Consider the following 230,686-nt stretch of genomic DNA (forward strand, 5'->3'; position numbering starts at 1 on the left):
GTCTACAACCGCGGCGAGGAGGACGGTCAGCTGTGGATCGCGATGCAGTACGTCCAGGGCACCGACGCCTCGGCCGAACTGGCCCGCGACCGGCACGCCATGACCCCGCTGCGCGCGCTGCGCATCGTCACCGAGGTGGGCCGGGGGCTGGACTACGCGCATCGGCGCGGCCTGCTGCACCGCGACGTCAAACCCGCCAACTTCCTGCTGTCGACAACCGACGGCGAGGAGGACGAGCGGGTGCTGCTGACCGATTTCGGCGTCGCGAAATCCACCGAGGATCCCGGTGAACTGACCCAGACCGGCAGCTTCGTCGCCACCATCGCCTACGCCCCGCCGGAGCAGTTGCAGGGCATGGCGGTGGATCACCACGCCGACATCTACAGCCTGGGTTGCGCCTTCTACAAGCTGCTGACCGGCCAGAACCCTTATCCGGCAACGCAACCGGCGATGGTCATGATGGGCCACCTGTACGACCCGCCGCCGCAGGCCACCAAGTTCTCCCCCGGGCTGCCGCCGGCCATCGATCAGGTCTTCGCCAAGGTGCTGGCCAAGAACCCGGCCGAAAGGTACAACACCTGCCGCGAATTCACCGACGCCGCGGCCAATGCCCTGACCCCCGGCCATAATCCGGCCCCGACAAGCACCTCCCCGACCTATCCGATCCAGGTCCACGACCCGCGGCCGGGCACAGATCCGCGGGCGAGGCTCTCGGGTTCGTACATGACCGACCCCGGGGTATCCACCTCGGGCCCCGCCGACCTGTCCGAGCTGCTGAGCTCGCCGAAGCCGCAGCGCCGCTGGCTGATCCCGGCCGCCGTCGGTGTCGTTGTGGTGGCCGTCGCGGCGGGCATCGGCATCTGGGTCTCCCAGAGCGGCGGCTCGCAGCCCACCGCGGCGACCACCAGCGCCACGAGCGCCGCCGCCCCGACCACGCTGGCCCAGGCCAAGGCGCAGAATCCGGCCTTCGCGGGCAAGACCATCACCATGGTCGACGTCCTGGACGGTGGCAAGGTCGCGATCTACCTGGGCGGCACCCCTCAGACCGACTTCCTGCAGGGCCTCGGCTTCGTCTACAACCTCAGCTACGTCAAGCAGGGCGGCGAGACCTCCCCCCGCCCGATGACCGACTACGACAGCATCAACGCCGCCGACGACAGCTACATCCTCGCCGTGCGCAGCGACAAGAGCGCGGGCGGCGGCGGCCTGCTCGGACTGCCCTACGAGATCACCAACTCCCGCGCCACGGTGATCCCCCTCGACGACCCGACCGCCGTCGCGGCCATGCGGAGCTGGGACACGAACTCCCAGGCGACCGAACTAGCCAAGCTGGTTCCGGTGCTGCACAACAGGATTCAGTAGCTCTCACAGCGCGCAAAAGCCGTCACCCCACAGGGTTTCGAGGCGGCGGAAGTACGCATCGTACTGCCCGGCAATCACGTCGGTGGAGAAGCGGGACATCGCGTAGTCACGGATTGCCTGGTAGTCGAGCTTGTCCACGGCGTCGGCGGCATCGCAGAACTCGCGCAGCGTGCGACAGCGGAATCCCTGCACACCCTGTTGCACGGTTTCGCTGAAAGCCCCCCAGTCCGTGGTGATGACCGGTGTGCCGCACAGCATCGCCTCGACGTGAACGCCGCCGAACGGCTCCAGGTACAGCGAGGGCACGAACACCGCGCGGGCCCGGCTCATCGGCTCGCCCCGGCGCTGCGGATCCACGATCCCGACGTACTCACTGAAATCCGGCGGCGTACCCGCACCCGCGATCACCAGCCTGCGATCCAGCGTCCGGCACGTATCGACGGGTGATCTGATACCCCGTGGACTCGATCAGGCGGCCGATGAACAGGTAGTAATCGTCCTTCTCCGCCGAGAACGGAAAGTCCTCCACCTTGAAGTAATTCGGTATGACCGCGTCGAAGAACCGTCCGCGATCGCTCATGACGCCCGCCAGTGTGGTGTGCGCCCCGTGCACCGCATGCATCCACGCATAACTTTCGAAGACACGGTGTTTGGCGAAGACTCCGCTGTAACCGACACCGAATTCCACCGTGATCATGTCGGGGAAGGCCGCACCGACGGCCTCCTGGCAGGTGCCCCGATGATGCAGACGAAGTCGCGCGGCTGCGCGCGCCGCGAGATCTCCTCGATCGCACGGCGATTGGTTACCTGCCAGTGCCTGTCGTTCTTACCCCAGGTGATGTTGATCGGCCCGGCGAAGAAGTCGTTGCTGCCGAACCATTCTCGCTGCTCCTGCTTGTCGACGATGGTGATCAGCTCGGCGCAGGCGGCCTCGTTCTCCTGCGAGGCACACAGGAACACCTCGTGCCCCAGCCCGGACATCATGTCGCAGAACCGGCGCACCTTCTGGGTAGCATGTTCGTCGCGGCCATCACCGGAATTCCGTAGCGCACACCGGTATCGGCGATATAGGCCACTGCCACTCACCACCGCGTGGACCCCTCCGCACTGGCGCTCCCGGATTGGGATATTCCCGCCCGATGCTAGGGTACCGAGGACGCGGGGGTCTCAACCTTGCCATCCGGACCGTCCCGCCTCCGGGGGACGCCACCCACTCACCCCCAGTCGGCTATGACAAGGGGGAGATATGCGAAGAGCAAAGGTCCTGCTGGCGATCGGCCTCGCGGCGGCGATTGCCGCGGGGTGCGGGTCGGGGTCGTCGCACGCCCCGTCCGCGAGACCGGTCGACGTAAGCAAGCTGGATGTGGCGGGGTACAACACCGACTTGGTGACCATCGGCAAGCAGGACCTCGAGCGCGCGAAGGTCTCGGAGGCGCAGCGGCTGGCGAGCGTCCTGCCGTTGGCGATGGATATCGATCCGCGATTTAAATATCAGGACGGCACGAACCCCGCATCCGTCTATGGATTCAGCGAAGATGCTGCTGGAAGCGGTCTGGCCACACAGAACATCAATACCGATGCCCCAGGGTTTGTAGCGGGATTCAGCGTCAACGGCGAGACCGATCAGAACATCTCACTCGCCACCTATTTCGACTACTCTGTATTAATTTTCACAGACAGCACGGAAGCGGGCGCAGGAGCCAGATCACTAGCAGCCAAAAAATTCAGCAAATCGATGCCCAACCAACCTGCCAACATTGACGGACACCCCGATGCCCAAACAATCTGGCGCTCCGAGGACGACACTATCGACTCATTCATCGCCAGTGATCGATATGTAATATATGTCAGCGCTGCAGATAATCCCATGTTGTCTATCGGTTCTCCGAACCTTCCCGAGCTCACAACGCTGACGAAAAAGACGATCGAAGCCGTGTCGATCGCACTGAAGAGCTTCGAGCCGACGCCGGTCGATCAGTTGACTGATATACAACCAGACTATGACGGACTGATCGGCCGAGCGATACCGAAGACGCTGGACGACCTGGGGCGAAGTCCGGCCGGAATTTACGATCAACACGGAGCGCTCATTCTGTCCGACAATGCGGCGGCCGATAAAGAACTGTATGCAAGAACAGGTATGGACCGGATGGCCACCAATGCCGGGCGTCTGTATCGCACGCGCGATTCCGCTACCGCAGAGACACTATTCGAGGCACGCAGTACATTAAAGAGCAAATTGTACAAGAACGCAGATTCTCCGAAGAACCTGCCGGAAGCTCGTTGCGACGAGTACCGCGGCGACAACGAGTACACTCCCCGATTCCACTGCGCTGTCGCGTATGGATGCTACGCGGCAGAGATATGGTCGAATCAATTACTCGATACACAGCAACGCATATCCGCACAGTATGTACTGATGACTCGATAGCATCGCCGACCCTGCAGGAACCATGAGACACAGAACTATTACGCTGGCGGCAATCCTCACCTCCACCGTGATCACATTGGCGGCATGCGGCTCACAGGTCCCTGGGCTGCCGCGTGCAGCCGAGATCGACGTCAGGCATCTCGACGTCGGTAGTTACCCCGTCGAGCCGTTCGATGCACATAAGACGTACAGATACGGGTACGACAGCGGGAAAGACTTGGCGGCAATCCGATTGACCGACCACGTCATCCTGGGGCTCGATATCGATCCAAAACTCAGGTACGGCACCGGAGTGAACGCGTTGACCGCCGGGGCCGACTTTCCACAGACACTATCGGCAGCAGCCGGCGCCGCAGCACTTCGCAATAATTTCATGTTCGGACTCTCTTATGGCGCCTCGGATATCCAAATGGGTAGCCAGAACATTCCCGACCCCAACGCAACTCTACTCACACTGCAGGTCATGCAGTTCGGCAGCGCCACCGCCGCCGGCAACGCGGCCACTCAGATGGAACAAGTCGATTTCGGCTCAGCTCCGGAAATAAATCGAGACGCCACGATCCATAAATACGGTGATGCGCATTCTTACTGGCAATCGGAAGCATCCACGATAGCATCAACGATTGCACACGGCAGCTACGTTGTGGGCGTCACCATAAGAAAGCCCGGAGGAAATCTCAGCACACTGGCCGAACTGGTCGAAAAAGTATTCACCGAACAGTTTCCACTGCTGGATTCTCTTCCGCCACTCACCCCACTACAGGTGCTCGAGCTGAATCCGGACCCGGACGGCATCACTAGACGACTTCTGAACAGCGATCAGATCTGGCTGCCGGACATAAGCCGTCTCGCCTCGTACGACCTTCGAGGCTTTCTTCACTTTCAGCAGAACGAGGAGGTGGCCGAAAAATTGTACAAACCACTTCACATCGATCGGTTCGGAACGTCCGGCTCATACCCGACGGGGCTAGCATTTTATAATCCGCACGGCTTTGGTAATCTATACACTACAGCCACCGGCCAGGCTCAGACAGGGGATAATCTTTACCGCAGCTCGAATGAAGAATCCGCTCACGACATCTGGATTAAAATTCTGAACGCACCTGATGCCTCGATGACACCCCGCGGCATTCCGAACACGAAGTGTGCCGAACTTCCCACCATCTATGATGTGCGAGACTTCACCTGCGCGATACAGTACCGTCAATACGTAGGAATTGTCTGGGGCACACAACTCGGCGACGCTCAGCAACGCGCCGCCGCGCAGTACGCGCTTCTAGCCAACAGTCAGTGGATGTGACCGTTCCATCGAACTGCACGAGCGGAACTTCTCGGCAGGTACCTCGACCTTCGCGACCAGTAAGCTCGCCGCCACGGAGCGGCCGTACACACCTGCGCCGATACGTGTAGCCCACATGCCAACTGGTTGATAGGGTTAGACCGCCGACATACCCGCGAGTGGGTACAGCGCACCTTGGGGGAAGGAGGACCTACGCTGTCGACCACTCGGACACGCGCCGTACGACGCACCTCGCAACCAGCGCCGCCAATGTGGCGAGTGATACGGAAATCGATGGAACCGAACGGGCATCGGCGTCGTCCAAGGATATATAGCCAATCGACTCCCTCACTACGGAGTTCATGATTCTCGAGGAAGGAGGGTCCAGATCCGAGGTCGTGCTCGACCTCGACTGCCCCTGGTATCAGAGCCGGCTGCTTCGAAGGCACCGGGTGGGACAGAACCACACTGCGACCCGCCTGACTCGAGCGCGCCAGATCGGCTCCATCGCCTGGGGGGTGTCCGACATACGGGCAGTAAGTAGATGGAACCGGACGAACGTTGCACTCGTCCATCAGACATACCGATCGATGGCCGGACTACCGGTCGATCACTCACAGAACCGATAGGAGCACACAATGGCCGGTCAGCTTCTCGCCGATCATGCAGCGATGGATGCGTTCAAGCAGAAGATGGAGGACGCCCATCAGAAGCTGATCGCTCATATCCAAGCCACCAAGGCCGACCAGGAGCGCACGACGCAGACCTGGAGCGGCGCGGCCCGCGGCGCGTTCGACACATTCATGGAGCGGTACTACGAGCAGGCCCAGGCGATGAACAACAAGCTTGCCAACACGGCCGAAAGCCTGATGAAGGCCGGCAAGGACTACGCCGCGCAGGACGAACAGTTCCAGCAGGACATCGCGAAGCAGAACTCCAGCCTGGATCTTCCCGCCATCTAATTCAGGTCTACTGACAACTACGTTCGAAGGAGCGCCTAATGGCCGCCAACGATACAAGCAGGATCTCCGCTAATTTCGGCGACGTTGCCGCCGGTGCAGATGACTTCATCAGCCGGGCCAAGAGCCTGATGAGCGACCTGGAAGACCTGCACAAGCAGGTGCAGGATTTCGTCACCAACAACTGGAAGGGCGATGCGAACGACGCGTTCGCCCAGCTGCAAGCCCAGTGGAACACCAACATCATGCAGCTGAACCAGACCCTTCAGGGTGCCGCTCAGCTCGTGCACAGCGGTAACTCCGATCTGCAGTCGCGGGACTCGTCCCTCGCGAACATGTTCTGATCCGAGCTCAAACAGGCTGTGGCCCTGGCGATCTCGCCGGGGCCACAGCTGTGTTTCCGGCCCGGTTCCCCCGAGCTTGGTCGAGTACCGGACTCAGGCAGAAGTCGCGGCCTTCCACAAGTACCCGTCCGGATCGGCGAAATACCCGAAGTACCCACCCCATTGCGCACCGGCCGCCTCCTTGACCACCGAACCACCCCCGGCGACCGCGGCGGCGATCACCTCGTCTACCTCGTCGGTCGACTCCACGATGTAGTGGAACGACACGCCCTTGAAACCGCTGCCCTCGGTGCCGACGCCCGCGTCGGCGCCCGCGACCTCGACCGGATACAGGCCCAGCGATGAGCCCTCACCGAGGTCGAACTTGGCGAACTGCGGGTAGTCCTGGGCGATCTTCGCGCCGATACCCTCGTAGAACTTCTTCGCGCGGTCCATGTCCGCAACCGCCAGCATGATGGTGGTGACCTGCAGAGCCATCGTTATCTCCTTCGTAGTTCGTTCGTTGTGCTCTGTCTCCATGACCGGCCGCGCAGGGGGAATGTGACAGGCCTGAAGGTGGCGGCCATCACAGTGGCCGCGCCCGGCGGAAGGCGTCGGCCTCCAACGTCCGGACGCTGGTGACTATCTTCTTGGCCTGATCGGGCATCAGCTCACCCGGGCGCCGAGGTCGGCGAGGACGGTCAGCGCGAGCGCCGAACCGGTCGATCCGCGAAACGCAAAGGTGCCGACCGGAACCGCAACACGCTACCTACTTGGGAAAGAAGCCGGGATCCGGTTCGCAAATGATGTCGGACGAGGGCAGGATCCCCTGCGCGAGATAGGTATTGACGGCATCGTTCACGCAGGGGCTGAGTCCGGGGCGGAAGGCGACATGAATTCTCGTGTCTGCCAGGGTAATCAGGCGGGAGGACGTCATATCCCGGTGCAGTGCAAGGGCTTCCGGATATGCAACTCGCGTGTCGTGGATCGACGCGAGAATCAGTGCGGGCGTGTCGTTCTGGATCACGGTGGGCGGCTCGACCGGATCGGGCCAGTACGCGCAGACGGTGATGTTGTTGGCGAAGGCGCCGAACACCGGCTGCGTCGTCCGGGCCGCCCGGATATTGCGGTAGTACCACGCCGGGTCGCGGGGTGCCGCCTTGTCCCCGCACAGCACCGCGGCCATCGCGGCCGGTTCGAGCGGCGCGGCGGCCGCGATCTTCGACTTCAGCTCGTCCACATCGAGCCCACGGCCGGACACACCGTCGTACACCATCCGCACGACATCGGCGAGGACGGCATTCAGCCGTGGAATCGCCAGCAGCGCAACCAGCATCAGCGGCACCGTGTGCTCGTCGACCAGATACTGGGAGCCGAGGCTCACGATCGGGTGCGCGGCGGCGCGGCGGATCATGTCCTCCACGAATCCGCGCACCTCCCGCGGGGTGCCGCCGAAGTGGTAGTCGGCGTCGTGCCGGGCCGCCCACACCGTCCAGTCGTCCAGTGCCGCCTCGTTGATCGGGCCCATGTCCTGGTACATCCCGACCCAGTAGCGGTCCGGGTCGATCGCGCTGTCCAGCACCATCCGGTCGCTGCGCCCCGGAAACATCTGGGAGTACACCGATCCCAGATACGTCCCGTAGGAGGCGCCGTAGTAGTTCAGCAGTGGCTCACCCAGCGCGCCTCGGATAACGTCCATATCGCGCGCGGTGTTGCGAGTGGTGATCCGGCGGATCTTCTCGCGGTCGCCCGCCAGGCAGGAGGCGGCCAGCCCACCGGCCAGGGCGGCGTCGCGCGCATAGCCGAACAGGTCGAAACCCGCGGAGAACAGCATGGTGGGCAGCGGCACAACACAATTCACCCGGCCGGAACGGCCGATCCCGCGCGGATCCATCCCGATCAGGTCGTACTGCGCCCGCACGTCGGGCGACAGACTCTTCGCCACGCTCACCATGGTGCGCAGCCCGGACCCACCCGGCCCGCCCGGGTTGCCCAGCAGAATCCCGCGCCGCCGCGCCGGATCGCTCGCGCGAATACGGGAGATCGCGACCGTCAGGGTGCGTCCGTCGGGCCGACCGTAATCGAGCGGAACCAGCACCCCCGCACACTGCGCCCCCGCCGCATCGAGCACCGCATCCCCGCAGGGCTCCCATACGAGATCCTGCTGAGAGAACCGCCCGAGCGGATCCCGCGCGGCGGCTGGCCCCGCGGCAAGCCCGGCGACCAGCACCAATCCCACTACTGGGACGAGCCGGCGAAACCATCGTGACGGCATCGACACTCCTCGCGGGTACGAACGCGACCAGGTTCCGGTTACCACCCCCGCAACAGATTCTCGCACCCATCGCACCCCATACCGAGCGTGCGACACAGCACGGAAGCCACCGAAATACCAGCAGCACGCAATATTCGCGAGTTCCGTCGGGCGGCCCGCGCACACCCTTGCACGCCATAAGCCGGTTCAGCACGCGGTTGGCACACCAACACCGGACGCGCAGCGCACCATCCGGCCTTCGTCGCGATTCGCCTGGCCACCTGCTTCAACCCCGCTCCGGAGCCGGTGAGTTCGGGAAGAGCCGGAGATCCCTAAACCTTACGGCCCGTGAACGCCGCGAGCCGTTCGATCGCCGGCGCGTCATCGGCGACGGACTGTGGATCGTCGAAGCGGCCCGCACGTGACTGACCGACCATTTGTTCCTGGACGATGGCCAGCGACTGCTCGACCAGGTCATCGGGCAGGCCGACACGAATTCCGGTGGCGCGCTGCAGATCCCAGCCGTGGGTGAGCAGGTCTGCGATTCGGATGCGCAGACGGATCTCGCCCGTGGTCGAGCCGAGGGTGCTGGTGAAGGTCTTCTCCAGCACCCCGGGCTCGGCGAAGACGGCGGTGAGGGCGACCGCGGAGTCCCGGTAGGCCGCGACGGGATCCTCGCCCAGGTGGTCCTGGCCCTGGTCGGGCATGGGCCCGGCCCCCATCATCGCGATAAATACCCGGTTCAGCCCGACCAGATGGGCGACCACGTCGCGCACGGTCCACTCGGAACACGGCGTCGGAGACACCCACTGTTCGGGGCCTATCGCGGCGATCAGCTCGCCGACCGCCGCGAAGGCGCGTTGGAGGTCGGCGGCAGGTTCTGTTGTCATTCCACGAGCCTAGGTTTCGACCCGCCGGTAGGGCTTGGAAATTCCGACCACGGAAAACCGCGTAACGGATCGACGTCCGGCGCATTCGGCGTACGTCCGGGTCGCCGACGTGCGGATTCGGACCGGACAACGGGGCGGCCGGTATCGTCGGTACGGCCGGGTGCTGTGCCCCGCGCTCGCTCGACGAGGATGGCTTGAAGGTGAAATACGTCCCCCGCCTGGTTATGTTCCTGGCAATTCCCGCGCTGTTGCTGCTGCTTCCCTGGTGGACGCTGGTCGGCGCTACCTCCTCCGGCGCGGCGTTCTGGCTCGGTACCGCGATCTTCCTGGTCGGCTACGTGTGCCTGCCCGCGGGCATGCTGCTCGGGCACGGGCCCGTTCAGTCCGATGCGGCCTCGATCGTGGGCGACACGCTGCTCGGCACGATGTGGATGGTGTTCACCTGCTCGGTGCTGGGAAATATCGCCGGGCTGGTGCTGGCCCTGGCCGGCGTGCCCGATCCGGCGCGTTCGCGGATCGTTGCGATCGGCGTGCTGGCCGTGGCGGCGGTGGCCGTGGCATGGGCAATCACCGAGGCCCGGCGGGTACCGCGGGTGCGGCGGGTCGAGGTGCCGATCCGGGGGCTGGGCGCCGGGCTCGACGGGCTGCGGCTGGTGGTCATCACCGATACCCACTACGCCGCGCTGAACCGGCTGCGCTGGTCCGAGCGGGTTGTCGAGGTCGTCAATGGGCTGCAGCCCGATATCGCCTGTCACGCCGGCGATCTCGCGGACGGCTCGGTCGCGAAACGGCGGGCGCAGGTCGATCCGCTCGGCAAGGTGTCCGCGGCCCTGGGCCGGTTCTACATCACCGGCAACCACGAGTACTTCGGGGACGCACCGGGTTGGATCGAGCACATGGCCTCGATCGGCTGGCAGCCGCTGCGCAATCAGCACGAGATCGTCACCCGCGACGGCGACGGCCTGGTCATCGCGGGCATCGACGACCCCACGGGCACCGGCCTGCCCGGGCACGGACCGGACCTGCCCGCCGCGCTCGCCGGCGCCGACCCGGAGCTGCCGGTGGTGCTGCTGGCCCATCAACCCAAACAGGTCGCCGACGCGGTCGAGGCCGGGGTCGCCCTGCAGATCTCCGGGCACACCCACGGCGGCCAGATCTGGCCGTTCCACTACCTGGTCCGCCTCGAGCAGCCGGTGGTCGCCGGCCTGAGCCTGCACGGCGAGCGCACCCGGCTCTACACCAGCCGCGGCACCGGCTTCTGGGGCCCGCAGCTGCGTCTTTTCGCGCCGAGCGAGATCACCGTCCTGACGCTCCGCCCGGAAGCCGCCCAATAAAGCGAATCATCAGCGCTTCACACAACAGATCGGACATAACGCGCGTCGGGTGCCCGCGATCCGCCGGGCGCTCGGCACAATCTCACAGATGAGCACGTATGGGACGGCGGTTATTGCTGATACGGCCAGGTGCGATGAGGCCGAGGCGATCACTACCAATCTGCGGAAATTGGCGGCCATGACGGTGGACCGCTGCACCCTCAATCCCGTGGCGCCGGTCGGTGAGCTGTGGCGGGCGTCGGGCTACATCATGATGTCGACCTCGGAGATGATCGGCATCGATCTGTTCGCCGGTGTGGATACCGCCCGGGTCGTCATCGCCGACGACATCGACGAGTACGGCGCCCTCTGGACGGCGTGGCGGATTCACAACGCCGAACCCGTTGTGGTGTACCGGAAATACCTGGCGGCCAACGAGAACGCGGTGGATACCGAACTCGCCGCGAAGGACCGGGCCGACATCGACGCGGCCGCGGACATGGCCGAACTGTGGGGCGTCAACCCCACAGTCGTGGCCGCGGTCGAGGATTACTTCGGGGCGATGTCACGGTCCCTCGGAATCGTGGGAACGCCCTTCCTGCCCTGGCTGGACGCCCTGGACCTGCGGTGGCCGATCCCGTGATCGGCCCCGCCGCAGTCAGTTCCAGCGCGACTGCGCCCGGCGCTTGACGGCCGGAGCCGCCTGGCCGTTCGCCATGACCTCGAGATCCTCCAGGAACTTGTCCACACTGTCGGCCTTGGACTGGAGGGTGGCGAGCTGCTGACGCACCCGCTCCTCGGTGCGGTCGAGCATGTTGGTGACCAGTTCGGCCTGCAGGTCGCGCACCATCTGCCGATGGAGCTGGGCGATCTGATCGCGCCCCTGCTTGCGCACCCGCTCGACCTCTGCGGTGGCCGCCTCACGCATCTGCTCGATGATGTGGTCCGCATCGGCCCGGGCATCCGAACGCAGCCGCTCGAGTTCGACCTGCGCCTCGACGAGGGCGTTGTCATAGGACTTCTTGGCCTCGTCGAGCCGCTCCGCGGCCTTCGTGCTCTCCGCGAGCTGATGTGCGATCTTGTCCTGGCTCTTGGCCATGACCCGCTTGAGCGGCGGCCAGATCCATCTCACGAAGATGAAGATAATGACCGCGAAGCCGAACAGCTGGCTGAAGAACACGGGCCAGTCGAACGTGATGTGGTACGGGCCCGAAGCCAGCACACCGCTGGTGTTGCTCATGAGGTAGCCCTGCCCCTTCGCTGCCCGGCGCTGGTTCCGGCATGCCCGTCGTCGACGCCGACCACGCGGTCGGCGAGGGTCTGCGACAGTGGCTCTACCGCCTCGCGCAGCTCCGCCGCGACCTGGTCGGCCTCGGCCCGCAGCTGCGACGCCGACTCCGCGACGATGGTGTCGGCCTCGCGCTGTGCCTCGCCGCGCATTTCCTCGAGGATGGCCCGCCCTTGCGCGCGGGCCTCGTTGCGGACATCGGCGGCCTCGGCGCGGGCCGCCGCCACCGCGGCCTGGTATTTGGCCTGTGCCTCGGCGAACGTCTCTTTCGCCTCTTTGTTGTTCGCCGAGGTCTCATCGACCCGCTCTTCGCGTTCCGCCAAAACCTTGCGGATCGGCGGAACGACGAAGAACCAGATGACTCCGAGCACGATCAGGAAGATCAGCAGCTCGGCGAAGAAAGTACCGTTGGGAATCAGGAAATTCCCATCGGCCTCCACATCGGTTCGCGGAGACATCGTGGACTACTTACCGGGAGTCGCGAATACGAACAGCGCCATGAAGGCCAGGTTGATGAAGTACGCGGCCTCGACCAGACCGACGGTCAGGAAGAAGTTACCGCGCAACCGACCCTCGGCCTCCGGCTGCCGGGTGACACCGTTGATCAGCGCGGAACCGGCCAGACCGTCGCCGATACCTGCACCGATCGCGCCGCCGGCCATGATGATGCCGCCGCCGATGAGGGCGCCCTGGATGATCTGCGCGGTTGCTGGATCTGCCATTTTCACTTCCTGTTCTCGAACAAGGTATTTTCCGACCGACGGCGCCGATCAGTGGGATTCGTGCTCCAGCGACATCGACTGGCTGAAGTACAGAACGGTCAGGAGCGAGAAGATGAACGCCTGAATCGCACCGACGAACAGGTCGAACATCTTCCAGATGGCGTTCGGGCCCCAGCTGATCCAGAACGGGAACAGCGTGATCACCGCGATCATGACACCACCGGCGAACATATTGCCGAACAATCGAAGCGAGAGCGACAACGGCTTGGCGATTTCCTCGATGATGTTGATGATCACCATCGGGCCCCAGCCGGTGTGCCCCTTCAGCAGCTGTTTGAAGTGGCCGAACAGACCCCGCCGCTTGATGCCCGCGCCCTGGTAGAGGACGAAGACGAACAGGGCCAGCGCATAGACGAAGTTGACGTCGGAGGCCGGCGGCGAGACGAATTCGCCCTCGCCGTACTGCACCGGAAGTACCGACAGCCAGTTCGACAGCAGAATAAAGGTGAACAGCGTGACCGCCAGCGGCAGCACGAACGGCGCGATCCTGAGACCGATGGCCGACTCCACCTGCTCGCGCATCATGACGGTGACGGTCTCGAAGAACAGCTGCACCCCATTGGGCACGCCGGAGGTGATCTTCACGCGCAGGAAGATGGCCAGCGCGATCACAATAAGGGCGGCGAGCGAGGTCGAGACGATGGTGTCGACATTGAAGGTCATTCCGAGGAAATGACCCGTCGCGTGGTCGCCGACCTTGATCTTGGCGCCGGAATCGGCGAGCGGGATACCGGACCGCGCGATCGAGCTGGTGAGACCGGTCAGGGAAGCATGGATCGTCATGACGGCTGGCGCATCGCTTTCCACTCGGGCAGAACAGTGTGCAGGACCAGAATGACCTGGAAACATGCCAGGCCGAAGAAGATCCCGATGCCGTTCGGCCGGGCCAGGTAGGCGACCAGGATCGACAACGCCGTGAGGCCGAACAGGCGGACCGCGGAGGACAGCAGCAGCCCCTGCTTACTGGGCGCCTCCGACCGGATCGTGCGGGTGATGAACATCCACGTGAGCTGCGCGTTCAGCCAGCCCAGCCCCAGTCCGATGCAGATGAAGGTGCCCAGCAGCAAACGCTCGAGCGGCCCGCAAATCACCAGGGCCAGCACACCGAGCGCCAGCGCGACATAAGCCGCGCGGCGTATCCGGAGTCTGTCGACGTTCACTGCGACACCGCCTCGCCGGTCGTCCCACCTCGTAGTGGGGGTCGTGATTGATCGTCAGCATACACATACCAACGACGTTGCGTAGCACAGTCTTTGATCTTCCTATGGCCGATCTTTACGTGCCGCGAATCCGTCGCTTTCTAGCCCTTCAGCGATCTTTTGGCTACCGGGACAATAGACCCATATCCGGCAGATCGGTGGTGACATAAAGGTATCGAGCGTCGATCCGGCAAAGATCGACACCAGGTCATTATGCGGCAGGGGATTACAGCTTAATTGTCGCAACACAGACTCGTACCCGGCCAAGAAGGTACCTCATCGACCCTCCGCAACGCCCGCGCGACACCCCCTGTATTTCCCGCCGTCCCGCCGAATCCGGCTGCGGCACACCCCCTGGCGCCCGACACGACGGTGCACCGCTGGCATCGGCGCCGCGCATCGGCAAGGGTGAGCAAGGACCCTCGCAACGCTGACGAGAGGCGGCCGATGCCCGACTCGACGACCACACCGGCGCCCCCACCCGGCCCGCAACCGATCCCGCTGCGGCGCCGCGGCCGCATCCTCTGGCTGCTCGCACTGCCCGGCGTGCTGTACTGCCTCGCGCCGTTCGTGGCCAACCGGATCGAACCGCGCGTGGCGGGGATCCCCTTTCTCGTCTGCTACCTGCTGGTCGTCACCGCCCTGACCGGACCGCTGATCGGGCTGGTCGCCCGGTTCGATCCGGCATACCGGTCGGGCGCACCGGAATACATGCCCGCCGACGACGCCCGGGACCCCGCATGAGCGAAGCGAATCGATGACACAGCGCGCATCGCGCATGGCGGAGCCGAGCGCCAGCGAGGTGGAGGCATGAGCGAAGCGAATCAGCTAACACAGCACGCACCGGGCATGCCGGAGCCGAGCGCCAGCGAGGTGCAGGCATGAACGGCCGGGCATCGGTGGCGGTCACGCTGTTCGCCGTCGCCATGGTCGCGGCGGTCGTCATCGGCGTGCTGTCCGGACGCGGCGGGGAGCGCTCGCTGTCGGAGTGGTCGGTCTCCGGACGCGGACTGGGCACGCTGTTCGTGCTGCTGCTGATGGCGGGCGAGTCGTACACCAGCTTCTCGTTCCTCGGCGCCGCCGGCTGGTCCTATCGGTACGGGGTGCCGATCTTCTATCTGATCGCCTACCTCAGCACCGGACTGGTCGCCGCCTACTTCATCGCCCCGCTGCTGTGGACCTACTGCGCCCGGCACGGGCTGATGTCGATCGCCGACATCGCCGAGCACCGGTTCCGGTCGCGGTGGCTCGGCATCGCGGTCGCGGTGATCTGCACCGTGTTCCTCATCCCCTATGTGCAGCTGCAGATTCAGGGCATGGGCGTGGTGGTGCACGCCATGTCCTACGGCGCGATCGATCTGAAGGTCGCCGCGGTGGTGTCGTTCGTCGTGGCCGAGATCTTCATCCTGGCGTCGGGGCTGCGCGGTTCGGCGTGGGTGAGCGTGTTCAAGGACGGACTGGCCGTGTTGTCGGTGCTGTTCCTGGTGATCTACGTGCCGTGGCACTATTTCCACGGCCCGGGCCGGCTGCTGGACCGGCTGGTCACGGAGCGGCCGGGCTGGCTCACGTTTCCCGGCGCCGGCGGCGGCACCTTCGGCGCGGCGTGGTTCGTCTCGACGATCGTGCTGAACGTCGCGACGATCTGCATCTTCCCGACCACCGTCGCGGGCTACCTGTCGGCGGCGAATCCCACTGCGCTGCGACGCAATTCGATCCTGCTGCCCTGGTATCAACTGCTGCTGGTGATACCGATGTTCATCGGCGCGGCCGCGCTGTTCGTGGTGCCGAAGCTGTCCGATCCGGATCTGGCGCTGTACGACCTGGTGACGAGATCGCTGCCGCCCGCGGTGGTGGCGGTGATCGGCATCGCGGGGGCGCTCTCGGCCATCGTGCCGATGAGCGTATTCCTGGTCTCGATCGGAACACTCTGGGGCAGAACGATACTCGGCGGCGGGCTGGCCGGTTCGGCGCGGGCGGGAGATCCGGGGGATCGGCAGCGCGGGTGGTCGCGGCTGATCTGCCTGATCGCGGGCACCATCGCGCTGGCCGGCGCGCTGCGCTACCCGAAGCTGCTGGTCAATTTGTCGGTATTGTCCTATGAGGGAATCGCCCAGCCGCTTCCGGCGGTGCTGTTCGGCCTGTACTGGCGGCGATTGACCGCGGCCGGAGCGGCGGCGGGGCTGGTCACGGGCACCGCGATCGTGCTGGGCCTGCACGCCGCGGGCCAGGATCCGCTGTGGGGAGTCAACGGCGGGCTGTTCGCGCTGGCGGCAAACATCGTTGTCGCCGTGGTTGTTTCGTTGACCGTGCGGGCAAATGATCGGCTGACCAGCTCGGTGTAAACGGGACGATTCGGGAGTCTCCTGTTTTCCGGGCGTTACCCGCATCGCTTCGTAAAGTTTCCTTTGACCGTGGTTAACCAGAAGGATGCTGGGTATATTCCCGTGTGGGTCCGTGCCCCCGTGAACGAGTAGGCAGGCGCACGACCCGAATGGAGCCGCAGGCTCCCGAGAGGCGTTCTTTTACTCGCCTCTCGCCCATTGGTCGCAGCTTCACACGTTGAGGAGGCAGTACCATGAGCACCATCCCGTCCAATTCCGAGTCGCGGATTCTGGGATTTCGCAAGTCCGGCACCCCACTGAATATCGTCATGGTGGCACCGCCGTATTTTGAAGTCCCTCCGTCGGGATATGGCGGCGTCGAAGCGGTGGTCGCACAGTTGACCGACGCATTGACAGCACGCGGACACCGTGTCACCTTGCTCGGGGCGGGGCGGCCCGGCACCACCGGGCGTTTCATCAAGGTCTGGGATGACATCCTCGCCGAGCGCCTCGGCGAACCGTTTCCCGAGGTCCTGCACGCGCTGAAGGTCCGGCGCATCATCACCGAGCTGGCGCGGACCGAGCACATCGACATCGTGCACGACCACACCTTCGCAGGCCCCCTGAATGCGCCGATGTTTTCGGCGCTGGGAATCCCGACGGTCGTCACGGTGCACGGCCCGGTGGACGGGGAGGCGCAGGAATACTATCGGGAGCTGGACGATTCCGCGCAGCTGGTCGCCATCAGCGACCGGCAGCGCGCGCTCGCACCCGGCCTGAATTGGATTGGGCGAGTACACAATGCGGTGCGTCCGATCGAATTCCCTTTACAGACAAAAAAGCAGGACTTCGCGTTGTTCCTGGGTCGCTATGCCCCGTACAAGGGCCCGGATCTGGCCTTGCACGCGGCCCATGCGGCGGATATTCCCCTGGTGCTTGCTGCGAAAATGAATGAGCAGCCAGAAAAGGACTATTTCAACTCCGCGGTGCGGCCCCTGCTGACCCAGCGCGACTGCGTGTTCGGCGAGGCCGACGCGGTGGCCAAGCGCCTGTTGCTCTCCTCCGCGCGCTGCCTGCTGTTCCCGATCCGCTGGGAGGAGCCGTTCGGCATCGTCATGATCGAGGCGATGGCCTGCGGCACCCCTGTCGTCGCGCTGCGCGGCGGCGCGGTCGAGGAGGTGCTGGAGGACGGCGTGACCGGCATCATCTGCGACGACCCAGCCGAACTACCGGCGGCCATCGCCGAGGTGGGCAAGATCGACCCGCTGGCCTGCCGCCGCCGGGTCATGGAGCGTTTCTCGGTCGACCACCTCGGCGCCGGGTACGAGAAGGCCTACTACACCGCCCTCGAATCCCGCCCGGTCGAGATCTACGACCCCGCGGCCCGCGCCCTGTCCTTCGCCATCAACCACTGATCCGTACCGAGGATCCACACCCGCTGCCGCTCGCTGCAACGGGTGCGGATCCGCGCCGTGCCGCATCGAATCGTCAGCGGCCCAGCAGATCTCGTCGCCACCGGGCCGGCGGCGTGTGGTAGCGATTCCGGAATGCGCGGCTGAATGCCGCCTCCGAGGTGTAGCCGACCCGTTCCGCGATGAGCGAGACCGGCAGCGAGGTGTCGCGGAGCAGGACGGTGGCCGCGTCCAGCCGGACATAGGCCAGGTAGGCGGCCGGCGGCATCCCTACCCGGGCGGCGAACCGCGCCGCGAACGCCGACCGGGACAGGTTGCACCCGCGGGCCAGTTCCTCGACCGTCCAATCGTGCGCGGGGTTCCGGTGGATGGCACTGAGCGACAGACCGATCTGCGGGTCGAACGCACCGGCCAGCCAGTTCGGCTCGGCGTCCTTGCCCGCGGCCCAGGCACGCAGCACCTGGATGAAGATCAGATCCAGGATGCGCGAGATCATCACCGCCGACCCCTGTGAGGGCGTTTGCATCTCGATGACGAGCATGCGGCGGGCGACCTCGAGCCCCTCCGGCGCCGGCGCGCGGCCGCCGCCCAGGATGATCACCGGCGGCAGGCTCGCGAGCAGATGGCTTGCGCGCGGCTCGCCGATCGTGAAGGTGCCGCAGAGCCACCGCACCGGCTCGGGTGCGTCGGTTCCGGCCGCAGCGGCGCCCGCGTCGCGGACGCGGTGCGAGTCGCCGCGCGGGAACAGGACGACGTCGCCGCGGCCCACGCGCTCGACGCGCCCGTCTCCCTCGATCCGGAGTTCGAGCTCGCCCTCCTCGATCATGTGCAGGCTGCCGGTATCGGCGAAGCCGATCGAGAAGGACTGCGGCGGACGATATACGGCTACCCGTTCTCCGGTCAGGCGGACGGTGTGGAGCAGCTCGGAGAGCAGGTCGTCGGGATGGCTTTCCGCTTCGGAGGGCACTGGACGATCGGCAAGTTTTCCCGGCGGAACGGTCATGGTCGCTACCCACTTCTCTGAATTAACGTCGACAACCGTCAGCGGTCGCTGATATCCCCCGCAGATCAATCGAGAGAGGTGTGCCGTGACGGCATCAGGTAACCCCACCAAGATCAGCTTTGTCTACTCCAACCCCACCGACCCCGACGCCTTCGAGGCGGCCTACCCCGAGCAGCTCACGCTCGCACGCAAACTGCCCGGCCTGACCCGGCTGCAGGAATCGAAGGTCTGGCCCAAGGAGGACGGCGGCCCGACCCCGGCCTACCGCCTGCTGGACCTGTACTTCGCCGACTACGCCTCGGCCAGTAGCGCCGCGGCCGAGGCGGGTCCGCTGGTCATGGCCACCAAGGAGCACGCCACCGGGGGCGTGGTGATCGCCTTCGCCGAGATCCTCGAGGACGCCTAGTAATCGAAGCTGCCGAGCTGGCCCTCGAGCAGGAGCAACAGGTCCCCGAGAATACGGGCCAGGTCGGCCTGTTCCGGGCCGGGAAGGCGGGACAGCAGCGCGCGCTCGTACGAGAGTTGTTGCGGCATAATCCGATCGATGAGGTCGCGACCGGCATCGGTGAGCGTGAGATGCGCGATCCGACGGTCGCGATTGTCGGCGCGGCGCTCGACGAGGCCGCGCTGCTCGAGCCCGCGCACGCGCTTGGTGACCGCGGCCGGAGAGGCGAAGGTTTCGCGGGCGAGGCGGCTGGGCGTCAGCTCGCCGCCGACCCGCCGCAGCGCACTGAGCAGATCGAATTCCGGGCGGCTCAGCTCGGCCCGCCCCAGCGGCCCGTCGGTCACCCGCTGCAGCAGTGCCGCACAGCGATTGATGCGGCCCAGCACCGCAATCGGCGCCGAATCCAGGTCGGGCCGCACGGCCGCCCATTGCCGCAGCACACCCGCGACGGCGTCCTCGGGGACCGAGGCATCCTGCTGTGCAACAACGTCTTTCGGCGACTTCATCGGGACACCGCCGCGAGCCGGACCGGAAGTTGGGCCAGCACTTGATGACCCGCGCGCTCGGAGGCGACCACTCGATCCTGGGCCACCTCCGTGCTCCACCACTCCCCCGCGGCGACGTCGGCGGACTCGCGCAGCTCCACGAGTGCGGCCGCAAGCCGTTCGCGCACACCACGATCCGCGATCCCCAAGACAAGCGCCGCCCGGGCCCGCGCACCGACCGCATCGAGTTCGCTCAGCGCCACCGCCACCCGGTCCGCCGCGCGCCGGTTCGGTACCGCGAAGCAGATCGCCACGGCCACCAGCGCGCCCACACAGGTGTCGAGCCAGCGATCCACTGCCAGCCGCCCGGTGGACAGCGGTCCGGCGAACTCGACCATCGCCAGCGCCATGGGCGTCACGAATATCTGTGCCACCCAATAGTTCCGCGAAATCGTCGCCTCGACCACGAGCTGACAGCATAGAGCCATAGCCACCAGGCCCACCGGGCTGTGGGTCACCGGCACCAGCACCGTGAACAGCCCCAGGCCGACGAGATTGCCGACCACCCGCTGCACGGTGCGATGCCACGACTGCGCGGTATTGGCCACCACCAGCACGCCCGCGGTCATCACCGCCCAGTACGGCCGGTCCACCCCCAGCGACACCGACACCAGCCCCGCCACCGCGGCCCCGACCGCGACGCGAACGGCGATCTGAAACCCCGGCGACCCCGGCCGAAAGGCCCCGGCCACCCGCAACAGCCCGCTCCGGCCCCCCACCGCATGCTGCATGGCAATCCCCCGCAGCTCATCCTCCTCGGCAACATCGCAGTCCACCACCGGCACCGGCCGCCCCGACCGCAGTCCCCGCGCCCATTCGTGGAGCAGACCAGCCTGATCGGAGTGTGCTGCACCGGAATCCGAGTCAGCCGACGCCGAAGACAGTGAGCCGGAAGAGCGCGCAGGCCCGAGCGGCGCCGAGCGCACCTGCTGCGCACGCTCATCGGGCAAACCGGCCCAACCGGATTCCACCGCACCGGGATCGGAGTCGGTCACCCGCAGTCGATCACCGATACGCACCGCCCGCGCGCACTCGTGGACGACGTCGGCCCCGGTGGAGTGTGATGCGGCGGACTCGGGTTTGTGGGCTGAAGGCTGGGCCGGCGCATCGGTCCACTCGACAACTGCGGTCCCGTGCTGGAGCCGCCCACCGGCGAACCGGACGGCCCGTACCCCGGGTTGCAACCCCCGAGGCCCGTGTGTGTGCGTGCCGACCACCGGTATCGCACGTTCCCATCCCGGCGGCACGTAGACCCGGCTGGACCCGCCGCGCGACCGGAACTCCTGCGGTGCAGCGGATCCCGCACCATCCACGCTGGAATACGTGGCGGCGGCCAGGGATTCGGCACGCACGAGCAGGCGGATCAGGGCGGTGAGCTCGGCCGCGCGGGCCGCACCGTGGGTAGGAACCAGGCGCACGGTATGCCAGGCGGCGTGGGTCGCGGCCGCGGCGTCGTACCGGGCGCGGGCGATATCCTTGGCGCACACGATCTTCCCGGCCGGCGCGGCGTCGCTCGTCCGCACGGCATTACCGGCCTGCGCGGCACTTCCAGCTTCCTCGGCCAGGCGAATCAGGCGCGCGGTCGCCGCGAGCGCCCGCGCAACGGCGAAGCGTTCCGGGTCGTGCGGGCGGATCAGGGCCGGGGCCAGGCAGACCAGCCAGGCCAGCACGCCGCCGCACAGCACGAGAAGCAGGCGGGAGGGCACCTCGGCCAGGCGGATCGGCAGGAATCCGGCCGCCGAGACAATGAAGGTGAAGATGATATTGCCGGGCGGGCCGACCCGGGACGCGTCGCAGACCAGCTTGTATACGCCCGCGAGCAGCGCGAGAACCAGCACCTTCGCGACGGCGGAGGTGGTCGACGCCGCGGTGAGCAGAGCCGCGCCCGTGCCGGCGACCATTCCGAACACCACCCACGCCAGCGCCCGGGCCCGCGCGGCGTACGGCAGCCCGTGCCCGTACAGGGCGCAGAGCCCGCCCGCGCACGTGCAGAAGGCCAGCTGCAGATGCCCGGTGACCAGCAGCACCACCTCCGGCACTCCCAGCGCGATCAACCCGCTGGCCGCCGAGCGGCGCCAGGTGTCGACGACCGGCCGCAGCCGGAACACCCCCCGCAGTGACAACATCCGCCCGGCGCGCCGCACCCACCCGGTCGAACGATCGACCAGGTGCGGCGTCGGAGAGGAAGTCGGAGGCACTCGAAAAGGTTAGCAGATATTTTACTAGGAAAATATCTTGCTGCCGGCCACCCAACACCGCACGGCGCGCCTACGCTCGACGCGTGCACCTGGAACTGATCGCGATCGTGGTCGAGGACTACGACCCCGCCATCGAATTCTTCGTCCGGACCCTGGGGTTCGATCTGATCGAGGACACGCCGTCCCGCACCAACGACGGCCGCCCCAAGCGGTGGGTCGTGGTCCGCCCCCCGGGCGCATCCACCGGCATCCTGCTCGCCCGCGCGGACGGCGATCGGCAGCGCGCGGCGATCGGCAACCAGGCGGCCGGTCGCGTCGGATTCTTTCTCCGGGTCGACGACTTCGCGGCCGCACATCGCCGGATGACCGCCGCGGGTGTGGAATTCGTGACCGAACCCCGCACCGAGCCCTACGGCCGGGTCGCCGTCTTTCTGGACATTTCCGGCAACCGCTGGGATCTACTCGGAGATGCCGGCACATAAAGGACGGCCGGGATCACAATATGTGCCGTCGCTAACCAATTAGCGTACTGGACGTCCTTTTTAAATCCTGCCGGATGGAAGGGTGGAGAAATGTGCCTCGGGCGCATCGGCCGAAATCCGCCCACCCGATCCGAAATACTGCCGGAGCGAAGGGTTCGGTGCTACTCGGGCGCCGACGGCGTCCGGGTCCGCGGCGCGGGCAAATCCCGCCGCAGTATCGACTGCCGGAACGCCCGCGGCGACATGCCGCGCCAGCGGGTGAAGGCGTGGGTGAAGTTCGCGGTCTCGGCGTAGCCCAGCAGCCGCGCGACCTCCTCGATCGTCGATCCATCCCGCAACAGCTCCGCGGCCCTGGTCTCCCGGGCGCCGTTGAGCAGGCCGCGGAAGCTCACCCCCTCGTCGGTGAGCTGGCGGCGCAGGGTGCGCACCGTGATGTGCAGCTCGGAGGCGACCTCGGCCATCGTGGGCACCACGCCCGAATCGCGCAGCAGGCGGTCGCGGACCGCCGTGGCCAGCCCGCGACCGGCGCCTGCCAGCTGCCGCAGGGTCTCCGCGAGCTGACGCTCCGCCATTGCCGCGGTCTGCGGATCGGCGTGCGGCATGGGCAGTTTCAGCACGGACCGGGACACGATGACCCGATTGCGCGGCCGTTCGGCCAGCACCGGGCACCGGTCGAACGGCGGGTGCGTGGCCAGTTCCCGCGCACGCGCGGCGGGTATCTCCAGCTCGATCTCGGTGACCGGGAAATTGATCCCCAGGTTGTCGCCGGCCATGAAGACCACCGCGACGTCCCGCTCGACGAAGAAGGCTCGCACATCCTCGGGAATCGCGGAACCGTCGACGACGATCGCGATCTCGGGCCCGCCCTCGTCCTCGAGCGAATACCGCGCGGCCACCGGGACCAGCGCCTGATAGCGGATGGCGGTGGCAATCACCGCACCCGCGGTGGCACTGGCCAGTGCCGCGAGACCCGCCAGTCCGGCATTGCCGAGGGTGGCGCCGCGCGCGGTCTCCGCACCCAGTCCGGGCCGATCCCCCAGGCGCCGAAGCAGGTTGCGTGCTAGAACGTATTCCTGATCCGGCCAGAATTGCGCGAACTCGTCGGCCAGCTTCTCCGCCGTAATTCCTGTGTCCGCTAATAACGTTGAATCGTCCAGACCGTGCGCCCGCCCGACACCGATCATCATCCGGACAGTGGCGCCGCTGCGAGGGAGCGCGCCGAACGGACTACCGAAGGCAACCACCGTCCGAAATTACCAATATTCGGTCCGTTCGTCACATTCTGGCTTCCCGTAAACGGTCCCTACTCTTGATTTGTGCGTGTTGGTGTCGCCGGGGGACACAGGAAGGCCGTAGCCGTGGACAGGTTCAGTACGTGCTGGGTGGAACCCATCGGGCTCACCCCCGAACGAGCGCACTCCATCATGCAGATGCATCTCGACTGCCATACCGACGAGTGCCCGCGCCGCCGGGCCGCGGTGCGCACGCTCATCCAGTCCGGGCACCTGGTGCCCGACTCCTCGCGCGTCCACTGAATCCGGCTCAGGCCAGACCCCGCCAGCTCCAAGACATCTCGGCCGCGAGCGGTGCGCCGGGAGCGACGACCGCGGGATCGGTGTTGAGCCCGTTGGGCGGTCCGGACTGCGGTTCCACACATACCGTGTCGGGCGGCAGGTCGTAGACGACCACCCACCGCAACGGGCTGGCGATCGTCAGCTCGAGCGCACCGGGCCAAGTGAGGGTGACGTCCACCCCGTCCGGCATGCCGAAGCAGTCGTCCCACGGACCGGGCAGCGGCGCGATGCGGTGACCCGTCGGCAGGTAGTCCTCGCCCCGCTGCTCCTGCCAGGCCGGCGCGAAGGCGATCTCGACGTCCTTGCCGCCGGCGTGCAGCCGCCGGTTGAACCAGGGATGCCAGCCCGCCTGCGCGGGAAAGGAATCCGACGCGGCCTCGACCGTCATCGCGAACGCGGCGGAATCGGCGTCGAGCGCGAACGACTGCGTGACCCGTCCGGCGAACGGCCACGGGGCACGCAGGTCCTGCGCCAGTACCAGCTCGGTGTCGTTGTGCCGCACGACCTCCCAGGGATGGTCCCGCACCGTGCCGTGGATCGCGTGCGGTTCGGCGTTGCGCGGCAGCTGATATGTGTGGCCGCCGAACTCCAGTACGCCCTCGCGCATCCGCCCGCACCACGGCGCCATCGGGAAGCACCCGAAATGCGCGCCCGTGTGCAGCACGTCGGCCTCCCCCACCCGGAACCGGGCGATCCTGCCCGTGGCGGCGTTCACCGTCAGCCGCGCGGCGCCCGCGCTCAGATCCAGTTCGTGGTCGGTCACCGAGTCCTCCTGCGCCACAGTTCACCTCCATGTCTGCCGAACGCTGTCAGCGGAGTACCGGAACGTCGTCCGGCGTGCCGGGGCCGGGATTCGCCGCAGCGAAACACGCCGCGAACCGGCCCTCATCAGCCCGTCCGCAGCCTACCCCCGCACCGCAGACAACCCCGGTTACGGCAGCTCCACCAGCTCCACCCAGTTCGGATTGCGGCCCACGGCCTGCTCACCCCGCGGGGTCAGCGCCCCGGTGTCCGGATCTATCGCGTACACCGTGAGCGCATCCGACTCCTGGCCCGCGGCAAGCAGATACCGCCCGCTCGGGTCGATTCCCATGCCGCGCGGGCATGCCTGGGTCGCGGTATGCCCGAGCGGCGACAGTGCACCGGTGCCGTCCACCCGGAATCCCGCGATCGTGCTGGACCGCCGCTCGGACACGTAGAGGTACCGGCCGTCCGGGGTGAGGCGCAGCTCGGCCACCCACGGTTCCGAACACCCCTCGGGTACCGCGGAATACGTGTCCACCGGAAGCAGATTCCCTGTCCCGGAGTCGAATTCGTAGCTGCCGACCGTTCCGTCGAGCTCGTTGGCGGCGAAGACGAACCGCCCGTCCGGATGGAACACCAGATGCCGCGGCCCCGCACCGGGTTTGGTGGAGACGAACGCCGGGACGTTGGGCGTCGGCAGCCCGGTGGCCGGATCGAACAGGTACTGCAGGATCGCATCCCCGCCCAGCACCGCCGCGAACAGATACCTGTTCGACGGATCGGTCACGATGGAATGCGCATGCGGCGGCGTGGCGAGCACCTCGATCGGCTCGGGAGCGACGATCCCGCTCCCGGCGATGGCGTTCATCGAGATGACACTGCCGGTGTAGGAGGCCGCGAGCAGGTAGCGACCGGTGCGGTCGGTGGACAGGTAGGCCATGTTGTCCGGCAGTGGGACCGTGGCGAGCTCGGTCAGATCCCCGGTGCCGGAGTCGATTCCGAAGCAGGCCACCGCATACGGCCGCGACCGCAGCGAGGCGTAGAGGAAGCGGCGATCGGGGCTGACCGCCAGCGGCATCACCGCACCGCCGACGCGCACCCGCCGCACCGGCCGCAGCGTGCCGTCCGCGCCGAGCCGCAGCACCGCGATCTCCGCGCTGTCGGCGTTGGATACGTAGACGACCGTCGTCATGTCTCATCCTCTCCGCGCGCCCGCGGCGCGCGTCGTCTCACGCCGACTCCGCCGCGGCGGTCCCCGTCGACGCGCCCGTTTCCGGCGCCGCCTCGTCTACCGGAGCGACCGCACCGCCGACCCGGCCTCGCAGATCCAGCTCGATCTGTTCCAGGCTGCGTCCCTTGGTCTCCGGCACATACCGCTTCACGAGCACGAACAGTACGACGCTGACCGCGGCGAAGATGTACGCCGACCACCCCAGGCCCAGGTGGTCGCTCATCACCGGGAACAGGAAGGTGATGGCGAAGGTAGCCGCCCACAGCACCGTGCTGCCGGTGGCCATGCCGACGCCGCGGATCTTCAGCGGGAAGATCTCGGCCATCATCACCCAGACCACCGCGCCCCAGCCGAGCTCGTACCCGACCCAATACAGGCACAGCAGAAGCAGCGCAACGATTCCGGTGCCGGTGCCCTTGTGCAGTTCCATCACGACGATGCCCAGCAGAATCAGCGACAGTGCCATCAGCACGTTGCCGATCAGCAGCAGCGGCTTGCGGCCCCACCGGTCCACCACCAGGAACACCCACGCGGTGAACACCAGCTTGACCGCGCCCATGATGATCGAGGCCAGCAGCGAGCCCGAGGTGGCAAGGCCCAGCTGCTTGAACATGGTCGGCGCGTACAGGTTCACCGCGTTGGTGCCCGCGAACTGCTGACCGATGGCCAGGATCAGCGCGACGACCAGGGCCGGGCGCGCCCACGGCGCGATGAGCTCGCGCAGCGATCCACGCTGTTGGGTGTCGATTCGGATGACCTCGCGGATGCTGCCGAGCTCGGCATCGATGTCGTCGTCGCGATGGGTCTGCTGCAGCACCGCGCGCGCCTCGTCCTCGCGCCCGGCCTTCACCAGCCAGCGCGGGGTCTCCGGCATGGCCATCAGGCCGAAGAACAGGATCACGGCCGGAATCGCGGCGATGGCGAACATGATTCGCCAGTTGGCCGAGCCCGCACCCGACAGCGCCCAGTCGATGACGTAGGCGATCAGGATGCCCGAGACGATCATCAGCTGGTTCAGCGTCGAGAGCCGTCCGCGGGCCCGGGTGGGCGCGAGCTCCGACAGGTAGGTCGGCACGGTCGCCGAGGAGCATCCGACAGCGACGCCGGTGATGAACCGCGCCACCACCAGGACCCCGAAGCTGGGTGAGAACGTGCAGCCCAGCACACCGAGGACGAAGACGACCGACGCTACCATGATGGACGGCCGCCGTCCCCAGCGCTCGGTGATCCGCCCGGCGAAGATCGCGCCGAAGACCGCGCCCGCGGCGAGGCTGCCGCCGACGACGCCCTGGGCGAACGAGCCGAGCTTCCAGAGGGGGTTGATGAACAACAGCACCCCCGAGATCACCCCGAGGTCGTAACCGAAGAGGATCCCCCCGAGCGCCCCGAAGAAGTAGAGGTAGGAGACGCTGATCCGCCGCCCCCGCGCGGGCGCCGCTGCCGACTGCTGCATGTGAAGCTTCCTTACTACCAAGCGAGTGTGCTCAGGGTCACATGCTCAATAGGCGAACGCAATACACATGACGATGCTCATTCGGCATTGCGTCATGCATTCATGAATGTGAACCCAGACTCCGCCTCGGGCTCGGACTGATAGACTTAGTCCGAAGACTTAGTCCACTTGGAGGCGGTTTCGATGCCGATAGTCAACGTCCATGAGGCCAAGACACAGTTCTCCCAGCTACTCGAACGGGCACATGCCGGGCAGGAGATCATCCTCGCCAAAGGCGGTGTTCCGTACGCGCGCATGGTGCCACTGTCCCCGGAGCACGGCCAGCGTCGCCCCGGGCGACTCAGTGGTCGAGTCGGCGACGAGTTCTTCGACGATCTTCCAGAAGAGGAATTGGAGGCATGGGGACTGTGAGGGCACTGCTGGACACCCATGCCCTGCTGTGGTGGGACACCGACGACGAGCGACTTTCGCAGCGCGCACGAGAAGTCATCGCCGATGAATCCAACGACGTGTTCGTCAGCGCTGCGTCAGCATGGGAGATCGCTACCAAGCAGCGGATTGGGAAACTCGACTCGGTTCCGCAGGCGGCAGAACGATTCGGAGAGTTGGCGGCCGAGAACGGTTTCACCCACCTGCCGGTCACCTATCTGCACAGCCTGCGAGCCGGCGGTTACCCGGCCGACCACCGTGATCCTTTCGACCGAATGCTCGCCGCACAGGCCGAACTGGAAGAGCTGGTCCTCGTGACGCGAGATCCCGCCTTCAAGCAATTTGCCGCGCAAGTCCTCTGGTGACCCACCGCGACGATCGGCCACGGCAGCCCGGTTACAGCGGGTTGTGGTGTCCCAGTTCGATTTCACAGAAGGCCCCGCCCACGAGTTTCGGAAGTTCCCCCGCGGGAACCTGATCGGCGTACCGCTCGGCGTCGTCCAGGCTCCGGTACCCGATCTCCCGCGCCTCGCGCAGCGACACCACCGCGCGGGTATTGGCCGAAACGCCCCACAGCACACGGTATCCGGGTTCATCGGTGGCCAGGCACGCCTCGAGCAGCCGGGCGCAGTCGTCCGGGGACATCCACAGCGAGAGCTGGCGCACGTCGGCGGGCTCTTCGAAACAGCTGCCGATGCGCAGGCAGCTCACATCCATCCCGAATCGCGAATGGTACAGGCTCCCAAGGGATTCGATCACCGCCTTGCTCACCCCGTAATAGGTGTCCGGGCGGGGGCTGCTGTCGCCGGGCAGGCCCTCCGGGCCCGCCTCGCCGATGGTGCGGAATCCGACGGCGTGGTTGCTCGAGGCCAGCACCACCCGCGGCACGCCCGCCGCGAGCGCGGCCTCGAGCACGGTGCGGGTGCCGTCGATATTGACCTCGAGGATCCGGTCCCAGGCGTCCTCCCGGCTGATTCCGCCGAGATGGATGATCGCGTCGACGTCGGCGCAGGCGCCCGCCATCACCGCGGCGTCGGTGATCGAGCCGGTCAGAATCTCGACCGCCTCACCAGGCGCGGCGGGGTCGGGCGGCGCGATGTCCAGCAGCCGCAGCACCCGGCCGGGGCGGGCGAGGCGGGTGCGCATCAGCCTGCCGAGGATGCCGGCGGCGCCGGTGACGAGAACGCGCTGATCAGGCATGGTGAAACTCCTTGGTCTATCCGGTGATGAGAAGCCGCGCGGGTCAACGGATTCCGGCGCGGCGCAGCCGCATGGCCAGCAGGGTCGCCGCCTCGTGCAGCACCGCGCCGATGCGGTGCTGCTCGGCCTCGGTCACCCGCTCCAGCGGCATCGAGCAGCTCAGCGCGTCGGTGGCCGGGATCCGATAGGGCACCGCGGCCGCGGCGCAGGCCAGCCCGACGGTGCCCTCCGCCCGCTCGGTCGCGTATCCGCGGTCGCGCACCACGCCCAGTTCGTCGTGCAGGGTGTCGCGATCGGTCAGGGTGTGCTCGGTGAGCGGCGCCAGCCGGGCCGGGAGCAGCGCGGCCAGTTCCGCATCGGACAGCTCGGCCAGCAGCGCCTTGCCCAGCGCGGTGGCGTGCGCGGGCAGCGTCCGGCCCACCCGCGAGATCAGATGTCCGGAGGTGCGCGATTCCCGGGTCTCGAGGTAGACCACCTCCGCACCGGCCAGCCGCGCGTAGTGGACGGTGAAGCCGGTCTCCTCGCGCAGGCGTTCCAGGATTTCGGTGACGAAGGGCATCACCGGATCGCGGTCGAGGTAGGCGGTGCCGCAGATCAGCGCCCGCACGCCCAGCCGGAACCGCGCGCCGGACTCGTCCGCCTCGATCCAGCCGGCATCGCGCAGGGTGCGCAGCAGGCCGTGCAGGCTCGAACGCGGAAAACCCGTGGCGTCGTGCATATCCGACAGCGACAACCAGGACCGGTCCGCCGCGAACACCTCGAGCAGCGCGATCGCGCGCCGCGCGGATTTCACCCCGCTCGCGGCCTCGGCCCGGGCATCCCCGGTCACCCGCTCGACATCGGTACGGCGATCGACCTGACCGCGGCTCTGCATGACACTCCTCACATGCTGGGGCGGCTACCGCCGACCATCGTTGGTTCGGAGGCTAACCAGGCATCCGGGCATTCTCAATCCCGAATGTCTCCGGTTTACCGAACCAATTCATATATATGAAAACTATACTGATACCTCTTCAGCATGTGGTGATGCTCAACTGATGTTGGACTGGTATCAGTTACGGGCCCTAGCCTGCAAAGGAAGCCGATGGACGAGCAACCCCTGCATACCGACCCGCGCACCCCAGGAGCACACATGAACGACGGCAAGCTGTCGGCCATGCTGTCCCTGGAGCAGGTGCGCGGCTTCGTGGTCGTGGCCGAGGAGGGCAACTTCCGGCGTGCCGCCGAGCGACTGCAGATGACCCAGCCGCCGCTGAGCCGGCAGGTGCAGAAGCTCGAGCGCGATATCGGGGTGCTGCTGCTGGATCGCACCCAGCGGCAGGTCGAATTGACCCCCGCCGGTGCGGTTTTCCTGGCCGAGGCGCGACGCCTGCTGGCCCTGGCCGAGGCGGCGCCGAGCACCGCGCGACTGGTCGCCGCGGGGCACACCGGCACCGTCCGGATCGGCTTCACGGCCACCGCGGGTTTCGGTTTCCTGGGCCGGTTCCTCAACCAGATCTCCCGGGCGCTGCCCGAGATCGAGCTGGCCCTGGCCGAGCAGGTCAGCGCGGCACAGTTCGACGAATTGTCCAGCGGCAAGCTGGATCTGGCCTTTGCCCGGCCGCCGTTCGACCGCGCGGAATTCGACGGCCGGCTGGTGCACCGCGAACCGCTGGTGCTCGCGGTGCCCGACGGACACCGGCTCGCGACCGACCGGCCGATGAAGATCGACGAGCTGGAGGGCGAGCGGCTGCTGGTCTACGCGCCGGGCCCGGCCCGGTATTTCGCCGAACTCATGACCAGGACGCTGGCCGGGGTCTCCTACGACACCGCCGACCGGCTTACCCAGGTGCACACCATGCTCGCGCTGGTCGCCGCCGGACGCGGCCTAGCGCTGGTTCCCGAGACCGCCAGCCACCTGCACCCCGAGGGGGTGTGCTACCGCCCGCTGATGGAGGTGCGCGAACCCGTCGAGCTGTACGCGGTCTGGCGGCGGCACCCGGCCAATCCGGCGCTGCGCCGCGTCATCGATCTGCTGGAGACGTGGCCGGCCGCCAACCCTGTCCACCCCGCAAGCTCCGCCGGCTCACCGTCCCCGTAGAGCCCGGCACCGATAGGTCGTTCCCGAGGAGGAAACCCCGTGTCAGAGATATCCGCCGAAGATCTCGGCCCCGCCCTGGGGCGCGGGCTGCTGTCGTTCCCGATCACGCATTTCGATGCGGAGCTGGCCTTCGACGAGGCCGCGTACCGGGACCACATCGGCTGGCTGGCGCAGCACGACGTGGCCGGGCTGTTCGCCGCGGGCGGCACGGGTGAGGGATTCTCGCTGACCACCGCCGAGATCGACCGGGTCGTGCGCGCCGCGGTCGCCGAGACCGGCGGGCGGGTGCCCGTCATCGCGCCCGCCACCGCGGGGACCGCGGTCGCGGCGGAGCAGGCGCGCAATGCCGAAGCCGCTGGGGCACAGGGCATTCTATTGTTGCCGCCGTACCTGACCGAGGCCGGTCCCGACGGGCTCGTCGAGCACGTGGCCGCGGTGTGCGCGGCGACCTCGCTCGGGGTGATCTTCTACAGCCGCGCCAACGCACAGATCGACGACGTGACCGTGGCCCGGATGGCCGAGAGGTGCCCGAATTTCATCGGATTCAAGGACGGCGTCGGCAATATCGAGACGATGACCCGCATCTACGCGCGCATGGGCGAGCGCCTGACCTACATCGGCGGGCTGCCCACGGCGGAGACCTTCGCGCTGCCGTACACCGAAATGGGCGTCACCACATACTCTTCGGCAATCTTCAACTTCGCCCCCGAGTTCGCGCTGAAGTTCTACCGGGCCGTGCGCGCGCACGATCGCGAGGCGGTCTACGAGCATCTGCGCGCGTTCGTGCTGCCCTATCTGGACATCCGCGACCGGCGCAAGGGCTACGCGGTGTCCATCATCAAGGCGGGCCTGACCGCCGTCGGCCGCCCGTCGAGCCGGGTCCGCCCACCGCTGACCGATTTGACGCCGGACGAGCTCGCCGAGCTGACCGAGCTTGTGAAAACGATTGCCTGACAGGGATATCGACGCATGACACAGAATCTCAGCCCCGCGGTGCTCGACCGGATCACCGGCGTCAGGCTCTCCTCGGTGACCCTGCCGCTGCCCACCGGCATCAGCGACGCCAAGGTCCTGACCGGGCGGCAGCGGCCGATGACCGAGGTGGCGGTGCTGTTCGCCGAGATCACCACCGAGGCCGGGCTCGAGGGCATCGGCATCGGCTACTCCAAACGCGCGGGCGGCCCCGGCCAGTTCGCGCACGCCAGGGAGATCGCCCCGGTCCTGATCGGCGAGGATCCCAGCGATATCGCCAAGATCTGGGACAAGCTGATGTGGGCGGGCGCCTCGGTGGGCCGCAGCGGGCTGTCCGTGCAGGCGATCGCCGCGTTCGACGTCGCACTGTGGGATATCAAGGCCAAGCGCGCGGGGCTGCCGCTGGCCAAACTGCTGGGCACACACCGCGATTCGGTGCGTTGCTACAACACCTCCGGCGGTTTCCTGCACGCGCCGATCGAGGAGGTGCTCGAGCGTGCGAGCGAATCGCTCGCCTCGGGCATCGGCGGCATCAAGATCAAGGTGGGGCATCCGGACAACGCTGTGGACATCGCCCGGGTCACCGCCGTGCGCGAGAAGATCGGCGACACCGTACCGCTGATGGTCGACGCCAACCAGCAGTGGGACCGCCCGACCGCGCGCCGAATGTGCCGGGCGTTCGATCCGCTACAGCTGGTGTGGATCGAAGAACCCCTGGATGCCTACGATTTCGCCGGGCACGCGCAGCTGGCGCGGACCTTCGACACCTCGATCGCGACCGGCGAGATGCTGACCAGCGTCGCCGAGCACGCCGAATTGATCCGGGCCGGAATCGATATCGTGCAGCCCGATGCGCCGCGCGTCGGCGGCATCACCCGCTTCCTGGACGTGATGGCCCTGGCCGGGCGCGAACATCTGCAGCTGGCACCGCATTTCGTGATGGAGGTGCACGTTCATCTGGCCGCGGCGTATCCGATCGAGCCCTGGGTGGAACATTTCGAATGGTTCGACCCGCTGTTCAACGAGCGCCTCGAGATCCGGGACGGCAGGATGCACCTGTCCGCCCGCCCTGGACTGGGCGTGACGCTCAGCGAGCAGGCCCGCGCCTGGTCCGTGGACGAATACGAGCTGAAGGCCTGAGAGGGCCCACACCTACCGACGACACCTGGTGGAGGACACAGTGACTGCCGAGACATCCCCGGCCGACATCGATCGCATCGTCTCCGCGGCGGTGCATGCCGCGGACCGGCTCGCGGCGACGACCCCCGTCGAGCGGGCCCGCCTGCTCGAGACGGCGGCCGACGCGTTGGAGAAGGCCTCCGACGAGCTGGTCACGCTGGCGGCCAAGGAGACTCATCTGCCCGAGCAGCCGCGTCTGCGGGGTGAGATGGTGCGCACCGTCTTTCAGCTGCGACTGTTCGCCCAGGTGCTCACCGACGGCGAATTCCTGAGGGCCGCAGTAGATCACGCCGACGCGAAGTGGCCGATGGGCCCGCGCCCGGACATTCGGCGGATGACCGTGCCCATCGGGCCGGTGCTGGTCTTCACCGCGAGCAACTTCCCGCTCACCCTCAGCGTGGCCGGACACGACACCGCCGCCGCCCTCGCCGCGGGCTGCCCGGTCGTCATCAAGGCGCACCCGGGACATCCCGAGCTGTCGGAGCGCACCTTCGAGATCCTGGCGCGGGCGCTGACCGAGGCGGGCGCGCCCGAGGGCACCGTCGGGATCGTCTACGGCCTGGAATCGGGTGTGACGGCGCTGCGGCATCCGGGCATCGCCGCGGCCGCGTTCACCGGGTCCGAGGCCGGTGGGCGGGCGCTGTTCGACATCGCCAACGCCCGGCCGCGGCCGATCCCGTTCTACGGCGAACTCGGCAGCGTGAATCCGGTGGTCGTCACAGCGGCCGCGGTGGCGGCGCGCGGCATGGAAATCGCCACGGGGTACGCGGGTTCGTTCACCCTGGGCGCGGGGCAGTTCTGCACCAAGCCCGGTCTGCTGCTGCTGCCCGCGGGCCACGGCCTCGAGGACGAACTGCGGGCGGCGGTCGCGGCGATCCCGGCGCAGCACATGCTCAACGACCGCATCGCGCACGGGTACCGCGCCGGGCTCGAGCGGCTGACCGAACATCCCGCCGTCGCAGTGCTTTCCGCGCCCGACCCGGACGCGGCGGAGTTCGGCCCGACGCTGTTGCGGGTGAGCGGCGCCGATTTCCTGCACCATTCGGAATCGCTGGATGCCGAATGCTTCGGCCCGGTCTCGCTGATCGTGGAATACGAAGGCCCAGAACAGCTTCGGGCGATCCTGCGCGAGCTGGAGCCGGGCCTGACCGTCACACTGCAGGCCCAGGAGTCCGATGCCGAGCTGGTCGAGAGCCTGCTACCCGCGCTGACCGCGCTGGCCGGACGCCTGATCTGGAACGGCTGGCCCACCGGGATCACCCTGTCCTGGGCCCAGCAGCACGGCGGTCCCTACCCGGCCACCACCACACCGCAGTTCACCTCCATGGGCACCGCGGCCATCGACCGCTTCCTGCGTCCGGTCGCCTGGCAGGGCTTCCCGGAGGCGCTGCTGCCCGCCCCGCTGCGGGACGCCAACCCGTGGGGAATACCCCAGCGAGTGGACGGAAAGCGTTAGCTATCAACGAAATACCGCGGCCCTTGATGCGACGTCCTGCGCACATCAAGGGCCGCAGGCATTTTCACCTGTCATCCGAGCGAACCTGGGCGAACCGTCGTGCAGCCGATGCTGTTCGCGCACCGGCCGGGCGTGCACGGCATGCCGTCGACCGCTGGCTCAGCCCTTCACATTCGCGCACAGGATCGGCGCGAAGAGCAGGGTCGGCTTATCTCCGGACAGGATCTGGGACATCGGTCCCCTATGCACGTTGACGTACCAGCCGGTGGCCGGCGGGGCCGTGGTCACATTCTGGACCGTCGTGCTGACCGTGCCCTTGCCGGAGGCATCGGCCTGCAGATCGGGCAGCGGATACACCACATCGCCCTGTGCGGCGCAGGTGCCCTTGTGAATATGCACCGCATGGGCGGAGTTGGCGGGCAGGCCGGTCGCGGTGAGATCCACGTGCAGGCTGTGCTTCGCGGCGTCGTAGGCCAGCGCGACCGTTCCGGCGGGGGTCATGCCCTTGACCGGCGGCGCACTCATTTTCACGGTCACCGGACCGGCCGCGGCCGTCCCGGCGGCGATGTCCCCGCACTCGACGGAGGTGAAGCCGACACCACCCGGATTACCCAGGGTCGCCATCGGCGCCAGGTGGACGTTGAGGTAGGCACTGGTGGGGATGCCGGCGGGGACCGGCGTGCTGACCACCGTCTGCTTCGCCACGCCCATGGCATCGGCGGTGATGTCGGGGAACGGAATCGAAGGCGGCTGGGTCTGGTCGGCGCACACCCCGGGATGGATATGCATCGCATGGGAGCTGCCCGGAGTCAGGCCCCACAGCTCAACCGCCGCGGTGACCTCCTTGGTCCCGGGATTCCAGGTCAGCGAGACGGTGCCGGTGGGCATGGTGGCGAGGTGGAGCGGGGCCGCCGTCGCGGACGGCGAGGCCGACGAAGCCGGTGCGGCCGAGGTGGAGGAATTGGACGTCGTCGACGAGGAACAGGCGGTGGCCACGGCAAGCAATCCGGCCGCGGCACAACACCACAGGGTTCGTGTGAGCATCTGCATTCACCTACCTGAGAGGTCTGCCGGCGGGTCCGTTGTGAACCCGGCTACGGGCGTACAAGGGACCAGAATGCGCACCTGCTCCGCAGCGTGCCCGCGGGCACCTGGTCCGTATGGGTCGTACTACGACAACAACGACCGATCGGTTCACCGGCTCGGCACGTCACCGCATGCCCGGACGGCCGATCGGCTACGCGTCATTCTGCTCCCGCGCGGCGAATTCCGGGCCAGTTCGCGTCCCTATTCGCCCGCGGCGCGACGGATCTCCCCGCCACCGGCGCGGGTGGCGCGGGCCGCGGTCGCGTCGAAGGTCTCGAGGAAATCGAAGGACGGGTCCTCGTCGTCGACATCCAGCACGACGGCCCGGCGACGCAGGTCCCTGGCCGTCTCGCGGTCCATCGACGGAGCCTCGGGGGCGCGCGCTTCACTCGGCTCGGCCTTCGCGGCCGAGGGACGGGCGCCGCGCGAGAGCCGCGCGGTGCGGCGGCGGCGGATGTCCTCCTCGATGCGCACCTGCCGCCGCAGATAGATCAGGTAGGCGACCAGCACCAGCACCGAGGCGCCGCAGCCCCACCACAGCATCCGCGTCACCGCGACCGCGAAGGCACCGAACAGCAAGGCGCTCAACGCCAATCCGAGCGTGGTGCGCTGCCGGAAGCGATAGCGGGCGGCGCGGGCCACCGCATCGGCCTCGGGGTCGTACCCGCCGCGACCGCGCCGGATGGGCACGATGCGGCCCACGGTGAACTCGGAATCCCCGGTCTCCGGGTCGGCGTACTCGGCCTCCGGCTCGGCGAGGTCGTCCGGCTCCCGCGGCGGGGCCGCGCGGCGCGGCTCGGCGCGGCTCGGGGACTTCTCGGATTCGTCGTAGTCGCCGGGCGCGGCGCTCCCCCGCGCCTCGCCGTCCCCCATGTCGTCGTGGTCGGCGGCCGGATCGGCCGCCTCCAGGTCACCAGTTTCGATCTCGGCGTCCTCGATGCCCGCCTCGTCGATCACACTCTCCCCGGCGCATTCGGCGTCGTCGAACTCGTCCACCTCGGCCTCGATGACCTCGCCCTCGCCGGTCACGCCGCGGGTACCGCTTTCGTCGTCGTGCTCGGTGACGGGCTCATCGGCCGAAGTCGTCATCCGATCCTCCGCATCATCGCCGTGAAATAGCTTTCTCTGCACGCGCCTGGGTACCCAGTCCGGATCGGAATCGTGCCCCGAGGCGGGCCTCGACTGGCTGCTGGTGCCGCCGCGATGCAACACCCGAGTGGCCAGGGCGGTGTCGGTCGTGCGCCGGATGCGGGGATACCGCGCGGCGAGCAACGGAAACAGCACGAAGACCCAGAGCACCACCAGACCGATCCACAAGATCGAATTCGGCACCGCGCTCACGCCTCCGTCCCCGCCGGCCTTCCGTGCCACCGATGCCATATCCCGGCGTCGCGGCGAGAATCATGCCGCCTCGTCGGGCCACTGCACCGGCTCCCTTCCGGCGATGCGGGACGCACCACCGACGTGCGTAGGCTAGTAGGACCCCGAGTGAATATCCGCAAGGCGCGCCGTCCACATCCGTCACACTAGTAACAAGTGTCAGGGATTGATTACCCGTCCGGAGCGGATCAAACGTTCGACCACGGTCCCCGAAACCTCCTCCACGGTCATGGCGACCAGCAGATGGTCCCGCCAGGCGCCGTCGACGTCGAGATATCGGCGCAGCATGCCCTCTTCGCGGAAGCCCACGTTGCGCAGCACGGCCTGGCTGCGCTCGTTCTCGGGGCGCACGGTCGCCTCCACCCGATGCAGCCCGACGGGCCCGAAGCAGTGATCCAGCCCCAGCGCCAGCGCGGCGGTGGCCACGCCCTTCCCGCCGGCATCCTTGGCGACCCAGTAGCCGATCCACGCCGACCGCAGCGCCCCGCGCACGATATTGCCGATGGTGAGCTGCCCGCTGAACGCCCCGTCCACCTCGATCACCAGGGGGATCATCGCCCCGCGACGGGCCTCGGCCTTCAGGCTCGACCACAGCGAGGGCCAGTTCGAGGGATGGTTGCGCGCCTCCCACGCCCCGCGCCCGGTCGGCTCCCACGGCTCGAGGTGTTCGCGATCGCGCACCCGGATGCGGGCCCACGCCGACGCGTCGCGCAGCCGGATCGGCCGCAGCGAGACCTGCCCGCCGGCCACCCGCACCGGACCCAGATGCGCGGGCCAGCCCGGATGCTGCGCGGACCGGAAGACGTTCATATCCATGGTGTTCAGCCGCGTTGCGCGAGGAAAGCGACCTGAACCTCGTCACCGGTGCGGACCTCGGTGACATCGGGCTCCAGGACTATCAGGCCGTTCGCCTCGGCCAGGGTGGACAGCAGATGCGACGAGCCGTTCACTCCGAGCGGTTGCACCAGATAGTCGCCGGTCTGCTCGTCGCGCATCAACTGGGCCCGCAGATAGCCGCGCCGGCTCGCCATGGAGCTGATCGGCATGATGGTGCGCGCCCGCACGATTCGCCGCATCGGATGGCGCCGGCCCAGGGCGATGCGGATCAGCGGCCGCACCATCACCTCGAAAACCACCAGCGCGCCAACGGGATTCGATGGCAGCAGGAAGGTCGGCACCTCGTCGCGGCCCAGCCGGCCGAAACCCTGCACCGACCCGGGATGCATTGCCACACGGTCGATCTCGAGCTCGCCCAGACCCTCGAGCGCCTCGCGGATCTGCGCCGAGGCCCACCCGCCGACCGCACCCGCGATCACCACGACCTCCGAACGAACCAGCTGCCCCTCCACCACATCGCGCAGCCGTCCCGGATCGGCGCTGACGATCCCCACCCGGTTCACATCCGCGCCGGCGTCGCGCGCCGCGGCCGCGAGCGCGTAGGAATTCACGTCGTACACCTGGCCCGGACCGGGTGTGCGATCGATGTCGACGAGCTCCCCGCCGATCGAGATCACCGACAGCCGCGGGCGCGGATGCACCAGCACCTTGTCCCGGCCCACCGCGGCAAGCAGGCCCACCTGCGCCGCGCCGATGATGGTGCCCGCGCGCACCGCGACATCACCCGGCTGCACGTCGTCGCCGATGCGCCGCACGTAATCGCCCGTGCGGACCGGCTCGTAAACCTTGATGCGGGCGCGCCCGCCGTCGGTGAAGTCCAGCGGCAATACGGCATCGGCCAGGGTGGGCAGCGGCGCGCCGGTGTCGACCCGCACGGTCTGACGGGGCTGCAGCCGGATCGGCTGCCGCGACCCCGCCTCGACCTCGCCCACCACAGGCAGCGTCAGATCGACGGGATCGCCTGCCTCGTCCCGGATGTCGGCCCCCGCGCCCTGCACATCCACGCTGCGCACCGCGTAGCCGTCGATCGCCGCCTGGTCGAAACCGGGCAGCGGGCGCTCGGTGACCACATCCTCGGCACACAGCAGGCCCTGGGCCTCGGAGATCGCGACCCGGACCGGCCGCGGCGCAACGGCCGCCGCGGTCACCTTGATCTGCTGATCCTCCACCGAGCGCATGCAGCCCTTCCTACTCTCTCCGTCTCCAATACGGCGATCCCGCCGGTCCCGGCCGGTTTCGCCGCAGGCTGCCGCAGCGCTCGCCGGATCTACTCCGACGAGGTCCGCTGTGGATCCCAGTCGGGACCCAGGCGCCGTTGCAGCCACTCGCGCAGAGCGGGACCGTATTCTTCCCGCTCCAAAGCGAAATCGACCGCAGCTCGAAGATAACCGCCCGGGTTGCCCAGGTCGTGGCGCGACCCACGGTGCACCACAACATGAACCGGATGCCCCTCGGAGATCAACAGCGAAATCGCATCGGTGAGCTGCAATTCGCCGCCGGCGCCGGGCTCGATGCGGCGCAGCGCGTCGAAGACCGCGCGATCGAGCAGATAGCGTCCGGCCGCGGCGTAGGTCGAGGGCGCGTCGGCCAGATCGGGCTTCTCCACCATGCCGTTGACGCGCAGCACATTCGGATTGGCGGCGTCGGGCACCGTCGCGACATCGAAGACGCCGTACGCGCTGACCTCGTCCTTGGGCACGTCGATCGCGCAGAGCACCGATCCCCCGCGCTTGCGCCGCACCCGGCTCATCACGTCCAGCACGCCCGAGGGCAGCACCAGATCGTCGGGCAGCAGCACCGCGATCGCATCCTCGTCGGGATCCAGGGCCTGCTCGGCCTGCGCCACCGCGTGCCCGAGGCCCAGCGGCTCCTCCTGGATGACCGAGGTGACATCGAGCAGCCCGGGCGCCTTGCGCACCTTCTCCAGCAGCTGGAACTTCCCGCGCTCGGCGAGGGTGCCCTCGAGCACCAGATCCTCGACGAAGTGCGCGACGACGCCGTCCTTACCGGGCGAGGTCACGATCACCAGGCGGGCGGCCCCCGATTCGGCGGCCTCGGCGGCGACCAGCTCGATACCGGGCGTGTCCACAACCGGCAGCAGTTCCTTCGGGACGGTCTTGGTCGCCGGCAGAAACCGCGTCCCGAGTCCGGCCGCGGGCACCACCGCGGTACGGAAGCAGGACACCGGACCACCCGTCCGACCGTCGCTCACGGAATCGCTGCGCGATGCTGTCATAAAGCACACCCTATCCATCAGTCCTGTCGGCCGGACCGGCTTCGCTCGGCCCCGGCACACGGGGAAGCCTAGGCGGCGACCCGCACGGCCGCGCGGTGAGACGCACCCCGGGCGGTCCAGCCGATTTCGCCGCCACCCAGCATGCTTGCAGCAATTCCCCGTCACACCGAATCGGAAACCACGGCTACGCTCGTGCAGAGCGAACGTAACCGGAGGCGACACGAGCGGAGCGGAGGCCGGGATCACCGTGGACAGCGCAGTTCATCCGAACAAACAGGACTGGCGCGCCGAGTTGCTGGCCCGCCGCGCCACCCTGGACCCGGCCGTGCGGGAGGCCGAGGCGACGGCCCTGGCCGCGACGCTGGCCCGGCTCCCCCTGGCCGCGGCGGGCGACATCTGGGTGGCCGCGTACGTGCCGGTGCGCGGCGAGCCCGGCTCGACGGCGATGCTCGACGAGCTGCGCGCCGCCGGGGCCCGGATACTGCTGCCACTGACCGGCCCGCCCGGGCCGCTGGACTGGGCCGAATACACCGGCAAGCAGGGCCTGCAGCGCGCCCGCTACGGGCTGCGGGAACCGTCGGGGGCCAGACTGTCGCCGGCCGCGGTCGGCTGGGCGCACACGATTCTGGTGCCCGCACTGGCCGTGGACCGCCGCGGCGTCCGGATGGGCCGCGGCGCCGGATACTACGACCGGACGCTGCCCGCGGCCCGGCCCGGGGCCCGGCTGATCGCGGTGGTCCGCGACGAGGAAGTACTGGACCTGCTGCCCGAGGAACCGCACGACGTCCGCATGGGCTGGGCGCTGACGCCCGGGGCGGGCCTCACCCAGCTGGGCTGACTGTGACCCGTAAGCTCCGCCACCATCCCCCGCTGACCGGGAATTATCCGCCGATTGGCATCGTTGGCACTGTCGGCTGTAGAGTGCTAACGACGGAGACTGTGGAGGTTCCTGTGCCTACTTACTCGTACCAGTGCACGCAGTGCGGCGATAAGTTCGACATCATCCAGTCGTTTTCCGACGACACCCTGACCGTGTGCGAGAAGTGCGACGGCAAGCTGCGCAAGCTCTTCAACTCGGTCGGCATCGTCTTCAAGGGCAGCGGCTTCTACCGCACCGACAGCCGGGGCGGCTCGAGCACGGCCAGCGAGCCCGCCAAGGCCGAATCGTCGTCGAGCAGCTCCTCCTCCAACGGCTCCTCGAGCAGCTCCTCCTCGAGTTCGGCGTCGAGCAGCACGTCGTCGAGCAGCAGCAACACCGCAAGCAACTCGGCCGCCTGAGCGGCCCGGCGAGGTGTCATAGCCCTCGACCGACCGGTGCTGGGCGCTCCGAGCGCGCACATCCCCATCGAACACGGACAGTACTCGCGCGGACTCCGGTGGATTGCGCCTGCGCGCGAGTTGTCCACAGCTCTCACGTTATCCACAGTCCGATGTCGACCAGCGTTTTCCTGAGCCGCGGCGAGCGCGCCCGGCCGTAGCGTGCCGGGCATGACCAAGCGCATGCCGAGCATCCATCGCCTGGGCGCGGACCGCGGCGGGGACCGCGACCTGGGTCGCGCGCCGCGCTGGGAAGCGCTGCTCGACCGGCGCCCGGCCTGGGCCGATGCGGTGCTGGCCCGCCGGATCCTCGCCGCCGCCCTCACCGCGCTGGCCGGATACCTGCTTCTCCGCGGCGATCCGGCGTCCCATCGCATCCCGGCCGTCGTGGCCGCGCACGATCTCGCGCCCGGTCAGACGATCGTCGCGGCCGACCTGCGCCGCGCCGAATTCGCCGCGGGCACACTGCCGGCCGGGGCCCTGCACGAACTCGCCCCGCTCGAGGGCGCCACCCTCACCACCGCCATGCGCGCCGGGGAGATCTTCACCGACGTGCGGATCGTCGGCCCGCGCCTCGCGGCCGCCGCGACAGGGGTGGCCGGTGCCCGGATCGTGCCGATTCGCCTGGCCGACAACGCCGTAGCCGACATCCTGCGGTCGGGAGACCGGGTCGACGTGGTCGCCGCCGACCCCGAGTCCGCGGTGTCCGCGCCGCAACCCCTGGCCGTCGGCGCGGTCGTCGTGTCGGTCCCGGGCGGCGAGAAGTCCGGGCGGGAGCGCGCGAGTCCGGACAGATCCGGGGCCGCGAGCGAGCGCATCGTGCTGATCGCCCTGGATTCCGCACACGCCACAACGGTCGCCGCCGCATCCCTGCGTACCGCGCTCACCGTGGTTTTTCAGTAGAGTTCATCCCGATTGCCAAGTATTTGCCGCATGATCATCTAGCATCCTCGACACCCGGCCCAACGCGGGCGCCCCACGCCATGACGAGAGGTTTCGGCGCGAAGCGGGTGAACCAGATGAGACAGGAGCAGCAATGCTGAAGGGTTTCAAGGACTTTCTACTCCGGGGGAATGTGCTCGATCTGGCGGTCGCGGTCGTGATGGGTGCGGCATTCACCGCGATCGTCAAGGCATTCTCCGACGGCATTATCACGCCGTTGATCAATATCTTCGGCGGCACGGGCGATCTGGGCCTGGGATTCCGGCTCGTCTCCGACAAACCCGCGACCTATGTGGCGATGGGACCGATCATCACCGCCGCGATCAACTTCGTCCTCATCGCACTCGTGGTGTATTTCGTCCTGGTACTTCCGGCCTCCCACGCCAGGAAGCGCTGGGGTAAGGCGGAAGATCCGGAGGCCACCGAAATCGCGCGGCTGACCGAGATTCGCGATCTGCTCGCCGAGGGCAATCAGGGCTCGGGCGGACGTCACGAGTTCTGAGCCACGCGGCAGCCGGTAAGCGGTGGGCCCGGCGCACACGGCACCGGGCCCACCCTCCTACCGAGTTCCCGTGATTCCAGCGAAGGGGATGCCGGAATCAATTCCCTTGGCCCCGGCCGCAATTGGCCGGAGCGGGATCAGCTGGTCCGATCAGCCGAGGCTGAACGGGGCGCCCCAGAGGGTCACCCAGCCCTGGATGGTGGAGGAGTTGATTTCGTAGCTGACGAACGAACGCGCCTGGGCGTACCCGCCGCAGCCGGTCAGGCCGATCGTCTCGTCCTTCCACGACACCGAGGCGTCGTTACCGGTGAAGGACGTGTGGGTCGAGTGGTGGTCCTGACCGAAGTCGTCCTTCTTCTCGATGTCGAGAATGTAGAACGCCTGCGCCTGGCCGGGGCCGAGGCTCAGGTTGCCGCCGGTACTAACACCCGCGGACGGGGTGACCTTGCCCGAGCTGTCCCAGCTGCCACCGACGCTCGGAGAGGCGTTGACGCCACCGCCGGCGATGTTGACCTGGCAGCCCACCACGTAGCCCGGATAGATGGCGCCGCCGTTGACCGAGGAGTCACCGGTCAGGTGGACGTGCGCCGAACCGGACACCCATGCGTTGCGGTGCACGGGGGTCGAGCCCATCGACGGGTTGATGTTGGCCGACTCGTGGTCCAGCCAGCCGTGCACCTGGGTGCCGTCGGAGAAGGTCTGCACGACGTTGCCGCCCGGCAGCGGCACGAAGGTGTCGGCGTTGGCCGCACCGGTGGAGAACAGGCCGAGAGCGGCGGTGGCGACAGCACCGACGCCGGCCGCGCGGGCCAAGGTCTTACGGATGTCCATGTTTGTTTCCCTCGAGGGTGAATCGCTATGCGCGAGAATGGGTTCGCTGAACGGCCACGTCAGCCGATGCTGAACGGCTGCCCGTAGAGCGTGGTCTTCGAGTAGTTGTTGCCGACAACTTCGACAACCGTGTACGCACGCGCCTGGGCATAGCCCGCGCAACCCTGGATGTTCATCTCCGCGTCCTGGTAGTCGACGCCCCAGTGGCCCGGGTGGGTGATGTCCATGTCATCGATCTGGACGAACTTCACCTGGCCGGGGCCCAGGTTCAGGCCGATCGAGCCACCGACGTTGGCGCTGGTCAGGCTGACGCTTCCCGAGATGCCCGCCGAGATCGCGTCGGTGCCGATGTTGACCTGGCAGCCGACGATGTATCCGGTGTTGATCTGGGAGCTGCCGTGGGTGGACGAATTGTTCGACCCCGGCGTATTCAGCTGGCCGTTGTTCGGGCCGACAGTGGTTTTGGGTGCGTTCGGCACATCGGCCTCGGCGCGACCAGAGACCCAGACAGTACGGCCGGCACCGTTGGCTGCCAGGGATGGCGAAATGGTCGCGTGCTCGCCGAAGCGGTGGATGACAACTCCATCGGCTCCCTGCGTCGTACCGTCCGGCAACGGTACGAAGGTGTCTGCGTTGGCAGCACCGGTCGAAAGCAGTCCGATCGCAACGGCCGCCGCCGCGCCAATGCCCGCGACCCGGGCACCGCGACGCACACCGCTGGTGCGGTTCTCGCTCATACTTCCCCTCATCAGGTTAATGCAGGCAGCCTCGACCACCGAAGCTGCAGTTCAGCCTCGACTATCAACGCTGGGCGTTTCGGCATCGACCACCGATGACGGCGTCCCCAGCCTCGACGTCCGAGGCTGTTCTCAACCCCGACCACCGGGGTTGAAATCACGGTTCGGGTAAGACCCCAACTCGGCCTTGCAACGGAGTGTTGCCGTCGTGTAACCGACAGCAAATCCCGCCGCATTCGGCAGACCGATTTGACGGAACCGGGCCACGTTCCGCCGGATCCGACGCCGAAGCGTCATCTCCGGGCCTTGGAGAACCGCTGGTGGTACAGCCCAAAGGCGAACATTAAACGCAGTAGCAACCGGCTGACAACGTAAGCAGACGTAAACACGATGTGATCTAAATCACATCAAGAATCCGGCGAATTCACGACAACGCCAAAAACACTGTGAGCGTTCGGAAAAGAGAAAGGTCGCGAGTTACGGCTCGAGTACGTCATCGCGACGCATATGTGATGGGGAGTGACTCACCCGTGATGCGGGGGCACCTGCGCCCGCAACCAATCGTCCGAGGAGTTCTGCGACGAGGCGGATTCTCCCTCGGGGCCGCGTTCGTCAGTGGTGGTTTGCGGAAGGGTATCGCCGAATATGCGCGCCAGGCGCGCGGCTTCGGCCGCCGCGGCACGCGCGGCACCCCCCGCCCGGGCCTCGGTGGCCCGGCGGGGGGGCTTCTCGTCGTCGTGCGGGGGCGTACTCACTCGTCCAATCCGGACAGCTCGTCGATGACGCGGCTGGCGAGCGGGCCGAGGGTGGCCATGCCATCGCGCACCGCGGCGCGGCTGCCCGGCAGGTTGACCACCAGCGTGCTACCCGAGATGCCCGCCAGCCCGCGGGACAGGCCCGCATCGAGCGAACCGGCCGACAGGCCCGACGCGCGCAGCGCCTCGCTGATGCCGGGCAGCTCGCGGTCCAGCACCTCGGAGGTGGCCTCGGGGGTGACATCGCGCGGGGACATGCCGGTGCCGCCGACCGAGATCACCAGATCGACGCCGCCGATGACGGCGGTGTTCAGGGCATTGCGGATCTCGACCTCGTCGGCGGCGACCAGCACGGTGGCATCGACCAGGAATCCGGCCTCCGACAGCAGCTCGACCACCAGCGGACCGATCGAATCGGTCCCCCCGTGGGCGGAACGGTCGTCCACAACCACCACAAGCGCACGGCCCGCCACAGGGGCATCCATTTCCATGCCGCTAACCGTAGCGTCCAGCGGTGACAAGGACCCAGTTCCCCCGGAGTCCCGGCGGCGGTCCCCCAGCAGGGTCAGGGGGCGGGTGCGGCGCTCGGTCATCGCCCACCGTCCGCGGGCGCGCCGGCGAGGGTCACCTGGACGGTCTTGGGGTTCTGACCGTTGGTGTCGGTATAGGTCACCGAGACCTTTTCGCCCGGCTGATGCGAGCGCACCGCGGCGACGAGCGCGTCACCGCTGTCGATGACCTGATCGTCGAGCTTGGTGACGACCACTCCCGCCGGAATACCGGCCTTGGCCGCGGGGCCGTCGGCGGTCACGTCCTTGACGACCGCACCGCTGGTCCCGACGTTGCCCGGCGCCTGGTTCAGCACGGACATGCCGATCTGGGCGTAGGTCGCGTGCCCGGTCTTGGTCAGCTGGTCGGCCACGCGGCGGGCCTGATCGACCGGAATCGCGAAGCCGAGCCCGATCGATCCGCTCTGCTGGCTGCCGTCGGCCGAGCCGCCCAGCGTCGCGATCGCGGTGTTGATGCCGATCAGCTTGCCGTTCATGTCCACCAGCGCACCGCCGGAGTTACCCGGATTGATCGGCGCGTCGGTTTGCACGGCGGAGATCACCGTGCCGGTGCCGCCGGACTCGCCGCTGGTGGACACCGGCCGGTTCAGCGCCGAGACGATGCCGGTGGTCACGGTGCCGGCCAGCCCGAGCGGGGAGCCGACCGCGACGACCGGCTGGCCGACCTGCAGATCCCTGGAGGTACCCAGGTCGATCGGCGTCAGGCCGGACTTGTTGGCGGCCTTGATGACCGCGATGTCGGAGACCGGATCCACGCCGACGACCGAGGCCGTGGCGGTGCTGCCGTCCTTGAACTGCACCTGCATCTTGGCGTTGGCGCCCGCGCCGCTGGCGACGTGGTTGTTGGTCAGGATCAGGCCGTCGGAGGACAGGATGACCCCCGAGCCCTCGCCCTCGGTCCGGTCGCCGACCACCTTGATCATGACCACGCTGGGCAGCACCTTCTGCGCCACCGCCTGCACCGAACCGGCGGGCGCGGTCACCGAGGCGTTCCTCGCGTTGGAAGACGGGCCGTCCAGGGCGTTGGTGGCGGAGGATCCGCTGCCCGAGTTGGCGACCAGCGCGCCGACCGCGCCGCCCACTCCGCCCGCCACCAGGGCCAGCGCCAGGGCGGCGGCGATCAGGCCGCCCCGGCCACGCGGCGGCTTGGTGGCGGTCGTCGTCGCATAGGGCGCGGCGGCGAAGGCGCCGGTGTTGTTCGGATCGGACGCGTAGGGGGCGCCGGGCACGGCCTGGAAGGACCCGCTGGGCGGCTGCTGGCCGCCGCCGTACGCGTGCGGGTACGGCGGCATCGGGGTGGTGTGCTGGGTGGGCGTCTCGCGCGGCGCCCAGGCCATGTACTCCGGGGGCACCGCGCCCTGCCCGGTGAACTGCTCGGTCGGGTACTGCGGACGCGGGTAGGACCCCCCTGGCGCCCCCGGGACCGGCGGCTGCGGGGCGAACGGCCCAGCCCCGGCACCCGGCGCCGCGGAATACGGTTCGGAAGGAGCCGCGGGAGGCACAGGCACGGCACCGGAAGGCTGGGGCACGGCCGCGGGAGGCTGAGGCAGGCCCGCGGGAGGCTGCTGCGGATCCGGGCTGTCCTTCGGGTCCTGGGTCATTTCTCTCTTTCTCCTCACGTCTGCCGACCAGCGTGGTTACCTCTACTGAGAGCGGACTGAGACGTGCCTATCAGTTCACCATCAGTTCACCGGGATTCGCGGATGGTCCGCTCTCCCCCGGCAGGACGATACGGATGAGCGCACCGCCGCGATCGGATGTGTCGATTGTGATGGTTCCGCCGTGTTTGGTCACGACCTGTTTGACGATGGCCAGGCCCAGGCCCGAACCGGGCATCGACCGCGAGGCCGTGGTCCGGTAGAAACGCTCGAAAACCAGCTCCCTCTCGGCGGGCGCAATACCCGGCCCCGCATCGTCTACGGCGAATTCCAGGAGCCCGGGCCCGGTTTCGCGCATGCTCACCCGGACCTGTTCCCCCTCCGGACTCCATTTCGCGGCATTGTCGAGCACATTCAGGATCGCACGCTCGAGCCCGGCCTCGTGACCATAGACGAACCACGGGCGCAGGTCCCCCACGAATTCCACCGTGGTGCGCCGCCGCCGCGCCCGTTCGAGCGCCCGCGCGGCCACGTCGCCGATATCGATCTGGTCGTAGACCGCCTCGGGGGCATCCTCCCGCGCGAGGTCCACCAGATCGCCCACCAGCGTGGACAATTCCTCGATCTGGGCCATGACGTCGGCCTGCAGTTCGGCCATGTCCTGCTCGGGTATGTGCGGCGCGCCGGGGCGGGACGAGGCGATCAGCAGCTCCATATTGGTGCGCAGCGAGGTCAGCGGGGTGCGCAGCTCGTGCCCCGCGTCGGCCACCAGACGGCCCTGCCGATCCCGGGATTCGGTCAGCGCGCGCAGCATGGAATTGAAACTCTCGGTGAGCCTGGCCAATTCGTCGTCGCCGGTGACCGGGATCGGCGCGAGGTCGTCCGTGCGGGCGATCCGCTCGGTGGCCGCGGTCAACCGCGCGATCGGCCGTAATCCGGTGCGGCCCACCGCGGCCCCGGCGGCCGCGGCCGCCACGACACCGCAGATGCCGACCACGAACAGCAGCCAGGCCAGGCGGTTCAGCACCTCCTGCGTCGGCTGCAGTCGCTGCGAGATCACCAGGGTCGCACCGCTCTTCATGCGCTCGGCCAGCACCCGCTGGTTGGCGGCGGTGCGCAGCGAGAACGAGGACTGGCCCTTGGCCACCGCCATCTCCGGCGCCCCGACCGGCGGATCGGTCGGCTGCGGCGGCACGTACGGCGGGTACATGTCCGGGAAGATCAGCGCGATCCCGATGTCGTTGGAGTACAGGCTGCCGATCGCCAGGGTCGGCAGAATCCCGAGGCTGTCGAGGTTCTGGCTGATCATCACCTCCGCGCGCGCCTTCAGCTGCTGATCGACGTCGGAGTACAGCGACCGGGCCACCATCGCGTAGGCGGCGATGGAGGTCAGGGCCACCGCGATCGCCACCACCGAGGCGGCCAGCAGCGTGACCCTCCAGCGCAGCGAGACCGATCTGGTCAGCGGCATCGGGGGGCGCAAATCGTGCGGGTCGGCGCGCTGGGCGACCCCGGCGACGCCGTGCCCCGCCGCGCCGTCGCGCCCGCGCCCGGTCGTCTCCCGCGACCGCCTTTCCGAGCGGCCGTTCCCGCCGCGCCCGGTCGTACCCCGCCCGGCCGGACCGTGCCCCTTGGCGCCGAGTCCGGTCGGGTGCGGAACATTCCTTCCCACGATGTCGAACACTCCTACGGCGGCGTCTCGCGCAGCACGTATCCGACGCCACGCACGGTATGGATCAGGCGGGGCTCCCCCTCGGCCTCGGTTTTACGCCGCAGATATCCGATATACACCTCGAGCGCATTGCCGGAGGTGGGGAAGTCGTATCCCCAGACCTCCTCGAGAATTCGGCTGCGGGTAAGCACCCGGCGCGGATTGGCCATCAGCATCTCCAGGAGTGAGAACTCCGTGCGCGTCAGGCTGATGGCGCGCTCGCCCCGCGAAACCTCCCGGGTGATCGGGTCCAGCGACAGATCGGCGAACGTCATCGTCTCCGAAGCCTCGGCGGCCGGGTCGGCGATGGTGCGGCGCAGCAGGGCGCGCAGGCGGGCGAGCAACTCCTCGAGCGCGAACGGCTTGGGCAGGTAGTCGTCGGCGCCCGCGTCCAGCCCGGCGACCCGCTCCGAGACCGAATCGCGTGCGGTCAGAACGAGTATCGGCAGGTCGTCGCCGGTGCTGCGGAGCCGGCGGCACACCTCGAGGCCGTCCAGGCGGGGCATCATCACATCGAGCACGAGCGCGTCGGGACGCTGCAGCGTCACCTTGTCCAGGGCGTCGACGCCGTCGACGGCGAGCTCGACCGTGTAGCCGTTGAAGGTCAGCGACCGCCGCAGTGATTCCCGCACCGCGCGGTCGTCGTCGACTACCAGAATGCGCATGAGATCCAGTTTGACCGCACCGACTGAGAGTCCACTGAGAAGACCCACTCCGACACGCCGGAGCACCGCGAGCCTATGACCAGTCGCTTTGCCCGGTTACGTGCGCCGTGCACGAAACATGTTGCGCGCGGCGGAATTAAACAATGGGAATACGCGGCCCGGGTCCGAATTGCCGTCACCAACTTCACACGGTATGTTGCCTGCCGTAAAAGAAGACCTGCAGTCGGTTCTCCGCCGGTTGGACCCGTAAGACGTCAGTTCACTTTCCGCAAATTCGAGCGCTCGGATTTGCCCGGCAGTGAGCGAACGTGCATGCGAGCCATGGGTGCTCCGCCCGTCCGGGCACGGGCCCGCGATGAGGGCCGCGGGGGCGTATGCGCGAGCGGAGGCGACGGAAGCAGGATGGGCACTGCACCGCGACCATGGCAGCGAACGCTGTCCAACCTCTCGGTAACGAGCAAGGTCGGCATCGTACTGCTGCTACCGGTCATCCTGGCCTCGGTCTTCGCGGTGCTGCGCATCAAGGACGAGCTGGGCACCATCGCACAGCTCAACGCGGCCGCCCAGCAAGCACAGATCATCCGGCCGGTGCTGGACTACGGTTCGGCCGCCGACGATCTCGCCGTCGCGGCCGGCACGGGGGGCACCGGCGATCGGGCCCTGGACCAGGTCTCCGCGCGCTTCGACCAGGCCGCGGCGAATCTGCAATCGGCGCTGGAGCTCTCGCAGGTCGACCAGCAGGTGAGCACGGAGGTCACCGACGCGCTGTCGGCGGGCCGCAGCCTGCGCAACAGCCTGCACGGCAGCTCGCCGCTGGTGATCGGCAACCAGTCCGACGAGGTCGCCACGCACATCAGCAACGCACTCTCGACGCTCACCACGCCCCAGGAGACGGTCCTGGAGCGGTACTACACACAGCTGGGCGATCTCACCATCGCGCGCCGGATGTTCCTGCAGCAGCAGCTGCTCATCGGCAGCGGCGAGATCAGCAACAATCCGGCCATGCTGGCGCAGGCCCTCACGGCCACCGGCGCCGAGCTCACCATGATCAATCAGTACGCGGTGGTGCAGCCCATCTCGGCGTACAAGCCCGACGTGCTGCTGGGGGCGCAGCAGGCCCGCCTGCACGCGTTGAGCCAGAACAACGCCGAGCCGATGTCGCTGCCGGGAGTCGGTGATTCGCTGAAGCTGAGCACCGCGACCTACACCGACGCCACCGGTCATCTGGTCCAGCTGATCAATTCGGGCCTGTCCCAGACCTCGATCGCCGCCCGCAGCACCGTGCTGCGCGACGTGGCGTCCGTGGTCGTGACGCTGCTCGCGGGCCTGGCGCTGGCGCTGGCGGTGGCGCGCTCGCTGGTCGTCCCGGTGCGCCGGCTCCGGCGCGGCGCGCTGCAGGTGGCCCACATCGACCTGCCCGCCGAGCTCGCGGTGGTGCGCGAGGGCGGCGCGACACCCGAGATTCTCCCGGTCGACGTGCAGACCACCGAGGAGATCGGCCAGCTGGCCCGCGCGGTCGACGACATGCACCGCCAGGCGCTGCACCTGGCCGCCGACCAGGCGCGGCTGCGACTGCTGATCAGCAGCATGTTCGAGACCCTGTCCCGGCGCAGCCAGTCCCTGGTCGAGCAGCAGCTGACGCTGATCGAGGACCTCGAGCGGGACGAGGACAATCCGGGACGGCTGCAGAGCCTGTTCCGCCTGGACCACCTGGCCACCCGCATGCGCCGCAACGGCGACAACCTGCTGGTGCTCGCGGGCACCGCGCTGCGCCGCGGCCACCTGCCCCCGGTGCCGCTGTCGGACATGCTGTGGAGTGCGGTGTCCCAGGTGGAGGACTATCAGCGGGTCGAGATCGGCGCGGTGCCCGACGGCATCGTGGCCGGCGAGCCCGCGGTCGATGTCGAACATCTGCTGGCCGAGCTGATCGACAACTCGCTGCGCTATTCCCCGCCCAGCACGCCGGTGGCGGTCTCTGTGAACCCGGCCTCGGAGGGCGGCTATCTGATCGAGATCACCGATCGCGGCCTGGGCATGTCCGGCGAGGATCTGCGCTCGATCAACGACCGGCTGGCCTCCGGCGGCGAGGTGACCGTCGAAACCGCCCGCCGCATGGGCCTTTTCGTGGTCGGACGGCTGGCCAAGCGGCACACCGTCACGGTGAGCCTGCGGCGCACGTCCACGATGGCGCAGCAGCCGGGCATCACCGCCGCGGTGCACCTGCCCGCCTCCCTGGTCACCTCGGGACCGCAGTCCGAGAGCGCGGGACCGCAGGGCGCCCCGTTCCCGGCCGCGGCGCCGGGCCGGTCCCTGTCGGTGGCTGCCGACCCGGACGCACCGGAGCCCGGCTCGCTGTTCGCCACGCCCGGAGCCGGACTGCCGCTGCGCCGGCCGGGACGATCCTCGGTATCCGCGGCGCCGCCGATCCCCGAGCCCGCCCTCGGCGCCCCGGAACCGGTGCGGGACGGCGTGATCGGCTTCCGCCCGTTCGACGAGGCGCGCGAGGACGACGACGAGTCCGCCGAAACATCCTGGGGCGACACCGAATCCGAGACCGAGCACTGGGCACAGGTGGACGAGCCCACGGCGCGGAGCCTGGCCCGCCCGGCCACCACCTCGTGGCGCATTCCCGAATCCGATCCGTCCATCGACTCCTGGCCGACATCGCAACTGTCCCAGCCGATTCGGCGCCGCGACCCGGCGGAACCGGAAGCTCCGCAGGAGAGCCGGCCCGCGGAATCGGTTCCGGTGCAGGCGGATATACCGGAACACACGATGTCCTGGTCGACGGACGCGGCCGATCTGTGGGCCCAGACCGCCACGCTGCCCGTGCAGCAGCCCGCCCCGCGCGAGACCGTCACCGAATCGCCGATCTATCAGCGGATGGTCTCGGAATGGTTGGTCGAGCCGTCGGCGAGCGAGCCGGTCGAGGCCTGGTCCTCCCCCGCCGACGACGGCTGGGCGGCGGCCGCGGAGGCCAGCCGCCCGACCACGGTCCACCGCACCACGGGCGGCCTGCCGATCCGTGCCCCGGGCGCGCAGCTGGTTCCCGGCAGCTTGCCCCCGGCCGCCGAATCCGCTGCCCCGGATCCGGAGGAGATCCGCAACAACCTGTCCAGGCATCTGAGCGGGGTGCGCAGCGGACGAGCCAATACGTCGTACACGGATGAAAACGGGTACAACGGAACTCGGTCCGGCGGCGCGGCCCAGTATCAAGACGCGCAGTACACAGACGGAGGACATGTATGACCGATACCGAGCAGCCCCCCACCGACGAAAACCTGAACTGGCTGGTCACTCGCTTCACCCGCGAGGTACCGGGCGTTTCGCATGCGGTGCTGGTATCGGCCGACGGCCTGCTGCAGGCCACGAGCCCGCATCTGCCCTCGGATCGCGCCGAACAGCTGTCCGCGGTGACCGCAGGACTGGCGAGCCTGTCCTCGGGTGCGGCTCAGCTGTTCGAGGGCGGCAAAGTGATGCAGTCGGTCGTCGATATGCAGCGGGGCTATCTACTGGTCATGAGTGTGGGCAACGGGTCGCACCTGGCGGTGCTGGCCAACAAGCAGCACGACATCGGCCGGATCGGTTACGAGATGGCACTTCTGGTCGACCGGGTCGGTGCGGTCGTGCAGGCCACCGCCCGGTCGGCGGCGGTCTGACCAGGACCGGTCCGAGCCGATGCCCAGTTCCTCCGGAGCCGACCCCCGGCCAACCACCCGAGTACGCCCCTACGCGCTGACCGCGGGGCGCACCGAACCCGCGGTCGACCTCCCGCTGGAGGCGGTCGTGGAGACCCTCCCCTACGCGAGCCGATTCGATTGGCCCGCAGGCGATGTCCGCACCGATATCCTCCGCCTGGGTGGCGGGCGGCTGTCGGTGGCGGAGATCGCCGCCCACCTCCAGCGCCCGCTGGGAATGGTCCGTGTCGTCATCGGCGATCTGGTTGTGGCCGGTACGCTGCGGGTGCACACCACACTCAGCGACAACGCCACCTTCGACGAACGCCGCTCGCTCATGGAGAGGACCCTGCGTGGACTCCGCGCTCTCTGACGCCACGCTCACCGCGCCCGAAAGCCGAACCGCCTCGACAAAGATCGTGGTGGCCGGTGGATTCGGCGCTGGCAAGACGACCTTTGTCGGCGCGGTCTCGGAGATCGTGCCGCTACGCACCGAGGCGATGGTCACCGGATATTCCGACGGCGTAGACGATCTGACGGGCGTTCCGAACAAGGAAACCACCACGGTCGCCATGGATTTCGGGCGCATCATCCTGCCCGGCAATCTGACGCTGTACCTGTTCGGCACGCCCGGCCAGCGCCGGTTCTGGTTCATGTGGGACGACCTGGTCCGCGGCGCGATCGGCGCGGTGGTGCTGCTGGACACCCGCCGGATCGAGGACAGCTTCGCGGTCGTCGACTTCTTCGAGGCGCGCGAGCTGCCGTTCCTGGTGGCGGTCAATCGTTTTCCCGACTCGCCGCAATTTCCGGCCGCGGAGTTGCGCGAGGCGCTGTCGATCCGCGAGGGTGTGCCGATCGTCGATATCGACGCCCGCGACCCGGCACAGGTGCGCCAGTCGCTGGCGGCGGTCACCGAGTACGCGATCGCGCGCCTGACCGGAGGCCCGCAGCCCGCGACGGCCGCCCAGCGCTGAGTTCGGCGCCGCGACAACGCGGCAACAAGGTACCAACCAGATTCATTCAGCCAGGCGGGCAGGCATATTACCGGAGCCTGCGGTGAAATCCGGCTACCAACAGGGAAATCGGCGGTACCGGTCGCGATCTCGTCTGCCCAGCAACGATATAGGGCTGCCGGAGCGATCCCGAGATCGTTCCGTCCCGGCCGCAGAGTTGCCGACCCGTAATGAAATTCACGGCCCCGCGGCGAATCATCCTGTCCGACCGTGACATAGAAATACCGGCGGGTGGGAACACAGAACCCGAACAAATACGATCCCAGGGGGAACCCGTGCAGTACTTCACCATGGGCACCTGGGTGCTCGGCCTGTCGCTCGGTGTGGCGGTGGCCGGCGCCCTGGTGGGCCTGATCTGCATCCGGCAGTCCACGCTGTCGGTGACCGCGAAATTCCGCCTGGTGTGGCTGACCGCCGCCGCGGTCTGCATCGGCGCGATCGGCACGCATCTGGGCACGTCCGTCACGCTGCTGGGCGTCGGAGTGGGCGGCGGCACAGTCCATTACGACCTGCTGCGCCGGGCGGTGGCCCTGATCCTGGTGCCCGTAGCGGTGCTGGCCGCGCTGCTCATCGTCGGACGGAACCCACAGCTGCCGCGGCTGGCGGTCGGCGCGCTGGTCATGGGCCTGAGCCTGGGTGCGGGGAACTACTTCGTACTGAGTGCGCTGGAGGTCCAGGGCACCGTCTCGATCAGCCCGGCAATCATCGCCGGGGTCACCGTGCTGTCGGTGGTGGTCGCGTTCGGCCTGCTCTACGCGATGCGGTTGCGAGCGACGGTCGCGCTGCTCGGGGTGGCGATGCTGTACGCGGCCGCGATCGTGGGCATGCACTATCTGGCCCTGTCCGGGCTGCAGGTACATCTCGACCCGGCCATGCCGTCGCCCGGTGGACAGGACCTGTTCACGGTCTTCATCCCGGTCTTCGCGATCGGTGTGATGTCGCTGGCGATCCCGATCACCGCGGTCCTGGTCGCCCCCGACCGCGCCGGGCGTCTGCAGCCCGAGCCCAGAAAGCCCCGGCAGCGCCGCCCGCGCCCGACGCGCCCGACCCGCCCCGCGGGCACGCGCCGCCGGGAACCGGTCGGATAGTTCCCGCGCAACGGTGCGCCACATGCTTCGGGCCGGATCACCACACGGGTGATCCGGCCCGAATTCTATTGTGTCCCAGGTAATTCACCGGGGACGCTGCCGTCCGGCAGGGCTCAGTCTAGACGTCGCCCTGGGCGTGCAGGGTGTTGTACATCTGCACACCGCTCGCAATGCCGACCACGGTGCCCAGGGTCGCGCCACCGACGATGGCGCCGACGCCGCCGATGGTGGAGGCGCCCAGCAGGCAGCCGCCGACGATGCCGAGCGGGGTGCCGATCACGGTGACCGCGGTCAGGGCGCCGCCGGTGAGGGCGCCGACCGGGCAGCCGATGAGGGCGCCGCCCACGCCGCCGACCATGCCGCCGACACCGGTGGCCAGGCCGAACTGGGTGGCCGCGACACCGAGAGCCGAGTTGAAGTCGGCCGTCGGGTCGTGCGGGGCGGGGGCGTCGACCGGCTTGATCGCCGCGTCCGCCGGGTGGGTGGTGATCGGGTCGACGGGGGCGGACGCCGCCTCGGCCGCGGGCAGGGCGGCCTTCGGCGTGGCGGCGAAGGACTGCTGGCCGTACACCGTCTTACCGGCGGCGTCGGCGACCTGGATCTGGCCACCCTGGGTGGTCAGCTTGCCGAACGGGGTGTTCAGCGCGGTGGAGGCGTCGGCGGTATTGCTGTTGTACTGGACACCCGGCGCGATCGCCAGGCTCAGGGCGTGCGGATCCACGACGGGAGCCGCAGCGCCGGGGGTGGCGGCCGAGGCGGTGCCGGTGGCGAGCGCAACGGCGGCGGTCGTCGCGAGCGTCGCGAGCGACACAGCGTACGTCATCTTCTTCATACGAACCCCATCAGATTCTCAGTTGATGCGCTCACTCCAGGAAGCGCAGAGCCATAAATTTCGAGCCCTTACAGAGACTCGCCCGTGCAGATTACGGATCGGTAACAAACCCCGTCAATAACCCGACAAAAATATTCCCTTCATGTTAAAAGCGTGCAAATTTGGACAAAGACGCGGTGGGGCGAACGTTTCGGCGAACTCTCAGCGCGCGCATATGTGACGGCGGTTACTCCGGAAATCCGTCACCGGCAGCACAACTGCGTGCCGAGCTCTCTCGCGCCGTCCACGCCGCCGGCGGTCACGCGGTTCTCCCGGGTGGGCCACGGTGGGCGGGTTCGCGATTAGGGTTGGGTCCATGCAATTCGCCCCGGACGATGCCGGCCACGGGGAGGCGGCGCCCGCATCCACCGACCTCGAGGCCATCCTGCGCGATATCCAGATCCAGTTGCGGGGGCCGGAGCTGTCCGGCTGGCCGCAACTGGGCTCCGACACCGGAGAGCGGCACCGGACAGTAGTGGAGGCCTTGGCGGCAGCACTGACGCAGATCGCCGAATTGCGTACGGAAATAGGCGATCTGGAGGCAACTGTCGCCGACCTGGAGCACCAGGTGCGGGACCTGTCGCCGCACCGCCTGCCGTGGCCGCTCTCGTTGGCCGAAGGGGCGCTGCTACTGCTGGGCGAGCAGGTGGCGCGGCTGGAATCGCTGCTGCCGGACCTGCAGGGCCGCGAGCCCGACCGCCCCTGAAGTGGCGATGAGCGGGTTCCCGGACTTGCAGTGGGAACCCGCCCTCCCGGATGAGATTACCGGCACGAGGGCACGAATACATCACTTCGCGCGGACTTTTTCGCACTCAATAACCAACTCCCAGTGCGCAGTTCATCTTTCAGCTACCTTCTCGCGATCCGATCCGGCCACACTTCCCCAGCTCGGACGCCGCGCGGCATTTGCCAACTCGTCGCCGAATCCAGACAAATGTCTCGCGAGTGGATGACCAAATCCCCTACCGAACGAGGCGCATCGCACGGCTCACAGCCGGGCCGGATCGATCACTCCCCGCCGCACCGCGGCCACGAGGCGCCGCGGCACCCGGTAGACCACGCCGCCGACGGTGACCGGAACCAGCTCGGGCGGCGTCGCCTTCCAATTCGCCCGCCGGCTACGGGTATTCGATCGGGACATGCGCCGCTTGGGAACGGCCATCAGCGTGCCTCGCCTTCGGACTCGGCGGCCTGCGCGGCGCCGGGACGCGCGCGCCTGCCGTATTTGCGTTCGAACTTCTCCACCCGCCCGGCGGTATCCAGCACGCGGTGCGCGCCGGTCCAGAACGGATGGGAATCGCTCGTGACATCGACGGTGATCAGTGGATAGCTGTTGCCATCGGTCCACTCGGCCGTGCGTGTGCAGGTCGCGGTGGATCGAGTGAGGAAGCGCTTGCCGGTGCTGACGTCCTCGAAGATCACCGGATGGTAATCGGGGTGGATACCCGCCTTCATGGATCTGCCTTTCTACTCGTGCGTGTCGTGCGGCAGCGCGGCCTCGGTCGCGCCCTCGGATTCGGTTGTGTCGCAGGGATCCCGGTGCCATTCGCCGAAGGGGTCCTCCCACTGCGCGACGAGTCCGGGCGCGGTGCGCAGCTGGCGCAGCTCGTCCTCGTCGACCAGCGCCCAGTGCAGGGCGTGCCGGATCTCGTCCGGATCGGCCGCGCAGATCAGAATCGTCAGCGAGACGTCGCGATCGCCGAAGTGCTCGTCCCAGCGCAGCGCGGCCAGCGCGCGGCGATCCGGATCCGCGGCCGCGAACTCCGCCGGGCTCATGGCGGCCAGCCAGGGGCCCGCGCCGCCTACCCGCAGGCCACCGCCCGCGGACTCCAGCCACACCACTTCCTCGGGCTGGGTGGCCAGCCATACCCGGCCCCGGGCGGTGACCACGCCGTCGAACAGCACATCCAGCGCCTCGTGCAGGCGCACCGGATGGAAGGGGCGGGAGGCGGCGAATTCGACCAGCTGCACACCGTATTCGGCCTGCAGCGGCGGACGCCCGCGCAGCAGCGGTGCGTGCGCATCGAAGATCCGGCCGCGCCGGGCGTCGGCGGGCAGGCGGGCGAGCAGGCCCTCGACGCGTGCGCGGTCCAGACCGGCGGGGCCGTCCAGCCACTCGGCCGGGGCCAGCGGGACCAGGCGGTCCAGGATCGCCGCCAGGCGCGCCCGGTCGCCACCGCCGAGCGCATCGGGCGCGAAAACCAGGACGGCGTCGGCGAATTCGACCTGCCCCACGGCCACCTGCGCGACCGTGCGCTCGTCGTCGGCGGCCGCGAGACCCCGGTCCGCGAGGGTGTCCTCGCCGAGGATGTCGACCGGCCACGCCTGCGCGTCCAGCCCGGTGATCACCGCCCCGATGCGCACGTTGCGCCCCGCCGGCCCGTCCACACGACCGGCGACGCCGACCACCGGGACGTGCTCGATCGCGTGGCACACCGCCTCCGCCTCGAACCTGGGATCCAGAGCGATCACGATGCGCCGCACCGAATCTCGCGTCGCAAGCAGGCACAGCAGCGGCAGCAGGTCGGCACGCAGCGTGCAGGAGACGCAGCCGTGCGCCAGTTCGTGCACGGTCGTCACGGCGCGGTGCGCGAAGAGATCGTTCCCGCGCGCCCCGGGGCCCGGCTCCGTGAACCCGGCACCGTTGTCCGTGAACCCGGCACTGCCGTCCGTCGGGCCGGCGCGCTGCGGGCCGAGATCAACGGGTGTGCCGTACCAGACGGTCCGGCGCACGATGCCCTCGTTCAGGGCCGTCAGGTCGTGCCGGACGACGACGGTGCCGGGCGTGTCCAGCATCGTGCGCGCGACCCGATCCATGCCGTCGTGCACCGAGCCGCCCAGCCCGGCCTGGACGGACGCACCGGCCAGCAACACCACGGGCGTGCGGCGGTCGGGAGCTGACACCACCGGAACCCCTTTCGACAATCATTTTCATTTACCGGGGGCTCACGCTACAGTGTTCGACGGCCGTTGTCGAAAACGGTTTTCATCTTCAACTCAGGAGGATTCGGTGTCGGCACACTGTCAGGTCACCGGGCGCCGTCCCGGATTCGGCAAGTCCGTCTCGCATTCACACCAGCGCACGAACCGGCGCTGGGACCCCAACATCCAGCGCAAGACCTACTACCTGCCCAGCGAGGACCGCCGCATCCGGCTCACCGTGTCGGCCAAGGGCATCAAGGTCATCGACCGCGACGGCATCGAGGCGGTCGTCGCCCGGCTGCGCGCCCGCGGCGAAAAGATCTGAGGGAGCTGACCGATGGCATCGAAGTCGACCGACATCCGCCCGATCATCAAGCTGCGGTCCACCGCGGGTACCGGGTACACCTATGTCACCCGCAAGAACCGCCGCAACGATCCGGACCGCATGGTGCTACGCAAGTACGACCCCGTCGTGCGCCGCCACGTGGATTTCCGGGAGGAGCGCTGATGACCGCGCGGCCGGGACCGAAACCGGGCCAGCGACGCAAAAGGCCGGCGGCACAAGAGAACACGCGGGAGCACTGATGGCCAAGAAATCCAAGATCGCACGCAACGAGCGGCGCCGGATCATCGCCGCGCGGCATGCCGAACGGCGTGCCGAACTGAAGGAGGCCGCGCGCCGAGCCGCGGCCGCCGGCGCGCCGGACGCGGCCGAACTGTATGCCGCCCTACAGCGCCTGCCCCGCGATGCCAGTCCGGTACGATTGCGCAATCGGGATGCTACGGATGGCCGACCCCGTGGATATCTGCGGAAATTCGGACTTTCCCGAGTACGCGTGCGCGAAATGGCCCACCGCGGAGAGCTGCCCGGTGTGCACAAATCGAGTTGGTAGACACCCGGATCTCGTGAGCGAGTAAGGAACCCCGGCATGAGCGGTCAGGGCTCGGAGGCGGCAACTTGCGTACCCACGTAGAGATCAGAGCTCATGCCGAGAAAGGATGCTGATATGGCAGTCAAGCGAGCACCGTCCAAGAAGATCAGGGCCGAGCAGGCGCGGCGGCCGAAGAAGAACCCCCTGATTTCCGCCGGCGTCGAGGTGGTCGACTACAAGGATGTGAACCTGTTGCGCACGTTCATCTCCGACCGCGGCAAGATCCGCAGCCGCCGCGTCACCGGGCTCACCCCGCAGCAGCAGCGTCAGGTCGCCATCGCGGTGAAGAACGCGCGCGAGATGGCGCTGCTCCCCTTCACCAGCCGGTAGCGGCCGCACGCGAAGAGCCCCGGCGCCGATCAGCGGCGCCAGGGCTCTTGCGTTGTATACCAGAGGTTTTCGCGAATTACGGGATGGTCAGCACCTGACCCACGTTGACCGCGTCGGGGTTGTCGATGCCACTGGCCATGGCGATATCCATGTACCGGTTGCCGTCGCCGTAGAAGCGTTCGGCGATCGCCCACAGCGTGTCGCCCGCCGCGACCGTGTAGGTCTGCGCAGCCGGCGCCCCCACGTTCATCCGCTCGGCGGCCGCGATCGGGGTGTCGGTAAAGGTGTCCGACGCCCACAGCGGGCTACCGTCCCTGCCGAACAACACCACGTTGCGGTCCGCCTGCACAACCAGGCGATGCGCGTCCATGCCGTTGGTACCCGTGGCCCATGCCGCGCCATCATCCTTGTACACCACGAAATTGCCGTCGTCCTGCAAGACGGCACGAACAACACCCTGGTCGTGCGTATTGGTCGCCCACACCACGCCACCAGGTTCGGACAGCACCAGATTGCCGTCGTTCTGCAGGGTCAGCGTGTATGCACCACCCCGCAGGGACTGGCCCAGACCGAGTTCATCGCCTACGTGCAACGTATCGCCCACGGGAACTTCCTTTCGGGATTCGAGGAAGTGCTTCGTCGGTTGATCAATGGCGCAGATTGGATTTGCTCATCGTTTGCCGACGATACTGCGTGGTAGTCCGCACCGGACGAATTAGGGCGCATTCGTTATACCCCCCGCCACCCCGCCGACTCCGCAAGCTCCGTCGGCTCACCATCCCGCTGCATTTACCCACCCCGCCGACTCCGCAAGCTCCGTCGGCTCACCATCCCCGTAGGGTGTGGCGTCATGAACGGGATTTCGGGACCCCGCCGGGCCGGTGTGGCCGCCGCGGCGCTGCTGGCCCTGCTGGCCGCGGGCTGTGGACAGGCGAACCACGGTGACACGCAGGCGAATACGACCACTGGTGCCGCGGACGCGACGTCGTCGGGCCCGAGTGCGCCCACCGAGCAGAACCCGCCGAATCCCGGGCGCACCTTCACCGCGAGTCCGGCGATCGTCGGCGCGTCGCCGATCCCCTTCGACAGCTGGAGCCGGATCGCCCCCGATCGGATCGCGGTGAATTTCCAGATCGGCTCGCCGGACTGCTACGGCGTCGACGCCACCACCACCGAGACCGGCAGCACGGTCACGGTCGCCCTGCGGTCGGGCAAGCTGCCGGCGGCGATGGGACGGATGTGCACAATGATCGCGGTATTCGGCACGCTCGATATTCCACTGCAGCAACCCTTGGGCAATCGAAAGGTGCTCAGTGCCACGTAGATTCGCCGCATCATGTGACCTCGATCACAATAGCCCTGGAGCTGGCCTTATAGCGTCACGATCTGAAGCGGGCGCAATTCGGAAGTGATAGGTTCCCTGCATTAGAGGGGGAACACAGGCCGATTCCCGGCGCTCGCCGGGATGACGAAACCCGGTATTCGGGATGTCCAATGCCCGAGGACCGGACGATAGAGGCTCTGCGCGGGAACCGCAGCTCCGCGCAGAGCCTCTACTACATTCTCCGGTTGTTCTCGCTCAGTGCGCGAAATGCCGTGCGCCGGTGAGGTACATCGTCACCCCGGCCTCCCGGCAGGCGTCGATCGTCAGCTGATCGCGCACCGAACCGCCCGGCTGCACAATGGCCTTCACCCCGGCCGCGATCAACTGCTGCGGCCCGTCCGGGAACGGGAAGTAGGCGTCCGAGGCCGCGACCGAGCCCTTGGCCCGATCCTGCGCACGCAGCACCGCCAGGTGCACCGCGTCGACCCGGTTGACCTGCCCCATGCCGACGCCGACCGAGGCGCCGTCGTGGGCGAGCAGAATCGCGTTCGACTTCACCGCACGGCAAGAGCGCCAGGCGAATTCGAGATCGGCCAGCGTCGCGGCATCGGCCGCCTCGCCGGAGACCAGGGTCCAGTTGGCCGGATCGTCGCCCTCGGCATCGATGATGTCGCGCTGCTGCAGCAGGGCGCCGCCGCTGATAGGGCGCAGCTCGGCGCCGCCGCGGGTGGGCCGGTCGGCAACCAGGATGCGCACATTCTTCTTGCGCTGCAACACATCCACCGCGCCGTCGGCGTAGCCGGGGGCGACGATCACCTCGGTGAAGATCTCCGCGACCTGCTCGGCCATCTCGACGGTGATCTCCCGGTTGGCCGCGATCACGCCGCCGAACGCACTGACCGGATCACAGGCGTGCGCCTTGCGGTGCGCCTCGGCGATGTCGGCGCCGACTGCGATGCCACAGGGATTGGCGTGCTTGACCACGGCCACCGCGGGGGCGGTGTGATCCCACGCCGCGCGCCAGGCCGCATCGGCGTCGGTGTAGTTGTTGTACGACATCTCCTTGCCGTGCAACTGCTTTGCCTGTGCCAGCCCCGGCTGGCCGCCGTTGCTCGCGTACAGCGCGGCGGCCTGGTGCGGGTTCTCGCCGTAGCGCAGCACGGCCTGCCGGGCCCAGGTGCCGCCCAGCCACTCCGGAAAGTTCAGCGCCGCTTCGCCTTCCGGCGCACCGGAATCAACCAGGACGTTGGTCATCCAGCTCGCCACCGCCACGTCGTAGCTTGCGGTGTGCTGGAAGGCCTTGGCCGCCAGCGCCGTTCGCTCGGCGAGGGTGAACCCGCCGGACTTCGCCGCGGCCAGCACGCTGTCGTAGTCGCCCGTATCGACCACCACGGCCACCGAGGGATGGTTCTTGGCCGCGGCGCGCACCATCGAGGGGCCGCCGATATCGATCTGCTCCACGCATTCGTCGGGGCTCGCGCCGCTCGCGACGGTCTCGGTGAACGGGTACAGGTTCACCACCACCAGCTGAAAGGCATCCACGCCCAGCTCGACCAGCTGATCCGCGTGCTCCTGCTTGCGCAGGTCGGCCAGGATGCCGGCGTGCACGCGCGGGTGCAGCGTCTTCACCCGGCCGTCGAGGGTCTCCGGGAATCCCGTCAGATCCTCGACCTTCGTGACCGGGATGCCCGCATCAGCGATGCGCGCCGCGGTCGACCCGGTCGACACCAGCTCCACGCCCGCGGCGTGCAGCCCCGTGGCCAGCTCGACGAGCCCGGACTTGTCGTACACGCTCACCAGCGCCCGGCTGATCGGCTTGCGCTCAGTCACCGTACAACTCGCTCATTCTGGGATAACTGCCTTTCGTCCATCGGAGACAATGCCTCGCGCCGCGACGGCCGCGACGACCTGCGCCAGCAACCGCCGTTCGACAACCTTGATCCGCTCGTGCAGGGTGTCCTCATCATCGCCGGGCAGCACCGCGACCGCCTCCTGCGCCAGGATCGGCCCGGTGTCCACGCCCGCGTCCACCAGATGCACGGTCGAGCCCGTCACCCGCACCCCGTAGTCGAGCGCGTCACGCACCCCGTGCGCACCCGGGAACGAGGGCAGCAGGGCGGGGTGGGTGTTGATGATCCGGCCGCCGAACCGCGCCAGAAAGACCGGGCCGAGAATCTTCATGAACCCCGCCGACACCACCAGATCCGGCTCGTACGCCGCGACCGCGGCCGTCAGCGCGGCATCCCAGGCGGCGCGATCGGGGTGGTCGCCCAGCGCGACCCGGAAGTGCTCGATACCGGCGGCATCCGCGTGATCGGTTGCCGCACAGACCCGGTCGACACCGACGGCGGCCACCCGTGCCGGATACCCCGGCTCGGCGGTCGCCGCGATCAGCGAACGCAGCAGCGACCCGGTGCCCGAGGCGAGCACGACAATAGTTGATCGCGGCGCTTCCGAGGGCGCCGAGCTCACCCACCCCGCCGGCTCCGCAAGCTCCGTCGGCCCAGCGTCCCCTACGTGGTTACGCAAGCCGCCTCCTTCGGGCCCGCCGGTGCGGGCCGCGGGTTCGCGGGCACGGCCGCGGGCACCAACTGGGCGGGCGGGGTCGTCAGCGCTCTACTCCCTGTGCGTCGGGACTGCAGGATTGCGGCGGATGCGAGGACCGCCGCCCTAGAGCCTAACGACCTCCCACCTCACCACCTTCCGGCAGGTCCGCCTCCACCACTTCGGCGTCGGAAATCGCTTCGGTCCAGCAGCGCCCGTGCCGCTCGCGAGCGTGGCCGACCCCGCAACTCACGGTTCGCCGCAATACCGCAACCCGACGATCGGCCAGCCTCACCACAGTCCGCCAGATCCGCCGCAACCCAACGACGGTCCGCCTCACCGCTGCCCGGCGGGTCGGGTTGATCGACTGTCCCGACCCACCCCGGTGGCGAGAATGTCGACACCTAACGACCCTCCGCCTCACCACGGCCCTGAGGGTCGGTCTCGACCACTTCGGCGTCGAGAATGTCGTCGGTCTCGTTGGCTCTGCCGCCGACCCTATGACGAGTGCCGAGGGCGGGCTGTTCCTCGACGAGTTCGCCATCGATCGTGGCGGGGTCGGAGGCGTTGTGTGGGTCGTAATCGTCGTAGCCGTAATCGTCGTCAGCGTAAGGACGGTCGGGGTCGGCGTAATCGTCGTCGTAGCCCTCGTCGGTGTCCGCATACTCGTCGTCGGCGTAGTCGTACTCGTCGTCGTATTCGTCTTCCGCGTACTCGTCTTCCGCGTAGTCGCGGTCGTAATCGTCGTCGTATTCGTCGACGTTGTCCGAGTATTCGCCGACCCGCCGACCGCCCACCGGTGCGGGCAGGAACCACCGCGTGCACAGCAGGCCGACATATCCGGGGATCGCCAGCCACAGCAGGGTCAGCCCGGCGAAGGTGAACATGCCGGGCCCGATGTCGCCGAAGGAGCCGACCGTGCCGCCGGCGATCCCCCCGGCCACCAGCATCGCCAGCGCGGTCAGGCCCGCGGCGCTCAGCGTTGCCCACGGGCGGCGGGCCTGGTCGCCGGACTCGCGGGCGCACTCCATGCCGGCGAGCACACCGACGGCGGCGGGTGCCAGCAGCAGCACCGGCCACCACACAGCGGCCGGACCGGCGGGCACCGCGGCCAGCACCGGCAGTGCCGGCACCGGCGCGCTGGCGATGGAGAACACGCTCAGCCCGCCCGCGCCGATGTGCACGTCGGCGCCGACCAGCACGGCCGCCGCGCCGATCACCGTGTTCGGCAGATAGGCCAGCGACAGCAGCGTCAGGCCGAACACGCCGCCGATATTGCCCGCCGCGCGGTAGGTGTCGCCGATTCGGGACCAGTGCACCAGGAACGAGACCACGGTGACCAGCAGTCCGCCCAGCAGCAGGCGCCGCACCGTGCGCCGGGCCGCCCGGGCCGCGGGCGCGGCCCACGGCGGGAGTTCCGCCAGCAACCGGTCCCGCAGTGGATTCGGGCGGCTCGCGATACCGGCGACGGCGGCCAGCAGATGCAGCCCGACCACCCACGCGAAGGCGGCCAAGGCCTGCGGCGGCTGCAGCGCGACGACCGACGACGCATCGTCGGCCACGGCCAGGCACACCGCGGTGACCAGCAGCGGACCCGACAGTGCGGCGCCCAGAATCCAGCCCAGATCCGTACCCGAGGAGTCGGATTCGACCGCGCGGGCGCAGTCGCGGGCGGTCAGCCACAGCACCAGCCCCGTGGGCGCCAGCGGCAGCAGGCTCAGTGTGGTCTTGCCGACAACGAGCGGAACCTGGTGCACCGCAAGCCAACCCGCGGCAATCGCGCCCGAGGCCCCGGTCATGGTGCTGTTGGCGGCGAGCAGCGTGAGAATCACCAGCGCCACGATGATCACGACAGTGAAACTGGTCGCCCGGGCCGCGACGATGAGCAGCACCCGGGCGCGCTCGGGGCTCGGCGAGAGGAAGAGGTTGTCCTCGGGCCCGGGATCGTGGTCCGGATCGACCTGCGGCGACCGCGCGTTGCGGGGATCCCAGCGGATCGGAGATGCCTTCACGATCTCGCTCCCCCGTCGTTCGGATGGCCCGGCCGGAGGTGACGCTCGACCGGCCCGCCGGGCTTTGCCGGGATACGGCCTGATACACGCTGGTGACGCTCGCCCACGACACCCCAGCGTGGCACCTTCCGCCGCGGCGGGGAGTCAGGCGCGCCGTATGGGGAACGCCCGACTCACCGACGGATTTCGGCGACCTGGGATTACTTGTCGTCCTCGCCCGGACGGAATGCCCGAGTGGCATCCGCGGCCGGGTTGGAGGTCTGCTCCTCGCCGAACGGATTGGCGGGCTTGGGCGTTGCCGCCGGGGCGGACGGATTCGCGGAGCTCGCGCCCTGCTGGCCGTAGCTGGGCGAACCGTATTGCTGCTGCGCGCCGCCGCCGATGTGCTGCGTGGCACCCGCGTCGCCGGGCGCATCCGAGGTACCCGGGCGCTGCTGCGCGCCGTACCCTGGCTGCGCACCGTACTGCTGCCCGTAGCCGGACTGGCCGTACGGCGACTGCGCCTGCTGCCCGTACTGCGGATACTGCTGGCCGGACTGGCCGTAAGGCGACGGGGCCTGCGGGTTCTGACCGTAGGAGGGCTGCTGGCCGTACTGCCCGTACGCGGCGGGCTGACTCGGCTGGCTCTGGGAGTAGGGCTGCTGGCCGTAGCCACCCTGAGTGCCGTAGCCGCCCTGCGGGGGCGCCTGCGGCGCGGCCGGTTTCGGCTCGGGCACCGCCACGAACCCGCTCTCGAACAGCACCGACGCCACCGCCGCCGCGGCCTGCACCAGCCCCAGGAAGACGACCACCCAGGTACCCCATGCGGCGCTGTATCCGTCGGGCATGGTGAACGAGACGAATAACAGTCCCAGGAAACCGGCCGCCGACGCGGCCGCCGAGGCACCGAGCCAATTCTGTTTCGGCAGTAGCGAAATGGCCGCCAGCAGACCACCGGCCAGCAGCACGATCAGCGGCGCCGCGCCACCCGGGAAGGCGAAGAAGGTCCGGGTGACCTCCTGGGTGTGCACACCCATGCCGACGTCCTGGCTGTTCTCGGTGATGTGGGGCGTGAAGCCCAGAAAGAAGTTGATGACGCCCAGTACCGCGACACCGACCGTGAGATAGAGCGGCAGGCCCGCGCCGTTCGAGGACCCGGCGAGGGCGGACGGCCCCGAGGCACTCGATCCCGGGGTGCCTGCCGCGGCACCGGTGGAGCTACCCGGTTGCGGGGGGAAGCTTGGTGCGGAGGAGGGCGTCGCGGGCTGGTTGTACCCGGAGCCCCCGGACGGGTAGGACATGTTGTCGTCTCCTTGTCGGATCCTTCGTCTTCACAACTGGATGCCCTCCTGACGCTACTGCACCAGAGCGCCCGGGTCACTGCCAACGCATACCGCTCGGTGTGCGCGATACACCAGGTGAACGGCCCGGATCCTGCGGCACACACCGGAAAGGCCGAAGGCCGCCTTCCCAATTCGGAAGGCGGCCTTCAGCAGAGATATCCCGATCCTGCACTCGCCGAAGCTGTGCCCACGCAACAACTGATCTCGTAAGCACACGGGTAACTCACCGGGGACGGGCCCACCAGGAGTGGGCCGTCAACCGCCGGCCCGACAAGCAAATCTCGCGGCACGCAGCGGCACGCTGAAATCTCGGAGAGGCGGGACAGCCGAGCTCAGGCGGTGATGCTGGCCTTCTCCAGGATCTCGCGGGCCAGCGCGGCGGTCTCGGACGGCGTCTTGCCGACCTTCACGCCCGCGGCCTCCAGCGCTTCCTTCTTCGCCGCGGCGGTACCGGCCGAACCGGACACGATCGCGCCCGCGTGGCCCATGGTCTTGCCCTCGGGCGCGGTGAAGCCCGCGACGTAGCCGACGACCGGCTTGGTCACGTTGGCCTTGATGTAGGCCGCGGCGCGCTCCTCGGCGTCGCCGCCGATCTCGCCGATCATCACGATGACCTTGGTCTCCGGGTCCTTCTCGAACGCCTCGATGGCGTCGATGTGGGTGGTGCCGATGACCGGGTCGCCGCCGATGCCGATGGCGGTGGAGAAGCCGAAATCGCGCAGCTCGTACATCATCTGGTAGGTCAGCGTGCCGGACTTGGAGACCAGTCCGATCGGGCCCTTGCCGGTGATGTTGTTCGGTGTGATGCCGACCAGCGACTCGCCCGGGGTGATGATGCCGGGGCAGTTCGGGCCGATGATGCGGGTCTTGGCGCCCTTGTCCACGTTGTAGGCCCACGCGTAGGCGCTGTCCTGCACCGGGATGCCCTCGGTGATGACGACCAGCAGCGGGATCTCGGCGTCGATGGCCTCGATGATGGCGTCCTTGGAGAACGCCGGGGGCACGAACGCGATCGAGACGTCCGCGCCGGTCTTCTCCATCGCCTCGGCGACGGTCGCGAACACCGGCAGCTCGACGGGGTTGCCGTCCTTGTCGGTGTGCTTGACGGTGGTCCCGGCCTTGCGCGCGTTGACGCCGCCGAGGACCTTGGTGCCGGCCTTGAGCATCAGCGCGGTGTGCTTGGTGCCCTCGCCGCCGGTGATGCCCTGGACGATGACCTTGGAATCCTTGTTGAGGAAGATAGACATTGCCCTGCTTTTCCTTACTTGGCCGCGGCCAGTTCGGCGGCCTTGTCGGCGCCCTCGTCCATTGTCTGCGCCAGCGTCACCAGCGGGTGGTTCGCCTCGACGAGGATCTGGCGGCCCTCGTCGACCTTGTTGCCGTCCAGGCGCACGACCAGCGGCTTGTTGGCCTCGCTGCCCAGGATCTCCAGTGCCTTGACGATGCCGTTGGCCACCGCGTCACAGGCGGTGATGCCACCGAAGACGTTCACGAACACGCTCTTGACCTGTGCGTCGTTCAGGATGACGTCCAGGCCGTTGGCCATCACCTCGGCCGAGGCGCCGCCGCCGATGTCCAGGAAGTTCGCGGGCTTGACACCGTCGTGGTTCTCACCGGCGTAGGCGACCACGTCCAGGGTCGACATGACCAGGCCCGCGCCGTTGCCGATGATGCCGACCTGGCCGTCGAGCTTGACGTAGTTGAGGTCGTGCTGCTTGGCCTTGAGCTCGAGCGGGTCGGTCGCGTCCTTGTCGGCGAACTCCGCGTGCTCCTGGTGGCGGAACTCGGCGTTCTCGTCGAGGGTGACCTTGCCGTCGAGGGCCAGGATCTCGTTCTCGGGGGTGCGGACCAGCGGGTTCACCTCGACCAGGGTGGCGTCCTCACCGATGAACACCTCCCACAGCTTCTGGATGGTGACCGCGGCGGTGTCCAGGATGTCGGCGGGCAGGTGGCCCTGCTCGGCGATCGAGCGGGCGAAGGCCAGGTCGACGCCCTTGACCGCGTCGACGGGCACCTTGGCCAGGCGGTCGGGCTTGGTGGCGGCGACCTCTTCGATCTCCATGCCGCCCTCGACCGAGCACATCGCCAGGTAGGTGCGGTTGGACCGGTCCAGCAGGAAGGAGATGTAGTACTCCTCCGCGATGTCCTTGGCCTCGGCCACCAGGATCTTCTTGGTGATGTGCCCCTTGATGTCCAGACCCAGGATGTTCTGGGCGTGGGTGAAGGCGTCCTCGGGGGTCGCGGCGTACTTCACGCCACCGGCCTTGCCGCGGCCGCCGACCTTGACCTGGGACTTGATCATGACCGGCTTACCGATTTCGGTCGCGATCGCACGCGCATCCTCGGCCGAGTCCGTGACCCGGCCTTCCGACGAGGGCACTCCGTGCTTCACGAAGAGCTCCTTCGCCTGATATTCGAAGAGATCCATGTACTCACCGTCTCGTCTGCGTTGTGGTGACAACGACTTGGTTGGTGGCCCGTCGTACCTGGGCGGGTCGGATCGGACTCTAATCACTGACAGCGACGGGAAATCAGCCGCATACAGCCTAAGTGGCGCAGGTCACGGGCTCGCATCCGGGAGGAAAAACGCCTGGCCACACCTACTCACGGGTAGCTTGTCGGCCGGACATCGAAAGTTCACATATTCCCGCAATTTAGTGTGATCAATCTCACATGTGCAGCGGGATCACCTGCACCGCTTGCCGGGTCGAAATCGTTTCGTTACCGTCAATGAGGTCGATGTCACAACACGGTCACGAGACCGCGTGAATGCGGAGACCGCAGGCGGTAGCCTGGCGTATCCCATACGGGGATGGCACTGGAGTTCCACGACCGCCACTGACGGGCACAGGAGGACGGCAGGCTTGTTGCAGCACAGCGCTCCGCAGGTAGAGAGCCGCGTCGCGGGCGACCCGTTCACCTCGTCACACCGTCTGAATTCGGGTACTCAGCGATGAGCGCCGATCTCTTTCAACCCGGACATCGGGTGCGCCCTGCGCGGCGTTACCGAGACGCCGAGGGATTCGACGGTCACTCCTCTTTCGGGGGCGGCCCGTCCCGGGGCGAGAGCCCCTTCGGCGCCGAGACCGCCGCGGCCGGCGATGTTCACGCCGATGCCTGGCACACCCCCGAGGCCGACACCTGGGATGCTCCCGCACCCGGGGCGTGGAATTCGACCCCGCCCGAATGGCATGCGGCACAGGAACACCCGGATCCGGCGCACGATCAGTGGAATTCCGGGCAGTATCCGGTACTGAACCATTGGGATCCAGCGGATTCCGGCGAGGCCTGGCCCGCCGAGGACCAGGACTGGAATGCCTGGGACGACCCGATGTCCGAGGCCGACCACGAGCCGGTCAAGCTGGCCGATCTCGGAGCCCCGGCGCCACGCACGGGACGGGCCGCCGCCCGCCGCGCGGCCGGCGCGCATCGCGTGCCCGCACCGCCCGCGGCGCTCAAGGGTCGCGCGGCCGTCGTCGCGGTCGCCGCGGGCGCGGTGGTCGCCGCCGGCCAAGCCGGACTGCACCAGGGCCCATCGCACCGGACCGCGTCGGCAGATGCACAGACGACCGCGATCCGCCAGATCGCGGCAACCTCGCCCGCTGCCGCCGGCCAGGGGCAGTCGCCGCAGGTCCTGGACCTCGCGCCCGTCGCCGATCCGAGCCAGTATCAGAACATCCTGCAGCACGGCCAGGAATTCGCGGCCAGCCTGCAGGCGCAGGCGAACGCCAAGCTGCGGCCGATGTTCGCGAAGTTCGCCAACGGCCTCTTCACCTCCGGCTTCGGCGCGCGATGGGGCGTGGAGCATCTCGGCGTCGACATCGCCGCCCCGATCGGGACGCCCATCTACGCGGTCGAGGACGGCACCGTCATCTCGGCCGGACCGGCGTCCGGATTCGGCATGTGGGTGCGCCTGCAGCACGCCAACGGCGACATCACGGTCTACGGGCACGTCAACACCGCGACGGTCTCCGTCGGCCAACACGTCATGGCGGGCGACCAGATCGCCACCGTCGGCAACCGCGGCTTCTCCACCGGCCCGCACTGCCACTTCGAGGTGTGGGACCGTGGCGGGCCCAAGATCGATCCCATCCCGTGGCTCGCCAGCCGCGGTATCTCGCTCGGCCCCGAAGAGGACTGAGCCCCGAAGAGGGCACCGGATCACCCGCGCCCTGAAGATCACCCGCGCGCTGGCATAGCGACATCCCGTCATCTCGTCGCGCCGCGGCCGGGGCCCCTCGGGAATCCCGGCCGAGGTGCGCCGGGATGGCGACCTCACGGCCGGGATGTCCGAGCGTCTACAGCTTGACCAGCACCCCGCTGCTGTACTGCGGGATCAGGCGGATCTTGCCCGCCGTACCGAAGTCGATGGTGACGCTGGCCAGCGGACCCAGACCCTCCGCGGCGATCACCCGGCCCAGGCCGTACTTGTCGTGGTTGACCCGGTCGCCGACCGCGAGGACCGGGGCGGGGCCGCCGCGCTTGGCGGCGCCGGGGGCGGGACGACGCTCGCCACCGCGGACGCCGGGACGCTCCCAGCCGTCGCCGCGGGTCCAGTCCCGTTCCAGGCCGTCGTCCTCGCCGCGCCGGCGCAGGCCCCTGGTCAGCGGCGACCCGGCGGGCTCGAGCCGCTGCCAGTCCATCAGGTGGCCCGGAATCTCCTGCAGGAAGCGCGATTCCGGATTCGACACCGGCTGCCCCCAGCCGGACCGGACCACCGCGCGGGTCAGATACAGCCGCCGCCGCGCACGGGTGATACCGACATAGGCCAGGCGGCGCTCCTCGGCCAGCTCGGTCGGATCGCCGAGCGCGCGCATGTGCGGGAACTGGCCGTCCTCCCAGCCGGTGACGAACACGACCGGGAATTCCAGGCCCTTGGCGGTGTGCAGGGTCATCAGGGTGACCACCCCGGCGCCCTCGTCCGGGATCTGGTCGGTGTCGGCGACCAGCGACACCCGCTCGAGGAACGCGGCCAGCGAACCCGGATCCGGTTCACCCTCGGCGGCCTCGGGGAGCAGGCCCTCGGCCCGGGCGGCCTCCACGCTGTTGCGCGCCTCCGAGCTGAATTCGCGCGCGACGCTGACCAATTCGTTCAGGTTGTCCAGGCGGGCGCCGTCCTGCGGATCGTCGGATGCCTCGAGTTCGGCGCGATAGCCCGAGCGATCCAGCACCGCCTCCACGACGGTGCCCACATCGGGGAAGTCGAGATCCTCCTGCACGCCCGCGGCGCGGATATCGTCGAGCAGATCCAGGAAGCCCGCGATGGCCCGCTGGGCGCGGGTGTTCAGCAGCGCTACCTTGCCCTCGGCCGCATCGCGCAGGGCCCGGCCGAAACTGACGCCCCGCTGCTCGGAGTGCACGGCCACGCACGCCTCCGCGCGATCGCCGATGCCGCGGCGAGGGGTGTTCAGGATCCGGCGCAGGCTCACCGCATCGTCCGGATTCTCCAGCACCCGCAGGTAGGCGACGATATCGCGAACCTCCTTGCGCTCATAGAAGCGCACGCCGCCGACCACCTTGTACGGCAGCCCCATCCGGATGAAGATCTCCTCCAGGGCGCGGGAGTTGTTGTTGGTGCGGTAGAACACCGCCACATCGCCGTAGTTGTACTCGCCCTGATCGTGTAGGCGGTCGATCTCGCGGGCCACGAACGACGCCTCGTCGTGCTCGTTGTCCGCGACGTAGCCGACGATCAGATCGCCCTCGCCCGAATCGGTCCACAGCTTCTTCTCGCGGCGGCCCTCGTTGCGGGCGATGACGGCGTTGGCCGCGGACAGGATGTGCTGGGTGGAGCGGTAATTCTGTTCCAGCAGAATGGTTTCCGCATCGGGGAAGTCGCGCTCGAACTCCTCGATATTGCGGATGGTCGCGCCGCGGAAGGCGTAGATGGACTGATCGGCGTCGCCCACGACGCACAGCTCGCTGGGCTCGACCGCGGGCTGGCCGGCCGGAACGAACTCCGGATCGGCCGCGGTGGCACCGGCCTCGGCATCGTCCAGCACCGGACGCGGGGCGTGATGCCCGACCAACTCGCGGATCAGGACGTATTGCGCGTGGTTCGTGTCCTGGTATTCGTCGACCAGCACATGGCGGAACCGGCGCCGGTAGTACTCGGCAACCTGGGGATGACGCTGCAGCAGCGATACCGTCTCGCCGATCAGGTCGTCGAAATCCATCGCATTGGCCGCACGCAGGCGGCGCTGGTACTCGTCGTAGACCCGGGCGACGATGCGGGGCAACTGGCTCTCGTCGGCCTCGGCATCGGCGGCGGCCTGCTCGGGATCGATGAGCTCGTTCTTGAGGTTGGAAATGGCGGTGGCCAGCAGGCGCGGGGTGTACTTCTTGGCGTCGAGCTCGAGATCGCGGCCGATCATCGCGAGCAGCCGGCGTGAATCGTCGGCGTCGTAGATGGAGAAGTTGGAATTCAGGCCACGCAGCAGGGCGGCCTGGGTGCGCAGGATGCGCACGCAGCTGGAGTGGAAGGTGGACACCCACATGCTGGCCGCGCGCGGGCCGACCAGCCCGGCCACACGCTCGCGCATCTCGGCGGCGGCCTTGTTGGTGAACGTGATGGCCAGGATCTGGCCCGGACTCACGCCGCGGGCGGCCAGCAGGTAGGCGATGCGCCTGGTCAGCACGGCGGTCTTGCCCGAGCCCGCACCCGCGACGATGAGCAGCGGCACGCCCGAGTGCACGACCGCCGCCCGCTGCTGCGGGTTCAGGCCCTCCAGCAGCCGCTCGGCGCGCTCGGCCGACTCCACGGCACGCTCGCGCGCCGGACCGCTCGCGGCGCGCGAAACGCGCTCCGCGTCACCCGAATTACCCTCTACCTGCCCCGTTCGTGCCTCGGGACGCCTCGTGTCAGCCACCGTGGTCTCCATCGTTCATCCACGCTACCGGCGGGCACCGACAGGTTGTAGTGCCGTGTCCCCTTCGCCGTGCTTGCTCCGCGTACCGAGGTGATCTTCAGCCGACTCTCATCTCGTATCGTTTTGCCGAACTCGGACCCCGTGGCACACTGGCCAGATGACCAGCGCATCCGGCTACACCCCGCTGGCGCACGGTTTCGTCGTGCGCGCGGTGTGCTGTACCGAAGGCACGCTCGCACGCACCACCAGCGCGATCCGGCCATACATTCCCCGTCATGGTCGGCGATTACGCGCCTGAACGCATAGTGTGAGGGGGGAAATGAATGACCCGCCGGGTCGGATTCAGGGTGAAGGAATTCAACGGTAACGGGTAGGGGCCGTGCGCCGACTGAGGTTCTGACACGAGGAGATGAAGTATGAATACCTCTACGACCGCGACCGGGTCGGACGCTGCACTGCCCAGCAGCGAGGCCGAGATCGAGAAGCTCCGCAAGGAGATCGACCGTCTCGATGCCGAGATCCTCGCCGCGATCAAACGTCGCACGGAGGTTTCGCGCATCATCGGCCGCACCCGGATGGCCAACGGCGGACCGCGCCTCGTGCACTCCCGCGAGATGAAGGTCCTCGAGCGCTTCAGCGAGCTGGGCCAGGAGGGCCACACCCTCGCCATGCTGCTGCTGCGCCTGGGCCGCGGCCGCCTCGGCCGCTGAGCCGGGCTCCAGCCCGAAACACCTCACCTCGAGACCGTCCCGGATGCCTTCTTCCGGGGCGGTCTTCGACGTGTAAACCGGCGTTTCGACACGCGATCCCCTCGACCCTGTCGGCCCCCGTGAGTACAGTGGCGGCTGCATTCGCAGCGGTCCCAGATCTCTGGGGCCGCAACATGATTGGGGGTTGCTATGGGGCAGGAAACTATCGACCGGCGCGTAGGTGCGGTCGAGGTCCGAACAGGCACGCTCGAAACAAAGGTGCGTGAGCTGGACGAGGCCATTTATCGGATCGATCGAAATCTGATCGGTGGTCAGATCATGTTCGATCGGAGAGAGCGAAACAGCCCTGACAGGACCCGGGTTGGAGCATCCAGAACACTATCGGACCTGGCCAAGAGGAGAACGGATGAGTCCTGAGAGCCTCGAACGCCGCGTGGCGGCGCTCGAATCCCGTGTCGGCGAGGCAGAGGCCGAGTTCGGTGAGACCGTGTGGCGGATTCATCGGGAGGTGATTCGCACGCAGATCACGCTGGCGGAGCTGGCGGCGCATTCCGGGGTGGTGCTGGCCTGCGACGACGAGGTCGACGACGTGCTGGAGGCGCGTAGCTGATCGGGTCGTGGTGGGCTCGGGCGCCCGGGCCCACCACGATCATCCGCTACCGCGCGCTCGTATGTACTGCAGAGTGGTTGCCGCGCAGGCGATTACGGCAGGGCGATGTACTTCGTGGAGAGGTATTCCTCGATGCCCTCGGTGCCGCCCTCACGACCGAAGCCCGATTCCTTCACACCGCCGAAGGGTGCGGCCGGATCGGAGATGACGCCGCGGTTGATGCCGACCATGCCGCTCTCCAGGCCCTCGGCGACGCGCAGCGCGCGGTCCAGGTTCTGCGTGTAGATGTATGCGACCAGGCCGTACTGGGTGTCGTTGGCGGCGGCCAGGCCCTGTTCCTCGGTGTCGAAGCCGACGATGGGCGCGACCGGGCCGAACACCTCCTCGCGCAGGATGCGGGAGTCGGCGGGCACGTCGGACAGCACCGTGGCCGGGTAGAAGTAACCGGGGCCACCGGGCGCCTTGCCGCCGGTGCGCACCTGCGCGCCCTTGGCGACCGCGTCCTCGACGAGCTCGCTGACGGTCTCGAGCTGCTGATCGTCGACCAGCGGGCCCAGCGTCGTCTTCGGATCCGCACCTGGTCCGAGCTCGAGCCCCTGCACGGCCGCGACGAACTTGTCGGTGAACTCGGCCAGCACCGAGTTCTGCACGTGGATGCGGTTGGCGGCGGTGCACGCCTCGCCACCGTTACGGAACTTGGCCAGCATGGCCCCGGCGACAGCGGCGTCGAGATCGGCGTCGTCGAACACCACGAAGGGAGCATTGCCGCCCAGCTCCATCGAGGTGCGCAGCAGCCCGTGCGCGGAGGATTCGACCAGCTTCTTGCCGACCTCCGTGGAGCCGGTGAAGGTCAGCTTGCGCAGCCGCGGATCGTTGATCAGCGGCGCGGTGATCGCGCCCGAACGACGGCCGGTGATCACCGACAGCACGCCGTCGGGCAGGCCAGCCTCGCTGCACAGCCGCGCCAGCAGCAGCATCGTCAGCGGCGTCGCCGAGGCGGGCTTGACGATCATCGTGCAGCCCGCCGCGAGCGCGGGGCCGATCTTGCGCGTGCCCATGGCCAGCGGGAAGTTCCACGGCGTGATCGCCAGGCACGGCCCGACCGGCTGCTTGTGCACCATGATGCGGCCGGTGCCGGTGGGCGCGGTCTGATAGCGGCCGTGGATGCGCACCGCCTCCTCGCTGAACCAGCGGAAGAACTCCGCGCCATAGCGCACCTCGTTGCGGCTCTCCGGCAGCGCCTTGCCCATCTCCAGGGTCATCAGCAGCGCGAAATCCTCGGTGCGCTCGATGATCCGCTCGTACACCGCGCGCAGAATCTCCCCGCGCTGCCGGGCGGGGGTGGCGGCCCACTCGTCCTGCGCCGCGACCGCGGCATCGAGGGCGCGCATCGCATCCTCGGGGGACGCGTCGGCCACCTCGATCAGGGTTTCGCCGGTCGCCGGATTCTCCACCGGAAAGGTGGCACCGCCGGTGGCCGCCACGGGGCCACCGATCCAGAGTTGGGTGGGGACGGATGCGAGAAGTTCAGGTTCGGACACCATGCGACCAGCCTAAACCTGCCTGTCCAGCCCCCGACCCGTAGATGCATGAGTGCTGCAATAAAGCGGGCGCTTCCGTCCCCCGGTCCTGCCGTCGGCCGGGATGACGGCACGATCATCCCTACTTACGGGCGCGGCCGGGTGTCTGACGGTAGTGTCGCCGGAGTGAGCAGCGACATCACCGCGACGGCGGCCTGGCGGAAACTGCAGGATCATCACGCCGGCATCGCCGATCGGCATCTGCGTGAATTCTTCACCGAGGATCCCGACCGTGGGCGCGAGCTCACCGTTCAGGTCGCGGACCTGCACATCGACTACTCCAAGCACCGCATCACGCGCGAAACCCTGGATCTGCTGGTCGAATTGGCCGAGGTCGCCGGGGTGACGCAGCGACGCGATGCGATGTTCCGCGGCGAGCACATCAACACCTCCGAGGATCGCGCGGTCGAGCATGTCGCGCTGCGGCTGCCGCTGGGCGAAACCGTCGTCGTCGACGGCGCCGACGCGGGCGCGCAGGTGCACGAGGTACTGCGCGCCATGGGCGATTTCACCGATTCGCTGCGCTCGGGCCGGTGGCGCGGCGCCACCGGTGAGCGCATCACGACGGTGGTCAACATCGGCATCGGCGGCTCGGATCTCGGGCCCGCCATGCTGTATCAGGCGCTGCGCCACTATGCGGACGCGGGAATCTCGGCGCGGTTCGTCTCCAATGTCGACCCGGCGGATCTGACCGCGAAGCTCGACGGGCTCGATCCGGCCTCGACGCTGTTCATCGTTGCCTCCAAGACGTTTTCGACTCTGGAGACGCTCACCAATGCCACCGCCGCCCGGCGCTGGCTGGTGGCCGCGCTCGGCGAGGCCGCGGTCGCCAAGCACTTCGTGGCCGTTTCGACCAATGCCGAGCGGGTGGCGGCATTCGGCATCGACACCGCGAACATGTTCGGGTTCTGGGACTGGGTCGGCGGCCGCTATTCGGTCGATTCGGCGATCGGGCTGTCGGTCATGGCGGTGATCGGCCGCGAGCGGTTCGCCGAGTTCCTCGCCGGAATGCACAGCGTCGACCAGCATTTCGTGCAGGCGCCGCTGGCGCAGAACGCGCCGGTGCTGCTGGGCCTGCTGGGCGTGTGGTATTCGAACTTCTTCGGCGCGCAGTCGCGGGCGGTGCTGCCGTATTCCAATGACCTGGCCCGCTTTCCGGCCTACCTCCAGCAGCTGACGATGGAGTCCAACGGCAAATCGGTGCGCGCGGACGGCACCCCGGTGACGACCTCCACCGGCGAGATCTACTGGGGCGAGCCCGGCACCAACGGCCAGCACGCCTTCTATCAGCTCCTGCATCAGGGCACCCGGCTGATTCCCGCCGACTTCATCGGATTCGCCCAGCCGACGGACGATCTGCCCACCCGCGACGGCACCGGCAGCATGCACGACATCCTGATGAGCAATCTGTTCGCCCAGACGAAGGTGCTGGCGTTCGGCAAAACCGCCGAGGAGATCGCCGCCGAGGGGACCGACCCGAAGGTGGTGCCGCACAAGGTGATGCCGGGCAACCGGCCCACCACCGCCATCCTGGCGCCCCAGCTCACGCCGTCGGTGCTGGGCCAGCTGATCGCGCTGTACGAGCACATCGTGTTCGTCGAGGGCACCATCTGGGGCATCGACAGCTTCGACCAGTGGGGCGTGGAACTGGGCAAGCAGCAGGCCCTCGAGCTGGCCCCGCTGCTCACCTCCACGGAAGATCCCGCGCCGCAATCGGATTCGTCGACCGATGCGCTGATCCGCTGGTACCGAGTGCATCGCTGAGCAATGCACTCGATCGCCCAGCACCTGCTGTGGTTCCTGCCGATGCTGTGGCTCGGCATGGTGCTGGCGATCTCGTTTCTCGAGGCGCCACTGAAGTTCCGGGCGCCCGGGGTCACGCTGGCGCTGGGGCTGGGCATCGGCCGCCTGGTGTTCCGGGCGCTGAACGCCGTGGAGATCGTGCTGGCCGCCGTGCTGATCGCCGCGGCGGCGGTGGTGCGGGCGTGCACGGGAGCCTGGATCTGGCTGCTGGTGACCGTCGTCGTGCTGGCGCTTCAGGTCGTGCTGGTGCGCCCGCCGCTCACCCGGCGCTCGAATCGGGTGCTGGCGGGCGAGGAGGGGCCGCGCTCGCCCGCGCACCTGTGGTACGTGGGACTCGAGGTCGTCAAGGTCGTGACGCTGATCGGCCTGGCGCTTGCGGCTGCTCCCTGAGGTCGGCCGCGCTGTGTCATCCGAACGCGCTGTGGAAGCTAGCGTAGTCCACTGTGCGCCAGAGGATTACGGCCACTAATGACATCGATGACGGCTCATCGGATGGTGCCGTCGGCACGCGGTGCCGCGGGAGCCCGAAAGCGCGCCGGGATGACGGTTGCGGGTGCACTCAATGTGGAAGGAGATCGCCGAGCGCATCGTCGAGCGTCGTATAACGGAAGCGGAATCCGGTGTGCGGCAGCACCTCCGAGGTGGCGTGGCGGCCGGTGAGGCCGAGCGCGGCGTCGGTACGCAGGAAGATCGCGCCGAATCGCAGCAGCGCCGCCGGGGTGGGCGGCGCCGGCGGGCGGTGCAGGTGGCGTCGCAGCGCGGCCATGAGGTCGCGGTTGCGGACCGGAAAATCCGTTGCGGCGACCAGGATTCCATCGGGCAGCTGCACCTGCGGGTCCAGGCCGAGCGCGGCGCGGACCAGCGCCAGCCAGTCCTGCACGTGGATCCAGCTGAACCACTGATCGCCCGGCCCCACCCGGCCGCCGAGCCCGGCCCGGGTCAGATCGCACAGGCGCCGTAGGGCCGGGGCATCGGGGGCGAGCACGATCGAGGTGCGCAGAATCGTCCGGTGCACGGCGTTCGCGCCCTCGAACGCCCGCTCCCACGGCTCGGCGACGCCGGTCATCTGCGGCAGACCGACGGGCAGCGGAGTTGTTTCGGTGCAGCGCATTTCGCCCGCGTCCGACCAGATCGCGGTCGTGCTGGCCTGGATCCAGCGATCGATCGGGCGGTCCAGCGATTTCGAGGCCGCGACCAGCGCAGCGGTCGAATCGACCCGGCTGCTGCGCAATTCGGCCACATTCGCCGCGGTGGGGCGGCAGTCCACCAGCTTCCCGGCCAGGTTGATCACCGCGGTCGGCCCCGGATCACGAAGGGCCGCAGCCCATTCCCCGACGCTGCGCCCGTCCCATTCGATCTGCTCGAACGGCAGCGAGGGATCGCGGCGGCGGGTCAGTATGCTCACCCGCTGCCCGCAGCAGGTCAGGTCGGCGGCGATGGTTCGGCCCAGCGCACCGGTCCCGCCCGCGATGACGACGTGCAGCGCGCCGGGCTCCGGAACGACCCCGGCCAGCAGCGCGAGCCGCGCGAAACACACCAGCGCCTGCGACTGCAGCCGCGCACCGATCACCTGCCAATATAACGCGGCCGATGGCCCCGTCAGCGAAACTCGCTGTGTCAGTTCGGTGCCGACCGCCATGCCGGAGGGTGAGCCACCCGGGGGGGGCATGTCCGCGTGCCCACTGTGGCCATCCCAGCCGACCGCTCCGGACGCGGCAGTGAGCGTCCACGTGATGCGCAACTCGCCGAGTGGTTCCGACTGGGCAATGGTCAGGGTGCGGCCGGGCACGAATTCGGCGATCACGAACGGCTTGGCGAGCCGAGAATGTACGGCGGCCGAGACCGCGCCGCGCGGCACATAGTCCCCGGCGACACCCGCACCGGGCGCGGCGTGCAACCGCACCGAGGTGACCGCCGGATTCCACTCCGGCCACCGGGCCGGATCGGCCAGCACCGCCCACAGCCGGTCCGGCGCGAGGGCGATGAACTGCGTGTACGTCGTTGTACGAGCCATACTCCGACGCTAATCCGCGCCACCGCGGCCCGGAAGCGTGTGCTCCCTCACCCACTCGCGCGCGGGACATCATGCTCCCGAGGTGGCGTGGTCGTCGCGGTGGCCCGCAGCCGGCGATCCCGGGCCTCGCCGTCAGGCGACGTGGGCGCGCTCGAGGATGGCGGTGGTGTCGACGCCAAGGGGTAGGGTGCCCAGGGCGATGCCCCAGTCGCCGCCGAAACGGCTGGCGCAGAAGGCATCCGCGATCGCGGCGTGACCGTGGCGGACCAGCTGCGCGCCCTGCAGGACCAGGGCCATCAGCTCGACGACGCGGCGGGCGCGGTACTCGATGTCGCCGAGATCGGTGAGCTCCTTGCCGATTCGATCGATCGCGTCGTCCAGGTGGTGGTTGCCGCCGCGCGCGAGGGACACCTCGTTGAAGTACGCCTCCACACTCTCGGGCTGACGCGCCATGGCACGCAACGCATCCAGCGCCGCGACGTTGCCCGAACCCTCCCAGATCGAAGACAGCGGAGCCTCGCGGTACAGGCGGGGCATGCCGGATTCCTCCACATACCCGTTGCCGCCCAGGCACTCCAGCGCCTCTGCCGCGTGCACGGGCGCGCGCTTGCACACCCAGTACTTGGTGACCGCCAGCGCGATCCGGCGCAGCGCCGCCTCGGCCGGGTCACTCGCCGCGCGGTCGGTCGCGCCCGCAAGCCGCATCATGACGGTGGTCGCCGCGTCCGATTCGATGACCAGATCGGCGAGCACGTTGCGCATGGCCGGCTGGTCGATCAGCTTGGCGCCGAACACTTCCCGATGCCGCGCGTGATGCACCGCCTGCACCACGCCCATGCGCATGCCGGTGGCCGAGCCGATCACGCAGTCCAGGCGGGTCATGTTCACCATCTCGATGATGGTCTTCACGCCCGCGCCCTCCTGGCCGACGAGCCAGCCGGTGGCGTTCTCGTACTCGATCTCCGACGAGGCGTTGGACTTGTTGCCCAGCTTGTCCTTGAGCCGTTGCAGACGAAGGGCATTGCGGGTGCCGTCGGGCAGCACCCGGGGCAGCAGGAAGCAGGACAGCCCGCCCGGCGCCTGGGCCAGGGTGAGGAACATGTCCGACATCGGCGCCGAGGTGAACCACTTGTGGCCGACGATCCGGTACGTACCGTCGGACTGCGGTGTGGCCGTGGTGGTGTTGGCCCGCACGTCCGAGCCGCCCTGCTTCTCCGTCATCGACATTCCGGCGAGGAGCCCGGCCTTGGACGACGGCTCGCGCAGGCCGAAATCGTAGGTGCGCGAGCCCAGGAGCGGCTCGTACCGGGCGGCCAGCTCCGGATTGTGCCGCAGCGCGGGCACCACGGCGTAGGTCATCGAGATGGGGCACATGTGACCGGCATCGGCGACACCCCAGGTGTAGAACTTCGCCGCGCGGGCCGTGTGCGCGCCGGGCCGCTCGTCGAGCCAGGGCGATCCGTGCAGGCCGTGCGTCACCGCGACGTCCATCAGCGCATGCCAGTACGGATGGAACTCGACCTCGTCGATCCGGTTCCCGTAGCGGTTGTGGGTGCGCAGCACCGGCGGGTACTCGTTGGCCACCCGACCCCACTCCTGGGCCTCGAATTCGCCCGCGCGCCGACCCAGTTCGCGCACCTCGGCCTCGGCCCAGCCCGCGCCCTCGCGGTGCAGCCCCTCGAGCAGCGCCGGATTGCGCGAGTAGTCGAACGGAACGATCGGCGGAACCTGGTTGAACACTTCGTGTGTGGGCATGCGGAACTCCTATTCGTGCGGGGCCGGGGCACGGCCCGCGCCACCCGGATCGTGAAAACCCAACGCGCGCAGGGCGAACTCGACCAGCTCGGGGATCACCGATTCACTCTGCTGCTCCTGCGCGAGCGGCCCGGCCATGACCTCGCCTATGGCGCCGACGAGTGCGGCGGCGCTGGTACGCGGATTCTGCGGTGGCAGCTGCCCATTGGCGACACCCTCGGCCACCGCGGACTCGTAGGTGTCGGTGAACGCGCGCCGGAAGCGCAGGCGCTCGGCATCGACCGCGGCGTCCACCGGCTCGGCGAGCAGGACGTAGGCCAGTTTCGGATTCTTCAGTGCGCGGCCGGCGAATGTCTCGATGGCGGCCGTGACCCGCTCGACCGAGCTGCCACCGCCTCCGGCCGCCTCGGCGACGGCCGCCACCTCGCGCCCGACGACGTCACGAAAGACCGCGGTGACCAGCTCCGACTTGCCGCTGAAGTGCTTGTACACGGTGCCGGTGGCCACGCCCGCCGCCGCGGCGACCGCCACCATCGACAGCCCCGCGAAGCCCTCCCGCGACATCACCCTCGTGGCCGCATGCACGATCGCGCCCGCCTGGGCATCGAGGCGGGCCTGCACGGCCGGGGTTCTGCGGTAAACCACACAAGAAGTGAATCACAAATTCATTTCTTGACGCAAGGGCCGGAAGGGCACGTATTGTCGAGCTCGAGTCGCGAGCAGGGCGCGACGCGGGGTGAGTCCGTCCGATGAACAGCTAGGAGCAGGTGTGAGTGTCCGAATCGAACGCAGCGGCCCGGTGTTCACCGTCGTGCTCGACCGGCCGCAGGCCCGCAATGCGGTCGACGGGCCGACCGCGCGTGAGCTGGCCGAGGCCTTCCGGGAATTCGACGCCGATCCCTCGGCCGCGGTGGCGGTGCTGTGGGGCGCGGGCGGTACGTTCTGCGCCGGGGCCGACCTGAAATCCCTTGGCACCCAACGGGCCAACCAGGTCACCCCGGAGGGTGACGGGCCGATGGGGCCGACGCGGATGCACCTGTCCAAGCCGGTGATCGCCGCGATCTCCGGGTATGCGGTCGCGGGCGGACTCGAGCTGGCGCTGTGGTGCGACCTGCGAATTGCCGAGCAGGACAGCACCTTCGGTGTCTTCTGCCGCCGCTGGGGAGTGCCGCTCATCGACGGCGGCACGGTGCGGCTGCCCCGCATCATCGGCGAGGGCCGGGCCATGGACATGATCCTCACCGGCCGGGCCGTCGGCGCCGCCGAGGCGCTGCAGATGGGCCTGGCGAACCGCGTCGTCCCGAACGGCGAATCACGCAGGGCGGCAGAGGACCTCGCGGCCGAGCTGGCCGCCCTGCCACAGACCTGCCTGCGCTCGGACCGCCTGTCCGCGCTGGAGCAGCAGGGCATGGAGCAGGACGCGGCGATCGCCAACGAGCTGCGCCACGGCATGACCGCCCTGGCCGACGCTGAGGGCGCCCTCGCCGGTGCGCAGCGGTTCGCCTCGGGCGCGGGGCGCCACGGCGGCCGGGCCTGAATCCATGCCCGCCGCCGCCCGCCCCGCACCACCAGACCCCCGGCCCGCGGCCGGCCGCGAAAGGCTCGCGTAGTGGACAGGCTCAGCGTCGTCGACGAGATCTTCCTGCGGACGCACCGGGGCATGGGGACGCCGATCGCGCTGCAGGGCCTGTGGCGCACCGCCGATCGCGTCCCCCGGGAGCTCCTGTCGCGCGTGCACGCCGCGCTGCGGACCGGACCGCTCGGGCGACGTGTGGTGCGGGCGCGAGTGCCGGGGGCGCGGCCGTATTGGCAGGCCACCAGCAGCGCTCATCCGCTGCGACTGGCCTCCCGGCCGTTGCGCGAAGAGGAGGTGCTCGGCTGGGCGAACGGCCTGGGATTCGATCTGGATCCGGAGTTCGGTCCCGGGTGGCGGCTCGCGGCCGCGGAGCTCGCGGATGGCGGTTCGCTGGTATCGCTGACCTGCTCGCACGCACTTGCCGACGGGCGGGGGCTGGCGATTGCGGTGGATCGGGCACTGTCCGGGCTCGACACCGGGGACCGCCGGGGTGAGGTGCACACTGAACTCAGTGCCTCACAGTCGGATTGGGCGGATGCCCGCCGACAATGGTCCGTCGTCATCGGCGGGACGGCACGGGCATTGCGGCACGGCATCCCGGCCCGCCCGGAACCCGCCCCGGGCCGTTCGGACCCGGCATCCGGCAACGTCGGCGGAGCCTCGACATGTGCTGCTGTGCTGCAGATTCCGGCGGCCGACTGGGAGCTCGCGGCCGCGGCGCGCGGCGGCACGGCCAACACACTGTTTCTCTATCTGACCGCACAGATGCTGTGGGACAGCGGATTCCGCAATCCGGTCATCCACGCCAGTGTGCCGGTGGACACCAGGTCCGAGTCCCGCGTGAACAACGACATGGCGATGACGGAAGTCGCCGTCACCCGTTCCGACACTCCCTCCACCCTGCGCGAGAAGTGCCGCGCCGCATACGAACACCACATGTCGAGCCCCGCCGGCCTCCCAGAGGAAATCCTGCAGGTGCTGCCCGCCCGCGCCGCCTACGCCCTCTCGCGCGGCGCGGGCGAACGAGACATCCTGTGCTCCAACATCGGAACGCTCCCCGCCACCCTGTCGCACCTCGGCCCGCACCGCTGCGTCGGCGTCGCGGCGCGCGCCATCCACCCGGGCCTCACCGCCCCGCTCCCCCGCACCCGCCTATCGGCCTACCTGTCCCGCCTGTCCGACACCTACACCCTGTCCCTGATCTCCCTGGACCCCGATCGCATCGAATCCCCCACCGCCCTCACCGAACTGGCCCGCACCGCCCTGGATCGAGCGGATCTACCCGTCACCGCCTGGTAGCACACGAGTCATCGCATTCCGCAGTGCTTGCTCCGAATTCCCGGGGAACTCTGCGGATTTCGGCACGGATCCATGGGTGTGTCCGGCTACCTCGATGCGACGGAACTATCGAACCGGGCGCGGACGTGCTCCGGGACGGCGATGCCCGCTGTGAGGTCGGCCGACGAGTACGGCTCCCCGAAGATCTGGCGGACGGGCAGTACTCCCGCCCAGGTGTCGGAGGCGAGGTCCGGGGCGTCGTCGGAGGGGTCGCCCGCGCGGGTCTTGACCGACGCCTCGGTGAGGTCCAGCGCCAGGACGGTGGTGGCGGCGAGTTCCTTGGCGGTGGGCGGGCGGACGTTGTCCCAGGCGCCGGGGGCGGCGTGCTCGACGATCACGCGCAGGGCGTGCAGGCGGGCGTCCGGGTCGGTGAGTTCGACGGGGCGGCCGTGGATCACCGCCGAGCGGAAGTTCATCGAGAAGTGCATGGCCGCGCGGGCGTAGACGATGCCGTCCACGAGGGTGACCGTCACCGAGACATCGCCGGTTGCCGCGGCCCGGAGATTGCCCGCGCCGGTGGATCCGTGCAGGTAGAGGGTGTCGCCGTCGCGGCCGTAGATGGTGGGGAGCACGACCGGCGCGCCGTGCATCAGCACACCGAGGTGGCAGATCATCGCGGCGTCGAGGAGTTCGTCCAGCGCGGCGCGGTCGGTGGCGTCGCGCCGGCCCCGGTAGCGGGTGAGAGTGCTGCGTGGCGTCGGTGAGAGCGGGGTGCGCGTATCGGTCATATCCCGAGCTTCCTCGGTCGAGTGGCATTATTGAATGGCCAATTCCCGATGAGATCGGAATACCACTTCCATGGGTCAGCCGGATCTGCCGCTGCTCGTCGATCGCGCGTCGCCCACGCCGCTGGCCGCACAGGTCGCGGACGGGCTGCGGGCCGCCGCCACCGCGGGCGGCCTGCGCGGGGGCGACAGGCTGCCGTCCTCGCGCGCCCTGGCGGCCCAGCTCGGGGTCAGCCGCACCGTGGTCACCGCCGCCTACGATCAGCTGCACGCCGAGGGCTGGCTCAGCGGCCGGCACGGATCGGGCACGTATCTCACCGCCTCCCCCGTGCCCGCGCACCGCCGCCGCCCGCTCGCGCACGATCCGGATCCCGCCGCGCAGTTGCTGGACCTGACACCCGGAACGCCGTGTGTGGAGGCCATCGATCGGGCCGCCTGGCGCCGAGCGTGGCGGGCCGCGGGTGACCGAAACCCGTTGACGTACAAGACCAGGGCGGGCGAATCCGACTATCTCGCGGTCGTTGCCGAACACCTGCTGCGACACCGCGGACTCGCCGGGGGCAACGGCGAGGTCCTGGCGACGTCGGGTACCAGCGCCGCCGTGCGCGAGCTCGCCGCCGCCGTGTTGCGCCCGGGCGACGCGGTGGCGATGGAGGAGCCCGGATATCAGCGCGCGGTGGGCGCTTTCCGGGCCGAGGGCATCCGGGTGATTCCGGTGCCGCTGGATGCCCAGGGCCTGCGCATCGATCTGATTCCGCCCGACGTGCGGGCCGTGTATTGCACTCCGGCGCACCAATTTCCGATGGGCGCCCGGATGCCCGCCGCGCGCCGCGTCGCGCTGGTCGAGCTGGCCCGCCGCATCGGCGCGATCGTCGTCGAGGACGACTACGATGGCGAACTGCGGTACGACACCGCGCCGCTGCCACTGCTGGCGGGCCTGGCCCCGGATGTCGTTGTACACCTGGGGACCACCTCGAAGATCCTGTCGCCGAGCCTCGGCGTCGGCTGGCTGGTCGCCGCACAGGAGATCACGCGGGCCATTGTGGCGCACCGGGAATCGACCGGAACCGGTCCGGCCCCGGCGGGCCAGCAGATCGTCGCGCACCTGGCCCGGCACGGCGATCTCGCCCGCCACCTGCGGCGCCTGCGCCGCGAAATGCCGCCCCGGCGTGCACTTCTCGTCGACGAGCTGCGGTGGAACGGTGTTGAGGTACTCGGCGACGACGCCGGATCTCATGTGGTCGCCCCGCTGCCCTCGGCGCGGGCGGAGACGGAGGTGATCGCCGCGGCACGGAAGGACGGCGTGTTGCTCGACGCCCTGGCCAGGCATCACCTCGCGGAGCCACGCGGGTTCGGCATCACGCTCGGCTATGCCGCCCTTCCGCGCGACGACCTGGCCGCCGCCGCGCGAGTCGCCGGACGGCACCTCGCCGCGCACCGGTGACCCGTGCCACCCGTACCGGGAAGCGCGGCACACCCGGAGCTACCCCGTAGCATGGCCGCTATGACCGATCAGGACATCCTCGCGCGGATCACCGAACTGGTGGATCGGGAGCACACGCTCCGGTCCAAGGCCACCGCGGGCGACCTCGACCCCGGGACCGAGCGGGCGCAATTGGCCAACCTCGAGGTGCAGCTCGACCAGTGCTGGGACCTGCTGCGGCAGCGCCGGGCCCGCATCGACCAGGGCGTGAGCCCCGACGATGCCCAGGTCAACACCGCGAATCAGGTCGAGGGTTACCTGCAGTAACGGCTATCATCGGCGGATGGTAGAGATTTCCACCGCCGATGGAGTCGTGCGCGGCCTGAGCGGCCGCCGCCTGGCGCGCTGGCGCGCGATTCCGTATGCGGCCGCCCCGGTCGGAGCACTGCGCTTCCGCGCCCCGCAGCCGGTGGAGCCGTGGACCGGCGTCCGCGAGGCCACCGAGTTCGGCCTCGCGTCGATGCAGGCCCGCGCGGGTGCGCGCATCGGCCCGCGGCGCATGCAGCCGACCAGCGAGGACTGCCTGACCCTCAACGTCGTGGCCCCCGCGGAGCCGTCGTCCAGTCCGCGGCCGGTGATGGTGTTCATCCACGGCGGCGCGTACCTCATCGGCACGACCGCGCTGAGCCTGTACTCCGGCTCGCGCCTGGCGCTGCGCGGCGATGTGATCGTGGTGTCGATCAACTATCGGCTGGGCGCGTTCGGTTACGTCGATTTCAGCGAATTCTCCACGCCCGAGCGGCCTTTCGACTCCAACCTCGGGCTCCGCGATCAGGTTGCGGCGCTGGAGTGGGTGCAGCGCAATATCTCCGCGTTCGGCGGGGACCCGGACAACGTCACGGTATTCGGCGAATCGGCGGGCGCGCATGCGACGCTGGCGCTGCTGGCCACGCCCGCCGCCGGCGGACTTTTCCACCGCGGCATCGCCCAGAGTCCGCCCGCGGACTGGGGCCTCAGCGCCGAACAGGCCCGGTCGTTCGCCCGCCGCGTCGTCGAAAGGCTCGGTGCCACACCGGAAAACGCGGCCAGCGTGCTGGGTCGGGCGAGCGCGAACGATATCCGCAAGGCGGTCGAGAGGCAGCTCGGGCGGTCCTCGCGGGAGGATCCGGCGGTATTCCACGCCGCGCCGGTGGCCGACGGCGACTTCCTGCCGAAGATTCCGATCGAGGCGATTACCGACGGCAGCGCGCATGCGCTGCCGTTGATCATCGGCACCAATCGCGACGAGGCCACGCTGTTCCAGCGTTTCGACGACACCCTGCCCACCACCCCGGACCGGCTGCGCCGCGTGCTGCCCGAGGGCGCCGAATCCCGCATCGCCGCGGCGTATCCCGGATATCCCGCGACCAAGACGGCCGTGCGCGCCGGCGGAGACTGGGTCTTCTGGCGGCCCTCGCTCGAGGTCATGGAGGGGCACAGCCGCCACGCGCCCACCTATGCGTACCGCTACGACTACGCCCCGCGCGCGGTCCGGCTGGCCGGCTTCGGCGCCACCCACGCCCTGGATCTGATCCCGGTATTCGGCGGCGTCGACTCGGTATTCGGCCGGCTCACCACGGCGGCGGGCGGGCACCGGGCCTTTCGCGCGGTGCAGCGCGAATTCCAGGACAACTGGCTGGCTTTCGCGCGCACCGGCAAGCCGCTGCCGTCGTGGCCGGAGTACACCGAACAGCGCCGCACCACCCGGGTGATCGACTATCCGGCCCGCCTCGAGGTGGATCCGGAGAAGTCCAAACGCCTGGCGTGGGAGAGCATTCGGGTCGCCGTCCGGGACTGATCCCGGGCCTTGTCGTCCGGATGTTCAGCCCGGCAATGCCCCGGCCAGGACGGCAGTGACCATCCGTCGGACCGCCGCGGGCTCGGGCGGCGCGGCGGACCGATCGGCGTGCGACAGGTGCCCCGCGCCGAGCAATGTCGGTGCGAGCGTGTCGATGTCGGCGTTGGCCGCGATGCGCCCCAGCTCGCGCTCGGCGGTCAGATATGCGGCGATCATGGCCCCGGCCTCGTTGAGAAGCGGGATGCCGGTCGGATGGGCCGAGCGCAGCCGGGCCCGCAGCTCGTCACGAAAGATGAGCAGGCTCACCATCGACACGGCCACCGAGCCGAACAGATCGGTCAGTGCGGCAGCAAGATTGCCGACGACCGTGCCCGTGCCCGCGGACCCGAGCAGGGCGTCGGCCTGACCGCGCAGACGAATGATCCGGTCCTGCACGAGTTCGGCGAGGAAGGAGTCGAAGTCCGTGAAGTGCTTGTGCAGAACGCCTTTCGCGCAGCCTGCCTCCGTGGTGACCGCCCGGCTGGTCAGCGCGTTCGGACCGTCCCGGAGCATGATGCGTTCGGCGGCGCCGAACAGCTGCTCCCGTACGTCGCGCAGGGCCACTCCCGTGGGCACTCGGACCATCCTTTCGCTGAGGGCGAACCTCATACCTCGCTCGAAATAGTGGGCATGCGCCCACTCGCTCACTAAAGTGGGCGCATGCCCACTTTACCGCCCGAATCCCCGTCGCCGGAGCCCGCGGCCGTACAGCCCGAGCCGCCGTCGTCCCTCGCACCCCATCGCGCCCGCGCCATGGCCGAATCCTTCGGTGTCGACGCCGCCCGCTACGACCGCGCCCGGCCGCCGTATCCAGCCGAACTGATCGAACGAATCGTCCGCACCGCACCCGGGCGCGACGTGCTGGACGTCGGCTCCGGCACCGGCATCGCCGCGCGGCAGTTCCGGGCGGCCGGATGCACCGTGCTGGGCGTCGAACCCGACGCGCGGATGGCCGAATTCGCGCGCGGCACCGGCGTCGAGGCCGAGGTGTCCACCTTCGAGGACTGGGATCCGGCGGGCCGCACCTTCGACGCGGTGGTCGCGGGCACGGCCTGGCACTGGGTGGATCCGGTGGCCGGGGCCGCGCAGGCGGCACGGGTGCTGCGACCCGGCGGGCTGCTGGCGCCCTTCCACCACGTCTTCCAGCTGCCGCCCGAGCTCGGCGAGCAGCTCACCGAGGTGTACCGGCGGGTGGTCCCGGACTCGCCCTTCGTCAACCAGCCGACCCGGCCGGCGGCGGAGCTGTACCAGGCAATCTTCGACAAGATCGCCGAGGGCATCCGCACGACCGGGCAATTCGGCGAACCGGAACAGTGGCGGTACGACTGGGAGCGGACCTACACCCGCGACGAGTGGCTCGACCAGCTACCGACTTCCGGCGGCTTCACCCGCCTGCCCGCGGACCGGCTGGCGGAACTCCAGGCCGGTGTCGGCGCCGCGATCGACGCGATGGGCGGCAGCTTCACCATGCCGTACGCGACCGTGGCGGTAACCGCGGTCCGCACCCCCGCCTGATCGCGGAGAGTGCGCACTGTACCACAGCCCGGAACACCTTGGCAGATATGGAAATCCGCGCCTATTTCAGCAGGCGCGACATACGGCGATCGGCCAGGATCTTGCCGCCGGTCTGACAGGTTGCGCAGTATTGAAAAGACTTGTCCGCGTAGGAAACCTCGCGGACGATGTCGCCGCAGACCGGACAGGGCAGCCCGGTACGAGCGTGGACCTGCAGCCCGGATCGCTTCTCGCCCTTGAGTTTTGCCGCCTCCTGGCCGACCGAGCGGGATATCGCGTCGGACAGGACAGCTCGCATCGCGGTGTACAGCCGGGCGGACTCCGAATCGTCGAGCTTGTTTGCGGTGGCGAACGGGGAAAGCTTTGCCGCGTGCAGGATTTCGTCGGAATACGCATTGCCGATACCCGCGATGACGGACTGGTCCGCCAGGACCGTCTTGAGGCGCTGCGCGGTACCGCCCAGCAGCTCGGCGAACTGCTCCTGGGTGATCTCCAGCGCGTCCGGGCCCAGGCGGGCGATGCCGGGCACCGACTGCGGATCCTCGACGATCCACACCGCCAGCCGCTTCTTCGTGCCCGCCTCGGTGAGGTCGAAGGCCGGGGTCGCCCCCTCGGGGGTGAAGAAGTGCACCCGCAGCGCCAGCGGCCCCTTCCCCGGTTTGGGTGCCGCGCGGCCCGGCTCATCGATCCAGCGCAGCCAGCCACCCCGGGAGAGATGGGTGATCAGCCACAGGCCATCGCACTCGAGCCCGAGGTGTTTACCCCAGTGCCCCGCGCCGGTGACGTCGCGCCCGGACAGCGCGGTGATGGGCGGATCGAACGTCTTCAGCACGCTCAGCGCCGCGACATCCACCCGCCCCACCACCGCGCCCACCGCATGCTCGGCGAGAAACCGCTCGAGCGCCACGATCTCCGGTAATTCGGGCACGCCCGGAGCCTACCGGCCCCCACCGACATATCGGCGGCATTGCCCTTCGGGGGGCCGGTCCGTGACTGCGTGCCGAATCAGTGCGCCCGCGGTGCGGGAACGTTGTCCGGTCCCGTCGGCGGGGTCAGCATGCCCTGGGCGCCCCCCACGGCCGCGCCGACCGCCGCTCCCGCCGCGGCCGCGGGCGCCGCGATCACCCCGTACCCGATGGCCGCGCCGATCACCGGGACGACGACCAGCCCCGCCGGCAGGAACGGCACCCCGGCGATGAGCCCGGCGACCGCCCCGACGACCGCACTGGTGACGGCCAGCGGACTGGCAAGCGTGGAGCCCACCACCGCGCCGGTGGCCGCACCGCCCAGGGTGTCCGCCGCGATGCGATCCGAGCGCGACTGCGCGAATCCGACGGAGTCCAGGCCCTGGGCCAGCCCGGCCTCGGCATTCGCGGATGCGGTGTTGATCTGATCGCCGGTCGGCGCGTCGATGATGCCCGGCCGGGGCACGACCACCGAACCGATCCGCAGCGTCCCGGCCGGGGCCTGGATCGGCAGCACGGGCGCGGCGCGATCGGGCAGATGCAGGGTGGTGGGGTCGATCGGGGCGAGGGCGTCGCCGGGCATCGGCCGGGTCGCGGGTGTGCGCGGCGCGGCCGGGGCATGCGGACTCACCGCGACGACCGGCGCTGCGGGGGTATTCGCCACTGCGACGGCCGGATGGGACCATCCGGCCGATACCGGAATCGAGCCGATGACCAGCAACGATCCGGTACGCAGTAGCCACTTGTTCGCGGCCGTGGGGCGATGCACTGCCATGGATTACCTCTTTCGTTGGACGTCGGTACCTACGAGAGAGATTCGAACCAGCGCACGTCCTGGATCACCGCAGCGCGGACAAATGTGGTTGTCAGGCGCTACCTATGGGGGGCAGACGGCGAGCTGTAGCCGCGGTCGTGGTGCCACTGCCAGCGGTGATCGCGCATCTCCCAGTGGCCGCGGCTGTGGTCGCAATCGCTCCACCGCCGTTGTCCGCGGTCCTGCTCCCAGGCCCACCGCCCGGAGTGGTCGCAATCTCCCCGCCAGCCGTTGTCCACCGGCGTCACCGTCGGCGGCGCGGCCAGCGCGGGTGCGACGGACAGGCCCATCGGCAGCGCGACGAGCGCGCCCACCACGGCGAGGCGGACCCGCAGGGTGCGTGCGGGTGCTTTCGTGGTGATAGTCATGGTCGTTCCTCGTTATCGGCACGGCCATAAACCGTCAGGCCGGCACCCTCGACCGATGTGCGGAACAGGCACATATGCTGTGTCGCGCTACTGGCGAATTCGTGACCGCGCAGGAAAGTCCACAGGCTCATGCCCTTGGACAGATCGATGGTCGGTCCACTCGTAATTCTAAGCCCTCGGCGACGACATCGAGCGACGTTATCGCAGCTGTCCAAGCTCGCGGCGCACCCGAACGGCGCAGCTCGGCCGGGAGTTCCGTGCCGGAGCGGTCCACCGAGCCCGATCAGTCGTCCCGGTCGATGCGCCGGAGCAGGTAGATGTCCATGATCCACCCCTTGACTTCACGAAGTTCAGTGCGGCGCTGAATGATTCGGTCCTCGATCGCACGCAGCGGGCCCTCGATCAGCTCCTCGTCGGGCATGCCCAGGTAGGCCGCCCACCAGATGTGCACATCGTCGCCGGGCACGCCGGTGAACGAGGTCTCACCGTCGAGCATCACCAGCGTGGACCCATCCGGGGCCATTCCCTCCTCGCGCAGGCGGCGGCCCGTGGTGATGTGCACCGGCTCGCCGATCTCGTGCAGCACCATGCGATGCCGCGCGGCCAGCGCCTGGGCGCTGGTGATCCCGGGAATCACCTCGTAGTCCAGCGGGGCGCGCGCGGCGACCTGCTCGATCATCCGCAGGGTGCTGTCGTACAGCGACGGATCGCCCCACACCAGGATCGCCCCGACACCGTCGTGGGCCGCGAACGCCTCGGCCAGCAGCGCGGCGCGGCGCTCGTGCCAATCCAGCACGACGCCGCGGTAATCGCCGTCGGCGACGGTGCGCTCGCGCGGCGGATCGGCGATCTCCACGATCTGGTAGGGATGGTCCAGATGTTCGGCGAGGATGGCGGTGCGCACGTCGACGAGCTCGCGCTTGGCCTCCCCCTTGCCGATGACGTAGAACACCTCGGCGCGGCGCATGGCCTTGATGGCCTGCACCGTCACCTGGTCGGGATCACCCGCGCCGATTCCGATCACGTACAGCTTCCGCACGAGGGATCAGCTTGCCAGCCGCGGCCCGCGGACCTGTCGGCCCCGGTGCGTAAGCTGCGAACCATGGACGACAAGCGCCCCGCCCTGGACACCCAGTACGAGGATCTGCTGCGCCTGGTGCTCGATTCGGGCTCCGAGAAATCCGATCGCACGGGCACCGGCACCCGCAGCATCTTCGGCCATCAGCTGCGCTACGACCTGGCGGCGAGCTTCCCGCTGATCACCACGAAGCGGGTGCATCTGAAGTCGATCGTCTATGAGCTGCTGTGGTTCCTGCGCGGCGATTCGAACGTGGGCTGGCTGCGCGAGCACGGCGTCACCATCTGGGACGAATGGGCCGCGCCCGACGGCGAACTGGGCCCGGTGTACGGGGTGCAGTGGCGATCGTGGCCATCTCCGGACGGAACCCATATCGACCAGATCTCGCAGGTCCTCGAGACCCTGCGGTCGAATCCCGATTCGCGGCGGATGATCGTCTCCGCCTGGAACGTGGCCGATCTGGACCGCATGGCCCTGGCCCCCTGCCACGCGTTCTTCCAGTTCTATGTGGCCCGGGGCAGGCTCTCGTGCCAGCTGTACCAGCGCAGCGCCGACCTGTTCCTGGGGGTGCCGTTCAATATCGCAAGCTATGCGCTGCTCACCGCGATGGTCGCGCAGCAGACGGGGCTCGAGCCGGGCGATTTCATCTGGACCGGCGGCGATTGCCACATCTACGACAATCACGTGGATCAGGTGCGCGAGCAGCTCACCCGCGATCCGTACCCGTTCCCGCGGCTGCGGCTGCGGCCCGCACCGAGCCTGTTCGAGTACGCCTACGAGGACGTGGAAGTGCTCGGTTACCAGCATCATCCGGCCATCAAGGCCCCGGTGGCGGTCTGAATGGCCGAGGGCGGATCCGGCACCGCGGTGGCGGAGAACGGCGCGGTGGGGCAGCGAGTCGTCGGGCTGATCTGGGCGCAGACCCCGGACGGGGTGATCGGCCGCGACAACGCGATTCCGTGGCGGGTGCCGGAGGACATGGCGTATTTCCAGCGGGTCACCCGCGGCCATCCGGTGCTGATGGGGCGGCGCACCTGGGATTCGCTGCCGGTGCGCTTCCGGCCGCTGCCGGATCGGCGCAATATCGTGATCACCCGGCAGCCGGACTGGTCCGCCGCGGGCGCGGAGCGGGCGGCTTCGCTGGAGCAGGCCCTGACGCTGGCCGGTCCGGGACCCGTCTGGGTGATGGGCGGCGGCGAAATCTACCGGGCCGCCATGGATTACGCCACCGAACTACTGGTGACCGAGGTGGACGCCGAGGTCGAGGGCGATGCCTTCGCCCCGGCCATCGGCCCCGAATGGACCGCCGCCGAGGTACCCTGGCGGGAATCGCGCAGCGGGCTGCGCTATCGATGGCTGCGCTACTTGCGCGCCTGACCCCGGTCCCGCGCGGGGAGGTGCGAACATGGAATTGCAATCCGAAACGCCCCGTTCACACACCCGAACTCGGGCATACTCACGACTAGTCGGCCCGTGGCAACACTCGCACGGCATATGCGTGAAAGGCTGCTCATGGACAAGAAATCGCTGACCGCGGTGGCCCGCCAGCAACTCAAGCTGGCCGCAGCCAATACCAGCGGACGCAGTTCCCAGACCCTGTGCGGCGGCCATACGCACAGCCTGCGGCAGACCGTCATCGCGCTGACCGCCGGGCAGAGCCTGGCCGAGCACGAAAATCTCGGCGAGGCCACCCTGCAGGTGCTCAGCGGCACGCTGACGCTGTTCAGCGGTGCCAACGAATGGAAGGGTTCGCCCGGCGATCTGCTGATCGTGCCCAGCGCCCGGCACAGTGTCACCGCCATCGACGACGTGGCGTTCCTGCTGACCGTCGCGAAATAGGTGACCGCTCACCTCCCGCCACCCCACGCCCGCGCCCCGTACGCTGTCGATCATGGGTGAGCCGCAACCGATCCTCGATCCGCTCAGCCGCACGGCACTGTTCCTGGTGGCCACGATCGATGCGGGCGGTGAATCGGTCGTCCGCGATCTGCTTGCCGAGCTGCCGGGGCTGCGCCGATCGGTGGGCTTCCGGGTGCCCGGCGCGGATCTGACGTGCGTGACCAGCATCGGGTCCGCCGCGTGGGACCGGTTGTTCGCCGGACCCAGGCCCGCCGAGCTGCACGAGTTCCCCGGCTACGACGGCCCCCGGCATCGCGCGCCCGCCACGCCGGGAGATCTGTTGTTCCATATCAAGGCCGAATCCCAGGACGCCTGTTTCGAATTGGCGATGACCATCGGCGAGCGGCTGCGCGGTGCGGCGACGATCGTCGACGAGACCGTCGGATTCCGCTATTTCGAACAGCGCGACCTGCTGGGCTTCGTCGACGGCACGGAGAATCCGGAGGGCGCCCTGGCGGCCTCGACGGCGCTGATCGGTGCGGCGAGCCCCGATTTCGCCGGCGGCAGCTACGTGGTCGTGCAGAAATACCTGCACGACCTCGATGCCTGGAACGCGCTGCCGGTGGCCGAGCAGGAGCGGGTGATCGGCCGCACCAAGCTCGGCGACTACGAGCTGTCCGATGCGGACAAACCCGCGAATTCGCACGTGGCGGTCAACACGCTGTACGACCCGGACGGCACGCAGCGCCAGATCTTGCGTGCCAACATGCCCTTCGGCAGCGTGCGCGAGGGTGAGTTCGGCACGTACTACATCGCGTACGCGGCGACCCCGAACGTCACCGAGCGCATGCTCGAGCGGATGTTCCTGGGCAGCGACGAGGCCGCCTACGACCGCATCCTGGACTTCTCCACCGCCGTCACCGGAACCCTGTTCTTCACCCCGCCCTCCGGATTCTTCGACGCGCTACCCGAACCGGCGGGCGCGGATACGACGGAACCCGAGCAGGCTCGCGCAGCCGACGGCGACGGATCGCTCGGCATCGGCGCGCTGGCATCCCCGAAAGGACTGAACCCATGAACAATCTGCACCGTGAACTCGCCCCGGTCACCGACGAGGCGTGGTCGCAGATCGAGGACGAGGCCCGGCGAACCTTCAAGCGGCACATCGCCGGACGGCGGGTCGTGGACGTCTCGGGCCCGCACGGCACCGACTTTTCCGCGGTGGGTCTGGGCCGCACCGCGGAGATCGACGCACCCGATGAGGGCATCCTCGCGCGGCAGCGGCAGGTGGCGCCGCTGGTCGAGCTGCGGGTCCCGTTCACCCTCGCGCGCGAGGAACTGGACAACGCCGAGCGCGGGGCCCGCGACATCGACCTGGAGGCGGTCAAGGACGCCGCGCGCAAGATCGCCTTCGCCGAGGACCGCGCGATCTTCGAGGGCTACCGGGCCGCCGGTATCGCCGGGATCCGGGCCGCGTCCTCGCACGAGCCGGTCGCCCGGCCCGCGGACCCGCGCACGGCCCCGGAGGCGATCGCGCAGGCGGTGAGCAAGCTGCGGCTGGCCGGCGTGGACGGCCCGTATTCGGTCCTGCTCAGCGCCGATCTCTTCACCGCGGTCAGCGAGACCTCCGATCACGGCTACCCGATCCGCACCCATATCGAGCGGCTCATTCCGGATGGCGAGATCATCTGGGCGCCGGCGATCGACGGCGCGTTCGTGCTGACCACGCGCGGGGGCGACTTCGATCTGCAGCTGGGCCAGGATCTTTCGATCGGTTATCTCTCGCACGATGCGGAGTCGGTGCGGCTGTACTTCCAGGAGAGCCTGACCTTCCTGGTCTACACCGCCGAGGCCGCGGTCGCCCTGTCGGCCTGATAGTCGGGCTCCCCCGCCGCCGAACGCCCCGGTACGGTGCAGGAGGTAGGTAGGAAGGACTTCAGGGCGATGGTGCGTGCGGGTGTGGTCCCCGGGCGGCGGGCGCTGATCTACGGCACGCTGGGCGTGCTCGCGACCGCGCTGGTGTGCGGGGCGACCGTGGCCGGGTTCGGGGTGAACCGGGTGTTCACCGGGCTCTTCGCCGGAGCGGCGGCCGGCATCGCGGTGCTGGCGCTGCTGTTCGGCCGCGACGTCGTAGTGCTCACCGACCACACGATCTCGCGCCGCACGCCGTTACACGAGTCCGAGATCGCCTGGAGCCGGGTGGTGGCCGGGCGGTTCGCGCTGGACGAGCGGGCGCGCTGGTCGCTGGCGCTGGATCTGACCGGCGGCGACGAACTCCACGGCGAACTGGTCCTGCTCTCGATTCCGCCGGTGGTGCGCCCGGTGTCCAACGCCTATGAGCACCGCAAGCGCGAGCAGGTCCGCGAGATCCGGAAGCTACTGCGGCACAAGCGAATTCCGGTCACCATTCTGCCCGAGATCGCGAATGCCCTGCACGCGCACTGGAAGTTGGCGCCGCCGACGCCGCGCTGAATTCCCCACCCCGGCAGCCGAGGAGAACCAGAAGGTGGACACCACGATTCGCACCGCGGCCCTGGCCCACATCCGCAATCGTCGTCTGCTGCAGGCGCGTTCGACGGGTAAGGAGGTCTTCTACATGGCGGGCGGCAAGATCGATCCGGGCGAGACTCCGGTCCAGGCGCTGCACCGGGAGGCCCGCGAGGAGCTGGGCGTCGACGTGGCGACGTACACCGAACTCGGCGTATTCGAGTGCGAGGCATACGGTCACGCCCCCGGCACCGCCCTGCACATGACCTGCTTCACCGCCGACCTCGCCGGTGTCCCCCGGCCCACCAGCGAGGTGGCCGAACTGCGCTACTTCACCGTCGGCGAGTACGCCGCCATGCCGCACGTCGCGCCGGGCTCGATGCTGGTGTTCCGGCGGCTGCACGACCTTGATCTCATCGACTGGTGAGGGAACCCTCGCGCAGCCGCCGGACGTCACCTGTCTGCGAGGTTCGGCGAAACCTGTTGCGCGGCTTGGTCGAGCATGCGCAGAGCGTTCTCGCGCCGAAGCGGGTCGAAACCGATCAACGTGCGGTGCACGCCCAGATCGGCCAGGCGGTCCAGATCACCCGGGCCGGGCTCGAAGACCGTCGCGATCACCGGCACCGGCGGGCGTCCATGGCGGTGGGCGAGCTCCGTGAGTTGCTCGATACCCCGGCCGAGCTCGTCGATCGGGATACCGGTCGGCGCCAGCCAGCCGTCGGCGTGGTCGAGGATGCGTTCGTGGGTCGAGGGTCCCCACCCGCCCAGCCACAGCGGCGGATGCGGGCGTTGCACAGGCTTGGGCCAGGAGTAGATCGGATCGAAATCGACGAAGCGGCCGTGGAATTCGGCCTCGTCCCGCATCCAGATCTCCTTCATGGCCAGGATTCGCTCGCGCTGCAGCGCCACGCGGGTGCGCGGTTCGGTGCCGTGATTGCGGATCTCCTCGCGCAGCCACCCCACCCCGAGGCCGAGCTCGAGGCGCCCGCCCGAGGCCGCGTCCAGCGTCGCGACCTCCTTCGCGGTGACGATCGGATCGCGCTGCACCAGCAGCGTCACAGCGGTGCCCAGCCGCAGCCGCGTGGTCACGGCCGCGGCCTGCGCGAGGGTGACGAACGGGTCGCAGACGCGGTAGTAGTCGCGGGGGAGCTCGCCGCCGCCCGGGTAGGGCGTATCGACGCGGACCGGGATGTGGGTGTGCTCGGGCACGAACAGCGATTCGAAACCGCGTTCCTCGACCGCGCGGGCCAACTCGACCGGGCCGATGCTCTCGTCGGTCACGGCGGTGAAAATACCGGTCTCCATCAGAGCTCACCCCCGAATGCCGGTGCTGCACAGGAGATCCTGCGCTCACTATGCCCGCTCGTGACGGTCCGCCGGTCAGCATTGTGTCGTGTCATGGGCGTACGGTAAGGCTTGACACCACTGTCAAGGTCAAGTGCGACCGGGCACCGACCTTACCCACCCCGCCGGCTCCGCAAGCTCCGCCGGCTCACCATCCCCCTAGGAGTGAACATGCTGATCGGGGAGCTGGCCGCGCGGACCGGGGCCAGCCGCAGGTCGCTGCGGTACTACGAGGAGCAGGGTCTGCTCACCTCGATACGCGGGGGGAACGGCTACCGAGAGTACGAGGAGCCCGCGATCGATACGGTGCGCCGCATCCGGGCGCTGCTGGCGGCGGGGCTGCCCACCGATGCCATCCGGCAGGCCCTGCCGTGCGTGCGCGACGCCTCGCCGCGGCTGGAACCGTGTCCGGAGCTGGTCGAGCGGCTGCGCGGGGAGATGCATCGCATGGATGCGGCGGCCGCGGAACTCGCGCACTCGCGCGACCTGATCGCCCGCATGCTGACCGACGCAGGGGTCCCGCTGGCGGGCTAGGGATCCGCGACCTCGGGCTTGCTTCCCTCGGCATCTCCGGAATCCGCGACCTCAGGCTTGCCTCCTCCGACATCTCCGGAATCCGCAGCCTCGGGCACGCTCGCGCTTTCACCGCCCGCGGGCGCACCATTCTTCTCGGTGGCACCGCTCTCAGCGGTCCGCCCGGCGCGCAGGGGAATTCGGGTGGCGGCGAAGAAGCCGAGCAGCAGGAACAGGGTGGCCCCGATCATGGTGACGCGGGTGGCGTCGGCGAAGCCGCGGGCCAGGGCGTCCACGACCATGGTGTTGGCGTGGTGGTCGCGGAGCACCGAGATCGCCCCGCCCGCCGAATCCCGGGTCGCGGCCGCAGCCTCCGCCGCGGCGTGCGACGGCAGCCCGGGCACCGCGGACAGCCGGTCCGGCAGCGCGCGCCCGAGCGACACGGACACCACCCCACCGAGGATCGCCAGACCCATCGCGGTACCGAGCTGACGGACCGTGGACTGGATGGCCGAGCCCTCCCCGGACGCGTCGGTGGGCACGCCTGTCAGCACCGTCCCGGTCAGCTGCGCCGAGGCCAGCCCCAAGCCGACCCCGTAGCAGACCAGCAGGAGCGCGAGCAGCCACGGCGAGACGTGGTCGGTCACGAACAGCGCGGTCACGGCGATCGCAACCGTCTCGATCGCCAGGCCCAGCCGCACGATCCGCACCGGCCCCATCGTGCGCGCCAGCGGCTCGGTGGCGCCGCCGGCCACGAACGCGCCCAGCCCCATCGCCGCCAGCACCAGACCGGCCCGCAGCGTCGACAGCCCGAGCACGTTGACCAGGAACAGCGGCAGCGTGAACAGCAGCCCGAATTCCCCGAGCGCGATCGCGAAGGCAGCCGCGTTGCCCCACCGGAACGCCGGCAGGCGGAACAGCGAGAGATCCAGCAGCGCCGAACGATTCACATTCTTGCGATGAATCTCCCACAGCAGGAACAGGAACAGCAGCGCCACCCCGAGCAGCAGCAGCAACGGAATCGGCGAACTCGCCGCCCGCGTCGACCACCGCACCCCGAGGATGTCGGACGAGCGCAACGGCCGCCCCCATCCGTAGGTCTGCCCCTCGATCAACGCGAACACCACCAGCGCGAAACCCGCCGCGCTGAGCAGGAATCCGTCGACGTCCAGGCCGCGCGCGTGCCCCGCCATCCGGGTCTGCGGCACGAACGCCACGATGCCCGCGAGCACTACGACCCCGATCGGCACGTTCACCAGGAAGATCCACGGCCAGGTGAACGAGGTGGTCAGCCAGCCGCCGATCAGCGGCCCGAGCGCGGCCATCGCGGAGATCACCGAACCCCAGACCGCGAACGCGATGACCCGGTCTCGGCCGCGGAAGACGGCGTTGACCGTCGACAGGGTGCCCGGCAGCACGCCCGCGGCGCCGATGCCCTGCACGATGCGGCCCCAGATCAGCGTGCCCGGCGCCTCCGCGGACGCGGCGAGCAGGCTGCCCGCGACGAAGAGCACGACGCCGGCCGCGAAGAGGGTGCGCCGGCCCAGCCGGTCCCCGAGGCGCCCGGCGGTGATCAGCAGCGCGGCGAGCACCACCGCGTACACGCTGTTGATCCACTGCGCCTGGGTGAAATTCAGGCCGAGGTCGGCGATGATCACCGGCAGCGACACGCTGACGATGGTGCCGTCGAGCACGACCATGGACAGGCCCAGCGCCAGCACTCCGAGCGCCCACCAGCGCGCGCGGCTCGGTATCGCGTCGAGCTCGGTATCGGTCATGTGCCGCTCCCGCCGTCAACACATCTCGTCGAAGACTTCGTGCGGCGATAAGTCTACGGGGGATTTGCTGATCAGTTGCCTTCAATCGGCCCGCGGCCCCGGCGGGCGGCCGCGGATCGCCGGATCAATCCGGGGTCAGTGCGGTGCTCTCCGGGAAGACCGCATCGCGGATGATGCGCAGGCCCTCGTTCAGGGCGCGCAGCTGCTCGTCGGTCAGGCGCGTCGTGAACCACTCGTCGATGGCGTCCAGATACGGCGGCAGCACGCGCGCGACGCGGGTGACGCCGGCCGCGGTGATCAGCACCGAGAAGCTGCGCCGATCCTTCGGATCGGGTTCGCGCCGGGCCAGTCCGTTGCGCTCGAGCCGGTCGACCAAGCGGGTGACGCCGCTGGTGGACAGCTGGGTCTGGGCGGCCAGATCGGTCATGCGCAGGCGCTGGCCGGGCGAGCGGGACAGCCGCATCAGCGCGATGAAGTCCGGCAGGGACAGGCCGTTGTCCGCCCACGCCGGTTCGAGCTTGGCACGCAGGCCGCCGCTGGCCTCGAACAGGAGGCCGACCTGGGTGAGGCGGGAGTCGTCGAAGAGGTCTGCGCGGTCCATTCGACCAGGATACCAACTATTTGAGTTGCGGATAGTTGACGTGCGGAATACTTTTGTAATCGACGAAGTTCGTATATTCCGCACGTCAACTAACGGAGGTTTCCATGTCCGACACCAACGCCTGGGTCGCCGGTTTCCGGTCCGCCATCGTCAGTCCGTACGAGGAGTTCCGCCTCGCCGAACCGCGCGAGTTCGCCGACCAGACCGTGCGACAGGTGCTGCACCTGGCAGGCGGCGGCGAGCGGCTGCGGGTGCGTCTGAGCAACCGCTACGGACGCGCGCCGCTGGTCGTCGGGGCCGCCCACATCGCGGTCCGCAAGAACGGCGCGGAGATCGTGGCCGAGACCGACACCGCGCTGCGATTCGGCGGGGCCGAGCGGGTCACGATTGCCGCGGGAGCCGAAATCGTCAGCGACGCGGCCGATCTGAGCGTCGGTGCCGGATCGGATCTGCTGCTGAGCCTGTACCTGCCGGAGCCGACGGGCCCGGCGACCTACTCCCCCGTTCCGAACGAAATCGGCTATGTCACAGCAGGAAACACCGTCTCGCAGGTGAGCCCGGAGGACGTCGAGGAGCTCGGTTCGCGGTACTTCGTGACCGGTATCGACGTGCCCGCGACGGGCGAGCCGATCATCGTCGCCTTCGGCGATTCCTGGTTCGAGGGAGCGGGCGGCACGCCCGGCGCGAACCGCCGATCGGTCGACGTACTGAACGAGCGCCTCCCCCGCGGCTGGGCGGTCAACCAGGGCCTGTCCGGCAATCGGATCCTGGTGGACGAGGCCGGTGAGCACGGCCTGGCCCGCTTCGAGCGGGACGCCCTCGCGGTGCCGGGCGCGACCCACGTGGTGGTGAATTTCGGCATCAACGACCTGTGCCTGGGCGAGCCCCTCCCGGTCGCCGACCTGATCGCCGGATTCACCGAACTCGCCCGCCGCGCCCACGCGGCCGGACTTCCCGTCTACGCCAACACGATCGGCCCCTTCGCCGGCAAGATCTACCCGGGCGGCGACGCCGTAGCCGCCTCTCCCCTGCGCCGCGAGGTCAACGAATGGCTCCGGGGCACCGATGTTTTCGACGCCGTCTTCGACGTGGCCCGCGCTGTGGAGGACCCCGAGCGGCCGGACTACATCCGCCCCGACCTCGACGCCGGGGACGGTATGCACCTCAACGACGCGGGCGCCCGCCTGATGGGCGAGACCATGCGAATCCCATTCGCTTGATAGATATTTCAGCTGCACACGGCATACCTGCTGCGAGCACGGCCCGGCCGAACGCCAAGCCGTGTTCGCGGCTGGTAGTCATAGGAGGGAGTTAGCGCATCAGGGTGGCGGGATCGACGGTGAACTCGAATGGCGAATGCAGAGTCACCGACTGCCCTGCCGAGACTCGATGAGTCAGTTCGTATTCGCCGCTCTCACCGAGGACGTGGGCGAACAGGACCGGCAATTCTTCGCCCGGCAGACGGCCCTTGAACGGGTTGATCTCGATGCGCCAGTAGTTCTGGATACCGGCCTCCGCATAGACATCCGGTTTCGACTTACGATCCGTCAGGGTCGTCGAGTTCGACACGACCTCAACCGCTAGTACGACGTGCTCCGCGGGAATTCCGTTGCCATCCATCGGGATGACGCCGGTACCTACGATGAGATCCGGGATCGGTTCGTCATCGCCGATCAATACCCCCACACCTGCAATGCTGAAATGATCCGCAGGCAGGACATCCTCTAGGGCACGGTCCAGCCATTTGATCAGCCATTGGTGACGTGGCTTCGGCGCCGCGTTCACGATGAGTTGCCCCCCAATTACCTCGTACCGGATCCCATTCTCGGGCAAATTGTCGAGGTCGGCGGCAGTCCAGTAATCCTTGATCGGATAAAAGCCCAGCGGGACCTCGGGCATCGGCATCGCCACGGAAATCACCTCCAACCTCGTCGAGCAGGAAGAACACGGTTGTCGATCGCGTTCACAGTCTAGCCGAACCTGGGACCGATTCCGGGCCGGCGGAAAGGATCGAATACCCCTTCCACCGGCCCGGACCAGCGCTTACTCCGCGATGATCACCCGAATCTCGTCGTCGGCCACCGCCGTGGATTCGTCCGGACCGGCGAACCAGTGGGTGACCTCGGCGTCGGCCAGGTCGTCGGCGACGTCGGCGCCGGTCGGGAGGACCGACAGGGCGCCCGCGGTGGCCGCGGCCAGGAACTCGTCCAGGGCCGCGGGGCCCGCGGTGGCCGTGGTGAACGTCGTCGACTCGTAGTCGACCTCGTTGTCCTCGCGCAGGGTCTCGGCGTGGTCGAGGGCCTGTTCCTGGGTCAGGGTGAGCCAGGTGCCGTCGGGACGGCGGGCCATCAGGGCCGGGTGGTCCTGCTCGAGCGGGCGCAGCCGGTCGGCGTAGGAGACCGGATGGGCCGGGGCCGCGGCGAGTTCCTCGCGGACCTTCGGATCGGTCGGCACCAGCCAGCGCACCGACTTGGCCGCCGGTTCGAGGGTGATGCCGAATCCCGCTCCCGCGGAGACGATCTCGCCGAAGGACAGGCCGTGCGCGAACAGCGCCGCGGCGCCGGCCTTCTGCACCGCCCACAGCGCGACCACCGCGTCCACCGAGCGCGGCAGCGCGACCGCGACGATGTCGCCGGGGCCCACGCCGCGGGTGATCAGCACCCGGGCCAGCTGCGAGGACCGCGAATCCACTGCCTGGTAGGCGATTTCGGCGCCGTCGGACAGCAGCGCCGGGGCCTGCGGATCCTCCTCGACGACCGTGCCCAGCGCCTTGGCCACCGTCCGGGCGCCGACCAGCGCCGCGGCGCTCGCCGCGGATTCGGTTGCGGCGACGCCGGATTCGGCCAGGATGCGGGCCCGTTCGGCGGCGTCGAGGATATCGATGCCACCCACCGGCGCCTCGGGATCGGATACCAGCGCCTCGAGCACCCGCTCCAGCCGGGCCGCCAGGGTCTGCACCTCGGCGAGGGTGAAGCGGCTGGTCTGGTACTCCATGGCGATGCGGAGTGTCTCCTCGGCGGTCACCATCAGCGTGAGCGGATAGTGGGTGCCGCCCAGGAAGTCCACGCCGGTCACCGAGGCGCCGTCGATCGAGCTGGCGGCCTCGATGGCCGACCGGTCGACCGGATAGGACTCGAACACCACCAGCGAATCGAACTGCGCACCGGCGCCCGCCACCCGCTGGATGTCGGTCAGGCCCACGTAGTGGTGGTCCAGCAGCGCGGCCTGCTCGCCCTGCAGCCCGGCCAGCAGCGCGCGAACGCTCGCGCGATCGTCGAGCCGCACCCGCACCGGCAGGGTGTTGATGAACAGACCCACCATCTGCTCGATGCCCGGCAGCTCCGGCGGACGACCCGACACCGTCGCGCCGAACACCACATCGCCGCGTCCGGTCAACCGGCCCACCAGCAGACCCCACGCCCCCTGCAGCAGGGTGTTCAGCGTGACGCCCAGGTCGGCGCTGAACTTGCTCAGCTGCTGCGTGCGTTCGGCGTCGAATTCCAGTTTCAGCGTGTCGATCTGGAACTGCTCGGCCGTCTTCGGTTGCGGCGCAAGCTGAGTCGGCTCATCCACCCCGGCCAGGGCCTGCGTCCACGCCTGCAGCGATTCGGACTCGTCGCGAACCGACAGCCACGCCAGGAAGTCCCGGTACGAGGCCGCCGGCGGCAGCGTGCTGCCGTCGCCGTGCACCGCGTACAGCACCAGCAGATCCCGCATGAGCAGCGGCAGCGACCAACCGTCGAACAGGATGTGGTGCGCGGTGATCGCCAGGCGCCACCGCTGTTCGCCGGCCCGGTACAGCCCGAACCGGATCAGCGGCGGCACCGTCATGTCGAAGCGCACCGCGCGCTCCTGCCGCAGCCGCGAGACCAGCTCGGCCTCGAGGTCGTCGGCGGGAACATCGGTGAGATCGCTTTCGTGCCAGGCGACCTCGACATCGTTCTGCACGATCTGCACGGGCATGCCGACCGCGTCGGTGGTGAAGGCGACCCGCAGGTTGTCGTACCGGTCGACCAGGGCCTGCGCGGCCCTGTGCAACCGCTCGACGTCCAGCGTTCCGCCGAAGTCGATCACCGCCTGCTGGGTGTAGATGTCCACCGTCGACTGGGTCATCAACGCGTGGAACAGCAGACCCGACTGCAGCGGCGAGAGCGGCCACACCTCGGTCATCCCGGGATACGCCTGCTCCCACACCGCCAGGTCCGCCGGATCGGGCTCGACCAGCGGGCCGGTCGGCAGCACGAGCTCGGTGCCGGTGCCCAGCTTCGCGGCCGCGGCCAGCTCGGCGATGGTGCGCCGCTCGAACACGTCGCGCGCGCCGAACAGCACGCCGCGGGCCTTGGCCCGGGACACCAGCTGGATCGACAGGATGCTGTTGCCGCCGAGGCCGAAGAAGTCGTCATCGGCGCCGATCTCCTCGCGTCCCAGCACATCCGCGAACACCTCGGCCAGGATCAGCTCGGTCGGGGTCGACGGCGCCCGGTACGGGGTCGTCTCGAACTCCGGCTCCGGCAACGCCTTGCGGTCCAGCTTGCCGCTCACGTTCAGCGGCATGGCCTCCATCATCACGAATGCCGTGGGCACCATGTAGGAGGGCAGGCCTGCCGACAGCTCCGACTTCACCCGCGCGGTATCGATGACCGTATCGGCGGCCGGCACCAGGTACGCGACCAGGCGATCGCCCAGGCGCGCATCGGATTTCGCCAGCACCGCGGCCTGCGCCACCTCCGGCAGGGTCAGCAGCGCCGCCTCGATCTCGCCGAGCTCGATACGGAAGCCGCGGATCTTCACCTGGAAGTCGGTGCGGCCCCGGTAGTCCAGCTCACCATCGGCGTTCCAGACGACGAGGTCGCCGGTGCGGTACATGCGCTCCCCGGCCGCGAACGGGTTGGCCACGAAGCGATCCGAGGTCAGGTCCGCGCGGCCGAGGTAGCCGCGGGCCAGCTGCACACCGGCCAGATACAGCTCGCCGGGGGTGCCGGCGGGCACCGGGCGCAACCGCGAATCCAGCACGTACACCTGGGAATTCCACTCCGGCACACCGATCGACACGGACGTGACGTCGGCCTCGGTCACCTCGTGGTTGGTGATCGAGATGGCCGCCTCGGTCGGGCCGTACACGTTGAACAGCCCGGCGGTGTTGTGCCGCAGGAACCGCTGCGCGACCGTGCCCGGCAGCGCCTCGCCGATCGCGAGGGCCCGCCGCAGCGAGGGGGCCAGCGCCCCATCGGATTCGGTGAGCATCGCATCCAGCGCCGAGGGCACCACGTGCAGCGTCGTGACGCCCTCGCGGCGCATCACCTCGTTGAGGTACGCCGGATCCTGGTGGCCGTCCGGGGTTGCGATGACCAACCGGCCGCCGCACACCGCGCCGCTCCAGAATTCCCACATCGACACGTCGAAGGTGGTGGCGATCTTCTGGAACATCACGTCGTCGGGACCCATCCCGAATTCGTCGATCTTCCAGAGCAACTGGTTAACCACCGCGCCGTGCGAGACCGCGACGCCCTTCGGGCGGCCGGTCGAGCCCGAGGTGAACAGCACGTAGGCCGTGTTGTCCGGGCGCAGCGCGCCCAGGCGCTCCTCGTCGTCGATCGGCGAATCGTCGTCCGCCTCGACCTCGTCGATCCGGATCACCGGGGCGATCGCGGTCTCGAAGCCGGTCTCCGCGTTGGTCAGCACGCACACCGGCGCGGAGGTCTCGAGGATGTACTCGGTCCGCTCGGCCGCCTGATCCGGATCCACCGGGACGTACGCGCCACCTGCGACGGTCACCGCGTACATGGCGACCACCAGATCGATCGAGCGCCGCAGCGCCAGCACGACCCGCGACTCCGGGCCCACGCCCAGCGAGATCAGGTGCCGCGCCAGGGCGTTCACCCGACGATCGAGTTCGGCGAAGGTGAGCGTGGCGCCGTCGGGCCCGACCAGCGCGGTCGCGTCCGGGTGCTCGGAGATCGTGTGATCCAGCAGCGAGGCCAGGGTGGCGGACCGATCGACCTCGTGCGCGGTCGCGTTGCGGCCCGACACCAGCTCGTCCAGTTCGCCCGCGGCCAGGTAGTCGATGTCGCCGACCGGGATGCGCGGCGCGGCGACGATCTCGCCGAGCAGTCGCACGAACCGATCCACGAAGCCCTGCACCGTCGCCGCGTCGAACAGGTCCGTCGCGTAGGTGAAGTAGCCGCCGATGCCTGCTCCGGCGCCGGACTCGTCGTAGTTGTCGACCATGATGACGTGCAGGTCGAACTGCGAGACCACCGTGTCGAGCTGCAGCGGCGCGACGGTCAGGCCCGGCAGTTCCAGCCCGGCCTGCGCCTGGTTCTGGAACGACAGGCTGACCTGGAACAGCGGATGCCGCGCGGTCGAACGGACCGGGTTCAGCACCTCCACCAGCCGCTCGAACGGGACGTCCGCGTGCGCGAACGCCTGGATATCCGATTCACGCTGGCGGGCAAGCAGATCCGCGAACGACTCGCCCGCCGCGACCTGGGTCCGGAAGACCAGGGTGTTGACGAACATGCCGATCAGGTCGTCGAGCTGGGCCTCGCCGCGACCCGCCGTCGGCGTGCCGATGGCGATGTCGTCGGTGCCGGACAGCCGCGCCAGCAGCACCGACAGCGCGGTGTGCACGACCATGAACAGCGTCGCGCCCTCGGCCCGCGCCAGCTCCATCAGCGCCCGATGCAGCTCGGCATCGATGGTCAGCTCGGCCCGATCGCCCGCGAACGACTGCGCCGGTGGGCGCGGCCGGTCCGAGGGCATATCCAGCTGATCCGGCAGCTCGGCCAGGGCCGCGCGCCAGTACTGAACCTGCTTGGCCGCCAACGATTCCGGATCGTCCTCGCTGCCCAGCACCTCGCGCTGCCAGATGCTGTAGTCCGCGTACTGCACGGCCAGCGGCGCCCACCCGGGCGCCTCACCGGCGGCGCGGGACGCGTACGCGAGCATCAGATCCCGCGTCAGCGGGCCGACCGACGAACCGTCGCCCGAGATGTGGTGCACGACCATCGCCAGCACGTATTCGGCTGTGCTGGTGGCATTCTCACCGGTCACCCCGAACAGCGCCACCCGCAGCGGCACCTCGGTGGTCACGTCGAACACGGTGCCGATGAACCCGACGACCGCGCCCTGGACCTCCTCGGCGGAGACCGTGCGCACATCCAGTTCCGGAACCGCCTTGCCCGGCGGCAGGATCACCTGCACCGGAGCACCGTCCATCTCGGGATAGATCGTGCGCAGCACCTCGTGCCGGGCGACCAGATCGCCCACCGCGGCACGCAGGGCTTCCACGTCCAGCGCGCCGGACAACCGCACCGCGATCGGCACGTTGTACGCCGTGGACTCCGGATCGAAGCGGTTCAGGAACCACATCCGCTGCTGCGCCAGCGACAGCGGAATCCGCTCCGGACGCTCCAGGCTGCCCAATTCCACTCGCGTGCCGCGGGACTGGGACTCCACGGCCGCCGCGAGCGCGGTGACCGTCGGGGTCTCGAACAGCAGCCGGACCGGCACCCGGGCGCCCACCGCCGCGCCGAGGCGCGCGATGACCTGGGTGGCGATCAGCGAGTTGCCGCCGAGCGAGAAGAAGTCGTCGTCCGCGCCGACCCGCTCGACGCCGAGCACGTCGGCGAACACGCCCGCCACGATCTCCTCGATCGGGGTGGACGGCGCGCGGAACTCCCGCTGGATGAACGTCGGCTGCGGCAGCGCCTTGCGATCGAGCTTGCCGCTGGCGTTGAGCGGCAGCGCCTCCAGGTCGATGACCAGCGACGGAACCATGTAGGCGGGCAGGGTACGCCGCGCCGCCTCCAGCAGCTCCGCGCCCTCGACCGTCTCGCCCGGTGCGGGCACCACGTAGGCCACCAGCTGATCGCCCAGATCCGACGGCATCACCAGGGCTACGGCCTGGCTCACCGACGGCTGCGCCAGCAGCGCCGACTCGATCTCGCCGAGCTCGATCCGCTGGCCGCGGAACTTCACCTGGAAGTCGGTGCGGCCCAGGTAATCCAGGACCGGCACGCCGTCGACCACGCGCCACGCCGCCAGGTCGCCGGTGCGGTACATCCGCTCGCCCGCGCCGAACGGGTTGGCCACGAACCGATCCGAGGTCAGGTCCGGACGAGCGACGTAGCCGCGGGCCAGCTGGTCACCGGCCAGGTACAGCTCGCCCGCCACCCCGGCCGGCACCGGCCGCAGTCGCGAATCCAGCACGTAGGCGCGGGAGTTCCACTGCGGCACACCGATCGGGACGCTGCCCCGCTCGGCGCCGGTCGCGGGCCAGTAGGTGATGGACACCGCGGCCTCGGTCGGCCCGTACAGGTTGTGCAGCGCGGCATCGGACACCGACCGCATGGCCGCGACGGTCTCCGGCGGCAGCGCCTCGCCGATCACGAAGACCTCGCGCAGCGACGGCACCGCGCCCGCCACGGTGTGCGCGGCGAAGACCGTGAGCATCGAGGGCACGAAGTCGGTGACGGTGACCCGCTGCGCGGCAAGGGTTTCCGCGATGTAGAGCGGATCGCGGTGGCCGTCGTGGGTGGCGACGACGAGCTTCGACCCGGCGCGCAGGGGCATGAAGTAGCCCCACAGCGACACGTCGAACGTCGTGGCCGTCTTCTGGAAGTAGACGTCCTGCTCGCCCATCGGGTACTGGTCCAGCATCCAGGCGATCTGGTTGTGGATCGCCGCGTGCGAGACCGCCACGCCCTTCGGGCGCCCGGTGGAGCCCGAGGTGAAGATCACGTACGCCGGGTTGTCCGGGTGCTGCGGTTCGATGAGCTCGTCGGCCTCCAGCGGGGTGGTCTCGAAGCCGTCGAGGTCGATGGTGTTCAGGTCCAGCACCATGACGTCGTCGGGCACCGGCACCGCGTCCTCGGTCCGGGTGAGCACGCAGACCGGCTGCGCGGTCTCGAGCACGTGCGCGATGCGCTCGGCCGGATGATCCGGATCCAGCGGCACGTACGCGCCACCGGCGGTGAGGATCGCGTACATGCCGACGACCAGGTCCAGCGAACGCCGGATCGCCAGGCCGACCAGCAGTTCCGGACCCACACCGGCCCAGATCAACCGGCGCGCGAGCAGATTGACCCGCTCGTCGAACTCCCGGTAGGTGAGCTCCTCGCCCTCGTACGCGACCGCGATCCGATCCGGATGCGCCGCGACCGCACGGCGGTAGCCGTCCAGCAGCAGCTCCGGCGCGATCTCGTGCCGGGTGTCGTTCCACCGCACCAGGATTCGATCCCGTTCGGCGCCCTCGAGCAGCTCGATGTCGCCGACCGCGGTGCGCGGCGCGGCCACGATCTCCCGCAGCAGGCGAACAAAGCGGTCCGCGAAGCCCTCGACGGTCGCCGCGTCGAACAGATCGCTGGCGTAGGTGAGGATTCCGGCCAGACCCGCCGGCGCGCCCGAGTCGTCGTAGGTGTCCGAGACGATCAGGTGCAGATCGAACTGCGACAGCTGGGTGTCGAAGTCGACCGCCGACAGGCTCAGGCCGGGCAGCTCCATGGCCGACAGGCCGAGGTTCTGGAACGACAGGCCCACCTGGAACAGCGGATGCCGCGCCGTCGAACGGACCGGGTTCAGCACCTCGACCAGACGCTCGAACGGCACATCCGTGTGCGCGAACGCCTGGATGTCCGTCTCGCGCTGGCGCGCAAGCAGATCCGCGAACGACTCGCCCGCGTCGACCTGCGTGCGGAAGACCAGCGTATTGATGAACATACCGATCAGGTCGTCGAGCTGGGCGTCGCCGCGGCCCGCCATCGGCGTACCGATGGCGATGTCCTCGGTGCCCGACAGCCGCGCCAGCAGCACCGCGAACGCGGTGTGCACCAGCATGAACAGCGTCGCGCCCTCGGCGCGCGCCAGCTCGGACAGCTCCCGGTGCAGCTCGGCGTCGATCGGGACCCGCACCTTGCCGCCGAGCGAGCTCCGCACCGCGGGGCGCGGCCGGTCGGACGGCAGGTCCAGCTGCTCGGGGAGATCGGCCAGCGCGGTGCGCCAGTACTCGATCTGCTGGGCCGCCAGCGATGCCGGATCGTCCTCGCTGCCCAGCAGCTCGCGCTGCCAGATGCTGTAGTCCGCGTACTGCACCGCCAGCGGCGCCCAGCCGGGGGCCTCCCCCGCCGCGCGCGCCGCGTAGGCGGTCATGACGTCGCGGGTCAGCGGGCCCATCGAGGAACCGTCGCCGGAGATGTGGTGCACGACCATGGCCAGCACGTAATCGCCGTCCGGCGCGCCGTCGGCCAGCTCGTACAACCGGACACGCAGCGGCACCTGCTCCACCACATCGAAGGCGGTGGAGAAGAACTCGACCACGGCCGTCTCGATCTCGGTCGCGCCGATCCGATGCACTTCCAGCTCCGGAACCGCCTGCGCCGCGGGCAGAATCACCTGCACCGCCGGGGATGGCAAGCCGACGGAGCTTGCGGAGTCGGCGGGGTGGGTGAACTCAGTTCCGTCGACCTCGGGGTACACCGTGCGCAGCACCTCGTGCCGGGCAACCAGGTCACCGATCGCCGCGCGCAGCGCCGCCACGTCCAGCGCGCCGGTCAGGCGGACCGCCACCGGGACGTTGTACGCGGTGGAGCTCGGATCGAAGCGGTTCAGGAACCACATCCGCTGCTGCGCCAGCGACAGCGGAATCCGCTCCGGACGCGGCCCGGCGGCCAGCGTCGGGCGACCGTCGACGCCCGCACCCTGCTCGACCTTGGCGGCCAGACCGGCCACCGTCGATGCCTCGAACACGACCCGCACCGGGACCTGCGCGCCCAGCGCGGCGCCGAGCCGCGCGACGACCTGCGTGGCCACCAGCGAGTTGCCGCCCAGGGCAAAGAAATCGTCGTCGGCGCCGACCCGGTCCAGGCCCAGCACCTCGGCGAACACCCCGGCCACGATCTCCTCGATCGGGGTCGAGGGCGCACGGAAGGCCGCGGCCTCGAACTCCGGCTCGGGCAGGGCCTTGCGATCCAGCTTGCCGTTCACGTTCAGCGGCAACGCATCCAGCGTCACGAACGCCGCGGGCACCATGTACGACGGCAGCGCGGCCTCGAGTGCCGACCTGGTCGCGTCGACGTCGACGCCCGTCTCGGCATCGGCCGGGACCACGTATGCGACCAGCCGATCGCCCAGGCGCGCATCGGACTTCGCGAGAACCGCGGTCTGGCCGATCTGCGGCAGCGCCAGCAGCGCCGCCTCGATCTCGCCCAGCTCGATCCGGAAACCACGAATCTTCACCTGGAAGTCGGTGCGGCCCCGGTACTCCAGCTCACCGGCGGCATTCCAGGCCACCAGGTCGCCGGTGCGGTACATCCGCTCGCCGTCGCCGAACGGGTTGGCCACGAACCGATCCGCGGTCAGGTCCGCGCGACCGAAGTAGCCGCGCGCCAGCTGCGCGCCCGCCAGATACAGCTCACCCGCGACACCCGCGGGCACCGGCCGCAGCCGCGAATCCAGCACGTACACCCGGGAATTCCACTCCGGCACACCGATCGACACGGAGGTCACATCGGCGTCGGTCACCTCGTGGCTGGTGATCGAGACCGCGGCCTCGGTCGGACCGTAGAGGTTGAACAGCGTCGCGGCATTGTGCGCCCGGAACCGCTGCGCCACCGCACCCGGCAGCGCCTCACCGATGGCCAGCACCCGGCGCAGCGAATCCGGCAGCGCACCACCGGACGCGGTCACCAGCGCATCGAGCATCGAGGGCACCGCGTGCAGCGTGGTGACGCCCTCGCGCGCGATCAGCGCGTTGAGGTAGGCCGGATCCCGATGACCCTCGGGGGCCGCGATGATCATGCGGCCGCCCGTGGCCGCGCCGGTCCAGAACTCCCAGACCGAGAGGTCGAACGTCGCGGCCGTCTTCAGCAGCACGGCGTCGTCGGCGCCCAGGCCGAATTCGGCGGTCTTCCAGAGCAACTGGTTCACGATCGCGGCGTGCGGCACCGCGACGCCCTTGGGGCGCCCGGTCGAACCCGAGGTGAAGATCACGTACGCGGTGTTCGAATCATGCAGCGGCGCAGTGCGTTCCGCGTCGTCGACCGCATCGCCCGAGAGGCCGGACAGCTCCAGTTCGTCGATCCGGACCAGGGTGCGGTCCGACTCGGCCAGCGCCCGCACCGGCGCGGCGTCCGCGACGACCGCGGAGCTCGTCAGCACGCACACCGGAGCGGCGGTCTCGAGGATGTACTCGGTGCGCTCGGCGGCCTGATCCGGATCCACCGGAACGTACGCACCGCCCGCGACGGTCACCGCGTACATGCCGACGATCAGATCCACCGACCGGCGCAGCGCCAGCGCGACCCGTGCCTCCGGGCCCACGCCCAGCGAGATCAGGTGCCGCGCCAGGCGATTCACGCGCTCGGCGAGCTCGGCGTAGGTGATCGCGATACCGTCGGGATCCACCAGCGCCACGGCGTCGGGCGTGGCCGCGACGGTGCGATCCAGCAGCGACGCCAGGGTCGCGGCCCGATCGACCGCGTGCGCGGTCGCGTTGCGCCCGGAGATCAGCTCGGTGCGCTCGCCCGCGGCCAGGATCTCCAGATCGCCCACGGCCGTACGCGAATTCGCGACGACCTCGCCGAGCAACCGGACGAACCGATCGACGAAGCCCGCGACCGTCGCGGCGTCGAACAGGTCCGTGGCGTAGGTGAAGTAGCCCTCCATCCCGGCCGGTGCCCCGGACTCGTCGTAGCCGTCGGCCATGATCAGGTGCAGGTCGAACTGCGAGATCTCGGTGTCCAGGCGCAGCGGCGCCACGGTCAAGCCCGGCAGCTCCAGCGCGGACTGCGCCAGGTTCTGGAACGACAGGCCCACCTGGAACAGCGGATGCCGCGCCGTCGAACGAACCGGGTTCAGCACCTCCACCAGCCGCTCGAACGGCACATCCGCATGCGCGAACGCCTGAATGTCCGTCTCACGCTGACGCGCGAGCAGATCCGCGAACGACTCGCCCGCCGCGACCTGCGTCCGGAACACCAGCGTGTTGACGAACATGCCGATCAGATCGTCGAGCTGCGCCTCACCGCGGCCCGCCATCGGCGTACCGATCGCGATGTCCTCGGTGCCCGACAACCGCGCCAGCAGCACCGCCAGCGCGGTGTGCACGACCATGAACACGGTCGCGCCCTCCGCGCGGGCCAATTCGACCAGGGCCCGGTGCATCTCGGCGTCGATGCGCAGCTCGGCCTTGCCACCGACGAAGGACTGCACGGCCGGACGCACGCGATCGGCGGGCAGATCCAGCTGATCCGGCAGCTCGGCCAGCGCCGACCGCCAGTACCGAACCTGCTTGGCCGCCAGCGACTCCGGATCGTCCTCGCTGCCCAGCAGCGCCCGCTGCCAGATGCTGTAGTCCGCGTACTGCACCGCCAGCGGCGCCCAGCCCGGCGCATCGCCCGCCGCGCGGGACGCGTACGCCAGCATCAGATCCCGCGTCAGCGGGCCGACCGACGAACCGTCACCGGAGATGTGGTGGATCACCATCGCCAGCACGTACTCCGCGGCGGCGGATTCCGATCCCGGCACCTCGAACAGCGCCACCCGGACCGGCACCTCGGCCGTCACGTCGAACACGGTGCCGATGAACTCGACGACCGCCGCCTGGATCTCCTCCGCGGAGACCGTGCGCACATCCAGCTCCGGAACTGCCTTGCCCGGGGGCAGGATCACCTGCACCGGACCGCCGTCGACCTCCGGGTACACCGTGCGCAGCACCTCGTGCCGCGCGACCAGGTCACCGATCGCCGCGCGCAGCGCGTCCACGTCGAGCTCACCCGACAACCGCACCGCGATCGGCACGTTGTACGCGGTCGACTCCGGATCGAAGCGGTTCAGGAACCACATCCGCTGCTGCGCCAGCGACAGCGGAATCCGCTCCGGACGCGGCCCGGCGGTCAGCGCCAGGCGCCCGCCCGCACCGGCCTGCTGCTCGGCCCGGGCGGCCAGCCCGGCCACCGTCGGCGCCTCGAACATCAGGCGCACGGGCACCGTGGTGTCCAGCAGCGCACCGATTCTCGCGACGACCTGGGTGGCCACCAGTGAATTACCACCGAGCGCAAAGAAATCGTCGTCGACGCCGACCCGGTCCAGGCCCAGCACCTCGGCGAACACGCCCGCCACGACCTCTTCGATCGGGGTCGAGGGCGCGCGGAAGGCCGTGGCCTCGAACTCGGGCTCCGGCAGGGCCTTGCGGTCCAGCTTGCCGTTGATGTTCAGCGGCAGCGCATCCAGCACCACGAACGCCGCGGGCACCATGTACGACGGCAGCGCCTCGGACAGGACGGACTTCACCTGTGCCACATCGAGATCGGCCCCGGCGGCGGGGACGAGGTAGGCGACCAGTCGATCACCCAGGCGCGCATCGGACTTCGCCAGCACCGCGGTCTGACCGACCTGCGGCAGCGCCAGCAGCGCCGCCTCGATCTCACCCAGCTCGATCCGGAAACCACGAATCTTCACCTGGAAGTCGGTGCGGCCCCGGTACTCCAGCTCACCGTTGACATCCCACGCCACCAGGTCACCCGTGCGGTACATGCGGGTGCCCGGCTCGAACGGGTTGGCCACGAAGCGATCCGCGGTCAGATCCGCGCGACCGAAGTAGCCCCGCGCCAGCTGCGCACCGGCGAGGTACAGCTCGCCGGATACGCCGTCGATGACCGGGTGCAGGCGCGAATCCAGCACGTAGACCCGGCTGTTCCACTCCGGCACGCCGATCGGCACCGAGGTGAGGTCGGAGTCGGTGACCTCGTGGCTGGTGATCGAGACCGCGGCCTCGGTCGGGCCGTAGAGGTTGAACAGGTCCGCGGCGTTGTGCGCCCGGAACCGCTGCGCGACCGAACCCGGTAGCGCCTCACCGATGGCCAGCACCCAGCGCAGCGAATCCGGCAGCGCGCCATCCGATTCGGTCAGCAGGCCGTCGAGCATGGACGGCACCACGTGCAGCGTCGTCACGCCCTCGCGCGCCATCAGCGCGTTCAGGTAGGCCGGATCCCGGTGCCCGTCCGGTGTGGCGATGACCATCCGGCCGCCCGAGACCGCGGCGGTCCAGAACTCCCACACCGACAGGTCGAACGTCGAGGCCGTCTTCAGCAGCACGGCATCGTCGGCGCTCAGGCCGAATTCCGCGACCTCCCACAGCAACTGGTTGACGATCGCGCGATGCGGCACGGCCACGCCCTTCGGGCGGCCGGTCGAACCGGAGGTGAAGATCACGTACGCGGTGTTCGACGGGCGCAGCTTGCCGACCCGCTCCGCGGCGGCGATCGGCGCGTCGCTCAGCTCCGGATCCAGCTCGTCGATGCGGACGACCGCTACCCCGTCGGCCTCGAAGCCCGCGTCGGCGTTGGTCAGCACGCACACCGGCGCGGCCGTCTCGAGGATGTACGCGGTCCGCTCGGCGGGCTGATCCGGATCGACCGGCACGTACGCGCCGCCCGCCCGGGTCACCGCGTACATCGCGACGACCAGATCCACCGACCGGCGCAGCGCCAGCACGACCCGCGACTCGGGGCCGACACCCAGCGAAATCAGGTGCCGCGCCAGGCGATTCACACGCGAGTCCAGCTCGCCGTAGGTCATCCGCTCGGCGTCCGGCCCGACCAGCGCGACCGCGTCGGCGTCCGCGTGGACGGTCGCGTCGAGCAGCGAGGCCAGCGTCGCCTTCCGATCGGTGGCCAGCCCGGTCTCGTTGCGGCCGATGAGGATTCGCCGCCGATCCGCGGTGCCGAGCAGGTCGATGTCGCCGACCGGCACCCGCGGGGTGGCCACGAGCTGGCCGAGCAGGCGCACGAAGCGATCGACGAAGCCCTGCACCGTGTTCCGCTCGAACAGGTCGGTGGCGTAGGTCAGGAAGCCGCCGATGCCCTCGGGCGCACCGGCTTCGCCGTAGCTGTCCGCGACGATCAGGTGCAGGTCGAACTGCGAGAGGCCGGTGTCGAATTCGACGCCGGACGCGGTCAGACCCGGCAGCTCCAGGCTGCTCTGTCCGAGGTTCTGGAACGACAGGCCCACCTGGAACAGCGGATGCCGCGCCGTGGAGCGCTCCGGGTTCAGCACCTCCACCAGGCGCTCGAACGGGACGTCCGCGTTGGCGTAGGCCTGCAGGTCGGTCTCGCGCTGGCGCGCCAGCAGTTCGATGAACGACTCGCCCGCATCGACCCGCGTGCGGAACACGAGCGTGTTGACGAACATGCCGATCAGGTCGTCCACGGCCGACTCGCCGCGGCCCGCGATCGGGGTACCGATCGCGATGTCGCCGGTGCCCGACAACCGCGCCAGCAGCAGCGCCAGCGCCGTGTGCACGACCATGAACAGCGTCGCGTTCTCCGCGCGGGCGAAGTCGGACAGCGCCCGGTGCGTCCGCGCGTCGATGCGCACCTCGACCTTGCCGCCGGCGAAGGTCTGCACCGCGGGCCGCGGGCGGTCCGCCGGCAGCTCCAGCTGATCGGGCAGCTCGGCCAGTTCGGTCTTCCAGTAGGCGACCTGCTTGGCGGCCACCGACTCCGGATCGTCCTCGGAACCGAGCACCTCGCGCTGCCAGATGCTGTAGTCGGCGTACTGGACCGCCAGCGGCGCCCAGTCCGGCGCCGCGCCCGCGGCACGCGCCGCGTACGCGATCATCAGGTCCCGGGTCATCGGGCCGACCGAGGAACCGTCGCCGGAGATGTGATGGATCACGATGACCAGCACCGATTCGGTGGTGACCGGATCGGCCTGTGCCGCCTCGTCATCGGCGTCGCCGATCCGGAACAGCGCCACCCGCAACGGAATCCGCGCGGTGACGTCGAAACCGGTGGACGCCAGCTCTGCGACCGCGGCCTCGACCCGCTCCGGCGCGATCGTGCTCAGTTCGAGCTCGACCTCCGAGATCGCCTGCGCCGCGGGCAGAATCACCTGCTCGGGCACCATGGTGGCGGCGTCGGTGGTCTGCGGGTAGATCGTGCGCAGGATCTCGTGCCGGGTGATCAGATCGGCGAGCGCGGCCCGCAGGGCGGCCACGTCGATCGCGCCGGTCAACCGCACCGCCGCGGGCACGTTGTAGGCCGCGGACTGGGTATCGAAGCGGTTCAGGAACCACATCCGCTGCTGCGCCAGCGACAGCGGAATCCGCTCCGGACGCGGCCCGGCGACGAGTTCGCGTCGACCGGTCCCGTCCAGCCCCGTCACCCGCCGGGCCAGGGCGCCGACGCTCGACGCCTCGAACAGCAGGCGCACCGGGATGCGGCTGCCCAGCGCGTTGCCCAGGCGGGCCACCACCTGGGTGGCCAGCAGCGAGTTGCCGCCGAGATCGAAGAAGTCGTCGTCGACGCCGACCTGCTGCTCGGACAGGCCCAGCACCTCGGCGAGGGTGGCCGCGACCAGCTCTTCCATCGGCGTTGTCGGCGCTCGGAATTCGCGCGCGGTCAGCTCCGGCTCGGGCAGCGCCCGGCGATCCAGCTTGCCGTTGGCGTTCAGCGGGAAGGCATCCAGCACCACGAATCCGGCCGGGACCATGTACGACGGCAGCAGTTGCGACAGGTGCGCGCGCAGCGCGTCCACGTCCGCCTCGGCCCCGTCCTGCTCGAGCACCACGTACGCGATCAGCCGGTCGCCGGTGCGCTCGGAGGTGTGCACCACCGCGACGGCCTGCGCGACCGAATCGTGCGCCGCGAGCGCGGCCTCGATCTCGCCGAGCTCGATGCGCTGACCGCGCAGCTTGACCTGGAAGTCGGTGCGGCCCAGGTAGACGATCGTGCCGTCCGCGTTGCGGCGCACCAGGTCACCGGTGCGGTACATGCGGGAACCGCCGTCCCCGAAGGGATTCGCGACGAACCGGTCGAAGGTCAGATCGGGCCGGCGCATGTAGCCGCGCGCCAGCTGGATGCCCGCGAGGTACAGCTCGCCCGCAACGCCCGCGGGCACCGGGTGCATCCGCGAATCCAGCACGTAGGCCTGCGAATTCCACAGCGGCACACCGATCGGCATCGGCGCGGTCATCTCCAGGGTGACCGGCGAGTACATCGCGTGCACCGTGAATTCGGTGGGGCCGTACTGGTTGATCAGCACCGCCGAGGTGCCGAGGCGGTCGAACGCCGCCATCGCGTCGGGCGTCATCGCCTCGCCCACCATGTACAGGATGCGCAGCGTGCCCAGAGCCGCCGGATCCGCGCCGTCGGCGAAGATCCGCAGCATCGACGGCGAGAACGAGGTCAGCGTCACGCGTTCCGCGGCGATCACGTCGCACAGGTACTGCGTGTCGCGGTGGCCGTCCGGCTCCGCGATGACCAGGCTCGCGCCGGATGCCAAGGGGGCGAACAGCTCCCACACCGAGATGTCGAACGTGGCCGGGGTCTTCCACAGCACGATGTCCCGTGCGCCGATGCCGTGCTGCCCGATCATCCAGCAGATCTGGTTGACCACGGCGGCGTGCGGGATCGCCACGCCCTTCGGGCGTCCGGTGGAGCCGGAGGTGAACATCACGTACGCCGGGTGCTCCGGGCGCAGCGGCGCGCGACGCTCGCCCGGGGTGAGCGGGCGGGCCTCGTAGCCCGACAGATCCTCCTGGTCGACCCGCAGCGACGGGGCCGCATCGGGGGCGTCGAAGCCGTCACGAGTGGTCGTGAGGATGCACACCGGCGCCGCGGTCTCGAGAACGTGACCGATGCGCTCGGCGGGCTGATCCAGATCCAGCGGCACGTAGGTGCCGCCGGCCTCCTGGATCGCGTAGATCGCCACCAGCAGATCCAGCGAACGCCGCATGCCCAGGGCCACACGGGCTTCCGGGCCGACGCCGATCCGGACGAGATGCCGGGCCAGGCGGTGCACCCGCGCGGCGAATTCGGCATAGGTCAGCTGCGTGCCGGTGGACGGGTCGACGACCGCGACGGCGTCGGGCGTGGCCCGCACCTGCGCGGCGAACAGCGGGAACAGCAGGCCGGACACGCCGGTGTCGCGGTCGGTCTGGTTCCAGCCGCGCAGCTGCTGCGCCGCCTCGGCCGCGTCCAGCAGCGGGATATCGCCGATCGGCCGGTCCGGCATCGCCACGACGGCCTTGAGCAGCCGGATGAACCGGCGGGCGATCTGCGCGACGGAGGCCTCGTCGAAAAGGTCCGTCGCGTAGATGAATTTGGCGTTGATACCGGCCGCGGTGGTGGACCCGCTGCCCGAGGTGTCGGCCACGTGCATCCGCTCGGTGAGCTCGAGATGCAGATCGAATTTGGCCGTCTCGATGGGCGTTCCGACGCCGGTGACCGACAGGCCGGGCAGATCCAGCGTGGTCTGACCGGTGTTCTGCAGCGACAGCATCACCTGGAACAGCGGGTGCCGTGCCTGCGACCGGGACGGGTTCAGGATCTCCACCAGCCGCTCGAACGGCAGGTCCGCATGCCCGAAGGCGGCGATGTCGCCGGAGCGGACCGAGCGCAGCAGATCGCTGAAGCCCTCGGCGGAGCGGACCGGGGTCCGCAGCACCAGGGTGTTGACGAACATGCCGACGACGTCGTCCAGCGCGCGCTCGCCGCGACCGGCGACCGGGGTGCCGATCGCGATGTCGGACTCGCCGCTCAGGCGCGAGAGCAGCACCGCCAGCGCCGCGTGGATGACCATGAACATGGTGGTGCCGTGCGCGCGCGCCAGATCCGCGAGCCGGGACTGGGTTTCGGCGTCGATCGTGATGTCGTGGATCGCGCCGCGGCCCGAGGCCACCGCCGGACGCGACCGGTCCGCGGGCAGGTCCAGCTGCTCGGGCAGGCCCGCGAGGGTCTGGGTCCAGTACGAGATCTGCTGGGAGATCACCGATTCCGGATCGTCCTCGGAACCCAGCACGTCGCGCTGCCACAGCGCGTAGTCCGCGTACTGCACCTCGAGCGGCTGCCAGGCCGGCTCGCCGCCGTCGACGCGGGCGCTGTAGGCGATCATCACGTCCCGGGCGAACGGCCCGAGCGAGAAGCCGTCACCGGAGATGTGGTGCAGCACCAGGGCCAGCACGTGCTCGGTGGGGCTGACCTCGAACAGCCGGATCCGCATGGGGACCGCGGCGGTGACGTCGAATCCGGTCAGCGCCAGCTCCGCCAGCTGCGCCGGCAGGTCGGTCTCGCTGATCTCGATCGGCGTCAGATCCGGGAGCACCTTGCTGGTCGGCAGGATCTCCTGGTACGCCGCGCCGTCGATCTCCGGGTACCGGGTGCGCAGCGACTCGTGCCGCGCCAGCACGTCGGCGACCGCGATGTGCAGCGCCTGCCGGTCCAGCAGGCCCGAGAGCCGCAGCACCAGCGGCATGTTGTCGATCGCGGAATCGGGATCGAAGCGGTTGAGGAACCACATGCGCCGCTGCGCCATCGACAGCGGAATCCGCTCCGGGCGCGGCTGCGGCACCAGGGGCGTGCGCACGCCGGTGCCCGCGGGCGACTCCGCGCGCGCGGCCAGCGCCGCCACCGTGGAGGCGTCGAAGATCTCGCGCACGCCCAGCTGCTTGTTCAGCGCGGCGGACAGCCGCGCCGCCACCTGGGTGGCGTTGAGCGAGTTACCGCCCAGGGCGAAGAAGTCGTCGTCCAGGCCGACCCGGTCCAGGCCCAGTACCTCGGCGAAGATGCCCGCGACGATCTCCTCGACCGGCGTGGTGGGCGCGCGGAAGACCGCCGCCTCGAACACCGGCGCGGGCAGCGCCCGCCGGTCCAGCTTGCCCGAGGCGTTGAGCGGCAGCGCCGCCAGCGGCATCACGATGGAGGGCACCATGTAGCTCGGCAGCCGGCGGCCCAGATCCTCGCGGAGGGTCTCCACGTCGACCGAAACACCGGGCACCGCAACGACATACGCCACCAGCTGATCGCCGGTGTGCTGGTCGCCGCGGACCACGACCACGGCCTGGGTGATCTCCTCGAGCCCGGTCAGCGCGGCCTCGATCTCACCGAGTTCGAGGCGCTGGCCGCGCAGCTTCACCTGGAAGTCGGTGCGGCCCAGGTATTCCAGTTCGCCGTCGCCGGTCCACATCACCAGGTCGCCGGTGCGGTACATGCGGGAACCGTTGCCCTCGAACGGGTTCGCCACGAACCGGTCGGAGGTCAGATCGGTCCGCGCGACGTAGCCGCGCGCGAGCTGGGCGCCCGCGAGATACAGCTCGCCCCCGACGCCCTGGGGCACCGGCCGCAGTCGCGAATCCAGCACGTACACCCGGGTGTTGAACACCGGGCGGCCGATCGGCACCGTGTCGAGGTCGGCGTCAGTCACCTGGTGATAGGTGACGTCGACCGCGGCCTCGGTCGGGCCGTACAGGTTGTGCATGCCGGCGCCGGTCAGCCGGCGCAGGCGCTGCGCCGACTTGGACACCAGCGCCTCACCCGAGGCGAACACCATCCGCAGCGATGCACACTGCGCGGCAGCGGGTTCGGCCACGAAGACGGTCAGCATCGACGGCACGAAGTGCGCGACGCTCACGCCCTCGGCGGCGATCAGCTCGGCCAGGTAGACCGGGTCGCGGTGGCCCTCGGGCGCGGCCAGCACCAGCCGGGCGCCGATCTGCAAGGGCCAGAAGAACTCCCACACCGACACGTCGAAGGTCGCGGGGGTCTTCTGCAGCACCACGTCGTCGGCGGTGAGACCGTATTCGGCCTGCATCCACACCAGGCGGTTCACGATGGCCGCGTGCGGCACCGCGACGCCCTTCGGCCGTCCGGTCGAGCCCGAGGTGAAGATCACGTAGGCGGTGTTGGCCGGCCGCAGCGGCGCGCGCCGCTGCTCGTCGGTCACCGGGTCGATCGCATAGCCGGACAGGTCCAGCAGATCGATGCGCACCTGGGCGGTGTCGATCGCCAGATCCTCGCCGGAGGTGAGCACGCACACCGGGTCCGCTGTCGCGAGGATGTACTCGGTGCGCTCGGCGGGATGTTCGGGATCCAGCGGCACGTAGGCGCCACCGGCGACCGATACCGCGTACATGCCGACCACCAGGTCGATCGAGCGCCGCATGCCCAGGGCGACCAGCGATTCGGCGCCGACGCCGCGCTCGATCAGCCAGCGCGCCAGCGTGTTCACGCGGGCGCTGAACTCGGCGTAGGACAGAGTTGTCCCCTCGAACGTCAGCGCGGGCGCGTCGGGCGTGCGCTCGGCCTGCGCCTGGAACATCGAGACCAGCGTCGCGTCGGGCGCGACGTCGGCCTCGGTGGCGTTCCAGTCGGAGACGATCAGCTCGCGCTCGCTCCGGTCGAGCAGTTCGATATCGCCCACCGGCACATCCGGATTCGCGGTGATCGCGGTGAGCACCCGCACCAGGCGGTCGGCGGTGCGGCGGACGGCCTCCTCATCGAACAGATCGCGCAGGTACCCGGCGCGAATGCGCAGGCGGGTGTTCAGCGACGCGATCAGCGTCAGCGGGTAGTGGGTCGCGTCCGTGGTGTCCAGGCCGCTGACGGCCATGCCGTCGATATCGGCGGCCTGCTCCGCGATGCCCGCGGCATCGACCGGGTACGACTCGAACACCACGAGGGTGTCGAACAGCCCGCCGATGCCCGCGGCGGCCTGAATCTCCGCGAGGCCCACGTAGTGGTGGTCCAGCAGATCCGCCTGCTCGCCCTGGGTGCGCATCAGCAGTTTCCGCGCCGGCTCCGACTCGTCGAAGCGGACCCGCACCGGCACGGTGTTGATGAACAGGCCGACCATGGACTCGACGCCGGACAGCTGCGGCGGGCGGCCCGACACGGTGGTGCCGAACAGCACGTCGTCGCGTCCGGACCAGCGGCCCAGCAGGATTCCCCACGCGGCCTGCAGCACGGTGTTCGCGGTGACGCCCAGCGTCGCGGCGACCTCGACCAGGCGCGCGGTGGTGGCCTCGTCGAGCTCGAAGACGTATTCGCCGGACAGCGCGGTGATCTCGCGACCGGCGTCCGGGCGCGCGAGCAGCGTGGGCTCCGAAACGCCCTGCAGGGCGGTGGCCCAGCTCGCCAGCGAGGCCGAATGATCCTGTCGCACCACCCATTCCAGGAAGTGCCGGTAGGACCGCACGGGCGGCAGCACGCCGGCATCGGCGCGGGTGGCGTAGAGCACCAGCAGATCCCGCATCAACAGCGGCATCGACCAGCCGTCGAGCAGGATGTGGTGGTTGGACACCGCCAGCTGCCAGCGGTCGGCCGCGACCTGGATCAGGGTGAACCGGATCAGCGGCGGCTCGGTGAGGTCGAACCGGTGCATCCGGTCGGCCTCGATCAGGTCCTCGGCCTGGCCGGTGACGCGCCGGTCGTATTCGGACCACGAGACCCGCACGTCGTCGAGCACCAGCTGCACCGGGTTGCCCTCGGCGTCGGTGACGAACGCGGTCCGCACGTTCTCATAGCGATCCACGAGAGCCTGTGCGGCCGAACGCAACCGGTCCGCATCGACGCGGCCGGTCAGGATGAGCACCGACTGCGCGGTGTAGACGTCCACCGAGGCCGCGGCCAGCTGCGCGTGGAACTGCAGGCCCGCCTGCAGCGGCGAGAGCGGCCACACCTCGCGCAGCCCCGGGAAGCGCTGCTCCCAGCCGTCGATATCGCGCTGCGCGATGCGCACCAGCGGGAAGTCCGACGGGGTGTGCCCGCCGGCCCCGGCCGATTCCGCATGCCGCGCAACGGCTTCCACGGCCTCGACCCACATCTTGCCGAATTCGCCGACCGCCTCGGCGTCCAGCAGCGTCGACGGGTAGCCGATGGTGGCGGTGAGCGTGTCGCCGTTCACGATGGCGTTGATGTCCAGCGCCGCGCTCAGCGGCATGTCGGCGTCGTAGCCGCCGCCCAGCTCGCCGAGGTCCGAGGCCGGGATCCAGCCGAAGCCGCGCAGCTGCTCGGGCACCGCGTCCTCGGAGACCCGGCCCAGGTAGTTGAAGCTGACCTGGCCCGGCAGGTCCTTCGGAAGGTGCTCGGCCGCATCGGGATTCAGGTACCGCAGCATGCCGTAGCCCAGGCCCTTGTCCGGGACCGCGAGCAGCTGCTCCTTGATCGCCTTGACCGCCGGGCCCATGGCCGGGCCGCCGGTGAGCGCGGCATCGATGTCGATGCCGGACAGGTCGAACCGGACCGGGAAGATCGAGGTGAACCAGCCGACGGTGCGCGAGAGCTCCGCGCCCGGGACCACCTCCTCCTCGCGCCCGTGACCCTCGAGGCGGATGAGCACGGAATCCTCGTCCCGGCTCGCGCGCCACTTGGCCAGCGCCAGCACCAGCGCGGTCAGCAGGCCGTCGTTCACGCCGCCGTGGAAGACCGCGGGCACCGTGGTCAACAGGGATCGGGTGGCCTCGGCGGACACCTCGACGTGCGCCCGCTCGAGCACACCGGCCACCTCCACGGCCGGATCCAGCGCACGCGCGGTCAGCAGCGGGTCGGGACCCTCCACGATCGAACGCCACAGCGGCAGTTCGTCGCCGCGCTGCAGCGCCGTGCGCTCGAGCGCGTCGGCCCAGGTGCGCATGCTGGTGCCGGGCTGCGGCAGCTGCGGGGTCTGTCCGGCGGAGAGCTGTCCCCAGGCCGCGACGAAGTCGGGCACCAGGATTCGCCAGGACACACCGTCGACGACCAGGTGGTGGGCGACCACGATCAGGCGCCCGGAACGCGGCGCGCTCTCGGATTCGCCACTGGCGGTGGCCGGATCGAGCCAGACGAAGCGAATCACCACGCCCGTCTCGGGATCCAGTCGATCGAGCGCGGAATCCAGTGCGGCCGAGGCGATCTCGGCGAGGTCGTCGGCCTCGCCGAATTCCACGCGATCGATCAGCGCGTCGATGTCGACGGTGCCGGGCGCGGTGGTCTCGGCGATCCAGTCGCCGCCGTGCCGCCGCAGCCGCGAGCGCAGCATGTCGTGGCGGTCCACGACCGCGCCGACGGTCGCCGCGATGCCCTCGCGGTCGATGCCGGCCGGAAGTTCCAGCGCCATCGTCTGATTGAAGCGCCCGAACGAGCCGGGCCGCTCCACCATCATCCGCACCACCGGCGTCAGCGGCATGACGCCCACGCCGCCGCCGGGCAGTTCGGCCAGCACGCGGCGCGCGTCGGCGGCCGCGCCGGTCTCCGCGACACTCGCCAGGCCGGCGACGGTGCGATGCTCGAAAACGTCACGCGGGCTGAAGATCACGCCCCGCGCCTTGGCCCGGGACACCAGCTGGATGGAGACGATGCTGTCGCCGCCGAGCGCGAAGAACGAGTCGTCGATGCCGACCCGGGCGACGTTGAGCACCTCGCCGAACACCTCGGCGATGGTCTGCTCCATCGGATTGCGCGGCCCGCGGAACTGGCCCTGCGCCTCGAAGACCGGCTCGGGCAGCGCGCGGCGGTCCAGCTTGCCGGCGGGGGTCAGCGGCACGGCGTCCAGCACCATGATCGACGAGGGCACCATGTACCCCGGGATCCGCTCCTCGAGGTGGGCCTTCAGCGCCGCGGTGTCGATCGAGGCGTCCTGCGCCGCAACCACATACGCGACCAGCACGACCGCGCCCGCCTCGGTGCGGTGACCGATCGTCGCGGCGTAGCCGACGCTCTCGTGCGCCAGCAGGGCCGCGTCGATCTCGCCCAGCTCGATGCGGAAGCCGCGTACCTTGACCTGGAAGTCGGAGCGGCCCACGTACTCGAGCACGGGATCGCCGCCGGCACGCGGGATCCACCGGACCACGTCACCCGTGCGGTACATCCGCTCGCCCGCGACCACCGGATCCGCGACGAACCGGTCGGCGGTCAGCGCGGCGCGCGCGTGATAGCCGCGCGCCACCTGCGGACCGGCGACGTACAGCTCGCCGGCCACCCCGTCCGGCACCGGTTGCAAGCGATCGTCCAGCACCAGCGCCCGCATGCCGCGGATCGGGCCGCCGATCGTGATGACGTCGCCGGGCCGCAGCGCGTCGCTCATGGCGGGCGCGACGGTGGATTCGGTGGGGCCGTACGCGTTATGGAAGGCCCGGATCGGGCCGCCCTCGCGCAGCGGCACCGCCCACTTGCTCACCAGGTCGCCCGGGACGGCCTCACCGCCGGTGATCAGCACCCGCAGGCCCTCGAGGCCGCTGGGGTCGAAGGTCGCCAGCGCGGCCGGGGTGACGAAGGCATGGGTCACCCCCGCGTCCCGGATCAGCTCGGATAGCTCGGCGCCGCCGTACACGCCCGTCGGGACGATGACCAGCGCCGCGCCCGCGCCCACCGCGAGCATGAACTCGAGGATCGAGGCGTCGAAGCTCGGGGACGCGAAATGCAGTGCGCGCGAGGAGGAGTCGAGCCCGAAGCGCTCGACCTGCTCGGCGGCGAAGTTGGCCAGGCCGGTGTGGGTGACCACGACACCCTTGGGCACGCCGGTCGAACCGGAGGTGTAGATGACATACGCCGGATGCTGCGGGTGCAGTGAGCGCACCCGATCGGCGTCGGTCACCTCGTCCGCCGGGTAGCGGTCCAGGTCCAGATCCTCGATGACCAGCCAGTCCACCGATTCCGGCAGACCCGCGCGCACGGACGCGGCGGTCAGGCCGAGCACCGAGCCCGAGTCGGTGACCATGTGCTCGATGCGCTCGACCGGATAGGCCGGGTCGATCGGCAGGAACGCCGCACCGGTCTTGGCCACCGCCCACTCGGCGAAGTACGAATCGGCCGACCGCGGCACCGCGATCGCGACCACGTCCTCCGCGCCGATGCCGCGCTCGATCAGCAAGCGCGCCAAGCGGTTCGAGCGGGCGTCGAGGTCCGCATAGGACAGACTCGTGCCCTCGTAGACGACCGCGGTCGCCGCCGGATCCACAGCCGCGGCGGCCAGCATCTCCGGCAGGGTCCGCGCGGGCTCGGCGGGGCCGCCGGTGCGGGCCAGCAGTCCGGCGCGCTCGGCGGGATCGAGGATGTCGATGGTCCCGACCGCGATCCGCGGGTCGGCGACGATCGCCTCGAGCACCCGCTGCCAGCGGGTCACCATCGACGCGGCCGTGGCCTCGTCGAACAGTTCGGTCGCGTAGGTCAGCGCCAGCATCATGCCGCCCGGCTCCGCCGGTGGGCTCTCCGAGAGCGTGAACTGCAGATCGAACCGGGAGGTGCTGTCCTCGAGCTCCAGCGCCGACACGCTCAGGCCCGGCAGCTCCAGCGTCGCGCGCTCCATGTTCTGGAATGACAGCGCCACCTGGAACAGCGGGTTGCGGGCCTGCGAGCGCTCCGGGGCGAGCAGATCGACCAGCCGCTCGAACGGCACATCGGCATTGTCGAAGGCGGCCAGGTCGCCCTCGCGGACCCGCTCCAGCAGCGCGTCGAACGACTCCGCGGCCGACACCTCGGTGCGCAGCACCAGGGTGTTGACGAACATGCCGACCAGATCGTCCAGCGCGGCCTCGCCACGACCGGCGATCGGGGCGCCCACGGCGACGTCGGCGCCGCCGGACAGCCGCGCCAGCAGAATGGCCAGCGTGGCGTGAACCACCATGAACAGCGACGAACCACGCTGGCGCGCAATCTCTTCCAGCGCGCCGATGAGCTCCGGCGACAGCGGGGTGTACAGCGTCGCACCCTGGTGCGAGGTGACCGCGGGCCGCGGGCGGTCCGTGGGCAGGCCCAGCTCGTCCGGGATGCCGTCGAGGGTGGTGCGCCAGTAGCCGACCTGCGCGGCCAGCAGCGACCGCGGGTCGTCCTCGGCGCCCAGCACCTCGCGCTGCCACACCGCGAAGTCGCCGTACTGCACCGGCAGCGGCGCCCAGCCGGGCTCGGCGCCCGCCGCGCGCGCGGTGTAGGCGGTCATCACGTCGCGGGCCAGCGGGCCCATCGAGAAGCCGTCCGCCGCAATGTGATGCACGACGACGACCAGCACGTGCTCGGCCGAGCCGTCCTCGGTCTGCACCTGGAACAGCCGGGCGCGCAGCGGGACCTCTTCGGCCACGTCGAAGCCGTCGGAGGCGAATTCCGCGGCCGCGGTGAGGATCTCGGCCTCGGCGATCGGATAGGCGTGCAGGTCCAGGGCGATGCGCTCGGCCGGATAGCTGAGCTGCTCGACGACGCCGTTGCGCTCGGGGTACCGGGTGCGCAGCGACTCGTGCCGGCGGACCACGTCGAAGATGGCCGCCTTGAGCGCGGCGATGTCCAGCTCACCGGACAGCCGGATCGCCAGCGGCAGGTTGTATGCCGCGGACGACGTGTCGTACTGGTTGAGGAACCACATGCGCTGCTGCGCGTAGGACAGCGGCACCGCGGCATCGGTGGACCGCGGCCGCAGCCGGGCCCGGGCCGCGCGCGCCTGCGTGGTCACCCACTCGGCCAGCGCCCCGGCGGTCGGGGCGTCGAACAGGGCACGCACCGGCACCGAGCTGTTCAGCGCGTCGCCGATCCGGGCGGCCACCTGGGTCGCGATCAGCGAGTTGCCGCCCAGGGCGAAGAAGTCGTCGTCCAGGCCGACCTGTTCGACCCCGAGGACGCCCGCGAAGACGCCCGCGACCACCTTCTCCACGCGGGTGCTCGGCGCCCGGAATTCGGCGGCGGCGAACACCGGATCGGGCAGCGCGCCGCGGTCCAGCTTGCCGGATGCGTTGAGCGGGAAGGCATCCAGCACCACGAAGGCCGCCGGCACCATGTAGCCCGGCAGGCGGGCGCCCAGCTCGCCGCGCACCGCGTCGATGTCCACGCTCGCGCCGGATTCCGGCACGACGTAGGCGACCAGCTGATCGCCGGTGCGCTCGTCGGTGCGCGCGAGGACGACCGCCTGCGCGATCGGCTCCAGCGCCGTGAGCGCGGCCTCGATCTCGCCCAGCTCGATGCGCAGGCCGCGCAGCTTGACCTGGAAGTCGGTGCGGCCCAGGTAATCCAGCTCGCCGGCGGCATTCCAGGCCACCAGGTCGCCGGTGCGGTACATCCGCTCGCCCGCGGCGAACCGGTCCGCCACGAACCGGTCGGCCGTCAGGTCGGGCCGGGTCACATAGCCGTGCGCCAGCTGCACACCGGCCAGATAGAGCTCGCCGGGCACCCCGACCGGAACCGGCCGCAGGCGCGAATCCAGCACGTAGACACGGGTATTGAAGACCGGTGCGCCGATCGGCACCGTGACGGTATCCGCGTCGGTCACCTCGTGGAAGGTGACGTCGACCGCGGCCTCGGTCGGGCCGTACAGGTTGTGCAGGCGGGCGCCGGTCAGCTCCCGCAGGCGTCGCGCCGCGTTCGCGGGCAGCGCCTCGCCGGAGGCGAAGACGTTGCGCAGGCTGGCGCAGCCCGCCGCGTCGCCCGAATCCTCGAGCTCGCCGACGAATACCGAGAGCATCGACGGCACGAAGTGCGCCGCGCTGATGGCCTCCTCCTCGATCAGCTGCGCCAGGTAGCGCGGATCGCGGTGCCCCTCGGGCCGCGCGACCACCAGGCGCGCGCCGACCTGCAGGGGCCAGAAGAACTCCCACACCGACACGTCGAAGGTCGACGGGGTCTTCTGCAGCACCACATCATCGGCGGCCAGGCCGTATTCGGCGTGCATCCACACCAGCCGGTTCACGATCGACATGTGCGAGACCGCGACGCCCTTGGGGCGGCCGGTGGAGCCCGAGGTGAAGATCACGTAGGCGGTGTTGTCCGGGCGCAGCGGCCGGATGCGGTCGGCGTCGGTCAGCGGCACGTCGCTCAGGCCGGACAGATCCAGCTCGTCGATGCGCACCTGCCGGGAATCCGCGGTGTCGACGTTCAGGTCCTCGCCGGAGGTCAGCACGCACACCGGCTTGGCCGTATCGAGGATGTACTGCGTGCGCTCGGCCGGATGGTCCGGATCCAGCGGCACGTACGCGCCGCCCGCGATGGTCACCGCGTACATGCCGACGACCAGGTCGATCGAGCGCCGCATGCCCAGGGCCACAAAGGATTCCGGGCCGACACCGGCGGCGATCAGCCACCGGGCCAGGCCGCGGGCGCGCCGCGCGAACCCCTCGTAGGACAGACTCGTCCCCTCGAACGTGATCGCGGTCGCGTCGGGCGTGCGCCCGACCTGCGCCTCGAACAGCGAGGCCAGGGTCGCGGCGGCAACGCCGTCGGGCGCGGTCAGCGCCGCGTCCAGCGGGAACTCGGTGGCGTTCCAGCGCCGCAGGATGCGCTGCCGCTCGATCGGCTCGAGCAGTTCGATGTCGCCCACCGCGGTCTCCGGACGCTCGGCGACCGCCTGCAGCACCCGCACGAAGCGCGTGCCGAAGCCCTCGGCGAACTCGGCATCGAAAATGCTCGAGGCGTAGACGAGTTCCGCGGTCATACCCGACGCGGATCCCTCGCTGAGCACCAGCTGCAGATCGAAGGGCAGGGTGGGCGGGTCCACGCGCAGTTCCGAGACCGACAGCCCGGGCAGCTCGAAGGTCCCGGAATCCTGGTTCTGGAACGAGAGCATCACCTGGAACAGCGGGTGCCGTCCCTGCGAGCGAACCGGATTCAGGACCTCGACGATGCGCTCGAACGGTACGCCGGTGTGCGCGAACGCGGCCAGATCGCCCTCGCGGACGGTGCCGAGCAGCTCGCCGAAGCTCGCGTCCGGGGCCACCTGCGAGCGCAGCACGACGGTGTTGACGAACATGCCGACCAGGTCGTCGAGCTGCTGCTCGCCGCGGCCCGCGACCGGCACGCCGACCGCGATGTCCTCGGTGCCGCTCAGTCGGGCCAGCAGGACCGCGAAGGCGCTGTGCAGCACCATGAACAGCGTGGCGCCGTTCGCCCGCGCGACCTCGTTGGCCGCGTCGACGACCTCGGCGGGAATCGAGAACCGGTGCGTGCGAGCCGCATTCGAGGCGACGGCCGGGCGCGGGCGCGCCGAGAGCCGCAGCTCCTCGGGCAGCCCGGCCAGGGTGGTGCGCCAGTACTCCAGCTCCCGCGCCACGGGCGAGGCGGGATCGTCCTCGGAACCGAGCGTCTCGCGCTGCCACAGCGCGTAATCCACGTACTGGATCGGCAACGGCGCCCATTCCGGCGCGGCCGCGGCCGCACGGGCCACGTACGCGGTCATCAGGTCGCGGACCAGCGGGCCCATCGAGAAGCCGTCGGCGGCAATGTGATGCGTGACCACGACCACGACGTGCTCGGCGGGGGCGCGGCGGAACAGGCGCAGCCGCACGGGCAGTTCGGTGGTGAGGTCGAAGCCCCGGTCGACGAATTCCGCGATGACGGAAATCATTCCCGCCGGATCGGATTCGGGTGCGTCGAGCACGTCGAACGACGGGATCGCCTCCGCGGCGGGCAGCACCTTCTGATAGCCGACGCCGTCGTGGGCGGGGTAGATCGTGCGCAGCGACTCGTGCCGCGCGATCACATCCGCGACCGCGGCGCGCAGCGCCGCGACATCGAGCTCGCCGGACAGCTGCACCCCGGCGGCGATGTTGTTCGCCGAGGAGGTCGCATCGAAGCGGTTCAGGAACCACAGGCGCTGCTGCGCGGGCGAGAGCGGGGGCCGCTCGGGCCGGGTGCGCGCGGTGAGCGCCGCGAGCGCCGAGCGCGCACCGAGACCGGCCGCCGAGCCGATGAGCGCGGCCAGGCCGGACACCGTCGGCGCGTCGAACAGCATCCGCACGCCGATCTCGGCGTCGAACGCGGTCCGCAGCCGGGCGGCGACCCGGGTGGCGATCAGCGAGTTGCCGCCCAGGGCGAAGAAATCGTCGTCCGCGCCGACCCGCTCCAGCTCCAGCACCTCGGCGAAGACCGCCGCGACGGTCTCCTCCGCGGGCGTCGAGGGCGCGCGGTATGCGTTCGAACCGGCGTCGGGCGCGGGCAGCGCGCGGCGGTCCAGCTTCCCGTTGACGGTCAGCGGAATCGCTTCCAGCACAACGATTGCCGAGGGAACCATGTACGAGGGCAGCAGCTCGCCCGCGCCCCGGCGCACCGCGTCCGGATCCACCGCCGCAGCCTCGGGATCGGCCACCACGTACGCGACGATGCGCTGATCGCCCGGCCGGTCCTCGCGCACGAGCACCGCGGTCTGCACAACGCCGGGCTGCGCCAGCACCGCCGCCTCGATCTCGCCGAGCTCGATGCGGAAGCCGCGCACCTTGACCTGATCGTCGGCGCGGCCCAGGTACTCCAGCTCACCGGCGGAGTTCCAGCGCGCCACGTCGCCCGAGCGGTACAGCCGGGAACCGGCCGCGTCCGCATCGGCCAGCGGGTTCGCCACGAACCGCGCCGCGGACAGGTCCGGGCGGCCCAGGTAGCCGCGCGAGAGCTGGGATCCGGCGACGTACAGCTCACCGGCCACGCCGACCGGCACCGGCCGCAGCCGGTCGTCCAGGACGTAGACCCGCAGTCCGGCAATGGATCTGCCGATCACGCTGCCCGCGGCGCCGGCGATGGTGGCCGCGTCCAGCGCGCGGTACGACACGTGCACCGTGGTCTCGGTGATGCCATACATGTTGACCAGCCGCGGCGTGGAATCGCCGTGCCGGACCACCCAGCCCGCCAGGCGGCGCAGCTCGAGCGCCTCGCCGCCGAACACGACGTAGCGCAGCGACAGCGGGTCCCCGGCGGAGTCACCGGCGACGCGCTCGGCCTCGGCCAGCTGGTAGAACGCCGACGGCGTCTGGTTCAGCACCGTCACCCGCTCGGTGCGCAGCAGCTCGAGGAACTGCTCCGGCGACCGTGAGGTGTAGTAGTCCACCACGACCAGCGTGCCGCCGAACAGCAGCGGGCCCCACAGCTCCCAGACCGAGAAGTCGAAGGCGAAGGAGTGGAACAGCGTCCACACGTCCTGCGGCCCGAAACCGAACTCGCGATCGGTATTGGCGAACAGGCGCAGCACATTCCGGTGTTCGACCGCGACGCCCTTGGGGCGGCCGGTGGAGCCGGAGGTGTAGATGACGTACGCGATGCTCGACGGACGCAGCGGCGCGAGCCGGTCCGCGTCGGTGATCGGATGCTCGCCGGAGTCCAGCAGATCGGGCACGTCGATGCCGTAGTAGTCCATCAGGACCACCGGTAGCTTCGAGCCGTCCTCGCGCGCGGCGAATTCCACCTCGACAGTGCTGTCGACGATCGCCACCGCCGGGCGGGAATCCTCGAGCACGTAGGCGATGCGCTCGGCCGGGTAGCTCGGGTCGATCGGCACGTAGCCCGCGCCGGACTTCACGACCGCCAGGGCCGCGACCACCAGATCCGCGGAGCGCGGCAGGATCACCGCGACCAGCGTGTCGGGTCCGGCACCCTGATCGATGAGCCTGCGCGCCAGCTGATTCGCCCGCTGATCCAGCGAGGCGTAGGTGAGCCGGTCGTCGCCGAACTTCACCGCGATCCGGTCGCCGTGCGCGGCGACCACGGTGTCGAACAGATCGGACAGCGTGGCACCGGACGCCGCGAAAACGCCGGTGTCGGCGTCGTTTCCGGACGACACCCAGCGCTGCGAAACGTCCAGCCGCTCGTCCTCGCCGAGCAGATCGATGTCACCGACGGCGATCTCGGGCTGCCCCGCGACCCCGCGCAGGACGCGCAGCAGCCGCTCGGTGAAGACCGTCACGGTCTCGGGATCGAACAGATCTGTGGCGTAGTTCCAGGACAGGCGTAGCCCGGCCGCAGCCGCGGCCGGCACGTCGACCGACAGCTGAATATCGAATTTCGCCGTGCCCGCGTCGAATTCGATCACGTCCAGATCCAGGCCCGGCAGCGAGACGGTGCCCAGATCGGCCGCGGAGGCGGCGTCGAAGCTCAGCGCGAGCTGGAACAGCGGGTTGCGCGCCTGGGAGCGCACCGGGCTGATGATGTCGACCAGCCGCTCGAAGGGCACGTCGGCGTGAGCGAAGGCGTTCAGATCCGTGCGCCGGGACTGCGCGAGCAGCTCGGTGAACGGGGTGGCTGGGGCGACCTCGGTGCGCAGCACCAGGGTGTTGACGAACATGCCGACCAGGTCGTCCAGGGCGGCCTCGCCGCGGCCCGCGATCGGGGCGCCGATGGCGATATCGGTGCTGCTGGACAGCCGCGCGGCCCAGGTGGCCAGCGCCGCGTGCACCACCATGAACAGCGTGGCGTTGTGGGCGCGCGCCAGTTCCTCCAGCGCGGCACGCAACTCGGCGTCGACGGTGAACACGTGGGTGGCGCCGCGGTTGGACGCGACCTCGGGCCGCGGCCGGTCCGCGGGCAGCTCCAGCTGCTCGGGCAGGTCCGCCAGGCGGTCGCGCCAGTAGGAGATCTGCTGTGCGGCAACCGATTCCGGATCGTCCTCGGCGCCGAGCACCGCGCGCTGCCAGAGCGCGTAGTCGGCGTACTGCACCGGCAGCGGGGACCACTGCGGCGCGATGCCGCGGCTGCGCTCGGTGTAGGCCACCACGACGTCCCGCAGCAGCGGGCGCATGGAGAAACCGTCACCGGTGATGTGGTGCACGACCAGCACGACGACGTGGTCGTGCTCGTCGATCCGCAGCAGGTGCGCGCGGAACGGCGGCTCGGCGGTCACGTCGAAGAACACGCTCGCCAACTCGAACACCCGGGCCGGAAGTTCCTCGGCGGCAACCGATTCGGGCGAGATCTCGGTGATCGCCTCGGCCACCGGCAGCACCCGCTGGTAGCCGACACCGTCGACCTCCGGGTACACGGTGCGCAGCGACTCGTGGCGGGCGAGCACGTCCGCCATGGCCGCGTTCAGGGCCGCGAGATCCAGCTCGCCGGTCAGCCGGACGGCGATCGGGATGTTGTTCACCGCGGTGCGGTTGTCGAAGCGGTTCAGGAACCACATCCGCTGCTGGGCCAGCGAGAGCGGAGCCAGCTCGCCGCGCTCCTGCGGCGCCAGCGGCGCGCGACCGCCCTGTCCCGCGGCCGATTCCACGTGCCGCGCCAGCGCGGCGACCGTGCCGTGCTCGAACAGCGCGCGCACGCCGACCTCGGTGTCCAGGGCGCTGCCGAGGCGCGCGACGACCTGGGTGGCGATCAGCGAGTTGCCGCCGAGGGCGAAGAAGTCGTCGTCCGCACCGACCCGCTCGGCACCCAGCAGCTCGGCGAAGATGCCCGCCACGAGCTCCTCGGAGGGCGTGGACGGGGCGCGGAACTCGCGCGAGGCCAGATCCGGCGCGGGCAGGGCCCGGCGGTCCAGCTTGCCGCCGGGGGTCAGCGGAATCTCGTGCAGCACAGTGATCGTCGTGGGCACCATGTAGTCCGGCAGCCGCTCGGCGACCTGCGCGGACAGCGCGGCGGTGTCGATCGCCGCACCGGCGACCGGAAGCACGTAGGACGCCAGCACCGAGGATCCGGTCGGCAGCCGGTGACCGACGGTCACCGCGAAGTCGACGTCGGGATGTGCGGTGAGGGCGGCGTCGATCTCGCCGAGCTCGATGCGGAAGCCGCGGATCTTGACCTGGAAGTCGTTGCGGCCCACGTATTCCACCGCGGGTTCGCCCGCGCCGTCGCGCCACCAGCGCACCACGTCGCCGGTGCGGTACAGCCGCGCGCCCGGCGCGCCGTACGGATCGGCGACGAAGCGCTCGGCGGTCAGGGCCTCACGCGCGAGATAGCCGCGGGCCAGCTGGATGCCGCCCACGTACAGCTCGCCGACGACGCCCTCGGGCACCGGGCGCAGTCGCGAGTCCAGGACCAGCGCCCGCATGCCGCGCACCGGGCCGCCGATGGTGATGCGGTCGCCCGGCAGCAGCGCACCGCTGATATTGGTCGCGATCGTCGCCTCGGTCGGGCCGTAGGCGTTGAAGAACCGGCGCTGGACAGAGCTGTCCCCTTGCACCACGGACCATTTCGCGACGAGGTCCGCGGACACGGCCTCACCGCCGGCGATGATCACGCGCATACCGGCCAGATCCGCGGTGTCCAGCGAGGCCAGCACCGACGGGGTGATCAGGCCGACCGTCACGCCCTCGCGCGCGATCAGCTCACCCAGTTCCGCACCGCCGTAGGTGCCCGGCGGCACCACGACGAGCGCACCGGCCGGACCCACGGCCAGCAGCAACTCGAGCACCGAGGCGTCGAACGACGGCGAGGCGAAGGCCAGCGCGCGCGTATCGCGGTCCAGGCCATAGCGTTCGGTCTGCTCCGCGGTGAAGTTGGCGATACCCGCATGGGTGACCACCACGCCCTTGGGCAGACCGGTGGAGCCGGAGGTGTAGATGACGTACGCGGCATGCTCGGGCCGCGGCGCGGCCACCTCGGCCGGATCGCCCGCCTGAGCGGCGATCTCGGCGGCCACCGACGAATCGTCGAGCACCAGCCAGTCGCCGCCCGCCACCGGCGGCAGCGCCGCGGCCTCGGCGGAGACCGTAATGCCCAGGCGCGCACCGGAATCGGAGATCATGTGCGCGATGCGGTCGGCCGGGTAGGCCGGATCCACCGGCAGGAAGGCCGCGCCCGCGTAGGCCACGGCCCAGATCGCCAGCACCGATTCGATCGAGCGCGGCACCGCCACGGCCACGATCGTCTCGGGACCGGCGCCGCGCTCGATCAGCACGCGCGCCAATCGCGCTGCCGCGGAGTCCAATTCGGCGTACGTCAGGGAGCGATCCCGGAACACGACCGCCTGGCCGTCCGGGTTGGCCGCGACGGCGGCCCGCATCAGCTCCGGCAGCAGCACCGGGGGCACCGCGGGACCGCCGGTGCGGCCCAGCAGCTCCGCGCGCTCGGCGTCGTCGACCATGATGTCGATCGCGCCCACGCGCTGACGCGGGGCGTCGACCAGCGCATCCAGCACCCGCACGAACCGCGCGGAGAGGGCCTCGATCTCGGCGGCGGCGAAGCTACCGCTCTGGTAGCGCAGCGACAGCTCGATCGTCGACTCGGCCATCACGACCAGGGTCAGCGGATAGTGGGTGTTGTCGTTGACCTGCGCGCCGCCGACCGACATGCCCTCGATCGAGCTCGTCGCGGCGAGGGCATCCTTGTCGACCGGATACGACTCGAAGACCAGCATGCTGTCGAACAGCGCACCGGCGCCGGCCACCCGCTGGATGTCGGTCAGGCCCAGGTAGTGGTGCTCGAGCAGATCGGCCCAGGAGCCCTGCAGCCCGGTCAGCAGCTCGGCCGCGGTCGCCGTGTCGTCCAGGTGCACGCGCACCGGCACGGTGTTGATGAACAGGCCGACCATGGACTCGACGCCGGGCAGCTCGGCCGGGCGTCCGGACACCGTGGTGCCGAACACCACGTCGTCGCGTCCGGTCATGCGGCCCAACAGGATTCCCCACGCGGCCTGCAACAGGGTGTTCATCGTGACACCCAGCTCGGCGGCGCGGTTGGTGATCCGGCGGGTCCGCTCGGCGTCGATCTCGGTGACGACGCGGCCGATCTCGCCGGCCTGCGCGCCCCCGGACGGGGCCAGCTGGGTGGGCTCGTCCAACCCCTCCAGCGCGGTGGCCCAGGCCCGCAGCGAGGCGTCGCGATCGCGGCCGCCCAGCCATTCGAGCACCGTGCGGTAGGAGCTCACCCGCGGCAGCACGGACTGATCGCCGCGAGTCGTGTACAGCACCAGCAGGTCTCGTAGCAGCAGCGGCGTAGACCAGCCGTCCACCAGGATGTGGTGGGTGGTGATCGCGAGCTTCCAGGCGTCCTCTCCGGTGCGGAACACGGTGAAGCGCACCAGCGGAGGCTGGGCCAGATCGAAGCGGTCGGCCTGCTCGGCCGCGATCTCCCGCTCCAGCTCGGCGGCGGGATCGGCCGCCGTGCGCAGATCCACCTCGCGCCACGGCACCTCGACCTTGTCGAGCACCACCTGGACCGGCTGGCCCGCGGAATCGGTGAGGAACGCGGTCCGCAGGTTCGGGTACCGCTCGATCATCGCGATCGCGGCGCGGCGCAGGCGCGCGGCATCCAGCTCGCCGTTCAGGTCCAGGACGGCCTGGATCGTGTACACGTCGGTGCCCTCGCGCATGAACTGCGCGTGGAAGAACAGACCGGCCTGCAGCGGCGAGAGCGGCCACACCTCGGTCATCGCCGGGTAGCGGCGCTCCCAGCGCTCGATATCGGCCTGGCCGACGCGCACCAGCGACATGTCCGACGGGGTGTAACCACCCGAATTCGGCTGCCGCACATGGGCTGCCAGCGCACCCAGCGCGGCCCCCCACAGCTCGGCGAGCTCGCGCACCCGGTCCCGGGTCAGCAGGCCCGAGGGGAATCCAAAGGTCGCGTTCAGCACCGGCCCGTCCGGGCCGTCGGCGACGATGGCGTTGATGTCCAGCGCCGCGTTGACCGGGGTCTGCGCGTCCATGGGCGCGGTGAGGGCGCCCAGGTCCTGGGTGGGCATCCAGCCGATTTCCGCCAGCTCCGCCGGCGCCTCGCCCGGACGGCCCAGGTAGTTGAAGCTGATCTGGCCGGGCACGGTCGCGGGCAGTTCCGCGCCGGTCTCCGAGTTCAGGTAGCGCAGCATGCCGTAGCCGAGGCCCTTGTCGGGCACGGCGAGCAGCTGCTCCTTGACGGACTTGACGATCGCGCCCAGCACCGGGCCCGCGGCGAACGCCTCGTCCAGGTCCGCGCCCCGCAGATCCAGCACGACCGGGTACACCGAGGTGAACCAGCCCACCGTGCGCGAGAGGTCCGCGCCGGGCACTACGCCCTCCTCGCGGCCGTGGCCCTCCAGCTTGATCAGCGTGCGGGCGCCGAATTCGACACCGCGCCAACGCGATACGGCCAGCGCCAGGGCCGAGAGCAGGCCGTCGTTGGGGCCGCCCCGGAAGCGCGCGGGCAGGGTGGTGAGCACCGCCTCGGTGATGTCGGCGGGCACGGTGATCTCGACCCGCTCGGCCGTGGCCTCGACGTCCACGGCCGGGTCGAACGCGCGCTCGCCCAGCAGCGGATCCGGAGTGGCCGAAACCTGCTGCCAGTAGGGCAGTTCCGCGACGCGCCCGGGCGCCCCGGCGGCCTCGGTGAGGCCGGTCGCCCAGCGCCGCATCGAGGTACCGACCTCCGGCAGCGCGACCGGCGAACCGGCGGCCAGCTGCGACCAGGCCATCGCCAGATCGGGAATGACGATGCGCCAGGAGACGCCGTCGACCACGAAATGGTGTGCCGCGACGAGCAATACGTCCCGGCGCGCGGAGTCGGCGGGGAAGGCGAACCAGACGAATTGCGTCATCAGCGCCCGCGCCGGATCGAGGCGATCCAGCGCCGCGTCCAGTTCGGCATTCGCGATCCGCGCCAGCGCCGTGTCGCTGATGTCGGCGTCGACCTCGACCCGATGCACTCGCGCGGCGATGTCGGCCGTGCCGGGCTCCAGGGCCTCGAAAACGGTTGCGCCGCCGTCGATCACCAGGCGCGCACGCAGTAGGTCGTGGCGATCGTGCACGGCCGCGAGGGTGGCGACCAGGGTGTCGTGGTCGATGCCCGCGGGCAGGCGCAGCGCCATCCACTGCGAGAAGCGCCCGAACGGCGTGCCGTTGCGCAGGAATTGGGCCAGCACGGGGGTGAGCGGAACCTCGCCCACGCCGCCGCCCGGCAGCTCCGCCAGCACCGGCTGCTCGGTTGCCGCGCCGGAGGTGGCCACCTCGGCCAGCGCCCCGACGGTGCGGCGCTCGAAAACGTCACGCGGGGAGAAGATCACGCCGCGGGCCTTGGCCCGGGACACGAGCTGGATGGACAGGATGCTGTCGCCGCCCAGGGCGAAGAAGTCGTCGTCCACGCCGACCCGGTCGGCGCCGACGACGTCGGCGAAGACCTCGGCGATGATCGTCTCGGTCGCGCCGACCGGCGCCCGGAACTCGCGCGGGCCCAGCTCGGGCTCGGGCAGCAACCGGCGATCCAGCTTGCCGGTCGGGGTCAGCGGCACCTCGTCGAGCACCACGATCGCCGTGGGCACCATGTACTCCGGCAGCGTCCGGGCCACCGCCTCGGTGAGCTCGGCGGTGTCGGGGGCCGCGCCGGCCGACGGCACGACGTACGACACCAGCACCGTGGCGCCGGAATCGGCCTTGTGGCCCACGGTGACGGCGAATTCGATGCCCGGCTGGGCGGTCAGGGCGCTGTCGATCTCGCCCAGCTCGATGCGCAGGCCGCGGATCTTGACCTGGAAGTCGTTGCGGCCCACGTACTCCAGCCGCTCGCCGGACCAGCGCACCAGGTCGCCGGTGCGGTACAGCCGCTCCCCGGGCTCGCCGTAGGGGTCGGCCACGAACCGGCTCGCGCTCAGCTCGGCGCGCTCGTGATAGCCGCGCGCGAGCTGGATGCCGCCGAGATAGAGCTCACCCGTGACACCCTCGGGCACGGGGCGCAGCCGATCGTCCAGGATCAGGTTGCGCATGCCGCGCACCGGGCCGCCGATGGTGACGGCCTCGCCGAGGGCAAGGGGCGCACCGATATTCGTCACGATCTGTGTCTCGGTCGGACCGTAGACGTTGTGGAACGCCCGGCCCGCGCCGATCCAGCGGGCGGCCAGCTCGGCCGGAATGGCCTCGCCGCCGACGGCGACGGTCTGCAGGCGCGGCAGCGCATCGGGGTTCAGCGATGCCACGACCAGCGGGGTGAGGAAGGCGAGGTTCACCCCCTTGGCGCGCATGAGCTCGGCGAGCTCCTCACCGCCGAAGGTGAACGGCGGCACCTGCACCAGCGTGCCGGCCCGGCCGATGGCCAGCAGCAGCTCCATCATCGACGCGTCGAACGACGGCGAGGAGAAACCCAGTGTGCGAGTGGAGCTTTCGAGGCCGTACCGGGCGACCTGCTCCTCGCTGTAGTTGGCCAGGCCGCGGTGCGAGACCACGACGCCCTTGGGCAGGCCGGTCGAGCCGGAGGTGTAGATCATGTACGCGGCGTTGGCCACGCGCAGCGGCGAGAGCCGCTCGGAATCCGCGACGGGCTCGGCGGACCGGGCCGCGACGTCCGCGGCGAATTCCTGGTCGTCCAGCGCGATCCACGCGCGGTCCAGCTCGGGCAGGTCCGGGATCTCGGCCAGGTTGCTCAGGCCGAAGGCCGCGCCGGAATCGGTGATCATGTGCACGATCCGGTCGGCCGGATACGCCGGGTCGACCGGCACCAGCACCGCACCGGTCTTGGCGACCGCCCACAGCGCCAGCGACGACTGCCACGAACGCCGCAGCGCCACCGCGACCGGAATCTCCGGCCCCGCACCGCGTTCGATCAGCGCCCGCGCCAGACGGCTGGACTCGGCGTCGATCTGGGCGTAGCTGTAGGAAACACCGTCCGCGACAACGGCAACGCCGTCCGGGTTCCAGGCCACCGCCGCGGCTAGCAGCTCGGGCAGGGTGCGCGCGGCTTCCGCCGGGCCACCGGTGCGGGCGGTGAGATCGGCGAATTCGGCCGCGTCGAGAATGTCGATGTCGGCGACCGCATGCTGCGGCGCCTCGATCAGCGCCTCCAGGATGCGCACCAGCCGCCGGCCGAGCACCTGCACCTGGTCGCCCTCGAAATGGCTTGTCAGATAGCGCAGTTCGATCTCGAGCGCCGCCTCGGGCAGCACCACGATCGTCATCGGGTAGTGCGCGTTGTCGACCATCGCCGCATCGGTGACGGACATGCCGTCGATCGAGCTCGCGGCGGCCAGCGCGTCCTTGTCCACGGGATAGGACTCGAAGACCAGCAGGCTGTCGAACTGCGCGCCCGCGCCCGCGACCCGCTGGATGTCGCTCAGGCCGAGATAGTGGTGGTCGAGCAGTTCGATCTGCTCGCGCTGCAGCCCGGTCAGCAGCTCGGAGACGCTCGCGCGCTCGTCGATCCGCACGCGGACCGGCAGGGTGTTGATGAACAGGCCCACCATCGACTCGACGCCGGGCAGCTCGGCCGGGCGGCCGGAGACGGTCATGCCGAACACGACGTCGTCGCGACCGGTCAGGCGGCCCAGCAGGATGCCCCAGGCCGCCTGCATCAGGGTGTTCACGGTGATGCCGAGCTCGGCCGCACGCGCGCTCAGCCGCTCGGTGCGCTCGACACCGAGTTCGATTGTCCGCGTGGCGATCTCATTGGTTTCCGGCCCGTGCGCCACCGGCGCCAACTGGGTCGGCTCCTCGACCCCGGCCAGCGCGGATGCCCAGGCCGCCACCGAGGCGTCCCGGTCGCGCTCGCCCAGCCAGGCCAGGAAGTTCCGATACGGGGTGACTCGCGGCAGCGTGGTGGTGTCCCCGCGCAGCGCGTACAGCACCAGCAGATCGCGCATGAGCAGCGGCATCGACCAGCCGTCGACCAGCACGTGGTGCGAGGTGATCGCCAGGCGATACGTCGCATCGCCGGTGCGGTACAGGCTGAACCGCAGCAGCGGCGGCGCGGCCATGTCGAATCCGGCGGTCTGCTCGGCGGCGGTCAGGCGGTGCAGCTCGGACGCGCGCTCGGCCTCGGGCACATCGCGCAGATCCAGCTCGCGCCAGGGCAATTCGACCGAGTCGAGAACCACCTGCACCGAGCGGCCCAGGGTGTCCGTGACGAAGCCGGCGCGCAGGTTCGGGTACCGGTCGATCAGTGCGGCCGCGGCCGCGCGCAGCCGGTTGCGGTCCAGCTCGCCGCTCAGGTCCAGCAGGGCCTGGACGGTGTAGACGTCCTCGCCCGCGCGGCTGAGCTGGGCGTGGAACAGCAGGCCCGTCTGCAGCGGCGAGAGCGGCCACACCTCGGCCAGCGCGGGGTACTCGCGCTCCCACCGTTCGATGTCGGTCTGGCCGACCCGCACCAGCGGCATGTCCGAGGGCGTGAGGCCGCCCGCGTCGGGACGCTGCACATAGGTGGCCAATCCGGCCAGCGCCGCGAGCCACAGGTCCGCGAACCGCTGCACCTGCTCCCGGCTCACCACGCCCGGCACGAAGGCGAAGCTCGCGCCCAGCTGCGCGCCCTCGGGGCCGTCGTCGACGGCGGCGTTGATGTCGATCACCGCCGGGGCGGGCATCTCCGGATCCATCACCGCGTCCAGGCGGCCCAGCTCACCGGACGGCAGCCAGCCCAGCTCGGTGAGCTCGGCGGGCACGCCCGGGGCGGAGATCCGGCCGAGGTAGTTGAAGCCGATCTGGCCCGGCACATCCCGCGGCAGCAGGGCGCCGGTCGCCGGGTTGAGGTACCGCAGCATGCCGTAGCCCAGACCCTTGTCCGGCACGGCGAGCACCTGCTCCTTGACCGACTTCAGGATCGAGCCCAGGATCTCGCCGCCCGCGAAGGCCTCGGCGAGATCGGCGTCCGGCAGGGTCAGCGCCAGGGGGAACGCCGAGGTGAACCAGCCCACCGTGCGCGAGAGGTCCGCGCCGGGCACGAGCTCTTCCTCGCGGCCGTGGCCCTCCAGTTTGATCAGCGCGTGACCGCCGGATTCCGCACCGCGCCACCGGGATACGGCCAGGGCGAGCGCGGCAAGCAGGCCGTCGTTGACGCCCGCGCGGAACAGCGCCGGGACCCGGGTCAGCACCGCGTCGGTGACCTCGGCCGAGGCCGTGACCTCGATCCGCTCGACCGTGCCCAGGGTGTCGCGGGCCGGGTCGAACGCCCGGTCGCCCAGCAGCGGATCCGGCGTCGCCGAAACCTGTTGCCAGTAGGGCAGTTCCGCCGCACGCTCAGGCGTCTGCGCGGCCTCGGCCACGCCGTGCGCCCAGCGCCGCAGGGACGTGCCCACCGGCGGCAGCGCGACGGGCTGCTCGGCGACCACCTGCGACCAGGCCAGCGCCAGATCCGGGATCACGATGCGCCACGACACGCCGTCCATCACGCTGTGATGCGCGGCGACCAGCAGCAGGTCGCGACGCTCGCCCGCGAAGGCGAACCACACGAACTGCGCCATGACGCCCTGCTCGGGATCCAGTCGGCCCAGCGCGGCGTCGTACTCCATCCCGGTGATCCAGGACAGCTCGCTCTCGGGCAGCTCGGCATCGAGCTCCACCCGGTGCAGCAGCTCGCCGGGATCGACCGAACCCTGTTCGCGCACCTCGAAGTTCAGCTCGCCGCCGTCGTTGCGCAGCCGCGCGCGCAGCACGTCGTGGTGGTCGAAGACCGCGGCCAAGGTGGCGACCAGGGTGGGGCGGTCGAGCCCGACCGGCAGCCGCAGCACCAGCGCCTGCGAGAACCGCGGGTACGGCCGCTCACCGCCCAGGAACTGCGACATGATCGGCAGTACCGCGACCTCGCCGACGCCGCCGCCCGGCAGCTCGGCCAGCTGCGGCTGCGCCGCCTCGCCGCGATCGGCGACCTCGGCCAGGCCGGCGACGGTGCGCCGCTCGAAAACCTCACGGGGAGTGAAGATCACACCGCGCGCCTTGGCGCGCGAGACCAGCTGGATCGACAGGATGCTGTCGCCGCCGAGGGCGAAGAAGTCGTCGTCCAGGCCGACCTGCGCCGCGCCCAGCACCTCGGCGTAGACCTCGGCGACGATCTCCTGCACCGGCGTGACCGGAGCGCGGAACTCCGCGGCCTCGAACACCGGTTCCGGCAGTGCCTTTCGGTCCAGCTTGCCGCTGGCGTTCAGCGGGAACGCCGCCAGCGTCACGAACGCCGCCGGGACCATGTACTCCGGCACCCGCGCGGCGAGCTCGGAACGCACCGCGGCCGTGTCGATGTCGCCGTTCGCGGGAACGAGGTAGCCGACGAGCTGCTCACCCAGATGCTGATCCGAGCGCACCACCACCGCGGCCTGATCGACCGAATCCAGGGCGGTGAGGGCGGCCTCGATCTCGCCCAGCTCGATACGCAGACCGCGCAACTTCACCTGGAAGTCGGTGCGGCCCAGGTACTCCAGCTCACCGGCGGCGGTCCAGCGGACCAGGTCGCCGGTGCGGTACATGCGCTCGCCCGCGGTGTCCGCGGCCCCGAAGGGGTTGGCCACGAAGCGGTCGGCGGTCAGGTCCGGACGCGTCATGTAGCCGCGCGCCAGCTGCACGCCCGCGAGATAGAGCTCGCCCGCGACACCCACCGGAACCGGCCGCAGCCGCGAATCCAGCACGTAGACGGCGGTGCCGAACACCGGCACGCCGATCGGCACGGAGACCGCGTCCGCGTCGGTGACCTCGTGGTAGGTCACGTCGACCGCGGCCTCGGTCGGGCCGTACAGGTTGTGCAGGCGCGCGCCCGTCAGCTCGCGCAACCGGCGCGCGGTCGCGGCGGGCAGCGCCTCACCGGAGGCGAAAACGTTGCGCAGGCTCGCGCACATCGCGCCGTCCGCGTCCGGGTAGGAGGCCAGCTCGGTGACGAAGGCCGAGAGCATGGACGGCACGAAGTGCGCCGTCGTCACGCGCTCGGCGGTGATCAACCGCGCCAGATACGCCGGATCGCGATGCCCGTCGGGCCGCGCGACCACCAGGCGAGCGCCGACCTGCAAGGGCCAGAAGAACTCCCACACCGACACATCGAACGTCGCCGGGGTCTTCTGCATCACGACATCGGAGGCCTCGAGGCCGTACTCGGCCTGCATCCACAGCAGGCGGTTCACGATCGCGCCGTGCGAGACCGCCACGCCCTTCGGGCGACCGGTCGAGCCGGAGGTGAAGATGACGTACGCCGTGTTCGAATCACGCAGCGGCGCAACGCGATCCGCGTCCGTCACCGAGGCGCCGGAGTGCCCGGCCAGATCCAGGCGGTCGACCTCGATCAGCGGCACGTCGGCGGGCAGCGCGACATCCATGCCGGACACCGTCAGCACGCCCACCGGATCGGCCGTGTGCAGAATGTATTCCGTGCGCTCGGCCGGGTGATCGGGATCCAGCGGCACGTAGGCACCGCCCGCCGCGACCACCGCGTGCAGGGCGATCACCAGATCCAGCGAGCGCCGGATGCACACCGCGACCCGGGATTCCGGGCCCACGCCGAGCGAAATCAGGTGCCGCGCAAGCATGTTCACCCGCTCGTCGAACGCGGCGTAGCTCAGCTCGACGCCCTCGAAGAACAGCGCGGGACTGTTCGGATCCCGCCGCAGGCCCGCGGCGAGCAGGTCGGGGAGCACGCCACCGGCGGGCGCGTCGTCGCCGCGGATGGTGGTCAGCATCGCGAGCTCGGCGTCGTCCAGCAGCGGCAGCTCGCCTACCGGGGTATCCGGCGTGGTGGTGATCGCGGCCAGCAGCAGCTGGAATCGGCGCGCGAACACCGCGACGGTGTCCTCGTCGAACAGGTCGCGCGCGAAGGAGAACACCGCCGACATGCCGGCGATCTCATTCGGATTCAGCTCGCGCACGGTCAGCGAGAGATCGAACTTCTCGGTGGTGATGTCGGTGTCGATCGCCTCGACATGCAGGCCGGGCAGCTCGAATTCGGCGTGCGGCTGATTCTCGAACGAGAGCGATACCTGGAACAGCGGGTGCCGCGCGGTCGACCGCGCGGGGTTCAGCACCTCGACCAGCCGCTCGAACGGGACGTCGGCATTGGCGAAGGCCTGGATATCGGTCTCACGCTGGCGCGCAAGCAGATCGGCGAAGGATTCGCCCAGATCCACCCGCGACCGGAAGACCAGGGTGTTGACGAACATGCCGACCAGCTCGTCCAGCACGTTCTCGCCGCGACCGGCCACCGGCGTGCCGATCGCGATGTCATCGGTCCCCGACAGCCGCGACAGCAGCACCGCATACGCGGTGTGCACGACCATGAACAGTGTCGCGTTGCGCTCGCGCGCGAGATCGACCAGCGCGCGGTGGGTCTCGGCGTCGATCTCCAGCGACACCCGGCCGCCGACGAATGACTGCACGGCCGGGCGCGGCCGGTCCGAGGGCAGATCCAGCTGATCCGGCAGGCCCGCGAGCTCCTTGCGCCAGTAGTCGATCTGCTGGTGCCCCAGGGATTCCGGATCGGACTCGTCGCCCAGCAGCTCGTGCTGCCACAGTGCGAAGTCGGCGTACTGCACCGGCAGCGGCTCCCAGACGGGAACCTCCCACAGCGTGCGCGCGGCATAGGCGACCATCACGTCGCGCGCCAGCGGGCCCATGGACCAGCCGTCGGCGGAGATGTGGTGCACCACCATGCACAGCACGTATTCGGTCTCGCTGAGCTCGAACAGCCTGGCGTGCAACGGAACTTCAGTCGTCACGTCGAACGACATCGAGGCCAGCTCGACGAGCTCGGCGACCAGGTTGCCCACCGGCACCTCGACCGGGGTCAGGTCGGGCACGATCCGCGCGGCGTCGAGCACCACCTGCACCGGGCCGCGGCTGGTCTCGGGGAACACCGTGCGCAGCGACTCGTGCCGGTCGATCACGTCGATGAGCGCGACCTGCAGCGCCGGAATGTCCAATTCGCCGGACAGCCGCACCGCGACGGTGACGTTGTAGGCCGCGGAGTCCACATCGAAGCGGTTCAGGAACCACATGCGCTGCTGCGCCGGGGAGAGCGGAATCTCCTCCGGCCGCTCGCGCGCGGTCAGCGCATTGCGCCCGCCCACACCGACATTCGACTCGACGCGGGCGGCCAGCGCGGTCACGGTGCTGGCCTCGAACAGCATGCGCACGGGCACCCGGGTGTCGAGCTCACCGCCCAGGCGCGCGGTGACCTGGGTGGCGATCAACGAGTTGCCGCCGAGCTCGAAGAAGTCGTCGTCCGCGCCGACCCGGGCCACCCCGAGCACCTCGGCGAAGATCTGGGCCACGATCTCCTCGATCGGTGTGGCCGGGGCGCGGAACTTGCGCACCTCGAACACCGGCGCGGGCAGCGCGCGGCGCTCGAGCTTGCCGGATGCGTTGAGCGGGAAGGCATCCAGCATCACGAAGGCCGCGGGCACCATGTATGCCGGGAGGGTCTCGGCCAGCTCGGCGCGCACGGCGTCGACGTCGAGTCCCTCGCCCGCCGCGACCAGGTAGCCGATGAGCTGATCGCCCAGGTGCTTGTCCGAGCGCACCACCACGGCGGCCTGATCCACCGAATCCAGAGCGGCCAGGGCCGATTCGACCTCGCCCAGCTCGATGCGCAGACCGCGCAACTTCACCTGGAAGTCGGTGCGGCCCAGGTACTCCAGCTCACCGGCGGCGGTCCAGCGGACCAGGTCGCCGGTGCGGTACATGCGCCCCGCCCCGAAGGGGTTGGCCACAAAGCGATCCGAGGTCAGGTCCGGACGCGTCACGTAGCCGCGCGCCAGCTGCACGCCCGACAGATAGAGCTCACCCGCGACACCCACCGAAACCGGCCGCAGCCGCGAATCCAGCACGTAGACAGCGGTGTTGAAGACCGGGCGGCCGATCGGCACGGAGACCGCGTCGGCGTCGACGACCTCGTGATAGGTCACGTCGACCGCGGCCTCGGTGGGACCGTACAGGTTGTGCACCCGGGCGCCGGTCAGCTCGCGCAACCGCTGCGCGGCGGGCGCGGGCAGCGCCTCACCGGAGGCGAAGACGTTGCGCAGTCCGGTGCAGCCCGCGAAGGCGATGTCCTCGGGGGTACCGGAATTCGCGGCCAGCTCGGCCACGAACACCGAGAGCATGGACGGCACGAAGTGCGCCGTCGTCACGCCCTCGGCGGTGATCAACCGCGCCAGATACGCCGGATCGCGATGGCCCTCCGGCCGCGCGACCACCAGGCGCGCGCCGATCTGCAAGGGCCAGAAGAACTCCCACACCGACACGTCGAACGTCGCCGGGGTCTTCTGCACCACGACATCGCTCGCGGTCAGGCCGTACTCGGCCTGCATCCACGCCAAGCGATTCACGATCGCCCCGTGCGAGACCGCTACGCCCTTCGGGCGACCGGTCGAACCCGAGGTGAAGATCACGTAGGCGGTATTCGAATCACGCAGCGGAGCAACACGATCGGCATCGTCGATCGGATCGCCGGAGTACTCGTCGAGGTCGAGCAGGTCGAGCTCGAGCACCGGGGTGTGCGCCTCGGCCTCGAATTCGTCGTCGGTCGTGGTCAGCACGCAGACCGGGCGCGCGGTCTCGAGCACGTACCGGGTGCGTTCGGCCGGGTGATCCGGATCCAGCGGCACGTACGCGCCACCGGCCAGCGTCACCGCGTACATGCCGACGACCAGGTCCAGCGAGCGCCGCATGCCCAGTGCGACAAACGAATCCGGGCCGACACCGAGGGAGATCAGATGCCGGGCCAGGCGGTGCGCGCGGTCGGCGAACTCGCCGTAGGACAGAGTTGTCCCCTCGAACGTGAGCGCGGGGGCCTCGGGCGTGCGGGCGACCTGCTCGGCGAACAGGGAGGCCAGCGTGACCGGGGCCGTGCCGGTGCGCTCCGGGGTCCAGGCGGTGGCGTTCCAGGCGTCCAGCACCAGCGCCCGCTCGGAGTCGTCGAGCAGTTCGATATCCCCCACCGGCGCGGTCACATCCGCGACGACGGCGCGCAGCATCCGCAGATACCGGTCGCCGAACCCGGCGACGGTGGCGGCATCGAAAAGATCCGTGGCGTAGGAGAGCACCGCGGAAACACCGGCCTGGGCGCCGTCGGCGCCGCGCTGCTCGGTGAGCGTCCACTGCAGGTCGAACTTGGCGATGTCGACGTCGAGCTCGTCCGCGGTCAGCGACAGCCCGTCCATCTCCATGGTGGCGTGCGAGAGCTCCTGCACGGACAGCATCACCTGGAACAGCGGGTGCCGCGCCTGCGAGCGGGCCGGGTTCATCACCTCGACCAGCCGCTCGAACGGCACGTTCGCATGCGCGAACGCCGTGAGATCGGTTTCCCTGGTGCGAGAAAGCAGCTCGGCGAACGATTCGCCGCCCTCGATCTGCGTGCGCAGCACGAGGGTGTTGACGAACATGCCGATCAGATCGTCAAGGGCCTGCTCGCCGCGCCCCGCGATCGGCGTGCCGATCGCGATGTCCTGGGTGCCCGACATCCGCGCCAGCAGCACCGCCAGCGCCCCGTGCAGCACCATGAACAGCGAAACACCCTGGGCGCGAGCCAGCTTCGACAGCTCGACGTGCAGCTCGGGATCGATCTCGAAGGTGACTCGGTTGCCGCGGAAGCTCTGCGTCGGCGGGCGCGGGCGATCGGTCGGCAGGTCCAGCTGATCGGGCAGGCCCGCCAGCGCGCCCTGCCAGTACGCGATCTCGCGCGCGGCCATCGACTGCGGATCGTCCTCCGAGCCCAGCACCTCGCGCTGCCACCGGCTGAAGTCGGTGTACTGCACCGGAAGCGGCGACCAGGCCGGATCCTGCCCGGCGGCGCGCGCCAGGTAGGCCGCGGTGACGTCGCGGGCCAGCGGCCCGAACGAGAAGCCGTCGGCGGCAATGTGATGCACCACGAAGGCGACCGCGTAGTCGGTGCCGCGCGAGCCGGACCGGCCCCCGCCGCTCGAGACCCGGTAGACCCGGACCCGGATCGGGAGCTCGCGGGTGACATCGAAGCCGGTCGAGGCGAAATCGGCCAGCGCGGGTAGCAATTGGGATTCGGCGATCGGCAGCACCGCGACGCCCAGGTCGACCTCGTCGACCGGGAGCACCTGCTGGTAGCCGCCGCCCTCGCCCGCCTCGGGGAAGATCGTGCGCAGCGACTGCTGGCGGGTCAACACATCCAGCAGCGCGGCCTGCAGCGCCGCGATGTCGACGGCGCCGCGCAGCCGCACCACGAACGGCAGGTTGTAGGTGGGCGCGGACGGATCGAACTGGTTGATGAACCACATCCGCTGCTGGGCCAGCGACAGCGGCACCCGGGCGCCGGGCTCCTCATCGCGGGCGACCAGCGGCGGCCGAACGGAAATCTCTGCGGGCGTGGCGGATTCGGCCCGCAGCGCGAGGCCGGCGACGGTGGGCGTCTCGAACAGCGCCCGCACGCCCAGCGTGATGCCGAAGGCGGCGGAGATGCGCGAGACCACCTGGGTCGCGACCAGCGAGTTGCCGCCCAGGTCGAAGAAGTTGTCGTCGATGCCGACCCGGTCCTGGCTCAGCACGTCGGCGAAGATGCCGGCGACGATCTCCTCGGAATGCTTGCGCGGGGCTCGGTATCCGGCGGCGTCCACGCTGAACACCGGCTCGGGCAGGGCCTTGCGGTCCAGCTTGCCGGAGGTGTTGAGCGGCAACGCGTCCAGCACCATGATCGATGCGGGCACCATGTAGGCGGGCAGCTTTTCGGCGACGAACCTGGTCAGCTCGGCCGGATCGATCGACATCCCCTGCGCGGCAACGACATACGCCGCGAGCTGCTGCCCGGTCGCGGTGTCGGCGACCAGCACGACGGCCTGGTTGACGGCCGGATGCGCGAGCAGGTCGGTCTCGATCTCGCCGAGCTCGATCCGCTGGCCGCGGAACTTGACCTGGAAGTCGGTGCGGCCCACGTACTCGAGGGCGCCGGCGGAGTTCCAGCGCACCAGGTCGCCGGTGCGGTACATGCGCTCGCCGGGCAGCCCGTACAGATTGGCGACGAACCGGTCGGAGGTCAGATCGGCGCGACCGCGGTAGCCGCGCGCGAGCTGCCGCCCGCCCAGGTACAGCTCGCCCGAGGCGCCGATCGCGGCCGGGCGCAGCCGCGAATCCAGCACGTACACTTCGACATTCCACTCGGGAACACCGATCGGCACCACGGTGACGTCGGCCGCGGTGGCCTGCCACCGGGTCACCGAGACCGCGGCCTCGGTGGGGCCGTAGAGGTTGTGCAGCCCGGCGTCGCTGATCGCCCGGAAGGCGGCCGCGGTCTCCGGGGGCAGCGCCTCGCCGATGACGAACACCACTCGCAGCGAGGCGCACTGCTCGCGGGTGGCCTGGCCGGTGAAGATCGTGAGCATGGACGGCACGAAGTCGGTGACCGTCACGCCTTGTTGCGCAATGGTTTCCGCGACGTAGACCGGGTCGCGGTGGCCGTCCGGGGTGGCGATGACCAGCTTCGCGCCGACCATCAGCGGCAGGAAGTAGCCCCACAGCGACACGTCGAAGGTGGTGGCGGTCTTCTGCAGGTAGACGTCGGCCGCGGTGAGGCCGTACTGGTCCAGCATCCACAGCTGCTGGTTCACGATCGCCCGGTGCGTGACGGCCACGCCCTTGGGACGGCCGGTCGAACCGGAGGTGTAGATCACGTAGGCGGTGTTCGAATCACGCAGCGGCGCAAGGCGATCCGCGTCGGTCACCGAATCGGAGGAGAACTCCGAGAGGTCCAGTGCGTCGATCGGCACGGCGCGAACCTCGCCGGGCAGATCCACCTCGTCGCCGGAGACGGTCAGCACGCAGACCGGTGCCGCGGACTCCAGGATGTAGGCGGTGCGCTCGGCCGGATGATCGGGATCGATCGGCACGTACGCGCCACCGGCGGCCAGCACGGCGTGCATGCCGACGACCAGGTCCAGCGAGCGCCGCATACCCAGGGCCACAAGGGATTCCGGGCCGACACCATCGGCGATGAGGCGACGGGCCAGGCGGTTGACCCGCGCGGCGAACTCGCCGTAGGTGAGTGTGGCGCCCTCGTAGTCGAGTGCGACATTGCCGGGCGTGCGCCGCATCTGCTCGTCCAGCAGCGCGGTCAGCGTCGTCTCGGGCACCTCGTGCCCGGACTCGTTCCACTCGACCAGCGTCCGGTCGAGCTCGTCGTCGCCGGTGATCGGCAGCGCCCACAGCGCCTGATCCGCCGCCGCGGCGAGGAACCGGTCGAAGAACTCCAGGAAACGCGAATGATGCCGGCGCGTCAGGTCTTCGGAGTACAGATTCGGGTTGGTCTCGAAGTCGATGCGCGAGCGCGCGCCGCCCTCGGTCTGATAGAAGTTGACGCCCAGGTCCTCGATGCTGCCGGTGGACAGCACGTGCATCTGCCCGACCATGTCGCCCAGGGCGATCTGGTCGTGGAACAGCATGATGTTGACCCAGGGGCCGAAGAATTCCCGGGTGACCACGCCGCCGTCGGCGCTGTCGCGGCGGATGTCCTCGTGCCGGTACCGCTGATGCCGCAACGCGCCGGAGACCTCGACCGTCACGGCCTTGAGCAGGTCGGTGACGGTGGTGCCGTATCCGACGTGCAGTCGCAGCGGCACGATGTTCGAGGTCACACCGCCCGAACGCCGCATCACCGCGGTGGTGCGCGCGGTGACCGGCAGGCTCAGGATCACGTCCTCGGTGCCGGTCCACTGCGCCAGATAGGCGGCGAAGGCCGCGATCAGCAGCGCGGCCGGCGTCGAATCGTGACGGGCCACCGAGGCTTCCAGCAGCGCGTTGCGCTCGTCGGAGAGCACGTCGCTGGCCAGGCCGTTGAGCGGGGCGGGCGGAGCGGAGTTGCCGACCAGGCTGGTGCCGCTCTCGAGTCCGGTCACCCGCTGCGCCCAGTGCTCCCGGTCGGACTGGAAACGGGTGCTCTCGCGGTACTCGTATTCGGATTCGACCAGGCTGCGCAGGTCCGAGACCTTCAGCGGGGCGACCTGGGTGCCGTTCACGGCGGCGGTGTAGTGCTCGGCCAGGCGGCCGAGGTAGTTCATCGCGCTGAAGCCGTCCAGCACGATGTGGTGGGCGCGCAGGTAGAAGTACCAGTGATCCTCGCGCAGCTGCAGCACCGCGAGCCGGATCAGCCGGTCGGTGACCATGTTCAGCGGACGGCTGTACTCCGCGCGCATCCACTCGAGCGCCGCGGCCTCCGGGTCGTCCTCGGCGCGCAGGTCCAGGTGATGGATGTCGTCGCGGTCCGGGATCGTGGGGTCGATGTACTGGCGGGGTTCACCGTCGTGCTCGACGATGCACAGGAAGCCGGATCCGAACTCCTCCGAGGCGTCGATACTGGCCTGCCGGAGCAGGGCGCGATCGAGCTGCCCGTGCAGGTCGACGTACTGGGCAATGGTGACCGGCACCTGTGGGTCCAGATGCTGGGCATACCAGATGCCCAGCTGTGCCGGCGACAGCGGGAAGAGCTCGTCCCCGGCTATTGGCGCGGCCGCGATCTCGCTGCCAGCTTCGCCGTTTCCGCCGAAATCCAGCCGGTCCAACCCACAACCTCACTTCCGGAACACCGTGTGGCGCTCCCCATGGCACACCGACGCGAACGCGCATCTTCCGGATGCGGCGTCCAGCGGTCGGGACTGCCTTCGAATCTCAATCAGACATATGTGTGTTCAAAGGAGTAATCCGTCGCTCAGGCCGATCTTGTTACATGGAACCGACCACACGGGCCGACCACGGCACGGCCTTCTGCTGAACTCCGCTGCTGAACACCGAACCAATCTACCGTCCGCACACCGCATCCGACCAAAAAGGTTCATAGCCACTCTGCATCAGCGAAGTCGGCTCGGCGCGGCCCCTTGCGAAACGCCGCGCCGCACCCCCCACCAGCAGCGCAATCGCGTCGGCCGGGCATTGCGCGCACAGCCGCGTCCCATCCGATTCACAGCAGCATCGTGGCCAGGCTCGCCGTCGCGTGGCGCGGATCACCCGCGATCACTCCGCGGCGCTCCGCTCGCGCGCCGGGTCGTACAGGTGCGATTGCGCGCAACCCGGTAATACAGTCATCGCGCGGCCGACGAGGACGACCGCGGCCTGCCGCAGCCCGGCGGATTCGACCTGGTCGGCGATGTCGGCCAGGGTGCCCCGCAGCACCAGCTCCCCGGGCTGGCTCGCCCGGTAGACCACCGCAACCGGACAGTCCGCCCCGTATTCGGCGGTCAGCTCCGCGGCAATGGGCCGGATGCGCGTGATCGCCAGATGCAGCACCAGCGTCGCCCGGGTCCGCGCGAAGTTCGCCAGCGCCTCGGACTCCGGCATCGCCGTCGACCGGGCCCGGGTCCGGGTGAGCACCACCGATTGCACCAGCTCCGGGACGGTCAGCTCGGTACCGAGCACCGCGGCGGCGGCCGCGTACGCGGGCACGCCGGGGGTAACGTCCCACCCGATCCCGAGCGCGTCCAGCCGGCGGGTCTGCTCGGTCAGGGCCGAATAGAGGGAGGGATCACCCGAGCACAGCCGCGCCACATCCTTCTCTCCGGCGTGCGCCCGCGCACAGTGCCCGATAATCTCGTCCAGATCCAGCCGCTGTGTGTCGATCATCTCCGCATCCGGCGCGCAATGCCCCAGCACCTCCGGATCGAGATACGTCCCCGCGTACATGCACACCGGCGACTCCGCGATCAATCGCACCGCGCGCACGGTCAGCAGATCCCCAGCCCCGGGCCCCGCCCCGATGAAGTGCACGGTCATGCGGGCGAGTGTAAGCGTCGCCCGCCCGCTTCCCCGGACGACCTCCGCGTCCGGCGCCGAGCCGCGCTCGGGGTCCCGTCCGGCTCATCACACGTCGCGCAAGCACGCCTCACGTGGACAGCATGACGAGGCCGGAGCCGACCGACGCGGTGCCGAGCATGGTAAGCAGGACGGCCATGACAGTCGGATTCTGTTGTGCGGACCAGTCTTTCCAGGGCAGCAGCGGGGGCTCGGCGCGGGGGCCGGAACAGAGCACAGGAATGGCTTGGCGTAAGCAAACTTACGGGCCCGGCATACGACCGGGCCCGTAGTCACGAATACGCGCGCGGTTGTTACGGCGTCACCAGGTTGAACGCCGGGTCCGGAGTGTCGAGCAGGGAGACAATCCTGCCCAGGCCCGACGGGTCGCCCTCGATTCGCACGGCACCGGACTGCGCGGCGGCCGTAATGTCCTGTCCGGCAAGCAGAATGCCGATCAGAGCGGGTCGGGTCAGCGAGAATGTCACCTCGGGGGCGGGGAGGTCGTCGCCGTCGAAGCGGTCGTAGTGCAGCAGCAGGCCATTGCGCAATTCCACTCGGTGCGTGCGGTTTTCGTCGGTGATCCGCCAGTCGGACACCGCCTTTTCGTGCCAGGCCCGGGGACCGTCGATGCGCAGCGAGACCGCGTCGAAGAGCTGCTCGACGGTCAGCGCGGCCAGCATGGTCGGCGAGTCGGCGCGGGTCGGCGTACCGACCTTGCCGTTACGGAGTTCGTGGGCGCCCATCAGATAGAAGTTGCGCCAGGTGGCGTTCTCCGCGCCGTAGCCGAGCTGCTCATAGGTGCTGGCCTGCAACTCGATTGCGGCCCGGTTGGTCGGGTCGGCGAAGATCACGTAGTTGACCACCTGTGCGACCCAGCGGTAATCGCCTGTGTCGTAGGCCATTTCGGCCTTGCGCAGCACCTCCTGCGCGCCACCCATGAAATCCACGTGGCGCTTGGCGGATTCGACCGGCGGATGTTCCCACAGGTGCGCGGGATTGCCGTCGAACCAGCCCATGTACCGCTGGTAGATCGCCTTCACATTGTGCGAGACCGACCCGTAATACCCGCGCGCGTGCCAGGCGCCCGCGATCGCCGGGGGCAGCTCGAAGGTCTCGGCGATCTCGATGCCGGTGTGGCCCTGGTTCAGCCGCCGCAGCGTCTGATCGTGCAGGTAGCCGTACAGATCGCGCTGCAGCGACAGGTACTCCACGAGGCGCTCGGTGCCCCAGGTCGGCCAGTGGTGCGAGGCGAAGACGACGTCGGATTTGCGGCCGAACATGTTGATCGACTCGGTCAGGTACTGCGACCACACGTGCGGGTCGCGCACCAGCGCGCCGCGCAGGGTGAGCAGGTTGTGCTGGGTGTGGGTGGCGTTCTCGGCCATGCACAGCGCCCGCATGTCCGGGAAGTAGAAGTTCATCTCCGAGGGCGCCTCGGTGCCCGGGGTGATCTGGAAGACGATCCGCACCCCGTCGATCGTCTCCTCCTGCCCGGTGTGCGTGATGTCCATGGTCGGGGCGATGAGGCTGACGGTGCCGGTGGAAGTGGTCTGGCCCAGGCCCGCGCCGACCGCGCCCTTCGGACCGCGGGGCAGCGACGCGCCGTACATATAGGTGGCCCGGCGTGCCATCGCGGTTCCGGCATAGATGTTCTCGGCCACCGCGTGTTCGAGGAATCCGGCGGGCGCGAGCACCGGAACGCGGCCCAAGGTGGCGTCGTCCTCGGTCATCACGCCCATGACGCCGCCGAAGTGGTCGACGTGCGAGTGGGTGTAGATCATGCCGGTCACCGGCCGGTCGCCGCGGTGCGCCCGGTACAGGGCCAGGCCCGCGGCCGCGGTCTCGGTGGAGATCAGCGGATCGATGACGATCACGCCGGAGGCGCCCTCGATGATCGTCATATTGGACAGGTCCAGGCCGCGGATCTGGTAGATGCCCTCGGTGACCTCGAACAGGCCCTGCTCGATGTTGAGCCCGCACTGCCGCCACAGGCTCGGATTCACCGACGACGGACAGCTACCCTGCAGGAAGCGGTAGGAGTCGTTGTCCCACACGATCTTTCCCTCGGCGTCGCGCACTACGCCCGGCTCCAGGGCGGCGACGAATCCGCGCCGCGCATCCTCCATATCGGCGGCGTCGTTGAACGGCAGTTCCTCGCGCACCGGATCCTGCCCGGCGACGATGTGGGCACTGGGCTCGGTTGCCCCACTCATTTCCTACCTCCTGTTGTGGATGACCGACCCGAGTCGGCCGCAGGGCCTATCGCACGGGATCGCGCAGGCCGATATAGAGAGCGACCGCGCAGACCAGCACGATCACCACCGTCGTAACCGTCACTGCGCGGCGGGAATGTGCGTCCTCCCCTTCTCGCAGTAGACGATTGCGCTCGAAACACATCAGCGCGAGCACGCCGAGCACGACCGCGGCAACCAAGGGCGCCGCCGCCGCGTGGCGCCAGCCATTGGAGACCGCGTGATTGATGAACAACGCGGCCGTGCCCATCGCTGACACCGCGGTGCGGCGCCACGACAGCGCCGTGCGCTCGCGCGCCATGCCGGTATCCGGCGCGGGAGCAGTCACCCGATCAGCACCGCCACGGCCGCCAATACCGAAATGATCGCGATGCCCCCCGCCAGCAGCGGGACCATGACGGTGCCGCCGAGGGGTTCGCCGCGGCGCATGGCGGCCTCGATGCCGCGCCAGTGCCGGTACGCGCCGACGGCCACCATCACCGCCAGCACGATGCAGCTGACCGCGAGCGCCCGCCGGAATCCGGCATGTTTGAAGGGCTGAACCAGCGTGTGCACGGCGACGCCGCCGGCGAGCAGCCCGAGGGCGGTGCGAATCCAGGCCAGGAACGTGCGCTCGTTGGCGAGGGTGAATCGGTAATCGAGCTGCTCGCCGGGACCCGAATTGCCCGTGCTCGAGGACATCTACACCGCCTCTCCGGCCGATGCTAACTTCCAGCAACCGAGCATAGCGCCGAAATCAGGCCAGGCCCCACGCCTGCGGGATGTAGGTAACCTGCGCGGCGATCGAGGTGACCGTCTGGGCGAGGTCGAGCGTCGCGGAACCGAGACCGATGATCGGATGATCTCCCATGATGCGCTCACTCCTCGTGGTGCTGTCGCCTTCCTTATTGCAGTTCTACTGTAATATAAACCCTCCCGCCCGGCACTATGCCGCGCACCACAGCACCGGTGCGGGGACGACACCTCTCAGGAACCCCTTGTACTGCAGTTAGGATGTAAAAATTTGGTGGGAGAGGTGGAGTAGTCATGGTCGAGGGGAAAACGCTGCCGGACAACGGCGCGCGCCCGCGTCGTCGCCGCAATCCGGAGCAGACCCGGCGGGCCATCGTCGAGGCGACCCTCGCGGCCCTGTCCGAGGGCCAGTTCCTGCCCACCACCAAGGACATCTCCGCGCGCTCGGGCGCCTCGGAGCGCAGCATCTTCGTGCATTTCCCCGGACGTGACGATCTGCGGCTGGCGGTCGTGGAGGAGCAGGCGAGCCGGGTCGAGGCGCTGATCGAGGACATCGACCCCGCCCTGCCGCTGTCCCAGCGCATCGACGAGGTGGTGCGGGCAAGCGCGGCGGTCTACGAGCTGCAGCGCTTCCCCCGCCTGGCGGGCCTGATCGAGGCGCACACGGTGCCGGGCGTGGATGCGCGAATGCACGAGACGGAGCACAGGATTCGGGAGTCGCTGTCGCACACCTTCGGCCCCGAGCTCGCCCAGGACGAGCAGCTGCTCGACCTCGTCGAGGCCGCGATCGGCTGGGGTGCACAGCATTACCTGATCGAGCGCCGCCGGCTCTCGCGGGAGGCCGCCTCGAACGCGGTGCGCCGCAGCCTCACCGCGCTGCTGGCCGGCTGAGGCTACCCGGTCTGGTTCAGTCCGCCCAGCACCTTGGCCGGGCGCACCCGGACGACCAGCTCGCCGGGGACGCCGTTGCGCTTGCCGAATTCCTCGGCCCTGTCCCGGCCCATGTACCGAGCAGCGATCTCGGTGGCCGTGCGCAGCAGCTCGCCCGGATCCTCGGAGACCGTCGCGATGCCCTGGACCTGGATGTAGCCGTACGGCAGCTCATCCAGATCGACACACACCGCCACCCGGGGGTCGCGCAGGATCGCCCGGCCCTTCGCGGACTCCTTGCCGGTGTTGAAGACCAGCTCGTCACCCTCGAGGATGAACCAGACCGGATTGATCACCGGCCGGCCGTCGGCGGTCGCGAAGGCGACCTTGCCCGTGCGCGTGCCGTGCGTCAGGAATTGACGTACTTCTGGATCGGATATGGACAACATGGGCACGAGCGTACGGGGGATATCGCCTGAGCCCGCGTCGACACGAGCACGCCATGTCCGCCCTGCGCGGTGGCCGACACGTCACCGGACGCGACTCATCAGGGGATGCGGCGCAGCGAGCGGGTATGAGCCCGGGCGCACGGCGAGCGCAGTGAGGCGGCATGGGCCTGAGGTAAGCCAGGCGAGCGCGAGCCGAGGTGACTCACCGAGGCACCGCACGGACGCCGGAGCCGAGCGAAGGCGAAGAGCCCGGCCTCACAGCGCGCCCCGTTCGCGGGCGCGGGCCACCGCCGAGGTTCGCGACTTCACGCCCAACTTCGAATAGATATGCACCAGATGGGATTTCACGGTCGTCTCGCTCAGGAACAGGCTCTTGCCGATCTCGCGATTGGAATGCCCGTCCGCGACCAGCCGCAGCACCTCGATCTCCCTGGGGCTCAACGTGGTATCGGGCTTGCGCACCCTGGTCATCAGGCGCGAGGCCACCGAGGGCGACAGCACGCTCTCCCCCGCCGCGGCCGCCCGTACCGCGGCCAGCAGCTCCGGCGGCGGGGTGTCCTTGAGGATGTAGCCGCAGGCCCCGGCCTCGATGGCGCCCAGGATGTCCGCATCGGTGTCGTAGTTGGTGACCACCAGCACATTGGGCGGATCCGGCAGGGCGCGCAGGGCACTCGTGGCATCCACACCCGATTTCCCCGGACCGAATCGCAGATCCATCAGCACCAGATCCACTGCCGTTGTCGTGCACAGGGATACGGCCTCCTCGGCGGTGGGTGCTTCGCAGAGCACCTCGATGTCGGCTGCGGAATCCAGCAGCGCACGGAGCCCGGCCCGCACGATCGCGTGATCGTCGGCCAGCAGCAGCCGGATCATCGCGCCTCCATCGGATGCTCGGTTGCGGCGGAAGCATTGTCGCCCGATCCCGCCGGGTCGGCATCGGCGCCGGTCTCCGGGATCGGGAACGACACCGTGACGGCGGTGTGGCCCGGCTCGGTCTCCACGTCCATGCTCCCGCCCTGCTGTTCGACGCGGCTGCGCATGGCGTTCAGGCCGAAGGTGCCCCGCGCGAAAACCGCGGGCTCGATGCCGATTCCGTCGTCGACGACGTCCAGATGCACGCCGTCCTCGGCGTAGGTGAGGGTGATCCGCATGCGCTGCGCGCGGGCGTGCCGCACGACATTGGAGACCGCGCCCTGCGCGACGCGAACCAGCGCCGCCTCGATCGGCATCGGCAGCCGCTCCGGCTCGCCCTCCACCAGCACCCGGGTATCGAGCCCGGGTGCGCTGGCGCGCTGGGCGATTCGCTCGAGCGCGCCCGCCAGCGACTGACCCTCGAGGGCGGCCGGGGTGAGCTCGGCGATCAACTGGCGGGTCTCGGCGAGATTGTCCGCCGCGGTCTCGCGCGCCAGCCGGATCTGTTGCCGCGCGGGATGATCCGGGGCCACGCCCTCCGCGGCGTGCAGCAGCATCTGAATGCTGGACAGCCCCTGCGCGACCGTGTCGTGAATCTCCTTGGCCAGGCGCTCGCGCTCGGCGAGCTTCCCGGCGGTGCGTTCGCGTTCGGCCAGGGTGGCGCGGGTGGCCAGCAGCTCGTCGATGAGGCGCTGCCGTTCGGTGGCCTCGCGGAACAGCGCCCGATACCCCATGCCGATGGCGACCGCGACGGCCGCGCCGAGCACCGGACCGATCACCCCGCCCGCTGTCCACCCCCGGTGCGCGCTGAATCCGACCACCGAGATCACGGTCGCGGCCACGACCGCCGTCAGGCCCCAGTTCCGCGGCAGCAGGTGCAGATAGAGGAAGAACAGCCCGAAGACCAGATAGACCGCCTCGGGCTGCAGGGCGACGAGCCCCAGCCACAGCACGGTCAGCCCGCCCAGCCACACCCGCGCGGCCGTGGGCCTGCTACGCAGCGCCGCCCCGCCGAAGTAGGTGAGCAGGAACAACACGGCCAGCACCAGCACCGGCACCCGGTGCTCCCCGCCTGGCACCAGCGCCCGCACCACCACGTACGCCGTCAGCGCCACCATCAGCCCGTGCAGGCTGGCCTGCAGGGCGGCGAAGACGGGGGCGAGGGGTGAGCGGTGCACAGTGCCAGCTTATGCAGGGTTACCGCCGCGGCATCCATCGAAAGGTGGAAACGCACCCCTCCCTCGGCAGGGGCGAGATCCGATCGCAGTGGCGATGATTCCGGGCCGCATCCGGAACAGGCTGTAGTCATGTTCGTAGCACTGAGAGATCTGCGGGCCGCCCGCGGCCGATTCGGGCTCATCACGCTGGTCGTCGTCATGGTCGCCCTGCTCGTGAGCTTTCTGAGCGGCCTGACGGCGGGCCTGGCACACCAAAACATATCGGCACTGCAGCGGATGTCCGGCGACACGGTCGTGTTCGCCGACACCGGTTCCGCGCCGTCGTTCGATTCCTCGGCACTGACCGCGGATCAGGTACGCACCTGGCAGCGGGCCGGAGGCACCGTCGACCCGGTCGGCATCAGCCACTCCCAGGCCACCCGGACGGGCTCGGCTCCAGCCCAGGTGGCGCTGTTCGGCGTCGACGGGAACGCGTTCGGCAGCCACACGGCAACAGCACCGGGCACGGTCGAGCTGAGCGCGCCCGCCGCGAAGACCCTCGGCGCGTCGGCCGGCGACCGCATCGGCCTCGGGACCGGCACCTTCACCGTCGCGGCGATCGGCGGCGACGACTGGTACGCACACACCCCGGTGGTATGGATGTCGCTGGCCGACTGGCAGGCGGCGATTCCACACGGCGGCGCCGCGACGATCCTGGTCGCCTCCGGCGTGCACGACACCGCCGCGGTGAATTCCGCCGCGCACACCGCCACGACGAGCGCGAAAGGCTCGCTGCAGGCGATCGGCTCCTACAAGGCCGAGAACAGCTCGCTCACCCTCATGACGGTCATGCTGTTCGCCATCTCCGCGCTGGTGATCGGCGCCTTCTTCACGGTGTGGACGATTCAGCGCACCCCCGATATCGCGACGCTGAAGGCGCTGGGCGCCACCACCGGCTCGCTGGTGCGCGATGCGCTCGGCCAGGCGCTCATCGTGCTGGTGATCGGCGTCGGGATCGGCGTCGGCGTTACCACGATCGCCGGAATGGCGATCGGCTCGGCGATGCCGTTCGTGCTCAGCGCCACCACAACCGTCCTTCCCGCCGCGGCCCTGATCGGCCTGGGCCTGCTGGGCGCCGCGTTCGCGCTGCGCTTCCTGGCCACCACCGACCCGCTCACCGCGCTCAACCAGGCCCGCTGAATCACGCTGATCCACAGGAGTTTTCGATGACCACCGCACTCACCGTCACCGACGTCACCCTCACCTACCCCGACGGCGGCGACCGCCTCACCGCCCTGGACCGGGTGAACCTGCGGGTGGACGGCGGCGCGATCGCCGCCATCACCGGGCCCTCGGGCTCGGGCAAATCCAGTCTGCTGGCCGTGGTGTCGACGCTGCAGCGCCCGGATGCCGGGCGGGTACTGCTCGAAACCGCGGGCCGCAGCGTCGATCTGGCCGCACTGAACCGTCGCGATGCCGCGGCGCTGCGCCGGGTGGAGATCGGCATCGTCTTCCAGCAGCCCAACCTGATTCCCGCCCTCACCGCCGTCGAGCAGCTGGAGGCGATGGGACAGCTGGGCCAGCGGGCGTTCACCCCGCGCCGGATCCGTCGCGAAACACATACCAAGGCAATGGATCTGCTCGATGCGGTCGGCCTGGCCGGGCAGGAGCACAAGCGTCCGGGGCAGCTCTCGGGTGGCCAGCGCCAGCGCGTCAACATCGCCCGCGCCCTGATGAACGATCCGGCCCTGCTCGTCATCGACGAGCCCACCAGCGCCCTGGACACCGAACGCGGCGCGGCCGTCATCGACCTGATCCTGCGGGTGGTACACGAGCATGCCGCGGCCACCCTGCTGGTCACCCACGATCGCTCCCACCTGCACCTGATGGATGCGGTGTACCGAATGGTGGACGGGGTGCTCACGGCCGAGCAAACCGCCGAAGTGACTGTCTGACAATCAACGTCCCACGCCTACCTGGGTGTGACTGGCAGCGCGTCGGGCGACCCGCAGCTACACCAATCGCTCCGTGGTGTGTGCCCAGGCATCTCGAACAACGGCCAGCGCGATCTCAGCGCTGATCACCACCGGAGTTCAGTCGGCCACACCGTTCGTCCCCGGGCCGACAGCAACTGGATCTTGACCGACGCACCGGATACGGAGCGAAGAATGGCGGCCCCGGTGTCCGGGACATCGCTCAGTGCCGGAACCTCGGGCCCTGGTTGTGCATAGATTCCGGCCAAATCCTGCGGACGCACGGTGCGAAGCGGCGCCCTCCAGAGCTCACTGGGCAGCAGGGTGCTGCGACGCTCGGCCACCAAGATCACCTCCCGGAGAGTATGCATATAATCGGGCATAACCCAATGCAATGCATACTACCGGACCATTGACCGCCTTCCTGTCTACCGGTGCGCTCCAACGGCCAGGAGCAGAGCGGGACTACACCGCGGGCTTGGGCATCTGTACCGCCGCATACCAATCCAGTAGGGCGGGATCGTCCACCGCGCTGCGCTCCACGACGCGCGCGGCGTCCGCCCCCTGGAACAGCTTCTTGATCGGCACCTCGAGTTTCTTGCCCGTGCGGGTGTGCGGGATGCCGGGCGCGAGAATGACCTCGTCGGGCACGTGCCGCGGCGACACGTCGGTGCGGACAACGCCTTTGATCCGTCCCACGAGTTCCTCGGTGAACTCGACCCCGGGCGCCAGGGTCACGAACAGCGGCATCCAGTAGCCGCCGTCGGGCTGTTCGGCGCCGATCACCAGCGCCTCGGCGACCTCCGGCAGCGACTCCACCGCCTGATAGATGTCCGCCGAGCCCATCCGGATGCCGTGCCGGTTCAGCGTCGAATCCGAGCGGCCGTGCACCACCACGCTGCCGCGTTCGGTCAGGCTGATCCAGTCCCCGTGCCGCCACACGCCGGGGTACGTCTCGAAATACGCGGCGCGATACCGCGATCCGTCCGGATCGTTCCAGAAACGGATCGGCATCGAGGGCATCGGCGCGGTGATGACGAGCTCGCCGACCTCCCCGCGCACCGGCGCGCCGGCCTCGTCCCAGGCATCCACAGCCGTCCCCAGGAACGGCACGGACAGCTCGCCGGGCCACGCCGGGACCGTCGGCGCGCCGCCCATGAATGCCGACACCACATCGGTGCCGCCGCTGATCGAGGCGACCTGCACTCGCTCACCGAGCACGTCGCGCAGCCACAGCGCGGAGGACTCCGGCAGCGAGGCTCCGGTGATGCCGACCGAGCGCAGTGCGGACAGATCGTGATCGCGGGCGGGATGGGCGTCGGCCTTGATGCAGGCCAGCACGTAGCCGGGGCTCGTGCCCAGCACCGTGGTGCCGGTGCGAGCCGCGATGTCCCACAGCGCATCCGGGGCCGGATGGGCCGGGCTGCCGTCGTAGCAGACGATGGTGGCCCCGACCAGCAGCCCGGCCACCTGGAAGTTCCACATCATCCAGGACGGGCTGGTGTACCAGAAGAACACGTCGCCGGGGTCGATATCCGACTGCAGCGCACAGGATTTGAGATGCTCGACCACGACACCGCCGTGGCCGTGCACGATTCCCTTGGGCAGGCCGGTGGTGCCCGAGGAGAACAGGATCCACAGCGGATGGTCGAATGCCACCGGCTCGGTGGATATTTCGGCGCCGTCGGGCGCGCTGGCCGATTCCCAGTCCAGCGCACCGGGCACCGCGCCGCCCAGCCGCGAGACGACCACCGTGGCCCGCAGGCCCGGCAGTCCCGCACGCAGGCTGGCGATGTCCTCGCGCTTGTCGTGGGACTTGCCGCCGTATCGGTAGCCGTCGGCGGTCACCAGCACCACCGGCTCGAGCTGCCCGAGCCGGTCGAGCGCGGCCTTGGCCGAATAGTCCTGCCCGCAGGCACTCCAGACCGCGCCGATGCTCGCGGTCGCGAGGAACGCGATGACGGCCTCGGCGATATTGGGCAGATAGCCGACCACCCGATCACCCTGCGTGACACCGTTCTCGCGCAGGGTACGCGCGAATGCCGCCGTCCTGCCCAGCAATTCGGACCACGACAGCTCGGTGAGCTCGCCGCCCTCAGCGGCGGACACGATCGCGGGACGCTCGGTGGTGGCGTGGCGCGCGATCTGATCGACATAGTTCAGCCGCGTCCCGGGGAACCACCGCGCCCCGGGCATCCGGGTGTCCGTCAGCACCTGCTCCGGGGCCGGGCCGAGCTCGAAGTACTCCCAGAGCGCGCCCCAGAAGCCCGGCAGATCCTCGACCGACCACTGCCACAGCGCGTGATAGTCGGGGAAATCCAGGCCGGTGCGGCCGGTCACGAAGCGCGCGAAGTCCGTGATCCGCGCGCCGGCGATGTCCTGGTCACTGGGCACCCACTGCGGCTCCATGCCATTTCCTTCCTGCGTACCGAACATCACCGATCATGCCCGCTGCCCGCCAACGCGGGCCGGGTTCGGTGCAATAGGCCCACCCACGCAGTGCCCATCAGTGGTCCCCGGGGACGCGCCGAAGTATCCGTTCCGCGTGCTGGATGACCGGTCCGTCGATCATGCGGCCCTCGAAGGCGAATACGCCGCGATTCTCCGGCACCTGCGCCAGCACCCGGCGCGCCCACTCCGCCTCCTCGGCGGTGGGCGCATAGGCCGCGCGGATCACCGGCGCCTGACTCGGATGGATCGCCACCTTGGCATCGAAGCCGACCGCCACCGCGTCCTCGGACTCCGCACGCAGCCCGTCGAGATCGCGGAAGTTCAGGTACACCCCGTCCAGGGCGAGCCTGCCGTACGCCTTGGCCGCGAGCAGCGTGGTGGACCGCAGATGCCGGGCGACGTCGCGGTAGCTGCCGTCCGCATGCCTGCTGGCGGTGCCGCCGAGCCCGGCGACCAGATCCTCCGCGCCCCACATCGTCGCGATGACATTGCCGGCGCGGACGGTCTCGTTGATCGTCAGCGCGCCCAGCGGCGATTCGACCAGCGCGATCACCTCGAACTCGGCCAGCGCCGAAACCTGTTCGAGGGACTCACATTTGGGCAGCATCACTCGCCGGTACGCGGTCTCGGCGAGGGCGGCGAGGTCGGGCGCGTGATCCGCGGTCGCCGCGGCGTTGACGCGCACCACCGTGCGCTCCGGGTCCAGCGGCGTGGCGATCAGCGCGGCCCGGGCCGCCGCCTTGTCCGCCGGGGCGACGGCATCCTCGAGATCGATGATCACCACGTCGGCGGCGGCCGCGGCCTTGGCATACCGTTCGGGCCGATCCGCCGGGCAGAACAGCCACGCCGGTCCGGGCGGCTCCCACCTCACGCCGTGACCCCGTCGTCGTCCTTCGGCGCCAGGCGCACCATCGTCTTGCGCGAGGCCGTGGCGACCACGTCGCCGTGCTGATTGCGACCGGTGTGGGCGAAGGTCACGATGCCCTCTCCGGGACGGGATTTCGATGGCCGCTTCTCGGTGATCACGGTTTCCGCGTACAGCGTGTCGCCGTGGAACAGCGGCTTGGGAAAAGCGATATCGGAGAAGCCGAGATTGCCCACGATGGTGCCCTGCGTCAGCTGCGCCACCGACAATCCCACCAGGGTGGAGAGGGTGAACATGGAATTGACCAGGCGCTGATTGAACGGCGGCAGCGCATCGGCGAACGCGGCGTCCAGGTGCAGCGCCTGAGTGTTCATCGTCAACGTCGTGAACAGCACGTTGTCGGCCTCGGTGATGGTGCGGCCGGGGCGGTGCTCGTACAGCACGCCGATCTCGAATTCCTCGAACCACAGCCCGCGCTGCACCACCCGGCGCACCGGCTCCGGCGACGTCACAGCCCCAGCTCCCGCCCGATCAGCAGCAACTGCACCTCGGTGGTGCCCTCGCCGATCTCCAGGATCTTGCTGTCGCGATAGTGCCGGGCCACCGCGTAGTCGTTCATGAATCCGTAGCCGCCGAAGATCTGGGTGGCATCGCGCGCGTTGTCCATCGCGGCCTCGCTGGCGACCAGCTTCGCGATCGCGGCCTGCTTCTTGAACGGCTTGCCCGCCAACATCAGGGCCGCGGCGTCGTAGTACGCGGTGCGGGCCGCGTGCGCGCGGGCCTCCATGCGCGCGATCTTGAAGGCGATGGCCTGATTGCGTCCGATCGCCTGCCCGAAGGCCTCCCGCTCGCCCGCGTAGCGCACGCTCTCGTCCACGCAGCCCTGCGCCGCGCCGACCGACAGCGCCGCGATCGCGATGCGGCCCTCGTCCAGGATGCGCAGGAAGTTGGCGTAGCCGCGGCCGCGCTCGCCGAGCAAATTCTCCTGCGGCACACGGACGTCGGTGAAGCTGAGCGGATGGGTGTCCGAGGCGTGCCAGCCGACCTTGTTGTAGGCGGGTTCGGCGACGAAGCCCGGGGTGTCCGCGGGCACCAGGATGGTCGAGATCTCCTTGCGCCCCTCGGTCTCGCCGGTCACCGCGGTCACGGTCACCAACCGGGTGATGTCGGTGCCCGAATTGGTGATGAACTGCTTGCTGCCGTTGATGATCCAATCCCCGCCGTCGAGCACGGCCGTGGTGCGGGTACCGCCGGCATCGCTGCCCGCGCCGGGTTCGGTGAGCCCGAAGGCGCCCAGGGCGCGGCCGCTGGCCAGCTGCGGCAGCCACTGCTGCTTCTGGGCCTCGGTGCCGAACCGGTGAATCGGCATGGCGCCCAGGGAAACCCCGGCCTCCAGCGTGATCGCCACGCTCTGATCGATCTTGCCCAGCTCCTCGAGGGCCAGGCACAGCGCGAAGTAGTCACCGCCCATGCCGCCGTACTCCTCCGGGAAGGGCAGTCCGAACAGCCCCATCTCGGCCATCCCGGCGACCACCTCGTACGGGAAAGTGTGCTCGGCATCGTGTTTCGCGGCGACGGGGGCGACGACCTGGCGCGCGAAATCCCGGACGGTCAGCGCGAGGTCGCGGTACTCCTCGGGCAGCGTGCCCGTGGACAGGAAATCGGTCATGCGCGGATACCCTTCGTACTCTGTGCCGCGCGAGGTGTGCTGCGGCGCAATGGTGGTCGGTTGTGGCGCCGTGAGCGGCGGCCATGTCTGCTCACCGGGACTCCCCAGCCGGCTGATCGGACGACGCCGCGGGCTGATCGGCGGGCACGATGCGGGCCAGCAACTGGTCCAGTTGCACCTGCGTGCCCGGATCCACCAGCAGCTCAACGGTTCCCGCGGCCGGTGCGGTGAGGGTGTGCTCCATCTTCATCGCCTCGACGACCACGATCGGATCCCCGGCCGCCACCACCGCGCCCGACGCGGCGGGTGCCGCGATCACCGAACCCGGCATGGGGCTGCGGATTTCGGCCTCGCCGACGTGATCGGCCGCGGCGCGTGCCGCGATCTCGGCGACGATGCGCAGGCTCGCCACGCCGCCCGATCGGTCCGCCGCGATCCACAGCCGGCCCTCGCCCTCGGCCACCCGATAGCCGCGGCGCACGCCGTCGAGCACGAGGGTCAGCTCCGTGCCCTCCAGAGTGGCGGACAGCGTGTGCCGCGCGGGAGTAGCCGAAGCCTGCTCGGTGGCCTCGTCCTGGATCCACGCCTCCGCCCGGTCCGGGCGGCCCGCGATGTACACGTGCGCCGTGCGGTCGCCGCCGCTCAGGCGGATGGTCGTCGGGGCCGGTGCGCCGATCCGCCAGCCGTCCGGAATATCCCAGGGCCCCTGCGGATTCGCGGGCCAGCGCCGCAGCCAGTCGAGCACCGCCGCGGCGATGAAGCGGTCGTCCGTCGCCGGCGCGGGCGCGTAATCCACCGCGCGCTCGTCCAGCAGCGCGGTATCCAGCCGTCCGGCAACAACATCCGCATCGGCGAGCAGGAATCGCAGGAAATCCACATTGGTCTGCACGCCGAGCACCTGCGTATCGCCCAGCGCCCGATCCAGTGCCGCTATCGCCCCGGCTCGATCCGGCGCGTGGGCGATTACCTTGGCCAGCATCGGGTCGTAGTCGCTGCCGATCACCGCGCCCGCGCGCAAGCCCGAATCCACCCGCACGCCCGCGCCGTCCGGCTCGGACAGCGCGAGCACCGTGCCGCCGGTGGGCAGGAAGTCCCGGCCCGGATCCTCGGCGTAGACGCGCGCCTCGATCGCGTGCCCGCTCAGGCGGATGTCGGACTGCTCGACGGCCAGCTTCTGCCCGGCGCCGATCCGCACCTGGCTCTCCACCAGGTCGACGCCCGTAATCAGTTCGGTGACAGGATGTTCCACCTGCAGCCGGGTGTTCATCTCCATGAAGAAGAACTCGCCCGGCCGCTCGGCCGAGACGATGAACTCCACCGTGCCGGCGCCCACGTAGTCGACGCTGCGCGCGGTGGCGCAGGCGGCCGCGCCGATCCGGGCCCGGGTGGCGGCGTCCAAGAGCGGCGAGGGCGCCTCCTCGATCACCTTCTGGTGCCGCCGCTGCAGGCTGCATTCTCGCTCGCCGAGATGCAGCACGTGGCCGAACCGGTCGGCGAGGATCTGCACCTCGATGTGGCGCGGGCGCGTGACGAACCGCTCCAGGAACAGCGTGTCGTCGCCGAACGCGGACGCGGCCTCACGCCGCGCGCTCACCAGCGCCGCGGCCAGCTGTCCCGGCTCGTCGACCCGCCGCATCCCCTTGCCGCCGCCTCCGGCGGACGGCTTGACCAGCACGGGATAGCCGATTTCGGTTGCGGCATCGATCAATTCGGCGTCTGTGAGGCCGGGACGCGCGATGCCGGGGACCACCGGAACGCCGAAGGCGGAGACGGCGTTCTTGGCGGCGATCTTGTCGCCCATGATCTCGATCGCCCGCACGGGCGGCCCGAGGAAGACGATTCCGGCCGCGTCCAGCGCGGCCGCGAAGGCCGGATTCTCCGACAGGAACCCGTATCCCGGGTGCACGGCCTGCGCACCGGTGCGCACGGCGGCCTCGACGACGCGCTCGATGTTCAGGTAGCTGTCGCGTGCGGGCGCGGGCCCCAGCCGGACCGCCTCGTCGGCGTCGCGCACGTGCCGCGCACCCGCGTCGGCGTCGCTGTAGACCGCGACCGAACGAATTCCCATGGCGCGCAACGTGCGGATCACCCGCACCGCGATCTCGCCCCGGTTGGCGACCAGAACGGTATCGAATGGCACGGGACCACCCCCCTCCATCTGCAAATTGTCCATCATCGCCCTCACATCCGGAACACGCCGTAGGAAACGGGATCTAGCGGCGCCTGCGCGCATACCGAGAGGGCAAGGCCCAGTACGGTTCTGGTGTCGGCGGGATCGATGACGCCGTCGTCCCAGAGCCGCGCGGTCGAATAGTACGGATTGCCCTGCCGCTCGTACTGCTCGCGGATCGGCGCCTTGAACGCCTCCTGATCCTGCTCGGTCCAGGACTCGCCGACCTGCTCGCCGCGCACCGTCGCCAGCACCGAGGCGGCCTGCTCGCCGCCCATCACAGAGATGCGCGCGTTCGGCCACATCCACAGGAAGCGCGGCGAATACGCGCGCCCGCACATCGAATAGTTGCCCGCGCCATAGGATCCGCCGATCACCACCGTCAGCTTCGGCACCCGCGCGCAGGCCACCGCGGTCACCATCTTGGCGCCGTGCTTGGCGATGCCCCCGGCCTCGTAGTCGCGCCCGACCATGAAGCCGGTGATGTTCTGCAGGAACAGCAGCGGCACCTTGCGCTTGTCGCAGAGCTCGATGAAATGCGCTCCCTTGACCGCGGATTCGCTGAACAGCACGCCGTTGTTCGCCACGATGCCGACCGGATGCCCGTGAATACGAGCGAAGCCGGTGACCAGGGTGCGGCCGTATTCGGCCTTGAACTCGCCGAATTCGCCGCCGTCGACCAGCCGGGTGATCACCTCGCGCACATCGTACGGCGTGCGCAGATCGACCGGCACCACGTCGTACAGCTCGTCTTGCGGCGCAACGGGTTCGGCGACCGGCTCGATCGCCCAGGGGCCGGGCTCGCGCGGGGGCAGCGTGGCCACGATCCGCCGCACGATCCGCAGCGCGTCCTCGTCGCTGTCGGCCAGGTGATCGGTGACTCCCGAAGTGCGGGAATGCAATGCGCCGCCGCCCAGTTCCTCGGCGGTGACCACCTCGCCGGTGGCCGCCTTCACCAGCGGCGGGCCGCCCAGGAAGATCGTGCCCTGATCCCGGACGATGACCGCCTCGTCGCTCATGGCCGGCACGTACGCCCCGCCCGCGGTGCACGACCCCAGCACCGCGGCGATCTGCGCGATGCCCTGGGCGCTCAGCGTCGCCTGGTTGTAGAAGATGCGCCCGAAGTGCTCTCGGTCCGGGAAGACCTCGTCCTGCCGGGGAAGGAAGGCGCCGCCGGAGTCGACGAGGTAGATGCAGGGCAGGCGGTTCTGCAGCGCCACTTCCTGCGCGCGCAGGTGCTTCTTGACCGAGATCGGGTAGTAGGTGCCGCCCTTGACCGTCGCATCGTTGGCGACGATCACGCACTCGCGCCCGGACACCCGGCCGATGCCACTGATGACTCCCGCGCCCGGGCATTCGTCGTCGTACATGCCCGTGGCCGCCAGCGGCGAGAGCTCCAGGAACGGGCTGCCCGGATCCAGCACGCGGTCCACTCGCTCCCGCGGCAGCAGCTTGCCCCGCGCCACGTGCCGCTCGCGCGCCCGGGCGGGTCCGCCGAGCGCCGCCGTGGCCAGCCGCTCCCGCAGATCCCGCACGAGGTCGAGATGTTCGGCGCGGTAGCCCGTCGCCGTGGCATCCGCGTCCCGAGTAACCGTCATCACACCATCCTGCCCGATCGGTTAGTCGCCAATAACTGGAATTCAAGCTAATCTCAATTAACCGAGATGTCCAGGATTTCCGAAAAGAGGCGCGATGACCAGCAGCGATTCGATCGCGCCCACCCGGCGCGAGCAGCTGAAGGCGCAGCGGCGCGCGCAGCTGCTGGAGGCCGGGGCCCGGCTCATCGCCGATCGCGGTTTCCCCGGGGTGCGCCTGGACGATCTGGGTGCGGCCGCCGGAATCAGCGGCCCGGCGGTCTACCGGCACTTCCCGAACAAGGAGGCCCTGCTGGTCGAGCTACTGGTCGGCATCAGCCAGCGCCTGCTCGAGGGCGGCAGAACCGTTGCCGCACAGGCTCTCTCGCCACAGGAGGCGCTGGCGGGCCTGATCGACTTCCATCTCGATTTCGCCCTCGGCGAGCCGGAGCTCATCCGCATCCAGGACCGCGACCTGGACAATCTCCCCGATTCGGCCCGCCGCCAGGTCCGCCGCACCCAGCGCAGCTATGTCGAACTCTGGGTCGGCGTGTTGTGCGGTGTCGATCCGGAGCTGAGCGAGTCGACCGCCCGCGTGCAGGCCCACGCGACGTTCGGCCTGATCAACTCCACCCCGCACAGTGCCCCCGCGGCCCTGGCCACCCGCGCGCGTCCGGTGTTGCGCGCCATGGCATTGGCCGCCCTCGGACAGTAACCCAGCGAATTCGACTCGGCCGCAGTAGTGTCGGGCGCGGTGCTCGTTGTTGGCCACGGCGAAGCTGTCCGTTCACTCGGTCGGCTCCCGCGGCCGACCACCCGATGAAGGAGTGATCTCCGGACTACCTCGGGGATCAGAAAAGACAGGAAAATAAAGATATGCGTCGTGCCCTGATCAAGACCGGAAGCGCGCTGGCGGTCGTCGCCGCACCGCTGGCCGCCATGGCCGTCTTCGCCGGCGGTGCCTCCGCCGATGCGAACGTTCCGGTTGCTCACCCGGTTGCCAACACGATTCCGCTGGAGCCGGTGGCCACGAACCCCCACGCGAAGTACCCGGATCCGACGCTGAACGGCGCGGCGGCGGGCGCGGCGATCGGCTCGGCCACGGGTTCGTTCGTCGACCCGCTGCCCACCCTGCTGGGCGCGGCGATCGGCGCCGGCATCGGTGCGGTCGACCCTCAGGTCGTCCCGCAGGTGCTGCCCTGATCGGGTAGACCCAGGACCACCGGGGCCGGGCGGCATGCGCTGCCCGGCCCCGGTGCTTTCCCCGTCTCAGTCGCGCCGCAGTTCGCGCTCGGCGGTCGCCATCACGTTCTTGATGCCCAGAAGCACCATGGGCGCCATCGCCAGTGTCCACAGATCGCCGAATATCGGTGCGGCAACCTCGAATTCGGATCGCCAGCACATCCGGGTGCCGTGCGCGACATCCCGGAACGTCATGAGCCCGTCCAGATAGCGCAGCGTCGGGTACGAACTGAGCAGCTTGTAGCGCATCATCCGCGGCGGGTCGTATTCGACGATCTCCTCGGTGACCCGCACCAACGGCGTCACCAGCAGCCGCACCGCGCCGACGCCATGCTCGGCCACGTCGCCGGGCCGCACCAGCATCACCCGCCGGATGACCGGAACACGCTGGTAGTTCGTCGCGTCGGTGAGCCAGTCGAAGACGTCTGCCGCGGGCGCACGGATGGTGCGCTCGAGCGTCACCGTGCGCATCGGGACTCCGTTTCGGGCTGGGCGGGGGGCTTGATTCGCTGCGCAGCCTACGGTGTGAATCCCGCACTCGGCCAGACAAATCGGCCGAATCGATGCGGTTTCGATATCGACCCTTCTCGCGGCGATCACGGATCAGCATGCGGCAGCGACCTTTTCAGATAACCGGCAGAAGGGTACCGGCCGATCGACGCAAACCGGTCCGGACAGCACGACGAATGTGACCGTCCAACACCATGATCAACTGGAGGCGGCGTCTCGCAGGCCCCAGCGGTCGTCGGAACGGTTATCCCCCGGATCCCGATCGGCACCTGAAGAACGGGCGATCCTTCGCCGACCAGGCCTCAGTGTCCCAGAATCGGCAATAACAAACCGATACCGGCCGTAACACTGAACGGCCGAATACCGCCTGCTAGCTACCATGGCGACCAGGAATACCCAGGAAGCGCCGCCACGGTGACACCGACCGCTCCGGCGCCCCGCCACTCGCGCGTGCGCACCGCAACCCGGTGCGTATGCGCCGTCACCGAAGGACAGGCCTGATAGTGAGTGAGCCAGCAGAGGCGTCGACGAGCACGCCCGAGCGCGTCATCCGGCGCCGACCCAAGAATCGCCGGGCGCAGATCGCGGCGATGTCGGCGGCCGCATTCGGCTCACTCGGCTACCACGGCGTCAGCATGGAGGACATCGCCACGCGCGTCGGCATCTCCTCGGCCGCGCTGTACCGGCACTATCCGAGCAAGTACGCCCTGTTCCGGGAGGAGCTGCAGCGACTGGGCGCGGCCGCGGTCGCGGCGGTCGCCCTGCCGGAGGAAGCGTCGGACTGGACGGCGCAGCGGCGCCTGGATTCGGTGATCGACGCGGTCATCGCCGCAACCGTCACCAACCGCTCGACGGTGGGTCTGGCCCGGTGGGAGCAGCGCTACCTGGACGAGGCCGACGGCGCGGCCCTGCAGGAGCGGTTCGGCACCGCGGTCGGCGTGGTCGCGGACCTGATCGGCGAGCTACGCCCGGACGTGGCGCACCGCGACCTCCGGGTGCTCTCGGTGACGATCTTCAGCGTGATCAGCAGCATCGGCGACCACCATGCCGCGCTCCCGGTGAAATCCCTGACCGCCGTGCTGCATTCGGCCGCCTGGTCGATCGCGCGGGCCGAGCTGCCCGAGCCGGCCGCCGCCGCCCACCCGCCCCGCGCCGCGGAGATTCCGCAGGCGTTCAAGCACGAGCTGCTGCTGCGGAAGGCGGTCGAGCTGTTCCATCAGCGCGGCTACCCGAACGTCAGCGTGGAGGACATCGCGATGGCCGCGGAGCTGTCCGCGGCCTCGGCGGTGTACCGCTACTACCGCAGCAAGAGCGACCTGCTGGCCGCGGCGTTCCGGCGCGCGGCCGACCGGATGGCCGGGGCGATCGGTCCGGCGACGACGTCGTCGAGCGGCCCCGCCGAGGTGCTGTCCAAGCTGATCGACCTGTATGTCGCGGGCTGTTTCGCCGAGCGCGAGCTGACCTACGTCTATTACGCGGAATTCGGCCATGTGCCCGCCGAGGAGCGGACCATGCTGCGCAATGTCCAGCGGCTCATCGTGGCCGAGTGGGTCAAGCTGCTGGTGGAGGTGCGCCCGGAGCTGTCGCAGGCGCAGGCCCGCATCCTGGTGCAGGGCGCGTTCAGCCTGGTCGTCGACCTCGGACGGGTCTTCGGCGACGACTCGCGCAGTTGCTCGCAAGATCGGGTGACCAGGCTGCTCGAGACCACGCTGTTCGGCGACCGCTGAGGGCCGGAATTCCTGTGCCGCTTCAGGATCGGAAGGTAGGCCAGGGATACAGGGTCAGGTGCAGCAGCAGGATCACCAGCAGCGCCAGCAACACCGCGGCCAGCGGATGCGCCCGCCGCTCCAGATAGCCGATGGTGCGAAACAGCGTGGGGAACGGCACCTCTCGCGCGAAGAACATCGACAGTACGCTCGGCACGATCACCCACAGCACCGCGATGAGCCCGTACATCACGTACGCGCCTACGAAGGTGCCCGGGTGGATGTGCCGCGCGCTCACCGCGAACACCACCCCAACGACGAGCCCGGCGAGCCCCACCACCAGATACCCGCCCGTCCCCTCGGAGCGCACGGCCCCGGCATCGCGGGTGGCGCGGCCGTTGGCGGTGTACTGCCGCCCGGCCAGCACGTCCTGCCGCACATCCGGATGCATGATCAGTTGTGGCACAGCGTAATAACCCAGCACCACGATCACGAAGGTAACCACGAGCCGCACCCAGGAGTGCGCCGACTCCAGATGCCCGACCGTCGCCGAGATCGTAGGCCAGTCGCCGACCTTGAATACGGCCGCCAGCTCCGGGCCCGCCACGGCCAGCGCCGCGAGCCCCCACATCAGATATCCCCAGAACTCCGCCGACCGCCCACCAGTCTCGCGAGCCCCGGCCGCAACCTCGGTCATATTCCCGATATACCACCGGCAGGAACGGAATATGCGCCTCATGGCCGACCGGTTGCCACACCGACACCGACCCGCAATATCTCGGCCCACCCGCGGCTTCCACACCGAAAGGCCATGTGCCCGAATGAATAGTTACCGATAGCCCGAACCGGGAAAGGCCGGGATCCGGTGCGGGATCCCGGCCTTCCACCGGTTATCCGGCGGCGCTTATGCCTTCGGCGGCGTCGTCAGGTCGTAGACCTGCACACCGTCGACCGTGGTCGGGGTGTAGTGCGCCTGGACCCACGCGGTGATCTGGCCGCCGGTGGTGTTGGCGCTCGAGCCGAAGCCCTGCCAGCCGCCGAAGTTCGCGCCGGGCTGGGTGTTCTGCTCGGACGCCGGGTTCGGCGTCTGGCCGTTGGCGTGCGTTCCGGGGGCGTGTGTACCCGTATGCGTGCCCGTGGCGGAGCCGTGGGTATCCGTGGCGGGGGCCGCCCCGTGACCCTGCGAGCGGGAGCTGAGCAGGAAGTAGTGCACATCCCCGTTGGCCACGTACTGCTGGAACTGCGCCAGCGTCGGCCAGGGATCCCGGCCGCTGAATCCGCCGATGGCCATCAGCGAAGCGCCCGTACGCAATTCGATCGAACTTACCTGCTGGGATCCGATCGCCGCCGCAGCCCAACGGCTTCCGGAGGCGGCGCCGAGCATGGCGTCGAGTTGCGTTGTCGCGGTGGTGCTTTCGTCGCCCCAGCCGTGCTCGCCGCTGCCCCGCGCGGGACCGCTGTACGGGCTGCCGCCGCTGTGCGGCAGCGCGACCGTCTCCACGGCATAGGCCGCGGGCGCGGCGAGACCGAAGATCAGCGCCGCGGCGGCGATCGCGACTCCGGCCCGGCCCGCCCGGCCGCGCCCCTCGGCGGCCGCCGACGTCCCGGCCGCGCCGAACGCCACCAGCACCACGGCCGCGACCACCGCGCCGATCAGCAGCGTCCACCGCAGCCACGGCAGCCAATTCGGCGTCAGTCCGAGCAGGTGGAACACCCAGGCCCCGGTCGCCACCGACATCGCGGCCAGGGTCAGCCGCGCGCCCCAGTGCGAGCGCCGCCGCCACAGCAGCGTGGCCCCGATGGCGCCCAGCGCCGCGATGGCCGGGGTCAGCTCGATCGTGTAGTACGTGTGGAACCCGCTGCTCATGTAGCTGAGCACCAGCCCGGTGCCGAGCAGCCAGCCACCCCACAGGATCAGCCCGGCCCGGTCGGCATCGGTGCGGGCCGCACGCCGGGTCAGCCACAGCCCGGCCAGCAGCCCGACCACCGCGACCGGAAGCAGCCAGGAGTATTCGGTGGCCAGCGACGGCTGGAACAGCCGCGACAGGCCGTTGCTGCCGCCGACCATCCCGCCGAACCCGCCGCCGTGCGGTACGGCATGGGTGGCGACCGCGTGCGCCGTCGATGCCGCCGGGTGCGCCGGGGCCTTTGCGCCGCCGCCGTGCTTGTTGCCCAGCAACCGGCCCAGGCCGTTGTAGCCGACTGCCAGCTCCCACAGGCTGTTGGTGGTCGAGCCGCCGATGAAGGGCCGCGATCCGGCGGGCCAGAGCGCCACGAGCGCGACGAACCAGCCCGCGGAGACCACGACCGCGACACCCGCGGTCAGCAATTTGCCGATCCGCGACCAGAATCCGCCCGGCATCGCCACCAGCACCACCAGCGCCAGGCCCGGCAGCACCAGCAGCGCCTGGCCCATCTTGGTCAGGAAACCGAAGCCGATCGCCACGCCGGCCAGCGCGAGCCATCCGGTGCCGGCCGACCGCCACCCGGCCCGGGGCGCCTGCAGCGCCCGCACCACGTAGTAGGCCGCGGCCACGATCAGGAACATCATCAGTGCGTCCGGGTTGTCGTACCGGAACATCAGCGCCGCCACCGGCGTCGCCGCCATGGCCGCTCCCGCCAGCAGCCCTGCGCCGTATCCGCTGGTGCGCCGCACGGCGCCGTAGAGCAGCGCGACGGTGGCCACGCCCAGTAGCGCCTGCGGCAGCAGCATCGACCACGCGCTGAAGCCGAACGCCCGCCCCGACAGCGCCATCAGCCACATGTTGGCGGGCGGCTTGTCCACGGTGATGGAGTTGCCCGGGTCGAGCGAGGCGAACAGCAGCGCCTTCCAGCTCTTGGTGCCGGACTGCACGGCCGCGGCGTAGAAGTTGTTGGCCCAGCCCGCCGAGCGCAGGCCCCACAGGTACAGCACGGCGGTGGTGACCAGCAGCGCCGCCAGGCTCGGCCGTACCCAGCGCGGCCGGTCCGCCGCGTCTGCGGTCGCCTCCGCCGGCGGTCGGACTGGCTGCTCCTGCACCACGTCCGCGCCCTCGGCGCTGATCGAGACCATGTTCCCGCCTTTCTCCACGGATTTCGCCTTGTCGCCGCCGAGCGTAGGAACGCCGGCTGGCAGACGGGCTGTGCCGCCGCTGGGAACTCCCTGTGGGAGGCGGATCCTCAGGTGGGGCTCGAGGTGCCGATGCCGCTGCCCCGGCCGCCGCGCGATCGGTCAGGGCGGATCACGCGGCCTGCGGGCGCAGCATCGGCGGGTGTAGCGCCTCGGCCGGACCGGCCCGGTACAGCTGCGCCGGTCGGCCGCCGTCACGGGTGCTGGTGCGCCCTGTCGCCTCGACGAATCCGGCGGTGCTGGTTACCTTGCGATGGAAGTTGCGGGGATCGATGTCGGTGCCCCACACCACCTCGTACACCCGCCGCAGCTCGGCGACGGTGAATTCGCGGCCGCAGAACGCGGTGGCCAGCGAGGTGTACTCGAATTTGGCCCGGGCGCGCTCGACCCCGTCGGCCAGGACCCGGTGATGATCGAAGGCCAGCCGGCCCGGATCGGCCAGCAGCTGCTCGACGGACCAGATCGCCGCCGCGGTGGCATCGACGCCGGCGGTCGGCGCGGGCAGATGCGGTACCAGCGCGAGATAGCCGGTGCTGATGACCCGGCCGCGCGGATCGCGGCCGGGCTCGCCGTACGTGGCCAGCTGTTCCAGATGCAGTCGGTCGGCGCGGATGCCGGTCTCCTCCCGCAGCTCCCGCACCGCCGCCGCGGACAGGCTCTCGTCGGTCTGCACAAATCCGCCGGGCAGGGCCCACCTGCCCCGATAGGGCGCATACAGGCGCTGGACCAGCAGCGCGCACAGGGTGTCATTGGGCGCAGTACGGGCGCCGAGGGTGAGCACGACCAGATCGACCGCGACCGCTGCATTGAAGCGAAAAGCATTGGCCATGACCGAGATTGTAATCGTCAGCTTGACGATAACATCAGTTCGTTGCGACCGGCATGAACGGTGCGTAGTCGCGCACGTGCCCCTCGACCCAATCCCAGAGCGAGACCGGATCCACCGCGACCCCGCGCTGCAGAATCAGCCGCCAGCCCTGCTCTTCCTTCTCCCAGATATCCCCGTCGCGATCCAGGTAATAGCCCGCCGTCCGGGGCTCGATGGAGGAATTCTCGTTGAACACCAGCATATCTCCCGCCTGTCGTCCTTTCAGGATCTCCAGCAGTGCGGGCGTCTCGGGACGCCGCCGGTTCCAGCTCTGACCCATATCAGCATTCCCCTTCGTACGGCTCTCTCGGCAAGTATTCCGAGACACGCTTCCGGGTGGCTCCCGATCGAATTAATACAGCGTTCCAGTTGGGATCTACAGCCTAAGCCAGACATTGACAAAAATGAGCCCTACCTGAGGTTACGGATCCGATACATCGAACCGCCGGACAACGACCCAGCCTGCCCGTGGGCCCGGTAATGCAAAAGCAAGGCGGTCGGAGATATGACAGAACAGGCATCCTACCGGCCGAAGTGACACGAATCCCACTTTGCCCCACATTGCAGGCACGTGATTGCAGGCACGACGCGCAACACCGGACATAATTTGAAATGTCACAATTTAATAACTGTTCGGCAAACATCCAGCATGCGTAGTTGGGGGCGCCGTTTATAAATTCGTTTCAATCGAACGTTCAACGATCCGAATATGCATGGCCCCGACGTACAACCGCCCTCCGTCACAGTGACCGATCACTCCGCCCACTCCCTGCGGGATCCCCTGCGACCGAACCAACCCGCCGCTGTCGCGAGGGCGAGGCCGGCGCAGCGTGCCCCGTCCAGCGAACCCCTCGACCACACTCTGATCAGCACCTCCGCCCGGCGCGTTTGCGTCACCACACCGGATGGCATTGACACGGACGGGACAACGCTGGTGCGATAGGGACTGCTCGGGGGGTGGCCGATGCGTGTCTCTCAGGGGGCCGATCCCGTACAGACAGGCTGGTGCACCCCGACACAGGGGCCGGGATGATCGGACAGTATCGAAAGGCTGTGCCGCAGATGAGGATCATGCAAGCCGTTCGCACGGGGCTACTGTGCGCCGCCGCGGTGTGCGCGCTGGCGATGCCGTCGGGAGCCGTAGCGATCGCGCCCGCACCCGCGGTCGCGGATCCGGTCGGCGCGCCGACGCCCGGCAGTTCACCCGTCATCCCCGCCGGGACGGTCATAGCGCCCCCGCTCGACTGCACACCGAATGGCCAGCACCCGTATCCGGTGGTCGTGCTGCCCGGCGCCGACGGCACCACCGATCAGACCGCCGCACAGTGGAATCCGATGCTCACCGCGCTGCGGTCCGACGGCGACTGCGCGTTCCTGTTCCAGGGCGGCATCATCAAGGGGCAGCGCTGGGCCGGCGATGTCCCCGGCGAGGCCCGTCAGGTGGCGGACTTCGTCGCGAAGGTGCGCGCGGCGACCGGCGCCGACCAGGTCGACATCGTCGCGCATTCGGCGGGCACCTTCGTCGCCAACTACTACCTGAAGGTGCTCGGCGGCGCGTCATCGGTGCGCGATGCGATCCTCCTCGCCCCGGAGTCGCGCGGCTGCGACGGCGCGGGATTGCTTGCCCAGTACGGGATCACGAATCCGCCGATCACCCCCCTGCAGGCGGCCAAGGCCGCGCCGTACCTGGTGTCCCTGCTGACGGTCATGTTCCCGGGCATGGCCCCCGCAATGCAGATGTCGCCGACCTCCGCGGTATACCAGTCCGTATTCGGCGGACGGGTGACCCAGCCGGGTGTGCACTATTCGGTCCTGGCCACCCGCAACGACCACATCGCCACCCCCGCGGTCACCTGCTCACTGATCCAGGAACCGGGCGTGGTGAATGCCGTCTACGAGGACCAGTTCCACGACGCTCCCACGGTCGACCATTCCACTCTGCGCTCGAGTCCGGCGACCACGAATTGGGTACTGCAGCAGTTGCATTCGTGATTTCGCCCGGATGAAACCCCGATGACCTGGTGGGATGCCGCGCTGCCCCCGACGGGCTCGCCGCTACGAACCGCGGCCGAACCCCCGCCGGTGCCGGACCTTCCCCGGGACCGGCACCGGCGAAGCAATGGTGAGCGACTGTCCGCACACAACATTGCGTTCGCCCGCTCGATATCCAGGGTACCCGCAAGGCCCGCCGTACCCGGCGGTATCTCCGATCACTTTTCGCGCTGGACCCCGCGCACCCTTGCGCCCCACCACAGTCCGGTGCCGTAGGCCAGATCGTCGAGCCGCTTGCACATCAGATAGCGCAGCGGATCCAGCCCGCCGGCGTCGCGGTGGGTGAACCAGTCGGCCAGGCCGTCGGCGACGGCCATGGTCACCGCGATCCGCCGCACGCGCCGTGAGGCGATCATCGCCAGCACGGTCACCGGCCAGTAGTCCCGGCACATCGCCGAGACCAGGCGCCATACTCCGCCGGAGAATCCGCGCGCCAGCGCGATCGCCGCGACCCGGGTCGGATTGTCCAGCTCGGCGAACACCCGCCGCAGCCGCACCAGCGCGGCGACGAGTGTCATCGCCGCGCCCAGCACGCTGCCGCGCGAGGCGATCCCCAGCAGCGCCGTGACCACCACGGTCCACAGGGGCACCGACAGCGGCGCGGTCGGCGAGCCGTGCCGGCGAGCCAGCGGGGCGGCCCCGGCGCCGTGGGACACCTTGCGCCCGAACCACTTCCCGAACGACACCGGCTGCTCGCACGCCACGTGGGCGGCCGGCTCGTAGCGCAGCCGCCAGCCGGCGCGCTCGAGCCGCCAGCACAGATCGATATCGGCCGCGGAGAACATCTGCTCGTCGAATCCGTCCTCGGCCAGCACCGCGCGCCGCCGCACCAGCATCGCCGCACCCGGCACGTAGGGCACCGCGCCGCGCGAGGTCACCGCCGCCTCGCGCCGCCCGCGGTCCAGCGACGAGCGGGTCTGCTCGTACCGGCCCAGCACGGTGACCGCGCGGTCCCGCGCGACGATGCGCGGCGCCACCAGCGCGACCTCCGGATCGCTGAAGTGCCCGAGCATCACCTCGAGCCAGCCCGCCCGCGGCACCACGTCGGAGTCCAGGAAGGCCACGAATTCGGTTGTGGCCGCCCGCAGCCCGGCATTGCGCGCCGCGGCCGGGCCCCGCCTGCGGTCCTGGCGCAGCACGGTCACCCGGCAGTGGCCGCCGGTCGGCGGGATGCGCACCGGACGGTCCGAGCCGTCGTCGACGACGACCACGCTGTGTCCGCGCAGCGTGCGTAGCAACCGCCCGAGCCCCTCGGCGTCGTTGTGCAGCGGCACCACCACCGTCACGTCCTCCGGACGCGGCAGCAGCCGGGGACGCGGATTGCCCACACCGGCATCGAGCAGCCGCCTGGCAACCACAGCGGACTTGCGGTCGGTCACCTCGAGATATCCGTCACCGATCAGGGCGGCAGCCTCTGGCGCGAGTCGCAGCAACCGCGTCGGCGAATCGCCGACCAGGAACCGCCCACCGGAGTATGCGCGCACCCTGGGATCGATTCGCACCCCGAACCCGTCGGGCAGTCGATCATGGCGCATTCGTGGAATGTTATGCGCTGTCTGTGCTTCCGTCCTAGCGTGTCGGAAAAAACGGATCGAATCGATGCGAATACCCGCTCACCGGGACGCGGCCTCCAGCACCGCGAGACCCCGCCCACCGGAACATGGTTGGCAATCGCATCGCAAACAGACTGCGCGACGCGACTCGATCGAATTGCGCCACCGCACAGTTCACCATCGGTTACTGCCAGGTGGAATGTGCCATGGGTCGTCGAGCCCCCTCGTGGTTACACCGCGCTACCGCTTCCGGGCCTCGGATGCGCACGGCGCTGTGCATTCGCAGGAGTGCGGCGGCCCGGTGAGTGATACACATGCGAACCTGCGCCGAGATGTGCGCTCTAGACTGCGGAGGGGAAAACACGGTGAACAGCGCAGGACGGGAACATCGCCGCATGGCGTCCGTCGGCACAATCTCTAGGCGACACGGGAGTCGGACGGATGCAGACCAGCGGAGGCGGTAATACGCTCTCGGAATCCGAGATCGTCGAGGCTGCGCTGCGTGTGGTGCGCGAGGACGGCGTGGAGAAGTTGTCCATGCGCCGGTTGTCCCGCGAGCTCGGCGTCTCGCCGATGGCCCCCTATTACTATGTCGCCGACAAACGCGAACTGCTCGACCTCGTCGCCACCGCGGCATTGACCGGCGTGCGCAAGCCTGCACCGGAATCCGGTCCCTGGCAGCAGCGGCTGCGCGAACTCATCGATCAAATCGACGACAAACTGCGCAAGCATCCGGGCCTCGGCGATGTACTGATCGAACAGATGCTGGGAAAGCAGCTCGATCTGATCGCCGCGGTAATGGAGATCCTGTTCGACGCGGGATTCGATGAGCGCAATGTGCTCGCGTCGTATGCCACGATCCACACCTATCTGTTCGGTCGCGGCCGGGTCAATCCCCGCGATCGCTCCGCGCTGTCCGAGGCCGCGCTCCCCGATGCGGTCGCGCGCGCGGTGAAGCACATGGGCGATCTGCGCGGTAAATACTCGTACGACTTCGGCATGGACGTGTTGATCGCCGGGCTGGAGGCCCAGCTTGTCCGGCAGCACGAGGGCCACGTACTATAAAATTAGAACACGTTCTACTTTCTGTGTTCTGTGTGACAACCCGGCCCGAGAGGACGCTATGACTACCGTCGACCCTCGACGTGACCCCATCGAACCGCACGGCTCGCGTTCCGTGGTGCTGCGCGTCTCCGAGGTCATCACCGAGACGGCCGATGCCTGTTCGCTGGTGTTCGAGGTGCCCGCCGAACTGCGCGAGCGGTTCGACTATCAGCCCGGTCAGTTCCTCACCCTGCGCATCCCCAGCGAGCTGACCGGCTCGGTGGCGCGCTGCTATTCGCTGGCCAGCTCGCCGCACACCGACGACAAACCCAAGGTCACCGTCAAGCGAACCGCCGACGGATACGCCTCGAACTGGCTGTGCGACAACGTCCGCGCGGGCGATCAGCTCGAACTGCTGCCCCCCTCGGGCGTATTCACGCCCAAGAATCTGGATGAGGATCTGCTGCTGTTCGGTGCGGGCAGCGGCATCACGCCGGTGATGTCGATCCTGAAGTCGGCCCTGTCCAGCGGCAGCGGCAAGGTCGCGCTGATCTACGCCAACCGCGATCCGGAATCGGTGATCTTCGCGGCCGAACTGCGCGAGCTGGTCGACAAGCACCCGCAGCGGCTGGTCGTCGTGCACTGGCTCGAGGCCGTGCAGGGCCTGCCGAGCGTGGAGAAGCTGGCCGCGCTCGCGGAGCCGTTCGCCGACCGGCGCGCCTTCATGTGCGGTCCCAAGCCCTTCATGGACGGGGTGCACGACGCCCTGGCCCAGCTCGGGGTGCCGCGCAACCGCACCCACGCCGAGGTCTTCAATTCCCTTGCCGGAGACCCGTTCGCGGACGTCGCCCCGGTCGAGGTGAGCGCCGAGGAGGCCGCCGACGCCGCCACCGTCGAGGTGGAACTGGACGGCGAGGTGCACAACCTGAACTGGCCCCGCAGCCAGACCCTGGTCGACATTATGCTGAGCAAGGGCCTGGACGTTCCGTACTCCTGCCAGGAGGGCGAGTGCGGCTCCTGCGCCTGCACCGTGCTCGAGGGCAAGGTCGAGATGGGCAACTCGGAGATCCTGGACCCCGAGGACATCGAGGCCGGATACATCCTGGGCTGCCAGGCGAAACCGGTCACCGACCACCTGAAGATCCAATTTTGACGGGATCGTTGCGCCGCACAGCGATTCGCTTCAGCTCGCGGTGACCTCGGCGACCGCGCCCAATACGCGGCCCGCCTCGAAGGCCGCGGCGCTGGCGGGTAACGCGCCGGGGCGGCCGCTGTTGAGGACCGTGACCGTGCCTGATCCGGCGGCGGGGCGGCTGAGGGAATCGATGCGGCGAAGGGTTTGCGCCGCAACGGCCTCGGCGCTGTCGAACAGCCGCAGCCCGGGGGGCAGGGCCGCCAGGATCTCGTCCATCACCAGCGGGTAGTGCGTGCAGCCGAGCACCACGCCCTCGGTGCCGGGCGGGGTCAGGGCGGCGGCCTTCTCGATCGCCTCCCCGATGCCGGCCAGGTCGCCGCGGTCGATGGCGTCCGCGAGTCCGTGGCAGGCCACGCCGGTCACCTCGGCATCGCCCCCGAAGCGCGCGATCAGGTCGGCCTGATAGCGGCTGGCCGTCGTCGCGGCCGTCGCCCAGACCGCCACCGTCGCGCAGGCCGCGGCCGCGGGCTTGATCGCCGGGACGGTCCCGATCACCGGGACGGCCGGACCGACCTCGGCGCGCACCTGCTCGAGCGCGGAGACGCTCGCGGTGTTGCACGGGATGACGATCACCTCCGCGCCCAGATCGATCGCCCGGCGCGTGGCCCCGAGCACCCGATCGACCAGCCACGGTTCGGATTTCGGGCCCCACGGCGCGCCGTCGGGATCCAGCTGCAGCAGCAGATCGAGCTCGGGCCGCAATCGACGTAACCACGCACCCGTGGTCAGCATCCCCAGGCCGGAATCGATGAGCGTGACGATCACAGCGACCACTGTATTAGTGGGCGACGATCCGCCACCCGCCGCACCCGCCACAGGCGCATCACGCGTCCGTCAGCCGACCTCGGCCACCGCCTGCGCATTGGCGGCCAGCTCGGCGCGCGCCTTCATCACCTTGCCGGTCTTGCCCGCGCCGACCACAGCCGTCAGCAGCCCGTCGGCGAGGTAGTGCGCGAGGAATTTGCGCCCGTCGTCCTCGAGGATGCGCACCTCGTCGGCGCCGACGGTGGTGCCGAGCACCTGGATCTTCACGTTGTACTGATCGCTCCACACGTACGGCACCCCGGGCGCGGGCGGCTCGGTGCCCAGCAGCGCCGCGGCCAGCAGCTGGGCCTGCTCACCGGCATTGGTCCAGTGCTCCACGCGCCGCTGCCGTCCGGACGGCTGCCGCCAGGCCGCGACATCGCCCAGCGCCCAGACGTTGTCGACCGCGGTGCGTCCGACCGCGTCGGTGAGCACGCCGCCGCCCGTGGCCGGATCGGCCAGCGGGACACCGGATTCGGCGAGCCAGTCGGTCACCGGCGCGGAGCCGATGCCGATCACGACCAGGTCGGCCTCGATCTCGCTGCCATCCGACAGCCGCGCGGCCCTAATCGAATCACCCTCGGCGACAAGCGAATCCAGGCCGACACCGCAGCGCAGATCCACGCCCTCCTCGCGATGCATGCGGCCGACCAGCGCACCGACCTGCTCGCCGAGGGAGGCGGCAAGCGGCGTCGGCTGCGGCTCCACCAGTACCACCGGCACGCCGCGCGCGGTAAAGCTGGCCGCCAGCTCGCAGCCGATGAATCCCGCGCCCACGACCAGCGCGCGGGTCGCGCCCGACAGCTCGGCGCGCAGCGCCACCGCATCGTCGTGACTACGCAGCACGTGCACCCCCGACGCCTGCGGCAGTCCGGGAATGCGCTTGGGACGCAGGCCCGTCGCGATGATGAGGTGTTCGTAATCCAGCGCGGCGCCATCGGCCGGCAGCAGCCGGCGCGCGACCGTGTCGACCCCGTCGGCGCGCACGCCCAGCCGCAGCTCGATCCGCTGTTCGGCGAAGAATTCGGCCGGGCGCAGGGTGGTGTCGTCGGTATCGCCGCGAACAAACTGCTTGGACAGCGGCGGGCGATCGTAGGGCAGTCGCGCCTCCTCGCCCAGCAGCACCAGCGGACCCTCGTATCCGGCCCGGCGCAGCTCCTCCGCCGCGCGCAGACCCGCCAGGCCTGCCCCGGCGATCACGATCGGACGGCCGGCCCCCCGGGGATGGTGCGAAGGCGCAGCCGACGGGGCGGGTGAGGCCTGCATCGCCGCCGATGCAGTCGGGACAACGGTCATCGCGAGTGGGGATGGCTGCACGAGTTCCAATCTATTCTAGAACGCGTTCTAATTTCCATCGTGTGATCACCACCACTCCGAAATCGCCGCGCAATCGTGCCGGACCAGGTATTGATCGGGCGGTCAATCAGAGTTATACCGAGAGGTGACAGTCCATCAACCTCTTCAGGAGGCACATCATGTTCAACGAATCCCGTGCTCAGGACTTCGTCGCCGTCATACTCGGCGTCGTCGCGGCGCTGTCACCGATCTGGGTCGACAACAACGGCCGGGCCATGTGGACGCTCATCGTCCTCGGCGTGCTCATCGCGCTCACGGGCCTGGCGCAGCTGTCGCGTCCGGCAATGGCGGAACTGGATTACGCCATGGGCCTGTTCGGGGTGCTGCTGTTCATCTCCCCGTGGGTCATGAACTTCCACGCCTTCAACGGCGCCTCGTGGACCTCCTGGATCATCGGCGTCCTGACGGTCGTCGTCGCGGTGGCCGCACTTCCCCAAGTCACGGCGCGGCTGCATACTGCTCACTGATGCACGTACCGAAACCCCATCGAGCCGGGCGTCGCCGCAGCAGGAAAGTCGACGGCGACGCCCGTGCCCTCATCCTGGATGCCGCCGAAAACCTCTTCGCGACAAATGGATTCGATGCCACGGCAACCGCGGCCATCGCCGCGGCCGCCGACGTGCCCAAGGGGCTGGTGTTCTACTACTTCCCCACGAAGGATTCGATTCTCTCGGCACTGATGTCCGAGCGAGTGCCCCCGACCCCGCTCGATGACATCGATTCCGTCGTCTCCCCGGGCGACCCCGCCAAGAGCCTGGTGGCCCTGGACGCCGCGCTCAACCTGCGCAACCATCACTCCTCGGTGCTGCGGGTCATCATGTGGCGCGAGGCCGACACCCACCCGGATGTCCGAAAGCAGTTGCGGCGCGTGCGCGATCAGCTGCTCGACATCACCGCGCGAGTCCTGCAGGCCAGCGCGCCGGGCCCGGTACAGCCGGGCACCCTCCGGGCCTGTGCGGGCGCCTGGGTATCCGCCATGCTCGCCATCGCCACCACGGATCGGCTGCACGCTCTCGACGGGCTCACCCTCCCCACCGCCGACGAGATCTTCAACATCTCCCAAGTGGTCGCCGCCGGAATGACACATCTCGGCTGAATCAACGTCGCCGCCGGAACAACACAAATCGGTCGAGACTGTCCCCGGTCGGCGTGTCCTACCCGGCCGCGTAGCTCGCAGCACTTGAATACAGCCTGGACGATCAATACCGATGCCACTTTCGGAGGTCATGCGGTGACTCGTTTTGCGCTCGGTTCGGCACGACTGCACGAAGTTCCCGGATGTCTGCTGGCTGTCCTCGCGATCCTGATTCTCGGATGCGTGCCGGCAGCGACGGCAACGGCGGAACCAATCTACCCCCGTCCCGATCCCGATCCCTTCTATGCCGCCCCGGCAGATTTGGCCGCACACCGGCTCGGCGATGTGCTCGGGGTACGGCCCATGCCGCCGCTGCTCACCTTTCCCGGGACCGCCGTCACGCTGGTCAAGTTCCGCTCCAGCAACTCCCGCAATCAGCCCATCGCAGCAACGACCACGGTGCTGACCCCGCCCGGCCATCGGCCCGATGGTCCGCTCCTGTCCTATCAGCACATCATCAACGCGCTGGGCACCGAGTGCGCGGTCTCACACGCGCTCTACGCAACCGACCCGAATCTGGTCATCCGCGAGGCCCCCGCGCTGAACCTGCTGCTGATGCACGGGTGGAGCGTGGCGCTGCCCGATCACCTGGGGCCGCAATTCGCCTACGGCGCGGCCCGTCTGGGCGGGCAGATCACCCTGGACGGGGTGCGAGCGGTCGAGCGGGTGCCCGGGCTGACACTGCACCACAGCCGCGTCACGCTGGCCGGCTACTCCGGCGGGGGCATGGCGACCGCGTGGGCTGCGGCCCTGCAGCCGACGTACGCCCCCGACCTCGCGCTCGCCGGAGCCGCCGCCGGCGGGGTGCCGATGAATCTGGAGACCATGGTCCGGGTGCTGGGCGACCACCGGCATCCGGCCTTCGGCCTGGCGATGGCCGCGGCGATCGGGCTCGAACGTGAATACCCCGACCGGCTGCCGGTGAGTCACTACATGAACGCCCAGGGCCTCGCGGCGGCGCACGCCATGGCCAACGGCTGCACCAACGAGATCATCGCCGCCGGGGCCGGGCGCAGCGCGCTGGATTTCGCGGCCAGCACCGACCTGATCAACAGCGTGGAGGCGCGGCGGGTCGTCGAGGAGAACAGCCTGGAACTGTTCGACAGCGTGCCGAAAATTCCGATGTACGAATGGCACTCGCCGACCGATTCGCTGATTCCGCTCGATGCGATCCGCAATACCGACCGCCGCTACTGTGCGGCCGGGGTGCGGTTGCAGGCCGAGCTGACCCCCGCCCCGGAGCATCTGACGGCGGCCGTGGCCGGGCTGCCGGAGGTGGTCGCCTGGCTCGACGCCCGCTTCCACGGCGAACCGGCGCCGTCGAACTGTCCCGCGGTCTGAGCGGATCCGGGACGGAGCGCCATCGAGGCGGCGCCACGACCGAGCCCTCGGTCGGCAAGTTGCTCACACCCCCCGAGTTATCCACAATCGCTCGACGACAGCGGCGGTGGGCGCGCAGCGCGCCGATGATCGAGGCATGGGAACCCCGCAACCGATCTCCCGCCGCGACGCCCTCGCAGCGGGCCTGTCCGATGGCGATCTGCGGCGGCTGTGCCGCCACGGATCCTGGCATCGCATCCGGAACGGACACTACGTCGCGGCCCCCGCTACGGCGCTGACCGCGCCGGAGCGGCACCGGGCGCTGATCCGGGCGACCGTTGCGGCAACCTCCGAAACAGCCGTGGTGAGCCATGTTTCGGCCTTGATCGGGCACGGCCTGCCGACCTGGAACATCCCGCTGGACCGCGCCCATCTCACCCGCCCCCGGCGCGGCGGGTCGCGGCTGGGCCGGGTCATCGTGGTGCACGCCGGCCGGCTCGAGCACGACGATGTCACGCTGGTCGAGGGCATCCGGCACACGACGGTCGCGCGCACGGTCGTCGATATCGCGCGCACCGAGAAATTCCCGCAGGCGGTGGCCGTCGGCGATGCCGCCCTGCACCGCGGCGCGGCGAAAACCGCACAGCTCCACGAACAGTTGCGCCGGGCACGGGCCCGGCCCGGATACCAGCGCGCGGCGGAGGTCGTGTCGTTTCTCGACGGCCGCTGCCCGGGAATCGGGGAATCGCGTCTGCGGGTGGCGATCGCGACGGCCGGGCTCCCCGGGCCGGAACTCGCGGCCCGCGTGCTCAGCCCCGACGGCAGCTTCGTCGCCCGGGTCGACTGCCTGTTTCCCGGCCTGGGTGTCGCGGCCGACTTCGACCCGCTCGGCGGGCACGGTGTGTGTACCTCCGCATTCGCTCCGGCCGTGCGCGCGCACACCGGCCCGGCCGAGGGGGCGCGCATCGCGGCCGAGCTGCGCGAGGACAGGCTGCGCGCGCTGGGCTGGATTCCGGTCCGGTGGACCTGGAGCGAACTCGACGAGCCCGGGGAGGTGCCCCGCCGGATCGAGGCCGCGACGGCGGCCGCGGCGCACTGCACGCGCAGCGGCCGCTGGCTACCGGCCGCCCGGATCTGATTGTCCGCATGGTCTGTATCTGCCCAGCTACCAAGCGGATCCCGCGTTCGCGACGAATATCGGACGACCCCGGGGAGTCGCACACCATCCAGGTGGAGGTAACAATGGCCAGTATGACCGACCCCGATTTCGCCCGTTTCGGAGAGCCCAGTCGCTCGCGCCCGGAGGGATCTCGCCTCACCCATCCGCGCAACGGGACCGCTCCGCACAGTGAGATGGAATCGGGATCGTCCACCGCGCTCACGGGATTCGATCCAGGCCGTGGCAGCCTCGGCACGCCAGGGGTGGCGGTCGCATGGACCCCCGCCGATGTCGCGCCCGACTGGGCCACCGGAGGCACCCCCGCATCGGAGACTCCGGCGGGCCGCGCGGATCGGCCCTACGGCGGACCGGAATCACTCCTGTCCGCCCCCGATTCGGTGGCGATCGGCTCCGAGCCGAGCACCCCGATAACCGATTCGGTAGCGATTCCACGGCAAACGTCGCACGCCGCACCCGAATCCGGCCAGTTCGGTTCCGGCGTCCCCTGGCCGACCGAGACCGGCTCGGAATTCTCCGCCTTCCTCTCCCCCTCCGATCCCCTGCCCCCGCTCCCGTCCCGGGAGCGAACCACTCGCGTCCCCGGGACCGGCACTCCGGCAGCTGAATTCGACTCGAGTCCGTCCCCCGCATCGCCCGGGCCCGCCGCCTCCGGTTTCCGCGTCGATCCCGCACCGGCGCCGAGCCCGCCCGAACTACCCCGGCGCAAACCGGGACTACCGCAGCACACACCGGATTTCATGCACACCACCGCGGAGCAATCCCTGTTCGCCGAATCCCCCGAACCGGGAATTCAGAGCAACGGTTCGGCATTCACCTCCGGGGAGTCCGCTCCTTCCACCCACGGCGCGCCATTCGCCTCCGCCGATTCGGCTCCTTTCGCCAACGGCACAACATTCAGCCCCGGCGATCCCACTCCCTTCACCGACAGCACAACATTCAGCTCCGCCGATTCCGCTCCTTTCGCCAACGGCACAGCATTCAGCTCCGCCGATTCCGCCCCCTCCATTAACGGCGCATCATTCGCCTCCGACGATGCCGCTCTCTCCACCAACAGCGCAGCACCCCGCTCCGGCGATTCCGCCCCCTCCATCAACAGCGGGACATTCAGCCCCGCCGATCCGGCTCGCTCCACCAACGGCACGGCGTTCAACTCGGGTGATTCCGCCCCCTCCATCAACAGCGGGACATTCAGCCCCGCCGATCCGGCTCGCTCCACCAACGGCACGGCGTTCAGCTCGGGTGATTCCGCCCCCTTCACCAACGGCGCGGCATTCAGCTCTGGCGCGCACAGCGAGCTTCCGGTCGATTCGTCCGGGCCGGAAGCCACCGGGGTGGCGTTCGGCGGCGGCGCGAAACCGGTATCCCATTCCGATCACATCGCCGACCGCGCTGCGGCATCGGCGCAGCCTCGACCGCCCGCCAGCGATTCGGCTTTCACCCCACCGGCGCTCGGGCTCGTCCCGCCCGCCGCATCCGAAAATACTTCCCGCACTGGACAACTCACGGGTCCAACCCCATCCGAACCGGTCCTCGGCACGATCAATTCGGCGCGCCTCGTCATCAGCCCGGCGCCGCCCACCGCCGCCCCGAATCCACCCTGGATCCAACCGGCGGTTTCCGATAGTCGTGCGACCGTGTCCGACGACAACCACTCGACCGCATCTGATCACCACACGGCCGAACCACATAGCCACGCAACTGCATCCGACATTCTCGGAGCTGCGTCCAATAACCGAGTCGCTACACCCGATCCTCGCACGACCGCGCCCGATCTCTACACAGCTGCATCTGATCCCCACACAGCTGCGACCGATCGCCAACCGGCTGCGCTCGATCCCAACCTGGACGCTTACGATCGCCACGCGGCGATGTCCGCTCCCCCCGCGGCAGCATTCGATACCCACGCAGCTGCGACCGATCGCGACGCGGCTGCAACCGATGTCCACGCGGCCGCGGCCGATCGCAACCTCGCCGCATCCGATCGCAACGCGACTGCGACCAATCCCAACCTGGCCGCATTCGATCGCCACGCGGTCGCGTCTGATAATCACGCGGCTGTATCCGATGGCCGCGCGGCGATGTCCAATAACCACGCAACCGAGACCGAGGCCGAATCCGAGCCCACGGCACTCGAGCCGGGCGGCACCCCGGCCGCATCGGCATCGCGCACCAGCCTCCCCAGCCGAAGTGCACGCGAATTCGCCCGCCGCACAGGGCAATCAGCGCCCGATTCCGCGGACTCGCGTCCCGCCGGCGCCGCCCGCCACTCCGATCCGGCCGACCCTTCACCCACCGAAGACGCGCCCATGTCCTCCTCCCCCAGCCCGGATTCCCGCCTCGGCGCGTCCCTTGCGACCACCCCTCGCCGCTCCCGCCGCCGCGCCGCCACCCCCGACGACACCCCCGCCACCGTCGACGTCCACCTGGTCATGCAGCTCCTGCTGGCCAGTCACACCCTGGAATCCGTCGCCGACAAGGCCGAAGCCGGCGAGGCCACCCTCGAGGACTTCATCCGCGCGGCCCGCCGCACCCGCACGGCCACCGTCGACCTGGTCTCCGCCTGGTTCGGCGGCACCACCCAAATGCGCCAATTCGCCGAGGCCCTACTAGCCGCCTCCGAGTCGGCGTAAGCAGTCACGATCGAACAAATAGCGAATATCCCCATGCCCCATACCGACTACGTGCCTTACCGTTGCTGCCGCGACCTCCACAGACGACTACTCGGAGTTGCACACACTCATCAACTAGCTCGAGCCCGGCCAGATCGATGAGGTGCGGCAGCACCTGCACCGCCTCCTTCAGCCCAAGGCGAGTCGGTTCACAATACTTCGAACTTTCGATGGTCCATCGACCAATTTAGGAGCACGTGCAAGGGAAATCCTGATCGCCGACGATCGCATCCAACCGGCCCGCGAGCCCAAAAACCGTCTACCGAACCCATCTACGCGCACGGCACGTTCACCGATCTTATTGCCGAGCAACGGCGCTAAGGGCGTATTCAGCGCACCTCAATAAGCATTTCACCAGATTCGACCATCGCCACAACGGTCGGCAATACTGGAAGAACCGCCTCGAGCAGGGCCTTCCTGGAGCAGTTTCGAATCCTGATCCAGACCACGGGAGGTGCTGAAATCACATTCCGCGCGTGGCCGATCATCACGAAATCCTCGTCCTTCGTGATGATTACGGCACCGCGAAGCAATGCCTCATCCCACACGGCGTGATCCGAGGCGGACGTCAGATCGATGTCGCGAACGTGAACGGCATCGTGTCCCTCGCTCGTTATCGCCCGCGCCAACGCGGGGGGCAACTGCGCGTCGATAAGAAACTTCACGAAGCTGTTCGCAGGATTGGATGATCCGATTCGGCCGCCGCGAAGGCTAGGCAAGCACGGATGTCATCACGCTCGAGGTAGGGGTAGTCCTCGAGGATCGAATCTTCGGTCTCACCGGCAGCCAGAAGCTCGAGCACATCCTTCACGCGGATCCGCATACCACGAATGCAGGGCCTGCCCCCGAGCTGGTTCGGATCGAACGTAATCCTGGTCACCGAGCAAGCATACCGGTCGATGGTCAGGGCGGACCGGATGCAGCCAGGTCAGCCAGGAACGACTCTGCGTCATCGAAGGTTCGATAGCGACCTGCGCCGAGGTCTTCTTCGGCTTCCAGCTCTGCGGCTTGATGCCCCTCCGACCAGAACCACGCCTCATCTGCCGGACCATGAAACATCACGCAAGAATACCGTCGCCGCCAGCTTGGACTGGGAAACCTAAGCGACGGACGCGAAAAGGGCCGTCCCCCAACGGGAACGGCCCTTTTCGGCTACAAGCAGGTCTTACTTGACGACCTTGGTGACGCGACCGGCGCCGACGGTGCGGCCACCCTCACGGATCGCGAAGCGCAGGCCCTCTTCCATGGCGACCGGCTGGATCAGCTTGACGCTCATCTCGGTGTTGTCGCCCGGCATGACCATCTCGGTGCCCTCGGGGAGGGTAACGACACCGGTCACGTCGGTGGTGCGGAAGTAGAACTGCGGGCGGTAGTTGTTGAAGAACGGGGTGTGGCGGCCGCCCTCGTCCTTCGAGAGGATGTACGCCTGGCCCTCGAACTCGGTGTGCGGGGTGGTGGTGCCCGGCTTGACGACGACCTGGCCGCGCTCGACATCCTCGCGCTTGATGCCACGAACCAGCAGACCGACGTTGTCACCGGCCTGGCCCTGGTCGAGCAGCTTGCGGAACATCTCGACACCGGTGACCGTGGTCTTGGTGGTGGTCGGGCGGATGCCGACGATCTCGACTTCCTCGTTCACGTTGATCACACCGCGCTCGATACGACCGGTGACGACGGTGCCACGACCGGTGATCGTGAAGACGTCCTCGATCGGCATCAGGAACGGCTTGTCGGTCTCACGGACCGGGTCCGGGATCGACTCGTCGACCGCGTTCATCAGCTCGACGATCTTCTCGGCCCACTCGGCGTCGCCCTCGAGGGCCTTCAGGCCGGAGACGCGCACGACCGGCGCATCCTCGTCGAACTCCTGCGAGGCCAGCAGCTCGCGGACCTCCATCTCGACGAGCTCGAGGATCTCCTCGTCATCGACCATGTCCGACTTGTTCAGCGCGACCAGGATGTACGGCACGCCGACCTGACGGGCGAGCAGCACGTGCTCGCGGGTCTGCGGCATCGGGCCGTCGGTAGCCGCGACCACCAGGATGGCGCCGTCCATCTGCGCCGCACCGGTGATCATGTTCTTGATGTAGTCGGCGTGACCGGGGGCGTCGACGTGCGCGTAGTGCCGCTTCTCGGTCTGGTACTCGACGTGGGAGATGTTGATCGTGATACCACGAGCCTTCTCCTCGGGAGCCTTGTCGATCTGATCGAACGCAAAGCTCTCGTTGAGGTCCGGGTACTTGTCGTGCAGAACCTTGGTGATAGCCGCCGTCAGCGTGGTCTTGCCGTGGTCGACGTGACCGATGGTGCCGATGTTGACGTGCGGCTTCGTCCGCTCGAACTTCGCCTTCGCCACTTTGGGGTCCTCCTGGACTTGTTGGTGCGTGCATGTGCAGCAGTGCGTGGAACATCCCCGCGTGCGCGGGGACTGGGGTCTTACTGACTCCCGGCTGATGGGGGCAAGTGTGCCACCTGCCCCCGATCGGACTATTCGCCGGTCGCCTTGGCGATGATCTCCTTCGACACGTTGGCCGGAACCTCCGCGTACGAGTTGAACACCATCGAGAAGTTCGCCCGGCCCTGGGTCTTCGACCGCAGGTCACCGATGTAACCGAACATCTCCGAGAGCGGAACCAGCGCCTTGACGACACGGGCACCACTGCGTTCCTCCATGGCCTGGATCTGGCCACGGCGGGAGTTCAGGTCGCCGATCACATCGCCCATGTACTCCTCGGGCGTGGTGACCTCGACCGCCATCAGCGGCTCGAGGATCACCGGACCGGCCTTGCGGGCCGCTTCCTTCAGGGCCGCGGAACCGGCGATCTTGAACGCCATTTCCGAGGAGTCGACCTCGTGGTAGGCGCCGTCGAGCAGCGAGGCCTTGACGTTGACCAGCGGGTAGCCAGCGAGCACGCCGTACTGCATGGCGTCCTGGATACCGGCGTCGACCGAGGGGATGTACTCGCGCGGAACGCGGCCACCGGTGACCTTGTTCTCGAACTCGTACGTCGCACCGTCCTCGGCGTCGACCAGCGGCGCCAGCGCGATGATCACGCGCGCGAACTGACCCGAGCCACCCGTCTGCTTCTTGTGGGTGTACTCGTGCTTGTCGACGTTCTTGGTGATGGTCTCACGGTACGCCACCTGCGGCTTACCGATATTGGCCTCGACCTTGAACTCGCGCTTCATGCGGTCGACGTAGATGTCGAGCTGGAGCTCGCCCATGCCGCCGATGACGGTCTGGCCGGTCTCCTGATCCAGCTTCACGTTGAAGGTGGGGTCCTCCTCCGCGAACTTCTGGATGGCGGTGCCCAGCTTCTCCTGGTCGGCCTTGGTCTTCGGCTCGATCGCCACCTCGATGACCGGGTCCGGGAAGGTCATGGACTCGAGCACGATCTGGTTCTGCGGATCGCACAGGGTGTCGCCGGTCGTGGTGTCCTTCAGGCCGATGACCGCGTAGATGTGGCCGGCCTGGGCCTCGTTGACCGGGTTCTCCTTGTTGGAGTGCATCTGGAACAGCTTGCCCAGGCGCTCCTTCTTACCCTTGGTCGAGTTGATGACCTGGGCGCCGGAGTCGACCTTGCCCGAGTACACGCGCACGTAGGTCAGCTTGCCGAAGAACGGGTGCGTGGCGACCTTGAACGCCAGCGCCGCGAACGGCGCCTCCACGCTCGCGTCGCGGTGCAGGATCTCCTCCTCCTTGCCCGGGACGTGGCCGTCGGTGCCACCATCGTCCAGCGGGTTCGGCAGGTAGTCGATCACGGCGTCGAGCATGGGCTGCACGCCCTTGTTCTTGAACGCTGAACCGCACAGCACCGGGTAGAGCTCGGAGTTGACGGTCATCTTGCGGATGGCGCCCTTGATCTCCTCGATCGAGAGCTCCTCACCGCCGAAGAACTTCTCCAGCAGCGCCTCGTCGGACTCCGCGACGGTCTCCATCAGAGCCTGCCGATACTCCTCGGCCCGCTCCTTCAGATCGGCCGGGATCTCGACGACCTCGTACGACTCGCCGAGCTTGGTCTCGCCCTTCCAGACCTTGGCGTTCATCTCGACCAGGTCGACGATGCCCTCGAAGTCGTTCTCCGCGCCGATCGGCAGCTGGATGACCAGCGGCTTGGCGCCGAGGCGATCCTTGATCGTCTGCACGGTGAAGTAGAAGTCCGCGCCCAGCTTGTCCATCTTGTTGACGAAGCAGATGCGCGGGACGTCGTACTTGTCCGCCTGCCGCCAGACCTGCTCGGACTGCGGCTCAACGCCCTCTTTGCCGTCGAAGACGGCGACCGCGCCATCGAGCACGCGCAGCGAGCGCTCCACCTCGACCGTGAAGTCGACGTGTCCCGGCGTGTCGATGATGTTGATCTGGTTGTCTTTCCAGAAGCAGGTCGTCGCGGCCGACGTGATCGTGATGCCGCGCTCCTGCTCCTGAGCCATCCAGTCCATCGTGGCCGCGCCGTCGTGGACCTCACCGATCTTGTAGGTGATACCGGTGTAGAAGAGAATGCGTTCGGTTGTCGTGGTCTTACCGGCATCGATGTGGGCCATGATGCCGATGTTGCGGACCTTGTTGAGGTCGGTGAGCACGTCCTGTGCCACGGAAATCTTCCCCGCTCGTAGCTAGTTGGGATTTTTCTGGAGCGACCCTGTCGGGGGTCATCACTATTTTCAAACGCCGGACGCGGCTGGTAAGTGCCGCGCCCGGCTGTGACTCGACCTCCCGGCGGCGCCGTTCCTTCAGCGGCGATCCGGGCGGCAGGTCACCAGCGGTAGTGCGCGAAGGCCCGGTTGGACTCGGCCATCTTGTGGGTGTCCTCGCGGCGCTTCACCGAAGCACCCAGGCCGTTGCTGGCGTCCAGCAGCTCGTTGGCCAGGCGCTCGATCATGGTCTTCTCACGACGGGCACGGGAGTAGTTGACCAGCCAGCGCAGCGCCAGGGTGTTGGCGCGGCCCGGGCGGACCTCGACGGGCACCTGGTAGGTGGCGCCACCGACGCGGCGGGGCTTGACCTCCAGGGCGGGCTTGACGTTGTCCAGCGCGCGCTTGAGGGTCACGACCGGATCGGTGCCGGTCTTCTCGCGCGCCTGCTCGAGCGCGCCGTAGACGATGCGCTCGGCGGTGGACTTCTTGCCGTCCAGCAGGATCTTGTTGACCAGCTGCGTCACCAGCGGCGAGCTGTACACCGGGTCATTGATCAGGGGACGCTTCGGAGCGGGGCCCTTACGCGGCATTAGCTCTTCTCCTTCTTGGCGCCGTAGCGGCTGCGGGCCTGCTTGCGGTTCTTGACACCCTGGGTGTCGAGCGAGCCGCGGATGATCTTGTAGCGCACACCCGGGAGGTCCTTCACACGACCGCCGCGGACGAGCACCATCGAGTGCTCCTGCAGGTTGTGACCCTCGCCCGGGATGTAGGCCGTGACCTCGACCGCGCTGGTCAGGCGAACACGCGCGACCTTACGCAGCGCGGAGTTCGGCTTCTTCGGGGTCGTGGTGTACACGCGGGTGCACACGCCACGGCGCTGCGGGCTCCCCTTCAGGGCCGCAGTCTTGGTCTTGGCGACCTTGTCGCGGCGACCCTTGCGGACCAGCTGGTTGATGGTTGGCATAGACCGGCTTTCCTCAGTTAGTAACCAGGTGTCTGGAACTTCATGTGTGTGTCATCGAGCTTTCACCCGCCCGTCCGGAACGCGTCGCTGCGCATCCCGAGGTCGGGCGTGTCGCGCGCAGGTCAGGACCCGTTTTCTGGGCATGTCTGAACGTTCGGCCGCTTTCGCTGGCTTACGTCCTGCACACAAGCTTGCCCGCACGCTCCGGGCACAGCGATCCACGATACCCGCCGACGCGAGTCGGGGCAAAAACAGGGTCACTTACGTACCCGTTCGCACGGCCACTCACCCACCCCCGCCGCGGACTCAGCGGGACAGATTCAGGGTCAGCGACACCAGCTTGCTGGCCGCGGCGCACGGATCCGGGTGACTGCCCGGGTGATAGTTGACCCACCAGCCGATGATCCCGGTATCGGCGGCCGGGGCCTCCACGCCGCACGAGTCCGGATCGTTGGGCCGGTGAATCTCCAGCGAACGGCGACCCTGCACAGTGATGTCGTTGGTCGGATAGCCGAGTTTGGCGTTCGTCGCCTTCTCGTTGCTCAGCGAGCCCATCTCGTACCAGTTCAGCGTGACCATGCCGTCGCCGCTGGGCGTGCCGTCCAGCAGCCACATGCAGACTGCGCCGTTGAACGAGGAGTTCGCGTCCTGCGCACCGGTCGCCTTCACGATCTCGCTGTTCTGCACCACGTTGCATTCGCGGAGCAGCTTGTCGAAGTTCGTATTCAGCCCGCCGCCGCTGCCGGCGGGCTGGGCGTGGCCGGTGATCGTCTTGCCGCAGCCGGCCGCGGTCAGCCCCACCGCCAGCACCACCGTGGCGACGATCGCCGCGCGAGCCTTCCTGGCGCCTCTCATACCCCTCATTTCATGCGCTGCACTGTGAGCTCGGCCAGCTTGCGGTTCTTGTCGCACGGGGTGGCGTCGTGGCCGCCGAACACACCGGCGGAGGTGGACCATTCGAAGAAGTCGTCGCCGAGCTGCACCGCGAAATCGCAGATGGTGCCGTCGGGGGTGGCGTCCTGGAAGCCCGTGTGCCCGCCCACGTCGATGGTCTCGGGGTTGCGCCCCTGCGCGGTCACCCACGCCTTCTCGCGCCCGAGCGGGCTGCCGCGGTAGGAGGCGAAGGTCACACTCGCCGCGCCCAATCCCGTTGCCTGCCAGCTGCAGCCGACGGCGTTCTTGTACTCCTCCGAGATCTGGCCCAGGCCGCCGAGGTCGCTGACCTCTTGATCGGTGACGCCGCCACACTCGCCGACGAAGGGTCCCGGTGCGGCCACCTTCATCGGCGGCCGCACCGACGGGCTGTCGCTCGTCGAATTGCTCCCCGACCCGCACGCCGTCAACAGCGCCACGATGGCCGCGCCCGTGACTACCGCCGACGTGATCCTCCGCATGGCGCGGAGTCTACCGACGACCCCGCGAATGCACCCGCCCTCACAGGTTCCCGCGTGCCTCCTGCTCGCGCTCGATCGCCTCGAACAGCGCCTTGAAGTTGCCCTTGCCGAAGCCGAGCGAGCCGTGGCGCTCGATGAGTTCGAAGAAGACCGTGGGACGGTCGGTTAGCGGGCGGCAGAAGATCTGCAGCAGATATCCGTCCTCGTCACGGTCGACCAGGATGCCGCGGGACTGCAACTCCGCCACCGGGACGCGGACGTGACCGATCCGCTCGCGCAGCTCGGCGTCCTGGTAGTAGGCGTCGGGGGTGTCGAGGAATTCCACGCCCTCGCGGCGCAGCATGTCGACGGTCGTGAGGATGTCACCGGTGGCCAGGGCGATGTGCTGCACACCCGGGCCGCGGTAGAACTCCAGGTACTCGTCGATCTGAGAACGCTTGCGGCCCACCGCCGGTTCGTTCAGCGGGAACTTCACCCGGTGGTTGCCGTTCGCGACGACCTTGCTCATCAGCGCCGAATAGTTGGTCGCGATGTCGTCGCCGACGAATTCGGCCATGTTCTGAAAACCCATGACGCGGCGGTAGAAATCGACCCACGTGTCCATCTCGCCCATCTCGACATTGCCGACGACGTGATCGACGGCCTGGAAGAGCCTGTGTGGCGCATCCTCGCGCGGTACGAAGCTGGAGGTGCGGGCCACGTAGCCGGGCAGATAGGGGCCCTCGTAGCGGGAGCGGTCCACGAGGGTGTGGCGGGTGTCGCCGTAGGTGGCCAGGCCGGCCGAGCGGACGGTGCCGAATTCGTCGGTGTCGTCGTGCGGTTCGACCAGGATCGTCGCGCCGTGGGTGCGGGCCCAGTCGACGCAGCGGTCCACGTCCGGCACCTCTAGTGCGATGTCGGCGATGCCGTCGCCGTGGTGATTGTGGTGCGCCACCAGCGGGCTGTCCGGATCCACCGCGCCGGTGACCACGAAGCGCGCACTGCCGCTGCGCAGGACGAAGCCCTTGCGGTCGCGGACGCCGGTTTCGGGGCCGCAGTAGGCCTCGAGCCGCATCCCGAATGCCGACTGCAGATAGTGGGCGAATTGGGTGGCGTTGCCCACCACCCAGACCAGCGCGTCCCAGCCGATCACGGGGAACGGGTCGCGCTCGGAGTCGTGGTCGATCAGGCCGACCAGTTGGGTGTCCGACGGCTCGGTCTCACGGGTCGCGTATTCGGTAGTCATGTCCCCAGGTAATCGCCGACCGCTGAGACTGAGCAATATCGCCGTAATTCTCTGAACACGATGGTGAAATACGCCACCAAAACCACAGAAATGCTGGACAATCTGCCTAGAACACTGGAGCGAAGGGGAGACTATCGATGGGCCGCACCGAGACCAGACTGGACGAGCTGGATCTGGCGATCCTGACCGCCATGCATGAATACCAGAAGGCCGGCATCCTCGAGCTGTCGCGGCGCACCCGCGTCGCCCGGGCCACCGTCCAGTCCCGCATCGCGCGGATGGAGGAGGCGGGGGTGATCGCCTCCTACGATCCGCACATCGACGTCACCGCCGCCGGGTTCGACGTGCAGGCGTTCGTCACCCTGGAGATCGCACAGGGCGCGCTGGACGCGGTGGCCGCCGACCTGGAGGCGATCCCCGGTGTGCTCGAGGCATATGCCACCACCGGTTCGCAGGATGTGCTGTGCCGCATCGGCGCCGACTCGCATGCCGGGCTGCAGACGGTGCTGCTGAGCATCGACCGCAGCGCGGCAGTGGTGCGCTCGCACAGCGTGATCGTGCTGTCGACGGTCGTCGCGCCGCGGACGCTGCCGTTGTTGCGGACGCTGACGCCCGCCGGGACGAGCAAGGCTCCGGCGTACCGGCATTCGTAGGCCGACGTCAGATGCGCAGATCCGCTCCCTGAGTGAGGATTTCGATGTTCGGGTCGAGGTCCGGTTCCACAAAGGCAAGCAGCGCGGCGCCTTCCGCCTCGACGACCGCGCGTTCGGCCGCGGACCAGGTGCGGCCCGGGACGATTCGGAGGCGGGCGCGCTGGCGGTCGGGGAAGATCTTGTAGATGCCCGAGAGGTAGCCGTCGAGCAGGATGGGCGAGACCTGGGCCGCCATGTGCTGCAGCGGGGGTGCGGCGCCGTCGGGGACGATGCGGCTGCGGTTCTTGTGGGACAGGATGGCGTTGTCGTACCAGCCGAGGAACCGCACGGGGGCGGGCAGGTCCGGATCGGCGAGTTCGGCGTCGGCGGGGTCGTAGAGGGTGCGGCCGCGCTCGTCGGTGTAGGTGCGGACCCGGTCACCCAGCTGCGCGACAGCCTCGGCGATGCCGGTGAGCCTGGACCAGGCCTGCACGTCGGCGGTCGTCGCGGGACCGAATGCGCGCAGATAGCGAATGACCAACTCCGCCAGCGGATAACCGTCGGCCAGCGGCGCACCCAGCCACGGCTCGATACGGGACCACACCGGGCGGCTGTTGTTCTTCCAGAGGCCGCGCGGCGGGGTCTGCAGCACGGGCAGCTGATAGAGCCAGGTCTGCAGCACCGCCGACGGATTGCGGTCGGGAAACTCCCGCGCGGCGATCGAACGCAGCTCCGCGGCCGTCAACGGCTCGTCGCCGAGGGCCTTCTCGCCCCTGCGGCGCACCTCCTCGGGATCGAGCCCGAGCATCGCGCCGGAATTGAACCCCGCGCGGAACGGAATCTTCTCCAGCTCCGGCTGGATGTGCGGCGCGATGCGCAGCGCATCCGCGGGGACGACCATGTGAATGGTCGCCCGCATCAGGGTGATCCGGACCAGCGACCGATCCAGCAGCGCCCCGGACACCGTCGCCGGATCGAAATCCTGGATGCGACTCCACAATCCGATGAACGGCGGCGGCACGTCCTGCGCCTGCAGGCCCACCAGGTGGGCGCACATGTCCGGAACGGACAGTTTCGAGCGCTCCAGCAGATGCTGCCGGGTCAGCAGCGTCCGGTTCAGGGTTCGTTCGGACAGCTTCATGATTCGCTCACGGTAGTCGGGGGGTCCGACCGGCACACCGAGGCGTCAGCGCAGCGTGACGACGACCTTGCCGGTGGCCGTCCGGTTGTCCAGCGACGCAACGGCTTCCGCGGCCCGATCCAGCGGGTACAGCACCGGCGTGGGCGGGGCGATCTTCCCGGCGGCCAGCAGCGGCGCGACCTCGGCCCACTGTTCCTGCAGGTAGCCGGGATGCGTCAGCACCCATTCGCCCCAGGCCGCGCCGACGACCTCGACGTTCTTCAGCAGCAGCCGGTTCACCTTCACCGTCGGGATCTCCCCTGCTGTGAAGCCGACCACCAGCAGCCGCCCGCCCGCGGCGAGGCTGCGAATGCTGTCCGTGAAGCGGTCTCCGCCAACGGGATCCAGCACTATGTCCACCCCGCGCCCGCCGGTCAGTTCCTTGACCGCGGCCAGCCATCCGTCGGTGAGCACCACGTCGGTCGCGCCGTGTGCCCGGGCCACCTCCGCCTTCTCCGGCGTGCTGACCACCGCGATCACCCGGCCCGCGCCCAGCGCCGCGGCCAGTCGAAGCGTCGAGGTGCCCACGCCGCCGGCCGCGCCGTGTACCAGCACCGACTCGCCCTCGGCCAGCCGCCCGCGATTGCGCAGGCAGAAGTGCACGGTCAAGTCGTTGAACAGGATTCCGGCGCCGGCCTCGAGCGAAATGTTGTCCGGCAGCGCGAACACCATCTGCGTCGGCGCCACCGCGACCTCGGCCATGGCATTGCCGAGCAGCGTCAACGCCACCACCCGATCGCCGGCCCGCACGTGCGCATCATCGGGCGCGGACCGCACCACCCCGGCGACCTCCCCGCCCACCACGAACGGCAGCTCGGGCTTCATCTGATACAGCCCCCGGGTCATCAGCACGTCCGGAAACGCCACCCCCGCCGCGTGCACGTCGATCACCACGCCACCGGCATAGGCCTGCGGCTCCGCGATCTCGACCACTTCGATGGATTCGGGCCCCTCGAGCCTGCTCACCTGGGCTGCACGCATGAATCGACTCCTCACATCCACGGGGTGTGGAAATCAAGTTAACCGCTCTTCGCGGCGGGCTGTCCACGGGACCGCCTTTTGCTACGCTTGGGCCCGCCGAACTGTGAACAAGGGGGATGTCTTGGCACCGGAACCTTCGATGAACGTCGATGTCACCGCGTTGAGTAACTTCGCCAAGGCGCTGACCGACGAGGCGGGCGCGATCGGCAAGCTGAATCACGGTCTGGACCAAGCCGTCGGAGCGCTTCCGGGAACCGACTGGGAAGCGACGTGCACCGCTACCAAGACCTCCGTTGACAATGCGCTGCACCGCATTTCGGACCGCGTGACCAATCTCGCCGACTCGGTGGAGCAGGCCGGTAAGGCCCTCACGATGACGGACCAGCAGTTCGCCGACGATCTGAGCAAGATCGGAATGCACGCATGACACTCACAGTTTCCGATGTCGAGAAGTGGGACCCGTCCAAGCTCGGTACGGCGAGCGGAACCGTCGGCACCACCAGCACCAGCCTCGACACGGCCATCGGCAACGCCTACAACACGATCATCAACCTGCAGTGGGACGGCAACGCGGCGGCGGTCGCCCGCACCCGCATGGACACGGAGAAGACGCGCGCGTCGGCCGTCAGCGCCGCGCTGCTGGACCTGCAGAAGGCGCTGAATCTGCATGTGGACCAACTGAACAACACGAAGAAGGCGGTGCTGGACGCGCGCGACGCGGCCATCCATCCCACGGGCAAGGAGGCGGTGCCATCGGATTCGTTCGAGGTCGCCGACACCGGCGAGGTCACCGCGACCGCCCGAAAGGCCTACTTCGACAACCAGAAAAACCTGCGAGACGACGAGAAGTCCACGCAGAAATGGATTCAGGACCTCCTCGCCGCGAACCATCGCCTTGCGATCGTCGGTGCGCTGGCGCAGGCCGAATCGGCCGCCAACGACGCGGTCAAGGCCGTCAACGACGCCAAGGTGAAGGTCGACGCGGCCTACAACGGGCTCGGGGATCCCAGTCTGGGCGTAACGGTTCCGGCCCCCACGGTCCCGAGTTCCGTCACCGCCCCGTCAACCGCGAACGACACCTCGCAGTACACCTCCAACGGCAACGGCACGACCTCGCACGGCGGCACCCACAACAGCAACATCTCCTACTCGACCCCGAGCAGCGGTAACGCCCCGACGATCAAACCGTCCGGCACCGAGAAGGAATGGATCGAACAGGCCAAGCAGATCCTGATCTCCATGGGATATTCACCCGATCAGATCAACGAACAGGCCCTCGAGATCATCATCCAGGGCGAATCCGGCGGCGACCCCAACGCCATCAACAACTACGACAGTAACGCCGCGGCAGGCCACCCCTCCAAGGGCCTGATGCAAACCATCGACAGCACCTTCAACCAATGGGCGGCCCCCGGCCACACCGACATCTGGAACCCGGTCGACAACATCGTCGCCGGCGCCCGGTATTCGATCGGCAGGTACGGCACCCTCGAACACCCCGGCGTGGTCTCCTACCTGAACGGCAACGGATACCACGGCTACTGACAGAGAGTTCCGTGGAGATCGCCGTTCACTACGTGCCGAACCTCGATGAACAGCTGCGAGCGGTTCGGCTGATCGACGCCAAGCGCCGCGCGTTTCGCATCACCGGCACGGCCGCGGCGCTGCTCATCGCCGTGGCCACCGTCTCATGCACGCCTCGGCGATTCGTACAAACGAAACCCACTCCTCCAACTGGGCGATGAGCGGAGCCGGGCCGACACCCGGCTGCAGGTCCCGCGGGTGGACGTAGACGGAGTGCTCGACTCCGACGATGGGCGTTCGATCCGGCAACCGACAGCATCAGGGTGTCTCGTGAGCCTTCATGTACGCGCGCCTGGCAACGGGAACCCTCGCCGAGGCGGATCGGGTTTGCACCGGTTAGACCTCAATGACCGGTTGCCGGCGGTCGCGGGTGATCGTGAACCGATATCAGTGCTGGCACAGTGTTCGATAGGCCCCGGCGGTGCCGGGGTACTCGCCTCGTGGTCGACCTCCACGGCCTCTTGTAAAATTAGTTAAAATTAGTCGAGACTATGCTTGATCTGCGTTTGTACGCACAGCCAGTGGATAAATCCGCTCGAAAACATCTGATGAATCGCTCACCCTCTCTGTGAGAGGACCGTCCGATGAGTTTTGCAGAGATGCGCCGGTTCCGGCGTGATCCGTTGGGTTTCCTCGAGAATCTGTGCCGGACCAGCCCGGTAGAGGTGTTCGGGCTGCCGTGGGGCGGGTGGTGTGTCGGCGATACGAGTCTGGCGCTGACGGTGTTGAGTGACCGCGCTTTCAATGCGGGGAAGTCCGGGTTCTTCGGTTCTATGCTGCCTTCGCGGTCTGCGCAGGTCGATTTCGGCCGCGCGGTGCGCGCGATTCTGCGGACGCATACGCCCGAGTACCGCGAGTCCCTGGCGGCGGCGGTGATCGAAATGCCCTCCGTCACCCGCTGGCCCGCAGCGGGGGTCGAGCTGGTGTATCGGTGCACCGCGGACGTGTTGCTGCACCCCGATGGTTCTCCCGAGTTGCGGCAGTTACTGGAGCGAAATGCACGCGTGGGCGCGCTTCGCCCGGCCCGAATGGCGCAGCGGGCGCGGGCGCAGCTGCTGCGCGCCAAGCTGTCCACCGCGCTGAACAAGCAGATCCGGGACCGGCGCAGCGCCACCGGCCGCACTGCGGAAGCCGAACCACGGGATCTGCTCGATGCCGTGATCGGTGCCTGTCCCGACGGCGTCGCCGATACAACGGTGGCGCAGCTTTATGTGCTGATGTTCCGGTCCATTGTGGGACCGCTGGGCTACTCGCTCGCGTGGTCGGTGCTGCTGGGCAGTCTCCACTCTCCCGGCTCACCATGGCCTTGGCCCGTCGACTGGGTGGTACGTGAGGCCCAGCGGCACCGGCCAGTCTCCTGGATGGTCAGCCGTCCCGTCCCCTATCCCGCCGAGTTCGGGGGGATCGCCTTCCAGACCGGCGACCTGCTGTCCGTCAGCCCCTATCTGCTCCATCACGACAACAAACACTGGACCAGACCAGGGGCATTCCAACCCGACCGCTGGATTCGACCGAGCGAACAGGGCCCACTTGTGCCTTTCAGTTCCGGCCCCTTCACCTGCGCCGGCGCCGCGGTCGCCCACGATCTGGTCACCGATGCAGCCACCACCCTCATCGAGAACACCTCTCTGCGCGTCATCGGCGGCGGTGATACCCGCCCGATCGTGACCAATGCCGCGACCCCCAGGCCGTTCACCCTGCGGCGTACCCCACAAGCCCTGTCCGCGCCCGACCGAGCCCCAGGAAGGAGGTGACATCATGATCAAGGCATTGCGGTTCATCATCACCAACAAGCCGACCCGTTCCTGGAACCCCGCTGAATACGGATGATTCTGCTACCGGCTGGATGGCTCGACCAACGCCAACCAGCTCTCGGTCATCGGTGGCGCCCCCGATGACATCGCGTTTCCACCGGGGGCTTTGGAGTGAATGAAACGTCCCGAGATCCCCAACCTGTATCTGTATGGCGGGGATTCGGGGGCACCATCGTGGTGGGACAAGATCGTTGTAGATGACCCGGAAGCGGTGAACCTCCATGTCCAGGGCATCGCCGTCGGCGATCACGCCACGGAACAAGTGCTCGTATTTCAAGGTGCCGAAGAACCGCTCGATCACACCGTTCGCCTGGGGTGATCGCACCCGCGCCGCATTCCGCGCTGACCGGACCGGCCGGCGCGGATGCGTGGAAGATCAACGGGCAGGGGTCATCTGAGCCCGCCGATCGGACGTCGTCAGTGCACGGTCGTGCCGACTACCGTGCGTACAGAAGGCGTGGAGTGATGAGATCATCGCCGCCCATATGGTTTTCGGCGGTCGTGTCGGCGAGCAGCCGAGACTGTGGGTCAGTTCAAGCAAGGTCAGGGCTTCGACAGTGGGTCGGGTGCGATGCGGAGTAGTTGTTTGCCGAGGTTGCGCCCTTCGAAGAGGCCGCGCAGCATGGCTGGCGCGAGTTCGAGGCCCTCCTGGATATCTTCGGCGTACACGATGTGACCTTGGGTCATCCATTCGTGTAGCCGACCGAATGCCTCCGGGAATCGGTCGAGGTAGTCCAGAAAGATGAATCCCTCCATCCGTGCCCGCTTGAGTCCGAGCTGCATGTAGTTGCGTGGTCCAGGAGGTGGTTCGCCCGCCTCGTAGCCGGAAGAGATGCTGCCGCAGACCACGATTCGGGCTCGCTCGGCGATATTCGCCAGTCCAGCGTCCAAGATGGCGCCGCCGACGTTGTCGAAGAACACGTGGACACCATCGGGAGCCAATTCGTGCAACCGCGCCTCGACGTCGTCGGCCTTATAGTCGATGCACGCATCGAACCGGGCGATTTCGGTGACCCAGGTGCACTTGGCGGTTCCGCCCGCGATCCCGATCACCCTGCATCCCAGCGCTTTTGCGATCTGGCCTGCGATGGACCCGGTCGCGCCGGCGGCTCCGGACACCAGCACGGTATCCCCGGCCGAGGGTCTGCCGATATCGATCATGCCGAAGTAAGCGGTAAGTCCGGTCGCGCCGAAGATGCCGAGCATCGCCTTGGGCTCGATGCCTGGCGGAACGACATTCAGTCCCAGCAGCCCCTGACCCGAGGCGATCGTGTAGTCCTGCCATCCGACCATCCCGAAAACCCAGTCTCCCACTGCGTAGTCGGTGTTGCGGGATGCCACCACCTGCCCGACGCCACCGGCGCGCATCACCGCACCGAGTGGCACTGGATCCATGTAGTTCGGGCCGTCATTGAGCCAGCCCCGCTGAGTCGGATCGACAGCCAGCCAGACCACCCTGACAAGTGCCTCATCCGGGCCGGGGGTCGGTACAGAGCCGCTCCTGAGCTCGAAGCTACTGTCGTCAACCATGCCTACCGGTCGTTTGACAAGAAACCATTGGCGATTCACCCGGCGAAGCTAACCCGCCTATCCGATCACTGTCATCCGAATTTCCGGGTCTCGCACCTGCCGCGGGCACCGCCGGCTGTGCCTCGATGCGCCGAGGCCCGATCACGCCACCCGCGCGCCACGGAGGACGCGATGTGCCGTCGCTACGCCGCAGTAACCTCCATGATCGCGCTCAACCCGATCGGCAGCCGCCAAGCCCAGGGCATCCGCACACCTCCCCTCGACATCGAGGCAAATCGGACATCCCCTACGGGCGAGTACGGAGATCTCGGCGTAACGAAGTGGGGTGCGAGCCGTAAAGTCATTCACAAGTAGCACCGCACGAAGAACGCGGCACACCGTGCAGCGCGAGGAGCACCAGTGTCACTCGATCAGCCACTCGCCCCGCTTCCCCAGGAGGGCATGGGCTTCGCCACGGCGTGGCCCATCCGGGCTGGTGATGTGGATCCTTACAACCGTTTACGGCTCGACGCGGTCGCGCGGTACCTGCAGGACGTGGCGTGGGAGGAGTTGCAGAGCGGCTTCTTCCAGCGGACGGACCCGGTGTGGGTGGTGCGGCGCACGGTCATCGATGTGGTTCGGCCGATTCTGTGGCCGGACCGGGTGGAGCTGCGGCGCTGGTGCTCGGCGATGTCCACGCGGTGGACCAATATGCGGGTCCGGATCACCAGCGAGAACGGCGGTCTCATCGAGACCGAGGGTTTCTGGATCAATCTGAACGAATCGACCATGATGCCCACGCGGATCAGTGACGAGGGCCTGGCGCACCTGTCCCGCACCACCACCGAGACGCGGCTGCGCTGGCGGCCGTGGCTGACCGACGCGACACCGCCGGAATCGGATGTCGATCTGCCGTTCCCGGTGCGCGCCACCGACATCGACCAGTTCAACCACGTCAACAATGCCGTCTACTGGCAGGCCGTGGAGCACTCCCTGATCGACCACCCCAAGCTCGTGGCCGGGCCACATCGGGCGGTCATCGAATACGTCGCGCCGGTGCTGGCACGCGAGCACATCAACGTGCGCAGCCGTTCCGAATCCGGCGACCACACCGGCAATCCGGCCCTTCGCCTGTGGTTCGTCGTCGGTGGCGCCACGACCACGGTGGTGCGGATCGGCCCGCTCCCGGCCTGAGCGCCCGAGTCGAACCGACCGGACCGGGGCGCAGCAGCCACAGCCAGGGCGCCGCCCGTGACCAGCACGGGTCGTCCAGCAGCACCTTGCGAACCTGTGGGTCGATGCCGTCGGCGGGAATTGCCCACCGGACGGCACGCACGCAACCCGAACGCCTTGCCATCGAATATCGACTGGACAAGGTATTCCGTCGAGCACGACCATTCCCGGCCGGCCGGGGGGCGATTTACCCCCGGGCCGCCTTGAGCAGATCCTCGCGAGAGGTGAGCTTGACCCGCGGCCGCCCGCCGGACTTGCCCGCACCCTTCTCGGCCGCGTCGATGGCCTTCCAGCCCTCGCGGTCCACCCGTTCCGGCTGCCGCTGCTCGAGCAGCGCCTTCAGCGCGGCCCGATCACCCTGCGGCGCCTCGAGTTTGCCCGCGGTGAAATCGGCGAGGAGCTGCTCGACGGTCTCGGTGGCATCGACCCGGTTGGAGCCGATGACGCCGCGCGGGCCGCGCTTGATCCAGCCGGAGACGTAGATCCCCGCCAGGTGCGAGCCGTCCGCGACGACCCGGCCGTGCTCGTTCGGGATGGTGCCGCTGCGCTCGTCGAAGGGCAGCTCGCCGACGGGCTGACCGCGGTAGCCGATCGACCGCAGCACCAGCGAGGCGGGCAGTGACTCGGTGCGATCCGAGGCACGGGCCACCAGCTGCCCGTTCTCGCTGACCAATTCGTTGTGGACGAAGTCGATTCCCTCGACGTGGTCGGCGCCGGTGATCGCCGTCGGCGAGGTCAGGTAGCGGAAGACGATGCGCTTGTTGGCCGGATTCGCCGCCTTGGCGGCATACTCCTGCGCGAGTTCGTATTTCAGGCGCTGCGAGGGCTCGATCTCCGGATCATTCAGCAGCGCTCGGCTTTCCGGATCCAGTTCCAGCTCGGCGGGGTCGATGACGACGTCGATGCCCTTCAGGTGGCCGAGCGCCAGGAACTCCGAGGAGGTGTACGCGGCCTGCAGCGGGCCGCGGCGGCCCAGCACGACGACCTCGCGGATGTTGCTCTGCCGCAACGCATCCAGGGCGTGATCGGCGATATCGGTCTTGGCCAGCTCGTCCGGGGACAGGGTGAGCACGCGCGCCACGTCCAGTGCGACGTTGCCGTTGCCGACGATCACCGCACGCTCGCCCGACAGGTCGAAGGTGCGCTCGGCGTAGTCGGGATGCCCGTTGTACCAGGCCACGAACTCGGTCGCGGAATGGCTGCCGGGCAGATCCTCGCCGGGCACGTTCAGGTGGCGATCGGTGGAGGCACCGACCGCGTAGATCACCGCGTGGTGGTGCTCCAGCAGCTCCTCGTGCGAAATATGCTTCCCCACCTCGACATTCAGGTGGTACTGCAGGGTGTCGCGGCGGAATGCGCTCTCGAACATGCTCGATACCCCCTTGGTGCCGGGATGGTCGGGCGCGACACCCGCGCGCACCAGCCCCCACGGCGTGGGCAGCCGGTCGAACATCTCCACCTCGACGTCGGCGCGGCGCAGCAGCTCGTCGGCCGCATAGCAGGCCGCGGGACCGGCCCCGACGATCGCGACCCGCAGCGTGCCCAGTTCCTTCGGCGGGCGCGCGGGCGTCACCAGCGGATCGAAATTCGACTCGAGCGGATGGCGCTGGAAGTACGCGGCGTTGATGTCCCCGAACCGGGCCAGGGAGGCGGTCAGATCATCCTCGGCGAAGATGGCGTCCACCGGGCAGGCATCCACGCAGGCGCCGCAGTCGATGCAGGTGTCGGGGTCGATGTAGAGCTGCTCGGTCGTCGCGAACTCGGGTTGTTCCGGAGTCGGACGAATGCAATCGACCGGGCACTCGGGTACGCAGCTGGCATCGTTGCAACAACGCTGCGTGATCACATAGGCCATATCTCGCAGATCCTCGAAAACATCCTCGGGCTGATCCCCGCCCCGGGGTCGGAGCAGGGCATGCGTCACACCCCTCGCCCATGAGCAATGGACGTGACGTCACTCCCAGTGTGCCTCGAGAGTGAGCGCGATCTCTCATCAGGAGGTGCCCGGGGCGGGTCGGCGACACCCCGGCCACGCCCGAGCGGCCGAGAAACGCCGATGCCTACCTTGGGTGTTCGCGACGGCGGCCTACGGTAGTGCCATGGCGCGGACCCTCATTCTGATGCGGCACGGCAAGTCGGATTACCCCGAGCGTGTCGTCGACCACGAGCGCCCGCTGGCCCCGCGCGGGCGGCGGGAGGCCGGGCTGGCCGGAGAGTGGTTACGGGCGACGCAACCGCCGATCGATGCGGTGCGCTGCTCGACCTCGGTCCGCACCCGCCAGACACTCGCCGCGACGGGTATCACCGCGCCGGTGGAATTCGAGTCCTCCATCTACGACGCGACGCCGGACGCACTGCTCGAGCTGATCCAGCTCACCGATGACGAGGTCGGCACGCTGCTGCTGATCGGACACGCGCCGGGAATGCCGCAGACGGCATGGGAATTGGCCGCGGACCGCACAGGCACGGCCGCCACCGAGCTGAGCCGCAAGTTCCCCACCTCGGCGCTGGCTGTGCTCGCGTTCGACCTGCCGTGGGCGCGGGTGGATACGGGAACCGGCGAGCTGGTGACGTTTCACGTGCCGCGCTAGGCGCGGCTGGGCCTCAGTGCAGCAGGCGGCCGCGCACGACGACGACCACGCCGAGCACGATCAGCAGCACCAGGGCCACGAACCAGTTGGTCAGCCACCACACGACCCCCAGGACCGCGAGCACCGGCAGCAGCGCGATCGCGGCGATGACCGGGCTCTCCCTGAGTGTCTCCAGCGCCGAACGCGCCCTGATCCGATCGATCTCTTTGGACATGTTTTCAGGGTAGGCGCGCACCCCCCGATTGGGCATGGGTGAAGACCCTGAACTTGTCGGTGCCCGGTGCCATGCTGATGCCCATGGACTGGAAAATCGAACTTGTCGCGATCCCCGTCACCGACGTCGATCGCGCCAAGAACTTCTACACCTCCATCGGCTTCAATGCCGACTTCGACGAGACCCCCACCGAGGACATCCGCTTCGTCCAGCTCACCCCGCCGGGGTCGGGCTGTTCGATCTGCCTCGGCAAGGGCATCACCGATGCCGCACCGGGCAGCGTGGTCGGCATGCAGATGGTCGTCTCCAGTGCGGAGCAGGCCTATCAGCAGCTGATCGCCGCGGGCGTCGAGGCCTCTCCGGTCAAGGACGAGGGCTGGGGCCTGTTCACCTACTTCGCCGACCCCGACGGCAACAAGTGGGCGGTCCAGGAGATCCCCCAGCGCGGCTGAGCCGCCGCTTCCCCGGCGGTCCGGAACAAGTCCGGCGGCGCTGGACGTTGCTTGGAGTGCACTCCAGGTGACTACGGTGGTGGGGGTCGAGGGAAGGACGAATTATGGGCGTGGCCACATGGGACACGATCACCGAGAGCGGTCATCCCGACTACGAGCGGCCGCGCTACTCGATCGGTGAGGCCTCCGAGCTGTCCGGCCTCACCCGCGACACGCTGCGCTGGTACGAGCGGATCGGCCTGCTCGCCTCGGTGGGCCGCGACCACACCGGTAAGCGCCAATTCAGCGATCGGGACCTGAATTGGCTGTCGCTGATCGGCAGGCTGCGCCTCACCGGGATGTCGGTCGCGGACATGATCCGGTACGCCGAACTGGTCCGCGCCGGGGAGTCCACCTATCCCGAGCGCCTCGAGATGTTCCGGCACACCCGGGCCGAGGTTCTGGCCCAGATCGAAGAACTGAAGCAGACCGTGGCGGTGCTGGACCGCAAGATTGCCCTGTACGAGAGCAATGTGCCGACAGAACAGCAGGCCGCGGCGGGGTGCATGGATCTGAGCGTGGCGAACTGCGCACCGTCGGCTGCCATCCCGTCCGCCGCGCCCATGGCGACGGTCTGATACCGCAACCGCATATCCGCGTCGTCCCGGCGGCGCGGCGATGTATCGAACCGGCAGTAACGTGAAAACGCTGTGGGGGCAGGCGATGTGGCGAACACTGGGGCCTGATCGATAACCCTGAACCACATCGTCTGGAGGCCGCCGTGCCCGACCGGGAAACCTTCGACTACATCATCGTCGGCGCGGGCAGCGCCGGATGCGTTCTGGCCCACCGCCTCAGCGAGGATCCGGCGGTGTCGGTGTTGCTGCTCGAGGCGGGTCCGGTCGACGCCGCGGACGAGATCACCATTCCCGCGGCCTGGGGCAAGCTGCTGGGCACCCGCTGGGATTGGCGCTACGAGACCACCCCACAGAAGCAGTTGGACTCCCGGCCCGTCTATTGGCCGCGCATGAAGGCCCTGGGCGGCTGCTCCTCGATGAACGCGATGATCTACATGCGGGGCAATCGCGCCGACTACGACGGCTGGCGGCGCGATTTCGGCGCCGAGGGCTGGGGATACGAGGAGGTACTGCCGTACTTCCGCAAGTCGGAGACCAATACCGGCATCGTCTCCGAGTATCACGGCACCGACGGCCCGCTGCACGTGGAGAACCGGCGGTACACCCACCCCCTCACCGATGCGTGGGTCGATGCCGCCGTCGCCGCCGGGCTGCCCCGCGCCGAGGATTTCAACGGCGCCTCCCAGGAGGGCGCGGGCCGCTTCCAGGTGACCCACCACAACGGACGCCGCTGGTCCACCGCGGACGGGTATCTGCGCCCGGCGCTGTCCCGGCCCAACCTCACCCTGCACACGGACGCGCTCGTCACCCGGGTGGTGCTCGACGGCGGCCGCGCGATCGGCGTCGACTATCTCCGGGCGGGCGCGGCGCACACCGCGCGGGCCGGCGCCGAGGTGCTGCTGTCGGGCGGAGCGATCAATTCGCCACAGCTGCTGCTGCTTTCGGGCATCGGCCCGGCCGCGCAGCTGCGCGAATTCGGCATCGACGTGGCGCTGGACCTGCCGGGGGTCGGCGAGAATCTGCACGATCATCCGGTGACGCCGATGCTGTGGCGCACCCAGGGCATCTCGGACCTGGGCGATTTCGAGACCCCGCTGCGGCTGCTGCAGTGGCAGCTGGGCGGGCGCGGGCCGCTGACGTCGAATATCGGCGAGGGCGGCGGATTCGTGCACACCCGCGCCGGTCTCGAGGCCCCCGACATGCAGTACCACGTGGCCCCGACGGAGTTCTACGACAACGGATTCAACGAGCGCACGGCCGCGACGTTCACCGCCGGGGCGACGCTCGTGGAGGTGCACAGCCGCGGCCGGCTGCGGCTGCGGTCGGCCGATCCGCAGTGGCGACCGGCCCTGGATCCGTCGTACCTGTCCGATCCGCGCGATATGGACGCACTCGTCGCGGCGTGTCGCCAGCTCGTCGAGATCGCCTCGCACGCACCGCTTTCCCGCTATCTCGAGCGCATGCATCTCCCCGAATCGGATACCGAAGATGCGTTGCGCACCCACGTCGAGCGCTTCACCCAGACCCTGTTCCACCCCGCCGGCACCTGCGCAATGGGCACGGGCGAGCTTTCGGTGGTGGATCCGGAGTTGTGCGTGCGAGGGATTGATGGGCTGCGCGTCGTGGACGCCTCGATCATGCCGCGCGTCGTGCGCGGAAATACCAATGCGCCGACGGTGATGATCGCCGAGAAGGCCGCCGATCTCATCCGCGGGCGTCACTCCGAGCCCGTGTCCGCCGCCGCCGCGAAGGAGAGCAACCGATGACCGCTACACATGAAATCGCCACTGCCACAGCAACTTTCGATGTTCACAGCCCGGGTACCGGCGAGGTCGTCGGGACCTATCCGATCCAGACCCGGGAGGAGGCCGTCGCGGCGGTCGACCGCGCCCGCGAGGCCTTCGGCTGGTGGTGCGAGCTCACCTATACACAACGGGCGGAACGGCTTTCGAAGTTCGCCGGGCTGATCGTGCGCCGGCTGGAGCAGCTGGCCGCGCTCATCCACGACGAGACCGGCAAGCCCTACTCCGACGCGAGCCTGGAGGCCGCCCTTGCCATCGAGCATCTGGTCTGGGCCGGTAAGAATGCACGAAAGGTGCTGGGCCGCAAGAGTTCCCGTGTCGGACTGCTGAGTATCAACAATGCCGCCTCGGTGGAACACAAGCCGCTGGGCGTCATCGGGGTGATCGGCCCGTGGAACTATCCGGTGTTCACCCCGCTGGGCTCCATCGTCTACGCGCTGGCAGCGGGCAATGCCGTGGTGTTCAAGCCCAGCGAGTTCACCCCCGGCGTCGGCCGGTGGCTGGTCGACATGTTCGCCCAGATCGTCCCGGAACGGCCGGTGTTGCAACTGCTCACCGGCGACGGGTCGACCGGCGCGGCGCTGTGCCGGGCGGGCGTGGACAAGATCGCGTTCACCGGGTCGACCGCGACCGCCAAGAAGGTCATGGCGGTCTGTGCGGAATCGCTGACCCCGCTGGTCGCCGAGTGCGGCGGCAAGGATGTGCTGATCGTCGACGCCGACGCCGATCTGGACGCCGCGGCCGAGGCCGGGGTGTGGGCGGGGATGGCGAACGCCGGACAGTCCTGCATCGGCACCGAGCGGGTCTACGTGCACGAACGGGTCTACGACGCCTTCCTGGACAAGCTGGTCGCGCGCGCCGGGGAGCTGCGGGCCGGCGTCGATACGGAGGCGAAGATCGGCCCGATCACCATGCCCGAGCAGGTCGAGGTCATCCGGCACCACATCGAGGACGCGCTCGCACGCGGCGCCCGGGCCCTGGTCGGCGGCGTCGAGATCCAGGGGCAGGTGGTGCAGCCGACCGTGCTGGTCGACGTGCCCGAGGACGCGTCGGCGGTCACCGAGGAGACCTTCGGTCCCACCCTGACCGTCGCCAAGGTGCGCGACATGGACGAGGCCGTCACCCGGGCCAACGCCACCCGGTACGGCCTGTCGGCGGCCGTGTTCTCCAAGGGCCGCGGCCGCGAGCTGGCCGATCGGCTGCGCACGGGCATGGTCAGCGTCAACGCCGTCTTCAACTTCCCGTCCATCGCCTCGCTCCCCTTCGGCGGCGTCGGGGATTCCGGATTCGGCCGCATCCACGGCCCGGACGGGTTGCGCGAGTTCACCTACGCGCACGCGGTGGCCCGGCAGCGCTTCGCGCCGCTGATGGCGCTGACCACCTTCGCCCGCACGGCCGAAACCGATCAGAAGGTCGCCAAGATGCTGACGCTGTTGCACGGGAGGAAATAGAACTGGACTCGGCGCACCCGCATCCCGGGTGGTGCGCCCCTCCTCGGCGCACCGCAGCCCGAATCGCGCTCCCATATCCTCGGGAGGAATACACCGTGAGTGTGCGCAGGCATGAACGCACGTCAGCAGCGAAGGAGACGCCACCAGTGACCTCCACCGAAATTCATGACGCCCTACGCGCGGCGATGGCGGGCATCGATGCCATGCCCGCCGTGGAGGAGCACTGGCAGCAGATCTATCGGCAGCTGCATTCGCACCCCGAGCTGTCCCATGCCGAATTCGATACCGCGAAGCTGGTCGCGGACGAGCTACGGGCGATGCCGGGCTGGGAGGTGACCGAGGGCGTGGGCGGTACCGGAGTGGTCGGCGTGCTCGGCGGCGGGCCGGGGCCGGTGGTCTGGTTGCGGGCGGATATGGATGCGCTGCCGGTGCAGGAGGAGACCGGGCTCGACTACGCCTCGCGCAATCCCGGTGTCATGCACGCGTGCGGGCACGATGTGCACGTCACCGCACTGCTGGGCGCGTGCGCGCGGCTGGCCATGGAACCGGCGTTGTCCGGCACCGTCGTCGCAGTCTTCCAGCCCGCCGAGGAGGTCGGCTCCGGGGCGGAGGGCATGATCGCCGACGGGATACTGGATCGTTTTCCGCGTCCGGGGATCGTGCTGGGACAGCATGTTGCCCCACTTCCCGCCGGGGTGATCGTCAGCCGGGGCGGGGCGCTGATGGCGGCGTCCGATTCGATCCGGGTGCGGCTGTTCGGCGCGGGCGGGCACGCCTCGATGCCGCACGCCGCGGTGAATCCGCTGACCATGGCCGCCTCGCTGGTACAGCGGCTGCAGGGCCTGGCCGCCCAGCAGTCCTCGCTGCCGGCCTCGCCGGTGCTCACGCCCGGATCGCTGCACGTGGGCACCCGCGCGAACATCATCGCCGAGGACGCCGAACTGCTGCTGAGCCTGCGGACCTTCACCGAGACCTCGCGCGAGACCGTCCTGGCGGGCATCCGCCGGATGGCCGCCGCCGAGGCCGAATCCGCTGGGGCGCCGAAGGATCCGATCGTCGAGGTGTTCGACAGCTTTCCGCTGACCGTCAATACCGAGCAGGACACCACCCGGCTGCTCGGCGCCTTCGCCGCGAGCGGCTTCCTGGCGATCCCGCTGCCCAATCCGGTCACCGGCAGCGAGGATTTCGGGGCCTTCGCCACCGCGGCGGGCTGTCCGTCGGTGTTCTGGCACATCGGCGGCTTCGACCTGGATCGGTACAGCGCCGACGATCTGGGGCGGATGCACCAGGAGATGGTGCTGCCCGCCGGGACCGCCTCCAACCACTCCCCCAGGTTCGCGCCCGATCCGGACCGGGCGCTCGGCCCGGCGATCAACGCGCTGGTGGTTGCGGCCCGCGGCGAGTTCGCTCACTAGAACCGCCGCGCGCCGCAGACCGGCATCTCCGAGAGCGGCGTGACCTCCACGCCGCGGCCGTAGGTAGAGGCGTGCACGACCTTGCCGTCGCCGATGTAGATGGCCGAATGCTCGCCGCCGTAGAAGGAGACCATGTCACCCTCCTGCAGATCGTTCATCGAGACCGGGGTGCCGGAGCGGAGCTGCGCGTAACTCGTGCGGGGCAGATCGACATCGGCCTGCTTGTAGGACCACTGCACGAGGCCGGAGCAGTCGAAGGCGTTGGGCCCCGCCGAGCCGTACTCGTAGGCGGCTCCGATCTTCGACTTCGCGGCCTCGGCGGCCCGCTCGCCGACGGTCTTGCGGGGCGCGACGTGCACGGCCGGGGCCGGCGGCGCGACCAGAGCCGAGTGCAACATGGTCGCCAGCGTCGCCGCGGCCCGCGTATCGAACTGCGGGAGGGTGAGCGGCTGCCGGAGCGCGGCCGCGAGGGAGGCGATGGCATCGCGCGCCGAATCCAGGACCGGCAGGCCCGAGTTGAGCTCGGGCACAACCGAAGCAGGAACGGGTCGGGCCGAGGCGGGTGTGGATGCCATCGCCTCGCGATCAGGCAGGGCCGATTCGACAGCGGGCACAGCCGTTGCGCGTGCGGGCAGGATCGTCTCGCGGATCGGTAAGACCGATTCGACCGAGGGCGCCATCGCTGCCTGCGCGGGTCGAATCGCCTCACGTGCGGACGGGATCGAATCAGCGGCGGGCACAAGCGAAGCGCGTGTCGACAGCGTTGGTTCGTGTGCGGTCCGCGCCGAATCGGCCGCCGGCACAACCGAAACGGGTGCGGGCAGAATCGCCTCGCGCATAGGTAGGGCCGATTCGAGCGCCGGAAGCACCGACGCATGTGACTGCGCGGGAAGCGGCAGAACCGATTCGAGCGCGGTGACCACCAAAGCGAACCCGGGCGAAGACGCCGCGGGAATCGACAGGACCGCAGTGCGCGCGGCCGCGGGGCGTGCGGATCGAATCACCTCGCGGATGGGCAGGGCCGACTCGGCCGCGGGCGCAACAGCGGCGGGCGCGGGCAGAATCGCTTCGCGCACCGACAGGGTCGCCTCGAACGAGGGCCGGAGGGACCGAATCGCCTCGCGGACGGGCACGGCCGACTCGACTGCGGGCACGACGAAAGTGGGTGCGGGTGCGGAAGCCGCAGGAATCGGCAGGACCGTGGCGCGCGGGGGCGCGGATGCGGCGGGCGACGATGCGGGGCCGAAGGATTCGATGCCGAGCACATTGAGGGTGCGCGCCGGGCCGCGTGATTCGACCGCGGGCGCTGCGCCGGGGAGCCCGGCGCGCGGCACATCGCTCGAGTGCGGTACCTCGATCACGCCGATTCCGGGAACGGTCACCGGCTGCGCGAAGGCCTGGCCGGTGGTCACGAGCATGGCGCCGATCGCGCCGAGAGTGGCGGCCCCTGCGGCCAGCACGAACCAGAGTATTCGCCGCAGACAGCGGATATATCTAACTTCGTCGGTTCCTGCACTCATGTTGCGGTCCTCCGATCCTCACACCGAGGGTCGGTCGGGGCCTTGCGACCCCGCGCCATGTGACGCGAGTGACTCCCGCCGAACTCCTCGAACAGATTCGAAAAACACCACGCTGGAGCGGATCCGAGGAAAGACGATCCTCCGCGAACAAACAAATGCGAAGCCGGACACACCATTTCATGATAACGGGACTATAAACATTCGAAAACCGAATCATATATACGAAAGGCCCCCGTAATGCGTTTTCTTTGCATCACGGGGGCATTTCAGTGGATATTTCAGGCGCTGATCTGCTGCTCGATCTGCTCGGCCAGCCCGCGCAGCTTCGCGGCGAATTCGCGGGCCGCGGCGGGATCGCCGCCGGACCCCCGGACGACCTTGCGGGTGAGCGCGGCCAGCCGGGATTCGGCGGTGCTGAACACGTCGGCGGGCCGTTCGGCCGGCTCACCGGTCAGTTCGCCGCGCAACCAGGCCTGCAGCCGCTGCACCGCGCGCTCGGTGTCGAACTCCCCCGGCAGCACGGCGACGGCCTCGCGCAGCTTGCCGGCGGTGATCTTCACATCGCCGCTCGCGAGCGTGGCATAGACCGCGACCGCGGCGTCCTCGCCGTGCTCGGCCGCTATCGGCAGCAGTTCGCGGATCTGCCCCTCGTTGATGCCCGGCGCCATCGGATGCAGCCGTGCGGCCAGCGGCCAGGCGCGAATCAGCTTGTGCGCGTAGGAACGCTGCATGTCCCACCGCTGCTCGACATAGTCGTCGAAACTCGCGTACGCGTTGCGGTAGAGGCGACCGTCGCGCACGATCTGCAGTGCCCGACCGGCGGCCCAGAAGGCGATACGCAGCGTCCCGATCGAGGACTCGCACGCCGAGAGCTGCGTCTGCTCGCCGGTGGACAGCGGCCCGTCACCGGCCGCGGGCAGCGGCATGGTGAGCACATTGGCATCCGAATCGGGCTGCGGCGCAATGATCTCCAGCGCCGCCCCGGACAGCCCCAGCTTCGACACCGCCGTCAGCGCGGCCCCCGAACGGACCTGCCGGCTCCACTCGGCATCGCGCAGCGGCGATACCGCGGGCGTGTGCTCGGCGGAATCGGCCAGCGGATTGGCGGCGGGCGCGGACCCGCCGATCATGGATTTCCTGCGTTGCGGAGGCATCAGGCGGACACCCCCAACGCGACGCGATAGGGCGCCACGAGTTCGTCGCCCACCCGCCGGTATTCGCCGAGATCCAGCAGCGGATTCTCTGCGCCTTCGCCGACTTCCCCATCGGCGGCCTCTCGGTACCATTTCCAGGCGCTCACATAGGATTCGAACACCTCGTAATCGGCGTTCTCCAGATGTGCGCGCTGCGTGCGATATTCGGTGGAGACGTTGACACCGTTCTTCATGGTCACCGGGACCTTCGTCATCAGGACCCGCACCCGGATCTCCCGCGCCGCGTCGGCGGCCGCCTCCTCGGCGGCCCGATAGGTGCTGGGCACTCGTTTCACCTCCGAGGGACTCACGCTCGTCAGCAGGACGAGCTCATCGGTCGACGGAATGGCGGCCTTGAAGATATCCGCGGATTCTCCCCCGGCGTCCACGATCACGACGTCGTAGTCCGCGGCATTGTCGGCGATGCAATCGGCGACGTGCCGGGACGGGAATGCGATGAGCGCGAACGGCATATCCACCTCGGCGCGGTTCAGGCGCCGGTACCAGGAATATCCGGTCTGGCTCAGCGGGTCTGCGTCGATCACCAGCACGCGCAGGCGATGCACCTGCGCGAAATATCCGGCGAGAAAGAAGGCGGACGTGGTTTTACCGACTCCGCCCTTCAGATTCCCCAGCGTCACCACCAGGGGTTTGGGTAGATCGAGTTCAGCAACAGAATTCGTCATGGACGGTCCTCCCGTAGTGAGGAGTAAAACTGTGCGGGAGCAGTCTTACACCCGCGAACTCCGGAACGTTCGATTTACGCGGCGTGTCCAATTGGACACGATGTGCGGCCGCACTACACCCGAACGAGCGCTCCGGTGTATCCAATTGGACACAGCCGGGTCCGATCCGAATCCCGGGCGGTCACCGCGAATCAATCGTCGAGTAGTGCGTCTACGAGTCGGCGCGCGAATTCCTCGGTCGTACCCGGCACCGAGAACACCACCCGGAAATACAGCGGCGCGACGATTCGGTCCAGCACCGTGTCGAGCGACGGCGGATTCTCGCCGCACTCGCGGGCGGCGACCAGAACGGGTTCGAAACGATCGCTCACCCGGCGTAGGCATTCCCGCATTCCGGCCCGGCGCTCATCGATATCGGAGGCCACTTCGGCGCGGAAGAATGCGATACCGCCCGGGCGGCTCAGGTCGGCCAGCGTCCATACCGCAATGTCGGCCAGGTCCGCGTGCAGCTCGCCGGTCGGTTCTGGGGCCGATTCGGACTGCCGCGCGGCGATCTCGGCGAGCAGTGTGGGCAGACCACCCCAGCGGCGGTAGACCGTGCTGGCGGTGACCCCGGCGCGCGCGGCGACCGCCGGAACCGTCACCTGGTCCGCCCCCAACTCGGCGACCAGTTCGGTCGCGGCCCGATGCACCGCCTCCCCCACCCGGGCACTGCGGCCCCCTGGGCGGCGGGTGCGGATCTCGGCGTTCACCCAACCATCCTAACGCAAAGATATTTGCATTAATGAAAATCCCGTTGTACGGTCACTAAAGCAAACATATTTGCTTTAAGGAGATCTCATGACCGACACCGCCTACGTCCTCGGCAAGCAGTTCCACGCGGCACTGTCCACCGGTGATTGGACCGCCATCCGAGCCCTGCTGCACGACGACGCCACCTGGTCCCTCCCCGGCGACAACACCGTCTCCGGTATCGCCGTCGGCGGCGACGCAGTGGTCGAGCGGGCCCGCACGATCGCCGGCTACGGACTGCACTTCGAGCTGCTGCACATCCTGGTCAGCCGCGAGAACGTGGCCCTGTCCCTGCACAACACCGCCCGGCGCGGGGATGCCGTGCTCGACGAGTACCTGTCGACGGTGTGCCGCCTGCGCGAAGGCAAGATCGCCGCGATCGAGACCTACCTATCGGACGTGCCCGGCATGAACGCGTTCTTCGTCTGAGCCCACCATGAACCGCACCCCGCCCGCACTCGTCCATGCCGACAATGCGGATCGGGGCGAGCGGGCATCAGGCGGCAAGAACTCGACACCAGGTTGCTCCACCGCCGGCGGCCCCCCTCGAACGAGACTCGCTCGGTCCGCCACGAGGAATGGCGCGTAGAACCGCCGCACATGCCCCGCCGGCCCTTTGGCCAGCGCGACCAGGTCACCGCCCGTTCGCGGTCGGTGTCCCACACGATCGAACCGATCCGGGGGCCGGGCATGCCCCGCGACGCAGGGAACGCTCCGGGTACAGTGGCTGCGTGCACCGAATCTTCACCGTCACTCCGCCCCCTGCCTCCTGAGCGGGGTGGTTCACCGGCCGGGCCGTCGAGGCTGCCCGGCTGATTCCTGATACCGGTTCATCACACGAACCCGGGTGACAACTGCCCCGCGCCGAGAAGTCTTCCCCCTCTTCGACGCAGGAGCACAACACATCATGTCCGTCGATCTCGTCGCGCCCACGCGCGACCGATCAGCCATTTCCCTCATCGCGGCCGGAATACTCTGGGGCACAGGAGGTCTCGCGGGCTCGCTGCTCGCTCGGCAGGCGCATCTGCAGCCACTGTCGGTCGCGACCTATCGACTACTGCTGGGCGGGGTCATCGCGATCGCACTGCTCGCCGCATCCGGCGGGCTGCGCGGACTGCCGCGCACCCGGGCCGCACTGCGCCGGATCCTGCTCAGCGGGGCGCTGCTCGGATTCTTTCAGGGCAGTTATTTCGTTGCGGTGCACTATATTTCGGTGAGCATCGCGACGATGGCGACGATCGGGACGCTGCCCGTCTTCGTCGCCCTCGGCACCGCGATACGCACCCGGCGGCGACCAGACGCCGCGACGCTCGCGGCGATCGCCGCCGCGGTCGCCGGACTGGTCCTGATCACCTGGTCGCCGGGCGGCATCGCCAGCGGCTGGAAACTCGTTGCGGGCGTAGGCTTCGCGCTGCTCGCCGCGGCCGGATTCGCGGTTCTCACCCTGCTCACCCCCACACCGGTCGAGGGGCTGGACCCCTTGCGCACCACCGCATTCGGCATGCTCACCGGTGGCCTACTGCTGTTGCCGACAGGACTTGCGGGCGGGATGGCACTCCCCCTGCATCCCGGCACGCTGGCGACGGCCGCCTACCTGGGCAGCGTGCCAACGGCAATCGCGTACACCGCCTACTTTCGCGGATTGCGCACGGCGGCACCCATTTTCGCCGCCATCGCCGCGCTGCTCGAGCCGCTCACCTCGGCCGTGCTGTCGGCGGTGGTGCTCGGCGACCGGCTGACCGTACTCGGCTGGTGCGGGGCGGCCCTGCTGATCGTCGCCCTGGCGGTGACCTCACGCCGCTGATCGAGCCGGGCCATGCCGTCGGGAAATGGATCGGAGCGGTAGACGGAGCTGGGTGCGTTCGGATTCTGGCGGGCCCGGCGCCGGCGGGCGTCGGTGTGCCCAGGGGGCGGCCCGCTCGACGGCCGCCCTGCGGTTCTTCATGGTCCGGCACGAGGCCTCCTTCGAATCGGATCGGTCCGCATTACGCCGGTTCGGGCACGGCGGCGGGCGCCGGATCGGCCGCCCGGCGGGGGAAGGTGAATTTCGTGGACAGGTAGGCGAAGACGGGGCCGAGGAAGTTCATGGCGACGACCGAGACCCAGGCGGCGAGCGGATTGCCGCCGTGGAAGCCGAATCCGCCGAAATAGGTGGCGAAGTAGGAGGCGAATCCGAAGAACATTCCGGGTATCAGAGAGAACGGGCCGAGCCTGCCGGTGTACATCAGCGCGCTGTTGACCACCAGGATGATCAGGGCCAGCACCGCGTCCTGTGCGATACGCGAGTGGCCGAACGCCGTGCCCACCTGTTGATCGACGAGCACGATGAGCAGAGCGAACGTGGATCCGGCGGGCATGGCGGCCCACAGCCGGCGCGCCACCGCCAGGGACGGGCCGCCGGCCAGAAAGGTGCCCGCCCAGCTGATGAATATCGCCCACGGCGGCAGATTCAGCGCGGTGCCGCCGATGAAGGCGGTCAGCCCGGCCAGCAGGGAGGCGGCGATTTCGTGGGGGACGCGTTCACGCATGGGACAGCACTCCGGAATCGAGATCAGTGGTAACAGAACTGGGGCGCAACAGCTCCCGGGTGACGGTGGTGCGCGCCACCACCCGGCCGCGCTTGATGACGTAACAGCGGTCCGGCCGGTCCAGCAGTGCATCGGACACCCGCCGGGTGGACAGCACCACCAGATCGGCCACCGCGCCCGGCCGCAGTCCGTACCGGTCGCCGATGCCCAGGATGCGCGCGGGTCCCTCGGTGACCATGGCCAGCACCCCGGCCATATCCCGCTCCCCCGACAGATGCCCGGTCTGCGCGAGAAGCAGCCCGATGTCGAGCAGATCGGCATTACCGAAGGGCGTGAACGCATTTCGGACATTGTTGGACGAGACCGCGGTATGCACCCCGGCCTCCCACAGCTCGCGGACCGGCGCGACGCCGCGGCGGACGGCGACGGTGTCGCGGCGGCCGCCCAGATACATGTCCGTCGCGGGCAGCGGCACCACGGCCACTCCGGCTTCGGACAGCCGCAGCATCGTCGCCCGGCGTTCGGCCGCGGGGCGGCCCGCGAGGGATGTCATGTGCCCCAGCGCGACTCGTCCCGACATGCCGGTCCGCGCGGTGATCTCGGCGATGCGGTCGGCCAGCGCGAACCGCGGATCGGCGTCGTCGTCGGCCAGATCGGCGTGCATATCGATCGGCACGCCGAATTCGGCGGCCAGCTCGAAGACGATATCGATGTGCCGATGGCAACCGGCGAGATCCGCCTCGTTGTAGCAGCAGCCGCCCACCACGTCCGCGCCCAGGCGCAGCGCTTCGCGCAGCAGTTCCAGGGTGCCGGGCGCCTGCAGGATGCCCTCCTGCGGGAACGCCACGATCTGCAGATCGAGCCGGTCGCGGTATTCCTCGCGCAGCTCGAGCAGGACGTGCACGCCCAGCAGGCCGACGATCGGATCGACGTCCGGGTGGGCGCGAATCACGGTGGTGCCGTGGGATATCGCGAGATCCAGCACCTGCCGGGCCCGCGCGCGCACCGATTCGGG

Annotated in this window: 183 protein-coding genes (2 of these 183 cut by a window edge); 82 read left to right on the plus strand and 101 right to left on the minus strand. The window is 69.1% G+C overall.

The genetic code is table 11. The features are described from left to right. Positions 1-1,362: the 3' portion of a serine/threonine-protein kinase gene (locus ABH933_RS17780; protein ID WP_429420599.1), read on the plus strand. Its footprint begins 216 nt before the window's first position; the window shows 1,362 of its 1,578 coding nt (coding positions 217-1,578); its start codon lies off the left edge, out of view; its stop codon occupies positions 1,360-1,362. 3 nt (positions 1,363-1,365) lie between these two features. Here the strand turns inward: ABH933_RS17780 and ABH933_RS17785 are convergent, their stop codons facing one another. Genes ABH933_RS17785 through ABH933_RS17795 form a run of 3 tightly spaced genes read right to left on the minus strand, consistent with a single transcriptional unit; the run spans position 1,366 to position 2,346 of the window. After that, positions 1,366-1,719 carry a glycosyltransferase gene (locus tag ABH933_RS17785; RefSeq protein ID WP_429420597.1) on the minus strand — a complete coding sequence of 118 codons (354 nt, stop codon included), beginning with the start codon at positions 1,717-1,719 and terminating at the stop codon, positions 1,366-1,368. A gap of 13 nt (positions 1,720-1,732) precedes the next feature. After that, positions 1,733-2,059: a hypothetical protein gene (locus tag ABH933_RS17790; RefSeq protein WP_429420595.1), complete on the minus strand. Its 327-nt coding sequence runs from the start codon at positions 2,057-2,059 to the stop codon at positions 1,733-1,735. After that, on the minus strand, positions 2,056-2,346 hold the full coding sequence (locus tag ABH933_RS17795; protein ID WP_429420593.1) for a hypothetical protein: 291 nt from the start codon (positions 2,344-2,346) through the stop codon (positions 2,056-2,058). Before ABH933_RS17795 ends, ABH933_RS17790 begins: the two co-directional genes overlap by 4 nt. A gap of 262 nt (positions 2,347-2,608) precedes the next feature. On the opposite strand from ABH933_RS17795, the gene ABH933_RS17800 reads away from it, so the two are divergent. The 4 genes from ABH933_RS17800 (at position 2,609) to ABH933_RS17815 (ending at position 6,375) form a co-directional block, all read left to right on the plus strand. Beyond that, positions 2,609-3,793, plus strand: coding sequence for a DUF7373 family lipoprotein (locus ABH933_RS17800; protein WP_429420591.1), 1,185 nt, complete (start codon positions 2,609-2,611; stop codon positions 3,791-3,793). Positions 3,794-3,815: 22 nt separating this feature from the next. Further along, positions 3,816-5,093 carry a DUF7373 family lipoprotein gene (locus ABH933_RS17805; protein WP_429420590.1) on the plus strand — a complete coding sequence of 426 codons (1,278 nt, stop codon included), beginning with the start codon at positions 3,816-3,818 and terminating at the stop codon, positions 5,091-5,093. A 617-nt stretch (positions 5,094-5,710) separates the two neighbouring features. Beyond that, a complete protein-coding gene (locus ABH933_RS17810; protein WP_429420588.1) occupies positions 5,711-6,034 on the plus strand; it encodes a WXG100 family type VII secretion target in 324 nt (107 codons plus the stop codon). 38 nt (positions 6,035-6,072) lie between these two features. Beyond that, complete coding sequence (locus ABH933_RS17815; RefSeq protein ID WP_429420587.1) at positions 6,073-6,375, plus strand: WXG100 family type VII secretion target; 303 nt, start codon at positions 6,073-6,075, stop codon at positions 6,373-6,375. A 93-nt stretch (positions 6,376-6,468) separates the two neighbouring features. Here ABH933_RS17815 and ABH933_RS17820 read toward each other — a convergent pair whose 3' ends face one another. From ABH933_RS17820 to ABH933_RS17830, 3 genes are all read right to left on the minus strand, one after another. Beyond that, positions 6,469-6,852, minus strand: coding sequence for a VOC family protein (locus tag ABH933_RS17820; protein WP_429420586.1), 384 nt, complete (start codon positions 6,850-6,852; stop codon positions 6,469-6,471). Positions 6,853-7,123: 271 nt separating this feature from the next. After that, positions 7,124-8,629, minus strand: coding sequence for an alpha/beta fold hydrolase (locus ABH933_RS17825; protein WP_429420585.1), 1,506 nt, complete (start codon positions 8,627-8,629; stop codon positions 7,124-7,126). 311 nt (positions 8,630-8,940) lie between these two features. Continuing rightward, a complete protein-coding gene (locus tag ABH933_RS17830; RefSeq protein WP_429420582.1) occupies positions 8,941-9,498 on the minus strand; it encodes a TIGR03086 family metal-binding protein in 558 nt (185 codons plus the stop codon). A 200-nt stretch (positions 9,499-9,698) separates the two neighbouring features. Between ABH933_RS17830 and ABH933_RS17835 the strand changes: the two genes are divergently transcribed. Continuing rightward, on the plus strand, positions 9,699-10,832 hold the full coding sequence (locus tag ABH933_RS17835; protein WP_429420579.1) for a metallophosphoesterase: 1,134 nt from the start codon (positions 9,699-9,701) through the stop codon (positions 10,830-10,832). A gap of 88 nt (positions 10,833-10,920) precedes the next feature. Further along, positions 10,921-11,454, plus strand: coding sequence for a hypothetical protein (locus tag ABH933_RS17840; protein WP_429420576.1), 534 nt, complete (start codon positions 10,921-10,923; stop codon positions 11,452-11,454). Between the two features lie 15 nt (positions 11,455-11,469). Here ABH933_RS17840 and ABH933_RS17845 read toward each other — a convergent pair whose 3' ends face one another. The 5 genes from ABH933_RS17845 to ABH933_RS17865 form a co-directional block, all read right to left on the minus strand. After that, a complete protein-coding gene (locus tag ABH933_RS17845; protein ID WP_215916388.1) occupies positions 11,470-12,051 on the minus strand; it encodes a hypothetical protein in 582 nt (193 codons plus the stop codon). Then, positions 12,048-12,557: a F0F1 ATP synthase subunit B gene (locus ABH933_RS17850; RefSeq protein WP_429420573.1), complete on the minus strand. Its 510-nt coding sequence runs from the start codon at positions 12,555-12,557 to the stop codon at positions 12,048-12,050. Before ABH933_RS17850 ends, ABH933_RS17845 begins: the two co-directional genes overlap by 4 nt. Before the next feature lie 6 nt (positions 12,558-12,563). After that, positions 12,564-12,821, minus strand: coding sequence for a F0F1 ATP synthase subunit C (locus ABH933_RS17855; protein WP_215916386.1), 258 nt, complete (start codon positions 12,819-12,821; stop codon positions 12,564-12,566). 48 nt (positions 12,822-12,869) lie between these two features. After that, on the minus strand, positions 12,870-13,544 hold the full coding sequence (atpB, locus tag ABH933_RS17860) for a F0F1 ATP synthase subunit A (protein WP_429420869.1): 675 nt from the start codon (positions 13,542-13,544) through the stop codon (positions 12,870-12,872). A 116-nt stretch (positions 13,545-13,660) separates the two neighbouring features. Beyond that, complete coding sequence (locus ABH933_RS17865; protein WP_215916384.1) at positions 13,661-14,041, minus strand: hypothetical protein; 381 nt, start codon at positions 14,039-14,041, stop codon at positions 13,661-13,663. A 486-nt stretch (positions 14,042-14,527) separates the two neighbouring features. Here ABH933_RS17865 and ABH933_RS17870 point away from each other — a divergent pair, with 486 nt between their 5' ends. The 3 genes from ABH933_RS17870 (at position 14,528) to ABH933_RS17880 (ending at position 17,816) form a co-directional block, all read left to right on the plus strand. Continuing rightward, positions 14,528-14,824, plus strand: coding sequence for a hypothetical protein (locus tag ABH933_RS17870; protein WP_429420570.1), 297 nt, complete (start codon positions 14,528-14,530; stop codon positions 14,822-14,824). 137 nt (positions 14,825-14,961) lie between these two features. Beyond that, positions 14,962-16,422, plus strand: a complete 1,461-nt coding sequence (locus ABH933_RS17875; protein WP_429420567.1) for a sodium:solute symporter family protein — start codon at positions 14,962-14,964, stop codon at positions 16,420-16,422. A gap of 233 nt (positions 16,423-16,655) precedes the next feature. Further along, entirely contained in the window at positions 16,656-17,816 is a 1,161-nt protein-coding gene (locus ABH933_RS17880) for a glycosyltransferase family 4 protein (RefSeq protein WP_429420565.1), read from the plus strand. A gap of 73 nt (positions 17,817-17,889) precedes the next feature. On the opposite strand, the gene ABH933_RS17885 is transcribed toward ABH933_RS17880, so the two are convergent. Then, complete coding sequence (locus ABH933_RS17885) at positions 17,890-18,816, minus strand: cupin domain-containing protein (protein ID WP_429420563.1); 927 nt, start codon at positions 18,814-18,816, stop codon at positions 17,890-17,892. Between the two features lie 85 nt (positions 18,817-18,901). Here ABH933_RS17885 and ABH933_RS17890 point away from each other — a divergent pair, with 85 nt between their 5' ends. Continuing rightward, the gene (locus tag ABH933_RS17890) at positions 18,902-19,222 is read left to right on the plus strand and encodes an EthD family reductase (protein WP_429420560.1); all 321 of its coding nucleotides are present in this window, start codon (positions 18,902-18,904) and stop codon (positions 19,220-19,222) included. On the opposite strand, the gene ABH933_RS17895 is transcribed toward ABH933_RS17890, so the two are convergent. Then, positions 19,219-19,767: a MarR family winged helix-turn-helix transcriptional regulator gene (locus ABH933_RS17895; protein ID WP_429455047.1), complete on the minus strand. Its 549-nt coding sequence runs from the start codon at positions 19,765-19,767 to the stop codon at positions 19,219-19,221. The genes ABH933_RS17890 and ABH933_RS17895 overlap by 4 nt on opposite strands. Beyond that, positions 19,764-22,004 (minus strand): FUSC family protein, encoded by a 2,241-nt coding sequence (locus ABH933_RS17900; RefSeq protein ID WP_429420556.1) that lies wholly within the window; start codon positions 22,002-22,004, stop codon positions 19,764-19,766. The genes ABH933_RS17895 and ABH933_RS17900 overlap by 4 nt, the downstream gene beginning before the upstream one ends. Positions 22,005-22,087: 83 nt before the next feature. Between ABH933_RS17900 and ABH933_RS17905 the strand changes: the two genes are divergently transcribed. Next, entirely contained in the window at positions 22,088-22,486 is a 399-nt protein-coding gene (locus ABH933_RS17905) for a VOC family protein (protein WP_215916376.1), read from the plus strand. Between the two features lie 161 nt (positions 22,487-22,647). Here the strand turns inward: ABH933_RS17905 and ABH933_RS17910 are convergent, their stop codons facing one another. Further along, positions 22,648-23,673 carry an AraC family transcriptional regulator ligand-binding domain-containing protein gene (locus tag ABH933_RS17910; protein ID WP_429420553.1) on the minus strand — a complete coding sequence of 342 codons (1,026 nt, stop codon included), beginning with the start codon at positions 23,671-23,673 and terminating at the stop codon, positions 22,648-22,650. A 171-nt stretch (positions 23,674-23,844) separates the two neighbouring features. Between ABH933_RS17910 and ABH933_RS17915 the strand changes: the two genes are divergently transcribed. Beyond that, positions 23,845-24,021 carry a hypothetical protein gene (locus ABH933_RS17915; protein WP_429420550.1) on the plus strand — a complete coding sequence of 59 codons (177 nt, stop codon included), beginning with the start codon at positions 23,845-23,847 and terminating at the stop codon, positions 24,019-24,021. Between the two features lie 7 nt (positions 24,022-24,028). On the opposite strand, the gene ABH933_RS17920 is transcribed toward ABH933_RS17915, so the two are convergent. The 3 genes from ABH933_RS17920 to ABH933_RS17930 form a co-directional block, all read right to left on the minus strand. After that, the gene (locus ABH933_RS17920) at positions 24,029-24,823 is read right to left on the minus strand and encodes an aldose 1-epimerase (protein ID WP_429420547.1); all 795 of its coding nucleotides are present in this window, start codon (positions 24,821-24,823) and stop codon (positions 24,029-24,031) included. A 168-nt stretch (positions 24,824-24,991) separates the two neighbouring features. After that, positions 24,992-25,996, minus strand: coding sequence for a lactonase family protein (locus tag ABH933_RS17925; protein ID WP_429420544.1), 1,005 nt, complete (start codon positions 25,994-25,996; stop codon positions 24,992-24,994). A 37-nt stretch (positions 25,997-26,033) separates the two neighbouring features. Next, the gene (locus ABH933_RS17930) at positions 26,034-27,488 is read right to left on the minus strand and encodes a sugar porter family MFS transporter (RefSeq protein ID WP_429420541.1); all 1,455 of its coding nucleotides are present in this window, start codon (positions 27,486-27,488) and stop codon (positions 26,034-26,036) included. 183 nt (positions 27,489-27,671) lie between these two features. Between ABH933_RS17930 and ABH933_RS17935 the strand changes: the two genes are divergently transcribed. Continuing rightward, positions 27,672-27,899: a type II toxin-antitoxin system Phd/YefM family antitoxin gene (locus ABH933_RS17935; protein ID WP_429420538.1), complete on the plus strand. Its 228-nt coding sequence runs from the start codon at positions 27,672-27,674 to the stop codon at positions 27,897-27,899. Then, positions 27,887-28,282: a type II toxin-antitoxin system VapC family toxin gene (locus tag ABH933_RS17940; protein WP_429420535.1), complete on the plus strand. Its 396-nt coding sequence runs from the start codon at positions 27,887-27,889 to the stop codon at positions 28,280-28,282. The genes ABH933_RS17935 and ABH933_RS17940 overlap by 13 nt, the downstream gene beginning before the upstream one ends. A 31-nt stretch (positions 28,283-28,313) precedes the next feature. Here ABH933_RS17940 and ABH933_RS17945 read toward each other — a convergent pair whose 3' ends face one another. Both ABH933_RS17945 and ABH933_RS17950 read right to left on the minus strand, forming a co-directional pair. Further along, positions 28,314-29,117: an NAD-dependent epimerase/dehydratase family protein gene (locus tag ABH933_RS17945; RefSeq protein ID WP_429420532.1), complete on the minus strand. Its 804-nt coding sequence runs from the start codon at positions 29,115-29,117 to the stop codon at positions 28,314-28,316. A 43-nt stretch (positions 29,118-29,160) separates the two neighbouring features. Beyond that, positions 29,161-29,991 carry an IclR family transcriptional regulator gene (locus tag ABH933_RS17950; protein ID WP_429420529.1) on the minus strand — a complete coding sequence of 277 codons (831 nt, stop codon included), beginning with the start codon at positions 29,989-29,991 and terminating at the stop codon, positions 29,161-29,163. A gap of 210 nt (positions 29,992-30,201) precedes the next feature. On the opposite strand from ABH933_RS17950, the gene ABH933_RS17955 reads away from it, so the two are divergent. From ABH933_RS17955 to ABH933_RS17970, 4 genes are read left to right on the plus strand one after another with little or no spacing between them, the layout of a single operon-like run. Further along, positions 30,202-31,197: a LysR substrate-binding domain-containing protein gene (locus ABH933_RS17955; protein ID WP_429420526.1), complete on the plus strand. Its 996-nt coding sequence runs from the start codon at positions 30,202-30,204 to the stop codon at positions 31,195-31,197. 39 nt (positions 31,198-31,236) lie between these two features. Next, a complete protein-coding gene (kdgD, locus tag ABH933_RS17960; RefSeq protein ID WP_429420523.1) occupies positions 31,237-32,151 on the plus strand; it encodes a 5-dehydro-4-deoxyglucarate dehydratase in 915 nt (304 codons plus the stop codon). A gap of 15 nt (positions 32,152-32,166) precedes the next feature. Next, complete coding sequence (locus tag ABH933_RS17965; RefSeq protein WP_429420520.1) at positions 32,167-33,309, plus strand: L-talarate/galactarate dehydratase; 1,143 nt, start codon at positions 32,167-32,169, stop codon at positions 33,307-33,309. Positions 33,310-33,349: 40 nt separating this feature from the next. Further along, positions 33,350-34,804 (plus strand): aldehyde dehydrogenase (NADP(+)), encoded by a 1,455-nt coding sequence (locus tag ABH933_RS17970; RefSeq protein ID WP_429420517.1) that lies wholly within the window; start codon positions 33,350-33,352, stop codon positions 34,802-34,804. A 159-nt stretch (positions 34,805-34,963) separates the two neighbouring features. Here ABH933_RS17970 and ABH933_RS17975 read toward each other — a convergent pair whose 3' ends face one another. The 5 genes from ABH933_RS17975 to ABH933_RS17995 form a co-directional block, all read right to left on the minus strand. After that, positions 34,964-35,848, minus strand: coding sequence for a CHRD domain-containing protein (locus ABH933_RS17975; RefSeq protein ID WP_429420514.1), 885 nt, complete (start codon positions 35,846-35,848; stop codon positions 34,964-34,966). A 243-nt stretch (positions 35,849-36,091) separates the two neighbouring features. Continuing rightward, positions 36,092-37,222 (minus strand): divisome protein SepX/GlpR, encoded by a 1,131-nt coding sequence (gene sepX / locus ABH933_RS17980; RefSeq protein WP_429420512.1) that lies wholly within the window; start codon positions 37,220-37,222, stop codon positions 36,092-36,094. Positions 37,223-37,429: 207 nt separating this feature from the next. After that, complete coding sequence (locus ABH933_RS17985) at positions 37,430-38,080, minus strand: GNAT family N-acetyltransferase (RefSeq protein ID WP_215916363.1); 651 nt, start codon at positions 38,078-38,080, stop codon at positions 37,430-37,432. An 11-nt stretch (positions 38,081-38,091) separates the two neighbouring features. Next, on the minus strand, positions 38,092-39,345 hold the full coding sequence (gene glp, locus ABH933_RS17990; RefSeq protein WP_429420509.1) for a molybdotransferase-like divisome protein Glp: 1,254 nt from the start codon (positions 39,343-39,345) through the stop codon (positions 38,092-38,094). Between the two features lie 89 nt (positions 39,346-39,434). Beyond that, a complete protein-coding gene (locus ABH933_RS17995) occupies positions 39,435-40,403 on the minus strand; it encodes a UTP--glucose-1-phosphate uridylyltransferase (protein ID WP_429420506.1) in 969 nt (322 codons plus the stop codon). 247 nt (positions 40,404-40,650) lie between these two features. Between ABH933_RS17995 and ABH933_RS18000 the strand changes: the two genes are divergently transcribed. The 4 genes from ABH933_RS18000 to mscL all read left to right on the plus strand — a co-directional run bounded on the left by ABH933_RS18000 (position 40,651) and on the right by mscL (position 43,164). Beyond that, the gene (locus ABH933_RS18000; RefSeq protein ID WP_372451949.1) at positions 40,651-41,241 is read left to right on the plus strand and encodes a 5-formyltetrahydrofolate cyclo-ligase; all 591 of its coding nucleotides are present in this window, start codon (positions 40,651-40,653) and stop codon (positions 41,239-41,241) included. Positions 41,242-41,354: 113 nt separating this feature from the next. Further along, positions 41,355-41,681, plus strand: a complete 327-nt coding sequence (locus ABH933_RS18005) for an FmdB family zinc ribbon protein (protein WP_429420503.1) — start codon at positions 41,355-41,357, stop codon at positions 41,679-41,681. Between the two features lie 222 nt (positions 41,682-41,903). Continuing rightward, the gene (locus ABH933_RS18010) at positions 41,904-42,623 is read left to right on the plus strand and encodes an SAF domain-containing protein (protein ID WP_429420868.1); all 720 of its coding nucleotides are present in this window, start codon (positions 41,904-41,906) and stop codon (positions 42,621-42,623) included. 133 nt (positions 42,624-42,756) lie between these two features. Then, on the plus strand, positions 42,757-43,164 hold the full coding sequence (gene mscL / locus ABH933_RS18015; RefSeq protein ID WP_429420501.1) for a large conductance mechanosensitive channel protein MscL: 408 nt from the start codon (positions 42,757-42,759) through the stop codon (positions 43,162-43,164). 150 nt (positions 43,165-43,314) lie between these two features. Here mscL and ABH933_RS18020 read toward each other — a convergent pair whose 3' ends face one another. From ABH933_RS18020 to ABH933_RS18050, 7 genes are all read right to left on the minus strand, one after another. Continuing rightward, a complete protein-coding gene (locus ABH933_RS18020; protein WP_429420499.1) occupies positions 43,315-43,995 on the minus strand; it encodes an MspA family porin in 681 nt (226 codons plus the stop codon). 59 nt (positions 43,996-44,054) lie between these two features. Beyond that, positions 44,055-44,732 (minus strand): MspA family porin, encoded by a 678-nt coding sequence (locus ABH933_RS18025; RefSeq protein WP_429420497.1) that lies wholly within the window; start codon positions 44,730-44,732, stop codon positions 44,055-44,057. A 524-nt stretch (positions 44,733-45,256) separates the two neighbouring features. Next, positions 45,257-45,487 carry a hypothetical protein gene (locus ABH933_RS18030; protein ID WP_429420494.1) on the minus strand — a complete coding sequence of 77 codons (231 nt, stop codon included), beginning with the start codon at positions 45,485-45,487 and terminating at the stop codon, positions 45,257-45,259. Next, positions 45,484-45,978 (minus strand): MogA/MoaB family molybdenum cofactor biosynthesis protein, encoded by a 495-nt coding sequence (locus tag ABH933_RS18035; RefSeq protein ID WP_215916356.1) that lies wholly within the window; start codon positions 45,976-45,978, stop codon positions 45,484-45,486. Before ABH933_RS18035 ends, ABH933_RS18030 begins: the two co-directional genes overlap by 4 nt. Before the next feature lie 98 nt (positions 45,979-46,076). Further along, the gene (locus ABH933_RS18040; RefSeq protein WP_429420491.1) at positions 46,077-47,657 is read right to left on the minus strand and encodes a trypsin-like peptidase domain-containing protein; all 1,581 of its coding nucleotides are present in this window, start codon (positions 47,655-47,657) and stop codon (positions 46,077-46,079) included. 70 nt (positions 47,658-47,727) lie between these two features. Then, positions 47,728-49,125, minus strand: coding sequence for a sensor histidine kinase (locus ABH933_RS18045; RefSeq protein WP_215916680.1), 1,398 nt, complete (start codon positions 49,123-49,125; stop codon positions 47,728-47,730). A gap of 215 nt (positions 49,126-49,340) precedes the next feature. Next, entirely contained in the window at positions 49,341-50,030 is a 690-nt protein-coding gene (locus ABH933_RS18050; protein ID WP_215916354.1) for a response regulator transcription factor, read from the minus strand. A gap of 402 nt (positions 50,031-50,432) precedes the next feature. Between ABH933_RS18050 and ABH933_RS18055 the strand changes: the two genes are divergently transcribed. From ABH933_RS18055 to ABH933_RS18075, 5 genes are all read left to right on the plus strand, one after another. After that, positions 50,433-53,279, plus strand: a complete 2,847-nt coding sequence (locus ABH933_RS18055; RefSeq protein ID WP_429420488.1) for an ATP-binding protein — start codon at positions 50,433-50,435, stop codon at positions 53,277-53,279. Then, positions 53,276-53,689, plus strand: a complete 414-nt coding sequence (locus ABH933_RS18060; protein WP_215916352.1) for a roadblock/LC7 domain-containing protein — start codon at positions 53,276-53,278, stop codon at positions 53,687-53,689. Before ABH933_RS18055 ends, ABH933_RS18060 begins: the two co-directional genes overlap by 4 nt. Before the next feature lie 19 nt (positions 53,690-53,708). Beyond that, complete coding sequence (locus ABH933_RS18065) at positions 53,709-54,080, plus strand: DUF742 domain-containing protein (RefSeq protein ID WP_429420486.1); 372 nt, start codon at positions 53,709-53,711, stop codon at positions 54,078-54,080. Beyond that, a complete protein-coding gene (locus ABH933_RS18070) occupies positions 54,061-54,681 on the plus strand; it encodes a GTP-binding protein (RefSeq protein ID WP_429420484.1) in 621 nt (206 codons plus the stop codon). The genes ABH933_RS18065 and ABH933_RS18070 overlap by 20 nt, the downstream gene beginning before the upstream one ends. 314 nt (positions 54,682-54,995) lie before the next feature. Then, complete coding sequence (locus tag ABH933_RS18075) at positions 54,996-55,808, plus strand: MHYT domain-containing protein (protein WP_429420482.1); 813 nt, start codon at positions 54,996-54,998, stop codon at positions 55,806-55,808. 118 nt (positions 55,809-55,926) lie between these two features. Here ABH933_RS18075 and ABH933_RS18080 read toward each other — a convergent pair whose 3' ends face one another. Beyond that, positions 55,927-56,631, minus strand: a complete 705-nt coding sequence (locus ABH933_RS18080) for a hypothetical protein (protein WP_429420481.1) — start codon at positions 56,629-56,631, stop codon at positions 55,927-55,929. Between the two features lie 364 nt (positions 56,632-56,995). Between ABH933_RS18080 and ABH933_RS18085 the strand changes: the two genes are divergently transcribed. Continuing rightward, positions 56,996-57,385 (plus strand): hypothetical protein, encoded by a 390-nt coding sequence (locus tag ABH933_RS18085; protein WP_429420479.1) that lies wholly within the window; start codon positions 56,996-56,998, stop codon positions 57,383-57,385. 282 nt (positions 57,386-57,667) lie between these two features. Here the strand turns inward: ABH933_RS18085 and rpmF are convergent, their stop codons facing one another. The 3 genes from rpmF to mrf are packed head-to-tail and all read right to left on the minus strand — an operon-like array spanning position 57,668 to position 59,586. Beyond that, entirely contained in the window at positions 57,668-57,841 is a 174-nt protein-coding gene (rpmF, locus tag ABH933_RS18090; protein ID WP_215916346.1) for a 50S ribosomal protein L32, read from the minus strand. Further along, a complete protein-coding gene (locus tag ABH933_RS18095) occupies positions 57,841-58,134 on the minus strand; it encodes a type B 50S ribosomal protein L31 (RefSeq protein WP_429420476.1) in 294 nt (97 codons plus the stop codon). Before ABH933_RS18095 ends, rpmF begins: the two co-directional genes overlap by 1 nt. A 12-nt stretch (positions 58,135-58,146) precedes the next feature. Next, entirely contained in the window at positions 58,147-59,586 is a 1,440-nt protein-coding gene (gene mrf, locus ABH933_RS18100; protein ID WP_429420474.1) for a ribosome hibernation factor-recruiting GTPase MRF, read from the minus strand. 103 nt (positions 59,587-59,689) lie between these two features. Between mrf and rpmB the strand changes: the two genes are divergently transcribed. From rpmB to rpsR, 4 genes are all read left to right on the plus strand, one after another. After that, positions 59,690-59,926, plus strand: a complete 237-nt coding sequence (rpmB, locus tag ABH933_RS18105) for a 50S ribosomal protein L28 (RefSeq protein ID WP_215916344.1) — start codon at positions 59,690-59,692, stop codon at positions 59,924-59,926. 12 nt (positions 59,927-59,938) lie between these two features. Further along, the gene (rpmG, locus tag ABH933_RS18110) at positions 59,939-60,109 is read left to right on the plus strand and encodes a 50S ribosomal protein L33 (RefSeq protein WP_215916343.1); all 171 of its coding nucleotides are present in this window, start codon (positions 59,939-59,941) and stop codon (positions 60,107-60,109) included. A gap of 76 nt (positions 60,110-60,185) precedes the next feature. Then, on the plus strand, positions 60,186-60,494 hold the full coding sequence (gene rpsN / locus ABH933_RS18115) for a 30S ribosomal protein S14 (protein ID WP_429420471.1): 309 nt from the start codon (positions 60,186-60,188) through the stop codon (positions 60,492-60,494). A 114-nt stretch (positions 60,495-60,608) separates the two neighbouring features. Next, positions 60,609-60,863, plus strand: coding sequence for a 30S ribosomal protein S18 (gene rpsR / locus ABH933_RS18120; protein ID WP_215916341.1), 255 nt, complete (start codon positions 60,609-60,611; stop codon positions 60,861-60,863). A 76-nt stretch (positions 60,864-60,939) separates the two neighbouring features. Here rpsR and ABH933_RS18125 read toward each other — a convergent pair whose 3' ends face one another. Beyond that, the gene (locus tag ABH933_RS18125; RefSeq protein ID WP_429420468.1) at positions 60,940-61,467 is read right to left on the minus strand and encodes a LysM peptidoglycan-binding domain-containing protein; all 528 of its coding nucleotides are present in this window, start codon (positions 61,465-61,467) and stop codon (positions 60,940-60,942) included. 246 nt (positions 61,468-61,713) lie between these two features. Between ABH933_RS18125 and ABH933_RS18130 the strand changes: the two genes are divergently transcribed. Then, entirely contained in the window at positions 61,714-62,187 is a 474-nt protein-coding gene (locus tag ABH933_RS18130) for a hypothetical protein (RefSeq protein ID WP_429420466.1), read from the plus strand. Positions 62,188-62,442: 255 nt separating this feature from the next. Here the strand turns inward: ABH933_RS18130 and purH are convergent, their stop codons facing one another. From purH to sucC, 6 genes are all read right to left on the minus strand, one after another. Continuing rightward, positions 62,443-64,017 carry a bifunctional phosphoribosylaminoimidazolecarboxamide formyltransferase/IMP cyclohydrolase gene (purH, locus tag ABH933_RS18135; RefSeq protein WP_429420464.1) on the minus strand — a complete coding sequence of 525 codons (1,575 nt, stop codon included), beginning with the start codon at positions 64,015-64,017 and terminating at the stop codon, positions 62,443-62,445. Positions 64,018-64,029: 12 nt separating this feature from the next. Further along, complete coding sequence (gene purN / locus ABH933_RS18140) at positions 64,030-64,659, minus strand: phosphoribosylglycinamide formyltransferase (RefSeq protein ID WP_429420865.1); 630 nt, start codon at positions 64,657-64,659, stop codon at positions 64,030-64,032. A 476-nt stretch (positions 64,660-65,135) separates the two neighbouring features. Then, positions 65,136-66,743: a cell division protein PerM gene (locus ABH933_RS18145; protein ID WP_429420462.1), complete on the minus strand. Its 1,608-nt coding sequence runs from the start codon at positions 66,741-66,743 to the stop codon at positions 65,136-65,138. Between the two features lie 200 nt (positions 66,744-66,943). Continuing rightward, the gene (locus tag ABH933_RS18150) at positions 66,944-68,023 is read right to left on the minus strand and encodes a DUF5336 domain-containing protein (protein WP_429420460.1); all 1,080 of its coding nucleotides are present in this window, start codon (positions 68,021-68,023) and stop codon (positions 66,944-66,946) included. 374 nt (positions 68,024-68,397) lie between these two features. Continuing rightward, entirely contained in the window at positions 68,398-69,312 is a 915-nt protein-coding gene (gene sucD / locus ABH933_RS18155) for a succinate--CoA ligase subunit alpha (RefSeq protein WP_215916336.1), read from the minus strand. A gap of 14 nt (positions 69,313-69,326) precedes the next feature. Next, positions 69,327-70,493, minus strand: coding sequence for an ADP-forming succinate--CoA ligase subunit beta (gene sucC / locus ABH933_RS18160; RefSeq protein WP_429420458.1), 1,167 nt, complete (start codon positions 70,491-70,493; stop codon positions 69,327-69,329). 525 nt (positions 70,494-71,018) lie between these two features. Between sucC and ABH933_RS18165 the strand changes: the two genes are divergently transcribed. Then, entirely contained in the window at positions 71,019-72,206 is a 1,188-nt protein-coding gene (locus tag ABH933_RS18165; protein WP_429420456.1) for a M23 family metallopeptidase, read from the plus strand. A 157-nt stretch (positions 72,207-72,363) separates the two neighbouring features. Here ABH933_RS18165 and pcrA read toward each other — a convergent pair whose 3' ends face one another. Beyond that, the gene (pcrA, locus tag ABH933_RS18170; RefSeq protein WP_429420863.1) at positions 72,364-74,826 is read right to left on the minus strand and encodes a DNA helicase PcrA; all 2,463 of its coding nucleotides are present in this window, start codon (positions 74,824-74,826) and stop codon (positions 72,364-72,366) included. Positions 74,827-75,091: 265 nt separating this feature from the next. On the opposite strand from pcrA, the gene ABH933_RS18175 reads away from it, so the two are divergent. From ABH933_RS18175 to ABH933_RS18185, 3 genes are all read left to right on the plus strand, one after another. Further along, positions 75,092-75,232 (plus strand): hypothetical protein, encoded by a 141-nt coding sequence (locus ABH933_RS18175; protein ID WP_429420454.1) that lies wholly within the window; start codon positions 75,092-75,094, stop codon positions 75,230-75,232. A gap of 118 nt (positions 75,233-75,350) precedes the next feature. Then, positions 75,351-75,644 (plus strand): chorismate mutase, encoded by a 294-nt coding sequence (locus tag ABH933_RS18180; protein ID WP_429420452.1) that lies wholly within the window; start codon positions 75,351-75,353, stop codon positions 75,642-75,644. Between the two features lie 406 nt (positions 75,645-76,050). Then, positions 76,051-76,254, plus strand: a complete 204-nt coding sequence (locus tag ABH933_RS18185; protein WP_429420450.1) for a hypothetical protein — start codon at positions 76,051-76,053, stop codon at positions 76,252-76,254. 92 nt (positions 76,255-76,346) lie between these two features. Here the strand turns inward: ABH933_RS18185 and ABH933_RS18190 are convergent, their stop codons facing one another. Next, on the minus strand, positions 76,347-77,798 hold the full coding sequence (locus ABH933_RS18190; RefSeq protein WP_429420448.1) for an NAD-dependent succinate-semialdehyde dehydrogenase: 1,452 nt from the start codon (positions 77,796-77,798) through the stop codon (positions 76,347-76,349). Positions 77,799-77,960: 162 nt separating this feature from the next. Here ABH933_RS18190 and pgi point away from each other — a divergent pair, with 162 nt between their 5' ends. After that, complete coding sequence (pgi, locus tag ABH933_RS18195) at positions 77,961-79,598, plus strand: glucose-6-phosphate isomerase (RefSeq protein WP_429420445.1); 1,638 nt, start codon at positions 77,961-77,963, stop codon at positions 79,596-79,598. 3 nt (positions 79,599-79,601) lie between these two features. After that, positions 79,602-80,027 carry a hypothetical protein gene (locus ABH933_RS18200; protein ID WP_429420443.1) on the plus strand — a complete coding sequence of 142 codons (426 nt, stop codon included), beginning with the start codon at positions 79,602-79,604 and terminating at the stop codon, positions 80,025-80,027. Positions 80,028-80,196: 169 nt separating this feature from the next. On the opposite strand, the gene ABH933_RS18205 is transcribed toward ABH933_RS18200, so the two are convergent. The 3 genes from ABH933_RS18205 to ABH933_RS18215 all read right to left on the minus strand — a co-directional run bounded on the left by ABH933_RS18205 (position 80,197) and on the right by ABH933_RS18215 (position 84,051). Beyond that, positions 80,197-81,651: a DUF1731 domain-containing protein gene (locus ABH933_RS18205; RefSeq protein WP_429420441.1), complete on the minus strand. Its 1,455-nt coding sequence runs from the start codon at positions 81,649-81,651 to the stop codon at positions 80,197-80,199. 132 nt (positions 81,652-81,783) lie between these two features. Further along, positions 81,784-83,406, minus strand: coding sequence for an acyl-CoA dehydrogenase family protein (locus tag ABH933_RS18210; protein ID WP_429420439.1), 1,623 nt, complete (start codon positions 83,404-83,406; stop codon positions 81,784-81,786). A gap of 9 nt (positions 83,407-83,415) precedes the next feature. Next, entirely contained in the window at positions 83,416-84,051 is a 636-nt protein-coding gene (locus ABH933_RS18215) for a TetR/AcrR family transcriptional regulator (RefSeq protein WP_215916323.1), read from the minus strand. Positions 84,052-84,175: 124 nt separating this feature from the next. Between ABH933_RS18215 and ABH933_RS18220 the strand changes: the two genes are divergently transcribed. Beyond that, complete coding sequence (locus tag ABH933_RS18220) at positions 84,176-84,943, plus strand: crotonase/enoyl-CoA hydratase family protein (RefSeq protein ID WP_429420437.1); 768 nt, start codon at positions 84,176-84,178, stop codon at positions 84,941-84,943. A gap of 72 nt (positions 84,944-85,015) precedes the next feature. Continuing rightward, positions 85,016-86,281: a hypothetical protein gene (locus tag ABH933_RS18225; protein ID WP_429420435.1), complete on the plus strand. Its 1,266-nt coding sequence runs from the start codon at positions 85,016-85,018 to the stop codon at positions 86,279-86,281. Positions 86,282-86,367: 86 nt separating this feature from the next. Here ABH933_RS18225 and ABH933_RS18230 read toward each other — a convergent pair whose 3' ends face one another. Next, positions 86,368-87,048, minus strand: a complete 681-nt coding sequence (locus tag ABH933_RS18230; protein ID WP_429420433.1) for a pyridoxamine 5'-phosphate oxidase family protein — start codon at positions 87,046-87,048, stop codon at positions 86,368-86,370. A gap of 70 nt (positions 87,049-87,118) precedes the next feature. Here ABH933_RS18230 and ABH933_RS18235 point away from each other — a divergent pair, with 70 nt between their 5' ends. The 3 genes from ABH933_RS18235 to ABH933_RS18245 are packed head-to-tail and all read left to right on the plus strand — an operon-like array spanning position 87,119 to position 90,305. Further along, entirely contained in the window at positions 87,119-88,489 is a 1,371-nt protein-coding gene (locus ABH933_RS18235) for a PLP-dependent aminotransferase family protein (RefSeq protein ID WP_429420431.1), read from the plus strand. 60 nt (positions 88,490-88,549) lie between these two features. Next, positions 88,550-88,795 (plus strand): DUF2630 family protein, encoded by a 246-nt coding sequence (locus ABH933_RS18240; RefSeq protein WP_429420429.1) that lies wholly within the window; start codon positions 88,550-88,552, stop codon positions 88,793-88,795. A gap of 16 nt (positions 88,796-88,811) precedes the next feature. Continuing rightward, on the plus strand, positions 88,812-90,305 hold the full coding sequence (locus tag ABH933_RS18245) for a carboxylesterase/lipase family protein (RefSeq protein WP_429420427.1): 1,494 nt from the start codon (positions 88,812-88,814) through the stop codon (positions 90,303-90,305). A gap of 24 nt (positions 90,306-90,329) precedes the next feature. Here the strand turns inward: ABH933_RS18245 and ABH933_RS18250 are convergent, their stop codons facing one another. After that, positions 90,330-90,929, minus strand: a complete 600-nt coding sequence (locus ABH933_RS18250) for a TetR/AcrR family transcriptional regulator (protein WP_429420861.1) — start codon at positions 90,927-90,929, stop codon at positions 90,330-90,332. 75 nt (positions 90,930-91,004) lie between these two features. Here ABH933_RS18250 and ABH933_RS18255 point away from each other — a divergent pair, with 75 nt between their 5' ends. Then, positions 91,005-91,859 (plus strand): class I SAM-dependent methyltransferase, encoded by an 855-nt coding sequence (locus tag ABH933_RS18255; RefSeq protein ID WP_429420425.1) that lies wholly within the window; start codon positions 91,005-91,007, stop codon positions 91,857-91,859. Positions 91,860-91,920: 61 nt separating this feature from the next. Here ABH933_RS18255 and ABH933_RS18260 read toward each other — a convergent pair whose 3' ends face one another. From ABH933_RS18260 to cobF, 4 genes are all read right to left on the minus strand, one after another. Beyond that, the gene (locus ABH933_RS18260) at positions 91,921-92,787 is read right to left on the minus strand and encodes an Fpg/Nei family DNA glycosylase (RefSeq protein WP_429420423.1); all 867 of its coding nucleotides are present in this window, start codon (positions 92,785-92,787) and stop codon (positions 91,921-91,923) included. Positions 92,788-92,864: 77 nt separating this feature from the next. Next, positions 92,865-93,599: a hypothetical protein gene (locus tag ABH933_RS18265; protein ID WP_429420421.1), complete on the minus strand. Its 735-nt coding sequence runs from the start codon at positions 93,597-93,599 to the stop codon at positions 92,865-92,867. 98 nt (positions 93,600-93,697) lie between these two features. Beyond that, positions 93,698-94,006 carry a hypothetical protein gene (locus tag ABH933_RS18270; RefSeq protein WP_429420418.1) on the minus strand — a complete coding sequence of 103 codons (309 nt, stop codon included), beginning with the start codon at positions 94,004-94,006 and terminating at the stop codon, positions 93,698-93,700. A 283-nt stretch (positions 94,007-94,289) separates the two neighbouring features. Continuing rightward, positions 94,290-95,045 (minus strand): precorrin-6A synthase (deacetylating), encoded by a 756-nt coding sequence (gene cobF / locus ABH933_RS18275; RefSeq protein ID WP_429420416.1) that lies wholly within the window; start codon positions 95,043-95,045, stop codon positions 94,290-94,292. Between the two features lie 63 nt (positions 95,046-95,108). Between cobF and ABH933_RS18280 the strand changes: the two genes are divergently transcribed. The 7 genes from ABH933_RS18280 to ABH933_RS18310 all read left to right on the plus strand — a co-directional run bounded on the left by ABH933_RS18280 (position 95,109) and on the right by ABH933_RS18310 (position 99,837). Continuing rightward, positions 95,109-95,924: a thymidylate synthase gene (locus ABH933_RS18280; RefSeq protein WP_429420413.1), complete on the plus strand. Its 816-nt coding sequence runs from the start codon at positions 95,109-95,111 to the stop codon at positions 95,922-95,924. Then, positions 95,925-96,461: a dihydrofolate reductase gene (locus ABH933_RS18285; RefSeq protein WP_429420411.1), complete on the plus strand. Its 537-nt coding sequence runs from the start codon at positions 95,925-95,927 to the stop codon at positions 96,459-96,461. Between the two features lie 135 nt (positions 96,462-96,596). After that, positions 96,597-96,923: a cupin domain-containing protein gene (locus ABH933_RS18290; RefSeq protein WP_215916674.1), complete on the plus strand. Its 327-nt coding sequence runs from the start codon at positions 96,597-96,599 to the stop codon at positions 96,921-96,923. Between the two features lie 52 nt (positions 96,924-96,975). Further along, positions 96,976-98,001, plus strand: coding sequence for a Dyp-type peroxidase (locus ABH933_RS18295; RefSeq protein WP_429420409.1), 1,026 nt, complete (start codon positions 96,976-96,978; stop codon positions 97,999-98,001). Next, positions 97,998-98,798: a family 1 encapsulin nanocompartment shell protein gene (locus ABH933_RS18300; RefSeq protein ID WP_429420406.1), complete on the plus strand. Its 801-nt coding sequence runs from the start codon at positions 97,998-98,000 to the stop codon at positions 98,796-98,798. The genes ABH933_RS18295 and ABH933_RS18300 overlap by 4 nt, the downstream gene beginning before the upstream one ends. A 69-nt stretch (positions 98,799-98,867) precedes the next feature. After that, the gene (locus tag ABH933_RS18305) at positions 98,868-99,395 is read left to right on the plus strand and encodes a hypothetical protein (RefSeq protein WP_429420404.1); all 528 of its coding nucleotides are present in this window, start codon (positions 98,868-98,870) and stop codon (positions 99,393-99,395) included. 34 nt (positions 99,396-99,429) lie between these two features. Then, positions 99,430-99,837: an NUDIX hydrolase gene (locus ABH933_RS18310; RefSeq protein WP_429420402.1), complete on the plus strand. Its 408-nt coding sequence runs from the start codon at positions 99,430-99,432 to the stop codon at positions 99,835-99,837. A gap of 26 nt (positions 99,838-99,863) precedes the next feature. Here the strand turns inward: ABH933_RS18310 and ABH933_RS18315 are convergent, their stop codons facing one another. Next, entirely contained in the window at positions 99,864-100,715 is an 852-nt protein-coding gene (locus tag ABH933_RS18315) for an LLM class F420-dependent oxidoreductase (RefSeq protein ID WP_429420400.1), read from the minus strand. Positions 100,716-100,925: 210 nt separating this feature from the next. Between ABH933_RS18315 and ABH933_RS18320 the strand changes: the two genes are divergently transcribed. Further along, complete coding sequence (locus tag ABH933_RS18320; protein ID WP_429420398.1) at positions 100,926-101,288, plus strand: MerR family transcriptional regulator; 363 nt, start codon at positions 100,926-100,928, stop codon at positions 101,286-101,288. Here the strand turns inward: ABH933_RS18320 and ABH933_RS18325 are convergent. Further along, positions 101,285-103,045, minus strand: a complete 1,761-nt coding sequence (locus tag ABH933_RS18325; protein WP_429420395.1) for an MFS transporter — start codon at positions 103,043-103,045, stop codon at positions 101,285-101,287. The genes ABH933_RS18320 and ABH933_RS18325 overlap by 4 nt on opposite strands. 124 nt (positions 103,046-103,169) lie before the next feature. Then, on the minus strand, positions 103,170-103,646 hold the full coding sequence (locus ABH933_RS18330) for a MarR family winged helix-turn-helix transcriptional regulator (RefSeq protein ID WP_429420393.1): 477 nt from the start codon (positions 103,644-103,646) through the stop codon (positions 103,170-103,172). Between the two features lie 104 nt (positions 103,647-103,750). On the opposite strand from ABH933_RS18330, the gene ABH933_RS18335 reads away from it, so the two are divergent. Beyond that, the gene (locus tag ABH933_RS18335) at positions 103,751-104,866 is read left to right on the plus strand and encodes a GDSL-type esterase/lipase family protein (protein ID WP_429420391.1); all 1,116 of its coding nucleotides are present in this window, start codon (positions 103,751-103,753) and stop codon (positions 104,864-104,866) included. Positions 104,867-104,957: 91 nt separating this feature from the next. Here the strand turns inward: ABH933_RS18335 and ABH933_RS18340 are convergent, their stop codons facing one another. The 6 genes from ABH933_RS18340 to ABH933_RS18365 all read right to left on the minus strand — a co-directional run bounded on the left by ABH933_RS18340 (position 104,958) and on the right by ABH933_RS18365 (position 161,375). Next, positions 104,958-105,551 (minus strand): Uma2 family endonuclease, encoded by a 594-nt coding sequence (locus ABH933_RS18340; protein WP_429420855.1) that lies wholly within the window; start codon positions 105,549-105,551, stop codon positions 104,958-104,960. Between the two features lie 138 nt (positions 105,552-105,689). After that, the gene (locus tag ABH933_RS18345; protein ID WP_429455048.1) at positions 105,690-157,217 is read right to left on the minus strand and encodes a non-ribosomal peptide synthase/polyketide synthase; all 51,528 of its coding nucleotides are present in this window, start codon (positions 157,215-157,217) and stop codon (positions 105,690-105,692) included. A gap of 448 nt (positions 157,218-157,665) precedes the next feature. Beyond that, positions 157,666-158,421: a precorrin-4 C(11)-methyltransferase gene (gene cobM, locus ABH933_RS18350; RefSeq protein ID WP_429420387.1), complete on the minus strand. Its 756-nt coding sequence runs from the start codon at positions 158,419-158,421 to the stop codon at positions 157,666-157,668. A gap of 332 nt (positions 158,422-158,753) precedes the next feature. Continuing rightward, the gene (locus ABH933_RS18355) at positions 158,754-160,655 is read right to left on the minus strand and encodes an alkyl/aryl-sulfatase (RefSeq protein ID WP_429420385.1); all 1,902 of its coding nucleotides are present in this window, start codon (positions 160,653-160,655) and stop codon (positions 158,754-158,756) included. Positions 160,656-160,701: 46 nt separating this feature from the next. Next, positions 160,702-161,022, minus strand: a complete 321-nt coding sequence (locus ABH933_RS18360) for a DUF202 domain-containing protein (RefSeq protein WP_429420383.1) — start codon at positions 161,020-161,022, stop codon at positions 160,702-160,704. Beyond that, positions 161,019-161,375 carry a YidH family protein gene (locus ABH933_RS18365; RefSeq protein ID WP_429420381.1) on the minus strand — a complete coding sequence of 119 codons (357 nt, stop codon included), beginning with the start codon at positions 161,373-161,375 and terminating at the stop codon, positions 161,019-161,021. Before ABH933_RS18365 ends, ABH933_RS18360 begins: the two co-directional genes overlap by 4 nt. Positions 161,376-161,720: 345 nt before the next feature. On the opposite strand from ABH933_RS18365, the gene ABH933_RS18370 reads away from it, so the two are divergent. Beyond that, on the plus strand, positions 161,721-162,317 hold the full coding sequence (locus ABH933_RS18370) for a TetR/AcrR family transcriptional regulator (RefSeq protein ID WP_429420380.1): 597 nt from the start codon (positions 161,721-161,723) through the stop codon (positions 162,315-162,317). 2 nt (positions 162,318-162,319) lie between these two features. Here ABH933_RS18370 and ABH933_RS18375 read toward each other — a convergent pair whose 3' ends face one another. From ABH933_RS18375 to ABH933_RS18385, 3 genes are all read right to left on the minus strand, one after another. Continuing rightward, complete coding sequence (locus ABH933_RS18375) at positions 162,320-162,745, minus strand: PPOX class F420-dependent oxidoreductase (protein WP_429420378.1); 426 nt, start codon at positions 162,743-162,745, stop codon at positions 162,320-162,322. Between the two features lie 255 nt (positions 162,746-163,000). Continuing rightward, a complete protein-coding gene (locus ABH933_RS18380; protein WP_429420376.1) occupies positions 163,001-163,618 on the minus strand; it encodes a LuxR C-terminal-related transcriptional regulator in 618 nt (205 codons plus the stop codon). Further along, positions 163,615-164,835: a sensor histidine kinase gene (locus ABH933_RS18385; protein WP_429420374.1), complete on the minus strand. Its 1,221-nt coding sequence runs from the start codon at positions 164,833-164,835 to the stop codon at positions 163,615-163,617. The genes ABH933_RS18380 and ABH933_RS18385 overlap by 4 nt, the downstream gene beginning before the upstream one ends. 129 nt (positions 164,836-164,964) lie before the next feature. Between ABH933_RS18385 and ABH933_RS18390 the strand changes: the two genes are divergently transcribed. Together ABH933_RS18390 and ABH933_RS18395 are read left to right on the plus strand one after the other, a co-directional pair. After that, a complete protein-coding gene (locus ABH933_RS18390; protein ID WP_429420372.1) occupies positions 164,965-166,014 on the plus strand; it encodes an ABC transporter permease in 1,050 nt (349 codons plus the stop codon). Positions 166,015-166,040: 26 nt separating this feature from the next. Then, on the plus strand, positions 166,041-166,769 hold the full coding sequence (locus tag ABH933_RS18395; protein WP_429420370.1) for an ABC transporter ATP-binding protein: 729 nt from the start codon (positions 166,041-166,043) through the stop codon (positions 166,767-166,769). A 483-nt stretch (positions 166,770-167,252) separates the two neighbouring features. On the opposite strand, the gene ABH933_RS18400 is transcribed toward ABH933_RS18395, so the two are convergent. The 6 genes from ABH933_RS18400 to ABH933_RS18425 form a co-directional block, all read right to left on the minus strand. Then, on the minus strand, positions 167,253-169,196 hold the full coding sequence (locus ABH933_RS18400; RefSeq protein ID WP_429420368.1) for an acetoacetate--CoA ligase: 1,944 nt from the start codon (positions 169,194-169,196) through the stop codon (positions 167,253-167,255). 97 nt (positions 169,197-169,293) lie between these two features. Continuing rightward, positions 169,294-170,109 (minus strand): HpcH/HpaI aldolase/citrate lyase family protein, encoded by an 816-nt coding sequence (locus tag ABH933_RS18405; RefSeq protein ID WP_215916288.1) that lies wholly within the window; start codon positions 170,107-170,109, stop codon positions 169,294-169,296. After that, on the minus strand, positions 170,106-170,615 hold the full coding sequence (locus ABH933_RS18410) for a MaoC family dehydratase (protein WP_215916287.1): 510 nt from the start codon (positions 170,613-170,615) through the stop codon (positions 170,106-170,108). Before ABH933_RS18410 ends, ABH933_RS18405 begins: the two co-directional genes overlap by 4 nt. Then, positions 170,612-171,772 carry an acyl-CoA dehydrogenase family protein gene (locus ABH933_RS18415; protein ID WP_215916286.1) on the minus strand — a complete coding sequence of 387 codons (1,161 nt, stop codon included), beginning with the start codon at positions 171,770-171,772 and terminating at the stop codon, positions 170,612-170,614. Before ABH933_RS18415 ends, ABH933_RS18410 begins: the two co-directional genes overlap by 4 nt. Positions 171,773-171,863: 91 nt before the next feature. Then, entirely contained in the window at positions 171,864-173,930 is a 2,067-nt protein-coding gene (locus ABH933_RS18420; RefSeq protein ID WP_429420853.1) for an acetyl/propionyl/methylcrotonyl-CoA carboxylase subunit alpha, read from the minus strand. 23 nt (positions 173,931-173,953) lie between these two features. After that, positions 173,954-175,540: a carboxyl transferase domain-containing protein gene (locus tag ABH933_RS18425; protein WP_429420364.1), complete on the minus strand. Its 1,587-nt coding sequence runs from the start codon at positions 175,538-175,540 to the stop codon at positions 173,954-173,956. A 94-nt stretch (positions 175,541-175,634) separates the two neighbouring features. On the opposite strand from ABH933_RS18425, the gene ABH933_RS18430 reads away from it, so the two are divergent. Together ABH933_RS18430 and ABH933_RS18435 are read left to right on the plus strand one after the other, a co-directional pair. Beyond that, positions 175,635-176,231 (plus strand): SACE_7040 family transcriptional regulator, encoded by a 597-nt coding sequence (locus tag ABH933_RS18430; RefSeq protein WP_215916284.1) that lies wholly within the window; start codon positions 175,635-175,637, stop codon positions 176,229-176,231. 161 nt (positions 176,232-176,392) lie between these two features. After that, positions 176,393-176,719, plus strand: a complete 327-nt coding sequence (locus tag ABH933_RS18435) for a glycine zipper domain-containing protein (protein WP_429420362.1) — start codon at positions 176,393-176,395, stop codon at positions 176,717-176,719. A 66-nt stretch (positions 176,720-176,785) separates the two neighbouring features. Here ABH933_RS18435 and ABH933_RS18440 read toward each other — a convergent pair whose 3' ends face one another. Beyond that, positions 176,786-177,229 carry an SRPBCC family protein gene (locus tag ABH933_RS18440; protein WP_429420360.1) on the minus strand — a complete coding sequence of 148 codons (444 nt, stop codon included), beginning with the start codon at positions 177,227-177,229 and terminating at the stop codon, positions 176,786-176,788. A 542-nt stretch (positions 177,230-177,771) separates the two neighbouring features. On the opposite strand from ABH933_RS18440, the gene ABH933_RS18445 reads away from it, so the two are divergent. Then, the gene (locus ABH933_RS18445; protein WP_429420357.1) at positions 177,772-178,995 is read left to right on the plus strand and encodes a TetR/AcrR family transcriptional regulator; all 1,224 of its coding nucleotides are present in this window, start codon (positions 177,772-177,774) and stop codon (positions 178,993-178,995) included. A gap of 22 nt (positions 178,996-179,017) precedes the next feature. Here the strand turns inward: ABH933_RS18445 and ABH933_RS18450 are convergent, their stop codons facing one another. From ABH933_RS18450 to ABH933_RS18465, 4 genes are all read right to left on the minus strand, one after another. Further along, a complete protein-coding gene (locus ABH933_RS18450; RefSeq protein ID WP_429420355.1) occupies positions 179,018-179,671 on the minus strand; it encodes a hypothetical protein in 654 nt (217 codons plus the stop codon). A gap of 207 nt (positions 179,672-179,878) precedes the next feature. Beyond that, the gene (locus ABH933_RS18455; RefSeq protein WP_429420353.1) at positions 179,879-182,026 is read right to left on the minus strand and encodes an ArnT family glycosyltransferase; all 2,148 of its coding nucleotides are present in this window, start codon (positions 182,024-182,026) and stop codon (positions 179,879-179,881) included. 169 nt (positions 182,027-182,195) lie between these two features. Beyond that, positions 182,196-182,912, minus strand: coding sequence for an NUDIX hydrolase (locus ABH933_RS18460; protein WP_215916278.1), 717 nt, complete (start codon positions 182,910-182,912; stop codon positions 182,196-182,198). Positions 182,913-182,946: 34 nt separating this feature from the next. Then, positions 182,947-183,231 (minus strand): hypothetical protein, encoded by a 285-nt coding sequence (locus tag ABH933_RS18465; RefSeq protein WP_429420350.1) that lies wholly within the window; start codon positions 183,229-183,231, stop codon positions 182,947-182,949. 782 nt (positions 183,232-184,013) lie between these two features. On the opposite strand from ABH933_RS18465, the gene ABH933_RS18470 reads away from it, so the two are divergent. Then, positions 184,014-184,943, plus strand: a complete 930-nt coding sequence (locus ABH933_RS18470; protein WP_429420348.1) for an esterase/lipase family protein — start codon at positions 184,014-184,016, stop codon at positions 184,941-184,943. Positions 184,944-185,161: 218 nt separating this feature from the next. Here ABH933_RS18470 and mftF read toward each other — a convergent pair whose 3' ends face one another. Further along, positions 185,162-186,538, minus strand: a complete 1,377-nt coding sequence (mftF, locus tag ABH933_RS18475) for a mycofactocin biosynthesis glycosyltransferase MftF (protein ID WP_429420346.1) — start codon at positions 186,536-186,538, stop codon at positions 185,162-185,164. 459 nt (positions 186,539-186,997) lie between these two features. On the opposite strand from mftF, the gene mftR2 reads away from it, so the two are divergent. Both mftR2 and ABH933_RS18485 read left to right on the plus strand, forming a co-directional pair. Then, positions 186,998-187,621, plus strand: coding sequence for a mycofactocin system transcriptional regulator MftR2 (gene mftR2 / locus ABH933_RS18480; protein ID WP_429420344.1), 624 nt, complete (start codon positions 186,998-187,000; stop codon positions 187,619-187,621). Between the two features lie 58 nt (positions 187,622-187,679). Continuing rightward, complete coding sequence (locus ABH933_RS18485; RefSeq protein ID WP_429420342.1) at positions 187,680-188,753, plus strand: 2Fe-2S iron-sulfur cluster-binding protein; 1,074 nt, start codon at positions 187,680-187,682, stop codon at positions 188,751-188,753. Between the two features lie 30 nt (positions 188,754-188,783). Here the strand turns inward: ABH933_RS18485 and ABH933_RS18490 are convergent, their stop codons facing one another. Together ABH933_RS18490 and ABH933_RS18495 are read right to left on the minus strand one after the other, a co-directional pair. Then, entirely contained in the window at positions 188,784-189,560 is a 777-nt protein-coding gene (locus ABH933_RS18490; protein ID WP_429420340.1) for a glutamate racemase, read from the minus strand. 69 nt (positions 189,561-189,629) lie between these two features. Continuing rightward, entirely contained in the window at positions 189,630-190,799 is a 1,170-nt protein-coding gene (locus tag ABH933_RS18495; RefSeq protein ID WP_429420338.1) for an NAD(P)/FAD-dependent oxidoreductase, read from the minus strand. A 275-nt stretch (positions 190,800-191,074) separates the two neighbouring features. On the opposite strand from ABH933_RS18495, the gene ABH933_RS18500 reads away from it, so the two are divergent. The 5 genes from ABH933_RS18500 to ABH933_RS18520 all read left to right on the plus strand — a co-directional run bounded on the left by ABH933_RS18500 (position 191,075) and on the right by ABH933_RS18520 (position 197,220). Beyond that, positions 191,075-191,422: an SPW repeat protein gene (locus tag ABH933_RS18500; RefSeq protein ID WP_215916271.1), complete on the plus strand. Its 348-nt coding sequence runs from the start codon at positions 191,075-191,077 to the stop codon at positions 191,420-191,422. Continuing rightward, the gene (locus ABH933_RS18505; protein ID WP_429420335.1) at positions 191,422-192,051 is read left to right on the plus strand and encodes a TetR/AcrR family transcriptional regulator; all 630 of its coding nucleotides are present in this window, start codon (positions 191,422-191,424) and stop codon (positions 192,049-192,051) included. The genes ABH933_RS18500 and ABH933_RS18505 overlap by 1 nt, the downstream gene beginning before the upstream one ends. A 186-nt stretch (positions 192,052-192,237) precedes the next feature. Next, positions 192,238-193,431, plus strand: a complete 1,194-nt coding sequence (locus ABH933_RS18510) for a lipase family protein (RefSeq protein ID WP_429420851.1) — start codon at positions 192,238-192,240, stop codon at positions 193,429-193,431. 136 nt (positions 193,432-193,567) lie between these two features. Next, a complete protein-coding gene (locus tag ABH933_RS18515; protein ID WP_429420333.1) occupies positions 193,568-194,548 on the plus strand; it encodes a hypothetical protein in 981 nt (326 codons plus the stop codon). A gap of 113 nt (positions 194,549-194,661) precedes the next feature. Next, complete coding sequence (locus ABH933_RS18520; RefSeq protein ID WP_429455049.1) at positions 194,662-197,220, plus strand: hypothetical protein; 2,559 nt, start codon at positions 194,662-194,664, stop codon at positions 197,218-197,220. Between the two features lie 368 nt (positions 197,221-197,588). Here ABH933_RS18520 and ABH933_RS18525 read toward each other — a convergent pair whose 3' ends face one another. The 9 genes from ABH933_RS18525 to hppD all read right to left on the minus strand — a co-directional run bounded on the left by ABH933_RS18525 (position 197,589) and on the right by hppD (position 205,477). Continuing rightward, positions 197,589-197,924, minus strand: a complete 336-nt coding sequence (locus ABH933_RS18525; protein WP_429420327.1) for a DUF5615 family PIN-like protein — start codon at positions 197,922-197,924, stop codon at positions 197,589-197,591. Continuing rightward, positions 197,921-198,139, minus strand: coding sequence for a DUF433 domain-containing protein (locus tag ABH933_RS18530; RefSeq protein ID WP_429420325.1), 219 nt, complete (start codon positions 198,137-198,139; stop codon positions 197,921-197,923). Before ABH933_RS18530 ends, ABH933_RS18525 begins: the two co-directional genes overlap by 4 nt. A gap of 285 nt (positions 198,140-198,424) precedes the next feature. Beyond that, the gene (gene tuf, locus ABH933_RS18535; RefSeq protein ID WP_429420323.1) at positions 198,425-199,615 is read right to left on the minus strand and encodes an elongation factor Tu; all 1,191 of its coding nucleotides are present in this window, start codon (positions 199,613-199,615) and stop codon (positions 198,425-198,427) included. Positions 199,616-199,746: 131 nt separating this feature from the next. Next, on the minus strand, positions 199,747-201,852 hold the full coding sequence (gene fusA, locus ABH933_RS18540; protein WP_429420321.1) for an elongation factor G: 2,106 nt from the start codon (positions 201,850-201,852) through the stop codon (positions 199,747-199,749). Between the two features lie 161 nt (positions 201,853-202,013). Then, the gene (rpsG, locus tag ABH933_RS18545) at positions 202,014-202,484 is read right to left on the minus strand and encodes a 30S ribosomal protein S7 (protein ID WP_429420320.1); all 471 of its coding nucleotides are present in this window, start codon (positions 202,482-202,484) and stop codon (positions 202,014-202,016) included. Then, a complete protein-coding gene (gene rpsL, locus ABH933_RS18550; RefSeq protein ID WP_014353064.1) occupies positions 202,484-202,858 on the minus strand; it encodes a 30S ribosomal protein S12 in 375 nt (124 codons plus the stop codon). The genes rpsG and rpsL overlap by 1 nt, the downstream gene beginning before the upstream one ends. Before the next feature lie 306 nt (positions 202,859-203,164). Continuing rightward, positions 203,165-203,713, minus strand: a complete 549-nt coding sequence (locus ABH933_RS18555) for a DUF3558 domain-containing protein (RefSeq protein ID WP_215916261.1) — start codon at positions 203,711-203,713, stop codon at positions 203,165-203,167. Between the two features lie 5 nt (positions 203,714-203,718). Then, positions 203,719-204,252, minus strand: a complete 534-nt coding sequence (locus ABH933_RS18560; RefSeq protein WP_429420316.1) for a DUF3558 domain-containing protein — start codon at positions 204,250-204,252, stop codon at positions 203,719-203,721. A gap of 40 nt (positions 204,253-204,292) precedes the next feature. Continuing rightward, positions 204,293-205,477: a 4-hydroxyphenylpyruvate dioxygenase gene (gene hppD / locus ABH933_RS18565; protein WP_429420314.1), complete on the minus strand. Its 1,185-nt coding sequence runs from the start codon at positions 205,475-205,477 to the stop codon at positions 204,293-204,295. Positions 205,478-205,614: 137 nt separating this feature from the next. Between hppD and ABH933_RS18570 the strand changes: the two genes are divergently transcribed. Continuing rightward, positions 205,615-206,130, plus strand: a complete 516-nt coding sequence (locus ABH933_RS18570) for an Lrp/AsnC family transcriptional regulator (RefSeq protein WP_429420312.1) — start codon at positions 205,615-205,617, stop codon at positions 206,128-206,130. 7 nt (positions 206,131-206,137) lie between these two features. On the opposite strand, the gene ABH933_RS18575 is transcribed toward ABH933_RS18570, so the two are convergent. Both ABH933_RS18575 and ABH933_RS18580 read right to left on the minus strand, forming a co-directional pair. Further along, positions 206,138-207,250, minus strand: coding sequence for a winged helix DNA-binding domain-containing protein (locus ABH933_RS18575; protein ID WP_429420310.1), 1,113 nt, complete (start codon positions 207,248-207,250; stop codon positions 206,138-206,140). A gap of 45 nt (positions 207,251-207,295) precedes the next feature. Beyond that, positions 207,296-208,270, minus strand: a complete 975-nt coding sequence (locus ABH933_RS18580; RefSeq protein ID WP_429420308.1) for an NADPH:quinone oxidoreductase family protein — start codon at positions 208,268-208,270, stop codon at positions 207,296-207,298. A 139-nt stretch (positions 208,271-208,409) separates the two neighbouring features. On the opposite strand from ABH933_RS18580, the gene ABH933_RS18585 reads away from it, so the two are divergent. The 3 genes from ABH933_RS18585 to ABH933_RS18595 all read left to right on the plus strand — a co-directional run bounded on the left by ABH933_RS18585 (position 208,410) and on the right by ABH933_RS18595 (position 211,608). Then, positions 208,410-208,697 carry a hypothetical protein gene (locus ABH933_RS18585; RefSeq protein WP_429420306.1) on the plus strand — a complete coding sequence of 96 codons (288 nt, stop codon included), beginning with the start codon at positions 208,410-208,412 and terminating at the stop codon, positions 208,695-208,697. After that, a complete protein-coding gene (locus ABH933_RS18590) occupies positions 208,694-209,815 on the plus strand; it encodes a transglycosylase SLT domain-containing protein (protein ID WP_429420304.1) in 1,122 nt (373 codons plus the stop codon). Before ABH933_RS18585 ends, ABH933_RS18590 begins: the two co-directional genes overlap by 4 nt. Positions 209,816-210,438: 623 nt before the next feature. Continuing rightward, positions 210,439-211,608, plus strand: coding sequence for a cytochrome P450 (locus tag ABH933_RS18595; protein ID WP_429420302.1), 1,170 nt, complete (start codon positions 210,439-210,441; stop codon positions 211,606-211,608). Here ABH933_RS18595 and ABH933_RS18600 read toward each other — a convergent pair. Further along, positions 211,547-211,993 carry an integrase core domain-containing protein gene (locus ABH933_RS18600; RefSeq protein WP_429455050.1) on the minus strand — a complete coding sequence of 149 codons (447 nt, stop codon included), beginning with the start codon at positions 211,991-211,993 and terminating at the stop codon, positions 211,547-211,549. The genes ABH933_RS18595 and ABH933_RS18600 overlap by 62 nt on opposite strands. A gap of 218 nt (positions 211,994-212,211) precedes the next feature. Further along, complete coding sequence (locus ABH933_RS18605; protein WP_429420298.1) at positions 212,212-213,237, minus strand: NADP-dependent oxidoreductase; 1,026 nt, start codon at positions 213,235-213,237, stop codon at positions 212,212-212,214. Between the two features lie 360 nt (positions 213,238-213,597). Here ABH933_RS18605 and ABH933_RS18610 point away from each other — a divergent pair, with 360 nt between their 5' ends. Then, entirely contained in the window at positions 213,598-214,371 is a 774-nt protein-coding gene (locus ABH933_RS18610; protein WP_429420295.1) for an acyl-[acyl-carrier-protein] thioesterase, read from the plus strand. Positions 214,372-214,597: 226 nt separating this feature from the next. Here the strand turns inward: ABH933_RS18610 and ABH933_RS18615 are convergent, their stop codons facing one another. Then, positions 214,598-216,265 (minus strand): FAD-dependent oxidoreductase, encoded by a 1,668-nt coding sequence (locus tag ABH933_RS18615; RefSeq protein WP_429420849.1) that lies wholly within the window; start codon positions 216,263-216,265, stop codon positions 214,598-214,600. Positions 216,266-216,509: 244 nt separating this feature from the next. Here ABH933_RS18615 and ABH933_RS18620 point away from each other — a divergent pair, with 244 nt between their 5' ends. After that, positions 216,510-217,001 (plus strand): SixA phosphatase family protein, encoded by a 492-nt coding sequence (locus ABH933_RS18620; RefSeq protein ID WP_429420293.1) that lies wholly within the window; start codon positions 216,510-216,512, stop codon positions 216,999-217,001. A 13-nt stretch (positions 217,002-217,014) separates the two neighbouring features. Here the strand turns inward: ABH933_RS18620 and ABH933_RS18625 are convergent, their stop codons facing one another. Then, positions 217,015-217,215, minus strand: a complete 201-nt coding sequence (locus ABH933_RS18625; protein WP_215916249.1) for a hypothetical protein — start codon at positions 217,213-217,215, stop codon at positions 217,015-217,017. Positions 217,216-217,298: 83 nt separating this feature from the next. On the opposite strand from ABH933_RS18625, the gene ABH933_RS18630 reads away from it, so the two are divergent. From ABH933_RS18630 to ABH933_RS18650, 5 genes are all read left to right on the plus strand, one after another. Continuing rightward, the gene (locus tag ABH933_RS18630) at positions 217,299-217,667 is read left to right on the plus strand and encodes a VOC family protein (RefSeq protein ID WP_429420291.1); all 369 of its coding nucleotides are present in this window, start codon (positions 217,299-217,301) and stop codon (positions 217,665-217,667) included. A 104-nt stretch (positions 217,668-217,771) separates the two neighbouring features. Beyond that, on the plus strand, positions 217,772-218,284 hold the full coding sequence (locus tag ABH933_RS18635) for a MerR family transcriptional regulator (RefSeq protein ID WP_429420289.1): 513 nt from the start codon (positions 217,772-217,774) through the stop codon (positions 218,282-218,284). A 143-nt stretch (positions 218,285-218,427) separates the two neighbouring features. Further along, on the plus strand, positions 218,428-220,050 hold the full coding sequence (locus ABH933_RS18640; protein WP_429420287.1) for a GMC family oxidoreductase: 1,623 nt from the start codon (positions 218,428-218,430) through the stop codon (positions 220,048-220,050). Further along, positions 220,047-221,537, plus strand: a complete 1,491-nt coding sequence (locus ABH933_RS18645) for an aldehyde dehydrogenase family protein (protein WP_429420285.1) — start codon at positions 220,047-220,049, stop codon at positions 221,535-221,537. Before ABH933_RS18640 ends, ABH933_RS18645 begins: the two co-directional genes overlap by 4 nt. A gap of 185 nt (positions 221,538-221,722) precedes the next feature. Further along, entirely contained in the window at positions 221,723-222,952 is a 1,230-nt protein-coding gene (locus ABH933_RS18650; RefSeq protein ID WP_429420847.1) for an amidohydrolase, read from the plus strand. On the opposite strand, the gene ABH933_RS18655 is transcribed toward ABH933_RS18650, so the two are convergent. The 4 genes from ABH933_RS18655 to ABH933_RS18670 form a co-directional block, all read right to left on the minus strand. Then, the gene (locus ABH933_RS18655; protein WP_429420283.1) at positions 222,949-224,472 is read right to left on the minus strand and encodes an NlpC/P60 family protein; all 1,524 of its coding nucleotides are present in this window, start codon (positions 224,470-224,472) and stop codon (positions 222,949-222,951) included. The genes ABH933_RS18650 and ABH933_RS18655 overlap by 4 nt on opposite strands. A 278-nt stretch (positions 224,473-224,750) precedes the next feature. Continuing rightward, complete coding sequence (locus ABH933_RS18660; protein WP_429420281.1) at positions 224,751-225,602, minus strand: hypothetical protein; 852 nt, start codon at positions 225,600-225,602, stop codon at positions 224,751-224,753. A 23-nt stretch (positions 225,603-225,625) separates the two neighbouring features. Beyond that, positions 225,626-226,351: a ParA family protein gene (locus tag ABH933_RS18665; RefSeq protein ID WP_429420279.1), complete on the minus strand. Its 726-nt coding sequence runs from the start codon at positions 226,349-226,351 to the stop codon at positions 225,626-225,628. A 191-nt stretch (positions 226,352-226,542) separates the two neighbouring features. Beyond that, on the minus strand, positions 226,543-227,103 hold the full coding sequence (locus ABH933_RS18670; protein ID WP_429420277.1) for a TetR/AcrR family transcriptional regulator: 561 nt from the start codon (positions 227,101-227,103) through the stop codon (positions 226,543-226,545). Positions 227,104-227,191: 88 nt separating this feature from the next. On the opposite strand from ABH933_RS18670, the gene ABH933_RS18675 reads away from it, so the two are divergent. Further along, on the plus strand, positions 227,192-227,572 hold the full coding sequence (locus tag ABH933_RS18675; protein WP_429420275.1) for a nuclear transport factor 2 family protein: 381 nt from the start codon (positions 227,192-227,194) through the stop codon (positions 227,570-227,572). A 478-nt stretch (positions 227,573-228,050) separates the two neighbouring features. Further along, on the plus strand, positions 228,051-228,947 hold the full coding sequence (locus ABH933_RS18680; RefSeq protein WP_429420273.1) for a DMT family transporter: 897 nt from the start codon (positions 228,051-228,053) through the stop codon (positions 228,945-228,947). Between the two features lie 181 nt (positions 228,948-229,128). Here ABH933_RS18680 and ABH933_RS18685 read toward each other — a convergent pair whose 3' ends face one another. Both ABH933_RS18685 and ABH933_RS18690 read right to left on the minus strand, forming a co-directional pair. Next, a complete protein-coding gene (locus tag ABH933_RS18685; protein ID WP_429420271.1) occupies positions 229,129-229,671 on the minus strand; it encodes a DUF1097 domain-containing protein in 543 nt (180 codons plus the stop codon). Further along, positions 229,664-230,686 carry the 3' portion of an amidohydrolase family protein gene (locus ABH933_RS18690; RefSeq protein ID WP_429420269.1) on the minus strand. 273 nt of this gene lie beyond the right edge of the window, so the window shows 1,023 of its 1,296 coding nt (coding positions 274-1,296); its start codon lies off the right edge, out of view; it ends in the stop codon at positions 229,664-229,666. The genes ABH933_RS18685 and ABH933_RS18690 overlap by 8 nt, the downstream gene beginning before the upstream one ends.

Origin of the sequence: Nocardia sp. GP40 (genome assembly GCF_050434125.1) — a bacterium.
In the GTDB taxonomy this organism is placed as follows: Bacteria; Actinomycetota; Actinomycetes; order Mycobacteriales; family Mycobacteriaceae; genus Nocardia; species Nocardia albiluteola.

Bases quoted from the DNA above. Each gene is read 5' to 3' on its own strand.
- ABH933_RS18235 (WP_429420431.1), top strand. From the start codon at position 87,119: ATGGGTCAGCCGGATCTGCCGCTGCTCGTCGATCGCGCGTCGCCCACG.
- ABH933_RS17925 (WP_429420544.1), bottom strand. From the start codon at position 25,996: ATGACGACGGTCGTCTACGTATCCAACGCCGACAGCGCGGAGATCGCG.
- ABH933_RS18500 (WP_215916271.1), top strand. From the start codon at position 191,075: ATGTTCAACGAATCCCGTGCTCAGGACTTCGTCGCCGTCATACTCGGC.
- ABH933_RS18175 (WP_429420454.1), top strand. From the start codon at position 75,092: ATGACCAGCGCATCCGGCTACACCCCGCTGGCGCACGGTTTCGTCGTG.
- rpsN (WP_429420471.1), top strand. From the start codon at position 60,186: ATGGCCAAGAAATCCAAGATCGCACGCAACGAGCGGCGCCGGATCATC.
- ABH933_RS18450 (WP_429420355.1), bottom strand. From the start codon at position 179,671: ATGACCGAGGTTGCGGCCGGGGCTCGCGAGACTGGTGGGCGGTCGGCG.
- cobM (WP_429420387.1), bottom strand. From the start codon at position 158,421: ATGACCGTGCACTTCATCGGGGCGGGGCCCGGGGCTGGGGATCTGCTG.
- ABH933_RS18595 (WP_429420302.1), top strand. From the start codon at position 210,439: ATGAGTTTTGCAGAGATGCGCCGGTTCCGGCGTGATCCGTTGGGTTTC.
- ABH933_RS17955 (WP_429420526.1), top strand. From the start codon at position 30,202: ATGGACGAGCAACCCCTGCATACCGACCCGCGCACCCCAGGAGCACAC.
- ABH933_RS17885 (WP_429420563.1), bottom strand. From the start codon at position 18,816: ATGACCGTTCCGCCGGGAAAACTTGCCGATCGTCCAGTGCCCTCCGAA.
- ABH933_RS18315 (WP_429420400.1), bottom strand. From the start codon at position 100,715: ATGGAGACCGGTATTTTCACCGCCGTGACCGACGAGAGCATCGGCCCG.
- ABH933_RS17855 (WP_215916386.1), bottom strand. From the start codon at position 12,821: ATGGCAGATCCAGCAACCGCGCAGATCATCCAGGGCGCCCTCATCGGC.
- ABH933_RS18200 (WP_429420443.1), top strand. From the start codon at position 79,602: ATGCACTCGATCGCCCAGCACCTGCTGTGGTTCCTGCCGATGCTGTGG.
- ABH933_RS17870 (WP_429420570.1), top strand. From the start codon at position 14,528: ATGCCCGACTCGACGACCACACCGGCGCCCCCACCCGGCCCGCAACCG.
- ABH933_RS17850 (WP_429420573.1), bottom strand. From the start codon at position 12,557: ATGTCTCCGCGAACCGATGTGGAGGCCGATGGGAATTTCCTGATTCCC.
- ABH933_RS18240 (WP_429420429.1), top strand. From the start codon at position 88,550: ATGACCGATCAGGACATCCTCGCGCGGATCACCGAACTGGTGGATCGG.
- ABH933_RS18370 (WP_429420380.1), top strand. From the start codon at position 161,721: ATGGTCGAGGGGAAAACGCTGCCGGACAACGGCGCGCGCCCGCGTCGT.
- ABH933_RS18250 (WP_429420861.1), bottom strand. From the start codon at position 90,929: ATGGTCCGAGTGCCCACGGGAGTGGCCCTGCGCGACGTACGGGAGCAG.
- rpmG (WP_215916343.1), top strand. From the start codon at position 59,939: ATGGCATCGAAGTCGACCGACATCCGCCCGATCATCAAGCTGCGGTCC.
- atpB (WP_429420869.1), bottom strand. From the start codon at position 13,544: ATGACCTTCAATGTCGACACCATCGTCTCGACCTCGCTCGCCGCCCTT.
- rpsG (WP_429420320.1), bottom strand. From the start codon at position 202,484: ATGCCGCGTAAGGGCCCCGCTCCGAAGCGTCCCCTGATCAATGACCCG.
- ABH933_RS18650 (WP_429420847.1), top strand. From the start codon at position 221,723: ATGGCGGGCATCGATGCCATGCCCGCCGTGGAGGAGCACTGGCAGCAG.
- ABH933_RS18575 (WP_429420310.1), bottom strand. From the start codon at position 207,250: ATGAAGCTGTCCGAACGAACCCTGAACCGGACGCTGCTGACCCGGCAG.
- ABH933_RS18560 (WP_429420316.1), bottom strand. From the start codon at position 204,252: ATGCGGAGGATCACGTCGGCGGTAGTCACGGGCGCGGCCATCGTGGCG.
- ABH933_RS17875 (WP_429420567.1), top strand. From the start codon at position 14,962: ATGAACGGCCGGGCATCGGTGGCGGTCACGCTGTTCGCCGTCGCCATG.
- ABH933_RS18185 (WP_429420450.1), top strand. From the start codon at position 76,051: ATGAGTCCTGAGAGCCTCGAACGCCGCGTGGCGGCGCTCGAATCCCGT.
- ABH933_RS17975 (WP_429420514.1), bottom strand. From the start codon at position 35,848: ATGCTCACACGAACCCTGTGGTGTTGTGCCGCGGCCGGATTGCTTGCC.
- ABH933_RS18330 (WP_429420393.1), bottom strand. From the start codon at position 103,646: ATGGACCGCGCAGACCTCTTCGACGACTCCCGCCTCACCCAGGTCGGC.
- ABH933_RS18190 (WP_429420448.1), bottom strand. From the start codon at position 77,798: ATGGTGTCCGAACCTGAACTTCTCGCATCCGTCCCCACCCAACTCTGG.
- ABH933_RS18255 (WP_429420425.1), top strand. From the start codon at position 91,005: ATGCCCACTTTACCGCCCGAATCCCCGTCGCCGGAGCCCGCGGCCGTA.
- ABH933_RS18485 (WP_429420342.1), top strand. From the start codon at position 187,680: ATGACTACCGTCGACCCTCGACGTGACCCCATCGAACCGCACGGCTCG.
- ABH933_RS18465 (WP_429420350.1), bottom strand. From the start codon at position 183,231: ATGGGTCAGAGCTGGAACCGGCGGCGTCCCGAGACGCCCGCACTGCTG.
- ABH933_RS17945 (WP_429420532.1), bottom strand. From the start codon at position 29,117: ATGCCTGATCAGCGCGTTCTCGTCACCGGCGCCGCCGGCATCCTCGGC.
- ABH933_RS18045 (WP_215916680.1), bottom strand. From the start codon at position 49,125: ATGCCGCTGACCAGATCGGTCTCGCTGCGCTGGAGGGTCACGCTGCTG.
- sucC (WP_429420458.1), bottom strand. From the start codon at position 70,493: ATGGATCTCTTCGAATATCAGGCGAAGGAGCTCTTCGTGAAGCACGGA.
- ABH933_RS18395 (WP_429420370.1), top strand. From the start codon at position 166,041: ATGACCACCGCACTCACCGTCACCGACGTCACCCTCACCTACCCCGAC.
- ABH933_RS18280 (WP_429420413.1), top strand. From the start codon at position 95,109: ATGGACGACAAGCGCCCCGCCCTGGACACCCAGTACGAGGATCTGCTG.
- ABH933_RS17800 (WP_429420591.1), top strand. From the start codon at position 2,609: ATGCGAAGAGCAAAGGTCCTGCTGGCGATCGGCCTCGCGGCGGCGATT.
- ABH933_RS18270 (WP_429420418.1), bottom strand. From the start codon at position 94,006: ATGACTATCACCACGAAAGCACCCGCACGCACCCTGCGGGTCCGCCTC.
- ABH933_RS18065 (WP_429420486.1), top strand. From the start codon at position 53,709: ATGCCCAGTTCCTCCGGAGCCGACCCCCGGCCAACCACCCGAGTACGC.
- ABH933_RS18325 (WP_429420395.1), bottom strand. From the start codon at position 103,045: ATGACCGATACCGAGCTCGACGCGATACCGAGCCGCGCGCGCTGGTGG.
- ABH933_RS17910 (WP_429420553.1), bottom strand. From the start codon at position 23,673: ATGATGATCGGTGTCGGGCGGGCGCACGGTCTGGACGATTCAACGTTA.
- ABH933_RS17845 (WP_215916388.1), bottom strand. From the start codon at position 12,051: ATGAGCAACACCAGCGGTGTGCTGGCTTCGGGCCCGTACCACATCACG.
- ABH933_RS17790 (WP_429420595.1), bottom strand. From the start codon at position 2,059: ATGATCACGGTGGAATTCGGTGTCGGTTACAGCGGAGTCTTCGCCAAA.
- ABH933_RS17795 (WP_429420593.1), bottom strand. From the start codon at position 2,346: ATGATGTCCGGGCTGGGGCACGAGGTGTTCCTGTGTGCCTCGCAGGAG.
- ABH933_RS18055 (WP_429420488.1), top strand. From the start codon at position 50,433: ATGGGCACTGCACCGCGACCATGGCAGCGAACGCTGTCCAACCTCTCG.
- ABH933_RS18300 (WP_429420406.1), top strand. From the start codon at position 97,998: ATGAACAATCTGCACCGTGAACTCGCCCCGGTCACCGACGAGGCGTGG.
- ABH933_RS18620 (WP_429420293.1), top strand. From the start codon at position 216,510: ATGGCGCGGACCCTCATTCTGATGCGGCACGGCAAGTCGGATTACCCC.
- ABH933_RS17805 (WP_429420590.1), top strand. From the start codon at position 3,816: ATGAGACACAGAACTATTACGCTGGCGGCAATCCTCACCTCCACCGTG.
- ABH933_RS18585 (WP_429420306.1), top strand. From the start codon at position 208,410: ATGAACGTCGATGTCACCGCGTTGAGTAACTTCGCCAAGGCGCTGACC.
- sucD (WP_215916336.1), bottom strand. From the start codon at position 69,312: ATGTCTATCTTCCTCAACAAGGATTCCAAGGTCATCGTCCAGGGCATC.
- ABH933_RS18435 (WP_429420362.1), top strand. From the start codon at position 176,393: ATGCGTCGTGCCCTGATCAAGACCGGAAGCGCGCTGGCGGTCGTCGCC.
- ABH933_RS18470 (WP_429420348.1), top strand. From the start codon at position 184,014: ATGAGGATCATGCAAGCCGTTCGCACGGGGCTACTGTGCGCCGCCGCG.
- ABH933_RS18210 (WP_429420439.1), bottom strand. From the start codon at position 83,406: ATGCCCACACACGAAGTGTTCAACCAGGTTCCGCCGATCGTTCCGTTC.
- ABH933_RS18290 (WP_215916674.1), top strand. From the start codon at position 96,597: ATGGACAAGAAATCGCTGACCGCGGTGGCCCGCCAGCAACTCAAGCTG.
- ABH933_RS18305 (WP_429420404.1), top strand. From the start codon at position 98,868: ATGGTGCGTGCGGGTGTGGTCCCCGGGCGGCGGGCGCTGATCTACGGC.
- ABH933_RS18150 (WP_429420460.1), bottom strand. From the start codon at position 68,023: ATGTCCTACCCGTCCGGGGGCTCCGGGTACAACCAGCCCGCGACGCCC.
- ABH933_RS18430 (WP_215916284.1), top strand. From the start codon at position 175,635: ATGACCAGCAGCGATTCGATCGCGCCCACCCGGCGCGAGCAGCTGAAG.
- ABH933_RS18010 (WP_429420868.1), top strand. From the start codon at position 41,904: ATGCCGAGCATCCATCGCCTGGGCGCGGACCGCGGCGGGGACCGCGAC.
- ABH933_RS18130 (WP_429420466.1), top strand. From the start codon at position 61,714: ATGAACGGGATTTCGGGACCCCGCCGGGCCGGTGTGGCCGCCGCGGCG.
- ABH933_RS18230 (WP_429420433.1), bottom strand. From the start codon at position 87,048: ATGACCGATACGCGCACCCCGCTCTCACCGACGCCACGCAGCACTCTC.
- ABH933_RS18625 (WP_215916249.1), bottom strand. From the start codon at position 217,215: ATGTCCAAAGAGATCGATCGGATCAGGGCGCGTTCGGCGCTGGAGACA.
- ABH933_RS18415 (WP_215916286.1), bottom strand. From the start codon at position 171,772: ATGACCGATTTCCTGTCCACGGGCACGCTGCCCGAGGAGTACCGCGAC.
- ABH933_RS18025 (WP_429420497.1), bottom strand. From the start codon at position 44,732: ATGAGCGAGAACCGCACCAGCGGTGTGCGTCGCGGTGCCCGGGTCGCG.
- ABH933_RS17940 (WP_429420535.1), top strand. From the start codon at position 27,887: ATGGGGACTGTGAGGGCACTGCTGGACACCCATGCCCTGCTGTGGTGG.
- ABH933_RS18420 (WP_429420853.1), bottom strand. From the start codon at position 173,930: ATGGAGGGGGGTGGTCCCGTGCCATTCGATACCGTTCTGGTCGCCAAC.
- ABH933_RS17935 (WP_429420538.1), top strand. From the start codon at position 27,672: ATGCCGATAGTCAACGTCCATGAGGCCAAGACACAGTTCTCCCAGCTA.
- ABH933_RS17985 (WP_215916363.1), bottom strand. From the start codon at position 38,080: ATGAACGTCTTCCGGTCCGCGCAGCATCCGGGCTGGCCCGCGCATCTG.
- ABH933_RS18635 (WP_429420289.1), top strand. From the start codon at position 217,772: ATGGGCGTGGCCACATGGGACACGATCACCGAGAGCGGTCATCCCGAC.
- ABH933_RS17930 (WP_429420541.1), bottom strand. From the start codon at position 27,488: ATGCAGCAGTCGGCAGCGGCGCCCGCGCGGGGGCGGCGGATCAGCGTC.
- ABH933_RS18555 (WP_215916261.1), bottom strand. From the start codon at position 203,713: ATGAGAGGCGCCAGGAAGGCTCGCGCGGCGATCGTCGCCACGGTGGTG.
- ABH933_RS18520 (WP_429455049.1), top strand. From the start codon at position 194,662: ATGACCGACCCCGATTTCGCCCGTTTCGGAGAGCCCAGTCGCTCGCGC.
- ABH933_RS18390 (WP_429420372.1), top strand. From the start codon at position 164,965: ATGTTCGTAGCACTGAGAGATCTGCGGGCCGCCCGCGGCCGATTCGGG.
- ABH933_RS18665 (WP_429420279.1), bottom strand. From the start codon at position 226,351: ATGACGAATTCTGTTGCTGAACTCGATCTACCCAAACCCCTGGTGGTG.
- ABH933_RS18080 (WP_429420481.1), bottom strand. From the start codon at position 56,631: ATGACGTACGCTGTGTCGCTCGCGACGCTCGCGACGACCGCCGCCGTT.
- ABH933_RS18680 (WP_429420273.1), top strand. From the start codon at position 228,051: ATGTCCGTCGATCTCGTCGCGCCCACGCGCGACCGATCAGCCATTTCC.
- ABH933_RS17810 (WP_429420588.1), top strand. From the start codon at position 5,711: ATGGCCGGTCAGCTTCTCGCCGATCATGCAGCGATGGATGCGTTCAAG.
- mscL (WP_429420501.1), top strand. From the start codon at position 42,757: ATGCTGAAGGGTTTCAAGGACTTTCTACTCCGGGGGAATGTGCTCGAT.
- ABH933_RS18245 (WP_429420427.1), top strand. From the start codon at position 88,812: ATGGTAGAGATTTCCACCGCCGATGGAGTCGTGCGCGGCCTGAGCGGC.
- ABH933_RS17820 (WP_429420586.1), bottom strand. From the start codon at position 6,852: ATGGCTCTGCAGGTCACCACCATCATGCTGGCGGTTGCGGACATGGAC.
- ABH933_RS17880 (WP_429420565.1), top strand. From the start codon at position 16,656: ATGAGCACCATCCCGTCCAATTCCGAGTCGCGGATTCTGGGATTTCGC.
- ABH933_RS18460 (WP_215916278.1), bottom strand. From the start codon at position 182,912: ATGGCCAATGCTTTTCGCTTCAATGCAGCGGTCGCGGTCGATCTGGTC.
- ABH933_RS18580 (WP_429420308.1), bottom strand. From the start codon at position 208,270: ATGCGTGCAGCCCAGGTGAGCAGGCTCGAGGGGCCCGAATCCATCGAA.
- ABH933_RS18320 (WP_429420398.1), top strand. From the start codon at position 100,926: ATGCTGATCGGGGAGCTGGCCGCGCGGACCGGGGCCAGCCGCAGGTCG.
- ABH933_RS18020 (WP_429420499.1), bottom strand. From the start codon at position 43,995: ATGGACATCCGTAAGACCTTGGCCCGCGCGGCCGGCGTCGGTGCTGTC.
- ABH933_RS18380 (WP_429420376.1), bottom strand. From the start codon at position 163,618: ATGATCCGGCTGCTGCTGGCCGACGATCACGCGATCGTGCGGGCCGGG.
- ABH933_RS18265 (WP_429420421.1), bottom strand. From the start codon at position 93,599: ATGGCAGTGCATCGCCCCACGGCCGCGAACAAGTGGCTACTGCGTACC.
- ABH933_RS18060 (WP_215916352.1), top strand. From the start codon at position 53,276: ATGACCGATACCGAGCAGCCCCCCACCGACGAAAACCTGAACTGGCTG.
- ABH933_RS18685 (WP_429420271.1), bottom strand. From the start codon at position 229,671: ATGCGTGAACGCGTCCCCCACGAAATCGCCGCCTCCCTGCTGGCCGGG.
- ABH933_RS18675 (WP_429420275.1), top strand. From the start codon at position 227,192: ATGACCGACACCGCCTACGTCCTCGGCAAGCAGTTCCACGCGGCACTG.
- ABH933_RS18630 (WP_429420291.1), top strand. From the start codon at position 217,299: ATGGACTGGAAAATCGAACTTGTCGCGATCCCCGTCACCGACGTCGAT.
- ABH933_RS18355 (WP_429420385.1), bottom strand. From the start codon at position 160,655: ATGAGTGGGGCAACCGAGCCCAGTGCCCACATCGTCGCCGGGCAGGAT.
- rpmF (WP_215916346.1), bottom strand. From the start codon at position 57,841: ATGGCCGTTCCCAAGCGGCGCATGTCCCGATCGAATACCCGTAGCCGG.
- ABH933_RS18035 (WP_215916356.1), bottom strand. From the start codon at position 45,978: ATGGAAATGGATGCCCCTGTGGCGGGCCGTGCGCTTGTGGTGGTTGTG.
- ABH933_RS18660 (WP_429420281.1), bottom strand. From the start codon at position 225,602: ATGATCGGCGGGTCCGCGCCCGCCGCCAATCCGCTGGCCGATTCCGCC.
- ABH933_RS17830 (WP_429420582.1), bottom strand. From the start codon at position 9,498: ATGACAACAGAACCTGCCGCCGACCTCCAACGCGCCTTCGCGGCGGTC.
- ABH933_RS18515 (WP_429420333.1), top strand. From the start codon at position 193,568: ATGGGAACCCCGCAACCGATCTCCCGCCGCGACGCCCTCGCAGCGGGC.
- ABH933_RS18285 (WP_429420411.1), top strand. From the start codon at position 95,925: ATGGCCGAGGGCGGATCCGGCACCGCGGTGGCGGAGAACGGCGCGGTG.
- ABH933_RS18590 (WP_429420304.1), top strand. From the start codon at position 208,694: ATGACACTCACAGTTTCCGATGTCGAGAAGTGGGACCCGTCCAAGCTC.
- ABH933_RS18335 (WP_429420391.1), top strand. From the start codon at position 103,751: ATGTCCGACACCAACGCCTGGGTCGCCGGTTTCCGGTCCGCCATCGTC.
- rpsR (WP_215916341.1), top strand. From the start codon at position 60,609: ATGGCAGTCAAGCGAGCACCGTCCAAGAAGATCAGGGCCGAGCAGGCG.
- ABH933_RS18095 (WP_429420476.1), bottom strand. From the start codon at position 58,134: ATGAAGGCGGGTATCCACCCCGATTACCATCCGGTGATCTTCGAGGAC.
- ABH933_RS18570 (WP_429420312.1), top strand. From the start codon at position 205,615: ATGGGCCGCACCGAGACCAGACTGGACGAGCTGGATCTGGCGATCCTG.
- ABH933_RS17950 (WP_429420529.1), bottom strand. From the start codon at position 29,991: ATGCAGAGCCGCGGTCAGGTCGATCGCCGTACCGATGTCGAGCGGGTG.
- ABH933_RS18040 (WP_429420491.1), bottom strand. From the start codon at position 47,657: ATGACCCAGGACCCGAAGGACAGCCCGGATCCGCAGCAGCCTCCCGCG.
- ABH933_RS17815 (WP_429420587.1), top strand. From the start codon at position 6,073: ATGGCCGCCAACGATACAAGCAGGATCTCCGCTAATTTCGGCGACGTT.
- ABH933_RS18205 (WP_429420441.1), bottom strand. From the start codon at position 81,651: ATGGCTCGTACAACGACGTACACGCAGTTCATCGCCCTCGCGCCGGAC.
- ABH933_RS18425 (WP_429420364.1), bottom strand. From the start codon at position 175,540: ATGACGGTTACTCGGGACGCGGATGCCACGGCGACGGGCTACCGCGCC.
- ABH933_RS18180 (WP_429420452.1), top strand. From the start codon at position 75,351: ATGAATACCTCTACGACCGCGACCGGGTCGGACGCTGCACTGCCCAGC.
- ABH933_RS18615 (WP_429420849.1), bottom strand. From the start codon at position 216,265: ATGGCCTATGTGATCACGCAGCGTTGTTGCAACGATGCCAGCTGCGTA.
- mftF (WP_429420346.1), bottom strand. From the start codon at position 186,538: ATGCGCCATGATCGACTGCCCGACGGGTTCGGGGTGCGAATCGATCCC.
- ABH933_RS18365 (WP_429420381.1), bottom strand. From the start codon at position 161,375: ATGTCCTCGAGCACGGGCAATTCGGGTCCCGGCGAGCAGCTCGATTAC.
- ABH933_RS17840 (WP_429420576.1), top strand. From the start codon at position 10,921: ATGAGCACGTATGGGACGGCGGTTATTGCTGATACGGCCAGGTGCGAT.
- ABH933_RS18085 (WP_429420479.1), top strand. From the start codon at position 56,996: ATGCAATTCGCCCCGGACGATGCCGGCCACGGGGAGGCGGCGCCCGCA.
- ABH933_RS17965 (WP_429420520.1), top strand. From the start codon at position 32,167: ATGACACAGAATCTCAGCCCCGCGGTGCTCGACCGGATCACCGGCGTC.
- mftR2 (WP_429420344.1), top strand. From the start codon at position 186,998: ATGCAGACCAGCGGAGGCGGTAATACGCTCTCGGAATCCGAGATCGTC.
- ABH933_RS18050 (WP_215916354.1), bottom strand. From the start codon at position 50,030: ATGCGCATTCTGGTAGTCGACGACGACCGCGCGGTGCGGGAATCACTG.
- ABH933_RS18165 (WP_429420456.1), top strand. From the start codon at position 71,019: ATGAGCGCCGATCTCTTTCAACCCGGACATCGGGTGCGCCCTGCGCGG.
- ABH933_RS18505 (WP_429420335.1), top strand. From the start codon at position 191,422: ATGCACGTACCGAAACCCCATCGAGCCGGGCGTCGCCGCAGCAGGAAA.
- rpsL (WP_014353064.1), bottom strand. From the start codon at position 202,858: ATGCCAACCATCAACCAGCTGGTCCGCAAGGGTCGCCGCGACAAGGTC.
- ABH933_RS17895 (WP_429455047.1), bottom strand. From the start codon at position 19,767: ATGAAGTCGCCGAAAGACGTTGTTGCACAGCAGGATGCCTCGGTCCCC.
- ABH933_RS18340 (WP_429420855.1), bottom strand. From the start codon at position 105,551: ATGCCGATGCCCGAGGTCCCGCTGGGCTTTTATCCGATCAAGGATTAC.
- hppD (WP_429420314.1), bottom strand. From the start codon at position 205,477: ATGACTACCGAATACGCGACCCGTGAGACCGAGCCGTCGGACACCCAA.
- ABH933_RS18295 (WP_429420409.1), top strand. From the start codon at position 96,976: ATGGGTGAGCCGCAACCGATCCTCGATCCGCTCAGCCGCACGGCACTG.
- ABH933_RS17995 (WP_429420506.1), bottom strand. From the start codon at position 40,403: ATGACAGCATCGCGCAGCGATTCCGTGAGCGACGGTCGGACGGGTGGT.
- ABH933_RS18655 (WP_429420283.1), bottom strand. From the start codon at position 224,472: ATGAGTGCAGGAACCGACGAAGTTAGATATATCCGCTGTCTGCGGCGA.
- ABH933_RS18440 (WP_429420360.1), bottom strand. From the start codon at position 177,229: ATGCGCACGGTGACGCTCGAGCGCACCATCCGTGCGCCCGCGGCAGAC.
- ABH933_RS17825 (WP_429420585.1), bottom strand. From the start codon at position 8,629: ATGCCGTCACGATGGTTTCGCCGGCTCGTCCCAGTAGTGGGATTGGTG.
- ABH933_RS18375 (WP_429420378.1), bottom strand. From the start codon at position 162,745: ATGTTGTCCATATCCGATCCAGAAGTACGTCAATTCCTGACGCACGGC.
- glp (WP_429420509.1), bottom strand. From the start codon at position 39,345: ATGCGCTCGGTGGAGGATCAGCAGATCAAGGTGACCGCGGCGGCCGTT.
- ABH933_RS18400 (WP_429420368.1), bottom strand. From the start codon at position 169,196: ATGGAGCCGCAGTGGGTGCCCAGTGACCAGGACATCGCCGGCGCGCGG.
- ABH933_RS18645 (WP_429420285.1), top strand. From the start codon at position 220,047: ATGACCGCTACACATGAAATCGCCACTGCCACAGCAACTTTCGATGTT.
- ABH933_RS18455 (WP_429420353.1), bottom strand. From the start codon at position 182,026: ATGGTCTCGATCAGCGCCGAGGGCGCGGACGTGGTGCAGGAGCAGCCA.